This window comes from Neoalteromonas flava (assembly GCF_002807685.1).
In the GTDB taxonomy this organism is placed as follows: Bacteria; Pseudomonadota; Gammaproteobacteria; order Enterobacterales; family Alteromonadaceae; genus Alteromonas_E; species Alteromonas_E flava.
Genome location: NZ_PEAX01000003.1, coordinates 1 through 230,686, shown reverse-complemented (window position 1 = coordinate 230,686; position 230,686 = coordinate 1). Strand labels below are relative to the sequence as shown.

General features: G+C 45.3%; 206 protein-coding genes, 1 tRNA gene, 2 rRNA genes, 2 pseudogenes and 1 other annotated feature (1 of these 212 cut by a window edge). Of the genes and pseudogenes, 89 read left to right on the top strand and 122 right to left on the bottom strand.

The annotated features are described in order from the left end of the window. On the bottom strand, positions 1 to 212 hold the start of the coding sequence (locus tag CSH92_RS07100; RefSeq protein WP_100656928.1) for a LacI family DNA-binding transcriptional regulator. Its footprint begins 811 nt before the window's first position; 212 of the gene's 1,023 nt are visible here — the first part of the coding sequence; its start codon is at positions 210 to 212; its stop codon lies off the left edge, out of view. 452 nt (positions 213 to 664) lie between these two features. On the opposite strand from CSH92_RS07100, the gene CSH92_RS07095 reads away from it, so the two are divergent. Further along, positions 665 to 1,084, top strand: a complete 420-nt coding sequence (locus CSH92_RS07095) for a hypothetical protein (protein ID WP_100656927.1) — start codon at positions 665 to 667, stop codon at positions 1,082 to 1,084. Next, entirely contained in the window at positions 1,085 to 2,284 is a 1,200-nt protein-coding gene (locus CSH92_RS07090; protein ID WP_100656926.1) for a tetratricopeptide repeat protein, read from the top strand. It abuts the gene before it with no gap. Here CSH92_RS07090 and CSH92_RS07085 read toward each other — a convergent pair. From CSH92_RS07085 to CSH92_RS07070, 4 genes are all read right to left on the bottom strand, one after another. After that, entirely contained in the window at positions 2,270 to 3,520 is a 1,251-nt protein-coding gene (locus tag CSH92_RS07085; RefSeq protein ID WP_100656925.1) for a multifunctional CCA addition/repair protein, read from the bottom strand. The genes CSH92_RS07090 and CSH92_RS07085 overlap by 15 nt on opposite strands. Positions 3,521 to 3,547: 27 nt before the next feature. Further along, on the bottom strand, positions 3,548 to 4,048 hold the full coding sequence (locus CSH92_RS07080) for a hypothetical protein (RefSeq protein ID WP_100656924.1): 501 nt from the start codon (positions 4,046 to 4,048) through the stop codon (positions 3,548 to 3,550). A gap of 3 nt (positions 4,049 to 4,051) precedes the next feature. Next, positions 4,052 to 4,249, bottom strand: a complete 198-nt coding sequence (locus CSH92_RS07075; RefSeq protein ID WP_100656923.1) for a hypothetical protein — start codon at positions 4,247 to 4,249, stop codon at positions 4,052 to 4,054. A gap of 328 nt (positions 4,250 to 4,577) precedes the next feature. Then, a complete protein-coding gene (locus tag CSH92_RS07070) occupies positions 4,578 to 5,762 on the bottom strand; it encodes a trypsin-like serine protease (RefSeq protein WP_100656922.1) in 1,185 nt (394 codons plus the stop codon). A gap of 254 nt (positions 5,763 to 6,016) precedes the next feature. Between CSH92_RS07070 and CSH92_RS07065 the strand changes: the two genes are divergently transcribed. Beyond that, the gene (locus CSH92_RS07065; protein ID WP_100656921.1) at positions 6,017 to 6,928 is read left to right on the top strand and encodes a sensor domain-containing diguanylate cyclase; all 912 of its coding nucleotides are present in this window, start codon (positions 6,017 to 6,019) and stop codon (positions 6,926 to 6,928) included. A gap of 123 nt (positions 6,929 to 7,051) precedes the next feature. Here CSH92_RS07065 and CSH92_RS07060 read toward each other — a convergent pair whose 3' ends face one another. From CSH92_RS07060 to CSH92_RS07050, 3 genes are all read right to left on the bottom strand, one after another. Continuing rightward, entirely contained in the window at positions 7,052 to 7,888 is an 837-nt protein-coding gene (locus CSH92_RS07060; protein ID WP_100657466.1) for an HDOD domain-containing protein, read from the bottom strand. Between the two features lie 148 nt (positions 7,889 to 8,036). Beyond that, positions 8,037 to 8,948: a hypothetical protein gene (locus tag CSH92_RS07055; protein WP_100656920.1), complete on the bottom strand. Its 912-nt coding sequence runs from the start codon at positions 8,946 to 8,948 to the stop codon at positions 8,037 to 8,039. A 9-nt stretch (positions 8,949 to 8,957) separates the two neighbouring features. Beyond that, positions 8,958 to 9,668: a hypothetical protein gene (locus CSH92_RS07050; RefSeq protein WP_240612755.1), complete on the bottom strand. Its 711-nt coding sequence runs from the start codon at positions 9,666 to 9,668 to the stop codon at positions 8,958 to 8,960. Positions 9,669 to 10,014: 346 nt separating this feature from the next. On the opposite strand from CSH92_RS07050, the gene CSH92_RS07045 reads away from it, so the two are divergent. From CSH92_RS07045 to CSH92_RS07030, 4 genes are read left to right on the top strand one after another with little or no spacing between them, the layout of a single operon-like run. Continuing rightward, positions 10,015 to 11,313, top strand: coding sequence for an efflux RND transporter periplasmic adaptor subunit (locus tag CSH92_RS07045; protein ID WP_100656919.1), 1,299 nt, complete (start codon positions 10,015 to 10,017; stop codon positions 11,311 to 11,313). A gap of 22 nt (positions 11,314 to 11,335) precedes the next feature. Beyond that, entirely contained in the window at positions 11,336 to 12,037 is a 702-nt protein-coding gene (locus CSH92_RS07040; protein WP_100656918.1) for an ABC transporter ATP-binding protein, read from the top strand. 10 nt (positions 12,038 to 12,047) lie between these two features. After that, positions 12,048 to 13,358, top strand: coding sequence for an ABC transporter permease (locus CSH92_RS07035; RefSeq protein WP_100656917.1), 1,311 nt, complete (start codon positions 12,048 to 12,050; stop codon positions 13,356 to 13,358). A 12-nt stretch (positions 13,359 to 13,370) separates the two neighbouring features. Further along, the gene (locus CSH92_RS07030; protein ID WP_100656916.1) at positions 13,371 to 14,594 is read left to right on the top strand and encodes an ABC transporter permease; all 1,224 of its coding nucleotides are present in this window, start codon (positions 13,371 to 13,373) and stop codon (positions 14,592 to 14,594) included. Positions 14,595 to 14,705: 111 nt separating this feature from the next. On the opposite strand, the gene CSH92_RS07025 is transcribed toward CSH92_RS07030, so the two are convergent. The 3 genes from CSH92_RS07025 to CSH92_RS07015 are packed head-to-tail and all read right to left on the bottom strand — an operon-like array spanning position 14,706 to position 17,545. Continuing rightward, positions 14,706 to 16,094 (bottom strand): NAD(P)(+) transhydrogenase (Re/Si-specific) subunit beta, encoded by a 1,389-nt coding sequence (locus tag CSH92_RS07025; RefSeq protein ID WP_100656915.1) that lies wholly within the window; start codon positions 16,092 to 16,094, stop codon positions 14,706 to 14,708. Next, on the bottom strand, positions 16,091 to 16,384 hold the full coding sequence (locus tag CSH92_RS07020) for an NAD(P) transhydrogenase subunit alpha part 2 (protein WP_100656914.1): 294 nt from the start codon (positions 16,382 to 16,384) through the stop codon (positions 16,091 to 16,093). The genes CSH92_RS07025 and CSH92_RS07020 overlap by 4 nt, the downstream gene beginning before the upstream one ends. 6 nt (positions 16,385 to 16,390) lie before the next feature. Beyond that, positions 16,391 to 17,545, bottom strand: coding sequence for an NAD(P) transhydrogenase subunit alpha (locus CSH92_RS07015; RefSeq protein ID WP_100656913.1), 1,155 nt, complete (start codon positions 17,543 to 17,545; stop codon positions 16,391 to 16,393). A gap of 325 nt (positions 17,546 to 17,870) precedes the next feature. Here CSH92_RS07015 and CSH92_RS07010 point away from each other — a divergent pair, with 325 nt between their 5' ends. The 5 genes and pseudogenes from CSH92_RS07010 (at position 17,871) to moeA (ending at position 23,337) form a co-directional block, all read left to right on the top strand. Further along, positions 17,871 to 19,409 (top strand): S10 family peptidase, encoded by a 1,539-nt coding sequence (locus CSH92_RS07010; protein ID WP_240612754.1) that lies wholly within the window; start codon positions 17,871 to 17,873, stop codon positions 19,407 to 19,409. 25 nt (positions 19,410 to 19,434) lie between these two features. Then, positions 19,435 to 20,319 carry a glycoside hydrolase family 17 protein gene (locus CSH92_RS07005; protein ID WP_100656912.1) on the top strand — a complete coding sequence of 295 codons (885 nt, stop codon included), beginning with the start codon at positions 19,435 to 19,437 and terminating at the stop codon, positions 20,317 to 20,319. Beyond that, positions 20,313 to 21,287 (top strand): glycoside hydrolase family 17 protein, encoded by a 975-nt coding sequence (locus CSH92_RS07000; protein WP_205662135.1) that lies wholly within the window; start codon positions 20,313 to 20,315, stop codon positions 21,285 to 21,287. The genes CSH92_RS07005 and CSH92_RS07000 overlap by 7 nt, the downstream gene beginning before the upstream one ends. A gap of 46 nt (positions 21,288 to 21,333) precedes the next feature. Beyond that, positions 21,334 to 22,089, top strand: a pseudogene (locus CSH92_RS06995) (SDR family NAD(P)-dependent oxidoreductase). A gap of 15 nt (positions 22,090 to 22,104) precedes the next feature. Next, positions 22,105 to 23,337: a molybdopterin molybdotransferase MoeA gene (gene moeA / locus CSH92_RS06990; protein WP_100656911.1), complete on the top strand. Its 1,233-nt coding sequence runs from the start codon at positions 22,105 to 22,107 to the stop codon at positions 23,335 to 23,337. Here the strand turns inward: moeA and mobA are convergent. From mobA to CSH92_RS06925, 13 genes are all read right to left on the bottom strand, one after another. Then, positions 23,329 to 23,901 (bottom strand): molybdenum cofactor guanylyltransferase, encoded by a 573-nt coding sequence (mobA, locus tag CSH92_RS06985; RefSeq protein ID WP_100656910.1) that lies wholly within the window; start codon positions 23,899 to 23,901, stop codon positions 23,329 to 23,331. The genes moeA and mobA overlap by 9 nt on opposite strands. 1 nt (position 23,902) lies before the next feature. After that, positions 23,903 to 24,874, bottom strand: a complete 972-nt coding sequence (gene moaA, locus CSH92_RS06980; protein WP_100656909.1) for a GTP 3',8-cyclase MoaA — start codon at positions 24,872 to 24,874, stop codon at positions 23,903 to 23,905. A gap of 3 nt (positions 24,875 to 24,877) precedes the next feature. Next, positions 24,878 to 25,927 (bottom strand): glycosyl transferase family protein, encoded by a 1,050-nt coding sequence (locus CSH92_RS06975; RefSeq protein ID WP_100656908.1) that lies wholly within the window; start codon positions 25,925 to 25,927, stop codon positions 24,878 to 24,880. Then, positions 25,924 to 26,787 carry a uroporphyrinogen-III C-methyltransferase gene (gene cobA / locus CSH92_RS06970; RefSeq protein WP_100656907.1) on the bottom strand — a complete coding sequence of 288 codons (864 nt, stop codon included), beginning with the start codon at positions 26,785 to 26,787 and terminating at the stop codon, positions 25,924 to 25,926. Before cobA ends, CSH92_RS06975 begins: the two co-directional genes overlap by 4 nt. Before the next feature lie 17 nt (positions 26,788 to 26,804). After that, a complete protein-coding gene (locus CSH92_RS06965; protein ID WP_100656906.1) occupies positions 26,805 to 29,525 on the bottom strand; it encodes a nitrate reductase in 2,721 nt (906 codons plus the stop codon). 49 nt (positions 29,526 to 29,574) lie between these two features. Beyond that, positions 29,575 to 29,931, bottom strand: coding sequence for a nitrite reductase small subunit NirD (gene nirD / locus CSH92_RS06960; protein WP_205662134.1), 357 nt, complete (start codon positions 29,929 to 29,931; stop codon positions 29,575 to 29,577). Between the two features lie 3 nt (positions 29,932 to 29,934). After that, the gene (gene nirB / locus CSH92_RS06955; protein ID WP_276307860.1) at positions 29,935 to 32,469 is read right to left on the bottom strand and encodes a nitrite reductase large subunit NirB; all 2,535 of its coding nucleotides are present in this window, start codon (positions 32,467 to 32,469) and stop codon (positions 29,935 to 29,937) included. Between the two features lie 40 nt (positions 32,470 to 32,509). Then, positions 32,510 to 33,685, bottom strand: coding sequence for an alginate export family protein (locus CSH92_RS06950; RefSeq protein WP_100656905.1), 1,176 nt, complete (start codon positions 33,683 to 33,685; stop codon positions 32,510 to 32,512). Between the two features lie 35 nt (positions 33,686 to 33,720). Next, the gene (locus CSH92_RS06945; RefSeq protein WP_100656904.1) at positions 33,721 to 34,566 is read right to left on the bottom strand and encodes an ABC transporter ATP-binding protein; all 846 of its coding nucleotides are present in this window, start codon (positions 34,564 to 34,566) and stop codon (positions 33,721 to 33,723) included. Positions 34,567 to 34,589: 23 nt separating this feature from the next. After that, complete coding sequence (locus CSH92_RS06940; protein ID WP_100656903.1) at positions 34,590 to 35,588, bottom strand: ABC transporter permease; 999 nt, start codon at positions 35,586 to 35,588, stop codon at positions 34,590 to 34,592. A gap of 26 nt (positions 35,589 to 35,614) precedes the next feature. Beyond that, positions 35,615 to 37,000 carry a CmpA/NrtA family ABC transporter substrate-binding protein gene (locus tag CSH92_RS06935; protein ID WP_100656902.1) on the bottom strand — a complete coding sequence of 462 codons (1,386 nt, stop codon included), beginning with the start codon at positions 36,998 to 37,000 and terminating at the stop codon, positions 35,615 to 35,617. Positions 37,001 to 37,301: 301 nt separating this feature from the next. Further along, positions 37,302 to 38,375: a CmpA/NrtA family ABC transporter substrate-binding protein gene (locus tag CSH92_RS06930; RefSeq protein WP_100656901.1), complete on the bottom strand. Its 1,074-nt coding sequence runs from the start codon at positions 38,373 to 38,375 to the stop codon at positions 37,302 to 37,304. Between the two features lie 2 nt (positions 38,376 to 38,377). After that, positions 38,378 to 38,971: an ANTAR domain-containing response regulator gene (locus CSH92_RS06925; RefSeq protein WP_100656900.1), complete on the bottom strand. Its 594-nt coding sequence runs from the start codon at positions 38,969 to 38,971 to the stop codon at positions 38,378 to 38,380. 467 nt (positions 38,972 to 39,438) lie between these two features. Between CSH92_RS06925 and CSH92_RS06920 the strand changes: the two genes are divergently transcribed. Further along, complete coding sequence (locus CSH92_RS06920; protein WP_124916934.1) at positions 39,439 to 40,161, top strand: hypothetical protein; 723 nt, start codon at positions 39,439 to 39,441, stop codon at positions 40,159 to 40,161. Here CSH92_RS06920 and CSH92_RS06915 read toward each other — a convergent pair. From CSH92_RS06915 to CSH92_RS06895, 5 genes are all read right to left on the bottom strand, one after another. After that, positions 40,154 to 41,425, bottom strand: coding sequence for a sensor histidine kinase (locus CSH92_RS06915; protein WP_100656898.1), 1,272 nt, complete (start codon positions 41,423 to 41,425; stop codon positions 40,154 to 40,156). The genes CSH92_RS06920 and CSH92_RS06915 overlap by 8 nt on opposite strands. Before the next feature lie 2 nt (positions 41,426 to 41,427). After that, positions 41,428 to 42,120: a response regulator transcription factor gene (locus CSH92_RS06910; protein ID WP_100656897.1), complete on the bottom strand. Its 693-nt coding sequence runs from the start codon at positions 42,118 to 42,120 to the stop codon at positions 41,428 to 41,430. A 35-nt stretch (positions 42,121 to 42,155) separates the two neighbouring features. Beyond that, the gene (locus CSH92_RS06905) at positions 42,156 to 43,280 is read right to left on the bottom strand and encodes a type 1 glutamine amidotransferase domain-containing protein (protein ID WP_100656896.1); all 1,125 of its coding nucleotides are present in this window, start codon (positions 43,278 to 43,280) and stop codon (positions 42,156 to 42,158) included. Between the two features lie 79 nt (positions 43,281 to 43,359). Then, positions 43,360 to 45,840 (bottom strand): ABC transporter permease, encoded by a 2,481-nt coding sequence (locus CSH92_RS06900; protein ID WP_100656895.1) that lies wholly within the window; start codon positions 45,838 to 45,840, stop codon positions 43,360 to 43,362. After that, complete coding sequence (locus CSH92_RS06895) at positions 45,834 to 46,529, bottom strand: ABC transporter ATP-binding protein (RefSeq protein WP_100656894.1); 696 nt, start codon at positions 46,527 to 46,529, stop codon at positions 45,834 to 45,836. The genes CSH92_RS06900 and CSH92_RS06895 overlap by 7 nt, the downstream gene beginning before the upstream one ends. Positions 46,530 to 46,692: 163 nt before the next feature. Between CSH92_RS06895 and CSH92_RS06890 the strand changes: the two genes are divergently transcribed. Beyond that, positions 46,693 to 47,160, top strand: a complete 468-nt coding sequence (locus CSH92_RS06890; RefSeq protein WP_100657460.1) for a helix-turn-helix domain-containing protein — start codon at positions 46,693 to 46,695, stop codon at positions 47,158 to 47,160. A gap of 63 nt (positions 47,161 to 47,223) precedes the next feature. On the opposite strand, the gene CSH92_RS06885 is transcribed toward CSH92_RS06890, so the two are convergent. Together CSH92_RS06885 and CSH92_RS06880 are read right to left on the bottom strand one after the other, a co-directional pair. After that, positions 47,224 to 47,712, bottom strand: a complete 489-nt coding sequence (locus CSH92_RS06885) for a LabA-like NYN domain-containing protein (RefSeq protein ID WP_100656893.1) — start codon at positions 47,710 to 47,712, stop codon at positions 47,224 to 47,226. Further along, positions 47,709 to 49,034, bottom strand: coding sequence for a DEAD/DEAH box helicase (locus CSH92_RS06880; RefSeq protein ID WP_100656892.1), 1,326 nt, complete (start codon positions 49,032 to 49,034; stop codon positions 47,709 to 47,711). The genes CSH92_RS06885 and CSH92_RS06880 overlap by 4 nt, the downstream gene beginning before the upstream one ends. A gap of 321 nt (positions 49,035 to 49,355) precedes the next feature. Here CSH92_RS06880 and CSH92_RS06875 point away from each other — a divergent pair, with 321 nt between their 5' ends. The 3 genes from CSH92_RS06875 to CSH92_RS06865 all read left to right on the top strand — a co-directional run bounded on the left by CSH92_RS06875 (position 49,356) and on the right by CSH92_RS06865 (position 53,235). Beyond that, complete coding sequence (locus CSH92_RS06875) at positions 49,356 to 50,054, top strand: DUF6090 family protein (protein WP_100656891.1); 699 nt, start codon at positions 49,356 to 49,358, stop codon at positions 50,052 to 50,054. A 99-nt stretch (positions 50,055 to 50,153) separates the two neighbouring features. Further along, positions 50,154 to 51,986 (top strand): DUF885 domain-containing protein, encoded by a 1,833-nt coding sequence (locus CSH92_RS06870; RefSeq protein ID WP_100656890.1) that lies wholly within the window; start codon positions 50,154 to 50,156, stop codon positions 51,984 to 51,986. A gap of 28 nt (positions 51,987 to 52,014) precedes the next feature. Further along, positions 52,015 to 53,235 (top strand): M24 family metallopeptidase, encoded by a 1,221-nt coding sequence (locus CSH92_RS06865; RefSeq protein ID WP_276307866.1) that lies wholly within the window; start codon positions 52,015 to 52,017, stop codon positions 53,233 to 53,235. Between the two features lie 489 nt (positions 53,236 to 53,724). Here CSH92_RS06865 and CSH92_RS06860 read toward each other — a convergent pair whose 3' ends face one another. From CSH92_RS06860 to CSH92_RS06850, 3 genes are all read right to left on the bottom strand, one after another. Continuing rightward, positions 53,725 to 55,995, bottom strand: coding sequence for a heavy metal translocating P-type ATPase (locus tag CSH92_RS06860; RefSeq protein ID WP_100656889.1), 2,271 nt, complete (start codon positions 55,993 to 55,995; stop codon positions 53,725 to 53,727). Positions 55,996 to 56,234: 239 nt separating this feature from the next. Continuing rightward, positions 56,235 to 57,026, bottom strand: a complete 792-nt coding sequence (locus tag CSH92_RS06855; protein ID WP_100656888.1) for a DUF4198 domain-containing protein — start codon at positions 57,024 to 57,026, stop codon at positions 56,235 to 56,237. Positions 57,027 to 57,230: 204 nt separating this feature from the next. Further along, positions 57,231 to 57,689 carry a globin family protein gene (locus CSH92_RS06850; RefSeq protein ID WP_100656887.1) on the bottom strand — a complete coding sequence of 153 codons (459 nt, stop codon included), beginning with the start codon at positions 57,687 to 57,689 and terminating at the stop codon, positions 57,231 to 57,233. Between the two features lie 583 nt (positions 57,690 to 58,272). Between CSH92_RS06850 and CSH92_RS06845 the strand changes: the two genes are divergently transcribed. After that, complete coding sequence (locus CSH92_RS06845) at positions 58,273 to 59,355, top strand: GGDEF domain-containing protein (RefSeq protein WP_164084678.1); 1,083 nt, start codon at positions 58,273 to 58,275, stop codon at positions 59,353 to 59,355. Between the two features lie 117 nt (positions 59,356 to 59,472). On the opposite strand, the gene CSH92_RS06840 is transcribed toward CSH92_RS06845, so the two are convergent. Next, a tRNA-Pro gene (locus CSH92_RS06840) sits at positions 59,473 to 59,549 on the bottom strand. Between the two features lie 227 nt (positions 59,550 to 59,776). On the opposite strand from CSH92_RS06840, the gene trhA reads away from it, so the two are divergent. Next, positions 59,777 to 60,427: a PAQR family membrane homeostasis protein TrhA gene (gene trhA / locus CSH92_RS06835; protein WP_100657458.1), complete on the top strand. Its 651-nt coding sequence runs from the start codon at positions 59,777 to 59,779 to the stop codon at positions 60,425 to 60,427. Positions 60,428 to 60,468: 41 nt separating this feature from the next. Here trhA and dcd read toward each other — a convergent pair whose 3' ends face one another. Continuing rightward, a complete protein-coding gene (gene dcd, locus CSH92_RS06830) occupies positions 60,469 to 61,059 on the bottom strand; it encodes a dCTP deaminase (RefSeq protein ID WP_100656885.1) in 591 nt (196 codons plus the stop codon). 88 nt (positions 61,060 to 61,147) lie between these two features. Next, a complete protein-coding gene (gene apbC / locus CSH92_RS06825) occupies positions 61,148 to 62,254 on the bottom strand; it encodes an iron-sulfur cluster carrier protein ApbC (protein WP_100657457.1) in 1,107 nt (368 codons plus the stop codon). Positions 62,255 to 62,390: 136 nt separating this feature from the next. On the opposite strand from apbC, the gene metG reads away from it, so the two are divergent. Next, complete coding sequence (gene metG, locus CSH92_RS06820; RefSeq protein ID WP_100656884.1) at positions 62,391 to 64,436, top strand: methionine--tRNA ligase; 2,046 nt, start codon at positions 62,391 to 62,393, stop codon at positions 64,434 to 64,436. A gap of 75 nt (positions 64,437 to 64,511) precedes the next feature. On the opposite strand, the gene CSH92_RS06815 is transcribed toward metG, so the two are convergent. Together CSH92_RS06815 and CSH92_RS06810 are read right to left on the bottom strand one after the other, a co-directional pair. Next, the gene (locus CSH92_RS06815; protein ID WP_100656883.1) at positions 64,512 to 65,537 is read right to left on the bottom strand and encodes a methyl-accepting chemotaxis protein; all 1,026 of its coding nucleotides are present in this window, start codon (positions 65,535 to 65,537) and stop codon (positions 64,512 to 64,514) included. 100 nt (positions 65,538 to 65,637) lie between these two features. Beyond that, entirely contained in the window at positions 65,638 to 66,378 is a 741-nt protein-coding gene (locus CSH92_RS06810) for a class I SAM-dependent methyltransferase (RefSeq protein WP_100656882.1), read from the bottom strand. Between the two features lie 91 nt (positions 66,379 to 66,469). Between CSH92_RS06810 and gloB the strand changes: the two genes are divergently transcribed. The 3 genes from gloB to CSH92_RS06795 all read left to right on the top strand — a co-directional run bounded on the left by gloB (position 66,470) and on the right by CSH92_RS06795 (position 69,996). Next, positions 66,470 to 67,258, top strand: a complete 789-nt coding sequence (gene gloB / locus CSH92_RS06805) for a hydroxyacylglutathione hydrolase (protein ID WP_100656881.1) — start codon at positions 66,470 to 66,472, stop codon at positions 67,256 to 67,258. Positions 67,259 to 67,349: 91 nt separating this feature from the next. Then, positions 67,350 to 68,954: a lytic transglycosylase gene (locus CSH92_RS06800; protein WP_100656880.1), complete on the top strand. Its 1,605-nt coding sequence runs from the start codon at positions 67,350 to 67,352 to the stop codon at positions 68,952 to 68,954. A 10-nt stretch (positions 68,955 to 68,964) separates the two neighbouring features. Further along, positions 68,965 to 69,996: an ion transporter gene (locus tag CSH92_RS06795; protein WP_100656879.1), complete on the top strand. Its 1,032-nt coding sequence runs from the start codon at positions 68,965 to 68,967 to the stop codon at positions 69,994 to 69,996. Here CSH92_RS06795 and cysS read toward each other — a convergent pair. Beyond that, positions 69,991 to 71,367: a cysteine--tRNA ligase gene (cysS, locus tag CSH92_RS06790; RefSeq protein WP_100657456.1), complete on the bottom strand. Its 1,377-nt coding sequence runs from the start codon at positions 71,365 to 71,367 to the stop codon at positions 69,991 to 69,993. The two genes, CSH92_RS06795 and cysS, sit on opposite strands and share 6 nt — an antisense overlap. Before the next feature lie 140 nt (positions 71,368 to 71,507). Here cysS and CSH92_RS06785 point away from each other — a divergent pair, with 140 nt between their 5' ends. Beyond that, positions 71,508 to 72,005, top strand: coding sequence for a peptidylprolyl isomerase (locus CSH92_RS06785; protein ID WP_100657455.1), 498 nt, complete (start codon positions 71,508 to 71,510; stop codon positions 72,003 to 72,005). 63 nt (positions 72,006 to 72,068) lie between these two features. After that, positions 72,069 to 72,797: a UDP-2,3-diacylglucosamine diphosphatase gene (locus CSH92_RS06780; RefSeq protein WP_100656878.1), complete on the top strand. Its 729-nt coding sequence runs from the start codon at positions 72,069 to 72,071 to the stop codon at positions 72,795 to 72,797. 44 nt (positions 72,798 to 72,841) lie between these two features. On the opposite strand, the pseudogene miaE (CSH92_RS06775) reads toward CSH92_RS06780, so the two are convergent. Beyond that, positions 72,842 to 73,498 (bottom strand): annotated as a pseudogene (gene miaE / locus CSH92_RS06775) (tRNA isopentenyl-2-thiomethyl-A-37 hydroxylase MiaE); the annotation flags it as partial. A 197-nt stretch (positions 73,499 to 73,695) separates the two neighbouring features. Here miaE (CSH92_RS06775) and CSH92_RS06770 point away from each other — a divergent pair. Both CSH92_RS06770 and CSH92_RS06765 read left to right on the top strand, forming a co-directional pair. Continuing rightward, complete coding sequence (locus CSH92_RS06770; protein ID WP_100656876.1) at positions 73,696 to 76,437, top strand: type I restriction-modification system subunit M; 2,742 nt, start codon at positions 73,696 to 73,698, stop codon at positions 76,435 to 76,437. Between the two features lie 2 nt (positions 76,438 to 76,439). After that, positions 76,440 to 77,861: a restriction endonuclease subunit S domain-containing protein gene (locus CSH92_RS06765; protein ID WP_100656875.1), complete on the top strand. Its 1,422-nt coding sequence runs from the start codon at positions 76,440 to 76,442 to the stop codon at positions 77,859 to 77,861. Between the two features lie 37 nt (positions 77,862 to 77,898). Here the strand turns inward: CSH92_RS06765 and miaE (CSH92_RS06760) are convergent, their stop codons facing one another. Then, entirely contained in the window at positions 77,899 to 78,675 is a 777-nt protein-coding gene (gene miaE / locus CSH92_RS06760) for a tRNA isopentenyl-2-thiomethyl-A-37 hydroxylase MiaE (RefSeq protein WP_100656874.1), read from the bottom strand. Between the two features lie 134 nt (positions 78,676 to 78,809). Here miaE (CSH92_RS06760) and CSH92_RS06755 point away from each other — a divergent pair, with 134 nt between their 5' ends. Beyond that, positions 78,810 to 79,265 carry a hypothetical protein gene (locus tag CSH92_RS06755; RefSeq protein ID WP_100656873.1) on the top strand — a complete coding sequence of 152 codons (456 nt, stop codon included), beginning with the start codon at positions 78,810 to 78,812 and terminating at the stop codon, positions 79,263 to 79,265. Here the strand turns inward: CSH92_RS06755 and CSH92_RS06750 are convergent. Next, entirely contained in the window at positions 79,255 to 79,806 is a 552-nt protein-coding gene (locus CSH92_RS06750; RefSeq protein WP_100656872.1) for a hypothetical protein, read from the bottom strand. The two genes, CSH92_RS06755 and CSH92_RS06750, sit on opposite strands and share 11 nt — an antisense overlap. 470 nt (positions 79,807 to 80,276) lie before the next feature. On the opposite strand from CSH92_RS06750, the gene CSH92_RS06745 reads away from it, so the two are divergent. Beyond that, positions 80,277 to 81,299, top strand: coding sequence for a plasmid recombination protein (locus CSH92_RS06745; RefSeq protein WP_100656871.1), 1,023 nt, complete (start codon positions 80,277 to 80,279; stop codon positions 81,297 to 81,299). A gap of 264 nt (positions 81,300 to 81,563) precedes the next feature. Beyond that, a complete protein-coding gene (locus CSH92_RS06740) occupies positions 81,564 to 81,863 on the top strand; it encodes a hypothetical protein (RefSeq protein WP_100656870.1) in 300 nt (99 codons plus the stop codon). A gap of 29 nt (positions 81,864 to 81,892) precedes the next feature. Here CSH92_RS06740 and CSH92_RS06735 read toward each other — a convergent pair whose 3' ends face one another. From CSH92_RS06735 to CSH92_RS06700, 8 genes are all read right to left on the bottom strand, one after another. After that, a complete protein-coding gene (locus CSH92_RS06735; protein WP_164084677.1) occupies positions 81,893 to 83,542 on the bottom strand; it encodes a recombinase family protein in 1,650 nt (549 codons plus the stop codon). Positions 83,543 to 83,586: 44 nt separating this feature from the next. Next, positions 83,587 to 83,727 (bottom strand): tRNA isopentenyl-2-thiomethyl-A-37 hydroxylase MiaE, encoded by a 141-nt coding sequence (gene miaE / locus CSH92_RS17305; protein WP_100657454.1) that lies wholly within the window; start codon positions 83,725 to 83,727, stop codon positions 83,587 to 83,589. Between the two features lie 87 nt (positions 83,728 to 83,814). Continuing rightward, a complete protein-coding gene (locus CSH92_RS06725; RefSeq protein WP_100656868.1) occupies positions 83,815 to 85,608 on the bottom strand; it encodes a GGDEF domain-containing protein in 1,794 nt (597 codons plus the stop codon). Positions 85,609 to 85,716: 108 nt separating this feature from the next. Further along, complete coding sequence (locus CSH92_RS06720) at positions 85,717 to 86,544, bottom strand: phytanoyl-CoA dioxygenase family protein (protein WP_100656867.1); 828 nt, start codon at positions 86,542 to 86,544, stop codon at positions 85,717 to 85,719. A gap of 52 nt (positions 86,545 to 86,596) precedes the next feature. After that, positions 86,597 to 87,325 carry a type 2 periplasmic-binding domain-containing protein gene (locus tag CSH92_RS06715; protein WP_124916933.1) on the bottom strand — a complete coding sequence of 243 codons (729 nt, stop codon included), beginning with the start codon at positions 87,323 to 87,325 and terminating at the stop codon, positions 86,597 to 86,599. Between the two features lie 76 nt (positions 87,326 to 87,401). Continuing rightward, entirely contained in the window at positions 87,402 to 88,967 is a 1,566-nt protein-coding gene (locus CSH92_RS06710) for a sugar porter family MFS transporter (RefSeq protein ID WP_100656865.1), read from the bottom strand. A gap of 29 nt (positions 88,968 to 88,996) precedes the next feature. Further along, positions 88,997 to 90,865, bottom strand: a complete 1,869-nt coding sequence (locus tag CSH92_RS06705) for a glycoside hydrolase family 3 protein (RefSeq protein WP_164084676.1) — start codon at positions 90,863 to 90,865, stop codon at positions 88,997 to 88,999. Positions 90,866 to 90,879: 14 nt separating this feature from the next. Continuing rightward, positions 90,880 to 93,108, bottom strand: coding sequence for a glycoside hydrolase family 3 N-terminal domain-containing protein (locus CSH92_RS06700; RefSeq protein WP_240612753.1), 2,229 nt, complete (start codon positions 93,106 to 93,108; stop codon positions 90,880 to 90,882). Positions 93,109 to 93,381: 273 nt separating this feature from the next. Here CSH92_RS06700 and CSH92_RS06695 point away from each other — a divergent pair, with 273 nt between their 5' ends. The 7 genes from CSH92_RS06695 to CSH92_RS06665 all read left to right on the top strand — a co-directional run bounded on the left by CSH92_RS06695 (position 93,382) and on the right by CSH92_RS06665 (position 104,252). Then, on the top strand, positions 93,382 to 94,848 hold the full coding sequence (locus CSH92_RS06695; RefSeq protein ID WP_100656863.1) for an MFS transporter: 1,467 nt from the start codon (positions 93,382 to 93,384) through the stop codon (positions 94,846 to 94,848). A gap of 476 nt (positions 94,849 to 95,324) precedes the next feature. Further along, positions 95,325 to 96,701, top strand: a complete 1,377-nt coding sequence (locus CSH92_RS06690) for a malectin domain-containing carbohydrate-binding protein (RefSeq protein WP_100656862.1) — start codon at positions 95,325 to 95,327, stop codon at positions 96,699 to 96,701. A 43-nt stretch (positions 96,702 to 96,744) separates the two neighbouring features. Then, positions 96,745 to 100,203, top strand: a complete 3,459-nt coding sequence (locus CSH92_RS06685; protein WP_100656861.1) for a hypothetical protein — start codon at positions 96,745 to 96,747, stop codon at positions 100,201 to 100,203. 122 nt (positions 100,204 to 100,325) lie between these two features. After that, positions 100,326 to 101,486, top strand: coding sequence for a sensor histidine kinase (locus tag CSH92_RS06680; RefSeq protein WP_100656860.1), 1,161 nt, complete (start codon positions 100,326 to 100,328; stop codon positions 101,484 to 101,486). Continuing rightward, positions 101,486 to 102,277 carry a LytR/AlgR family response regulator transcription factor gene (locus CSH92_RS06675; RefSeq protein WP_100656859.1) on the top strand — a complete coding sequence of 264 codons (792 nt, stop codon included), beginning with the start codon at positions 101,486 to 101,488 and terminating at the stop codon, positions 102,275 to 102,277. Before CSH92_RS06680 ends, CSH92_RS06675 begins: the two co-directional genes overlap by 1 nt. A gap of 196 nt (positions 102,278 to 102,473) precedes the next feature. Next, positions 102,474 to 103,430: a glycosyl hydrolase family 17 protein gene (locus CSH92_RS06670; protein WP_164084675.1), complete on the top strand. Its 957-nt coding sequence runs from the start codon at positions 102,474 to 102,476 to the stop codon at positions 103,428 to 103,430. A 222-nt stretch (positions 103,431 to 103,652) separates the two neighbouring features. After that, positions 103,653 to 104,252, top strand: a complete 600-nt coding sequence (locus tag CSH92_RS06665) for a Yip1 family protein (protein ID WP_100656857.1) — start codon at positions 103,653 to 103,655, stop codon at positions 104,250 to 104,252. A 105-nt stretch (positions 104,253 to 104,357) separates the two neighbouring features. Here the strand turns inward: CSH92_RS06665 and purF are convergent, their stop codons facing one another. From purF to CSH92_RS06610, 11 genes are all read right to left on the bottom strand, one after another. Next, positions 104,358 to 105,869 carry an amidophosphoribosyltransferase gene (gene purF / locus CSH92_RS06660; RefSeq protein ID WP_100656856.1) on the bottom strand — a complete coding sequence of 504 codons (1,512 nt, stop codon included), beginning with the start codon at positions 105,867 to 105,869 and terminating at the stop codon, positions 104,358 to 104,360. A 16-nt stretch (positions 105,870 to 105,885) separates the two neighbouring features. Continuing rightward, positions 105,886 to 106,371: a CvpA family protein gene (locus CSH92_RS06655; protein ID WP_100656855.1), complete on the bottom strand. Its 486-nt coding sequence runs from the start codon at positions 106,369 to 106,371 to the stop codon at positions 105,886 to 105,888. A gap of 129 nt (positions 106,372 to 106,500) precedes the next feature. Next, a complete protein-coding gene (locus tag CSH92_RS06650) occupies positions 106,501 to 107,103 on the bottom strand; it encodes an SPOR domain-containing protein (RefSeq protein WP_100656854.1) in 603 nt (200 codons plus the stop codon). A gap of 30 nt (positions 107,104 to 107,133) precedes the next feature. Next, positions 107,134 to 108,426 carry a bifunctional tetrahydrofolate synthase/dihydrofolate synthase gene (gene folC, locus CSH92_RS06645; protein WP_100656853.1) on the bottom strand — a complete coding sequence of 431 codons (1,293 nt, stop codon included), beginning with the start codon at positions 108,424 to 108,426 and terminating at the stop codon, positions 107,134 to 107,136. Between the two features lie 3 nt (positions 108,427 to 108,429). Then, the gene (gene accD, locus CSH92_RS06640; protein ID WP_100656852.1) at positions 108,430 to 109,272 is read right to left on the bottom strand and encodes an acetyl-CoA carboxylase, carboxyltransferase subunit beta; all 843 of its coding nucleotides are present in this window, start codon (positions 109,270 to 109,272) and stop codon (positions 108,430 to 108,432) included. A 167-nt stretch (positions 109,273 to 109,439) separates the two neighbouring features. Continuing rightward, on the bottom strand, positions 109,440 to 110,225 hold the full coding sequence (gene truA / locus CSH92_RS06635) for a tRNA pseudouridine(38-40) synthase TruA (protein WP_100656851.1): 786 nt from the start codon (positions 110,223 to 110,225) through the stop codon (positions 109,440 to 109,442). A 71-nt stretch (positions 110,226 to 110,296) separates the two neighbouring features. Further along, the gene (locus tag CSH92_RS06630) at positions 110,297 to 113,689 is read right to left on the bottom strand and encodes a FimV/HubP family polar landmark protein (protein ID WP_100656850.1); all 3,393 of its coding nucleotides are present in this window, start codon (positions 113,687 to 113,689) and stop codon (positions 110,297 to 110,299) included. Between the two features lie 335 nt (positions 113,690 to 114,024). Then, positions 114,025 to 115,041: an aspartate-semialdehyde dehydrogenase gene (locus tag CSH92_RS06625; RefSeq protein ID WP_100656849.1), complete on the bottom strand. Its 1,017-nt coding sequence runs from the start codon at positions 115,039 to 115,041 to the stop codon at positions 114,025 to 114,027. Between the two features lie 26 nt (positions 115,042 to 115,067). Then, on the bottom strand, positions 115,068 to 116,225 hold the full coding sequence (locus CSH92_RS06620; RefSeq protein WP_100656848.1) for a 4-phosphoerythronate dehydrogenase: 1,158 nt from the start codon (positions 116,223 to 116,225) through the stop codon (positions 115,068 to 115,070). Positions 116,226 to 116,249: 24 nt separating this feature from the next. Continuing rightward, the gene (locus CSH92_RS06615; RefSeq protein ID WP_100656847.1) at positions 116,250 to 117,164 is read right to left on the bottom strand and encodes an alpha/beta fold hydrolase; all 915 of its coding nucleotides are present in this window, start codon (positions 117,162 to 117,164) and stop codon (positions 116,250 to 116,252) included. Continuing rightward, positions 117,164 to 117,913, bottom strand: coding sequence for a class II aldolase/adducin family protein (locus tag CSH92_RS06610; RefSeq protein WP_420807497.1), 750 nt, complete (start codon positions 117,911 to 117,913; stop codon positions 117,164 to 117,166). The genes CSH92_RS06615 and CSH92_RS06610 overlap by 1 nt, the downstream gene beginning before the upstream one ends. An 83-nt stretch (positions 117,914 to 117,996) precedes the next feature. On the opposite strand from CSH92_RS06610, the gene CSH92_RS06605 reads away from it, so the two are divergent. Then, positions 117,997 to 118,692, top strand: coding sequence for a Crp/Fnr family transcriptional regulator (locus tag CSH92_RS06605; RefSeq protein ID WP_100656846.1), 696 nt, complete (start codon positions 117,997 to 117,999; stop codon positions 118,690 to 118,692). Position 118,693: 1 nt separating this feature from the next. On the opposite strand, the gene fabB is transcribed toward CSH92_RS06605, so the two are convergent. Continuing rightward, positions 118,694 to 119,905 carry a beta-ketoacyl-ACP synthase I gene (fabB, locus tag CSH92_RS06600; RefSeq protein WP_100656845.1) on the bottom strand — a complete coding sequence of 404 codons (1,212 nt, stop codon included), beginning with the start codon at positions 119,903 to 119,905 and terminating at the stop codon, positions 118,694 to 118,696. Between the two features lie 154 nt (positions 119,906 to 120,059). Here fabB and mnmC point away from each other — a divergent pair, with 154 nt between their 5' ends. Then, on the top strand, positions 120,060 to 122,114 hold the full coding sequence (gene mnmC / locus CSH92_RS06595; RefSeq protein ID WP_100656844.1) for a bifunctional tRNA (5-methylaminomethyl-2-thiouridine)(34)-methyltransferase MnmC2/FAD-dependent 5-carboxymethylaminomethyl-2-thiouridine(34) oxidoreductase MnmC1: 2,055 nt from the start codon (positions 120,060 to 120,062) through the stop codon (positions 122,112 to 122,114). A gap of 4 nt (positions 122,115 to 122,118) precedes the next feature. On the opposite strand, the gene CSH92_RS06590 is transcribed toward mnmC, so the two are convergent. From CSH92_RS06590 to CSH92_RS06565, 6 genes are all read right to left on the bottom strand, one after another. Beyond that, positions 122,119 to 122,868 (bottom strand): FlgO family outer membrane protein, encoded by a 750-nt coding sequence (locus tag CSH92_RS06590; protein ID WP_100656843.1) that lies wholly within the window; start codon positions 122,866 to 122,868, stop codon positions 122,119 to 122,121. Positions 122,869 to 122,873: 5 nt separating this feature from the next. Then, positions 122,874 to 123,626, bottom strand: coding sequence for a FlgO family outer membrane protein (locus CSH92_RS06585; protein ID WP_100657451.1), 753 nt, complete (start codon positions 123,624 to 123,626; stop codon positions 122,874 to 122,876). 44 nt (positions 123,627 to 123,670) lie between these two features. Beyond that, positions 123,671 to 124,291 (bottom strand): FlgO family outer membrane protein, encoded by a 621-nt coding sequence (locus CSH92_RS06580; RefSeq protein WP_100656842.1) that lies wholly within the window; start codon positions 124,289 to 124,291, stop codon positions 123,671 to 123,673. 153 nt (positions 124,292 to 124,444) lie between these two features. After that, positions 124,445 to 124,717: a YfcL family protein gene (locus CSH92_RS06575; protein WP_164084674.1), complete on the bottom strand. Its 273-nt coding sequence runs from the start codon at positions 124,715 to 124,717 to the stop codon at positions 124,445 to 124,447. A gap of 59 nt (positions 124,718 to 124,776) precedes the next feature. Beyond that, positions 124,777 to 125,928 (bottom strand): ATP-NAD kinase family protein, encoded by a 1,152-nt coding sequence (locus tag CSH92_RS06570; protein ID WP_100656840.1) that lies wholly within the window; start codon positions 125,926 to 125,928, stop codon positions 124,777 to 124,779. Then, positions 125,912 to 126,499 carry an elongation factor P hydroxylase gene (locus tag CSH92_RS06565; RefSeq protein ID WP_164084707.1) on the bottom strand — a complete coding sequence of 196 codons (588 nt, stop codon included), beginning with the start codon at positions 126,497 to 126,499 and terminating at the stop codon, positions 125,912 to 125,914. Before CSH92_RS06565 ends, CSH92_RS06570 begins: the two co-directional genes overlap by 17 nt. Before the next feature lie 157 nt (positions 126,500 to 126,656). On the opposite strand from CSH92_RS06565, the gene CSH92_RS06560 reads away from it, so the two are divergent. From CSH92_RS06560 to CSH92_RS06550, 3 genes are read left to right on the top strand one after another with little or no spacing between them, the layout of a single operon-like run. Beyond that, the gene (locus tag CSH92_RS06560) at positions 126,657 to 127,397 is read left to right on the top strand and encodes an FFLEELY motif protein (RefSeq protein ID WP_100656838.1); all 741 of its coding nucleotides are present in this window, start codon (positions 126,657 to 126,659) and stop codon (positions 127,395 to 127,397) included. After that, a complete protein-coding gene (locus tag CSH92_RS06555) occupies positions 127,394 to 127,855 on the top strand; it encodes an acyl-CoA thioesterase (protein WP_100656837.1) in 462 nt (153 codons plus the stop codon). Before CSH92_RS06560 ends, CSH92_RS06555 begins: the two co-directional genes overlap by 4 nt. 6 nt (positions 127,856 to 127,861) lie before the next feature. Beyond that, entirely contained in the window at positions 127,862 to 129,049 is a 1,188-nt protein-coding gene (locus CSH92_RS06550; protein ID WP_100656836.1) for a retropepsin-like aspartic protease, read from the top strand. A 41-nt stretch (positions 129,050 to 129,090) separates the two neighbouring features. On the opposite strand, the gene CSH92_RS06545 is transcribed toward CSH92_RS06550, so the two are convergent. Then, complete coding sequence (locus CSH92_RS06545) at positions 129,091 to 131,136, bottom strand: NADPH-dependent 2,4-dienoyl-CoA reductase (protein WP_100656835.1); 2,046 nt, start codon at positions 131,134 to 131,136, stop codon at positions 129,091 to 129,093. A gap of 60 nt (positions 131,137 to 131,196) precedes the next feature. Then, positions 131,197 to 132,066 carry a crotonase/enoyl-CoA hydratase family protein gene (locus CSH92_RS06540; protein WP_100656834.1) on the bottom strand — a complete coding sequence of 290 codons (870 nt, stop codon included), beginning with the start codon at positions 132,064 to 132,066 and terminating at the stop codon, positions 131,197 to 131,199. An 89-nt stretch (positions 132,067 to 132,155) separates the two neighbouring features. Between CSH92_RS06540 and CSH92_RS06535 the strand changes: the two genes are divergently transcribed. Both CSH92_RS06535 and dld read left to right on the top strand, forming a co-directional pair. Beyond that, the gene (locus CSH92_RS06535; RefSeq protein WP_100656833.1) at positions 132,156 to 132,773 is read left to right on the top strand and encodes a TetR/AcrR family transcriptional regulator; all 618 of its coding nucleotides are present in this window, start codon (positions 132,156 to 132,158) and stop codon (positions 132,771 to 132,773) included. Positions 132,774 to 132,806: 33 nt separating this feature from the next. Beyond that, entirely contained in the window at positions 132,807 to 134,501 is a 1,695-nt protein-coding gene (gene dld, locus CSH92_RS06530) for a D-lactate dehydrogenase (protein WP_100656832.1), read from the top strand. A 15-nt stretch (positions 134,502 to 134,516) separates the two neighbouring features. On the opposite strand, the gene CSH92_RS06525 is transcribed toward dld, so the two are convergent. Next, the gene (locus CSH92_RS06525; RefSeq protein WP_476692332.1) at positions 134,517 to 136,136 is read right to left on the bottom strand and encodes a GMC family oxidoreductase; all 1,620 of its coding nucleotides are present in this window, start codon (positions 136,134 to 136,136) and stop codon (positions 134,517 to 134,519) included. 403 nt (positions 136,137 to 136,539) lie between these two features. Here CSH92_RS06525 and CSH92_RS06520 point away from each other — a divergent pair, with 403 nt between their 5' ends. Then, positions 136,540 to 137,319, top strand: coding sequence for a substrate-binding periplasmic protein (locus CSH92_RS06520; RefSeq protein WP_164084673.1), 780 nt, complete (start codon positions 136,540 to 136,542; stop codon positions 137,317 to 137,319). 176 nt (positions 137,320 to 137,495) lie between these two features. Beyond that, positions 137,496 to 138,593: an NADH:flavin oxidoreductase gene (locus CSH92_RS06515; RefSeq protein WP_100656830.1), complete on the top strand. Its 1,098-nt coding sequence runs from the start codon at positions 137,496 to 137,498 to the stop codon at positions 138,591 to 138,593. Positions 138,594 to 138,649: 56 nt separating this feature from the next. On the opposite strand, the gene CSH92_RS06510 is transcribed toward CSH92_RS06515, so the two are convergent. Beyond that, positions 138,650 to 139,624 carry an alpha/beta hydrolase family protein gene (locus CSH92_RS06510; RefSeq protein ID WP_164084672.1) on the bottom strand — a complete coding sequence of 325 codons (975 nt, stop codon included), beginning with the start codon at positions 139,622 to 139,624 and terminating at the stop codon, positions 138,650 to 138,652. A 236-nt stretch (positions 139,625 to 139,860) separates the two neighbouring features. Between CSH92_RS06510 and CSH92_RS06500 the strand changes: the two genes are divergently transcribed. The 6 genes from CSH92_RS06500 to CSH92_RS06475 all read left to right on the top strand — a co-directional run bounded on the left by CSH92_RS06500 (position 139,861) and on the right by CSH92_RS06475 (position 145,041). Then, complete coding sequence (locus CSH92_RS06500) at positions 139,861 to 140,565, top strand: thermostable hemolysin (protein ID WP_100656827.1); 705 nt, start codon at positions 139,861 to 139,863, stop codon at positions 140,563 to 140,565. Continuing rightward, the gene (locus CSH92_RS06495; protein WP_100656826.1) at positions 140,562 to 142,022 is read left to right on the top strand and encodes an AMP-binding protein; all 1,461 of its coding nucleotides are present in this window, start codon (positions 140,562 to 140,564) and stop codon (positions 142,020 to 142,022) included. Before CSH92_RS06500 ends, CSH92_RS06495 begins: the two co-directional genes overlap by 4 nt. Then, entirely contained in the window at positions 142,019 to 142,690 is a 672-nt protein-coding gene (locus CSH92_RS06490) for an iron-containing redox enzyme family protein (protein WP_100656825.1), read from the top strand. The genes CSH92_RS06495 and CSH92_RS06490 overlap by 4 nt, the downstream gene beginning before the upstream one ends. A gap of 4 nt (positions 142,691 to 142,694) precedes the next feature. Further along, a complete protein-coding gene (locus tag CSH92_RS06485; RefSeq protein WP_164084671.1) occupies positions 142,695 to 143,492 on the top strand; it encodes an SDR family oxidoreductase in 798 nt (265 codons plus the stop codon). 30 nt (positions 143,493 to 143,522) lie between these two features. Continuing rightward, positions 143,523 to 144,191 (top strand): tetratricopeptide repeat protein, encoded by a 669-nt coding sequence (locus CSH92_RS06480; protein WP_100656823.1) that lies wholly within the window; start codon positions 143,523 to 143,525, stop codon positions 144,189 to 144,191. Positions 144,192 to 144,312: 121 nt separating this feature from the next. Continuing rightward, positions 144,313 to 145,041, top strand: a complete 729-nt coding sequence (locus CSH92_RS06475; protein WP_100656822.1) for a DUF1439 domain-containing protein — start codon at positions 144,313 to 144,315, stop codon at positions 145,039 to 145,041. Here the strand turns inward: CSH92_RS06475 and CSH92_RS06470 are convergent, their stop codons facing one another. From CSH92_RS06470 to CSH92_RS06455, 4 genes are read right to left on the bottom strand one after another with little or no spacing between them, the layout of a single operon-like run. Further along, the gene (locus CSH92_RS06470; RefSeq protein ID WP_100656821.1) at positions 145,042 to 145,782 is read right to left on the bottom strand and encodes a HugZ family pyridoxamine 5'-phosphate oxidase; all 741 of its coding nucleotides are present in this window, start codon (positions 145,780 to 145,782) and stop codon (positions 145,042 to 145,044) included. It abuts the gene before it with no gap. Between the two features lie 12 nt (positions 145,783 to 145,794). Beyond that, positions 145,795 to 146,586 (bottom strand): ATP-binding cassette domain-containing protein, encoded by a 792-nt coding sequence (locus tag CSH92_RS06465; RefSeq protein WP_100656820.1) that lies wholly within the window; start codon positions 146,584 to 146,586, stop codon positions 145,795 to 145,797. Further along, positions 146,579 to 147,646, bottom strand: a complete 1,068-nt coding sequence (locus CSH92_RS06460) for a FecCD family ABC transporter permease (protein ID WP_100656819.1) — start codon at positions 147,644 to 147,646, stop codon at positions 146,579 to 146,581. The genes CSH92_RS06465 and CSH92_RS06460 overlap by 8 nt, the downstream gene beginning before the upstream one ends. Positions 147,647 to 147,659: 13 nt before the next feature. Further along, positions 147,660 to 148,487 (bottom strand): heme/hemin ABC transporter substrate-binding protein, encoded by an 828-nt coding sequence (locus tag CSH92_RS06455; protein ID WP_164084670.1) that lies wholly within the window; start codon positions 148,485 to 148,487, stop codon positions 147,660 to 147,662. A 97-nt stretch (positions 148,488 to 148,584) separates the two neighbouring features. On the opposite strand from CSH92_RS06455, the gene CSH92_RS06450 reads away from it, so the two are divergent. The 4 genes from CSH92_RS06450 (at position 148,585) to CSH92_RS06435 (ending at position 154,131) form a co-directional block, all read left to right on the top strand. Beyond that, the gene (locus CSH92_RS06450) at positions 148,585 to 150,825 is read left to right on the top strand and encodes a TonB-dependent hemoglobin/transferrin/lactoferrin family receptor (protein ID WP_100656817.1); all 2,241 of its coding nucleotides are present in this window, start codon (positions 148,585 to 148,587) and stop codon (positions 150,823 to 150,825) included. A gap of 103 nt (positions 150,826 to 150,928) precedes the next feature. Continuing rightward, positions 150,929 to 151,189 (top strand): hypothetical protein, encoded by a 261-nt coding sequence (locus CSH92_RS06445; protein ID WP_100656816.1) that lies wholly within the window; start codon positions 150,929 to 150,931, stop codon positions 151,187 to 151,189. 93 nt (positions 151,190 to 151,282) lie between these two features. Next, the gene (locus tag CSH92_RS06440) at positions 151,283 to 152,215 is read left to right on the top strand and encodes a hypothetical protein (RefSeq protein ID WP_124916932.1); all 933 of its coding nucleotides are present in this window, start codon (positions 151,283 to 151,285) and stop codon (positions 152,213 to 152,215) included. After that, positions 152,212 to 154,131 carry an alpha/beta hydrolase family protein gene (locus tag CSH92_RS06435; RefSeq protein WP_100656814.1) on the top strand — a complete coding sequence of 640 codons (1,920 nt, stop codon included), beginning with the start codon at positions 152,212 to 152,214 and terminating at the stop codon, positions 154,129 to 154,131. The genes CSH92_RS06440 and CSH92_RS06435 overlap by 4 nt, the downstream gene beginning before the upstream one ends. A gap of 32 nt (positions 154,132 to 154,163) precedes the next feature. Here the strand turns inward: CSH92_RS06435 and CSH92_RS06430 are convergent, their stop codons facing one another. The 3 genes from CSH92_RS06430 to CSH92_RS06420 are packed head-to-tail and all read right to left on the bottom strand — an operon-like array spanning position 154,164 to position 157,523. After that, positions 154,164 to 155,654: a wax ester/triacylglycerol synthase domain-containing protein gene (locus tag CSH92_RS06430; RefSeq protein WP_100656813.1), complete on the bottom strand. Its 1,491-nt coding sequence runs from the start codon at positions 155,652 to 155,654 to the stop codon at positions 154,164 to 154,166. Positions 155,655 to 155,663: 9 nt separating this feature from the next. Continuing rightward, positions 155,664 to 156,305, bottom strand: a complete 642-nt coding sequence (locus CSH92_RS06425; RefSeq protein ID WP_100656812.1) for a TetR/AcrR family transcriptional regulator — start codon at positions 156,303 to 156,305, stop codon at positions 155,664 to 155,666. A gap of 9 nt (positions 156,306 to 156,314) precedes the next feature. Then, on the bottom strand, positions 156,315 to 157,523 hold the full coding sequence (locus CSH92_RS06420) for a DUF445 domain-containing protein (RefSeq protein WP_100656811.1): 1,209 nt from the start codon (positions 157,521 to 157,523) through the stop codon (positions 156,315 to 156,317). 206 nt (positions 157,524 to 157,729) lie between these two features. Between CSH92_RS06420 and CSH92_RS06415 the strand changes: the two genes are divergently transcribed. Further along, positions 157,730 to 159,217: a DUF3336 domain-containing protein gene (locus CSH92_RS06415; RefSeq protein ID WP_100656810.1), complete on the top strand. Its 1,488-nt coding sequence runs from the start codon at positions 157,730 to 157,732 to the stop codon at positions 159,215 to 159,217. Further along, complete coding sequence (locus CSH92_RS06410) at positions 159,214 to 160,530, top strand: hypothetical protein (protein WP_100656809.1); 1,317 nt, start codon at positions 159,214 to 159,216, stop codon at positions 160,528 to 160,530. Before CSH92_RS06415 ends, CSH92_RS06410 begins: the two co-directional genes overlap by 4 nt. Positions 160,531 to 160,595: 65 nt before the next feature. On the opposite strand, the gene CSH92_RS17160 is transcribed toward CSH92_RS06410, so the two are convergent. The 3 genes from CSH92_RS17160 to fadR all read right to left on the bottom strand — a co-directional run bounded on the left by CSH92_RS17160 (position 160,596) and on the right by fadR (position 162,460). Next, positions 160,596 to 161,156, bottom strand: a complete 561-nt coding sequence (locus CSH92_RS17160; protein WP_205662132.1) for a hypothetical protein — start codon at positions 161,154 to 161,156, stop codon at positions 160,596 to 160,598. Positions 161,157 to 161,252: 96 nt separating this feature from the next. Continuing rightward, entirely contained in the window at positions 161,253 to 161,612 is a 360-nt protein-coding gene (locus CSH92_RS06400; RefSeq protein WP_100656808.1) for a phasin-related domain-containing protein, read from the bottom strand. 137 nt (positions 161,613 to 161,749) lie between these two features. Then, positions 161,750 to 162,460, bottom strand: coding sequence for a fatty acid metabolism transcriptional regulator FadR (gene fadR / locus CSH92_RS06395; protein ID WP_100656807.1), 711 nt, complete (start codon positions 162,458 to 162,460; stop codon positions 161,750 to 161,752). 382 nt (positions 162,461 to 162,842) lie between these two features. Here fadR and nhaB point away from each other — a divergent pair, with 382 nt between their 5' ends. Further along, positions 162,843 to 164,429 (top strand): sodium/proton antiporter NhaB, encoded by a 1,587-nt coding sequence (gene nhaB, locus CSH92_RS06390; protein WP_100656806.1) that lies wholly within the window; start codon positions 162,843 to 162,845, stop codon positions 164,427 to 164,429. A 15-nt stretch (positions 164,430 to 164,444) separates the two neighbouring features. Then, entirely contained in the window at positions 164,445 to 164,966 is a 522-nt protein-coding gene (gene dsbB / locus CSH92_RS06385) for a disulfide bond formation protein DsbB (RefSeq protein ID WP_100656805.1), read from the top strand. Here the strand turns inward: dsbB and CSH92_RS06380 are convergent. The 10 genes from CSH92_RS06380 to CSH92_RS06335 form a co-directional block, all read right to left on the bottom strand. Then, on the bottom strand, positions 164,940 to 165,458 hold the full coding sequence (locus CSH92_RS06380) for a YcgN family cysteine cluster protein (protein ID WP_100656804.1): 519 nt from the start codon (positions 165,456 to 165,458) through the stop codon (positions 164,940 to 164,942). The genes dsbB and CSH92_RS06380 overlap by 27 nt on opposite strands. Continuing rightward, on the bottom strand, positions 165,451 to 166,146 hold the full coding sequence (locus CSH92_RS06375) for a fumarylacetoacetate hydrolase family protein (RefSeq protein WP_100656803.1): 696 nt from the start codon (positions 166,144 to 166,146) through the stop codon (positions 165,451 to 165,453). Before CSH92_RS06375 ends, CSH92_RS06380 begins: the two co-directional genes overlap by 8 nt. Next, positions 166,146 to 167,141: a lytic murein transglycosylase gene (locus CSH92_RS06370; protein ID WP_100656802.1), complete on the bottom strand. Its 996-nt coding sequence runs from the start codon at positions 167,139 to 167,141 to the stop codon at positions 166,146 to 166,148. The genes CSH92_RS06375 and CSH92_RS06370 overlap by 1 nt, the downstream gene beginning before the upstream one ends. Positions 167,142 to 167,149: 8 nt before the next feature. Beyond that, positions 167,150 to 167,464, bottom strand: a complete 315-nt coding sequence (locus CSH92_RS06365; RefSeq protein ID WP_100656801.1) for a YcgL domain-containing protein — start codon at positions 167,462 to 167,464, stop codon at positions 167,150 to 167,152. Beyond that, the gene (gene rnd / locus CSH92_RS06360; protein ID WP_100656800.1) at positions 167,461 to 168,642 is read right to left on the bottom strand and encodes a ribonuclease D; all 1,182 of its coding nucleotides are present in this window, start codon (positions 168,640 to 168,642) and stop codon (positions 167,461 to 167,463) included. Before rnd ends, CSH92_RS06365 begins: the two co-directional genes overlap by 4 nt. Before the next feature lie 12 nt (positions 168,643 to 168,654). Then, positions 168,655 to 170,307, bottom strand: a complete 1,653-nt coding sequence (gene fadD, locus CSH92_RS06355; protein WP_100656799.1) for a long-chain-fatty-acid--CoA ligase FadD — start codon at positions 170,305 to 170,307, stop codon at positions 168,655 to 168,657. 132 nt (positions 170,308 to 170,439) lie between these two features. Continuing rightward, on the bottom strand, positions 170,440 to 171,321 hold the full coding sequence (locus tag CSH92_RS06350; RefSeq protein ID WP_164084669.1) for an alpha/beta fold hydrolase: 882 nt from the start codon (positions 171,319 to 171,321) through the stop codon (positions 170,440 to 170,442). A gap of 122 nt (positions 171,322 to 171,443) precedes the next feature. Continuing rightward, positions 171,444 to 171,764, bottom strand: coding sequence for a hypothetical protein (locus CSH92_RS06345; protein WP_100656797.1), 321 nt, complete (start codon positions 171,762 to 171,764; stop codon positions 171,444 to 171,446). Between the two features lie 62 nt (positions 171,765 to 171,826). Further along, positions 171,827 to 172,555 carry a tRNA (adenosine(37)-N6)-threonylcarbamoyltransferase complex dimerization subunit type 1 TsaB gene (tsaB, locus tag CSH92_RS06340; protein WP_100656796.1) on the bottom strand — a complete coding sequence of 243 codons (729 nt, stop codon included), beginning with the start codon at positions 172,553 to 172,555 and terminating at the stop codon, positions 171,827 to 171,829. Between the two features lies 1 nt (position 172,556). Next, complete coding sequence (locus CSH92_RS06335) at positions 172,557 to 174,515, bottom strand: DNA repair helicase YoaA (protein WP_100656795.1); 1,959 nt, start codon at positions 174,513 to 174,515, stop codon at positions 172,557 to 172,559. Between the two features lie 232 nt (positions 174,516 to 174,747). Here CSH92_RS06335 and CSH92_RS06330 point away from each other — a divergent pair, with 232 nt between their 5' ends. The 11 genes from CSH92_RS06330 (at position 174,748) to CSH92_RS06280 (ending at position 183,490) form a co-directional block, all read left to right on the top strand. Next, entirely contained in the window at positions 174,748 to 175,251 is a 504-nt protein-coding gene (locus CSH92_RS06330; RefSeq protein ID WP_100656794.1) for a Na+/H+ antiporter subunit E, read from the top strand. Between the two features lie 11 nt (positions 175,252 to 175,262). Further along, entirely contained in the window at positions 175,263 to 175,565 is a 303-nt protein-coding gene (locus tag CSH92_RS06325; protein WP_100657449.1) for an MrpF/PhaF family protein, read from the top strand. Then, positions 175,562 to 175,888 (top strand): monovalent cation/H(+) antiporter subunit G, encoded by a 327-nt coding sequence (gene mnhG, locus CSH92_RS06320; protein WP_100656793.1) that lies wholly within the window; start codon positions 175,562 to 175,564, stop codon positions 175,886 to 175,888. Before CSH92_RS06325 ends, mnhG begins: the two co-directional genes overlap by 4 nt. Continuing rightward, on the top strand, positions 175,885 to 176,475 hold the full coding sequence (locus CSH92_RS17210; RefSeq protein ID WP_100656792.1) for a DUF4040 domain-containing protein: 591 nt from the start codon (positions 175,885 to 175,887) through the stop codon (positions 176,473 to 176,475). Before mnhG ends, CSH92_RS17210 begins: the two co-directional genes overlap by 4 nt. Next, on the top strand, positions 176,462 to 176,887 hold the full coding sequence (locus tag CSH92_RS17205; protein ID WP_100656791.1) for a Na(+)/H(+) antiporter subunit B: 426 nt from the start codon (positions 176,462 to 176,464) through the stop codon (positions 176,885 to 176,887). Before CSH92_RS17210 ends, CSH92_RS17205 begins: the two co-directional genes overlap by 14 nt. Then, on the top strand, positions 176,884 to 177,243 hold the full coding sequence (locus tag CSH92_RS06305; protein WP_100656790.1) for a cation:proton antiporter subunit C: 360 nt from the start codon (positions 176,884 to 176,886) through the stop codon (positions 177,241 to 177,243). Before CSH92_RS17205 ends, CSH92_RS06305 begins: the two co-directional genes overlap by 4 nt. Next, positions 177,240 to 178,745 carry a monovalent cation/H+ antiporter subunit D family protein gene (locus CSH92_RS06300; protein WP_100656789.1) on the top strand — a complete coding sequence of 502 codons (1,506 nt, stop codon included), beginning with the start codon at positions 177,240 to 177,242 and terminating at the stop codon, positions 178,743 to 178,745. The genes CSH92_RS06305 and CSH92_RS06300 overlap by 4 nt, the downstream gene beginning before the upstream one ends. Then, positions 178,745 to 180,274 (top strand): proton-conducting transporter transmembrane domain-containing protein, encoded by a 1,530-nt coding sequence (locus CSH92_RS06295; RefSeq protein WP_100656788.1) that lies wholly within the window; start codon positions 178,745 to 178,747, stop codon positions 180,272 to 180,274. Before CSH92_RS06300 ends, CSH92_RS06295 begins: the two co-directional genes overlap by 1 nt. Next, positions 180,271 to 180,606: a hypothetical protein gene (locus CSH92_RS06290; RefSeq protein WP_240612752.1), complete on the top strand. Its 336-nt coding sequence runs from the start codon at positions 180,271 to 180,273 to the stop codon at positions 180,604 to 180,606. The genes CSH92_RS06295 and CSH92_RS06290 overlap by 4 nt, the downstream gene beginning before the upstream one ends. Next, on the top strand, positions 180,606 to 182,291 hold the full coding sequence (locus tag CSH92_RS06285) for a Na(+)/H(+) antiporter subunit D (protein ID WP_100656787.1): 1,686 nt from the start codon (positions 180,606 to 180,608) through the stop codon (positions 182,289 to 182,291). The genes CSH92_RS06290 and CSH92_RS06285 overlap by 1 nt, the downstream gene beginning before the upstream one ends. A gap of 158 nt (positions 182,292 to 182,449) precedes the next feature. Then, on the top strand, positions 182,450 to 183,490 hold the full coding sequence (locus tag CSH92_RS06280) for a serine hydrolase domain-containing protein (RefSeq protein WP_100656786.1): 1,041 nt from the start codon (positions 182,450 to 182,452) through the stop codon (positions 183,488 to 183,490). A gap of 27 nt (positions 183,491 to 183,517) precedes the next feature. Here the strand turns inward: CSH92_RS06280 and CSH92_RS06275 are convergent, their stop codons facing one another. Then, positions 183,518 to 184,852, bottom strand: coding sequence for an alpha-amylase family glycosyl hydrolase (locus tag CSH92_RS06275; protein ID WP_100656785.1), 1,335 nt, complete (start codon positions 184,850 to 184,852; stop codon positions 183,518 to 183,520). Positions 184,853 to 184,926: 74 nt separating this feature from the next. Here CSH92_RS06275 and CSH92_RS06270 point away from each other — a divergent pair, with 74 nt between their 5' ends. After that, complete coding sequence (locus CSH92_RS06270) at positions 184,927 to 185,151, top strand: hypothetical protein (protein ID WP_124916931.1); 225 nt, start codon at positions 184,927 to 184,929, stop codon at positions 185,149 to 185,151. 4 nt (positions 185,152 to 185,155) lie between these two features. Here the strand turns inward: CSH92_RS06270 and CSH92_RS06265 are convergent, their stop codons facing one another. Next, a complete protein-coding gene (locus tag CSH92_RS06265) occupies positions 185,156 to 186,058 on the bottom strand; it encodes a sulfite exporter TauE/SafE family protein (protein WP_100656783.1) in 903 nt (300 codons plus the stop codon). Positions 186,059 to 186,149: 91 nt separating this feature from the next. On the opposite strand from CSH92_RS06265, the gene CSH92_RS06260 reads away from it, so the two are divergent. Next, positions 186,150 to 186,674 (top strand): DUF2244 domain-containing protein, encoded by a 525-nt coding sequence (locus tag CSH92_RS06260; RefSeq protein WP_164084668.1) that lies wholly within the window; start codon positions 186,150 to 186,152, stop codon positions 186,672 to 186,674. 5 nt (positions 186,675 to 186,679) lie between these two features. Here CSH92_RS06260 and CSH92_RS06255 read toward each other — a convergent pair whose 3' ends face one another. Continuing rightward, entirely contained in the window at positions 186,680 to 187,762 is a 1,083-nt protein-coding gene (locus tag CSH92_RS06255) for a DUF2855 family protein (RefSeq protein WP_100656781.1), read from the bottom strand. Positions 187,763 to 187,944: 182 nt separating this feature from the next. Between CSH92_RS06255 and CSH92_RS06250 the strand changes: the two genes are divergently transcribed. Further along, positions 187,945 to 189,168 carry a saccharopine dehydrogenase family protein gene (locus tag CSH92_RS06250; protein WP_100656780.1) on the top strand — a complete coding sequence of 408 codons (1,224 nt, stop codon included), beginning with the start codon at positions 187,945 to 187,947 and terminating at the stop codon, positions 189,166 to 189,168. Positions 189,169 to 189,248: 80 nt separating this feature from the next. Here CSH92_RS06250 and CSH92_RS06245 read toward each other — a convergent pair whose 3' ends face one another. After that, positions 189,249 to 190,352 (bottom strand): hypothetical protein, encoded by a 1,104-nt coding sequence (locus CSH92_RS06245; protein ID WP_100656779.1) that lies wholly within the window; start codon positions 190,350 to 190,352, stop codon positions 189,249 to 189,251. Positions 190,353 to 190,502: 150 nt separating this feature from the next. Further along, positions 190,503 to 191,417: a pirin family protein gene (locus CSH92_RS06240; protein WP_100656778.1), complete on the bottom strand. Its 915-nt coding sequence runs from the start codon at positions 191,415 to 191,417 to the stop codon at positions 190,503 to 190,505. A gap of 132 nt (positions 191,418 to 191,549) precedes the next feature. On the opposite strand from CSH92_RS06240, the gene CSH92_RS06235 reads away from it, so the two are divergent. Both CSH92_RS06235 and CSH92_RS06230 read left to right on the top strand, forming a co-directional pair. Next, positions 191,550 to 191,795 carry a DUF6482 family protein gene (locus CSH92_RS06235; RefSeq protein ID WP_100656777.1) on the top strand — a complete coding sequence of 82 codons (246 nt, stop codon included), beginning with the start codon at positions 191,550 to 191,552 and terminating at the stop codon, positions 191,793 to 191,795. A 79-nt stretch (positions 191,796 to 191,874) separates the two neighbouring features. Continuing rightward, a complete protein-coding gene (locus CSH92_RS06230; protein WP_100656776.1) occupies positions 191,875 to 192,732 on the top strand; it encodes a TraB/GumN family protein in 858 nt (285 codons plus the stop codon). Positions 192,733 to 192,736: 4 nt separating this feature from the next. On the opposite strand, the gene CSH92_RS06225 is transcribed toward CSH92_RS06230, so the two are convergent. The 7 genes from CSH92_RS06225 to CSH92_RS06195 all read right to left on the bottom strand — a co-directional run bounded on the left by CSH92_RS06225 (position 192,737) and on the right by CSH92_RS06195 (position 199,979). Then, positions 192,737 to 193,159 carry a hypothetical protein gene (locus CSH92_RS06225; protein ID WP_100656775.1) on the bottom strand — a complete coding sequence of 141 codons (423 nt, stop codon included), beginning with the start codon at positions 193,157 to 193,159 and terminating at the stop codon, positions 192,737 to 192,739. Positions 193,160 to 193,299: 140 nt separating this feature from the next. After that, on the bottom strand, positions 193,300 to 194,892 hold the full coding sequence (gene ahpF, locus CSH92_RS06220) for an alkyl hydroperoxide reductase subunit F (RefSeq protein ID WP_100656774.1): 1,593 nt from the start codon (positions 194,890 to 194,892) through the stop codon (positions 193,300 to 193,302). A gap of 79 nt (positions 194,893 to 194,971) precedes the next feature. Continuing rightward, a complete protein-coding gene (ahpC, locus tag CSH92_RS06215; protein WP_100657447.1) occupies positions 194,972 to 195,535 on the bottom strand; it encodes an alkyl hydroperoxide reductase subunit C in 564 nt (187 codons plus the stop codon). Positions 195,536 to 195,785: 250 nt separating this feature from the next. Further along, positions 195,786 to 196,223 carry an acyl-CoA thioesterase gene (locus CSH92_RS06210; protein WP_100656773.1) on the bottom strand — a complete coding sequence of 146 codons (438 nt, stop codon included), beginning with the start codon at positions 196,221 to 196,223 and terminating at the stop codon, positions 195,786 to 195,788. Beyond that, positions 196,223 to 197,386 carry an iron-containing alcohol dehydrogenase gene (locus tag CSH92_RS06205; protein ID WP_100656772.1) on the bottom strand — a complete coding sequence of 388 codons (1,164 nt, stop codon included), beginning with the start codon at positions 197,384 to 197,386 and terminating at the stop codon, positions 196,223 to 196,225. Before CSH92_RS06205 ends, CSH92_RS06210 begins: the two co-directional genes overlap by 1 nt. Positions 197,387 to 197,557: 171 nt before the next feature. Next, a complete protein-coding gene (locus CSH92_RS06200; RefSeq protein WP_100656771.1) occupies positions 197,558 to 199,483 on the bottom strand; it encodes an alpha/beta hydrolase family protein in 1,926 nt (641 codons plus the stop codon). A gap of 106 nt (positions 199,484 to 199,589) precedes the next feature. Next, complete coding sequence (locus CSH92_RS06195; RefSeq protein ID WP_100656770.1) at positions 199,590 to 199,979, bottom strand: hypothetical protein; 390 nt, start codon at positions 199,977 to 199,979, stop codon at positions 199,590 to 199,592. Between the two features lie 225 nt (positions 199,980 to 200,204). Continuing rightward, positions 200,205 to 200,319, top strand: a sequence feature (His leader region). 42 nt (positions 200,320 to 200,361) lie between these two features. Between CSH92_RS06195 and hisG the strand changes: the two genes are divergently transcribed. From hisG to CSH92_RS06140, 11 genes are all read left to right on the top strand, one after another. Further along, a complete protein-coding gene (hisG, locus tag CSH92_RS06190; RefSeq protein ID WP_100656769.1) occupies positions 200,362 to 201,261 on the top strand; it encodes an ATP phosphoribosyltransferase in 900 nt (299 codons plus the stop codon). Positions 201,262 to 201,273: 12 nt separating this feature from the next. Beyond that, positions 201,274 to 202,578, top strand: a complete 1,305-nt coding sequence (hisD, locus tag CSH92_RS06185) for a histidinol dehydrogenase (protein WP_100656768.1) — start codon at positions 201,274 to 201,276, stop codon at positions 202,576 to 202,578. Next, positions 202,575 to 203,657 carry a histidinol-phosphate transaminase gene (hisC, locus tag CSH92_RS06180; protein ID WP_100656767.1) on the top strand — a complete coding sequence of 361 codons (1,083 nt, stop codon included), beginning with the start codon at positions 202,575 to 202,577 and terminating at the stop codon, positions 203,655 to 203,657. Before hisD ends, hisC begins: the two co-directional genes overlap by 4 nt. Further along, positions 203,657 to 204,724, top strand: coding sequence for a bifunctional histidinol-phosphatase/imidazoleglycerol-phosphate dehydratase HisB (hisB, locus tag CSH92_RS06175; protein WP_100656766.1), 1,068 nt, complete (start codon positions 203,657 to 203,659; stop codon positions 204,722 to 204,724). Before hisC ends, hisB begins: the two co-directional genes overlap by 1 nt. Positions 204,725 to 204,726: 2 nt before the next feature. Beyond that, on the top strand, positions 204,727 to 205,329 hold the full coding sequence (gene hisH / locus CSH92_RS06170; RefSeq protein WP_100656765.1) for an imidazole glycerol phosphate synthase subunit HisH: 603 nt from the start codon (positions 204,727 to 204,729) through the stop codon (positions 205,327 to 205,329). Beyond that, positions 205,329 to 206,066, top strand: a complete 738-nt coding sequence (gene hisA, locus CSH92_RS06165) for a 1-(5-phosphoribosyl)-5-[(5-phosphoribosylamino)methylideneamino]imidazole-4-carboxamide isomerase (protein ID WP_100656764.1) — start codon at positions 205,329 to 205,331, stop codon at positions 206,064 to 206,066. Before hisH ends, hisA begins: the two co-directional genes overlap by 1 nt. After that, positions 206,048 to 206,839: an imidazole glycerol phosphate synthase subunit HisF gene (gene hisF / locus CSH92_RS06160; RefSeq protein ID WP_100656763.1), complete on the top strand. Its 792-nt coding sequence runs from the start codon at positions 206,048 to 206,050 to the stop codon at positions 206,837 to 206,839. The genes hisA and hisF overlap by 19 nt, the downstream gene beginning before the upstream one ends. A 9-nt stretch (positions 206,840 to 206,848) precedes the next feature. Continuing rightward, entirely contained in the window at positions 206,849 to 207,469 is a 621-nt protein-coding gene (gene hisIE / locus CSH92_RS06155) for a bifunctional phosphoribosyl-AMP cyclohydrolase/phosphoribosyl-ATP diphosphatase HisIE (protein ID WP_100656762.1), read from the top strand. 14 nt (positions 207,470 to 207,483) lie between these two features. Further along, positions 207,484 to 208,107: a GNAT family N-acetyltransferase gene (locus tag CSH92_RS06150; protein ID WP_100656761.1), complete on the top strand. Its 624-nt coding sequence runs from the start codon at positions 207,484 to 207,486 to the stop codon at positions 208,105 to 208,107. 6 nt (positions 208,108 to 208,113) lie between these two features. Next, positions 208,114 to 209,448 carry an NAD(P)/FAD-dependent oxidoreductase gene (locus CSH92_RS06145; RefSeq protein WP_100656760.1) on the top strand — a complete coding sequence of 445 codons (1,335 nt, stop codon included), beginning with the start codon at positions 208,114 to 208,116 and terminating at the stop codon, positions 209,446 to 209,448. 75 nt (positions 209,449 to 209,523) lie between these two features. Continuing rightward, positions 209,524 to 210,507, top strand: coding sequence for a GGDEF domain-containing protein (locus tag CSH92_RS06140; protein ID WP_100656759.1), 984 nt, complete (start codon positions 209,524 to 209,526; stop codon positions 210,505 to 210,507). 43 nt (positions 210,508 to 210,550) lie between these two features. On the opposite strand, the gene CSH92_RS06135 is transcribed toward CSH92_RS06140, so the two are convergent. After that, on the bottom strand, positions 210,551 to 210,949 hold the full coding sequence (locus CSH92_RS06135) for a hypothetical protein (RefSeq protein WP_100656758.1): 399 nt from the start codon (positions 210,947 to 210,949) through the stop codon (positions 210,551 to 210,553). Positions 210,950 to 211,058: 109 nt separating this feature from the next. Here CSH92_RS06135 and lepB point away from each other — a divergent pair, with 109 nt between their 5' ends. Then, positions 211,059 to 211,694, top strand: a complete 636-nt coding sequence (lepB, locus tag CSH92_RS06130; protein WP_100656757.1) for a signal peptidase I — start codon at positions 211,059 to 211,061, stop codon at positions 211,692 to 211,694. A 5-nt stretch (positions 211,695 to 211,699) separates the two neighbouring features. Here lepB and CSH92_RS06125 read toward each other — a convergent pair whose 3' ends face one another. Then, positions 211,700 to 211,954 (bottom strand): hypothetical protein, encoded by a 255-nt coding sequence (locus tag CSH92_RS06125; protein WP_100656756.1) that lies wholly within the window; start codon positions 211,952 to 211,954, stop codon positions 211,700 to 211,702. Positions 211,955 to 212,237: 283 nt separating this feature from the next. On the opposite strand from CSH92_RS06125, the gene CSH92_RS06120 reads away from it, so the two are divergent. Then, complete coding sequence (locus CSH92_RS06120) at positions 212,238 to 212,675, top strand: Hsp20 family protein (RefSeq protein WP_100656755.1); 438 nt, start codon at positions 212,238 to 212,240, stop codon at positions 212,673 to 212,675. A gap of 68 nt (positions 212,676 to 212,743) precedes the next feature. Here CSH92_RS06120 and CSH92_RS06115 read toward each other — a convergent pair whose 3' ends face one another. From CSH92_RS06115 to CSH92_RS06050, 15 genes are all read right to left on the bottom strand, one after another. Next, a complete protein-coding gene (locus CSH92_RS06115; RefSeq protein ID WP_100657446.1) occupies positions 212,744 to 213,133 on the bottom strand; it encodes an MAPEG family protein in 390 nt (129 codons plus the stop codon). Between the two features lie 14 nt (positions 213,134 to 213,147). Then, on the bottom strand, positions 213,148 to 213,792 hold the full coding sequence (gene adk, locus CSH92_RS06110; protein WP_100656754.1) for an adenylate kinase: 645 nt from the start codon (positions 213,790 to 213,792) through the stop codon (positions 213,148 to 213,150). Between the two features lie 273 nt (positions 213,793 to 214,065). Beyond that, positions 214,066 to 215,988 carry a molecular chaperone HtpG gene (gene htpG, locus CSH92_RS06105; RefSeq protein ID WP_100656753.1) on the bottom strand — a complete coding sequence of 641 codons (1,923 nt, stop codon included), beginning with the start codon at positions 215,986 to 215,988 and terminating at the stop codon, positions 214,066 to 214,068. Positions 215,989 to 216,115: 127 nt separating this feature from the next. Further along, the gene (recR, locus tag CSH92_RS06100; protein ID WP_100656752.1) at positions 216,116 to 216,721 is read right to left on the bottom strand and encodes a recombination mediator RecR; all 606 of its coding nucleotides are present in this window, start codon (positions 216,719 to 216,721) and stop codon (positions 216,116 to 216,118) included. 12 nt (positions 216,722 to 216,733) lie between these two features. After that, positions 216,734 to 217,060, bottom strand: coding sequence for a YbaB/EbfC family nucleoid-associated protein (locus CSH92_RS06095; RefSeq protein ID WP_100656751.1), 327 nt, complete (start codon positions 217,058 to 217,060; stop codon positions 216,734 to 216,736). A gap of 14 nt (positions 217,061 to 217,074) precedes the next feature. Next, positions 217,075 to 219,378, bottom strand: a complete 2,304-nt coding sequence (gene dnaX / locus CSH92_RS06090) for a DNA polymerase III subunit gamma/tau (RefSeq protein ID WP_100656750.1) — start codon at positions 219,376 to 219,378, stop codon at positions 217,075 to 217,077. Between the two features lie 6 nt (positions 219,379 to 219,384). Then, positions 219,385 to 219,921, bottom strand: a complete 537-nt coding sequence (gene apt / locus CSH92_RS06085; protein ID WP_100656749.1) for an adenine phosphoribosyltransferase — start codon at positions 219,919 to 219,921, stop codon at positions 219,385 to 219,387. 8 nt (positions 219,922 to 219,929) lie between these two features. Continuing rightward, a complete protein-coding gene (locus tag CSH92_RS17300; protein ID WP_276307859.1) occupies positions 219,930 to 220,058 on the bottom strand; it encodes a hypothetical protein in 129 nt (42 codons plus the stop codon). A gap of 92 nt (positions 220,059 to 220,150) precedes the next feature. Then, positions 220,151 to 220,900: an HvfC family RiPP maturation protein gene (locus CSH92_RS06080; RefSeq protein WP_100656748.1), complete on the bottom strand. Its 750-nt coding sequence runs from the start codon at positions 220,898 to 220,900 to the stop codon at positions 220,151 to 220,153. Then, the gene (locus CSH92_RS06075; protein WP_100656747.1) at positions 220,897 to 221,739 is read right to left on the bottom strand and encodes an HvfB family MNIO-type RiPP peptide maturase; all 843 of its coding nucleotides are present in this window, start codon (positions 221,737 to 221,739) and stop codon (positions 220,897 to 220,899) included. The genes CSH92_RS06080 and CSH92_RS06075 overlap by 4 nt, the downstream gene beginning before the upstream one ends. A gap of 85 nt (positions 221,740 to 221,824) precedes the next feature. Then, positions 221,825 to 222,355: an HvfA family oxazolone/thioamide-modified RiPP metallophore gene (locus tag CSH92_RS06070; protein ID WP_100656746.1), complete on the bottom strand. Its 531-nt coding sequence runs from the start codon at positions 222,353 to 222,355 to the stop codon at positions 221,825 to 221,827. A 148-nt stretch (positions 222,356 to 222,503) separates the two neighbouring features. Next, on the bottom strand, positions 222,504 to 223,589 hold the full coding sequence (locus CSH92_RS06065; RefSeq protein ID WP_100656745.1) for an efflux RND transporter periplasmic adaptor subunit: 1,086 nt from the start codon (positions 223,587 to 223,589) through the stop codon (positions 222,504 to 222,506). Positions 223,590 to 223,606: 17 nt separating this feature from the next. Beyond that, a complete protein-coding gene (locus CSH92_RS06060; protein WP_100656744.1) occupies positions 223,607 to 226,729 on the bottom strand; it encodes an efflux RND transporter permease subunit in 3,123 nt (1,040 codons plus the stop codon). 835 nt (positions 226,730 to 227,564) lie between these two features. Further along, a 5S ribosomal RNA gene (rrf, locus tag CSH92_RS06055) occupies positions 227,565 to 227,680 on the bottom strand. A 99-nt stretch (positions 227,681 to 227,779) separates the two neighbouring features. Next, a 23S ribosomal RNA gene (locus tag CSH92_RS06050) occupies positions 227,780 to 230,647 on the bottom strand. Between the last annotated feature and the right edge of the window lie 39 nt (positions 230,648 to 230,686).

Sequence of the window (230,686 nt, the reverse complement as noted above, 5' to 3'; positions counted from 1 at the left end):
CTTAAGGAATCAGACAACATGACACCGATCACATCTGACTCGCCACGACGCAACGTTCGTGCAGCGAGGTTAGGTCCGTGATATCCCAATTTGGCCGATTCCGTTAAAATGCGCTCGCGCAATTTCGCTGATAATTGATCTGGCCGATTAAAGGCATTAGAGATTGTTGCTGTAGATACGCCTAGTGCATTAGCAACCTGTTTGAGATTCATTTTTCCTTTAATGACAACGCCCTCTACTTTAATTGGCTAATGGTTAGTAGCATAACCGAAGTGCATCAACTTAAATATTTAAGAAGAGTTAAGAAGATTAATATAACTGTGATAGCGCAAATTCACAATACATTAACAAAAGAATTCGAAACACCCACAACAGCCTTATTTTATAAATACAGACCGTGATATTAGAAACGTTAGTATAAACCAAGCAATGAAATCTATAACGATTAAGCGCGTCATTTTTTGACGTTTAAAATAGAATATAAAATAGGTCAATTTTAAAACCTTTTAGCCGGTAAGTTTTATTTGTGATTTTTATCTCCATTCGAATATGCCAAAACACATCTGCAAAGAGGAAAAAAAGCAAACATTGAACAATATTTAATCTATATTATAAGGGCGGATAGGCGTTATCACAGTTTTCAAGATTGAAATGGAGGTGACTGATGAGCAACATCCAGCACTGGGATGCGGAAACAATTGCTAAACGCTATGAGCAGGTAAAGTTAGACATTATTAATATGAACCTTAAAAACCGACGTTTCTTAGTCGGGTTGATCATCACCCTAATGATCGGTGTTGCGATATCTGCCTTTTATCTTTTCCCCAAAGACAAGATTGAACCGTGGTTCTTCGTCGTACTGTTCGGGTTGATGCTTATCGGCGTAATTTTTATTTTTCTGGTGGTAAATACATCAGAGAAATGTGTTTCGAAGCTCACTATTTGCTCGATTGTCGTAGATGACAAACAAGTATTTCTACAGAGTATTTCTGAGGTTTCCTGCGGTGGAGACGCAATTAAGACTTTTCTGCAGTTCTGTGACAAAACCACAAACATAGTCAAAGCAGCTAAAGGAGCTGAATAAATGCACAAGGACATCGAAGCAGCAGTTGCTCACTTAGAGGAAAGTCGACGCAAAGCAAAACTCACATTCACCGCTGCGTTGCTAATTGTGTTAGCAATCGCGACCGCGTTCTACTACGCAGCACTTGAGTATTCAACCAATCGTGAAGAACTTAAAGCACTACGTGCAGAAATGCAGGAGTTGAGAGAGCAAACAGAGCAATTACAGTCTGAAAGTGAGTCTTTCAAACTGCGCACGCAAGCATCGTTTAATGACATGAGTCAATTTAAGCAATCGTTTGAAGCACTTGCACTAAATAGCAGTTCTTTAGACAAGGCATTGTATGTAGCTGAGAAGTATCTGCAAAAGGCGCCGCTTAACAGTGAAGAATTGCGCGTGATGCAGACCTCACTTGAGGACCATTCAGATAGCGGCTCTTCACACCTTTTGCAGGGCATTCACTTTCTCGACGAAAAGGATTTTACTGTTGCCAAACGAGAGTTTGACAAGGCCTCTCAATTCCCAGCAACCAAAGCGCTCGCTAAATGGGGATTAGGCCGGGTTATGCTCGACAGTAAGCAATTTGAGCAAGCCATAGAAGTTTTTACTGATTTAGTCGCCACGGCTGATGATAGCATCCGCTATGGCGTGTTGGTCGACAGAGGCCTGACTTGGGTAAGGCTTACCGATGTGGAAAGTAACCTATACAAGGCCTTGGCTGACTATAAATCAGCGATTGCAATTGGAGAGCGTTATCCCACCGTGTATCGGCGTCGAGGTCTAGTATTATTGCGCATGGGAGAGGTTGAACATGCCCGTCGTGACTTTGAAAAAGCGGTAAATCTATCAATTAATGACGTTGAGCTAGCATCAGCGTTAGAAAATATAGGTCTGATATATTTACAAGAGAAACAATGGAAAAAGGCGATCGAAAACTCTCGTTTTGTTGCGCAAATTTATCCAGAAAGTACCTGGAATTGGTCTATCCAAGCTATAGCCGCGGCGAATGATAAGCGCCAAGAAATGCAAAAATGCGCGGTTTTAAGATGGATAGACAGTGGCGGCTCGCCCAACTCATCAATGCATCATTACGTACTTCAGGAACAATGGCAGCTGCTTAGCAAGCTCTATACGTCGCATCTATCGTTGCATGAAGAAGGAGCTCTTGAAACGTGCAATGCAAGAGCGGACAGTGCAAATGAAAAGCTAAAAAGTCTTTAAATATTCAAGTTCATCACGGCGCACAGACTCGCCAATGCGCGCACCTTCTAATCCTGCCGCGATAGCCTTTTTTGCAGCATTAGCGTGGTCAAATTGCGCCAAATGCTGAACTAATTGTCGTGCAAATTCTGCCTGTTGGTATGGTTTGGTACGCGCACTTGGTCCTCGTCCTTGAGCATCACATTGGCAAGCCATTAAAAACTGTTCAAATCTTAATGGCTGTCGCACAGCATCCATCCCTAGGATCAAAAACTTATACAGGGTTTGTGGTTTAAGTTGAGTAATCCTATGGCAATGGGTATGCCATTGGCTGGTTAAGCAAGCTAACTCTCGAAATTTATTGGGTACGCGCCAGCGCTGGCAAAATGCTTTTATCGGCTCCAATCCTGCTGCCTCATGACCGTGTAAATCTCCATTGCGCTCAAAGCATACCGACTTGCCAAAATCATGCATCAAAACGGCAAACCGCGTTTGTGTATCGCACTCCAACTCAGCGGCTCGAGTAAGAGCCAACATGGTGTGAGTTAACACATCTCCCTCAGGATGATATTCCGCGGGCTGTTCAACACCCTGCATAGCTTCAATTTCAGGAAAAATCCCCAGCCCCTTCAATGCATAGAAATATAAGTGTGGATGAGGCTCTGATAAGGCTTTTTCAGTCTCTGCCCAAACACGCTCAGCAACCAAAAACTCCAGTTCACCACTTTGTTGCATGTTAGCTATGAGGTTTTGCGTTGACCCATGAATTGTCCAATCATCACCGAAACGCGCGTAAAATCTGGCAATGCGTAATACACGTACCGGATCTTCGACAAATGCCAATGTAGTATGGCGTAAAAGCTTTTGCTGTAGGTCGTTACTTCCACCAAAGGGGTCGATTAATACTCCATCTAAGGTCATTGCCATTGCGTTGATTGTCAGATCTCGACGCGCAAGGTCCTGCTCCAAAGTAACATTTGCATTGGCATCGACTATAAATCCTTTATATCCCCTGCCTTGCTTTCGCTCTGTACGCGCCAAAGCGAACTCCTGCTTAGTTTGCGGATGCAAAAAAACGGGGAAATCAGCCCCCACAGCGATAAAGCCCAACGCCTCCATTTGCTCGGGTGTTTTACCCACTACGACATAATCATTATCTTTTGGTTTACGCCCGAGTAATTTGTCTCTAACCGCGCCACCAACCAAATAGACGTGACCGTTTAATTCTGCAGGAATTGAGAAAGTAGAGGCAGACATTAGGCAAATGCCCGAACTATTAAAGGTTTAATCACGCCTACCATCAGCCGCGATCATACCTAAAGTAAAAACCACAATTAGTAGAGTGACACCGCTATTGATCGTCGGCACAGAGGTTCGATAAAACCAACCTAACATGTCGGTTTCCAAAACGATCCTGTCAACGTAACGAAATAACTGGATAAACGCGAGACTAACAAAACTGTAGGCCAATACTTTGGACGCAAAATCAAACTTCAATTGAGCTTTGCGCGCCAGTAATACCACTATTGCCACGAAAGCGATATCAGTAATCGCGAAGCCAATGTACCAAGCATTGCGCACGAACGCCTGATTTTCTGGGAGTATTGCTAACTCTAAAAGATACTGCTCGTACACGTAATGGGCTGGGGTAAGTAACAGAATACCAACGCACAGATAAACAAATGTATCTGCGCGTCGGAAATTAAGGATGTAGGCCAAACATGCCATAACCTGCAAGTACAGCCCAAACTGCTGAATGAAATCTCTTACAACGAATATATCCACACGTTACATAGGTGGTTCGTTTCCTCCGCCATTCCCCATGCCATCTGATTCTTCACTGCACGTCTCCGGGAACAGCTTACAAACGTCCACAAACTCCTTTGATTCCTTGACGACAATAGGCTGAGGTTGAGTAACAACAGCGTGAGAAACACCTGCGACCACAACTAACGCAGCAACGAACATAAGTTTATTGGTTTTCATAAATTCTCCTTTTAGCTCATCACCATTGATGTGCACTAACAGAATACAGAACTTATTAAACCAAGTTCGCCTGTCCAAAAGTACAGGTTTTACTAAGTACGACTATAGCGTATTAACATTGAAATTCAATGATTAAAGCTCTCCGCTAACTTAACACCAGAAAAGAACAAGCTTCTCTCATTCCAACAAACATTAGCTAATGTTGTGCATCAAGCAATGTATTTTTAAACATTCAGAATATCTCCCAATCAGGTAGTGAACAAAAAAGCCGATGGCGAGAAACCATCGGCTTTGTCGGATATATCTAATCAACAATAAAACGAAGGTATTATTGAACCTTAGCTTTACCTTTCATGTGCGCAGAGACAACATTCTCAACAAAGAACTTAGCCCGCTCACCAACACGCTCTGCAACGTCTGCTGCTGGAGCGTTGCCGTTTCCTTGAGTCGCCGCAACTTCAGGGATTGAAGTCGATGACACAACACCTGCAACCACTGCGTCAACCCAAGCAGCATGGTAAGAAACCCTTGTATCACCTGACATTTCACCATATGAACTATCTAGTCCACAGGTAAAATCCGTCCCCTTAGCTATATTGTCGCAACCATGCGTAAATCCAAACGAGTGAACACCTGCAATTTTACCATTGATGAAGCCTGGACCACCAGAATCGCCAGGCGCAACACCCGTTTCAAATTCCCCATAACCTTTGAAATCAGGGTAACTACCATCTTTATGAGATGAGCATTTACCATCACGAGCCTGACCCGGGTTGCTTTCGTTTTCTTTATTGCAACGGAAATCAGATGAGAACCACCATTCCATTGCATTATGCTTGCTACCACCACTATCAAAGTCATGTAATAACTGATCGTCAATGCCTGTTCCTAAGAATGGTTCGAGTACCTGCTCATACTGGTTTAAACCCGTTCTAGCATAGAAAAAATCGGCGTCGCCTGTTGCACCTTTGTTGCCCTTACCTGAACGGCCATGGCCATAGTGACGGGTTTCCGAGCCGAACTCATCAGGAGTACGGTAAAGTTCATATGTTTCAATTTCGTCCGGTAATGGCTGAGCAAGTTCAACCACAGCGATATCACCATGCGCGAAAGCGCCTAGGAAAGGATTTAAAATATCGTAAAATGGATGTACAGCAAATGACTTTGCATCAAGAATCATTGGCTGATCAAGTCCAGCAGTCAAAACAAAGCGCAAACGCGATAGCGTCGAACCAGCATTTCTAACACAGTGAGCTGCAGTTAGGATGTGCGTTTTACTGATCGCGCTTGCAGTGCAAATAAAGCCACCACCATTGCTGAACTGGATAAATATGGAACCAACACCATTGCGCAAATTCTCACCCGCATTAGCGTACAAAGGATCGTCCGGCGCACCAACTGTAATTAGATTCGGTGCATTTTCAATATCATCAAGAATTTCAGTTGCCGATACGCCAAGGCTCATCGCGCCAGCCACTGTCGTCATTAGAAGAGACTTCACTAACTTTTTCATTTTTCACTTCCTTTAGTTGCATTTTTGACTAAGAAAAATGCTTTTTTTAATTATTGTTTCGCTGTAATGCATACAACATCGAAAATACTAAATAGGTAGCAAGGTCATATCAAGTGAAAGTGATTAATCTGTGTACTATTTTTGTACTTCGCGAAAAATGAAGAAGTGAACTCTCAAGCCTCACTAACAGTATAAGTTGATATTATTACAAACATTCTACGTAGAATGAGCTTTGCAATTACAGGTGGTGCTTCATGGTACTTACAGAAAACATAAGACTCAAAACGTTGCAATCGCTCAGCGTTTTGGACATACCGCCTGAAGAACGGTTCGATCGGATCACTAAGTTCGCGAGCAATCTTTTAGATATGCCTACGGTACTTGTTAGCCTGATCGATGAAAACCGTCAGTGGTTCAAGTCTAGGGTTGGATTAGATGTCGACGAAACGCCTCGCGATATTTCTTTTTGTACCCACGCCATACAACAAGACCAAATCCTGATCGTACCCGATGCGCTAAAAGATAATCGTTTCGAAGACAACCCACTAGTTACCGGGGAGCCTCATATTCGTTTTTATGCAGGTCAGCCGCTTATTCACCCGAATGGTAGTAAGTTAGGTACGCTATGCTTGATTGACCAAAGAGCACGAAATTTAAGTACTGATGAACAACAAATATTACGCGAATTATCAACGCTTGTTGAACAAGAATTAATCATCGCAACATCGCCGGCAATCGATTCTGAAACAGGTATCTCAACTAAAGAAGCCTTCCTCGAATTAGGCAATATTAGCATGCGATACGCTCAGCAGAATAATATTCCTGTTTCACTCGTGTTTTTTCATATTGCTGGACACATCGACGAACATAACGAACAAAAGCTTTATCAGGAGCTAATGACCCGTTTTGGTTCAACATTTCGTCAATCCATGCGCGGCTCTGACGTTGTGGGGCGATATGAAAAATACAGTTTTGTCGGGTTATGCTCGAATACGAATGAGGACAGTATAGAGCGTGTTATTGAACGGCTAAAGACAGACCTAACGAAAGAGCTAGCACAATTAGGGTTAGAAAACCGGTTTGAGTTGCTTTGTGGCGCGAAAACCGCCGTGCCGTCAGAAGAGCTAAACAGTTTATTATTATTTGCCTTCTCAGCACTGTCATGAACTCGAAGGTGGAACTAGATATCAATTAATCCGTCGTATTAAACAACTTTCACACGGTCAGTGAATGTTTAATCAACACGCAAAGCCTAACAACCACGGTTCTTGATGCTAGAAACATTTGCGTTATGTAAACAAAGACTTTTTTTCCTCAACTAAGCAAAAGAAGTCTTCACTTTCAACGTCATCAATTGAATTGATAATTTGCTTGTTAACGCTATCTGTAACTATCGCGTCTTTCCGGCTTTTTAAGTATCCGCTCGCAACAGCACCTATGCGCACAAAATCTAAATAGCTTACGGCTGGATTTTGTACTTTGAGATTGCGCCAATGTTCAGCAACTTGCACCACGCCCTCATCAAAATCCCATTCACGAGTAATTTCACCGCCAATTCGCCCAGACAGTTTTTGAATAGCCTGATTTAAAAAAGTGGGAGTAACCGATGCGGAGCCCAACCGTTCTGCTTCAGTTAAGATTGGCAGAACTCCGATATTGTGTAACAACAAGGCCAAGGTCATAACATCTGCATCCAGAGAAATTTTGCCTTTTTGCCGTTTATACGTTTCAAAAATAGCAAGCGCATGCGCGACTACATTAACGGTGCGCTCCCACACTTGATCCAAATATTGTTTGATCAAAGGGTGGGTACTAAGAAATAGCTGTTCCATAGCAAGCGCCATCGCATTGTTTTTGATCTGCACCAAACCGATACGGTTAACGGCTTGCGATACTGTTTCAGCCTTTACATTACGGGCGTACAAAGCGCTGTTGGCTAATTTAATGATGCGCGCACTGAGTGACGGATCTAAAGCAATCACATCGGCCATTTTATTCAGATTAACGTCAGGATCTTGCGCAGTTTCGCGCACTCGCATTGCGATTGCAGGCAAGGTTGGAAGTACAAGGGTGTCGTTGTTAATCTTATCAACTAGCGTTTTAAGTAAGGCGTTTTCTGATTCCACTGTCATTCGTAACGTTTACTATTCATATCATTATGATAGCAGTTTTATTCCGACTAAAAGCTGTAAGTTTCTGCGCTTACTTATATTGCGGTATAACTAATCCAACCCTGTTGAATGAAACTAACGCAATAGCAACCGCAACATCTGGTCATGAAGCAGTATTAGCAGTCTGACAAATAAAGTCTGAATACCACAGTTTATTTTGATCATATGCTTCGTGCTTACTTGGAATTGCGACATACCATTGATGCAAATTTCGTATAACATCGAAACCACAGCGTTCTGCCACCTTTACGCCACGAATAATCCTGTTTGCTTCACCGTCTTTGAAAACAAAACTCCTATCAGAACCGTTAACCTCGGAAAACTTACCTGAAATATCATCGACAGCTATTTTAATTGCAGTATTCAAAATAGCCGCCGACGTTCTCTCTAATAATGATTTATCTACCTTGTTGGCACGTTGGTCAAACAGCCCATCGGTTACGGGTGCATGTACTTTAACTAAGTTACGATATAAAACCTTTCTGGCGTTGGGTTTCGCAGAATTCACTTGTGTTAACGAAACAATCATGTTCAACGACAAGCGCTGCATGTCTTGTGAACTGTAAAAGATAGGCTCAAGAGTGATGGTAGGTTCACCGTGCTGTGTTGTTTGAAAAGCATTTTGCAGCGACGGTGACACCAATCCCAATAAGGACATATCTGATACTTCCTGTATCAATGGCGCAATTGCGTCGTTGGCAGCCTTCTGGGCGGCGTCCAAGCGTTTATTACGCTGTGAATTGACCATCGCCGAATGGATCCCTACTTGGGCGATTAAGCCAACCACTCCAGCTCCACCTTGATACAAGACAGTACTATCACCCACCGTATCATTTTTATCATAGACTCCGCGTACATCAATCTTATCAACGTCTATAAACTGCAAGTTCAAAGCCTTAGTGTTAAGGGACGATGAGTTGAGTAAATTAATGTGGTGTGCATAGCCATCTCTAACAGGAGTACTGCCACATCCCGCGACAACAAGCAGCAAGCCAAAAACTAACCAGTACTTCACACTATTAACCTATAAGTTTTTTTCAATCTGCATTTTGATGTTTTCTACGGCCTGATAATAAGAGGTTGTTACACTCGGGAAAGTGGGTGGCTCATCCCAGTAACCCTCAGGCTGCACATACTGTGAAAAAGGCAAATAATGGACATAAGCATTAGACCGCAAATCGACTGCATATAAAGTACCCTTGATATAGCCCTTAGGGTCTCCATTGGGAATATACCCGCTAAAGCTTCTAAAAGCCCCATGCTCGTCTACTTGTAAAACTACTAAAACATCCACTCCAAGCTTGCCCCTGAGAGAGCGAAAGTCTCGATTAGCATAGCCTTGGGTTTTCTTAAACTTTGGTAAATTATCCAGCCGTCCATTGAGTTCTACCCAGTAAACGTTGTCTTTATTAGTTGCTTTTTCAAAATATCGGGTAAATACAAGATCCTTTAAACTAGCTAACTCTTCCGTAGAAACTTGTGATTCCAGATGATCATCAAGCTTTGATGTCATTGCGGCCGCCACACCATAGCAAAGCAAACAGCTAGCACCATAAATGTGAGTCGTTGCCGCCTTCTCTGGGTATTGAACCAAAACCCCAAAAACTTTGTTGGTATCGGCTAATTGATTTGTATCGAGAGCAATGTGAGGTTGTCGGTTTGCCGCACACCCTGCCATTAAGAAACTGATAACTAAAATGATTGAAATTTTTCTAAAGAAATTTGTTAAACGCACTACGACTTCCACATTTGTCTAATGGCAAAATCTGCCAACTTATACTTCCAAGCAAGATTAAACAGAGATGACAAGGTGATGAGATTTATGGAATGGACATTCCTGAACTCCTCGAGCCAATTGACTCGATATTTTTCACTTTCCCTGTGCTTTTTGCTTACTGCATAGCCATACGGCTACTGGCGTGAAGATTAATATGAACTCATTTCAGAAGCAATTTTTACTGCACAAAAAAAGTGATTAAGGACGCTATCAACCGTACAACTTAATTTTAATTTCTTCCGGTTTAAACTTTTCGCGCTTTATCTTCGACTTAGCTTGTGATTGTTAATTTCAGGTCAGTTAAATGAAAATTGAAGATACCAGCGCGCAGGATGAAGTACTTGCGCCGAAACGCAAAAAGAACACCTGGACTATTGCGCTAGCCTCGGGGTTAGCCGTAATTGGTGCTTTGTATTACCTATCCCCTGCCGTAAGTGCGTGGAGTCAATCGGGTGCTTCAGTGCCGCTCGACCGCCTGCGTATAGCCACAGTGACTCGTGGCGACTTGCAACGTGACCTTTCCGTACAAGGGCGTGTTGTAGCGGCTGTCAGCCCAACATTATATAGCCCGGCTTCCGGTACAATTACTTTACTAGTTGAGGCTGGCGACAACGTCATGCTCGGTCAAACCTTGGCAGTAATAGAGAGCCCAGAGTTGACTAATCAACTGAGTCAGGAACGCGCAGTGCTCGAAGAAAATGAGACTGCACTCTCACGCGAGCGGATCAGCGCTAAAAAAGCCATGTTGGAAAATCAAAAGTCGGTTGACATAGCGAAGGTTGCACTTATCGCTGCGGATCGTGAAAAGCGCCGTGCCGATAAAGCGTTTGCGACCCAATCCATAAGCTCCATCGACCATGAAAAAGCGAACGATGACCTACAAAACGCGCAACTGGTGCATCAGCACGCGGTACAGGACGCAGAACTTGATGCTGAAAGCCTAGCTTTTGAGATCCGTAGTCGAGAGCTAATCGTTGACCGCCAGCGCTTATTGGTCCAAGACTTAGAGCGCCAAGTCAACGAACTCAAGGTCCTCTCTCCGGTGAATGGCATCGTGGGTAATTTAGCCGTCGAGCAAAAGAACCAAGTCGCCGACAATCAGGTTTTGCTTAGCGTCGTTGACCTTACCGAATTTGAACTAGAGGTCGATATTCCCGAAAGTTACGCCGATGACCTCGCGATTGGCATGCCCGCCACAGTTTCTATCAATGGTACGTCGCACCCTGCGCAGCTAGTGACTATTTCACCTGAAATTGAAAACAATCAAGTCACTGGACGGGTGCGATTTACCGCCACCGATGAAACTGGCAACAGCGTCGAAAAACCGACCGGTTTGCGCCAGAATCAGCGTCTTACTACGCGCATATTAATGGAAAATAAGCCCGACGTTTTATTGGTAAAACGTGGGCAGTTCTTAGAATCGGGGGCCGGCAAGATTGCCTATAAAGTCGACGATAATATTGCCAGAAAAGTCGTGATAGGCACCGGCGCACGCAGTTTATCTGACGTTGAAATCGCGCACGGACTCAACGCTGGCGACCAAATAATCATTTCATCCACAGACCAATTTAACGGCGCAGACACTGTGCTGATCACCCAATAAAAGCAAGCGACAAGGAACACTTATGTTAACCATGCACAACCTAACCAAAACATTTATTACCGATAGCGTGCAAACCCATGCGTTGAGAGATTTTAATCTCACTGTAGATGAAGGCGACTTTGTTGCAGTTACCGGGCCGTCGGGCTCCGGCAAAACCACTTTTTTGAATATTGCTGGATTATTAGAGACCTTCAATGGCGGCAGTTATACCTTGGATGGACAAGATGTAACCCACTTATCCGACAAGCAGCGCAGCCGAGTCCGTAACGAAAAAATCGGCTTTATTTTTCAGAATTTCAACCTCATTCCAGAGCTCAATTTATTCGATAATGTTGATGTGCCTCTGCGCTATCGGCGGTTTTCTAGTGCGGAGCGAAAAAAGCGTATTGAAAATAGCTTGGAAATGGTTGGTCTGGCAAAACGCATGAAGCATTTGCCATCACAGTTGTCTGGTGGACAACAGCAACGGGTCGCGATTGCCCGAGCACTCGCTGGCGAGCCACGCTTTCTGCTCGCCGATGAACCGACCGGGAATTTAGATACCAAGATGGCGCAATCCGTTATGCAACTGCTCAATGAAATCAATCAATCGGGCACCACTATTGTGATGGTCACCCACGATCCACATTTGGCTCAGCAGGCTAAACGTAATATTTTCGTGCGTGACGGTCGCGTTAGCGAAGGCATGGCCGAAGAAGCCATGGCCACTAAAATTGCGGTTTAGGAGTTCGACTATGTTTACTTACTACCTCCGGCTTGGCTTTGCCAGCATGCGACGTAACCCAATTTTAAGCTCGCTGATGGTCATTGCTATTGCGTTGGGTATTGGTGCCAGCGTATCAGTAGTGACAGTCAATTACTTGATGTCATCCAACCCGATCCCGCACAAAAGTGACCAGTTGTATTATGTCCAGTTAGACAGTTGGAGCCCCCATCAACCCGCTCGCGAACCCAACGAGCCACCTGATCAAGTGACTTTTCGCGACGCTATTAATTTAATGCAAGCCAAGGCTGCCTTTCGCCAAACTGCAACCGCTAGCTCTGGCGCGGTAATTGAACCGCAAGACCCCGATGTTCGCCCGTTTATGGGCTCATTGCGCCTAAGTTATGCTGACTTCTTTGCTATGTTCGACACGCCGTTTCTGTATGGCAATGGCTGGTCTGCAAGTGATGATGAAAATGGCAGCTACGTCGTCGTACTGAGTAAAGCGTTGAATGAACGCGTATTTGGTGGTGAAAATTCGATTGGACGCACAATACGCATCGCTGACAATAACTTTCAGGTTGTCGGCGTACTAAATGATTGGCAACCCGTGCCGCGATTCTATGACGTCACTGTTGGTGCCTTTAATGATATTGAAGACGTCTTCATGCCCTTCTACTTTAAGCAAGCCTTGGAGTTAGGCACTGGCGGCAACACTAATTGCTGGAAGTCTCCCGAAGGTGAAGGTTTCCAGGCGTTCTTAAATTCAGAATGTGTTAACTATCAGTTTTGGGCGGAGTTACCAACTGAACAGGATAAAAATGCCTACATGACCTTTCTCAACAGCTATGTTGAAGAACAAAAACTATTAGGTCGGTTTGAACGCCCACTCAATAACCGCTTGTCAAATGTCATGGAGTGGCTAGAAAACGAAGAGGTTGTTGCTGACGATGCACAAATCATGTTGTGGCTAGCCTTTATGTTTTTATTCGTCTGCTTGGTCAATACTGTCGGCTTATTGCTCGCCAAATTCAGTCGTAAGTCGCCAGAAATTGGCTTGCGTCGAGCCATAGGCGCATCACAGCAAGACATCTTCGTGCAACACATTATTGAAACTGCGTGCATAGGTATACTCGGCGGCTTTCTGGGTTTGCTGTTTGCGTATGTCGGCTTAGAAGGGATCAAATTGTTATACGGCGATTTCATGCGCAATTTGGTCAAGCTTGATTTCACCATGGTCGGCTTTGCCTTCCTACTAGCACTTATTAGCAGCATTCTCGCCGGGGTTTATCCCACTTGGCGAGCGTGCCAAGTGCAACCCGCTGCACAACTTAAATCTTAACGAGGCCGGTTTATGAATATCTCACATTTAGAATTAGGGCCCATGTGGCGAGCACTGATGCGCAATAAAGTCGGTGCAATTTTAATCGCTTTGCAAATCGCAGTCACCATGACCATTGTGATCAACAGCGTATCTATCGTTCTTGAACGCGACAAAATGATGCAACGCGCCAGCGGACTGGACGAAGCGAATACTTTTTACATTACCAGCACCGGTTACGGCAGCGATTATGATGCTAAAGCAACCGCCATTGAAGACTTGTTGGCACTACGCGCTCTGCCTGGCGTTATTAACGCAATTCAATTAAACGCAATCCCTATCAGTGGTGGTGGTTGGTCTATGTCGTTAGCAACTGAACCTGGCGCCGATATTGAAGGTACTGGCACTGCCGTTTACATGGTCGATGAGCACGGTTTAGAAACCTTGGATCTGGAATTGGTTGCCGGACGTAACTTCAACACCAATGAAGTTCGTTGGCGCGGGCCCTCCCAGCCAGATTGGCCAGAGTCAGTTATTATTACGCAAGCATTGGCCGAGAGCCTGTTTGAGTCGGTTGACGCTGCGATTGGACAAATCGTTTATATTGGCGATGACGAACCGATGACCGTGATTGGCGTGGTCGATCAATTACAAGCGCCTTGGGTTGGCTGGAACAACCTTGAAAACGCGATGCTATCTCCGGAAAACCTTGGGTTTCAGTCAGTTCGCTATTTGATCCGCAGCGAAGATGGATTGCGAGACAAGTTAATGCCTGAAGTCGAGGAGTTACTTGCAAATCGAGCATCTGGACGAATTATTCGCAACTTGAGCACGTTAACCGAAACCCGTGAAAACAGTTATCGCCAACACAATGCCATGATCAAGATCTTGCTCACAGTGATCATCTGCTTAACCTTGATAACTGCCCTTGGCATCGTTGGTCTGGCGAGCTTTAGTGTGCAAAAGCGGATCAAGCAAATCGGTACCAAGCGCGCACTAGGGGCCAGCAAAGGCGCCATTAAACGCTACTTCATGCTGGAAAATGGACTAATTAGCTTATGTGGTGTTGCCCTGGGCACGTTGCTAACCATCGGCCTAAATTTGCTCTTGGTGGATTGGTTTAACCTAACACCGTTGGATTGGTTCTATATTCCGGTCGGAATTGTGAGCCTGCTCATTGTTGGTCAATTAGCGGTCTTTGGACCAGCCACCAGAGCTGCTGGAATAGCCCCAGCAACGGCGACGCGAACCCTTTGACGGAATTCACTGGGTTTAAATAATGCATTAAAAAAGCACGCGATAAAAAGCGTGCTTTTTACTTCACCGCTGGAAGTTTTTTGCCACACAACGATTATTTGCGATGGCTAACTAGTCGTCACTAAATGCCTTCACCATTGTATTGATAGACTCTTTAGCATCGCCCAAAATCATCCGCGTGTTCTCTTTAAAGAACAAAGGATTGTCCACACCAGCAAAGCCCGCATTGGCCGAACGTTTGAGCACGAAAACCGTCTTTGCACGATACGCTTCAATGACCGGCATACCGTATATTGGACTACCTTGCATCTCTTTTGCAGCCGGATTTACTACATCATTCGCCCCGATCACAATGACCACATCATAGTTTTGCATGCGTGGATTAACATCATCCATTTCCATGAGTTGATCATAAGGTACATCCGCCTCGGCTAGCAGAACATTCATATGCCCCGGCATCCGGCCCGCCACTGGATGAATGGCATATTCCACATTGGCGCCATTGTCTTCCAGCAATATCTGAAGTTCACGCACCGCATGCTGAGCTTGGGCAACGGCCATACCATAGCCTGGCACAACCAGTACTGATTGAGCAGCTTCTAACACATAATAAGCATCTTGTGCCGATAAGGGCCTGATCTCCCCCTCTATCTGTGCACTACTTTCAACTGGAGTGGCAAAACCTGACAACAGAACATTCATCAATGAGCGATTCATCGCTTTACACATGATGTTAGTTAGAATAAGCCCAGATGCACCTACCAATAAACCCGTCACAATTAGGATCGTATTGTTGACGGCAAGCCCAGCAGACGCTGCTGCAATCCCAGAGTAACTATTGAGTAAGGCGATAACCACCGGCATATCAGCGCCACCTATTGAAATTGTGGCCCAAAAACCAAAGCTCAGCGCTACTCCAATAATCAACCATAACCAAAGCGGATTATGTGGTTCTACCACAAAAAGGTAACCCAGAATTAGCATCCCCAATAGGTGCAATAAGCTAAGTTCTCGCAGTCCAGTAAATACGACGGCTTTAGTCGTTATTTTTTCTCCTAACTTAGCCCAAGCAATAAGCGAACCTGAGAAAGTAATGGCTCCAACAATCAACGTAAAAAGTAATGAAACAAGCAAGAAAATAGCATTGGAATGTTCACCACTCACAGCAAACTCATTGACTACGGCCCACGCTAACAGCAAGGACGCTGCGCCACCAAAACCATTGAACAATGACACCATTTGTGGCATTGCCGTCATCTGTACAGTACGTGCTGCCCATGCGCCGATCGCAGCACCAAGCAGCATGCCACCAACGATGTAGTGATAGCTAATGATGTTTTGGTCCAATAAGGTTACGACAACGGCTAATAGCATACCAAGGGCCGATACCCCGTTGCCTTTGCGTGCAGAAGCCGGGTGACTAAGCAGCTTTAACCCTAAAATGAATAGGATGGCAGCAAGAATATAAGCTGCATTTACGAGCAAAATAGATGTACTCATGGCTTATCTCCCGACGTCTTTTTTTTGAACATGCCTAGCATACGATCAGTGACCAGATAGCCGCCGACCACATTGATGGTCGCTAAGGTTACTGCCGCAGTGCCTAAAACTGTGGTTAGCCATTGCTGTTCTGCTCCAGCAGAGACCATCGCACCAACCAAGGTAATACCGGATATTGCGTTAGCCCCCGACATAAGCGGTGTGTGCAATGTTGCTGGTACTTTACGGATCAACTCAAAACCCAGAAACGCAGCGAGCACGACTATAAAAAGTAGATAGATCATGGTCATAGTGATTTACTCCGAATACGCCTTGGTTAACATGTCATTGCAAATAGCACCTGCATGGGTAACCACACAGCCGCGGATAATTTCATCCTCGAAATTAATCTCTAGATTTTTGCTATCTGCGTTAAAGAACTCGTCAATAAGATTGAGCAAATTGTTTGCGTACATATCAGTCGCTGCTTTGGCTACCTGCTGCGCCCAATCGCCGTTACCGATAATTTTCACCCCCTGTTGAATGACTGTCTCACCAGTAACCGATCCTTCAACGTTGCCACCCGATTGCGCAGCCATATCGACAATAATGCTGCCGGGGCGCATTTGCTTGACAACATCAGCACTGATCAAACGCGGCGGACGGCGCCCAAACAGTTGCGCAGTGGTGATCACGATATCAGCGTCAATAATTGCTGCCTTTTGTCCATCGGCTTGACGCTGTTTTTGCTCTTCCGTTAGTTCATTGGCGTAGCCGTCTTTGGTCTGACCGGATTCACCAATGTCGATCTTGAGAAACTTTGCGCCGAGTGACTCAACCTGCTCAGCAACTACATCGCGCGTATCGTAGGCCAACACGCTGGCTCCCATGCGACGCGCGGTAGCAATCGCCTGTAGGCCCGCAACGCCGGCACCAATGATAAATACCTTGGCAGGTTTAATAGTGCCCGATGGAGTCATCATCATGGGCAGGATAGACGCATATTGATTAGCCGCTTGTAGCATCATGACATAACCAGCCAGACTTGCTTGCGAGCTCAGTGCGTCCATTTTCTGCGCGCGTGACGAGCGCGGGATCATTTCAACCGATATAGCTGTTAAACCACGCGTAGCGATAGCTTTGACCAGCGGTTCTTGGAAAAAGGGATCTAGGTGCCCTATGACGATGCAATTTTGCGGTACCAATGCAATTGCGTTGGTGGTTGGCGGGTTCACGGTAAGAAACACATCGGCAGTACTCAGTGCGCGTCCTGGATTAGTAAAAACCTCTGCACCAGCAGCGAGGTAGTCCTCATCCACATACCCAGCCTTTTCTCCCGAACCGGCTTGCAAACTCACCTCAATTCCAAGGCGAATGAGTGCTTTCACACTTACCGGTGTGATAGCACAGCGCTTATCAACTTTGTCGAACCACTCACACTCAATAGATTCATTTAATACGATAAGATTCATGTGCCTCCGCGTACATATCACTCATTTTTATTGTTGCTTTAGCACAACACAGTGGTCGTACCACTGCACATTCTTTCAACAAATAATGAAGATACGTTCTTCCTATAAAGCGGTTAACTCACTGAAACCAATACCATTAATAAGCAACAAGGTAACGCCTTAAAATCAGGGAATGCAGAAGCTTTACTGAGCTAAGAGGCTAAATTGTGTGCTTAAGCAAAGTGAAATGAGATAACTTGGTAACTTAGTGCGGTTCAACGGGAAACTCCATGGTAAAGACATGTGGTAACCTAAGTTAACTCCAAGATCGATCAGAGCCATATCCATGACACGTGTCACATTATCTCTTGCTAAGCTTATCAGCCTAGTTGGGCTTATTATGCTCGTTTTGCAACTATCTGCTACCGTTCAAGCACAGGAAGATTCGGTGCAAACTACAGCGAACGCGGTCCCCTCGGCTCAACGGTTTGAAACTGAACATAAAGGCAAATTTAACGGGCGTTCGTTAACCTACATTGCTTCAGCTGGCGAAACTTATGTGCGCGACAAAGATGAACAGCCTACTGCGAGTATTTTTTCGTTCGACTATATCGTGCCAAGTAAATCACCGCGGCCAGTCACTTTTATCTGGAACGGCGGCCCTGGCTCCTCATCAACATGGTTGCATATGGGTGGTTATGGGCCTAAACGTATTGTAGTTCCAAGTGATGCTCAGCATCCTGGAAATGCTCCGTATACCATTGAAGATGCGCCTGAAACCATTCTTGATGTTACTGACATGGTCTTTGTTGATCCGGTCGGCACGGGATTTTCACGAGCCATCGGTGATGCTAAAGGTGAAGATTTTTGGGGGCTCACGCAAGACGCAAATTCTATTGCTGCTTTTATTGCTCAGTGGCTAACCGATAACAACCGCTGGAACTCCCCCATCTTTCTACTCGGCGAAAGCTTCGGCACGACACGTGCGGCGGCTGTGTCCAATGTATTACTGGACCAACATGTCATTAATGTGAATGGGATTATTTTTGTCTCACAAGCCTTGGATTATCAGGGCTCTACACCCTATGTTGACGACAATATCATTTCCTACATTACCTATATCCCTACGTTAGCAGCTACTGCGTGGTATCACGGTAAAATTGAAAAACAAGGTCGCTTTGAAGACTTCATTCAGCAGAGTCGCGAGTTTGCCGTGCAACGCTTATTACCCGCACTTTTTCAAGGCAATCTATTGGATCCGGCCCAGCGCACTGCTTTGCTCAAGGAAATGCAATCTTTCACTGGACTCAGTGAGCGCTACCTCGACCAGGTCGATTTGCGAGTTAATGCTCACCGCTTCGCCAAAGAATTACTGCGCGAGCAAGGTGTCGCAGTTGGACTGCTTGACAGTCGCTACCAAAAAGATGAACGCGATGATGTGACAGCAGGGCCTCAAGGTGACGCTAGCGATGCTATATCTCCTGCCTACAAAGCTGCGCAAATGCACTACATGCGCAATGATTTAAACATTGACTGGCAACGTAAATACCTTAATCCCAGCGATCCGGATTTATCTGCCAAATGGCGTTGGAGCCCTCGCCCTGATGGTGAATCTTGGGAACCGCATTACGTCAATACTGCCCACGATCTTGCATCAGTGCTGCGCAGCAACCCACAGCTTCGCGTGTTAGTTGCTTCTGGTTACTACGACTTAGTGACACCATTTTTTGATGCTGAATATACCCTAAACCGACATGGCATTGCAGCGGATAGAATAGATTACCGCTACTACCATGGCGGGCACATGATGTATGTGCACGAACCCGCTCGCCAAGCGTTACTAAAAGACTCACGAGAATTTATTCAACAACAGTTAGCGCAATAGCTGACGTTTTTTGAGGACCGCTTTAATGTCTCGACTTAAAAATCTATACACCCGCCGCTATGCGCAGCATGCAGAGCTATCCGTTGCCGATAAACGCAATGCTATCGATACGATCATGACTCAAGGGCTACATGGGATCTGCTTTAGTCCATACATCGAAGGGCAAGGCCCAGGCTCAGCGTTAAGTAAAGAACAGATCACCGAACGCTTGGCTGTGCTGCAGCCTCACACGCAATGGATCCGCACGTTCTCGTGTACAGAAGGCAACGAACAAATCCCGGCTATCGCTAAATCAATGGGCTTTAAAACCCTAGTGGGCGTCTGGCTTGATGAGGATCTCGAGGCTAACGAGCGAGAAATAATCAATGCTATTGAGCTAATGCAGCAAGGGCATGTTGATCTTCTCGCGGTAGGAAACGAAGTGATGTTGCGCGAGGAAATGTCTGAAAGTGAATTGGTAACCTATATCGAAAAAGCGAAACAGGCAGCCAATGGGATCCCGGTAGGTTACGTTGACGCGTATTACCTGTTTGAACAAAATCGTGCCGTTGCTGACGCATGTGATGTCATCTTTGCGAACTGCTACCCCTTTTGGGAAGGTTATTCGATTGATCATGCCCTCGTTTACATGAAGGACATGTATTACCGCGCCAAAGCTGTGGCTGGAGACAAACCTGTGGTCATTAGTGAAACCGGCTGGCCAAATAAAGGCAGTCTAGAAGGTGATGCATTACCTTCTGAAGACAATGCCATGCGTTATTTCATTGATGCCGTGCGCTGGACGCAACAGTGCGAAATACCGCTATTTTATTTTTCTTCGTTTGATGAAGCATGGAAAGTCGACGCGGAAGGTGATGTAGGCGCCTATTGGGGCCTTTGGGATAAAGATGGAGTACCGAAATTTTGGTAAATACAAACGTTGCGACCCAACGCAGCAAACTTGAAGAATTAGGCATCGCCTACCACAACGCTATTTGTTATTCGGGCTATCGCAGCGGACAGAATCCAAGCCTAGGGATATTCCCTAGTTACACTGAAATACTGCAAGACTTGCAGATATTGCGGGGTCAATGGAGCTATCTGCGCCTTTACGATGCTGGACCTCACGCACATACCGTCCTTGAAGTCATTCGCCGTGAACAGTTACCGTTTAAAGTCCTGCTCGGCATGGATTTGGCGGCAGAACAGGTGAACCCAAATTGCCCTTGGCAACCTACCTACCCTGAACATGAGCTTGAGCGTAATCGCCAGCATAACGATGAAGAATTACAGCGCGTTTTGCGATTAGCCAGAGATTATACTGATGTTGCAATGGGTATCTCCATTGGTAACGAAGCTAGCGTAGATTGGACCGATCATAAGGTTGACACTGCTCGCCTTATCCACTTTGCTCAACAGTTAAAAGCTCAAGTGGATTTGCCCGTAACCTTCTGTGAGAACTATGTGCCTTGGGCGCGCGGCGATCTCGACGGCCTCGCTGAATGCTTGGATATGCTGGCGCTACATAGCTATCCATTGTGGGAATCGCAATCGATTGAGCATGCTATGCATTTTACTGAACAGAATTACTTTGATGTTGCCGATCGTTTTCCGCATAAGCCCGTCATTATTACCGAAGCTGGCTGGACTACAAACGCTAACGGCCATGCATTTCCAGCGCATTTTGCCAATGAGGCATGGCAAGCAGAATATTGCCAGGCGTTACTCAATTGGAGCCAAGCCAATGGGGTATTAACCTTCTTGTTTGAAGCATTTGATGAAGACTGGAAAGGCTCGGATGACCCCTCTGAACCTGAGAAACATTGGGGTATCTACCGGATCAACAGACAAGCAAAACCGGTAGTGGAGGCACTACAAAAGTCGTCTAACACGCGGTAAGCTAAGCAACCTTTAAAACCCCAAAACTAAAACAGGGCTGCCGCATATGGCCAAATGTATTACTGTAGTCACTGGTGGTAGTACAGGTATTGAATTAGCAATTGTTAAACAACAAGTTGCAGCCGGAGCAATGGATTTCAACCTCTACATTCAAGACTTTGCGGAGCCTGTAGCGAACGCTACTTGTCTCCCTTGCGGTGTTTCCCAAGTAGCTGCTGTTGAAGCGACGATTGCAAAATGTGTTGAACACCAGGGGCAAATCGATCGTTTAGTCTGTAATTCCGGGCTCCACTTATCGGAGACTCTCGAAGACACTTCAGAAGAGTCACTTGACCGCATTATTGCCATTAACGTAAAGGGTGCGTATACAGCGTTAAAAGCAACGCTTCCAGTTATGCGTTAGCAAGGTAGAGGTGCCATCTTTCTCATGGGACCAGAGCAAGCGTTTGTGGGTAAACGGAATTTTTTTGCGTATAAGCTGACAAAATCTGCGTTGGCTTCGATTGCGAAGACCACTGCGTTGGATTATGCGCAGTATGGCATTCGCGTCAATGCGGTGTGTTCTGGTATTATTGAAACCCCGTTATTTCACTAAGCGATAGATAATTATCTAGCTCAATCGGTGCGCAGCGCAGCCGAGGTATTGCAGGAAGAGGCACAATTGCAGCCATTGGGCGTGATTGGTCAATCGGAGGATGTAGCTGAGCTCACCGGTCTCTTGCTCAGTGACAAAGCCAAGTTTATCTCGGGCAGCTGCCATGCAATTGATGGCGGCTACACCGCACAATTATCAAATAGCTAAACATGAGAATCGTGAATGCAACACTGTGATACTGCAAATGGTTTAATGCCTTTCAATGAGGCTAAAAAAGCGTTATTGGCAACCATTACGACTTGCACAAAAACCGAAGAAATTGAGCTTACCCTAGCCTTAGGTCGCATTGTTGCGATACCGGTGAAATCTAAAATAAACGTGCCATCTACTGACAATGCAGCCATGGACGGCTATGCCATATGTGATCCTAGCTTAACACTAACAACATTTACTTTAGTGGGAAGGATTCAGGCCGGCGAGTGCAGCCCACGTGAATTGCAGCCTGGCGAGTGCATACGTATCATGACGGGCGCGCCCGTGCCAATTGGAACAACTGCGGTAGAAATGCAGGAAAATGCAAAGCTCGAGGAAAATTCCGTATATATCCAGTATCCACCTAAAAGTCTCAGCAATATTCGCAAAGAAGGAGAAGACATTCAATGCGGTCAAACCATTTTGAACGCCGGGGAACGTTTAAAAACGGTAGATATTGGATTGTTGGCCTCTCTTGGGATCGCAATCGTAACTGTTTATAAAAAACCTTCTATCGCGATCCTCTCAACTGGTGACGAGCTTGTTCAACCTGGCGATGTCCTGAGTCCAGGACAAATATATGATAGTAATCGCTATACCCTCATTGCCATGTTGCAACGTTTACCCGTTGACGTATTGGATCTCGGTCACGTAAATGATAATCCGTTATCTCTAGAAGCTGCGTTTTTACAAGCCAGTGAGAAAGCCGATGTCATTCTTACATCAGGAGGAGTGTCTGTAGGTGATGCAGACTATACAACATCAGTATTGGACGAAATAGGCTCAATTCACTTTGCCAAAATTGCAATGAAACCTGGTAAACCCTTTGCGTTTGGTCAAATAGCAGCTCGTCACTTTTTTGGTTTACCGGGAAATCCTGTATCTGCTGCGGTTACCTTTCATCAGCTCGTCGTGCCAGCGTTAAAAAAATTGTGCGGTGATACAACCACTGAGGCCTTGCCATTCAAAGCTAGGCTTACTAAAAGTATTCGCAAGCGTCCTGGTCGCTTAGATTTTCAGCGAGCTCAAACAAGTCTAGGTGCGCACGGGCAGCTGCTTGTCACGCCGTTGTCTCACCAAGGTTCAGGTGTGTTGTCCTCATTGAGTAAGGCGAATTGTTACATCCTCGTACCTAGCGACAGCACCGGCTATACCGCAGATGAGGAAGTCACAATTCAACTATTCGACGATATTTTACGATAACTGTGATGCAGTCATGATCCGCTGCACTTGCTGCCATTCAGCGGGTGTATTGACATTCGCAAAATATGTCTGTTCAGTGACTGGTAAATGATGGCATTCATGAAGCGCTAAAAACTTCCCTAGCGAGACATTGTCGCCAGCACTTAACTGTTGCGTCAGGGTATCTCGGATGAGGTTAGTATTTGGCACAAACAGCGGCAGTTTATAACCTTTATACAATGAGATCTTATGGGTTTTAAGGCCTTGCTGGCACAACCTTTTTACTAGTTTTACAGTAAGCAGAGGCATATCAATAGGTAAAACTAAAATCCCATGCTGACTGCAGCTAAGCCCACTTTGAATGCCGCTCAACGGTCCCATACCGGGGTATTGATCCGGGATCCCTCCGGCGACTCCAGCACGTCCAGCGATAATTACCCGATGTGCGCCCACAGCGAGTGCTAAAGCGCGCTGACGAGACAAAAAGCTTTCGCCATTGACTACCAGAGAGGCTTTATCTTGTTGCATTCGTGATGATTCACCTCCAGCTAAAATGACAGCGTCAAAATTCGCAGAAAATGACATTCTAGCCACCAATCTGAGCGAGGTTTAACGTCGCACCGGTCTGGTGTGCTGATAATTGGTGTGCCGATACTTTGTCTTGCATAGCCGCCAGGATATACAGTTTGGTTTGCTCCACGTCTTCGGCCTGCAATGCATTGCGTAAGTCAATCCCGGCATCCGCAAATAGGCACATCTGCAATTGCCCCATAGAAGACACACGTAACCGATTACAATTCTGACAAAAATCCTTACTGTATGGCATGATTAAGCCAACACGCCCTGCGTAATCGGGGTGATAAAACTCTTGTGCAGGGCCAGACAACGGCCCTGCCAAAACGCGCTGCCAACCTTTATCAAGCAATTGCTGTTTGACTTGTTGACCGGAGCAATGATTTGCGGAAAAGAACTCAGAGTTATTGCCAGTTTCCATTAATTCAATAAAGCGATAAGTCAATCTGCGGTTTCTGAGCCATTCTAACGTATGCTCAAACTGAGCTGTGTTAAACTGCTTGAGTAACACTGCATTTAGTTTTACCTGTTGTAGCTCGGACGCCGACGCGCGTTCTATCCCCAGCATCACTTGCTCAAACTTTTGATAGCCAGTAATGGCGATAAAACTTTCAGGATTCAAACTGTCTATGCTGATGTTAACCGATTGCAATCCTGCGGCAACGTAATCGTCAATGTGACGTGCCAAACGATAGCCATTGGTTGTCATGGCGACATGTTCTATACCTGGCGTGTTCCGGCACAAGGCAATAATCTCAGTAAGGTCACGTCGTAGCGTCGGTTCACCGCCTGTTAGGCGAATCTTTTTCATACCCAACTGCGCGAATGCATAAAGCAGAGTTTGAATTTCTCGCAAAGTTAAAAATTGTTTTGGCGCATCACACTGATAACCATTGGGTAGACAGTAATTACATTTAAAATTGCAGACATCGGTAATAGACAAACGCAAATACCGAAAGTGGCGCCCTAAGTTGTCTTTTAACATTGGTTAATTCACCCTGTAACCTGGCCATTGCCTATCTCGATTGAGCCAAATTTCGCTCGCCAATGCAATCGCTGCTTCAGCCGTTAACGACTCCAGTAAACATAACATAGTCGCCAATGTACCCACCACCGCTTGTTGTCCATATAGATTGTCCGCATTGCCACACCAGCAACTTATCATTGTACTAACGTCCAGTGACTTTGGTTTTACTTGCCAGCTTTCTAGGAGCGCAGGGAAATGCAATTGTTGGATCTGACCCTGATTATGTATATGCAGTGTAAATGGTCGTTCAGGATTAACTTCAACTTCGCCGCCATCGCCACGAAAGCACGCCACATTATCGTTATTTAACCGCTTGGCAACTGAGATGTGACGTTCGTCAAAATGCTTATGGTAGACCCCTTGTAAATTTACCCTAGCAGAAGATGGATTGAGCATCCGAGCCAATGAATTCATACACGAACGTAGGCCAAATAGTTCTCGCAGTTGAATGTGGTGATGCATTTGCTCGTGAACGTCTGCCAAATTCATATAACAGAAGCCATTTAATTCCATCAATTCCCTTGCGTGCTGCGCAGAATTGGCCACATGCCAACCAAATCTTCGCCAAACATTGTCGAGATACAACCGGCCAGAGCCGGGTTCTTGTGTGCCGTGCATAAATACCCGATAACCGCGCTTAACAAGTAGCAGTGCTGCCAAAATATGCCAAGGTAAATGCCGTCGCTTCCCTGCGTACAAACCAATATCAATATCGGCCTGCGGTAAACTAGCTTCGGCATTCGTCACATTTGGCAAAGTTTGGCGACAGGCACTAAGAAAACCGGCCAGTTCTTCCACAGATTCCTCACGCATCCGCAGCAACATTAAAAAAGCCCCTTGCTGCTCAGGCAAAACTCGCTGCGTGAGTAGTAATGTCATCGCTCGCTCAGCTTGAGAGAAAGTTAAATACTCACCCGCTTTTTTACCGCGACCAATTAGCTTAATGAAGCCTGCAAACTCAGCATATGCAGACTCAAACTCTGCATCTTTTTGCAATAGTCGGACGCTCATGTCAGGGCCATATCAAAAGATAGTAACCCAAGCTCAACTGGCTCGCGTTTATTCACTACTTCTCCAACGATAATTAGCGCTGGTCCATTAAACGTTACCAAATCCGTTTGCGCAGTCAGTGAGTCTAATGTTTTGCAGCATATCCGTTGTTGTATCAACGTCCCTTGGTCAACTACCGCTATCGGTGTTGAACCTGGCATACCGTGTAACTGGAGCTGTTCAGTAATATGAGTTATTCGATTTAAGCCCATATAAAACACAAGCGTATCGTCTGTTTTTGCCAGCTCTTGCCAATTGATTTCTGCTTGAGGATCTTGTTTGTGCGCTGTAACGAAGCGAACTGCATGGGCGCAATCACGGTGTGTTAAGGGGATACCTGCATACGCGGCACAGCCGCTGGCTGCGGTTACGCCAGGAATGATTGCAAAAGGAATATCATGCTGCCGCAGCATGAGCGTTTCTTCAGCAATGCGACCGAAAATACTGGGGTCTCCTCCTTTTAGTCTAACGACAGTTTTACCTAATAAAGCCTGCTGAACCATCAAACTGCAAATTTCAGCTTGAGTCATACTGTGACGACCACACTTTTTCCCCACAAATATTCGTTGCGCACAAGCAGGAAAGTACTCGTAGATTGCCGAGTCAACCAGCCAATCAACCATAATAATGTCGGCGTGCTGAAGAGTACGATAAGCTTTCAGCGTCAGCAGTTCGGCGTCTCCTGATCCTGCCCCAATTAAATAAACCTTGCCATAACTAGATGCTTTAACAGGTTCCAGAGCCAAGCGGTTGCTTTTATAAAATCCTTTGTTCCGTCCAAAAACATCTCGGAGAAAGGGCATTTTTAAGCTATTAAACATTGGGGACTCCTCCAAGACTATAGCGTTTCTAATTGCACAACTGGGATGACTTCAGCTTGCACATATTCGCCTGAAGCATCCTGATGACGCTTTACAAGTTGCGACAACTCACTCTTACAAGAGCCACAGTTAGTGCCACATTGCAATTGTTCTCCTAGTGCTTGCACGGAATCACAACCGCCGCGGATGGCGTCGATAATCGGCTGTTCTCGAACTTTAAAGCAACTGCACACCAACGGTCCTTGCAAAAACTCTTCAGCAGGCTGGTCGTATAACACGGCTTGCTTATCAACATCAGTCAAGCACTGTTGCGTAAACACGTAATCAAGCCATTCTTTGCTGCCCCTTGGCTGAGCATCCGCAAAAACTGCAACTAACAGCATATGACCGTCCAAAACACATTGCACGTTCATTTGGGTACCATCAAAAAAGCTTATCCATTCACCTTGGATACCACTTAGTTGTTGACACCAGCTCAATGGATCGGCGATTGGTTCAGCAAAGGCCAATTCAAGATGTGTACTTTCAGGTCCCCCAATACGCAACCAGTAGTCTGCTGTCACTGCCACTGTCTGGCGTGTGCGTAACACAGCAAACTGTTGAAAATGAACTGGTTTTAATTGAATTGGTACAAATTTACTCTCCGGCTGCCCCGATAAAGGATCAACAATCGATGAATAAAGTGCGGCAACCGATGCGTCAGAAGCCACTTGCTGACTCCAATGAATTGGCATAAAACATTCACCTTGCTTGACTTGGTCGCTAACTTGCGCGTTTGCAATCACACTGCCATACGATGAAGTGGCTCGAACAAGCTCCCCATCAACAAGCTGATATTGCTCAGCATCCGCTGGATGTACGGTAATTTGAGGCCTCTCGATATGGGTATTCAACGCTTGCGACAAACCACTACGCGTCATGGTATGCCACTGATCGCGAATACGGCCTGAGTTCATTATTAATGGATATTCGGAACAGTTTTTTTGCTGCGGCAAACACGGCAAAATAGGAATGAAGCAGGCTTTACCTGTGACTGTCGAAAAGCGATAATTTTTGAATACTTGCCCACGACGCTCTTGCCTCGATTCCACCGGCCACTGAGTGGGTTCTAAACGCAAATACTCTTCCTGAGATAGCCCTGACAAACCACCTAAATTAAGTTGTCTTTGCCCCTGGTTTTGGTAGCTTGTTAGGCGTGTCCACTCGTCAAATATAGCGGCGTTGCTGGGATAGTTAAAACCCTCGTACCCCATTTGCATTGCCACTTCACAAATAATTTGCCAATCCGGTTTTGCTTCACCGGCCAGTGGCTGCAATCCGCGTTGCCGCGAAATCAGTCGTTCAGAGTTGGTAACCGTGCCATCCTTCTCCCCCCATCCGGCAGCAGGTAACGCCACATCGGCATATTCTAACGTATCATTTTGTGCTACACAGTCAGACACGATGACTAACTCGCATTGGGCTAATGCCGCTTCAATCGCTTTGCGATTCGGTAAACTTACCACTGGATTTGTCGCCATAATCCAAACCGCTTTGATTTTACCCTGCTGCATGGCGGAAAACAGATCAACCGCCTTATACCCCGCTTGAGAAGCTATGCGAGGTGATTGCCAAAAGGTTTGCACCCACTCACGGTGTTGTGGGTTTTCAATATCCAAATGCGCAGCGAGCTGATTTGCCAGGCCTCCTACCTCGCGTCCGCCCATCGCATTCGGTTGACCGGTAATCGAAAACGGACCTGCTCCAGGCTTAAGTAACTGCCCGGTTGCTAAGTGAGCATTGATAATGGCATTACATTTATCAACCCCTGTACTTGACTGGTTGATCCCCATCGAAAAAAAGGTAAGTGCTTTCTTGGCAGCACAAAACCCGCGGTAAAAACCCAATATCTGCGCTTCTGAGATTTTGCAATAATCTGCAACACGGGCAATGTTCCACTCTTGGCAGGCGTTGAGTGCTGCACTAAACCCTTCGGTATGTTGAGCAATGAATGTTTCATCTAAATGTCCGTGTGCTGCGGCATAAGCGAGTAACCCATTGTACAAACCCGCATCAGAGCCCGCACGAATGGGCAAAAACTGGTCGGCGAGGACACAGGTCTCGGTGCGTCTAGGGTCGATTACCACAACGCGCATTGCAGGATTCAATTGCTTGGCTCGTTCCATGCGTTGATACAAAACCGGATGTGTCCACGCAGCATTAGAGCCAATCATTACTAAATAGTCGGTATGCTCCAAATCTTGATAATCGCATGGTACTACGTCTTCTCCGAATGCACGCTTATAGCCTGCAACCGCTGACGACATGCACAATCGAGAATTGGTATCGATATTGGCCGAACCAATATAGCCTTTCATCAATTTATTCGCGACATAGTAATCTTCAGTCAGTAATTGACCTGAAACATAAAATGCAACAGCATCAGATCCGTACTGCTCGATAATCCGCTTCAATTCGCTAGCTACATGGGTGGTTGCTTGCGTCCAAGATGAGCGCTGTCCTTTGATAAGCGGGTGCAATAGTCGTGACTTTAAACCTAGCGTGTCCAGCAAATGTGTTCCCTTCACGCAAAGACGCCCTTGGTTCGCCGGATGGTCTGGGCTCCCCTTTAATTCAGTCAACTTTACCTCGTCATCTTGCACCGCGACGCTCACGTCAATACCGCAGCCAACACCACAATAAGCGCAAGTGGTCTGCTTTAAACGCTTTTGCATGGTTTTCGATCCAATCTTAGCCATTGATGATATCTCTTAGCAGTTAGCTTTATTGCTGACGCATTGAGAAATGCTAAACCAGCAATTGCACGTCGTCGCCACTAATGCGGGCAGGAAAGATCGGAACATTGGCCGTCGGATCATCCAAACAAACTCCTTCGACTAGCGTAAAGCGTTGTTTGTAAAGTGGCGAAGCGACAAATAATACCCCCCCAGCTGACCCCAAGAGTCCGCGGTGCAGGACATGCGCTTTGCCAATCGGATCATAGTTACCAATGGCATAGACTTTATTCTCATCAGCCGGCACCCAAAAGAGCGCAACTTGCTGCTCTTTCTGGGTATCCTGGTGCACCAGCGCACAAACGCCGGAATTAACCACTAAATCGTCAATCTTGCACACGTTTAGCCATAGCTGTTCACTCGCGATCATAACTTAACCCTCTGTTACCAGTATCTTTTCAGACGGTTTGGCCGGACGAAGCTGACCACGTTCTTCGACGAACCGAATATTCACATCTGCTTTATCGCTATTGACGAAACTACGAAAACGCTTTAACGCCTGAGGGCTTTCGAGGGTGGTCTTCCACTCACATTGATACGTGTTAATCACTTGCGCCATTTGGCGCTCAAGTTCGGCACACAAACCGAGTTGATCGTCGATGATGACTTGTTTGAGGTAATCAAGCCCCCCCTCCAAGTTATCCATCCATACCGATGTGCGTTGTAACCGGTCAGCAGTTTTCACATAGAACATCAAAACTCGATCGATATAAGCGATTAAGGTCGCATCATCTAAATCGGTTGCGAACAAGTCTGCGTGTCGAGGCTTCATTCCGCCATTGCCGCACACATAAAGGTTCCAACCGCGTTCAGTAGCGATAACGCCAATATCCTTGCTCTGCGCCTCAGCACACTCTCGAGTACAACCTGACACGGCGAATTTGAGTTTATGTGGGGAACGTAGGCCTTTGTAACGATTTTCCAATGCTATCGCCATTCCAACGCTATCCTGCACACCGTAACGACACCAATTACTACCAACACAGGATTTGACCGTTCGCAGTGATTTACCGTAGGCATGGCCCGTCTCTAAGCCTGCAGCAATAAGCTCGCGCCATATTTCGGGTAATTGCTCTACCCTTGCCCCGAACATATCGATGCGCTGACCACCGGTTATTTTTGTGTACAGTTGATACTTTTTCGCCACTTCACCAATGGCGATCAATTTTTCCGGCGTTATTTCACCGCCCGGCACGCGCGGAACCACTGAATATGTGCCATCTTTTTGCATATTCGCTAGAAAGGTGTCATTGGTGTCCTGCAACGACACATGCTCAGACTGTAAAACGTAATCATTCCATACAGAAGCAAGAATAGACGCTACAGCCGGTTTACAAATTTCGCAACCATGGCCTTTTCCATGAGCAGTTAGCAATTCATCGAAGCTTTTAATCTCTTCGACACGCACAATGTCATATAAACCTTGGCGACTGAAAGCAAAGTGTTCACAGATGTCAGTACTGACTTCTACACCGCGGGCTTCAAGTTCATCGTCGACAACATTTTTTAATAACGCTGCACAGCCACCACAACCAGTCGCTGCCTTGGTGCAGGCTTTAACGCTAGCAACATCGCACGAACCTTGATCAATCGCTTCAATTATCGCACCCTTGGTGACGTTATGGCAGGAGCAGATTGTAGCTGTCATTGGCAGTGCATCAGCACCTAACTGCGGTTTTTCCGCAGCCATAGGCAAAATTAAAGCTTCTGGAGCATCAGGCAATACAAGGCCATTGAGCATATACTGTAACAAGGTATCATAATCTGACGTATCGCCTACCAACACAGCACCTAACATGTATTTCTTATCGCTCGACACTACCATTTTTTTATAGGTACCCAGCGCTTGATTCTCATAGGTATATGTTAATGCGCCAGGAGTTCTGCCATGCGCATCACCGATAGAACCAACATCAACGCCCATTAGTTTTAGTTTGGTACTCATATCAGCGCCAGTAAACACTTCTTCACTACCGCCGGCGGATGCAATATGACGCGCAGCCACCTTGGCCATTGTGTAACCTGGCGCCACAAGGCCAAAAATAAAGTTATTCCACAGCGCACATTCGCCGATTGCATAAATATCCGGATCAGAGGTTTGACAATAATTATTAATAACGATGCCACCACGTTCGCCAAGCGCCAAATCAAATTCACGGGCAAGATTGTCAAATGGGCGGATCCCTGCAGAGAACAAAATCAGATCCGTTTCAAGGAACTCCCCGCCTTTGAAACACATACGATAACGACAATTTAGGCCATCTTCGATTGATTCTGTAGCTTTGGAGGTATGCACCGTTACGCCTAGCTCTTCAATCTTGCTCTTAAGTAAGCGACCACCTCCTGCATCTACCTGCACAGCCATTAATTGTGGAGCGAACTCCACGACATGTGTTTCTAGACCAAGTTGTTGCAAGGCATTTGCGGCTTCTAAACCGAGTAATCCACCACCAACCACAACCCCTACTTTACTGACTGCCGCAGATGCCTGTATCGCTTCCAAATCTTCAATCGTGCGATACACCAAACTATGTTCTCTATCCTTCCCTGGGATCGGCGGAACGAAGGGATAAGAGCCAGTAGCCATAACCAATTTATCATAGCTAAAGGTCTCCCCTTCAACTGTGGTTACCTTACGCTGAGCACGGTCTATGTGAGTAACTTTGGCGTTAATTTTGAAATCGACCCCCCACTCTGTGTAGGTATCTTCGTCAGTCAAGGCAAGGTCCGCTGCACTTTTGCCCGCAAAGTATTCAGACAAATGTACTCGGTCATAAGCAAGTCGCGGCTCAGCTGACAATACCGTAATGCTCAATTTGCTCGTATTTTTTAGACTTACCAGCTGCTCCACCAATTGATGACCAACCATGCCATTACCAATAACGATCACTCGTATATTCTGTGCCACAGGATATTTCTCCTAAGTAGTTAAGTATCGCTGCAGCGAGCTAAAATGCGTAGCCAGCCCAAACCCACAATTTGTTGGTATCCACTTTACCCAAGGCTTCGTCACCAGCGGAATAACGTGCGAACTTGATACCAACGGGGTATTTATTAGCCACCTTAGTGGTATAAATCGCGTTCCATTCACTGCCTAAGTCATCTAGTAGGGCATTGGATTCGTCAGCGCTAAAGTCGTGATAGATAACTGACCATTTCCCCTCTAATGCTTTGCCTGAAAGTGCAACATACATGTCATCAAGCCCAACGCCTGGAGTGCCCAAAAACTGATCGCTCCAACCGTTGAATTTGTGTAGCGTGGCTAGCGGTGTGGAAAACGCGACAAGCCCGGCATCAGAGCCAAGCGACTCCATGCCCGCTTTAACAGTGAGCTCACCTAGCGTAAAACCAGCCTCGAGTAACAGATAGTCAGTATCAAAATCGTTAGCGCCAGCTTCGATACTTTGAGAGGCATATTCTGCGGTATAACTTAACGGTATATCCCCGATAGATTGCTGACCAACAAGACGGGCGCCCCACGTATCGATTACATTTACTGTGGGCGAGTCGACTTCTAGTAAGTACCCATACCCTGTCAATTTCCCAGCCGGGGTTTTTATGCTTGCATTCAATAAATGATCTTTTGCATCTATATCCCGTTCATCCGCGAAGATACGATTGCGCTTATCAATATAGGCATAGAAAAATTCAGCATCTGCATAAGTGTACTTGACTGAGACAGCATCAAAGGTTTGTTTATCTTGACGCCATCCAACATTGCCGACAAACCGGTGATTATCCAGATTGATGACCTGCCGCCCTAACTTAGCGGTCAGATTATCTTGTTGATACTGAACGTACGCTTGATCCAACTCGGTCGATTGTGGGTCGGCCACAACCGAATATTGAGTGCCATCACCTAAGGTATCGTTATAGTCGTCAATTAAAGCAAGGTTATTTTCAACTTCTACAAAAATCGAAAAACCATGATTCGCCTTAGTTTTAAAATTAGCGAAGGTCCGAAGAGTAAGCGCATTCGCATCGTTTAGCGCATTGTTTTGATCTACACCTTCGTAACGCAGACGAAAGTCTATGTTTGCAGAACCAAAATCAGTTTCTATTGCAGCCATTGCTGGTAAAGCGAATACCGCACTCAAACAAATTGAAGTAAATGTACGTTGCATAATAAAGTCCTAAATAAGTGTGCTGTTTGGCAAGGTTATGCCACGCTGGATGAACGCTTCACCGCAGCCTGCGATTTAGTTTTAATTGAAATTGGCTCCAACTTTCGTTGCTTTTCATACAAGAACGTTAATACTTCGGAGCGTAAATGGTTGTAATGACTATTTTCGGCAAGCTTTAGTCGATCGCGCGGGCGTGGTAAATCCACAACCAAGATCTCACCAATCGTTGCAGCAGGACCATTAGTCATCATCACAATTCGATCAGAAAGCAATACTGCCTCATCGACGTCATGGGTGATCATGATTACGGTATTGCTAAGCGTTTCCTGTATTTCCATTAGTGAGTCTTGCATATGTGCCCGGGTCAAAGCATCTAGCGCACCAAAGGGTTCATCCATTAACAAGATATCTGGCTGCATGGCCAGCGCACGGGCAATTCCAACACGTTGCTTCATCCCGCCAGAAATCTCATCAGGGCGTTTGTGCATAGCGTGTTCCATGTGCACTAACCGCAAGTTGTGTTCAATCCATTGTTGAATTTCTGCTCGTGATTTTGTTTTACCAAATACCTGTTTAACCGCCAGTTCTACATTTTGATAGGCAGTTAACCAAGGTAGCAATGAGTGATTCTGGAATACCACGGCACGCTCTGGTCCTGGCTGATTAACTTCTTTTCCGTTTAAGATAACGCCACCGTTTGAAGCTTGATACAGTCCAGCGACCACATTTAAAACCGTCGATTTTCCGCAGCCCGAGTGGCCAATCAGTGAAATAAATTCACCTTTCTTAATTTGTAAATCAACGTCTTTAAGTGCGGTAAATTCCCCCTTGGGCGTTGGGAAAACCATGTCAATGTGACTGATGTCTAAGATAATGCTCATTCTTCTCTCCTTGTTATACTGCGTTATCGCATGGCCGTGGATTTATCCCACGATAACCATCGTTGCAGTTGCAGCATGCCGCGATCGAGCATAAAACCTATCAAGCCAATCACTAGTACCGCTGTCATGATCCGGCTTAGGGATTGTGAACTACCATTTTGGAATTCATCCCAAACGAACTTTCCTAACCCTGGGTTTTGCGCAAGCATTTCAGCTGCAATGAGTACCATCCAAGCCACGCCTAGTGACATCCGCATACCGGTGAAAATCGCTGGAATAGAAGCTGGAATAACAATTTTCTGTACATGTTTTAGTGCAGGTAATTGCAACACCCTACTGACGTTTATCCAATCATTGTTGATTGAGGCTACACCTACTGAAGTGTTGATCACCATCGGCCACAAACAACACAAGGTAACCGTTATCATTGAGTTCACAAATGACTTCGCAAACATGGGATCTGGCGATACGTATAAAGCGCTGACCACCATGGTCACTAAGGGTAACCATGCCAAGGGTGAGACCGGTTTAAATACTTGGATAATGGGATTGACCGCAGTATTTAGAGATTTGCTAAGCCCTATTGCAATTCCTAAAGGAACAGCAATAAGAGCTGCAAATAAAAACCCACTTAACACCGTTACCAAAGAGGTGATTATCTGATCCAGAAAGGTTTCTTTGCCGGTGTAAGCACGCAACTTTGGTTCATAAGTAGGGTCATCAGCCACTCGTTTGGCGTTTCGCTCTACTTGACGAGCATAAAAATCAGCTTCCCGCTGGCGCGCAGTTTGATGTTCCTGATAAAGGTTTATGACCTGGGATCCAACAGCTTGTGGTCCAGGGAATTTCCCTAAAGAAGTATCAATATTGTTCGCGGCAATCGACCACAACACAAGGAATCCACTGATCCCAAGGAGCGGTAACGTAATTATACTGATTGTTTGATTCAACCATTGAATGAAACGGTTACTCTCAGCTAATTTGTCTTTTCGCGAAATAAATTTAGCGATTAATGTCGACATAAGGATACTCTCCCGTAGCACTCAGACTACAACTTTTGACCTGATTTAAGGCCGATCGCGAACTTCTCGATGTAGGCGTTAGGTTGGGTCCCATCGTAAACAATATTGTCAATAAAGTGAGTTTGTGGAGCTTTAAAACCGTCTTCATTAGTAAGTTCAGCGAAGTCACTGGCCAGCATTAACCCTTCAGCTACTAATGATTGTGCTGCTTGCATATAAATGTCTGGGCGATACACTTGACGGGCGATATCAAAGTACCAGTCATCAGGTTTGTCTTCGCTGATCTGTCCCCAGCGACGCATCTGTGTGAGATACCAGATAGCATCTGAATAGAACGGGTAAGTTGCGTGGTAACGGAAAAATACGTTAAAGTCTGGCACTTCACGCTTATCACCTTTTTCATATTCAAAGGTTCCAGTCATGCTGTTAGCAATAACTTCGTAATCGGCTCCCACGTAGTTCGACTGACTCAGAATTTTGACTGCTTCTGGGCGATTAGCGTTATTATTGGCGTCTAACCATTTCGCCGCCCTTATCAAAGCTCGGGTAAGACGGACAGTTGTATTCGGATATTTTTCTGCAAATTCTTGCGTGATCCCAAATACTTTTTCCGGATTGTTTTTCCATATTTCATAATCAGTAACCACAGGCACACCAATCCCTTTAAAAACCGCTTGCTGGTTCCATGGCTCGCCTACGCAATATCCGTATATGGTTCCAGCCTCTAAGGTTGCAGGCATTTGCGGTGGTGGCGTGACCGATAGTAACGCTTGTGCGTCAATCTGCCCGGAAGTATCGCCATTATGCGGTGCATAAAACCCTGGGTGAATACCACCTGCAGCAAGCCAGTAGCGTAATTCATAATTGTGCGTAGATACGGGGAACACCATACCCATGTTAAAAGGCTTACCCTGTTGAATGTAGGATTCTACAACCGGCTTTAATGCATCAGCTTTGATTGGATGCTCTGGACGCCCATCAGCCATCTTAGGAATATTTGGTTTCATTTGCTGCCAAACTTCGTTAGACACAGTAATGCCGTTACCATTTAAATCCATTGAAAATGGCGTAATAATGTTCGCTTTAGTGCCATAACCAATGGTCGCTGCTAACGGTTGGCCAGCAAGCATATGCGCACCATCAAGACGCCCATCAATAACACCATCAAGCAGTACTTTCCAGTTCGCTTGTGCCTCGATAGTGACATACAGCCCTTCCTCTTCGAAGTAGCCCTTTTCATAAGCGATTGCAATGGGAGCCATATCTGTGAGCTTAATAAAACCGAAGGTAAGCTCCTCTTTCTCTGGGTATCCAAGCTCAATATCAGCCGCCACACTTGCCACTGCCCATGCGCCTGCAAAAGCGACGAGGCAGACATGTTTGGTTGCTTTAGTTAAGATTTTCTTAAACATCCGAATTTTCTCCAAAAAAAAACCCGTACGTTATCCGAACAATGTGTTCAGTTACGTACGGGCTTCGTTGCCTTTATATTGTCTGTTTGACTACGCCGTTGCAGTACTGTTTCTCGGGTCGATTCCGAGTATTGATCCCGCTGTTGGAATCAATGCTACTAATTTCAATACATAAATAATGCCAACATTAAAAGTTATTATTAATCAATTAGTTGAAAAAATTAATTAATACTTCGATGAGTATTCCTGCACTAAGATAGGGCAAGTTGGCGCCAAAAAAAGGCAGTCATTCAATACGCCACTACTCAAAAGCGGCTTTATAGATATCTGGACGGAATACTTCGGTAATCAGTTTATCCGCACAAATATTGCCTTCCAAATGACCTGCAGCATACATTTGACTGTGAAGCCATTCACCGAATGTGAAATTCGGGCAATTGCTCTGATTTGAGTTATCTCCTGAAAACTGATTGTAACTTGGAATATCCCTAGGTTCGGCGTCGCTATGAGTTAAACAACTACCAATTAATGAAGGTGCTACGATATCGATTTCAGTATCTAGATATGCTTTAGATGCTAACCAGCGCGCAGCCTCGAATCGATTGGGGACGTCGCGCAACCAGTCACAACTTTGTTGCAAGGCGCAGATTAGTGCACGTGTTGTCGCTGTATTCGATGCATACCATTCCTGAGTAATTGCCAATACCTTCTCTGGGAAGTCAGGCCAAATATCGGATGAGGTAACACCGGTAAACCCGTCTTGCTCGCGAACGGCTTGGGCATTCCATGGGCCACCAACACAGAATGCATCGATATCACCGCGCGACAATGCTTCAACCATATGCAAAGGTGGAATAATGAGAATGTCGACGGAGTCACTAGCGACTCCACCTTGCGCTAGCCATGAGAGCAGTTGATAGTAGTGGCAACTATAGGGATAAACCGTCGCCAAACGCAACTTCTCGCCCTTGAGTGCCCGCACATCGATAATGTTGAGCAACAAACTTGATGGCATCGGCAAGGGTATTTGTTCAATCTGATTTATCGCCAATATTTCTTGCCGCAATTTACTGCTGATTGTAATCGCGTTGCCATTGCGACTAAGAACCATTGGGGCAAGCATTGCTACTTTTTGACCACCAAGACCCAAGGTGCATGCCATTGGCATTGGCGCAAGCATATGACCTGCATCTAGTTGGCCGGACTGTAACTTGTCTCGCATAGCGACCCAAGAATTTTGCTTGCGTAAACTTACATCAAGCCCCCAGTGAGCGAAAAACCCTTTTTCAATGCCTACCACAAATGGAGCACAATCCGTTAAGGGCATAAAACCAATGTTAAGTTGCGACTTCTCAATATTATTCGTAATACCCATAGTTAGTTATCCAACATAGAAGCCAGCGACAGAATATTGTTTGCCACATCTTCAATTTTTTGACTATTGTCCATTGCCATTTTGCGTATGCGGTGATACGCCTCTTTTTCTGTTAAGCCCTTCGTTTCCATTAGCCATATTTTGGCTTGTTCAATAGATTTTTGGCTAGTGAGCTTCTTTTTAGTCGCCACCAATTCTTTGCGTAATCGTTGATATTCACTAAAACGAGCAATTGCTATATCGATGATTGATTTTACTTTTGTTGGATCAACATTTCCCACTACGTATGCACTAACGCCAGAACGCATCATGGAATTAATCGTTGCCGTATCTTCATCATCAGAAAACATAACGACCGGTTTAGGATTCAGCTGAGAAATTTGATTTAAACTTTCAATAATATCCCGGTCCGGAGATTCTACATCCATGATGATCAGATCAGGTTGATTAATCTCAACTTCTCGTAACAGGCTGAGCCCACGCGAGGTTACGTGTGTGATCTGATATGCTGACTTATTCAACATTGACGACACGAGCTCGGCTTTAGCTAGATTGCTTTCAACCAATAACACCTTGATTAAAGACTTTTCGCTCATTGGTCCGTTTGCATGGTCATATTATTCGATTAATCCTTGAAGCAAATCACATACCATTAAAATAACCCTTATATTTCTTATGGTTACAATACCTCGCTTGCATAATAGAACTAGCAGCGCACCAAAATGATTCAATATAAGAACCGAATTTGAGCAGTTCAAGATTACGACTAAGTGAGTACGTGTAAGTGCAATTTAATATTCCTTCTGGGCATCTGACATGTAAATTCGTTTATCTAGGTTCCAACAGCACTGATTTGCACACTCGCATATTTTGTTATTACTTTTAACCACCAATACAGCACCGCAGGTTGTTCATACCCTCTGTCGATATCCAGTGTTTAAGTAAGCTCGCTTTCACGCCTGTTTCACAGTGCTTCATTTAGAGTTTCACTTTAAACAATTTCATGAGGGATTTTCAGGTGTATCCAACATACATTGCGCTTGCGCTGAGTTTAGGTGTGACTGTGACAAGCGAACCAATATCGTCCAACCCGGGTATCGTGATACAAGCAACTCAAAGCGATCTTACATCAGAAAACTGGATGCATATGATTGATGACGCAATTAGCCGGTTCGAGTCAACCTCTCTCAAAGAATGGGCATATCAAGTTGAACGCTTTGAAAACGAAGAAGGCGATATTACGCATAGTTTAGAACAGTTTGAGCCAGCCAATGGGCTCTCCAATGCGTGGTCTTTGGTGCGTATAAATGACCAATTGCCAAGCCAGCAACAGCGCGAAGCATTTGCTGAGCGGAAAAATCAGTCACAGGATGCGGAAGAATCAGCTAATTTTTCAATTAGCTTACGTGAGCTTATTCAGGTCGATACATTGATCCCAATTAATGAAGATCGTCACTTCATATATGCGCAATTTGACGTCTATTTCAGTCAACTGGGTGAAGCAGAATCGAAATTCCTGCTAGGCACACTCAAGTATGCTAAACATGAGGACTATATCGCACAAGTAACCATTGTTAACACAGCCCCACTCTCTCCGATGTTTACCGCCAAAATCACTGAACTGGAGTTCTCACTCTCATTCTTGCAGATTGACCAAGCGATACTTCCAGAAAAAATTTCCTTAAACATGTTGGGCACGTTTGCAATTTTTACTGAAATCGATGAAGTGTCGGTTGATACCTTTTCGGACTATGAATATCGCGGCGCTCAATTGCCGGTTAATTAAAGGTTACAGTCACCGTTGTGCCCGATGCACTGGTGACTGTGAGCGTCCACCCTTGAAACTCGCACAGCCGTTTTACAATTGATAGGCCAAAACCAAATCCAGTGCTTTGCTGACCTTTTACCCCAACGTCAGTAAGGCTGTCTGTCAGCGCGGGCTCAATCCCTGGACCGGAGTCTTCAATATGTAGCTCATGATTGCTGAAATACAACCTAACCGTGCCTGCATCTGTAAAGCGAAACGCATTACTTAGCAAGTTATCAAGCACCACTTTAAGTACGTTTTCATCACCATTTATTGTTACTTCACAGTTATCTGCAATTTCGACCTCAATTGGCTTATCTGCGAGCAATAAACGATTATCTAGAACCGCGCGCTCTATAACTGGCATTAGCGCAGTGGACTTTTGTTGGCCCCTACCATGCTCTTCGCGCGCCAGCATGAGCAGCGTTTGTACGGTATGTTCCATTTGCTCACTGGCTTGTAAAATACGGTTCAATGCTGGTTGATCTTCATGTTGCTGTTGTAGCAGCTCAATGGCATTTTTAATTACCGCCAAAGGCGTACGTAACTCATGACTGACATCGCGGGTAAAACTTTTCTCGCGGGATATGGCATTGGCAATCCGGTGTAAGCTTTGCTCCAGAGCTTGGGCTAATATCCCTACCTCATTTCGGGGGTAGTGTGCAGCGAAATCAGACGGCAACTTATCGGGTGCTACACCTTCGACTAGATTTGCCAACTGTTGTAATGGCCGAGTGGTGCGACGACCAATAAACCAAGCGATCAAGCAGGCGATTCCCGCAATAAACAATCCACTAACGACGAGAAATTGAATAATGCCCCCACGGATCGGGCGCACTACTAATTGATCGCTAACCTCAGCAACCAAAAAAACCTCGTCATGCTGTGGGAAGCGATGGAGATGATAATGACGGCCTTGTGATCCATAAAATTCGGTTCGTTGGGGTTCTTCTAGCGCAATAGCTAGAAAATCTTCTGGTAGCTCATTCGCATCAAATATCAATTGCATATTGGCGTTTCGCGGTTCCGGCCACTCACCGTTCTGAGCGTAGGATGATTGTAAAAATTGCGCCTCTTGCAAAACCCCTCGCTGAATAAATTGATCTTCCAAGTTGTACAGCAGCATCAATGAAATGAGACCATATACTGCTGAAATACATAGCGTAAATACACAAAACCGCCAGATAATACGGCGACTCAAACTGTGAAATTTGGACGTTTCTTGCGGCGCTGTTCGTGCCATCTTCAATCCTTAACATCTAGCGTAAACCCTGCCCCAAAAACAGTTTTCAGCAGCGGCTCGGCAAAGGGCTTATCAAGTACCGTTCGCAACTGATAGATATGCGAACGCAAAGCATCTGACTCAGTGGGTTCATCACCCCAAAGCTTTTGACTGAGTTCTGAGCGGGTTACAACTTGCGGATAAGCTTCTGCAAGTATGGTTATGATCTTGTATCCCATCGCACTGACCGCAACAACTTGACCGTCGCGGGTAATCGTCCGTCGTTTCCGGTCAATACCCAGTGGACCTATTTTAATTACATCATTCGTTTGCAAGCGATGGCGACCAGACAGCGCCAAACAACGCACTTCGAGCTCTTGCAGCGAAAAAGGCTTGGTTAAATAATCATCCGCGCCATGCTGAAAACCCGCGACTTTATCATCAATACTGTCACGAGCAGTAAGCATCAGAATTGGAATATGCCGAGGCGACTGTTCACGCAGTTCTCGGCATACTGCTAAGCCATCCATGACCGGTAAATTTAAATCTAGAATGAGCACGTCATAGAAGTTTTCTAGCGCTAAGTTTAGTCCTTGTTTGCCCTGCGTTGCGAAATCAAAAACGTGCCCTTTTTGCTCCATATACTCAGCAATATTTTGTGCAATATTCTGTTCATCTTCGATGAGTAAAATGTGCAACTGATTTGGCTGAGTCATATCAATACAAGTCCTATATGGAGCATCGTGCCGCTTCACTGCGTTATGCTAGTTAACAACTCTTGAGCGGCAGTAAAATCCGGATGACTGTCTAGAATGTTACGCAGTGTTTGTGTACTGGCAACAGTATCACCCAATTGCTGTTGCGTCTTGGCAATTTGAATATCCAGATTGGGATTATTAATTGCACTTTGACCTAACTGCATAAGGGTTAATGCTTGTTGCAGCTCTTTATCATCTTCGGCCACATTTAAGAAATAGTAACCATACATACCGACTAATTCGATATGCAGCTGCTCAGATCCTTGAGAAAGTTTGATGGCAGCTGTTTTATCGCCAGCCAATAAGTCTGCAACCAGCGCCAACGTATAATCATCACGAAATGTTGGCATGGCAACTGGGGTGAGCCCTAGCTCTGCAACCATAGCTTCTGCCGCTGCTACCGTTGAGGTCGGGTTTTGGCCAGTGATTAAACGCTCATCTACCGCTACATATTCAAGCATTATTTCGGCCGCTGCAAATTTACCTCCGCGGGCTTTTAACTTGTCTTCTAACAGAAAATCAAACTCTGCTAGCCACTTTTTGCCAAACAGTTGCTCTTCTTCATTAGTAAAACCATTGACGGTTTTACCGGCAACCAGATACTCGCCATTGGCTAACTTAACGTGCACAAGTGCGGCAGGGCCATGGCAAACCGCAGCGATTACGCCCTGTTGTTGATATATATCTGCAATCAAGGTTTGCAGTGCCGTATCTATTGGCAAATCAAACATTGCGCCTTTACCGCCAACGACAAATACGCCAGCATACTCAGCAGCATTGACGGTGCTAATTGGCAGCGTCTCGTTTAGCTTTTGCATGATTTCTTGATCAGCCAACACCGGTGCATTGAAATCAGCACTCGGGTCGTAATTATCAGCTTCTACCGCTCCCCCCTTAGGACTGGCGATATCCACCTCAATACCATTCGCTTTAAACACTAAATAGGCTTTAGCAAATTCATCAAATTCATATCCTGGTGCCGTTTGACCTTTGTCTTTGCCGTTACTGCTTACGACCATTAGAACGCGGCTGTCTGCGCTAGCCCACGAATAATGCATAGTAAAGGTCACAATTAACAGTGTGAAAATAGTTATAAACCGCTGGATTGTTGTGTACATAATTGTATCTCCTCATTGTGTGCGTGAACGTTCTCATGGACCGCGTGAAACGAATGTGAAAGGCAAAAATTATTTAATTTTATTCCGCCATGAGTTCGCGCACAGAACTGCGCAGACTATTTCTGCTGGCAATCCCACCCACACACATAACGATGATTAAGATCACGGACAACGTTAAGGCAAGCCAAGTAATATCGGGGTGGTAAGGCAGTGAAAACTGCGATTGATAGATCATCACGCCTGCCACCCAAGTACCAAAAATAGCCCCACCAGCCGCAATAACAGCAGTCACCAACCACTCAACACCATTCATGTACCAGCAGGTTTTTTTACTCAACCCGAAGCTTAAGATAACGCTATTTTTAAGCCGCTCTTGAGACTCTAGGGCTTGTACTGAAGCGAGTATTACAATGATAGCCAACACACAGATCAAAATCGCAAAGCCCCCAATCACCTGCGTCACCATAGCCAAGGTGCGGTCAAAACGTTGCATCATCTCCTGCATTGAAACCATACGTAAGGTCGGATGAAGCTGCCAGAGTTGACTTATCTCAGTGAAATCTCTATTGCTTACTTCCAGACTCGCCATTGCATAGCGTTGTGCTGCAAGATAATTAATAGCCATGGCGGGCATTTGCACCCAAAACGTAATCGAGCCTGCACCTGGTTTGTACGCATGACTCGCAGTAATTCGAAACGTAATAGGTTGATTTGCGATATAAAAGGTGAGCTGGTCGCCAAGGCTCAAGCCAAGGTCGGTCATTACTTCTTCTTCAACCGACACTTGCTGCCAGTCACTGGTTCCTGATTCCCACCACTGACCACTGAATACACGATTATTGCGCGGTACTGCATCTGTCCAATGTAAACGGATTTCACGCTGTAACGTGGCTAAACTGCCACTTGGCTGGGTACTAAACTCGGCAACCGGTTTATGATTAATCGCCGACAATTTGGCATAAACAAAAGGCTTTTGTTGCCGAAATTGAACGTTGCGCCCGTTACTCCATGATTGCAGATCGTCAAGTTGCTGCGCAGTGGCTTGAGTCACTAGTAAATTGCCATCATGCGTGCGTTGATATCCTTGCATTGTCGCCCCCAAGTCGCGGAGTAACATTAGGGTAAAAAGCAGCAAAAAAGCACATAAACCAACACCTAAGACTTGTGTAGTTTTGCTTAATAAACGCTGTTTCATCATAAACAGCGTGAAAGGTATGAGTCCAGAGTAACGTTGGGTAAGCTTTTCACCCAGAGTTAAACCGAACCAACTAATCAACAGAATTAACAAAATGCACGATACCATCGCGCCTAATACCATGGCGGTAAGCAGGCCATTGTCTGAATATGCAATACCGATGGCGACGAGCACAAACACTGCACACAGCAACGAGAATAGTGCACGCCCGCTAGAGTGTTGACGATACACCAATTGCCGCACCGAGGCTTGCTGCAAGGCAAGCCACACTGGGAACTGAAAGGTTATAAAAAGCATACTCCCGGCAACTAGCGGCTTAACTAGGTCTAGTGGATTTAGATGCCAAGTAAGCTGCATCAAAGTAGCTGACAACCACTGCACCACCAGCCAATGACAAACCAATGAAGCCAATACGACCAAAGGCAATAAGGCAGCGAGGCTCAGCAACCATTTGAGTATAGCTAACGTGACCGCTTGTCGTCTGGTGCTACCAAGACTCAGACAAACAGCAGTAAAAAATTGCTCGTGCTGAGTTTTGACTTGAGTAATTTGCTGGATTGCGATAGCCGCCATAAAGAACAAAATAATTGAAGCCAGTCCGATAAAGTTTTCGGTACGTTGCCAAAACAAAGCTAAAGGATGCTCGCCTCGCTTATGATGAACCTGAGCAGCTGGTAGCTCTATTTTTTGCCAATCGAGAATGGACTGCAGTTTGGCGTCATTGACTGTTGCCATGTACCGATAGTCGATATCGCGAGAGTTGAAACTGAATTGCGCGAGTGAATCGCGGTGGATCAATGCGCGCATGGAAAGGTTATATCCCTCCATCAATCGATCAGGCTCGTGCTGTAATCGCTTAGTCACCTTTAACGGGTACTGTGTGATCGTTATTGTATCGCCCACCTTTAAGCTTAGAGCCGCCATCAGCCGTTCATCAGGCCAGATCTCACCCACCCCTGGCCCAGTATTCGCAACCAATGAGGGTCCACCCGCTAGATCGGCCACTCTTAATTCGCCCTGTAAGGGATAGTCATCACCAACTGCCTTTAAGGTTACTCGTTGCCAATCCTCCCCCCGCGTTAATGTGGTCTGGACGGATTGGGTATAAATGCTGTGTTCAGCAAAAGCAGCCAGCTGCTCTGCTTGTGGAGAGGTTAATGGTGCTGACTGAGCGATCACGACGTCAGCTCCCAATAAATTTTGCAAATTGTTAGCAAGATAACGTTGAATTGACTCACTCGATAAGCTTAACGTGATGATAAAAGTGAGTAAGATTGCCTGAACCCATACCAAGGTTCGATTGTAAGGCGCACCTTTTTCAAGCTGATGAAGTTGCCAAGCGAGACGAATATTAGAATTTAACATATGACCTCCTCAGTCTGCTTTAACGCAACGTTACATTGCCCATTAACAAAAGTGAGTAAATGATCAGCTCGCGACGCTAAAGAGTCACTGTGCGTAACCAAAATCAAACCTGCACCATGGTCCTGACAACAGGAAAATAGGCAGGTGATCACATCATCAGCACTGCTTGCATCAAGGTTGCCCGTAGGTTCATCAGCAAAGATAAACTTCGGTTCAAAAACTAAGGCTCTAGCAATAGCGACCCGTTGTTGCTCACCACCACTGAGTTGTTTGGGTTGGTGTAATAAGCGATGGCCTAAACCGACCTTCTGCAACCAGAGCTCTGCTTTTTGCTCTGCATCCGCAATCCCCCTCAACTTAAGTGGCAATGCAACATTATTAAGGGCATTAAGTTCGGGTAAGAGGTGAAACTGCTGAAAAATAAAACCAATATCCTCACGCAGAACCTGCATGGGCATACGCTGCCCATTTTCTAGGTAATCAATGCTGCCTGAGCTCGGTTTTTCTAGCCCAGATGCCAACATGAGTAAACTCGATTTGCCTGATCCTGAGGGCCCCACGATAGCGTAAGACTGCCCTCGGTTGATTACACAACTGAGTTTTTCAAATAGCACAACTTTGCGTTGACCCGTTTGGAATGACTGACTGATTTCGTTTAGTTTAATCTGACTAGCGTTATTTGATGGCATGTTGTGGCCTCTTTAATTGCTCACCAGCAGACTAATAAGAGGAACGTGAAATCAATGTGAAACAGCGCCACGCAGCAGTAAAGCAGCAATGTCGGGTAAATGTCGTGTTGCTTTCCTACCCGACAACCTTATGCTTAAGGCAAACTCCTGAATGTGTCTTGGCATGCGTACACCACAACTGAAACAACTAAGAATTAGTCGCCACATTTCGCAAGAACAACTTGCCACTATGGCAGGATTAAATGTGCGCACCATCCAACGGATCGAAAGTGGTCATAATGCCAGTGTTGAATCAGTGAAGTGCATCGCCGCAGCCTTAGACATAGAGCTCGAACTTTTAACTCAGGAGACATTTATGATTGATAAAAATGCCGACAACTGGAAATCACTGCCTTGGCTACTCAAAATTTGGTTTATGTTTAATTTTTTACAGGCGAGACCGACTCGAGAAGCCGCGGTAAGAATCGAAATTATTGCCCATACGTTTGGATTTATATTCTGTTGCTTGGGCTTCATTAGTGAACCAGCGCTTGCTGGCGGATTAATTTTACTCGCCTCAGCCTACCTATTTAATTTACTTAAATGGCAAGGTGATAAGTACGGGATTTGGTACTTGAGAGAGTCAGATTAGCACGTCTTCACACTGTCTAAGGCTGCAGCCACCGTTAGCTTTTAGCGGCGGCTGCCTAACTTCCTACAACAAATCATTGGCATTGATTGGCGTATAAACATCACAGCTTTGGATCAGAGCTTGGGCCGTTAGCGCTTCCACACTGACGACCCGAGTCGTTGCACCTAAACCTTGCTTTATGCGCACTAGCAGCTGCGCGAAGTCACCATCACCGCTTAATAAAATCACTTCGTCAACCTCAGAAGCAATGTCCATCACGTCAATAGTAATTCCTACGTCCCAATCTCCTTTTGCAGAACCATCGGCCCGCTGGATGTAAGGCTTTAACTTGACGTCAAAGCCAATATTGCGCAGGGCACTTTGAAAACGGTGCTGACCGTCATTATGACTATCGATAGCATATGCATTGGCAACACAAACATCGCATTTCTCTGCCAACTGTGCATAAAACTGACGGTAGTTGAATTGGCGTTGATACTCCTGACGACAGGTGTAATAGATATTCTGTACATCAACAAACACTGCCGCCCTAGGCTTGGCATCAATGCTCATGATACTGAACGAGCGCCCTGTGAACTCGGCTTTCGAACTCGGCGTCTGCGCCGCGAGGGGTTGGGCTTAGGCTCGTTGTCACCAGCTTTATCCTTGCTTCCTTGAGTCGCGTCATGCGAAGGCTTTGGCTTTTTAGGCTTCTTTGGCTTTTTGGGTTTATTGGGTAACTTTATCGCCGGTAGTTCTTCACTGGGTTCAAAACCACCGACAACATCACGTTGAATAGTGAGTTTAATTAAGCGCTCTATACTGGCTAATTGCTTGGCTTCATCAACGCTAACTAGCGATACCGCTAAGCCCTCTTTCCCCGCACGCCCGGTGCGCCCAATCCGATGCACATAATCTTCTGGAACATTGGGTAGGTCAAAGTTAATCACGAAAGGTAACTGCGAGATATCAATACCACGCGCCGCAATGTCCGTTGCGACTAACACTTGTAACTTGTCGTCTTTAAAGTCTGCTAGCGCTCGTGTACGCACATTTTGGCTTTTGTTACCGTGAATAGCCGCCGCTTTGATCCCTTGTTTATTTAAAAACGTGGTCAATCGGTTAGCGCCATGCTTGGTGCGGCAAAAAACCAATATCTGATACCAGCCATGCTGCTTGATCAAATGCACTAGTAGCTTTGACTTCTGTGCTTTATTGACTGGGTGTAAACGTTGCTCTATACGCTCCACAGTGGAGTTTGCTGGCGTGACAGAAACTTCGATAGGTTCATTTACTAGGTTTCGCGCTAATGCGCGGATTTCGTCAGAAAAGGTCGCTGAAAAGAGTAAGTTCTGTCGCCGCTTAGGTAATAAGGCCAGTATTCGCTTTATATCGTGAATAAAGCCCATGTCCAACATACGATCAGCTTCATCTAGCACTAACATTTCAAGCTGCTCAAACTTAACCGCATTCTGCTGATACAAATCAAGTAAGCGCCCTGGCGTAGCTACCAATACATCTGTACCGCGGCGCAACTGCATCATTTGCGGATTAATTTTCACTCCACCAAAGACTAAGTTACAGCGCAGTGGCAAATCAGCTCCATAGTTCTTAACACTATCGGCGACCTGTGCGGCGAGTTCACGCGTCGGCGTTAACACCAGCGCACGCACGCCATTGCTGCTAACTTTTCGCCCACTCTCCATCAACCGTTGCAGTAGTGGTAGTGTGAAAGCTGCAGTCTTACCTGTACCGGTTTGGGCTGCTGCCATAACGTCTCGACCTGCTAAGACCGGGGAAATTGCTTTTTCTTGGATTGGTGATGGAGAGTCGTAACCTTGCTTGGCAAGTGCTGATAATAGTGGGGAAATTAATCCGAGTGATTCAAATGTCATGCTGTCTCATAATAAAGTTGCTTCAAGAGCCAGATTGAATTCTCGGCCCTAATTCAGTCCACGTTGGCTCCTCAGCGCAAGCGGCCGTGGAGGATACAGTAATACTGTTTGCTTTACTAATACTTGTTGTTTTTTTGTGCACTTTAGCACCTATACGAAATGCATCGTATACCTCTACCGATGAAATACGGGAGCAAGATTATTTGTAACTATCACTGACTGAATTATTGATATTGGCAGAATTTACAACTAAACCTTCAATCAGTTTCTTGCGACAAACACTAATAAGTATTTTCACTTACAGTTATTTTTTAAGGCCTCATGATCAACAAGTATTCGACTAAATTACTCAAAGGATTTGCCTATTTCGGCAAAGACTTAATTTTGCTGGTACTGGGTATTTATTTAGCACTTTGGACCGAAAATAAAGTTGAGCAATGGAACAATCATCAAAAACAACTTAACTACCTCGAGCAACTAGAACAAGACTTGTTGTTTGACCAAAGTCAAATTCAACAGTTAATTCCCGCGCTTGAAGAAAAAGTTGCAACATTAAATGAAGCGATTCAATTTTTTCAATCATTTGATGGTAACGTCGATTCGACAGAGGCTCAGCAGAAAGCATTGAGTGCAGCTCGAGTTGTTAATAACTACTACTTTTTTAGTCCTCAGGATTTCACTTTTACATCCATGCGGGAAAGTGGTGACTTTAAACTGATATCTGATGCGCAAATTAAGCGGCGTTTACTCAAGGTGAATAAACGGTACTTCCTCCAGCAAACTCTGCAACATAATTATATGCAAGGCTTGGATGACGAATTTATTCCGATGTGGGTGCGCCACGCAGACATGCTTGAAAATAAGTTAGTTGACCCTAGCATTTTAAATCATCCGTTATTTAAAAACATGCTTGGCTTTGCCTGGAATGAAACGTCAATACGCTTGAGAAACCTTAAAGATGCTCAACAAGAAGTGGCAGAAACTATCACCGCTCTGCACTTCGCTTATACAAAAGAATGAAGCTTTAAGTTGTGCGGGAGTGATACGCCAACTCGCACATTGACAAACTATAGGCATGTGTGTGCAGAATTCAGCATTAAGCTCTCAACCTGTGCCCTTATGTTCAAATATGTCATCGCTTTCACTTTCACCATCATGACCGCCCTGCCAGTTATCGCTGACTCTAAGACAAATGAATTAAGAAGCGAAAAGTTAAGAGAATGGTTTGCACAAAAATATCAAGAGTATCTGAAATTCTCGCCCATTATGCGTACTCGTCTTGGTCTTAAGGATGGCTATGCCGATATCGACGACATGAGCGAAGAAGCTGAGCTCAAGCGTGTTAGTTGGTTTACGTTGTCAGCGGCAGAGCTTGAGCAGCAGTTTGATTATCTTCGCCTATCACCAGAAGAGCAAACGTCTTTCGATGTGTTTATGCAGCAGGCCGAACATGCGCAGCTGTCCTACCAATTCCGCTATAACCGTTACATATTTCATCAAATGGAAGGGATCCATGTCAGGCTCCCTAACTTTTTAATAAACAGTCATAAAGTGGGCTCTATTGACGATATGCGTGCCTACATCAGTCGTATTAAAGAACTATCAAGAGCGATTGAGCAACTGTTAGTTAGAGCCAAGCAAAACGCTGCGAAAGATGTACGCCCACCAAAATTTTCTTATCTAGAGGTAATACAGCACTGCAAAAATCTGCTTAGCGGACGTCCCTTTGATAACAGCACTTCCGATTCACCATTATACGCTGATGCCAAACAAGAAATAAGGCAACTGCTGGAAGCTGGTAAGATCAACAAAGCGCAGACATATGAATTAGAGAAAGAGGTCAGCAACGAATTAAAATCTAATTTTCAAACAGCATATCAGAATGTAATACGCTGGCTGCAGGAGGATATCGTCAATGTATCTGATATCGCTCAAGGTGTGAGCGCTTTACCCGATGGTAAAAATTACTACGCTGCAACATTGCAAATCCAAAATACTACGTCGATGACCGCCGATGAAATCCACGAGCTAGGCCTTAAGCAAATACAGCGCATCCGCAAAGACATGCAAAACATCATGGATCAGGTGGGTTTTGAGGGGAGCTTGCAAGACTTTTTCAAGCTTGTGCGGGACAACAAAGACGACCGCCGCTTCTTTTATCCGGATACCGATGATGGCCGTGAGGCATATCTTCGAGATTCTAGGGACTACCTAGCTTCGCTCACTAAATTACTTCCTAACTACTTTGGCATATTACCTAAAGCTGACCTTGTAGTTCGACGCGTAGAGCCTTTCCGAGAGCAAGCGGGCATGGCACAGCATTATTATGCCGGCACTCCAGATGGCTCTCGTCCCGGCACCTATTACGCGCATCTCTCTGACATGACGGCGATGCCAATCATTGAAATGGAAGCGGTAGCTTATCATGAAGGAAACCCTGGTCATCACATGCAAATCTCGATTGCTCAAGAGTTAGATAACGTGCCGGCATTTCGCACACAAGCTTCATTTACTGGATTTGTTGAAGGATGGGCGGTGTATAGCGAATTACTCGCCAAAGAGATGGGAGCTTTTGACGACCCTTATTCAGATTTTGGCCGACTCGTGCTTGAGATATGGCGCGCGATACGTTTAGTCGCCGACACCGGAATTAACGCCAAAGGCTGGACCGAAGAACAAGCATTTGAGTTCTTCAAGCAAAACTCCCCGCGTTCTGAGATATCTATGCGCACGGAGGTACAGCGTTATTTTGTTTGGCCCGGACAAGCAACCGCCTATATGATTGGCCGACTAAAAATCATAGAGTTACGGGATAGAGCACAGAAAAAACTGGGTGACAAATTTGACATCCGTACTTTTCACGACCAAGTGATTGGTGGTGGAGCTTTACCCCTGTCTATATTAGAAAAGCGGATTAACAACTGGATCGCCAAGCAACTCGCTGCGGCTTAAAAAGAGAGGTTTACGCGTGACATCACAAATACTGCCTATTGGTGTGGGTGGCAAAACAACCGAACAAGCACTGGCTGAATTAGAAGACATGACAACTGCGCTGGTACCTATTCAGGTTGAGGAGTACCACCAGCGGATCAGCAAAGCCCAGGCATACATGCGTACCCATGCTATTGATGCAATCTATTTAAATGCCGGAACCAGCTTGGCATATTTCACTGGCTTGCAATGGTATCCTAGTGAGCGGCTTGTCGGCGCTGTGTTAACCGCGACTGGTGAACTTGATTTCATTGCACCTCATTTTGAGCTCGGTTCAATAAAAGACGCAATGGTTGTTCAGGCTCCTACCATCCTTTGGCACGAACATGAAAACCCATTTGAGTGGTTGCATTCCCTACTTTCGGACTTGGGAATTAGCAAAACGGCTACCATCGGCATGGATGAAAACGCACCGTTTTTTATTTATGACGGGCTTAATGCCGTCCACAATAGCTACCAGATAATCAATGCAAAAAGCGTCACAGCGCATTGCCGAATGCACAAATCAGAGCAAGAGCTCAACATCATTCAAACGGCCATGAATATGACGCTAAAAGTGCATCAAGCCGCGGCTAGTATACTTCACGAAGGGATCACAACCACAGAGGTGGAAACCTTTATTAATCAGGCCCATAAAAAGGTCGGTGCATCTGGGAGTTCATTCTGTATTGTACTATTTGGAGTCGCCTCTTCATTCCCGCACGGTGTAAAAGCGCCACAAACCTTAAAATATGGTGACGTTGTGCTGATCGATACAGGTTGCCGGCTGAATGGCTATCACTCAGATATTACCCGCACCTATGTCTATGGCGATGCCACTAAAGACCAGCGAGCAATGTGGCAACATGAAAAGGCAGCTCAGCTAGCTGCATTTAATGCGGCTCAATTTGGCGCTACTTGTGGTGCTGTTGATGATGCGGCGCGCACCTATCTTACGTCTGTTGGATTAGGACCTGACTATCAATTGCCTGGCTGCCCTCACCGCACTGGGCATGGATTAGGCATGGATATTCATGAATGGCCCTATTTGGTTAAAGATAATCCACAAATACTTGGCCAAGGCATGTGTTTTAGTAATGAACCAATGATAGTGGTACCGGATCAGTTTGGGATCCGTCTAGAAGACCACTTCTACATCACTACACAAGGACCTCGGTGGTTTACTGAACCCTCTCATAGCATTGATGACCCATTTGGTCTGGGTGCTTAACTGAGCTTGCCAAAACAATGTGGCTAGCTTAAGTGCACAACTATTAGGTCATCCTTTGTTTACTGGCTCTTCGTTTACAAAGAGCCAGTAAACAAAACTTATGCGACCTCATTCAATCGGCTTAGCTAAATGTAATTAAACTTCCTGACGTAAGTTCAAGCTCCACGCGGATCTCATCAATAACATTCATTCCCGTTGACGCCGACCACATTTGCCCCAATAGTGCGTGAGAAGACTGCGTCAGAACTTCTTCCTATCGTTCATCAGTAATACGTACAGCAATATTGTTGGCAAAAACCAATAAATGAAAAGTTGATTGATAAACTGCCCATCGTCGACGCAGTATCTTGCATGTGGATTTTTGAAATAAAGGGTGCAAAGTGTAAAAAACATGTCTATCACAATTTCTATAAGACTTTACCTCCCTCGGAGATAAGACCATTTACCATTAAGATATTTCTAGCTGCCGAAGTAAACTTTGCAATCAGCTTAATTATTAGGTTTGAATTTTCGTAACCGCAACGCATTTTCGATCACGAATAGGGATGATAGCGTCATGGCACCTGCAGCCAATATCGGTGAAAGAAGTAAACCATAAGTTGGGAATAATACTCCTGCCGCAACTGGAATTAGAATAATGTTATAACTAAATGCCCAAAATAAATTCTGTTTAATATTGCGAATAGTCGCAGCTGATAACACAATCGCATTTGCAACTCCATTCAAGCTTTCAGAAACAAGCACCACGTCGGCGGCCTCAATCGCAATATCAGTACCAGATCCGATTGCGATGCCTACATCTGCTTCGGCCAACGCTGGTGCATCATTAATACCATCGCCAACAAAAGCAATACATCCGAATTCATCCCTGAGTTTTTTCAGTGTGTTTAGCTTGCCTTCTGGTAATACTTCAGCGACCACGCGGTCAATGCCTATCTGGTGCGCTACTGCCTCTGCAGTGCGTCGATTGTCTCCGGTGAGCATCACTACCTGAACACCTAACTGATGAAGATTGCGCACGACTTCCGCTGCCCCACCTTTGATTGGATCTGCCACTGCAATGATAGCCGCGAGCTCGCCGTTTAATGCTGCATAAAAGGGCGACTTTCCTTCATTCCCAAGCCGTTTCGCGACATCTGAAAAGTATGATGTGTCGATACCTAGCTGAGCCATCAAACGATCTGCTCCAATCTCCACCCGAATATCGTCTACCATGCCTTTTACTCCAAAGCCGGTTACAGATTCAAAATCTGATACTTCATGGAGGTCCAGCTCTTGCGATCTAGCCTTTTCTACAATCGCTTGAGCAATTGGATGCTCTGATTTGTCTTCTACTGCGGCGATGAGCGCCAGCACTCTATCATTGGAGAAGCTATCTTTTGGGTAGAAGTCGGTAACCACTGGTCTACCTTTCGTAAGGGTTCCCGTTTTATCCATGGCAATGAGTTTGGTATCTTTAAGTTGCTGTAGCGCTTCGCCTTTACGAAAAAGCACCCCCATCTCAGCCCCCTTCCCGGTGCCAACCATGATGGACGTTGGCGTGGCCAGTCCCATCGCACAAGGACAGGCAATGATCAAAACTGCGACCGCGTTTACAAGCGCGAGACTAACAGTCCCGGGAGGTCCCCATATTAGCCAAACAAAAAAGGTAAGCGCCGATAAGCTAATAACGGCGGGAACAAACCACATTGTTACTTGATCTACTAAACTTTGGATAGGTAACTTCGCCCCTTGCGCTCCCTCTACCAAGCGAATTATTTTAGCCAAAACAGTATTTGTACCCACTGCATTGACTTTAACCGTCAATGCGCCGGTTTGGTTTATCGTTCCGCCGACAGCTAAGCTTCCTACTTGCTTCTCAACGGGAACAGGCTCTCCAGTCACCATTGATTCGTCGACATAGCTACTTCCATTTATCACCTCCCCATCCACAGGAATGCTTTCGCCTGGATGGATTTCTACAATATCATCAACACTTACTTCACTGATTGGTATATGAATACGCTTTTCATCGCGCACGACTAATGCCGTTTTTACTTGTAACCCTATCAGCCGTTGTATAGCCTGAGAAGTCTTGCCCTTTGCCCTCGCCTCAAGTAATCGACCTAACAAAATAAGTGTAATAATGACTGCTGCGGCTTCATAGTAAACATTTCGGCTTCCTGTTGGTAAAGCCGCAGGGATGAATGTTGCGACTACAGAGAATATATAGGCTGATGATGTCCCGACCACGACTAGTGAATTCATATCTGGCGATCTTCTGAGAAGCGCAGGTAAGCCTTGTTTGAAGAAGCGACGGCCCGGAACAGCTAGCACAATAGAGACCAGAACAAATTGAATATACCAATTCACCTGCATCCCTATCGTTGTGGCGATATAGTGATGAACTGAGGGCACTAAATGAGCTCCCATTTCCAGGACAAAAACCGGTAGAGTAAGCACGGCTGCAAGCATTAGATCTCTTTTTAACATTGCTTGCTCTTTGTCTTTAACGACTGTTGCAGTTTCATACTCAGCAGACTCATATTCAACATAGTGCGCTGAATATCCGGCTTTTTCTACCGCATCGACCAATTCTTGCGGCGTAGGCTGTAAGTCAAAATAGATGTTTGCTTTACTCGCTGCTAGATTTACTATTGCGCGGCTAACGCCAGGCACTTTTGCAAGTTCTAACTCGACTCGCCGAACACATGAAGCGCAGTTCATACCCTCTATTTGTAGAGTAATATTCCGCTGCGTTTTCGAAGCTTTTTCTGACATCTTACTCTCTCCTCAGTCATGATTTTGATCTCATGAATTTATTGTTTAGAGCGACTCTAAGGTCAAGCCTCCAATGAATTAGAGACGACCTGCAGAAGTAGATGCACCTTCTTCTTTTGGAAAAAAAGTGAGGTAAAGTAACATCGCGAATGATTGAACCTAACACTTATAGTCATCTTTCTAAACATCGACTTTACAAGAACAGTGGAGTGAAACAATGAGGGGCGAAAAAACAATATTTATCGCACCAAAACTAGCGTTGCCTGATCACTATGATAAAGTCCGTCGGCATTATCGGGCACTTTAAGTGCTATGGCTGCTAGCATCAAAGTCCCAGAAAGTATTCCCTTTATATCCACTTTCCCGTATTGGTCTGTGATGAGCGTAATTGCTTCTTTAGCCGTGTTCTTTACTTCTACCGGATGATTAGGAAGAGGGTCACCTTGATAAACAAGCTCAAAAATACTTTTGGACTCTTTCGTTCCTACGAACTCTAATTTTTGTCCGACTGGCTTAGACAAAAATTCTAAGCCAAAATCACAAAGCTCAATACACAAAAAGGTCTTCGTATGCTTAACGTAGCTTCTTTGCAGGGAAGGCTTTCCTGGCAATGCTTGAAATGCCTCTCTTACGCGTGACGTTGCACCAATTTCATCTAAATATCCATCTACGTTTTCATTATCAATAGCACCTGAACGAGCCTTGGTACTGATTGCGACTGTGACTACGCCATTTTGGGGTGCTATGAAACCTAACGATAAATAATCTTTGGTTAGTGCAAACGTTGGAGTATCGATTGTTTCTCCATTTAACTTGAGAGTGGTGAAATCAATTCGACGTTCATCAATACCCCAAGTTTGTTCTGGAAACGATAGCCCACTGGACATCCTAATCTCGACCTTACCACTTATTGGATATGTCCCTTGGACGGGCATTAGAAACGTATCATGAGCATACACTTCTAAAGTGATTACACTACTAAGCAAACATATCCAGCGGATGAGCAATTGTTGCATCTTTATTTTTTTCATATTCACTCTTCTTGTTTTTAAGAGGCAGGACCAACAATTGTTGTTAATGTAGCAGTGACCGTCGAAATGGCCAACGCAACTATTATTTCAATTGAAATCGAATTAGAAAGTAATACTCGTCCGTTGCCTGCACGTATTAAAGGAACAAACCTCAATTTATTTCTTGCAGCAATAGTTAAAATATTGTCATGAATGCTTGATGGCTTAGAAGTTATAACGCTTGATGTTTTTATAGGTACTGGCATTGTAATTCGAATACGCAGCACTTCTCATCACTTCAGCGACCAATCGGAATAAATCTACCCAAGCTTGCCTTACTTCCTGATTAAAATCAGTCCTAAGACCTTGACTCAAGGCATAGATCAACGCGTTCCCTACGGGAGTATAATCTTCAACTTTCACTCCATAATCTACGTGTTTTATCGCCAAATTTTGCAACACAGGTACCAAAGCGTCGATATCTGACAAGCCTTTTACAGCTGTACCCAGAGTCATCATTAGTTTTTTTCCTTGAGACTTCATGTCATTCTTGAAAAGCGGCCTCAGGCTTGGATCGTACTCGAATAGTTTGCGATAAAACAAAGTAGCGGCTGTTTCTGAAATAGGAGCGACTTTTTGAAAGCTGCTTTGGATCAAGAAAATTTGGCGTTTAGTTAAAGACATTTGGCTGTCACCCTTCCTAATAATCGCTAATAAAAAGTATAGTTGACTCGGTCTGTTATGCTAGGTCTCTTATCAACATGAAGAATTAACTTTAATGAATTTTGAAAAAACAGCTGAGTGCCTATCTTGAAACCGATTGTAAATCTGTAGGTTAAAGATACTAACGAAAACTCTTGATAACTATATAATCCAACGAGATTTTGATCCTTGCGCGTAAACCATGAAATAACCCCTTACTTCAACGCACCAAGGCACGGACTTTCTCGTATCACAATTTAGATTTCAACTTAGCCCCAAAATCCACCGTTGCTTAGGACATTTAAGTCACTAATGCCTATAAAGCCTCTATTGGGAAAGCATTAAGCAAACCCTAAATTCAGGTGTCACAGAGCCAAGTCGGTAGCAAAAATGGAACGCTAGTAATACTTGCCAATGAACCTTTATATTTCAATGGATCCTGAGCGGCATAATATGCTGATGAGATGTTTTTCATGATGTAAGATTAATGAAGTACTTTTACAACGAGCTCATTGTTATGGACCTAACGCTTTACAAAGACGTTTTCACCACGGGGTTTTTCGTAGTGATTTTAAGCGCGGTTCTAGCATGTACCTTTATATTCATTCGAATTTCTAAGACATTCTTATACACCACTTCTTTAAAGTTTTTTAAATTTTACTTTTTATTTGGCACCGTTGGTTTTTTTGCTACTTGGCTAGCTGTTGAGGGAGTAGTTCCAACGTTGCTGGGTGGCAGCGTTGTCGCATTCTGCGTATCATGCGCAATGCTTTATTTGGCTGTGATAAATCATTATTCTGATGGCCTTTTGCACGTCAAACGGGTAATAATTTTAGCGATAGTTTTCAGCCTTACGGCTGTAAATATAAGCACAATTCCCGTTTTCGCCTTGGTTGAAGCATTTTTCGCCTTAACGCTGCTTCCGTATGCAACTTTTACGATGGTGCGGCAAGGCCAATTCAAACGAAACTGTGGCACCGCTCTAGTGATGGCCGCCATATTAATCGTCCAGTGTGTCGCTGTTTTTCAGATAGTTTGGGTAATGACATCTGACGATGTGAAGCAACTGTTTGCAGTGACTGTTTTTTCCCAAGCGGTATCATTTGTATTCATTGGACTCGGTGTAACCACCGGCCTCCTGATTAATGAAAAGAAAAAGGTGACTGAGTTATCAAATAAAGATCCGCTCACCGGCTTGTCCAATCGAAGAGGCATGGAAATGCAAGTTAACTTGGGCTTCGCAGAAGGAACTACGTTGACTGCGATCGCAATAGATATCGATTTTTTTAAAAAAATTAATGACTCATATGGGCATGAAGCCGGCGACCTCGTACTAAGCAAAGTATCCGAATTGTTGACATCACTGGTTCGCGATAGTGACATATGCTGCCGTTTAGGAGGAGAAGAGTTTATTGTATTGGTAGCAGGGAATACGATTACAGACACATTGGAATTATCCGAACGTTTGCGAGCTGCAATTGAAGGATTTGGAGTAGAATATCAAGGCAAGAATATTCATTTCACCTCAAGCTTTGGAGTCGCTGAATGTCAAGAGAACGAAACGATACCAGAATTAATTAAACGAGCGGATGTTGCGTTATATCAAGCAAAATCCGCTGGCAGAAATCGAGTTGTGTTAGCAACATAAAATACACTATGGGCTTAGCAATGATTCTATCTCGTTGATAGCACTAATTTGGAGGTGCAAGAACGGCGACTTACGAGAATAAAGGAATTGAAACTCTATAGGTATCAGGAAGATAATTGGTCGGTGTGAGAGGATTTGAACCTCCGACCCCTGACACCCCATGACAGTGCGCTACCAGGCTGCGCTACACACCGACCGAAGACGCGCATTCTACTGATTTTCCATTTTAAAGCAAAGGCTAAATCGTCCCAATGCGCTGGGATCCGCCAGATTTTGCTTTAGTTGACGATTTATTGTTCAACTTCCAAGGTGCATGCCGATAGAAAAATTATGAGATTTTATGAAGCCAAGCTTTTTCGGTGTACAGTTGTACGCTGAAAAGCTACACTGTTGTGCAGTTCTAGTCCGTTTTATTCTCGTTATGTTACCCAAGAAATCAATTTCCATGGATCATGCTCACTATTCGCCGATTGAGGAATTACTCAATGCGAGTACGCATGCACTTGGGTTTTGTCTGGCGATCGTAGGTTTGGTAGCACTTAGCATTAAAAGCGACAGCACTGTTGAGTATATCACTGCACTAATTTATGCAACCAGTCTTGCCGCGATGTTTATATCTTCCACTATCTATCACTCGGTCAAAGATGTGTATTGGCGGAAGATCTTACGAAAAATTGATCACACAGCCATTTATTTACTCATTGCAGGAACCTACACACCGTTTATGGTACTTGCGGTGGGTGGTTGGATTGGAACGGCGGCTATGATCACGGTTTGGAGCATCGCCATTGCAGGCATTGTGTTTAAAACTACCATTGGACATAGATATCCCAAAATTAGCGTAACCACTTATGCTGCATTAGGTTGGTTTGCTATTTTGCTAATCTACCCTATCTATCAAGCGCTTTCAGCTGGCGGATTTACGCTATTGGTCGCTGGCGGGCTTTGTTACAGTGCAGGGATCCCTTTTTACATGCTGAAAAGTCGTCACTATACGCACGCTATTTGGCATTTGTTCGTTGTTGCGGGCGCCGCGTGCCACTTCTTCGCAATTTATTATCACGTTGTGTAAACTACGCCACCTAGCAACAGAAGCCTGTCGCGTTCGCTCAGCTAGCTCTTATCGTCGGCACTAATCCGGCTCGCCACAGCACTATCTTGCCCCTTATATTTTGCGTCTAAACGCGCGTTGTAAGGTTTTTCTGCGGGATTGGATAATACTTCGAAAGACAATGCGCCGATTTTCATGCCCGGTTTTAATGCTAAGGGAAGTTTACCACTATTAAAAAATTCTAATACGATATTGCCAGACCAACCTGGATCGATTCGGTGTGCAGTGACGTGCACCATCAAGCCTAATCGTGCTAGCGAAGAACGCCCGTCAAGCCAGCCAACAATGTCATCAGGTAACGTAACTGACTCTAATGTAACCGCTAACGCAAGTTCTCCAGGGTGTAAGAAAAAGGCTTTACCTTCAGCGACTTGTATTTCGTCACTCATCACTGAATTCAGTGCTTCCTGCATCTCTTCTTTTTTACCGCTGAGATCGATATACGGCGCTGCATGATCTTCAAACACGCGAAATTTGTTGCCCAAACGAATATCAACCGTAACGCCACTTATCTGGTCGTAATCCGGAGTTGGGGTAATGGCAATTTTGCCTTCCTGCAAATGCTTGTATATATCGCGGTCACACAAACGCATGTGTACGTCTCCATTTAATTAGCCGCGTCACCTGCGACCTCACGTATTATGCTTGCCCGCCTACCCGCAAGCAATACCTAGTGTAAGATTAAGACTCTTGCACAACAGAGATTGGTTCACCGCGCACCGCGTTTGCAGCTTCCGCGTGCACATCTAAATCAAACGCGAGTTGCTGTGACAATGTGCGAGCGGCTTGCAAATACGCTTGAGCCAATGGACCTTCTGGATCCGTGTGGAGTAAATTTTGCCCACTATCTGCATGCTCACGAATGCGAATATCCAGAGGTAACGTACCAATCAGTGGAATATTGTGGCGGTCAGCTAAGCGCTGCCCTCCTTCGGTAGCGAAAACATACTCGCGCTCACCACATTTACGGCACTGGTAATAACTCATGTTCTCAATCAACCCCAGTACCGGAATATCCACTTTTTCAAACATCGCAATACCTTTAGTGGCATCCGCCAGCGCAATGTCTTGTGGTGTGGTCACAACAATCGCCGCAGTTAAGGGCACTTGCTGAGACATCGTTAGCTGGATATCGCCGGTACCTGGTGGCATATCAACCAATAAGTAGTCCAGCACCGGCCACTGTGTTTCATAAAGGAGTTGATGTAACGCTCGACTGGCCATGGGCCCGCGCCAAACTGTGGCATTTTCAGCAGGCACCAAGTAGCCAATTGAGTTTGCCACAATGCCATTCGCGGCTATGGGCTGCATGTGTTTGTTGTCTTCACTGGTGGGGTGTTCCTGTGGATTACCCAACATAATAGGAACAGATGGACCATAGATATCCGCATCGAGAACGCCGACCTTGGCGCCTTCTTTTTGCAAGGCATAGGCAAGATTAATGGTAGTCGCGGACTTCCCTACTCCGCCTTTGCCCGATGCAATTGCAATGATATTTTTCACATTGGTCACAGGTTGCTTCGCACTGTGCATGACTGGAATTTGTGTGGTTAATTGAATCGCCGGCATGGTTAACTCAGCAAAACGTTGCGCCCATTCAGCTTGCAGCCAATCAAGTAAAACATCAGACTGTGATGCGGCGACAAAAGGTAAACCAATGGTAACCACATCGTCTTCCACAGTCACCCAAGCGGACGGTTTGCTATGGTCAACCACATAAAATTCGGCCAGTAACGATACCAAGTGACTCTTGAGCGAATCTTCACTTTTTTTAGAGCGAGAAAAAATCCCCACGTTAATCTCCTTAGAACGCCGGTAAAATTACCTGTTTGTCGCAGTAAATGCGTTTAATTTACGGATGCAAACCCCCCGTGTTTACGGTAGTATTTGCAGCTATTTTTTTAACCCTAATGCTCGGAAATACATGTCAATCAACGATCGGTCTTTATCGTCAGGCAAGCAACGCCAAATATTGGTAACCAGTGCGTTACCTTATGCTAACGGTTCTATCCATCTAGGTCACCTACTAGAACACATTCAAACTGACATTTGGGCTCGCTTTCAGCGCATGCGTGGCCATCAGTGTTACAGTGTCTGTGCCGATGATGCACACGGTACCCCGGTAATGCTTAAAGCACAGGAACTAGGTATTACTCCCGAGCAAATGGTTGCCCAAACACGTGCAGAGCATCATCAAGACTTACTCGATTTTTACGTCGAATACGATAATTACTACGTCACGCATTCAGAAGAGAACAAAATTCTTTGTGAAGAAGTATATAACCGCTTAAATGCTAATGGCTATATAAGTACTCGAACTATTAGCCAACTGTTCGATCCAGAAAAGAACATGTTTTTACCTGACCGATTTGTCAAAGGTACCTGTCCAAACTGTGGTGCTGAAGACCAATATGGCGATAGCTGTGATGTGTGTTCTGCAACCTACAGCCCAACAGAAATCAAAAATCCACGTTCGGCAGTATCAGGCGCGACGCCTATTTTGAAAGACTCTGAGCATTATTTCTTCGATTTGCCGCAGTTTGAGAGCATGTTACATGACTGGTTGCGCAGCGGCGCCGTGCAAACTGAAATGGCCAACAAACTGAACGAATGGTTTGAGCAAGGGCTGCAACAATGGGATATCAGTCGTGATGCCCCCTATTTTGGATTCGAAATTCCAAATGCACCAAACAAGTATTTTTATGTTTGGGTAGACGCACCTGTGGGTTACATGGCCAGTTTTAAAAACTTGTGTGACCGTGAAGGTATAGATTTTGATGCCTATTGGCAGACTGGCACCGATACAGAGCTTTATCACTTTATTGGTAAAGACATCACTTATTTCCATTGCTTGTTCTGGCCAGCGATGCTCGATGGCGCAGGTTTCAGAAAACCAACGGGTGTTAATGTGCATGGTTTTGTTACCGTTAATGGGGCAAAAATGTCAAAATCGCGGGGCACCTTCATTAAAGGCCGCACGTACCTTGATCATCTAAATCCGGAATATTTGCGCTACTATTTTGCCTCAAAGCTTAGCGATACCGTCACCGATATTGACTTAAATTTTGAAGACTTCGCACAAAAGGTGAATGCCGACTTAGTCGGTAAAGTGGTTAATATTGCTAGCCGTTGCGCCAGCTTTATAACCAAACGCTTTGACGGCAAGCTTTCAGACAACTGCGCCGATGCAGAGTTGCTGGCAGCATTCACAAACGCCTCAGAATCCATTGCCAAAGGCTTTGAATCGCGCCAATACCATAAAGCAGTCCGTGAAATAATGGCACTGGCCGACCGCGCGAATCAATACATTGATGCGCAAGCGCCATGGGTCACCATTAAGGATGAAGACAAACAAACCCTTACCCATGATGTTTGTTCATTAGGTATCAATTGTTTTCGAATTCTAGTTACCTACCTTAAGCCGGTGCTACCAAAGCTCGCCGAGCAAGCCGAAGCCTTCTTAAATGATAATTTGACGTGGGAAAGCGCGGCGCAGCCGCTGTATGGGCATGCCATCAATAAATTTAAGCCCATGATGCAACGTATTGAAATGGATAAAGTTAACGCCATGATAGAAGACTCAAAAGAAACGATTACACCAGAAGCAGCAAAGCCTGTAGAGCGTGTATCAGACCCTATTGCTGAGACCATAAGCTTTGATGATTTTGCCAAAATTGACTTGCGTATCGCCAAAATAGTAACGGCTGAGCACGTTGAGGGTGCCGATAAGCTTTTACGTCTGGAATTGGACATTGGCGACGAAACTCGACAGATTTTTGCCGGTATAAAATCTGCCTACCAACCTGAAGACCTCACTGGCAAGTACACTGTAATGGTAGCCAACTTAGCACCGCGTAAAATGCGCTTTGGCCTATCTGAAGGTATGGTTTTAGCCGCAGGCCCTGGTGGTAAAGACTTATATATTTTAGAGCCACATGCAGGTGCAAAACCGGGCATGCGAGTTAAGTAATAATCAGCGAAAACAAAAAACGCCCGTCTGTACGGGCGTTTTTTTACTGCATATTAATTCGTCAACGCGACTTTTTTACAAAGAATGAATGAGCTTATTGCTCGCTTCTTCAAATGCTTGTAATGCCCCTGCATCTACTTTTCCGGACGCTTGGCTTTTCGACAATAACGCCGATGCCGCATCAGCGAAACGACGATAGTTAGTATCTAAACCACGCAAGTCGGCCTGTGAAACGCCCTCTAAGTTAGCTAATTGACTTTCACTGTAGCCTGGCAGTTGAGCTGTTTTTCCGCTAGCCAACGCTTCGTAAACACTACTTTTTAATGCTAATACTTCAAGTTGAGCTGCGGTAAACAAACTTTCGCCTGCCGTTTCTCTGATAGTGTTGCGCATGCGTTTAGCCAACGACAAGATATCTGACACTCGCGAGCGCACATCACCGGTTTTGCCGACCAATTCGCGAGACTTTTCCGACACTTCATTAATATTGGTTTCGATGTTACGGGTGCCTTCTTCGATTTTGGCAACCAAGTTATTAATCTCTTGCGTAGATTCAGAAGAACGCATTGCTAGATTACGGACTTCCTCTGCGACCACAGCAAACCCACGCCCAGTTTCGCCAGCACGAGCTGCCTCAATGGCTGCGTTTAGTGCCAATAGGTTGGTTTGCTCGGCAATTGAATTGATCACAACCACAAAGTTACTAATGCTACTCGCCAAGCCAGATAATTCACCCGCGTGTTTCACCCCACGTGATGAAATTTCATCAATCTGACTTAGGCCAGAAACCGTATCATCCAAGACTTCAGACGAGCCTTCAAAGGTCGCGTCTGAGCCGGCCAATTCGTCCCGCTGAGCCATTAAGGCATGTGCAGCCTCCAAGGCCTTGTCGCGCACATTGCCGATGCTGCCACCTGACTGGGCAACAGCTCGCAAAAATTGATGGCTGGCTTCCACTTCACTTTTCATGCGCGCTGCATCATGTGATTCAGCATCTAACTGGGCACGTAGCTCAGCTATTTGGCTTTCAAGCACTGAATTTTGTTCACTGAGTTTTTTTATTTGTTGTAAATCTTCTGGCTTGGACTTTCTTGAAAACATCGCCTTTGGTCTCACTCAAGGTTGATAAACGATTAATTGTCACAAAGTTGTTATCGACATTATTGCCGAAATCTCCACTTTCGCCAGTTTATTCATTGAATTAATTTCTGGTTTGTACCGTGGCTGATGCGCCGATAGCTGAAAACTTAGGCTTTAAACGCCAAGAGGGTTTAACTAATGATAATGGGATTTCACGTTTTCGCGCGATTATGACGTATGCTGCACCACTCCAGGGAAAATATTTAGCACACCAGCGATTCAGTTTTACTGCCGCAGCATTTGCACTGTTAAAAAGCAAACAAAAATGCGCAATTTTACTACTCTTGATGACTTCAAAACCTAATAAATGCAACCAGTCCGTGACTCTACCTTGGCGGAAATATCGGGCGTGACGCAATGAACGGTAACGTTTGAAGGGCAAAAAACTGAGAAGCCAATCCATACTAAACGGATTTAACCCGATTAACATCAGATGCCCGTTTGGGGTAATAACCCGATCAATCTCCCGTAAGACTTGATGTGGATCGGCACAAAAATCTAATTCCAATGCTGTAACCACGGCATCAATGCTGTTTTCGGCAAATGGCAGATCGGTTGCTTTACCTACTACCGAAGAATTTTCCTCCTGCGATTGCGTGAGTGTCACGGTGTGTTTTATCGTGCATTCTGATAATTCAATGCTTGCAGTTAGGCGACCTATTTTCAGTAAATGGTAGCCAAAACAAAGGCGCGAGTGGACTGCCAAGTTTGCTGCGATCGATTGCTGTAATAGCTCACCATTTGGCAGTGCTCGCCAATGCGTCGGATAGTGACTGTGATCGTGCTTAAGTGCTGCCTTCATGCCGTTCGTTGCTGCCTAATTCCACGTTGATATGTATACCACATCTCCCTATAGTACCCGACTATGAGCGATAAGCGATGAGCGAAAACCAATGAGTACTGCCTTGCCAACTGGTGTATCGATAACACCAATTCCAGCCTTTGTCGACAACTACATTTGGTGTTTCTACGATGACAAACGCTGTGTCGTTGTAGATCCGGGGGATGCTAAACCAGTTGTTACATTCTGCCAGCAGCATCAGCTTGAGCTTACCGCTGTTTTAATCACTCATCATCACGCTGACCATACCGGAGGGTTACCTGAACTTTGCAAGCACTGGCCAGGATTACGTGTCATTGGACCGCAAAATCCAAAGATCACGCACCTCAATGAAACAGTAACAGAAAATGATAGTGTCGAAATCAAACAACTTGGACTCTTATTTAAGGTCATTGAAATCCCAGGCCATACGCTCGACCATATTGGCTTTATTGGTCATGGCGGCGTATTGTGCGGCGACACTCTGTTTAGTGCCGGTTGCGGGCGCTTATTTGAGGGCTCGCCAGAGCAGATGCGCCAATCACTAGCCAAATTATCCGCCCTTCCAGACACCACATTGGTGTGGTGCACCCATGAATATACGCTAGCAAATATGGATTTTGCGCGTGCCGTTGAGCCGAATAATGCGGCACTAATGGAGCGTTTAACATGGGCGCAAACTCAGCGCGAGGCAGACCAACCAACGCTGCCAAGTAAGATCAGTATAGAAAAGGCCATCAACCCGTTCCTGCGCAGCCACAGTGCGGAAATTCAACAGTCAGTTCAGCGCCATGAGAATCGAGATGTTGAGAGTGAACTTGAGGTTTTCACTGCGGTCAGAGCTTGGAAAGACAATTTTTAATATCCAATACTCTGACAAGTACTAGGTTGGTATTAGTACCGACAAACAGGTAAACTGGCGTATGGATTTTTGTTGCTAGCCAAGGTTATAAATGACGAATAGAGCTGCTGTTACCCTTAGTGGTATTGCCTTTTGGGTAATTTTATCGGGCTGCGTTAGCACCGCACAACCTGACGTATCAACACAACCCATTGCACTTAGCGTCCCCCAAGAAGAGCCCGTTGATAACGAAGGTGTTATCGAGACAATGCACCCAGTTGAGCCAATCGAGCTTGACTTGTCGGCTGCAGAAGAAGTCACCCCAGAACTCACCAATTTGTGGGATATTGCCGCAGTCGATTTTAGTTTCCCTATACCTGATGACGCACGAGTAAACGCGCAAAAGCGTTGGTATCTTAAACATCCTAATTACATGGCGCGGGTATCTAAGCGGGCAGAACCTTTTTTACAGCATATCGTTGAACGTCTCAAAGCCCGCGATATGCCAATGGAGATGGTGCTTTTACCCATTGTAGAGAGTGCCTTTGACCCGTTTGCGTATTCCCACGGCAGTGCTGCTGGAATGTGGCAATTTATTGAGGGCACAGGTAAGCGCTTTGGATTAAAGCAAACGTGGTGGTATGACGGGCGGCGTGATGTGATTGCATCAACCGAAGCCGCGATTGACTACCTACAGTATTTGCATGAGTTTTTTGATGGCGATTGGTTACATGCCTTAGCAGCTTACAATAGTGGTGAAGGACGAGTAAAAAGAGCCATTCGTAAAAATACCAAACAAGGCAAGCCGACGGACTTTTGGTCCCTTGAGTTACCCCGCGAGACTAGAGCTTACGTGCCGAAACTTTTAGCATTAGCAGATATTCTGAAGAATCGCGAACAGTACGAATTCGCTTGGCCAGTGATAAAAGATGAAGCGGTTATCGAAATCGTGGATGTTCATCAGCAGATTGATCTTGCGATTGCCGCCAAATTTGCCGGCTTGTCGGTCGAAGCATTATCGGCGCTGAATCCTGGATTTAATCGCTGGGCAACTGATCCGGAAGGCCCTCACCAGTTGGTGTTGCCGAAAAAATCAGTCACTACTTTTGTTACCGCCTTGGCCGAAGCCGATGAAAAAGAGCGTTTAAACTGGGCGCGCCATGAAATAAAACGCGGCGACAGTTTGCTGAAAATTGCTAAGCAATATCACACTACAGCTGATGTGATTAAGCAGGTTAATCAACTGAAAGGTAATGTGATCAGAGCCGGAGATCACCTTCTCGTTCCGGTTGCTTTGCGCGACTTACAAGAGTATTCGCTATCTTCTGAGCAACGTTTACTGGCGTTGCAAAATAGGGATCGGCGCGGTCATCAGATTACTCACACCATTGTCTCTGGCGATACGTTCTGGGATTTAGCACGCAAGTACGGAGTGACGACCAAAGCACTCGCAAGATGGAACGGAATGGCGCCTGGCGACATGTTAAGACCAGGTCAGAAGCTCGCAATCTGGATAGACGGTGAAGAAGCACCAGAAGCCGTGACTCGAACACTGACCTATACAGTGCGCAACGGAGATTCACTTTCACGTATCGCGAATAAATTCAAGGTGCGTGTATCGCAATTAAAACAATGGAATAGCTTGCACAAACAAAAGTACCTGCAACCCGGGCAAAAGCTTACCGTCATTGTTGATGTCGCCAACGTTGCCAGTTAGAGACGGGTGAATGTTAAAGATTAATCGCGAGAATTTGCGCGCTAGTCATGAAGGTCCATGGTTACTGTTGGACCTTGTGATGCTGGGCGTATTATTCCTCAATATGGTGTGGCTGATCTTTGACGCACTCTATGCGACCGACGTGGTATATCGATTTTTAGCAGAATATACGCCCGCGTTTGTCGTTGCTTATGACCCTCTACATGAAAACTTCCTGTTTGTTGATTTAGTGTTTATTGGCATATTTTTGACCGAATTTGTAATTCGCTGGATTGCCTCCATCGTACGCAAAACCTATATGCGCTGGTATTTTTTCCCGTTTATTCACTGGTATGATCTTGTCGGGTGTATTCCATTAGCGGCGACTCGAATATTCCGCTTTTTGCGGATAATTTCTATCCTTCATCGCTTACACAAATTTAATATCATCGACTTAAACCAGACAGCGTTATTTCGCTTTATTGCCTTCTATTACGATGTTTTGGTCGAAGAACTGAGTGACCGAATAGTTGTCAAAGTGATCAGTGACGCACAAAAGGATATCAGTGCCGGATCACCACTTATCGACGACATTGTGCAAACCGTATTGTTGCCTCGCAAGCAAGTGATCACACATTGGGGAGCCTCTACACTCAATCATGTGGGTCATAGTATTTTACATCCGATACACGGCAAGGTGATCCGAGATCACGTACTCAATAGTGTGGGTAAAGCAATCCGCAACAATGACCATATATCAGCGATGAAAATCGTGCCCGTCGTGGGTTCAACGATAGAAAAAACACTAGAAGCTTCAGTGACAGATATTGTTACTCAGTCGATTATCAACCTACTTAGCGACCTAACCCCAGAACAAATTGAAGAATTTGTTGCCAATGGGCTCGAGCAAGAAACCTTAGAAGAGAAAGCATTGGATAGTGAAGTATTGTTGGTGGTGAATGAAGTGCTTGATCTGGTCAAAGCTCACGTTGGCAGCAAACGCTGGCACAGTGAACTGGCTGCGCGCAAAGCACAGCCAGTGGTAGAAGAGACTAATTTATAAGCGGCGCCAGGTTGTTCCTTGAGGGCCATCTTCTAGCTCGATGTTCAGTGCTTTTAACGCATCCCTAGCAGCATCGGCGCTCGCCCAATCTTTTGCCGCTCGAGCATCATTGCGTTGTTTAATCAATGCCTCGATCTCAGCAACATCATCCCCCTGCTCCCCTTGCAAATAGGCATTCGGTTCAAGTTGCAAAATCCCAAGGATCTTACCCAAACCGACTAAGACGAAGGCCAGTTTTTCCGCTTCTGCTGGTGTAGATTTGGCTTTATTCAGGTCTCTAGCAATTTCAAACAAAACTGCGATAGCCTCTGGCATGTTGAGGTCATCATCCATAGCCGCGTTAAACTTCTCCAAGTAACCGGCGTGATCCAACGCGCCTGAGCTCGGAATATCAACACCTCGCAGTGCGGTGTACAAACGCTCTAACCCAGCTCGCGCTTGCAGAATGTTGTCTTCGCTATAGCTTAATTGGCTACGGTAATGTGCAGACATTAGGAAAAAGCGTAATGTCTCAGGATCGTGCTGTTTGAGTACATCTCGCAAAGTAAAAAAGTTACCCAACGATTTCGACATTTTCTCATCATTGACTTGCACCATACCCGCATGCATCCAAACGTTTACATAAGGGGTATCAAATGCGCAGCAAGACTGGGCAATCTCATTCTCGTGGTGCGGAAAAATCAAATCCGAACCACCGCCGTGAATATCAAAATGTTCACCGAGGTGTTTATGATTCATCGCTGAACATTCGATGTGCCAGCCAGGGCGGCCTTGGCCCCACGGAGAATCCCAACTTGGTTCACCTGGTTTGGTGGCTTTCCACAAGGCAAAATCCATGGGATCGCGCTTTTGCTCATCTACATCAACCCGCGCTCCAGCATTCAGCTGAGTTAAATCTTGCTTACTTAACTCACCATAAGCTGCGTAAGTAGATACTTCAAATAACACATCACCACTGGCCGTTACATAGGCGTGGCCTTTATCTATCAAACGTTCAATCACCGCAATGATCTCACTCATATGAGTTGTCACTCGCGGCTCTATGTCGGGCTCGAGTAGGTTAATCGCGGCAAAATCCTCGTGCATCATGGCTATAGTGCGTGCGGTTAATTCGTCTGCACTCTCACCGTTGGCGTTTGCACGCTGGATGATTTTATCATCCACATCAGTAATGTTACGCACGTAGGTCACGTCATAACCACGCGACCGCAGGTAACGAACCAGAATATCAAAACTCAAATAAGTTCTGGCGTGCCCCATGTGACACAAGTCGTACACGGTTATTCCACACACATACAGCCCCACTTTATTCTCTTCGCGAGGAATAAATGGTTGCTTTTTACGCGTACGTGTATTGAATAGCTGCAACATAATACGTTGACCTTGTGATTTGTTTAAAAACGGCGCGAAGTGTAGCAAATTCAACGACTCTGTACACTAGCGCGGTTAATCTTTTGTGTGACCATGGATTACTGGTACACTTCACATAATTGTTTAATATGAGTAATACCATGGTTATTTTACATACAAATTACGGCGATATTACGCTCAAGCTCTTCGCCGAAGACGCACCTAAAACAGTTGCGAATTTCATGCAATATGTAGAGAGCGGATTTTATGAAGGCACTCTATTTCATCGCGTCATCAAAAATTTCATGATCCAAGGCGGTGGATTTGATGCGGAAATGCAACAAAAAGATTCCGGCGAGCCCATAGAAAACGAAGCTAACAATGGCAAGAAGAACCTGCGCGGAACAATTGCTATGGCGCGTACTAATGATCCGCACAGCGCTAGCGCGCAATTTTTTATCAATCTTGTCGATAATGATTTTCTCGATTTTCGCAACGAAACCGTGAATGGCTGGGGTTACTGTGTATTTGGCGAAGTTGTCGCCGGTATGGACGTTGTCGATACCATAGCTGAAGCTAAAACTCGAATTGATGGTTATCATGCCGACGTACCTATTAGCCCTTATGTTATCGAGTCTGTTTCAGTTCGGAACGACTAATTTATTTAACTGGAACAACCCACTGTTGTTCCAGTTTCCGCCAAACTTTACTTTATCTACTCTATGTCGCTGACTTACTTTATTTCTGATTTGCACCTAGGCGAAGATTTTCCTGAAATCACAGCGTGTTTCGAAACTTTCATGCGCGAGCAAGCGCCTGAGGCTGATGCGTTATACGTGTTGGGTGACTTATTTGAAGTATGGATAGGCGATGACAATCAAACGCCATTCAATCAGCATATAGCCGCCATTTTCAAATCGCTATCTGCTTCCACGCCTATTTTCTTTATCCACGGTAATCGTGATTTTGCCATTGGAGAGCGATTTGCTCGACAAGCCGGATTTACCATTTTAGCTGAACAAACCGTCATCGATTTATATGGCGAGCCCACTCTGTTGTTGCATGGCGACGAATTATGCACCGATGATATTGAATATCAAAAGTTCCGCCGTCGCGCCCGCACGCGTTGGTGGCAAACCCTCATGGGCGCATTGCCGCTTGCATTGCGACGCCACCTTGCCTCACGTGGACGGAAAAAAAGTACCGCCAATAAACAGCGACTTGCAGCAGATATAATGGATGTTGCACCTGACGCGGTGATTGAGACATTTACCAAGCATAATGTGCACACCATGATCCACGGTCACACCCACCGACCGGCTGTTCATGAACTTGACGTTAATGGTCAATCCGCACGACGCATTGTACTTGGCGACTGGTACGAGCAAGGCAGTGTTTTAGTCGCTACGCCTAATGGTCTTGATCTGCATAGTTTAAATTTTCAATCCTGATCCAGAGCTAATCCACCCAAACTTACGTTAAAGTATATATAGCGCTAAGCCACCGTGCTTAGCGCATTTGATTCGACTGGACCACTGTGGAAGCGAAAATCTGTGTCGGGTTGTTGAATTAAATTGGCTTCAACTTCAGCAAAAAACTGCACCCTTGCGTTTATTGAGCTGCCATGTACGCGCTCTGCTAGAGTCAAATAATCTTGAAAGTGGCGAGCCTCAGAACGCAGTAAAGAAATATAAAACTTGTGCAGCTCTTCATCTAAATGCGGGGCTAACTTGGCGAAACGTTCGCATGAACGGGCTTCGATAAATGCGCCGCAAATGAGAGTGTCTATTAATTTGGCGGGCTCATGAGTACGAACATGCTTCATTAACCCGCGAGCATAACGAGCGGCAGTTAATGTCTGATACTCAATATTTCGGGCCTGCATAATCTCTAGCACTTGTTGGAAATGATGTAACTCTTCTTTTATCAATAGCACCATTTTATCGATCAATTCATCACCATGGATAAAATTGGATTTACTGATCAGTTTCTTTGATAGGTTGATGTGCGAACTGAAATCGCCGTTACCCTGTTTGCGATAAACAAAGTCTTCAAAGGGCTTTAACCACTCCAGTAGCGCTGCACTGCTCGCCTGATCAACTGCGTAACGGCGCAGCAATAGCATGGCCGTTTGTGCCGCTTTTAACTCACATTTGGATTATGTGTGCATATTGATAGAAGAATACACGAAATATTACGCTTTACCAGTAAAGTAATAGACAACCTAATGGCAATGACTGCATGTTTTATGCTTAAATCAAAGTATTAATGCAGCAAATGAACTTGTATACAAATTATACAGAGTTAACAAAGAGTTCAGACAAGTAAAATTAAGGAAGACCTCGTCCAATGAGAGAATGGAAAGAAGAAATAGAGCAAAAGCTTCGACAACAAAAAAGCAAAGTTGCTGAGATAAATATCGATAAAGCAAGCGTAAAATATTCAGAGAAAGTAAAGCAAAATAGAGTCTTAAAATCCCTTACAGGAGATGAGGAAATAGTAAGGGCATTTTTAATAGATAAATTGGTAAATGAGTTAGATTACAAAGCGGAACACATTGAGTTAGAAAAAGAGTACTCGGTAAAGGCTGGTCACGGCAAACTCTCACCAAGAATCGACGTTATAATAAAAGATCAAGACGGAAACCCCTTCTTCTTTATTGAAACGAAAGCTCCCGATAAGTTTGAAAAAGATAAAAATGAAATAGAGGGGCAACTTTTTTCATTGGCCCATGCCGAGGAAAAGGATTTCAAAACAAAAGTTAAATACTTAGTTTATTATACTACTGATCTACAAGAAGAAGGTATTTTAGATAAAGCGATAATAATTGATTTTGAAAAGTACCGTGACTATTCACAATGGGAAAAAGACGGATTCATTTCAATTGCGACTGAGCTGACAGCAGGATATGGAGAGCCTAAAAAGCAACCTTTGATCAAAGGGCACGAAAAGCACGATTTACGTACAAAAATTAACCGAGAAGAAATTGAAGGTTTGGGTAGAAATCTGCACAACGTACTCTGGGGTGGAGGGGGTACTAACGACAGTGAAATTTTTTATTCTCTCGTCAACATCATACTTGCCAAAATACAAGACGAATATGAAAAAGAAGATGGTCAAGAGTATGACTTTCAAATATATCAATATGGAAACCATGTTGAGGCTTCTGAGAAAGTATACGAGCGTATAAATATTCTTTTCAAAAGAGCGTTACGAGAACAACTAAATGTATCAGAGCAACAAAAGATCGATGATGATAACGTAATTAATCGAAATAAGTTTCCATTAAACAAGTTAATTTATACAGTCCAAACATTAGAAGGTTTTTCATTTTTAGAAGGAAGAAGTTCCTTAGATGGGAAAGACATCTTGGGTGATTTCTTTGAATCTATTACAAGAGATGGGTTTAAGCAAAACAAAGGGCAATTTTTCACACCAACCCCTATTGTAAATTTTCTTCTTTATGCACTGCAATTAGATAAATTAGCGATTGATCGGCTGAATGACGATAGAGAATTACCACTTATTATAGATCCATCCGCTGGTAGTGGCACATACCTAGTGGAAGCGATGAAGCTTATTACCAAAGAGATAAAATACAAACAAAAAGCAAAGCTGAAATCGAGCAGACAGATAAAACAAAGATTCGAAGAATTATTTATGCCTGACTATGCAGAAAATAAATGGGCAAGAGAGTATTTGTATGGTTCAGAAATTAACTTTGATTTGGGAACAGCATCAAAAGTCAACATGATTCTGCATGGCGATGGTTCAACTAATATTTTCGTCAAAGACGGACTGTTGCCTTTTCGATTTTATGTAAAAGAAAACTCTCCAAACTTTCTGGAAACATCTTCATCTGAGCCTTTATATAACGATAAAGAAGTGAATGCGAAGTTTGATGTTGCAATAAGCAATCCTCCATTCAACGTAGACTTAGACACCCAAACTCAAAGAGAAGTAAAGAGCACATTTATTTTTGGTGACAAAAAGAATTCGGAAAATCTGTTCTTGGAGCGTTACTATCAATTGTTAAAAGAAGGTGGGCGGCTTGGTGTGGTTCTACCAGAGAGTGTGTTTGATACTACCGAAAATAAATATATCAGATTGTTTATTTTCAAATATTTCAATGTAAAAGCAGTGGTAAGTCTCCCGCCAGTTACTTTTGAACCTTATACTTCTACAAAAACAAGCTTGCTGTTCGCTCAAAAGAAAACAAAAAAGCAAGTTAAGGAATGGAACGAAATTTGGGATAAATATGGCAAAGAATGGAATCTGTTAAAAACAAGAGTAAATGATTACATTAAGTTCTTCGTAAATGGAGAGAAGCTCAATAAAAGGTGGGCAAAAGATGTTGTTGAAGACTTAGAAAATAAATCATTTGATAACATAAAGAAAAACATAAAGCGTTTTTTAAAAGACCATTTTTCAGAAGTTGATGATGAACTTGAAATCAAGGATGTTTTGAGAAAGTACAGCGACGAAATAGTAAGTCTTTCAAAATATGAAAAAGAAACTAACGTTTTCGGTTTTTATAATGCATGGTGGGTCTTTGGTGAAGTCGCAAGAGAGTTAGATTACAACATATTCTTTGCTGACGCAGAGAATGTTGGATATAAACGTACAAAACGTGGTGAAAATGCCATGCCAAATGATTTGTTCGACATCGAGTTTGCACCGAGTGAATTGAATATACAGTCCATATTAGCAACTTATGACAAGAACATAAGAATAATAACTGAACAAGTAAATGAGAATATAGCTGAATTAGAAAGTCTTAATGAAAGGTTAGCCAAGAAAAAAAGCAACACCCTTCAACAAAAGGTCACCAAGATAGAAAGCGACGTTTCTTTTCTTGAATCAAAAAAGGAAGATTTAATTAAAGAGAAAGAAGAAGTAAGTAAAATAGCTTCCAAATATTATGAAAATGATAATTTGAAGAAAGAATATACAGAAAGAACTGATGATGAACTCATTTCCCATTTTAAGAGTGGATTACTTTCTAAGTATAAAAGTGACGATATCGTTCTGCGGGATTCTAAATTAATAAAAATATTAGACAGAATAAGAAATGATATTGTTTGGGAGTAATCATGTTTAAAGCGACTTTTTCGTCTCTGTGCAACGACGACACTCTCAGAATTGATTGCAAGTTCAATAAACTTATGGACCTTTCTGGTTATGATATCTTTGATTCAAAACGCTCAAATCTGGTACGGCTGAAAGAAATTTTAATTCCTTATTATAAACTTTTTGAGTTCGAAGAAAATCGACTGTATCAAGGAGTACCTACTGGGAAAGAATATACAAATGAGTTTGGTGACATAACTACTACTCAGCTGATAACAAAAGAAGATAGACCGAATCGTTTGAAATACCATGCTGATCAAGAATGTATTTTAATTTCAAGCTTGAAAGGTGCAAGAGCACCTGCATTGATGTTCGATTTCGATTTGGCAGAGTATGTTTTTTCGAATGGATTCTACATATTTAAAGTAGCAAAGAATTGGAACCAAGAATTTGTTCTCTATATGTTGAGAACAAAACGACTTAAATCAATTTTAGATAAACATATCTATCGAGGTATTGGTATCTCTTCTTATAAGGAGGTAGACCTATTAAATTTGAGTGTCCCTCATATAGATCGCCTCCATCAAAATGAGGCTATTGAGAAGATAAAGCCAATTAAAGCACAAATCTTGGAGTTGAAAAATAAAAAGAAAAGTACTGCTGAAATACTAAATGAGGTTTTTTCGGAATACTTTAATATTTCACTCGAAGCCGTTAATGAATTGGATAAAGAGAGAGTTATTGTTAGTGCTTTTAATAAAATAGGCTTCAATAATGCTGGCATAAGAAGTAGTTTTCGCTGGAATAAATTGCAGGAAATTCAAGAGTTTATATATAAGGATATTGATTGTATAGAAACATTAGGAAGGTTCATAATATCGACGAAGAATGGATGGAGTCCAGTCTCGGTAGAATCTGGCGATGGCATTGGTGTTTTAGGTCAAGAACATTTCTCACTTAATGGTACATTGAACTTAATGCCTGCGAAGTTTACAGAGATAACCAGAAAAAATATAAGTGATTTTTTCATACAGAAGGAAGATTTTTTCGTAAGTCGCGGAAACACAGTTGATTTAGTTGCACTTGCTTCGATAGTAGAAACAGATGTTGATGAAAATTTGATCTTCCCTGATCTCTACATCAAAGTCGTATTTGATGAATCAAAGGTAAACAAAAAATATCTCGCCTATTTATTTAATTCATTTTTTGGGAGGCTCTATTTTAAATACGTAGCCAAGGGAAAAAATCAAACAATGGTCAAAGTCTCTGCGACCGAACTCAATAATTTTAGACTTCCAATACCTGGAATTGAAGCACAAGAGTTTATCGTTAATAGAATTAATGAAGTTATAGAAGCCCAAGAAGCCATCGATGAAGAGATAAAATTACTTCAAATTAAAATTGATTCAATAATCGAGACAGTTATAAATTCTCATCAAGAGTAGCTCATTGCTACTCTTGCAAGGTAATCTTTTGAAACTACTAAGGCATTTCTGCGTCTTTGTCTGGCACGCCGCTGTGAAACTTAAAGTCAGAGTCACTTGTCATAATAAGCTCTTTCTCTACTTCACCAAAATACTTTATGCGTTCAGATAAATCAGTTTCTGAAAGTTTTTGTGCCAGTTTTAAATAGTCTTGGTAGTGACGGGCTTCTGACCTGAGCAATGACACATAGAATGTATTTAAATCATCATCCAAGTACGGTGCAAGTTTTGCAAACCGCTCACAAGACCGCGCTTCTATATACGCACCGCATATTAATTTATCAATTAATGTGGCTGGTTCGTGTGTTCTGACATGACGCATCAATCCCTTAGCATAACGACCAGCAGATACGCTTTTGTACGGAATTCCTCGTGCTTCCATGATCTCTAATACTTGATAAAAATGGTGTAGCTCTTCCTTAATCAAAAGAACCATTTTATCTATCAATTCTTGACCGAAATCAGACTCTGATTTTGGCACTAATGCTTTGGTAAACTTTAAATTATTTTTTAGCGCTTCCATGCTCCCTTCTTGCCTATATACATAAGCTTCATAGGGTTGAAGCCAAGCGAGAAGCTTATTTCCACTGTTTTCGTCAACGGCATACTTTCTGATAAGTAGCATTGCCGTTTGTGCAGCTTTAAGCTCACACGCTAAATGGTCTTGAAGAATGATTGGTAAGTTTTCCTCCTTCTTTGCATAGTCGATCCATTCCATTGGTGTTTCACAATGTAAGAATGAACTTACTGGCTCCAAAAGCTCTTCTAACTGCATATTTGATTAACTCCTAATTTCTGCCGACATTGTATCTCAAACTGACTGAAATTACTTTCCTTGGATGTTTTGTGACAGGGGTTGATTATGTCCATTTTTGGTATACGATGAAGGTAACAACAAAAAATTAATTTATGAGTAAAATCAACAACTACGAGATAAAATATAAACTTCTAAAAAAGCGAATTAATATTACGCAGACAAAAGTTAAGCACTTAACCGACTCTTTAAGAGAAGCAGAAGAAAAAGCAGCCTTTTGGGAAGAACAATCACGAGCCTGCTCTTCGAGTCGAGGAGAACTTTTAAAAGACAATTTTGAAAATAAAAAAAGAGTTGCTGGCTTGGAGAAGAGATTAGCCAAATATGAAGTTAACATTGCCAAGTTGTGTGAACTGTTTGGTGTTGATGATATTGAAAAGCTTCTCCCATATATACAAGAGCAGTTATTAATGCGTGAATTAGCGGCACTTGAATCAGAAAAGAGCCTATCAGCGGAAACGCATGATTCAAAAGAAGTTAACATTGAATACCCTTCCACTGATGACATTGAACTACCGGGTAAATACAAAGCGCGTAAGTTTAGTAGGTAAATCGTTCTACATACTTCTTTTTAGTTTTTCTCTCTTTTGATAGCTTAAAAGACTTTGGTTGGACGTGAAAGTCACTGTGAAACTTATCTGCCAGTGAACTTTTCCATATTATTCTTGAATTTAGAATATAGAAGCGGTTTTTATTATCCATTGAATCGATAACAATTTTTATAAATTTGTGTTCTTCAAGCAGCTTCAAGCTATCAATTACAGTTTTTGGTGTAATTCCTAAGATGCTCGATAGATCTATTTCTCTTATGTGTATTGTGTTTCGCTTGTTACAGTTACAAGCCATAAAATGAAAGATTCGGAAAGCACTTGGGCTACTCGAAACTAAGTCCCTGATTATTTTTTGGTTAAGAGTAAACATTGCAAAGTACTTCGAAGCTGAAGCAGTCTTTTTGAACTTTTTTAGTTCATCATCCTTATCAATTAAAGATTTTTTGCAATCGTTCAGCTCCTCTTCAAGAAGCTCTATTCTCATAGTTAAAAAGTGTATTTTTTCCTCATCTGTCCATTTCTCATTAAATATTAAACTCATATATTTCTCCTTTTAGATAATATATGAGGTACACCAAAAAAATATTTATGCAATGGCAAGAAATGAATTTTTCAATATATGGAAATTGATTTCACATATGTATTATTAAAAAATGGCTAATTTTCGGTTTTTTCAAAAATGTAAGAAAATCTTCTTTTTTTATATATTAAGTTGCGTAATAAGTAATCCCTTATCGAGAAACCAATTTTGATTACTAATCAAACACTAACTTCGTTAATGTTTGGATATTACATTAAGCATTTTTTCTGGTCGCTTCGCTCTTTTCTGAAAACAAACAAGTTTGTTTATTTCTATCTTGGTCGCGGCTTCGCCTCATTTGCGACCGCTCCTTCAAGCGATATCGCTTGCCCAGTGCATTACTCGGTGTAATGTTTTAATGGGCTAAAACATTGCCCTATTGCATTAATTATTTTTTGTGGTTAGCTGTAAAGAGAACAATCAGGAAATGAATGAAAGATTTTGTATCTCTTAATTTTAAATATTACAAGGATAGTAATGTCTCTGGCGTACTCGGACATATAAACAGACAATTTAAAGTCAATAAAAATTCCTTTATTGATCATACTAAAAACAACTTTGGTGATCCCGGCCTCATAAATAATTATCAGCAGTTAAGACGTAAAGTAGAAATTGCAAAAGGCAAATCGATCAGAAAAGACGCTACTACGCTACTTGACGGAGTGCTTGTATTTTCACTCGAACAGTTCGAAAACCTCGAACAAAGTTTATCTCAGAAAGAACTTCAAGAGGCACTTACGATATATACTCGCGAATATATGGAAGAGATAAAAAAACTATATGGATTAGAACCGATTGGCTTTCAGTTTCACCTTGATGAAGGACATGTTAAGAATAGTCTCGTAAGGAATGTTCACGCGCATTTAACGTTTTATAATTATGAATTCAAGACAAATAAATCACGTTGGAGAGAGTTAAAACGAAATGATTTTTCTAAAATGCAGGACATCGCTGGGACTATTTTTTCTGATTTGGGGTTTAGAAGAGGTAAGTCAAAGGAAATAACCAAAAAGACTCACTTAAAAAAAGATAAATACATAGAACAGAAGCAAAATAAAATAGTCGAGAATAACAAAAAAGAAATAAAAGAACTCGAACTCAAAATATCTGAATTGGAGTTGTCCTACAAACGAAAAATAATTCAACTAAAACGTAAATTTAAACGCTTATTGGCAAAGATTAGTACTTACACTCTAAACCTCCTCAATTCAGCCCAAAAAATAGAAAAAAAGAGCATTAGGAAAAATGCTGAAAAGTTAGTCAAGTGTATAGATGAAATATCTGAAATAGATCTTACCGCTGGGTTAACTGTCGCTGAACAGGTAAAAAAATCAATTAAAGACAATCCAACCTGTGATCTCAAAAAAGAAAAAGAAATTTTTTTTGAATTAGAGAAAAGTGACAAACTCAGTAAATATAAGGCATTCACGAAAGTCAAAAAAATTAAATTTTAAAAGTCAAGGACTTTATGCAAAAATATCTTGACTTTTTATTCTAATTTGTTATGATATCGCAGTATTTTGAAATTAACCAGTATAACGGTAAAAAATGAATTATTTAAATACTTATATGAAGTATTGAGGAGTTCCGCCTAACCGCAGTTCTTCCTCAATTCTTTGCCAAATTAAAAATTGAGGGGGAACGCAAAAGCAAAAAAGTTTTTGTCATTACCCAGAAAAGTTTTGTCTACAACAAACTAACAATACAAGGGGGATACTATGACAAAAATTACTACAACTCTTAAGAACCTGCTACAAACAAAAAAGCTAAATTACCACTCGTTTTTTATGCCTTTCACTAAACTGAAACTAAAAAGCGGCAAAGAGGTATGCCAAGGTGGATACTACCCACCTAATGTGGAGGTTCCAGCCAAACCTACTGAGTCAGATATTCTTTATTACCAAGCGTACTATGAAGTTTCAGAAAAAGGGAGGTTTCGCAGAGTTGAGCTTTCACCTGCTGAATTAAAAGAATATCGAAAGAGATTCGCCTTAACACTTTCTATTGCTAATTTTTAATTAAATTATGTTCAAGTCGCAATCGGCACTTATGTGCCGAGCGAAGAATCAAAGAACTGCAAAAAGAAACTATCGTCTATGTTTCTTGGGTCAGCAGCTTCTTTTGGACTAAGCACCTTTTTCATTAACAGCCCGTTTATATTCGGCTTGATCGGCACAGGGCATTCCCTTTTCATGTAAACATGGTCAAAGTAGTAATAAGTATCTTCTTTCTTACAATATCTCGTGTATTCATAACCTTTTTCCCCTTCAAAATACAGAGTTCGATTTTTTATAATAATTTTGATATCCAGTTCACGCATTGTGCGGTTAAAAGTCTCGACATTTTCAATCAATGTTGATGCTTCGGGTGAGATCGTAAACCTGTTCATATTTCTGAGTTCTAAGTTAATTTCCTCCCTTCTTGTTTTGAGATTTTCTAATTTCTCTTCAAGTTGAGAAATCATACCAATTACGAACTTCACAGCTTTCCCTGCCTTTACCAGTTCATTGTATTCGAACAGTGATTCGTCCAGGGCCTTTTGTAATTTTGAAATCTCAACATTTACTTCCTGCAATTTCTTTTTTAATTCCACGTCTGAGTTCTGTGAAGAAAATTTTTCTAATGCCTTTCTTTGAACGACATTAACAAAAAACCAATGGGCTAATATGTAGGGAAAAGTAGTAGGCTCTCCATTTTCAGCACATTTGGCATCTCTTCCTGCCTTTCTTTGTCTGAAACTGCAACGAAGCAACGGAAGACTATTAGCGGTCTGTTGAATACTCATTCCAGAATGTTCATTTTTATCCCTGACAGATACACAATGCCCACATCTGAACAATCCACTCAAAGGCCAAATCCGCTTAGCATTAGAGCTTTTATGTTTATTAAGACGAGTTGCATGTGCGTGGTTTGCTTCTATATACAGACCATCATCAACTGCGGCTTCAAACATTTTCTCACCTTTCCAAATTCCTCTGACTATATCGCTTGTAATAATACGAATGACTGTGGTTGGTATCATTTTTTGAATTGGTTCGTAATCTGGAAACTCTTCTTTCAACGTGCGAGAGACAATTACCTGTCCATTACCACTGGTGTACAGTTCAAACATCCTTTTCACAGCATCAGCATATTTATTGAGCTTTCCGTCTCTGTCGAGCCAAAACGGTCTTCGCAGTTTAGGAATAGTTCCATGCTGTACGAAATCCTTAAACCTTTTCTGATAACTGTAAGAAATTTTTTTCTTGTGCCATTCTATTTCTCGATAAGCTCTATCGAATTCGAAAAGTAATCTTGTCCTTGTTGCCGGGTCATTGGTATGTGCAGGTGTGTATTCCATGCCATCTGACACAGTTACAATGGTAATATCTGCATCCCATAGTTTTTTTACAAGGTCTTCGGAAGGGGTAATATCGTAGCGAGTAAGTCTGCTAAAATTTTCAACCAAAAGGTATGAGCCTCTCTCAACCAAACCATCTTCTATCGCTTCAAAAAATCTGCCAAGTGCTCCTTTTTCTATGTGTTCACCCTTTGAAGCAGAAAACCCATCATCAAACATATTACCTTCTTCTGCTTTTATGGCTTTATGTTTGTTTCTTTCCAGCCACTCTAATTGAAGTTCAAGCTGCCTGTCCTCTGACGAATTTCCTCTTTGTACCTCGGCACTAAATCTTTGGTATAAATAAGCTTTTTTCACTGCATATTCTCCTCTCAACTAATTATAGCAAGGAATATGCACACCTATGCATTTAATTCACAATTGGCATGGTCAACTAATAATACGGGAAGGTTTGCACTTTCACAGGCATTGCCCACCCAGTTATCTGGTGTTTCGCACAACAGAAATTCATGAATGGGCGCTAACAAATTATCACTATACACAATACACAAATTCACTCAATTAGACCGCGCCATGGTAACACAAGGCAGCTTCGAGCACAGCCATCTGCAAGTGCTGCTGTTTATGCCTCAACGAGCAGATTTATGCGCTTTTACCTGGATAGACATGATCATTTCGTCAATGACCACGGCTACATCAGAGAGCTTCTCTTCGGCAATGAAAATACTCATACTTGAGCGCACATTGATCATCTCTGCGCTGGGTTCACCAATTTGCACATTATCTAATTCTGTTTGTAACCGATCGAAAAACGATTTTGCGCTGTTTTCTTCGATATTCGGTAGGCACAAGATAAACTGTTCGGGACCATAACGGCCGAGTATATCGGTCTCTCGGGTAATGTTTTGTAGGGTTTGCGCGAGACGACGTAACAGGCTATTTCCTTTAGACAATCCCGTTGCCAATGTAAGCTCCCGGAAGTTACTTAGATCCAATAACGCAAGGGCATTAGCCTTACCTTTTTCTGGTGCAGCCAACTGCTCAATACGCATCCGCGCAGTATCACCATTGAGTAGATTAGTAGTAGGATCATAGGTCAGTTTTTCTAAGTGGCGTTTGCGTAAGTAGAAGACCACAACCACGATTACAAGCAGAGCCGCCAAACCACCAATTACGATAATACGTTGTTTCAATTGCTGAGCATTTTCAACCTCGGACTCAAGCGAGTAGATCTTGGAATAGAGATTCGCTACTCCATGAATACTAGCTGATGCCTGGCTATTTCTCGCGGTATCTCCGGCGCGCTGTGAGTACTCCGAAAAGGCTGCTTCAGCACTAGCCCAGTCTTTTTGTAGTAACGCGATTTCTACCTGCAATTCAAGATAATCTAGATTTTGTCGCAAGAAACGCTGCACCGACGCTGGTTTCTGCTTGAATTCTTGTTGATATGACTCGACACAAACAAGATCTATGTCTGCCACACACGGCACAACGGAATACCACTCAGCCATCGCTTTGAAAACCGGATTTGATAGCGCATTTACCCGCTCCATGAGTAATGGCAATTCACGTTTCATGCTATCTATATCGTTAATCCGGTAGTAATAACCTACCAGAGCATGAGAATAGAAAAAGTTGGTTAACGGTGTATTAACCGTCTGATTTATTTCATTAAACTCGACAATTGCAGCATAAGCTCGGTCATATTGTCCACTAGCTAACAGTGAAGAAATAGCACTAATTAAAATCGTCAATTGATTACTGCCGGTGTATACCTTTAACCCCATCTCATGAGCTTTAAGGTATTGCTCAGCAGCTAAAACATGCTGCTGCAATCCGCCATAAATCAAGCCGATAGAATTGTGAATATGAGCTAAAGCTTGATAATTCTTGCTGGCAGAGTACAGCTCCAAAACATTAAACATCATACCCAAGCGTTCACCGACGGGTAGATCTTTCTTACAGTTCGTGATGATGCCAAGGGTTGCACTTAGGAATACATCGCTAAATGCGTCACGGGCTAGGCTTTGTGCTTGTTGGTAATACTCACAGCGTTCAGGCTGCTCTTTGACATCATAAGTGAAGCCGATCTGATATACCGCTGACGCATAAAAGTAGCTTGCTTTATCAATGTTGTCCCATTCAACTAAATCAAATAGCAGGTCTTGAGCTTCAGATGTTTTCCCTTCACAAATAAGGAAATGCGATTTCTCAGCAGATAGTGCAACACGCTGACGTTGAGTTAAGTCAGCACTCTGTAAATAGCGCTCCAGCTGCTCAAAACCGGCCGGATCAGGGCAATCATAAGTGACCGTTTTAACCTTATCTATAAAGGCATCAACTTCAGCTTCTGATTGTGCCTCCGCTTGGTTACAAGCCAATAAACCAAGCGTTGATATTAATACGAGAGCCTTGAATGTCATTTCTACTAGACGCTATTTTTTAGTTAAGCATAAACGGTAAACGCACAATCTACTACCCAAGCGCTGGAAATCGATGTTTAAATGGTTAGTTTTTCTGCAAACTTGGGATTAAAGTGGCATCGCTTCCGCGCGCAACCAATTTAACGGATCGTATGTGGTATCGGCGCTTGTTACATGTAAAGTAAACGCATGACGTGAGTGATTAGAGCGATTAGCCGCACTAAAATGCGGCAACGTTCCACTCATTAGCACTACACTACCGGCATCTACTTCAAGTGGTAATGCCTGATCGAGATTAGGCCAAGGCTCGTCATGCAATAGCTTTAATTCTGTATGGTCATCAGCATAGCGCACAAATTGCTCTTTTAACGCCAATCCATCGCCGCGCTTATCCACTTGCAAACAACCGTTTTCGATAGTTGCCGGTTGAATAGCCAACCAAAACGTGACGACCGATAGTGGGTCGGTTTTAAAATAAGTCGCGTCTTGATGCCATCGGATCTGACCGCCAATGCGTGGTTGCTTAAAAATATACATGGACTGGCGGATTTCTGGTCGCGTCAATCCCACATCAAGCATCATGTGGCGAATTTTAGCCTGTGTGCTGAAGGCCCTGAAGGTCGGCGATAGAACATGCAATGCATGCCCGATTTTATTGATACTGAGCGCTTTATCTTGGCGCAGCCCACCTTGCTGATCAAACGCGTCAGCTTCAAAAAAACAACGGACTTTGTCGTCAGAATAGAGAAAATAAGAATCTTGATCGGTATCGCTGGAGAAGGTAGAAAATATTGAGCGGGAGCTTGACTCATCAAAATCCTCCACTATCTGCTCCGCCTCAGCTTGCAGCGCTGCAACTTCTTCATGACTAAAGAAATTGGGCAACACCACGTATCCACACTGTTGAAAGGCTTCTCGCTGTTGTTTGGATAACATCACCTATTCCCTGAAACCTAAAACTACGATGCGCCCATTCTAGCCGTATCGGTTAACTGGACTCAATCAATTTAATTTTACAATCCTCTGGTGGCTTAGATATTCGCGAAAAGAAGGTTGCGAATACGCCACGCTCTCGCATCGCCTTGATAGAATCACTTAGGGCTGCAACTTTGTCCTCATGTTTGCGGTTGACCAGATGATAACTAACGAATGGATAAGAAGTCTCATTACGAAAATAAACAGTTTTTACAGGCGCATCACATAAAACATGTAATAACGTCCCTTCACTGCCCACTAATGCGTCAACACCGCCGTTCAATAACGCAGTTCTCAAGAAAGTTGCATCCTGATTAAACAAACATTGCAGATTGAATTGTTCACAAAAAGCTGGCGCCGCCTGGAAGCCACTGACAATACCTAAAATATTCGTCGAGTTTAGTTGGCACTTTTCTGCCACCAGGCAGAAAAACTTTAGTTCGTGTTGATAAATTGGCTCTGGAACTTGAATTAAATTTTTATATTGCTTGGCGACTTCTGGTAAACGCGCCGACTCAGCGTCAATCTCTCCCCAGTTAGCCAAACGTAAGCCGCGTTTTGAGGGATAAAATGCAACTACAGGGCGAATATTTAAAGGCCGGTACATTTCGTCGAATATTGCTTGTAACTCCCCCTTATCAACATTTCCTTGATAAGACTCATTAACAGCAATGACGTACTCTGCAGCACCGATTTGCCAACTAAAGAAATACAGCAAACATGCTAAAACCCTGCTTTGCATTTCCACCCATCTCACTTAACGATATCCGCAGCCAGCATAGCAGCTTCAGGAAGCGGTATCATTGCACTTTTACCTACTAAGCCGCTTTCAGTGTTTGCGCCACTTGCTCAAGGGATTTTCCTTTAGTTTCTGGTACAAAGCGCAGCACACACAATAGTCCAATAAAGGCAAAAACACCGTACAGCATAAATGTCATCGCGGCGCCGAGCGTCGCCAATTCCCAAGGAAAAACTAACTGAACCATAAAGCTCACAAAACTATTCACCACGCCAACCAACGAAATCGCAATCCCACGCAAATGATTAGGAAATATTTCCGAAAACATAACCCACATAACAGGCCCCAAGGACATTGCAAATGAAGCCACGAAGCCAATTATGCCGGCCAAAATAAGCATTGCATTCATATTGCTTGCGCTTTGTAGAATGGCACCTTGATGTTTATTGAATACGGCTTCACCCACTGTGCTGCGCAACGCTTCCTTAAAAGCAACATCGGACTCAAACACTTGCCCAGACAAGGCTGACAACTGGGTTAATTCTGCGTCATTAGTACTAGCCACGACTTCACTGATTGTTGCCTCATCCAGCGAATAGGTAGCCGATTTAAAACCATAGGCACAGATAGACATACTAATAATAACGCCAGACAAGCCAACAATGAGTAACGGTTTACGACCAATCCGATCAATCAATACCATTGCGAGAATGGTGAAAATAACGTTTACCACACCGATAAAAATAGCCTGCATAAAGGCGGCATTAGTACCCACCCCACTCTGCTCAAAAATAGTCGGTGCATAGAAAAAGACGACGTTGATACCGGTCACTTGTTGCGATATCCCGACGATCAAACCAATGATTATTGGCCACCGCATGGTTTTACCAAAGAGTTCTGCAAGGCGAACTTTTAAAGCGGGTTTTTCGGTAGTACCAACATGCGTAATTTCGGCAAAGTGTTGCTTAGCCTGATTAGCGTCAAACAATTTATTTAATACGTTTAAGGCTTCGTCTTTATGACCATTCAGCGCCAACCAGCGAGGGCTGCGCGGAATCGTAAATAAAAGCACAAACCATAACAGTGCGGGAATGATCTCAATTCCTAACATCCAACGCCAAACATTGTCTCCAATACCCAATGTTTGTACCCAATCTGCAGGGCTTTGACTCATTTGCAATAAGTAATAATTGCTAAAATAAGAGACCGAAAAACCAATCACAATGTTGAATTGATTGACCGAAACCATCTTGCCACGATGCTCTGGTGCACTGATTTCAGCAATGTAGATAGGAGCAATCATGAGTGAACAAAATGCCATACCACCAATAAACCGTGCCGCAATTAACATCCAATAATCTACCGCGAAGGCTGATGCCACTGCGGATAACAAGTACAAAAACGCAATTATCTGCAAGGTCTTTCTGCGCCCAATAGCATCGCATATTGCACCGGCTAAAAATGTCGCCACAATACCACCCAGTGTCGGTGAGCTAACCACAAACCCTTGCTGCCACGCTGACAAAGAAAACTCTGTCGCTACAAAGCCCACTGCACCTGATATAACCGAAGCATCAAAGCCGAAAATAAACCCACCCAAAGAAACGATTACAGTGTAATACAAGGCTAATCGATGATTTAACATAGTGTTCCTTACTCAAGGTATTGTGGAAATTAATGTGCTGATTTAAAGGCGACAAGTCGCGGTGTGTTTTCACGTTTAGACGTCAATTTTTCGCTGACTAAACTGTGCCCCCTGGGCCAACGCTCACGATAAGGCATACTGTTATTGATCAGCGGCAATTCGATCACGGCGCTTTCGGTAGGCCATGCGAACGGTAAACGCCCACTAAACTCACGTTTTGCATACAACAGATCAGCAATGCAGTCCCCTTCACTGCCGGGCAACCAAGCTGCGATAAAGGCCTGCGAAAGCGCAAACTCCTGATCGATAATCAATGGTCTTCCACTCAGGAGCACGGTTACAATAGGAATGCCGCGCGCGGCAATAGCTTGGATTAGCTGCCCATCCTCTGGATGCAAGTCGCACAGTGCCAAGCTGCGCCCATAGGGAGGCTGTAGAGTGAGATTACCTTCTACCCGACTGCTGGATTCCAGCAATACTTGGTCATTCGGACGGATATCACCAATCCCTTCTGCATACGGACGCTCACCGAGTACTACAACAGCAACATCAAAATCCAGAGTCTCGGCTTTCTTTACTTCTTCGGGTGAAAGTGTCTGACTTGATGCAGCATATTGCTGTAAACCTCGTGCGATAGAAGTGGCACCTTGCACCCCGTTAGGTGCATCAACTCCCTGCCAGTCAATAGTAAATCCCCCGCACTGCATTCCGGTGTGTGAGGCTCCGCGACCAGTTATTAGCAAACGCTGCTGCGCTTGCAGAGGCAAGCAATCATTGTCATTTTTCAGCAGTACACAACTTTTCACTGCTGCTTCTTTTGCTGCCGCACGGTGTCCAGGACTGCCAAACCGTTTTCGATAAGGGACGCATCGCTCTGAAGGCTTCAGAGCGGAAAACAGCCCACGTGCTAACTTTGCTGTTAAGATCCGACTTACTGCTTCATCGATGCGATTAATCGAAACACTGCCCAGTTCAATGTGTTTAGTGAGTAACTCTTGAAAGTTACGCCAATTTTGCGGCACCATAAACATATCGATGCCAGCGTTGACACTCTGTCCAACAGCTTTATACAAATCATCATCGACGTAGTTTACACCTTGCATATCGGATAAAACAAAACCATTGAATCCCAGATCTCGCTTGAGTTTTTGCTCGATCAAATAGCGATTACTGTGGCACTTTTCGCCATTCCAACTGCTGAATGCGACCATAATACAAAGCACACCGGCATCAATCGCCGCACTAAATGGTGCAACGTGCCGTTCTAATTCATCAGCATTTGCCAGCATATCGCCCTGCTCAATGCCGTGAGCAGTGCCTCCATCACCGACAAAATGCTTAGCGCATGCAAGAAGTGGATAATCATTGCGATATTCGTTTATTGCCCCGATGTATGTTCGTGCAAAGTCACTGGTGACATTGGGCTCTGCTGAAACACTCTCATACATTCTGCCCCAATGATAGTGATGTGCCATGGCTAAATTAGGACCAAAGATCCAGTTAGCGCCGATGGCCCTGACTTCATCGGCCGTTATAGCCGCGAGATTTTTAATCGTAGTAGCAGAAGCCGTAGCCCCTATGCCGATATTGTGCGGAAAAATGGTAGCACCCTGCACATTGGCATTACCGTGAATCGCATCGAGACCATAGAGCAAGGGTATTTTGACTGCCTCATCGACTGCCAATGCCGCATCCCAAAACCCATCGATCATCCCTACCCATGAGTCAACAGAATTCGGCTCTGGGCATGAGCCAGCAGAACTCATGACGCCCCCCAACTTATAGTTAGTCACATCAGAAACGGTGCAAGTTGACTGATCCGCGAGAGTCATTTGACCAATTTTTTGCTCTAAGGTCAGCTTTTTGACCATGGCTTCGGCTTGCTGACGATAATTCATTAAAGTCGCCATGACTACTGCGCTACCAATGTCATTTTGGCGCTCAATTCGCAATCACTGTCAGGCCCAACGCCGAACCAGAACTCTCCTGCCTCAACACAGTATTGATTAGATTGATTATAAAAACCGAGGCGTGCTGTATCCACCTCAAAACATACCTCTTTCGATTCTAAGGCATTTAATTCAACGCGCTGAAAATCAAGCAACTCTTTAACCGGTCGAGTGACGTTGGCAACCGGATCACGCATATAAAGCTGTACGATTTCGGTGCCCGCCACATGGCTGTTATTGTGAACAGAGAGATATACTTTAAAGCGTTCACTCAATTTCACCAAATCTTGACTAAGGCGCAACGCAGAGTACTCAAAGCAGGCATAGCTAAGTCCATAACCAAATGAATATAACGGGGTAAAATAAGTGTCCATGTGCGAAGCCGCCATTCCCAATGAGGTTTGCTCTGCACGCATAGGAAATTCATTCATATGGGCATAATTATCATGGGTCACAGGACGCCCGGTATTTTTGTGCGCGTAGTAGATTGGGATTTGCCCACCATGGCGCGGAAATGACACCGGTAATTTACCCTCAGGACAACGATTCCCGACTAAAAGATCAGCGATTGCGTCGCCCCCACGATGTCCTGGATGCCAGGCATATAAAATGGCATCAACTTTATCCACTAATTCAGTCAAAACCAATGGACGCCCAGCCATGATCACCAAAATCAGTGGTTTACCAGAACCTTTGAGCGTTTCTGCCAGCGTATGCACAAGGGTGGCTTGTGCTCCCGGTAATGTGATATCAGCTCTGCAATGAGCTTCTCCCGATAATATTGCTTCTTCACCCAAACACAAAATAACTGCGTCACTATTACCAGCAGTCGCTGCAGCTTCAACAATATTCTGATGCGAAGTATCCCGCGAATGTTCAAACACGGGGTGATAATGGATGTTTGAAGTAGCGGGCAATACTCCATGTAGTGCAGATAGTAAAGTTGTTGAATGTTCGGCGCGACCATCAAATATCCAAGTGCCTAACTGCTCGTAATCATCGTCAGCCAAAAACCCTAATACTGATATCTGCTTTAGGTTTTCAGCCTCCAGGGGTAAAACCTGACGCCTATTTTGTAACAAGACGCAGCTTTGCAACGCAGCTTCGTACGCTAAATCCAGTGACGCTTTGGTTAATGACTCAGCTGTTGTTGACGATTCTCGAGTAAACAAGCCCAAAGCGAGCTTGACCTGCAAAATACGCAACACAGCTTGGTCTATATGAGACAGTTTGATGCGTCCTTGTTCGAGCAGTGCTGCAGCGTTCTCTATAAACGTTTGGCTGACCATTTCCATATCAACCCCAGCATTCAGGGCAAGATCAGCGGCATGCGCTCGGTCAGCGGCAATTCCATGCACGATCAGTTGATCAACTGAAGCCCAATCACTCACTACGAAACCAATAAACGCCCATTCATCTTTAAGAATATCAGTGAGTAGCCATTTGTTGGCAGAGACAGGAACCCCATTGAGGTCACTAAACGATGTCATGAAAGTCATTGCACCAACATCACTAGCCGCCTTGAACGGCGGCAAATAAACATGCCGTAACTCATGCTCACTGAGGTTTGTTGTATTGTAGTCTTTACCACTCTCTGACGCGCCATAGCCTGCAAAATGTTTGGCACACGCTGCTATTGCTGTGGCTTGGGTTGGATCGTCGGTTTGATACCCGCAAACCATTGCATTACCTAGCCGAGATGCGAGCAGAGGATCTTCACCAAATGACTCTGCGATTCGCCCCCAACGCGGATCCCGTGCAACATCAATCATCGGTGAAAACGTCCAATTAATACCGACCGATGAAGCCTCACAGGCACTGAATCTAGCCACATCGTGGACTAGCGTTTCGTTCCAAGAGCATGCTAGGCCTAGAGGTATCGGAAATATGGTCGCAAAACCATGAATAACATCTCGCCCCACTAGCAAAGGTATGCCCAGACGACTTTCTTGTCGCGCAATTCGCTGTAGTTCAGCAACGGTATTAGGGTCAACTTCATTGATAATCGAGCCCACATTCCCTTTGCGCACCTCGGCAGCGAGGGAAGTACTAATTTGACCGTTCTCACCGTTCAACTGATTCATTTGCCCGAGCTTTTCCGACAACGTCATCTGTGCCAACAGGTTTTCGGCATCTGTGCGATGGGCAGATAATGCTAATTCATTGGTCGCGTTTTGGGCAGATTTACTCACAGTCGTTTTGCTCGGGTCACGAAAGAATTGTTATTGTGGATATTCCGACTGTATGGAAATATGTTAGTGATGCAATTCGAATGCGGTCAAATGGATTTGTCTAAAGTCGACGCGGATACAAGATGTTAAATATCGTTAACAATTCAGCTTTGACCATTTTATCGCATGATAAAACCCAGCCTGCCGAATATGGGTTGCTATGGGTCTGGGCAATCTTAACTATGGGCTTAACAATCTGTTAACAGACTCTGTGTTCCCCGCCAAGGAATTTGAATGAACTCTACTGCTCTGCACGCCGAAACCCTAGAAAAAGACAAAATCCCGTTTTTATTAAAATGCGTTTATGGTTTTGGCGCTATCGTAAATAATCTTTTAGCTGCCGCGATCGGCGGAATGGTTATCGTCCTTAACCTTGGATTAAGTATGAATCCTGCGCTAGTTGGCTTATTAGGGGCACTACCTCGCCTTACTGACGCGATTACAGACCCGTTAATGGGCTATATTTCTGACCGCACTCGTAGTCGCTGGGGACGACGTCGGCCGTATATTTTCTGCGGAGCGATTCTTACCGGCATTTTCTTTATAATTTTGTGGCAATTACCAGAGGGACAAAGCGAAAGCTTTTACTTTTGGTACTTTCTAATCGGTTCGTTAATTTTTTATTTGGCCTACACCATGTTTGCGACTCCGTGGGTAGCGTTAGGCTACGAACTGACGCCTGACTACCATGAACGCACGCGCTTGATGGCTACACAAAATTTTATGGGTCAACTTGCTTACTTAGTTTCCCCATGGTTTTTATGGTTCATGCAACATGAAGCCTTGTTCGACAATATGCTCGAAGGTGCGGGTTATCTGGCTATGATCATTGGCGCATTTACTATCGGCGTTGGCATTCTACCGGCGATCTTTTTGAAAGAGCCGCAAGCGAGCTTGTTTGAAAAACAATCAAAAGCGCTTAATCAAGTCGAACCGCCGATGAGCAGTATTAAAGACTTCTTTAAAGGTTTCGCGATCACGATCTCCTTCAAGCCCTTTCTAGCGCTCTGTATTGCCACATTTTTGGTTTTTAACGGCTTTATTATGGTTGCTTCCTTCCAATCCTACGTAATCATTTATTACGTGTTTGCTGGTAACCAATCACTCGGCGCAGAATATGCGGGTTGGGCTGGAACTGTGCTGGGATTGTCAGCTTTTGTGGTAATTTTAGTAACCGCAAAATTATCCAGTCTGTACGGTAAGCGTAAAGCCTTCTTTATTACCATTGGCATCGCAACGTTTGGCTACTGTTTAAAGTGGTTCTGCTATGACCCGAATAATCCAGCGCTGTTGCTCTTGCCTGTTCCTCTGTATGCATTCGGGTTGGGGAGCTTATTCACATTGGTGGGCTCTATGGTGGCCGACGTGTGTGATGCAGATGAATTAAATACTGGACAACGCCGAGAAGGGATGTACGGGTCCATATTCTGGTGGGTAGTAAAATTAGGCCAAGCGGTTGCGCTTGCAGCAGGCGGCGTGTTACTCAACGTCACTGGTTTCGACGTTGACTTGGGCTCAGCTCAATCAGACGACGCGCTAATGTTAATGCGGGTATTTGATGCCTTCGTTCCTGCAGTTTGTTCATTCATTGCAATTTTGGTTATAGCCAAATACCCAATCACCGAAGAAAGCGCGGCGGAGACGCGGCAGCAGTTAGAGGTCCGCCGCGGAAGCATCAATGTGGCTGACGAACTGGGCTGATCATGTCGACTAGAAAGCCCACCAATAGGGTGGGCTGACCTTTACCGCTGTCCATAATAAATTCAAAACGTAAAACCACACTTGGCTAAACGTTGTTGCGCTTTTTATCTGGTGTGCAGCAATTAAGCAAAGAAAAAGCCGCAATTGCGAACAATAAACGGCTTTCAGGTTGGGACATGGTTGCAATAAAGGCGAGCAATTAGTACGCGCCTTTTGAACTCATGGTCAGCTTAAACAGTAAGCTGACTTAAACAACCTAGTTTGCGCTCAAATGGTCTCTTTCGCAGTCCAACTGGCTCGGTTAGAGAACGACTTATACCCCTTAAATTCATCTCCAAATAGGCTGGTACATTTAATCGCAGCGCCAGTCCGCCTTAGCTTATTTAGGTTGTGTTTACCCTGCAATGAACTACTTTCCGTGCATAACTGCGACCGAACTGCGGGCGTGAAAAGATTTTTAAGTAGGAAATGGATCTATGTTGCAAGCTGTTCGCCTCCCACTGTTAATACTACTTACATTTGTGGTTTACTTAGCAGGCTGCACTCAATCTACCGACGACAAAACACAGCTTAATGCGACGCCACAAATAACTACACCGTTTGCTGATGGCGTTGTTGCGGCGATCAATTTTGGTGGTCCCGCCTATCGCGGCAAAGATGGGGTAGAATACGCTGCTGACGATTTGAGCTTAGCCGCGGATAAAGGTAAGTCTGAGGAGATAAAAGGTACTCAAGACCCAGAGCTTTATCAAAGTTACCGGGTAAGTCGCGAATCTGACCTGCTAATCAATCTGCCCGTCGAAAATGGCCGCTATGCGGTTACCTTTAAATTTGCTGAACCCGACGATATTGCTGTCGGCGAGCGCGTGTTTGACATTTTGGCTGAAGACGACGTTGTCGTTGAGCAGCTAGACGTACGTTTAGCGCGCGATAATCAACCTGTATCGGCGTTAGTACGTAGCGTTTATGGCGTCAATGTTAATGACCAAACCCTCAATATACATCTCAAAGCGATTCAAGGTGCCCCTCTAATCCACGCGATCATTGTGCGTAAACAAGCAATTGAAGACGAGCGCGCTTGGCAGTTGGTGTGGAACGACGAATTTTCCAACGACGGAGCACCGGATCCCAACAAATGGTCATTCGATATCTGGCCTGCTAGAAAAGTGAATGATGAAGATCAAGCCTATACTGACCGGAGCAAAAATGCTCGAGTAGAGAATGGTCATTTGATTATCGAAGCACACAAAGAGACATACGCGAATGCAGAATACACATCTGCGCGCCTACACAATCAAGGCAAGGGTGATTTTCTCTATGGCAAGGTCGAGGTAAGAGCTCGAGTGCCCAAGGGGCAAGGAACCTGGGCCGCCGCCTGGATGCTGCCGTCCAATCCATTTAAGTATGCCACAAAGTGTGGAGCCGGTGAGGACTGGCAAGGGAGCTCCACTTGTGATGCATGGCCCAATTCCGGCGAAATCGATATCCTGGAACATGTCGGTTATGACATGCAAACCGTTCACGGTACCGTACACAACAAAGCCTATTATTGGATGAACTGGCAACAGCGCAAAGCCAGCATTGAAGGACAGTCAGTAGATACTGAATTTCATTTGTATTCACTCGAATGGTCGCCCGAATACATCATTATCAGTTTTGATGAAGTCCCTTATTTCTATTATGAAAATGACGGCACTGGCTGGGAGTCGTGGCCGTTTGATCACCCCTATCATGTCATTTTGAATCTAGCCATTGGTGGCGCCTGGGGACGTGCTGGGGGGCCTATCGACGACTCGATATTCCCAGTTCGCATGGAAGTTGATTATGTCAGAATCTATCAACTTGCGCAGTAACCGTATTTTTACCCGTTTAGCAATCTAGAGTGTTTCTAATCCTATGCAAAACACAGTACAACTAAGCACCGAATGTAAAGGTGAACTAACTCAGATAGATGAGCAATCTTTCTATAAAATTAGTCATGTAGATGCCATGGCTCCGTTTTTTATTAGCGTAGTATCAGACAGCAATCATTGGTTATTTGCTGCTTCTACCGGTGGTCTCACCATGGGCCGCATATCGCCTGAATATGCGGTATTCCCTTACGTCACCGTTGATAAAATCTATGAAAGTGCGCCGCATACAGGCCCGAAGACTATTGTTAAAGTCACAACGAGTGATGCACAAATAAAGTTCTGGGAACCGTTTAATACTGAGCATAATGACCGCTATGCGATCACGCGAAATATTTACAAAAGCGAGTTGGGCAATGTGCTGCGCTTTGAAGAAATTAATCACGACTTAGAACTACAATTTCATTACACCTGGAAGTTTTCAGATGAATTCGGTTTTAGTCGCTGTTGCTCACTGTTCAATCAATCTGACAAGCAGCAAAATATCGAGTTTATCGATGGTCTACAGAACATCTTGCCCGCAGGTACACCCCGTTTTACCCAAACTCAGTCCAGTAACCTCGTTGATGCTTACAAATGGACAGAACGCGTACCCGAGACGTCATTAGCACTATACACCTTATATTCAGCCATAACCGACCGCGCTGAACCAGCCGAATCATTGCGAGCTACTACTGTTTTTAGCACAGGGTTGGCAAATTCATCGGTCTTTTTATCAAATCGGTGTATGTCTGCATTTAAGCAAGGCCACTCGCTTCAGGCGACAGATTACAGCCGCGGTGTGCGCGGCGACTATCTTCTGCATAACGCTTGTTCTCTGCCTGCTAATCAATCAGTAAACTGGCGTATAACCGTCAATGTTGAACAAACGCAAGCGCAAGTGAGTGAGCTAATCAACCAACTCAGCACTGATGTTCCGCTCGATCAAATCTTGGATGCGTCATACTCACAGGGTAACGATGCCCTTGCGCGAATAATGGCGGCAGCCGATGGCTTTCAACTTACCGGCGAACCTGTCGTTGCTCTGCACCACTACGCAAACACACTGTTCAATGTGTTGCGCGGTGGCATATTTGCTGACCAATACACAATTACCCGTGCTGACTTAATCAAGACTGTTAAGCATTTTAATAAGCCTTGCTACGCACGGGTTAAAAACGCCCTTGAGAAGCTGCCTGCAGAATTTAGTCTGGATATGCTCAAAAAGTGGGTGGCAGAAATCGATGATCCGCAGCTGTCTCGACTGGTCAGCGAGTATTTACCCATAACCTTTGGTCGTCGCCACGGTGATCCGAGTCGCCCTTGGAATCAATTTGCCATAGAGTTGAAAGACGAGCATGGTGATCCCTTGCTTAGCTATCAAGGCAATTGGCGCGATATTTTCCAAAACTGGGAGGCCTTAAGCCTTAGTTATCCAGAATTTACTGAATCGGTCATCGCCAAATTTGTTAATGCATCTACCGTTGATGGCTACAACCCATACCGCATAACTAAGCAAGGTATTGATTGGGAGGTTGAAGAACCAGACGATCCTTGGAGTTATATCGGTTACTGGGGCGACCACCAAATTATTTACTTGCAAAAACTGTTAGAAACATCACATAAGTTTCATCCAAGTACCCTTTTATCGTTATTGCAAAAGCGTCACTTCAGTTATGCCAATGTTCCTTATCGGATCAAGGGTTTTGATGACTTGGTGGACAACCCTAAAGCGACAGTTTTATACGATGAAGAACTCGCTCACCTCATTGAGCAACGCGTTGCCACCATGGGTGCGGATGGAAAGTTGGTATTAAATCAGCGAGGTGAAGTGTATCAGGTCAACCTTATGGAAAAGCTGCTGGTGCCACTGTTAACCAAGCTCAGTAATTTGGTTGTTGATGGCGGCATTTGGCTCAATACCCAGCGACCTGAATGGAATGATGCGAATAACGCCTTAGTGGGTCAAGGTTTATCCATGGTGACCTTGTATTACATGAATCGCTACATTGCGTTCTTACAAGCCACACTAGAAGCCTGTACGGAAGGTGAATTCTCAATCACTGCAGAAGTTGCGCAGTGGTTGTCACAAACCTCGATAATATTGCACGAAGCAGCTGAGTCGCTCAATCAAGATACAGTGTCGTCAGACTACCAATTTGCCATATTATCCAAACTCGGGCGCGCTGCGGAAACCTACCGTACAGCGATGTATTCGCATACAGGTGAATTTGCCCAAACAAGCATAGATACGCAGAGCATGTTGGCCATGCTCGCTCAGGCAAAGCGCTTGATACAGCACAGTATAGCTGCCAACGAAAAGCCGTCTGGGCTGTACCATGCATACAACATATTAACCATCGACAAGCAATCGCTACAGGTTGACTACCTGTATGACATGCTTGAAGGTCAGGTTGCCGCGCTGAGTTCAGGAGCATTATCCGCCGAACAGGCGAAGTGCACGTTAGATAACTTATTTGCTTCTGAAATGTATCGGGATGATCAGAAAACCTTTATGTTGTACCCCGATCGCGCGCAGCAAACGTTCCTGCAAAAAAACGTTGTTCCTGCTGAACGCGTACAATCCAACCCCTTACTTGTGGCCATGCTAGCCAATAACGATAGACGCCTAGTTGAACAAGATCAGAAAGGCCAATATCGGTTCAACAGCGCACTGGCCAATGCCAACGTCATAAAGGATAAATGGGCGGCAATCCAAGCTGACTATCCAGCAGCCGCTGAACAGTCGGCCCTCGCAGATGTGCTGGCAACCTATGAAACTGTGTTCAAACATAGCGAGTTCACGGGACGTTCAGGCGGTATGTTTGGTTTTGAAGGGCTAGGCTGTATTTATTGGCATATGGTTTCCAAACTACTGTTAGCCGTACAGGAAGTGGCGGTTGAAAGTTACCGACATTCTCCAAACGCAGACGTCACACAAGCGTTAATCGCGCACTATTATCGTGTTAGAGAGGGGATTGGCTTTAACAAGTCGCCTACGGAATACGGCGCTTTCCCAGCAGATCCCTATTCACATACCCCGAAACATGCTGGAGCGCAACAGCCCGGTATGACGGGGCAAGTAAAAGAAGAACTGCTCACCCGTTTAGTTGAACTAGGTGGATTTGTTGAAGATGGTTGTATTCATTTCTCGCCATTCATGTTGCGCGAACAAGAATTTATAAACCAGAGTCAAGCATTTCGCTATTTAGACGTAGACAATGCGTGGCAAACCATTCAGCTAGCACCGCAGTCGCTCGCATACACTTGGTGCCAAGTGCCTATCGTTTATGAACTCTCGGACGAAGAGGAGCCTTGCATTGAGATTACTTGTAATGATGCACCTACCCTGACTCTGACTAAGCCACACCTTGATAGCACGTTAAGCGAGGCTATTTTTAAACGCAATGGTTATGTTCGCGGTATTCTGCTGCGCCTGCCCAAAACCTATTTACTCGCACTTTAAAACTAAGGTAAGCGATTGATTTTTCAATCGCTTACCTTCTTTTTTACCCACCCCAATAGAGACTCGCTCAGTACTGGTTTGTGTGCAATACTAAATATTCATTCATCAACTCATAATAAAATATGTCGCTAATTAGTTCGTTAGATCAAGAACCCGATGTGTTTTACGACCCTCCAGATACGTCATTTTTGTATTGGCAATTGGGCTTTTGGGGTTTTCTTGTCATTGTTTCTTTTTTCACTCTAACGCTTTGGTATAACCAATTATCTTGGAACTACGTGGCGCCAATCTTGACCCAATCTGCCTTGGGGATGTTTTTCTCAGTATTAATTGAAAAAGGCATTTTGCGTGTCTGGCAACGCTCGACCGTTACTAAATCGATTATTAGCTTTTCTTTAGTCGTGCTGGTTTCACTGCTGTGGACGGTACTGCGCATGGCAATGTTTCAATATATGACCGGTGAAGAACATATTTGGGATGACTTCGGTGGCTGGTTCTTTAGCAGTATCTTTGTATATATCAGTTGGGCAGCACTGTTTTACGGAGTGAAATATTACGAGCTCCTCCAACATGAGCATAGAATAATGCTGCGAGCAGAAGCTGAAGCGCGAACGCAACAGCTGAAAAGAATGCAGGCCCAAGCAGCAGCAAAAGATGCGCAAGTAAAAATGCTACGCTATCAGCTTAACCCGCACTTCTTATGTAATACACTTAATGCCATCAATGCGTTAATTGAAGTTGAAGATAGCGAAAAAGCACAAATTATGACGGTTAACCTAAGCCAGTTTTTACGCCATTCGCTGGACAATATTCCCAATGCAAAAATCAGTTTAGACAGTGAAATCGCCGCACTTAACTTGTATTTAAAAATAGAAAAAATCCGCTTTGAAGATCGTCTCAACTTGCAGTTTGATATTGCCGATGAGGCGAAAACTGGGTTAGTTCCCAGTCTGTTGTTGCAACCTATCATTGAAAATTCAATGAAGCACGCTATCGCTAAATGTGAAAATGGCGGCACCATTTGCGTCATTGCCAAAGTTGAAGATAACCAATTATCAATCACAATCAGTGATACCGGACCGGGCGTAAAAATAGGTAAAAGTAAGCTTGAAAGTGTCACCGGTCGAGGGGTTGGATTGAAAAACACAGACGAGCGCCTTAAGCTGCTCTACCAATCTAACTATTCATTTACTATCACAAGTGCGGCTAACGGTGGTTTACAAACGGATATCAAGATACCCTATGAGCCGGTAACAACGAACGCAACAAGAGACGATAATTAATGACGGTATTGCGCACCATTATTGTTGACGACGAACCCCTTGCACTGGGTTTATTGAAGTCTAAATTACAGAAAAATCCGCACATTGAAATCGTGGCGCAATGTAAGAATGGTCGCGAAGCATTGGATGCTGCCCTATCCGAGTCCGCTGATATTATGTTCTTAGATATCCAAATGCCAGGCATTGACGGGTTGGATGTGGTCAAACAAATTCAAGCTGACGCAATGCCATTGATCGTGTTCACCACAGCATTTGAGCAATACGCAATCAATGCCTTTGATTTACATGCCGTTGATTACATCTTGAAGCCTATCGACCAAGAGCGCATCGACCGCGCAATCGAGCGAGCGCGTGAACGCTTGAGCTCGGACGAATCACGGGATTTCAAGTCGGGCATTATCAATGCGATGAATACAATGAGTGCGCATGAAAGCCAACATGAAGAACTATCTAGTCAACCGCGCAAGATTATTATTAAAGATCGTGAGGAGATCACCCTTCTCGAGCAACCGGATATTGCGTGGTTGGAAGCAGCTGGTGATTACGTTTGTGTGCATGCAAATGGAGAGACCCATATTAAGAGAAGTACCTTGAAAGAGCTGCTCGGAGAGCTCGATTCCTCTATTTTCAAACGGGTGCATCGCTCAACCATTGTCAATTTAAACTTTATCGAAAAAGTCATTCCACATACCAAAGGCGAGTTCTTTTTAATCTTAGGAGAACACCATAAAATCAAAGTGAGTCGCAACTACCGCGAAGTGATCAAATCGTATTTACAAGCGGGAGCATAAACGACCCACACTAGCCAGCCCAGTAGTCCAATTCAGCGCAAAACACTGGTAACCATTGGCAAGTCAGCCTAATTTGGGATATTACTATTAATACCTATAGGAAACTCATATGGCGCTGCGCTGGTTTACACGATCACTAAGCATTCTTTCAATCTGTTTTTTTGTCACCTTTCAAACCAGTGCAAAGGTAGAACCTTTGCTGATACAACCCTCTTCCGCCCTGCTTGATGGGCAACATTTTGGATTAGCATACTCAGGTTACCGATTGGGACAACACCCTGATCGAGGAACAGGCGCAAACAACCCATCTGCAGATGAAATATTAGAAGATCTACATATCTTAGTTGACCATGGCGTAAAGCTTATTCGCTTATATGATGCCGGTGAAAATAGTCGAATGACACTCGAATTAATTCGCCAACATGCCCTACCTATAACCGTTCTCCAGGGTATTTGGCTCGACGCCGAAATTAGTAATCACGAAGGATGCCCCTGGCTGGATGAACCTATTCCAGAGTTCAAACTAGCTCAAAATGTGCAGCGCAATTTAACAGAGATTGAACGCGGAATAACCTTAGCCAATACCTATAAAGACATCGTAATAGCGGTCAATGTTGGCAACGAGGCACTCGTAGAATGGAATGATCATATGGTCTCCGTAGAAAATGTGATCGCTTACGTGCAACAGGTCAAAAGTGCTATTGAACAACCGGTTACAGTCGCCGACAACTATGAGTGGTGGATAAAATCTGGTGCCGAACTCGCTAAACATGTTGACTTTCTCGGTGTGCATACGTATCCGGTATGGGAAAATAAGCCTATTGCAGAGGGGTTATCTTACACCCAGCAAAATATTCTTGATGTGCGCAATGCCCTCCCTGATATCCCAATTGCCATATTAGAGGCTGGCTGGGCGACCACCGCAACTGAATTTCCCGAGCAAGCCAACAATCAGAATCAAATTCGTTACCTCAAAGAGGTTCTAGCGTGGTCACAAGCGACTAATATCACAGTCTTGTTTTTCGAAGCCTTTGATGAACCATGGAAAGGTAACCCTGCCAATCCTGCTGGTGCGGAAAAACATTGGGGGTTATTTTATGTCGACCGCTCCGCTAAACCAGCGGCCAAAATCCTGCTTGAGACAAAGCAATAAACCCAGCTGCCTGCCGAGCCCTATAATAATCACCGGCCTGAATAAGATCAGGCCGCGGCATTCCGTAAATAAATCCAAGCAACGCTTGACGATTTTTTAAGCATCAAGCAAACTGTTTGTTAACACCTTGTTAATATTTGTTATCAGTATTTACATCGTAGTTTATTCAATCAAATAATTATAAATGCATAAGATGCTTACTTGTCTTAAGGAGACATGCTGATGATTTTGAATCACCTATGGGGGATATACGCGCACCCTAAAGAAGAATGGCATACGATAGATGAGCGCCATGAAAGTTACTTCTATGCGCTAAGTCACATATGTATCATTGCTCTTATTCCCGCACTCGTAGGCTATTACTCAGCAGCACATATCGGTTGGAGTATCGGTGTTGGTGACGTGATAAAACTAACCCAGCAAAGCGCTATGTTGATGAGCATTGCCATGTACTTCGGTTTAGTCGCCGGCGTAGTAGCTCTCGCTATATTGGCTCATGAATTAGCCAAGGCATTTGACTCCAATCCTACGTATACGCAGTCACTCGAGCTCGCTGCATACACAGCGACACCACTCTTTATGGTTGGCTTTGCGGCTCTATATCCGGTACTTTGGTTTGTTATGGCCGTTGGACTTGTAGGATTATCCTATTCGGTCTATCTTCTGTATTCAGGTGTTCCAATTATGATGCACATACCAGAAGAAAAAGGTTTTATTTATTCAAGTTCTGTTGTTACTTGCGGCTTGGTTTTATTGGTTATCCTGATGGTGACAACAGTGATTTTATGGAGTGCAGGCGTTGGCCCGGTGTATGTCCACTAGGCGAATGTCTTGTCGGCCTGTTGAAGGTCAAAAGCCAGCGTTCACGCTGGCTTTTTTTATGTGCACAATAAAATGATGCTTATGTTGATCTGTGTTTATTGAATATTACATATTGTGCACATCAAGATTACTCAGCTCAGCCTGCATCGTTGGCGCCTTTTTGGTGTTTTCCCCGCGCGCGGCGTCGATACTCTCTAAATACTTCTGATCCACATCACCTGTGATGTAATTACCATCGAATACTGAGGTTTCAAAGCGACTGATGCTGTCGTTCTCTTCGCGCACAGCGTCTACCAAGTCACCCAGATCCTGGAATATCAAACCATCGGCTTGGATCAAATCACTGATCTGATCAATTTCACGACCGTAGGCAACGAGTTCATTTGCGGATGGCATGTCGATGCCGTACACGTTAGGGAAGCGAATTTCAGGTGCAGCAGAGGCAAAGTAAACTTTTTTGGCCCCTGACTCCCTCGCCATTTCGATAATCTGACTAGACGTCGTACCGCGCACAATTGAATCATCCACCAAAAGAACATTCTTATCTTTAAATTCAGACGAAATTGCATTCAATTTACGCCGCACTGACTTTTTCCGCATGGTTTGGCCAGGCATGATAAACGTACGTCCAATATAGCGGTTTTTAACAAAACCCTGACGATACGGTAAGTCCAAGGTATTGGCGATTTGTAGCGCTACATCCATTGAGGTTTCTGGAATAGGAATGACGACATCAATGTCTAAATCAGCCCACTCGCGCTTGATCTTTTCACCCAATTTCTTACCCATGTTCACGCGTGATGCATAGACCGAGATACCATCGATAAATGAATCCGGACGGGCAAAATAAACAAACTCGAAGATACAGGGTGCTGATACTGGCTCTTCTGCGCACTGCTGGGTAAATAGTTGGCCTTGTTCGGTGATATAGACTGCCTCGCCAGGGGCTACATCACGCACAAACTTAAAGCCAACTGCATCCAGCGCCACGCTCTCAGATGCAACCATATATTCTTCGCCTAATTCACTTACACGCTTACCTAACGCTAACGGACGGATACCATTTGGATCCCGAAAGGCGACAATACCATGTCCAATAATTGCTGCTACAACTGCATACGCGCCTCTAATTTTACGATGCACCTTACTAACAACTTTGAATATGTCCGTACTATTGAGGGTTAGTTCAGAGCAAATTTGTAATTCGTGAGCAAGAATGTTGAGCAGTAACTCAGAATCCGACGTGGTGTTGATATGGCGGCGCGCTATACGCGAAACCTCTTGTTGTAATTCAGCGGCATTGGTCAAGTTGCCATTGTGTGCAAAGGCAATACCAAACGGCGAATTAACATAAAAAGGTTGTGCCTCAGCTGAGCTCGATGTGCCTGCCGTAGGGTAGCGACAGTGCCCAATGCCCATATTGCCTGTTAGACGCTTCATATGACGTGTATGAAAAACGTCGCGCACCAAGCCGTTGGCTTTGCGTAAGTTAAACATATTGTTGTCGATAGTCATTATCCCTGCAGCATCTTGACCACGATGCTGTAAGACTGTCAGGCCGTCGTACAACGATTGTGCAACACCTGATTTACCAACAATTCCAACAATACCACACATGTGAATTACCTATCTCTTAAGTAGTTAAGAAGCTTGAACTGTCCTTCATATACTGGAAGAACCACTCAATTATGACTGCAAATTCAGGCACCAATATAGATGTTTGCCACCATTCGCTATTCGCTGAGGGGGTAAAGGTGTCCAGAAAAAATAATAATGCACTGATTATCAGAACGCCGCGCAGTGCCCCGAAAACGGCGCCAAGCGCTCGGTCTGTCCCACTTAAACCAGTGGCTTTTACGAGTTGCGTAAAAACATAATTAACCAAACCGCCAACAATTAACGTGGCCACAAAAAGAATCGCAATCGCCACACCGTTACGCAGTAGTTCGTCGCTAATACGGGTAAGATAAACGGCGATATCAGGGTAGAATTGACTGGCAATAAATAATGCTGAGAACCAGACCGCTAGTGAGATAGCTTCTTTCACAAATCCGCGGATCAGACTAATGATGGTCGACAGAGCAATGATGCCTATAATGGCGAAATCAAACCAATTCATTCAAATTAATCTTCGATAGATAGCCGATCAGCACAGCGCGAATGGAATGGCGCGCATTTTAGCAGATGCGTGATTGAATACCAATCAAACTGACAAGGAAATTAACGCAATGTACTCGCTCGTGTAAACTTAAAAAGACTGGCTGAATTCCGTGATTTTTCCAGATAGGCCCGTCAACTCTTTAAGGTGAGGTAGCGCGTCTTCTAGCTTTTTGTATTGTAAATCAGGCCCGACAAAAACTTTAGTTAGGCGCCCTGCACTGGTTTCGACCGGTCGACTAAAGGTGCGATACCCAGCCCCCTCCAACTTATCGAGTAATTCACGCACATTTTTCTGGTGGCGAAAACTCCCTAGTTGAATGACCCAGCCGGCATCCTCATTAACATCAACATCAGGCTTTTCTACTACGGTTTGCTCGGCTAGTGAAGAACCCGTTGGTTTTTCTTCCTCTGGAATACTGTTTGTTTCAACCGTGGCTTGTGAGGTACTTGTTTCCTCGTCTACCGGCTGCTCATTCACAATTTCAACCGGTCTTGCCGCGGCATTGGCAACTTCTTCACTGGGGAAATTTTGAGGTTTAACCAGCGCGCTACGCTCTGGCGCTACTGGAATTGAAACAAACGTTGGGGTCTCTTGATTTTTCTTACCATCCAAAATATCGGGTAAAAAAATCACCGCGAGTGCAACGACAATAATGGTGCCAACTAAGCGATTTTGTAATGCGCTGGACAAACCCCTAACTCCTTTCTTTTTGCCGACACATTATAGGGTATTCCGCCTATTCAGTGTCAATAACTGGTCAACTGTTACAAACGAGCCAAATACTAACACAGTATCATGCGGTTGCACTTTAGCATTCACTGCCGATACTGCACTTGCGACACTATCGAAATGCCCTACAACATCTGCTGGGTTTAATAAACCCGCTAAAGTCTCTGCACTTGCTGCACGCTCACCTGGCAAGGTAGCTGGCAACCACTTTGGCGATAAAGGTTGCAACTGTTGCAGTGTTTCGGCGATCGACTTGTCTTTCATCATGCCAACGATTATGTATAGCTGACCGCTTAAATGGGGAGTTAGTTCGCTTGCGATAGCTTTTGCAGCGTGTGGATTATGACCAACATCTGCAATCCACAGCGGCGCTTTTTGCAATACCTGCATGCGCCCTGGGAGGGTGGCTGTTGCAACCAAGTCATGCAATAAACGCGGTTGAGTTATTAACGACTCCAATAAACCAAGTGCCTGCAAGCCAGCAAGAGCGGTTGATATATTGTCGCGCAGTAGTCTCGGTGGTGGCAAACCATTGACCGATTGCCCACCACAGGACCAATCCCAATCACCCTCACCGTTGACTTTACTATCGAAATCAATGCCTTTACGCAAAAACTTCTGAGTTAATCGGTGCGCCTGATCTAACATTGTATGCGGCGTATCGCGCTCACCGATCACAATGGGAATATCAGGGCGAAATATCCCCGCTTTTTCAAACGCAACTGATTCGCGGGTCGTACCCAGATACTCTTGGTGGTCAAGATCAATACTAGACACAATTGCCAGATCAGCATCAACAATGTTGGTGGCATCTAAACGCCCGCCTAAACCGACTTCTAAAATTAAATAATCAGGTGCTTTTTGATAGGCTAATAACAAGGCTGCTAATGTGCCAAATTCAAAATAAGTCAGTGAATCAGCACCGCGCATTCGCTCTATGTGCAGAAACGCATCACAAAACGCTTGAGCCTCTGGCAGTGCATTATTGATCCTAACTCGCTCTCGATAATCACTGATGTGTGGTGAGCTATATACCACTACACTGCGCCCCAAGCTTTGCAGAGCTAACTCAATAAATCGACATGTTGAGCCTTTGCCATTAGTGCCTGCAACAGTGATAACTGTAGTACGTTTGAATTGAATTCCAAGGCGCTGATAAACGCGAGAGACGCGATCCAAGCCCATGTCAATTTCACTTGGATGGATCGCAAGCAGGTAATGTAGCCATTGGTCGAGTGACCACGTAGTTTTAGCAGTCACCCGATCATTAGCAGTTGTCTTCATGAATTAATGTCGATGCAGTTTCCGTAGAATGGCATGCAGTGTATCGCGCATTTCTCTGCGGTCAACAATCATATCAATCGCACCTTTTTCCAATAGGAACTCGCTGCGCTGGAACCCGGGCGGTAAAGTTTCACGCACGGTTTGCTCGATGACTCGCGGTCCTGCAAAGCCGATCAACGCTTTGGGCTCAGCAATATTGATATCGCCAAGCATAGCCAGACTAGCGGAAACGCCGCCCATGGTTGGATCGGTTAACACCGAAATGAACGGTAAACCTTTCTCACTCATTTTCGCCAGTGCTGCACTCGTCTTAGCCATTTGCATCAGTGAAAACAACGCTTCTTGCATCCGCGCACCACCACTTGCAGAAAAACAAACGAGCGGCATATTATGCTCTAGGCATTCGTTGACAGCTGCCACAAAACGCGCGCCAACGACAGAAGCCATCGAACCGCCCATAAAACTAAATTCAAAGCATGCTACAACAACAGGCATGCCTTTCAGCTTGCCTCGCATAACAACCAAGGCATCTTTCTCGTTGGTCGCTTTCTGCGCCGCGGCAATTCGCTCCTTATAACGTTTTGAGTCCTTAAACTTCAAAACATCTTGCGGCTCTAAATTTGCGGCAAGTTCGGTACGTTCCGTTGCGTCCAGCAGGCTATCGATGCGCTTACGTGCTTTGATGCGCATGTGGTGATCGCATTTTGGACACACCTCTAGCTGCTTTTCTAATTCTGACTTATACAATACGGCACTACATTCACCGCATTTTGTCCAAACGCCCTCTGGAACATTTCCTTTAGTAGACGTTTGCGTTCTGGGAAGGATTTTTTCTATCCAACTCATAATCTGATCATTCCTGTCGTAACCACAACAATAAGGCGGTATTAGAGCATAGTTAAGGGCTGGGTTAAAAACAAAACTGGTCTAAGAAGTTGATTATTGTTTAAGTGCAAGCATACCTCGCCACAGAGTAAAAAATCGTTACTGCATACTTTGCCGTGAGGTTTGACTTAATCTGGCAAAAACAAAGGGCCTGGTGGTCGTACAGGCAAGCCAAATTTATCCGGATAACTTACGCGAACTAAATACAGCCCGTTGGGCTTAGCTGTCGCCCCAGCCTTGGTTCTATCTTTACTGTCGAGCAATTCTTTGATCCATTCGGTAGGTTGTTCACCACTTCCCACATTTAACAACGAACCAGTTATATTTCGTACCATATGATGTAAAAACGCGTTCCCCTCAACATCAACGATGACGTAATGTCCTTGTCGTCGCACTGAAATTGCCGTTAAGTTTCTAAATGGTGAGGTCGATTGACAATGCGCAGCGCGAAATGCACTGAAATCGTTTTCTCCAATTAAACACTGAGCTGCACGATGCATTTTTTCTGCGTCCAATGGTCGGTATTCATGAGTAACACCTTGGGTGTGAATACCTGGACGCAACTTAGCGTTGTAAATGATGTAACGATAGCGCCGCGCTGTCGCAGAATAACGCGCATGAAACTCGGCATCGACTTCCCGCGACCATGTCACCGCAACGGTATCTGGTAAATGGGTATTAACGCCCATAGTCCAGGCTCGCTCAGGGCGTACTACCGGAGAATCAAAATGCACAACCTGTCCAGTTGCATGCACTCCAGCGTCAGTGCGACCAGCACAATGAATAGTGACGGGGGTATTTGCAATTTTGGCTAACGCGTCTTCAATGCTCTTCTGCACAGAAGCCACATGATTTTGCCGCTGCCAACCTGAAAAAGTGGCACCGTCATATTCAATTCCGAGAACAACTCGCAACGTGGGGTTTGCCTTTGTATGATCTTTCGTGGGCGCAAGTGTAGCGTAACTGAAATGCCCCTAACAACCAGTTAGCTAAGATTTTCTAACAGTTCTTTCGCTTCTTTCTGTTGTTCATCTGAGCCTTGCTCAATAACTTGCAACAACAACTCTTTAGCCGCATCGCTGTCATCCATTTCGATATATGCAATGGCCAAATCAAGATTAGCTGCTTGCGCGCCGCCATCGTCAACATCGACGTTAAAATCATCATTGCTAATACCGGTATAACCTTCAAGGTCAACATTTAAATTGAGTTCAGCATCATCCACATTACTACCATCGTCACTTTCACTTTCTGCTAGCAATGTATCAACATCAACAAAATCTTCTGATTCTGTCGGTGGTTCTGGCTCAGTAAATAGCGCATCCAAATCAAGATCAGGGTTATCCAACTTAAGTTCAGGTTTACCCTCTACTTCAGAGTCAATACTTTCGAGTAACTCATCAAAGTCAGCACCTTCTATCTCTTCAAGTACGAGGCTGTCTTGATCCTTGTCTTCGTTAAGCCAGTCGCCAAGGCCCGGCATATCGTCAAGCTCGTCATCGCCATCGGCTAAAGCAAAATCAGGCTCAGTGCTTTGCGTTGTTTCTTCTTCCGCATCATCAAGGGAGAATTCATCAAACTCTTCAGCTAATAAAGCATCATCAAATTCATTTGAGGAAGTCGAAGCCTCGTCACCTAGGCTTGGAATATCATCTAACTCAAAATTGTCCTCATCAGGCGCCTCATCAATCTCAAGCTCTGGCTCATCAACCGAACTATCAGTATCAAACACATCGAGGAGTTCTTCGGTTGCAGCTTCTGTTTCTTCATCACTGATACCGTCTTGCTCTGAGGCTAAGTACGCCTCTTCAGTGTCTGGGGTGAATTCAGGCTCTAGCGACGACTCCTCGTCCGCCTCGAATTCGGCTAACAACTCATCGGAAAGCCCGTCATTAAGGGAGTCTTCAGAATCTTCCTCTGTTTCAGCTTCAAGTTCGGCGAGTAACTCATCGGTCAGAGCGTCCTCTTCGTCATCTAAGGCTTCGTCAGTTGAATCGTCAGTCGCGCTTGCATCGAGCTCTTCATCGCCTGCAGTTTCCGCTTCAAGTTCGGCCAACAACTCATCGGTCAACGGATCGTCTACGGCTTCTTCGTCATCTAAATCATCTGCTGCATTTACTTCGAGTTCTTCATTATCGGCTGTCTCAGCTTCAAGTTCCGCCAACAACTCATCGGTCAACGGGTCGTCTACGGCTTCTTCGTCGCCTAAATCATCTGCTGCATTTACTTCGAGTTCTTCATCATCGGCTGTCTCAGCTTCAAGCTCGGCCAACAACTCATCGGTCAACGGGTCGTCTACGACTTCTTCATCATCTGAATTTTCTGCCGTGCTTACATCAAACTCTTCATCATCGGCTGTCTCAGCTTCAAGCTCGGCCAACAACTCATCGGTCAACGGGTCGTCTACGACTTCTTCATCGTCTGAATTTTCTGCTGTGCTTACATCAAACTCTTCATCATCGGCTGTCTCAGCTTCAAGCTCCGCAAGAAGTTCATCTGATAATGGATCGTCCAATTCAGTAACGTCATCAACATCGATGTCGTCTAAATCAGCGGCGAACTCATCTAATGTTTGAATATCGTGTTGCGCCTGCACTGGATCAGCTGGCTCTGGATCATCGATTAGCAAGTCTTCTTCGTCATCATCTTCATCCACGAAGCCTTGCATCATTTCGATTTGGTCTAGCTCACTAAGTATTTCATCGGTGACTCTGTCTAGCGCCTCATTCTGTGCAGCAACCTCGTCGCCAAGCTGTTCCAGCATTTGGCTAGATACCCCAGTAGCTACATCGACATCAATATTTGCAGGAACCTCTGATTTCTTCTCTGGCTCCTCAAGTAGTTCGTCGATGCTTATCTCTGGTTTTTCTTCTTCGGCTTCTACAGGAGAGAAACTTTGTTCTGCCTCTTCGTCGAGTAAAGAATTGATGTCTTCGCTTTCGGCTAACTCCTCATCCAACTGCTCGTCCATAGCCGCTTCGATATCATCAGCGGCTAGTTCTGCAGCAATGTCTGAATCTATTTCACTAAGCTCATCTTCTTCAAATAACTCGTCAAGAGAGTCGCCGTCTAATTCACCAGCGTCTTCAAGCTCTGAAGCCAGAGCGTCATCAATGTCATCCTCTAACGCGTCTGATAAATCAATATCTTCATCATCAGACAAATCAATCCCTTCTAGAGCGTCATCATCGGTGGCATCTAATTCTTGTAAAAGCTCGTCATCATCCTCGAACAAAGAATCATCGTCATCATCCAGATCCGGCACCAACATTTCATCGCTCAGATCGGCGTAACTCTCTAACTCGCTTTCAACAGCATCGTCCAAAGATTCTTCTAGTTCTTCCGACAAGACATCATCGAGTAATTCATCATCGTTAAATAAATCGTCATCCGCATCAGGCGCAGCTAAATCATCCATTAATGCGTCGCTAAGATCGTCCATTGGCGCTTGCGTAGCCGCGGTTTGAGTTGCAGGTGCAACCTGACTTTCGGTCAGTACAGGCGGTGCATCAGCGTTTTTTTTACGCTTAACCAACCACATCACAAGCCCGCCGAGCAGTAACAGCGTTAACAATGATGACCCACCGATAATCGCGGCAGGGCTACTCAATAGGTTAGCTAAGGAAGATTCTTGTTCGGCTTTTTCACGCGCCTCGCGCTGGTTGATGAGATCCAGTGTTTGTTGCAACAAGGCAACTTGTTGATCGATCTGTGGTTGAACTTGCTCGTCGACTTTACTCCGCAAATCATTAATATCTTCATTAACTGCATCAAGTCGTTCAAAAACTTTACGGTTTTCGTCAATTAGCGCCTGCACATTATCGATAGATGCGGCAAATTGTTGCCGTAACAAATCGAACTGTTCAATCTGTTGTTGGTCGATACGCGATAATTTTTGCTCTATTTGACTGGTCTTCTCATCGAGATCCGCCTTTTTTACTAAATCACCTGGCGGTTTAATATTGGTCGGCTCGTTTGCTGCAGATGATGAAGAACCAGCAGCTTGATTGAAGGCTTCTGTGCGTTTTCGAGCATCGTCAGCGTCGATACGAGCAATGTAGCGTTCGGATGGTAGATTGAGTACGGCACCATCAACTAAATAGTTAATATTGCCTTGTTCAAAAGCATCAGGATTTAGCTCATAAATGGCTATCATCACTTGATAAACCGAAAGATCACGGTTCTGTCGGTAGCGTGAGGCGATACGCCATAAGGTATCAGAAGCGTCGATAGGACCGTAGATCGCGCCAGAAAATTGATTCTGACTATCTCTAGGACCTTTGATTTGTAGATTCGAGGATTGCGCAGAAGCTTCGCTAACCACAGTAAAAACGATGGCGAGTGCTACACTCATCATTATTTTGCGGCTTAAATTCATTGCATTCCTTATTCTTTTTATGGCGTTAATATCAGCGAGCAAAAGCTTCTATGATCATCGTCTAGTTTAATGTGTTTCGGGTCAAAAAAGCCACTTTTACTACCATTAAAGTTACTTCAAATTTCGAAGTCACCGATTTGTCTGCAAATTCTGCTCCAATCTGCGTATCAGTCGAAGACAAAATCTCAATATTCGCCTTGCTAAGCATAGTGTAGGCATAAAAAAAGGTGCTACGGATCTCCCGTATCACCTTTTTATCGACAATTTGTCGGTATTATTGAGGAAGTCTATAACCTGCGTAAAGCGCGGTACTAGTTCCCAGTAGAAAAAATCAATTACATATAATCGCGAATAAGTACTTCTGCGATTTGTACGCTATTAGTCGCTGCACCTTTGCGCACATTATCCGAAACAACCCATAAGTTGATGCCGTTTGGATGTGAAATATCATTTCGAATGCGCCCCACATGCACGCTATCGTTACCGCTAGCGCTGCTCACTTGAGTGGGAAAGTCTTCGCGCTCAGAGTAAACAGTAATTCCAGGGGCAACAGAAAGTATTTGCTTAATGTCTTCTGCATCTACTGGCTGACGAGCTTCAATGTGTATCGCTTCTCCATGCCCGTAAAACACGGGGACTCGCACCGCTGTGGGATTGACTCGAATAGATTCATCCCCCATGATCTTATGCGTTTCCCACACCATTTTCATTTCTTCTTTGGTGTAGTCGTTGTCCATAAATACATCAATTTGCGGAATTGCATTAAACGCAATTTGACGGCTAAACCCATCAGTATTGACTTCTCGCCCATTCATTAACGCAGCGGTTTGTTGAGCAAGACCATCCATTGCTGATTTACCTGCGCCTGAGACTGATTGATAAGTGCAAACATTAATGCGGTCGATACCCACAGCATCATGGATCGGTTTAAGAGCAACCAACATTTGGATTGTGGAGCAATTAGGGTTCGCGATAATATTACGATTACGAAAATCTGCCAGCGCATGCGCGTTTACTTCAGGAACCACTAACGGAATATCGGGCTCGTAGCGGAAATGAGATGTATTGTCGATGACAACGCACCCGGCTTCTGCAGCGATCGGCGCAAATTTCGCAGAAACGCTGCCGCCTGCGGAAAAGAAACCCAGTTGAACTTGGCTCCAGTCAAACGTATCCGCATTGAGCACTTCTATTTCTTTACCTTTAAAGCTGATTGTACCGCCCGCAGAGCGTTCGCTCGCTAACGGATAAAGTGTTCCTATTGGAAAGCCGCGCTCTTCCAAAACTTCAATCATCGTTTTACCGACCAATCCTGTTGCGCCTAACACGGCTACATCAAAGGCTTGTGACATGTGTGTGCTCTCTCCTACGGAACTGTCTATATTAACTGTATTGCGAAACCCAGCGCACTGAGCGTCGAAACAACAGGATGATGCGGCGTGTCTGTAACAATCCGCAACGGCAGCGCACTAAACTCTCTGCGTTGCCAATAGTGTTTGCGCAAGCGTTGAAACTGACCCTGCTGCGCGTGTGATTGTGCCATTGCCGCACGAAAATTCCTATCATCCTCGCGACTATCATATAGCGAAAAAATCAATCGCTGAATAATTCTATCATCCAAGTCTGCCATTGATAATTCTAGCGGCGTTAATTGCGGCAGTAACTCTGCGAGAAGCAACGTTGAGGGTACCTCAAGTTGCTGACATAACCAGTCATAAACCATTAAAGTCCCGCGACTTTTACCTTCAACAGAATGCCCAGCAATGTGCGGAGTGGCAATTTCAGTATGCCCAATCAAAGCGTAATTAATATGCGGTTCATTTTCCCAGGCATCCAACATAAATTTGGGTCCTGTTTGCTGACTAACCAGCTGCAGCAGTGCCTGTTCATCCAATACCCCACCGCGACAAGCATTAATCAATAACTGTGATGGTTTTAAAGCAGATAAAAACGTCTTATCTATTAGCTTTTCAGTTGGGTGTTTACCTTCTTTAATGAAGGGGACGTGCAGGCATATAACATCACACAGCTTGATTTCTTCAAGCGTAACAAATGAGCGCGGGTCTTGGGTTAACTGTAATGGGGGATCGCAAAGTATGTAATTTATCTGTAGAGCATCTAATTTAGTGGCTAACGCGGAGCCCACATGCCCAGCCCCTACGATCCCCACAGTCAACGTTCGCAACCACGCGAGATCGGCTCCATTTTTTTCGGCATGAACAAACAAACAGCTCACGACATATTCTGCTACCGCTATCGCATTGCATCCAGCAGCGGAATACCAAGGAATATTTGCCTGAGTTAGATATTCAATATCTAAGTGATTGAAACCTGCCGTTGCGGTAGCTACCCATTTTAGCCGTTTAGCATACTTAAGCAGTTGTGCATCGACTGTGGTGGTTGAACGTACCAACAATGCATCCACGTCATTGAGCATTTCTGGCTCAAGGTTATCGGCGGCAAAGGCCTCAGCGTCGCCTAATTGCGCGAAGCATTCAGCGGCCAAAGGCATGTTATCATCATAGAGAATTTTCATGCCCTGAGTTTACCGAATGGCTAGCTAAATCTCACTGATAAATTGCTTAATACACTGATTTACTTTTTCGGCGTCTTCAAGCTGTGGATAATGTCCGACAGTTAATGCTGCAGTGGGCACATTTGGTAACAACGCTTGAAAACGCTCAAGCATATGCCCGCCCGAGATAGGGTCATGCACGCCATTAATAAAGGCTAAACGCTTAGGATCAATTTCCGCCTGGCACTGCATCGCTGCGACCCAACGATCGCGATACGTGGCTCGTTCATCGATGTAGCTCAGTAGGCTTGGGATCACTTTTTTACCCTGATTGCGTTGAAGCAAGGTCCATAAGGTATCAATCGTTTCTCGCGTAGGCGGCGTATGGGGAGCGAAAATCTTGCGAAAACTACGCGTAAGCGAACGTTTGGACATACACATTGCAAGCGCTGGCCCTAGTCGACTTTTCAGCAGTTTTTGCATCAGTAAGGGACGATGACTCTCTGCAAATAAACCACCGTTTAACCAGATTACCTGCTCTACATTGAAACTCAACGCAGACGATTGTACCGGTTGTGGGTCAGGCAATAACTGTCGTGCCAACAACTCTTGCGCCACAGAGTTGCCATAATCATGTGCAATAACAATGGCATTGGTAATCCCTAATTCTTGACATAGCTCATCCACCACATTCGCTTGCTCCAGCAAAGAATAGTGATAGGGATGGGGTTTGTCCGAGGAGCCGAACCCAAGTAAATCCATCGCTAGCAGAGAATGCGACTTTGCAAACGCCAGCCATTGGTTATGCCAGTCCCACGCAGCACTGGGAAACCCATGTATAAATACCAGCGTCGGCGCTTGCGAATGAGCATGCTGCTGATACCAATAGCTGATGTTATGACCCTTTATACAGGCATTATTTGCATTAGCATCGGTCTCAACTAGCGATGGCGATAGCATTAGTCTTTATACCCTGGAGATTCTCTGTCCAATCGACGTAAGATGCCCGGCCACGCGAGCGCACCACCCATCGAGCGAGTCACCTGTTTAGCTTGGGCTTTGATGCCCGCCAAAATTTGCCCAGGGATTGGGATAAGGGGTTGTCCGGTCGATTGTGCTTGAATTTGAATTTCGCAACTGCGTTGGAGTATGAACATCCCTAAAAAAGCATCAGCTACCGATTCAGCACAAGTTAACAAACCATGATTGCGCAAGATCATAAAATTCGTATCACCCAAATCCGCGACTAAGCGCTGCTTTTCGTCAGGATTTAACGCGACGCCCTCATAATCATGATAAGACAATGAGGCGAGTGCGAATAATGATTGTTGACTGTATGGCTGTAGCCCATCCTGTAACACCGAGACAGCAATACCTGCTGTAGTGTGTAAATGCATTACACACTTAGCGTCATCTCGCGCTTCGTGCACTGCGCTGTGAATAGTAAATCCAGCAGGGTTAATGTCGAACTCGCTATCCATAACTTTATTACCGTGTAAGTCAACTTTAACCAAACTAGAGGCAGTGACTTCTTCAAACATCAAGCCATAGGGATTAATTAAAAAATGATGCTCGGGGCCTGGCACACGTGCTGAAATGTGAGTAAAAACCAGATCATCCCAGCCATAGAGCGCGACGGTGCGGTAACACGCAGCTAAATCAACCCGCAATTGCCACTCTTCTGCTGAGACTTGTTGTTGTACATTCATAATAATCACCTTGGGTTTGTTTGTTGATTAGTATAGGCTGACATTTACACACTAACTGTCGCGAATACGACAATGTTGCAATTATGTTATCAGTAGCCCATAAAACCACCCTACGCTCAACGGTTTGGTTTAATGCCATGAGTGAGACGGTCCAGAATGCCATTATCGAAAGCATTAAAGTGCTTACTTTAAGTCCTGGTAAAGAACTTTATGCCAAAGGTGACGTCGGAAACGGCTTTCATTGTGTATTGGAAGGGAGAGTTAAAGTCAGCAATATCCACACTAGTGGTAAACAAATGGTGCTAGCGTATCTCGACGTTGGTAGTTGGTTTGGCGAGATATCGATGTTTGACGGTTTAGGTCGAACCCATGATGCTCACGCTGACAAACAAACCCTGCTGGCGTTTATCAGTCGTAGTGATTTTCATCGACTACTACAACGCTATCCAGAGACCTATCACTACTTTACTCAACTACTGTGTCAACGCTTACGTAATACCTTCAGTTTCATTGATGCCTCGGCAAGCCTAAACTTAAAGCAGCAGTTGGCGAAACGGTTGGTGTTACTCAGTAGTAATTTTGGGCAACGCCTGGCTGGGCACAACACCTATGATATCAGCGCATCACAGGAAACCCTCGCCATGATGATCAATTCATCGCGGCAAACAGTGAATCGCCTGCTTAAAGAAATGGAGCAGCAGGGCCTAATACGCATCCGTTATGGTGGTATTGCCCTGCTTGACCTAGCGCAAATAAAAACACTTTGCGAATGGGAGTGATTTAGCGATAACGCGACATAACCAAGGTTGCATTGGTGCCGCCAAAGCCAAAACTATTCGACATGATGGTATTCAACTCGGAATTTCGAGTCGCCGTAACAATATCAAGACCTTGCGCTTCAGGATCAAGCGTATCGATGTTGATCGACGGTGCAATAAACCCATGTTTCATCATCAATAGGCTGTATATCGCCTCATTAACGCCTGCCGCACCCAACGCGTGGCCAGTCAGTGACTTTGTTGCGCTGATCGGTGGTGACTTGTCGCCAAACACTTGTTTAATCGCTTTCAACTCTTGCACATCACCGACTGGAGTCGAGGTGCCGTGAGTGTTGAGGTAATCAATAGGCGCATCAACATTTTGCATGGCCATCTGCATACAACGTACTGCACCTTCACCGGACGGGGCAACCATGTCATAGCCATCGGATGTAGCACCATAGCCGGTGATTTCAGCATAAATCGTAGCCCCGCGTGCCAATGCGTGTTCTAACTCTTCTACGACAACCATACCGCCGCCACCAGAGCTCACAAACCCATCGCGCTCAGCACAATAGGTACGCGATGCAACGGCTGGGTTATCATTGTATTTAGAAGATAATGCGCCCATCGCATCAAACTGGCTGGACAACGTCCAATCCAACTCTTCTCCGCCACCAGCAAAGACCACATCTTGTTTATTTAACTGGATCATTTCTAAAGCATTACCAATACAGTGTGCACTGGTTGCACACGCCGATGAAATTGAGTAGTTAATGCCTTTTATCTTAAATGGGGTTGCCAAACACGCTGATACTGTTGACCCCATGCAGCGGGTAACCATGTAGGGTCCAACGCGTTTAACGCCTTTTTCTCGAAGAATGTCAGCAGAAGCAACTTGATTGATCGAAGATGCTCCACCTGAACCAGCAATAATACCAGTCCGAGGGTTAGATATTTGCTCCTCGGTCAAACCAGAATCCGCAACAGCCTGTTGCATGGCAATGTATGCATAAGCTGCTGCATCACCCATAAAGCGCATAACCTTGCGGTCAATATGCTCTTTCAAATCAATATCAATGTTGCCCCATACACGACTGCGCATTCCCATTTCAGCAAACTGCTCTGAAAACGTTATGCCGGATTTGCCCTGTTTAAGAGACTCGGTTACGGCGGTTTGGTCGGTACCGATACTCGACACAATGCCGATACCAGTAATTACTGCTCTTCTCATATTTCACCTAGTTACTTTAAGTCGGCATATAGTAATGGTTTCGACGCACGAAAGTGGTCTGCTCTTTATCCATCATTTGAACAACCAGCATTTTCTCCCAATAACAGGTATCATGCGCTCCATTACGCTAAACCATACTGATTGAGACACTCCGTTGCAACGCACTTTTGCTGATATTGAGTTTAATAGCGATGGCACCCCAATCGCGAAAAACTTTGCTGATGTATATTTTTCCAATGCCAATGGCGAAGCGGAAACACACTATGTATTTCTTGCGAATAATCAATTATCAGAGCGCTGGACCGAAGCCACAGAGCGCCGATTCGTTATCGCCGAGACAGGTTTTGGCACTGGGCTTAACTTTCTTATCGCAGCGCAAGCATTTGCTGATTGGAAACTCAATCATCCTAACAGTCCATTGTGTCAATTACATTTCATCTCAACGGAAAAATTTCCCCTAGCAGAACAGGACTGGCGCGCTGCACTGGCTCGTTTCCAACATTTGTCGCTTACTGCCCCGCTGCTATCTTCACTAATATTCAATAGCACTGGTTGTCAGCGCATGCGCTTTCAACTTAAAGCGGTAGAAATTGTCCTTGACCTTTGGATTGGCGATGCGATTGAATCTTTCGCTAGTATGTCAACTGCGGCACCAGACGAAGCCCCAATCCCGAACGTTAACGCCTGGTTTCTGGATGGTTTTGCGCCAAGTAAAAATACCGACATGTGGCAACCTGAACTGTTTGCGCAAATGGCTAGGTTAAGTGCGCCTGATGCGACATTCGCCACTTTTACCGCCGCGGGTTTCGTTAAACGTGGTTTGCAAGCGGCAGGCTTTTGTGTCGAAAAGCGCCCCGGATTTGGGCGTAAGCGAGATATGCTGGCAGGCCATTATGAGCCAGAAAACGAACTCAAAGTCCGCAGTCGTCAACATGATATAACGCCGCTTTTCGGGCTAGAAGATTGCGCTAGACCACACGTGGTGATTGTTGGTGCGGGGATCGCCGGTGCTGCATTGGCTTATGCATTGGCACGGCGTAACGCTAAAGTCACCATGATTTGCCAAGGTAATAGCGTCGCCGACGCTGCATCTGGAAATCCGCAGGCAGGTATTTATCCGCAATTACATGCCAAAGCCAGTATTTTAAGTCGGATCCAGTTGGCTAGCTTTAGTTACGCTCGACACGTGTATGACACGCTTATTGAACGGGGTTTCGAATTCGCTCATGAGTGGTGTGGTGTACTGCAAGTTGGCTTTTCCGATGAGGTTATCAAGCGCCAAACGAATCTTCTTGATACTGATATTTGGCCTCAAGCTCTTGTGCAGGCTGTCACTTCTGAACAGGCCTCGCAGATTGCTGGTGTCCACCTCCCCTATTCAGGGCTTTATCTGCCTGCTGCAGGTTGGGCGTCGCCGCCAGAGTTGGTGCAAGCAATGCTGGACTTTGTGCGTCAAGAGTGTGATTTTACTGTACAAACCTCAACGACTTATCTCGAGCACACGTATGCTCCTGATGAACAGCAGTCATTACGCATTCACGTTAGTAACGGAAAAGAAACTAGTGCATTATCGGCAGATGCTCTCATTTTTGCTTGCGGACATACATCAGCCAATCTTGAGATACTCAATCAGTTACCTTTTAGCCTCACTCGTGGCCAAGTTGAAACACTTCGCAGTACAGAGGAATTAGCTCACTTGCGCACAGTTATTTGCCATAAAGGTTATCTAACTCCTGCGCATAAGGGCTCTCACGCGTTAGGTTCAACCTACAGTAAAAATGATACTTCTATTGAATTGCGCTCCGCTGACACCGCGCAAAACCTGGCCACCCATCGTAAATCATTACAACAATGTGAATGGGCTAATTCTTTTACTCATTCTGGTCACAGTCGAGCTGCTATTCGCTGTTCTACGCCTGATCACCTTCCTATCGTTGGCGCTGTGCCTGATAACGCAGCACAGCAGCTCCAGTACGCGAATTATTTACAGCGCGGTAATCGTGCTGCGCGGCAGAACCCAGCAACTGTACAAAGGTGTTACATGCTCAGTGGTTTAGGTTCCAGAGGCTTTACTACTGCGCCATTAATGGCTGAGAGGTTGGTAAGCGAATTGTTTGGGGAACCGCTGCCGTTGAGTCAGGATTTACTCAACGCTGTTGCGCCTAATCGATTCTTGCTTCGGTCGATCAAGCGCGGTGAAGATGAATAAGCGATTAATGGAGTGCAGTAAAGTACGGATTAATTTCTGCTACCACAAAATCCGGAATCAGTACGTTTGCACTTGCAACAACTCGCCGGTCAGCCAGTGCAACGATTCGCGCATTGACTGATACGCCATGACTGCGCTGGATCATAGTTCCTGTCAGCACGTGGTTCATCTCAAGTTTATCTGCTAAACGTTCAGCATTACGGCTAAAAATAAAATCGCCAGTCGGGGTAACACTGATAGCGTTCCCCACTTTAAAGTCTACTATGCCGATGCCAAAGTGCTGGATCTCGCCGATAAAATACTCTGTTAACTGATTTCCCAGTGGACTAGACGTATTCAATGAAGCATCAAGTTCAACAAATGAGACCACGCCGACCAAGTCTGCCGGAGTTAATGCCACCGCGCGGTCCATCAACTGCATCGCCAACTGCGCCGCATATTCACGGATAGACTTGTGCGTAGTATCTGCGCTGAAAAGTTGCGGTCTGCGAGCACGCATACCATTGAGGCTATCGTCGTCAGCCCCCGAAGCCATCATATAATCACGACTATCGGGTTGGTAATGTGGAGCAAAGTCTGAGCTTTCTGAATCTTTCTGGCGGTTGGGATAAACTATTTCCTGTTGCTCATTGGTAGTCGGCTGTTTCGTTTCACTAGGCGGATCAAATACGGCAATAAATTTATCGGTTACCGCACAGCCTGTGATTAATGCGTTTACAGCAACAAATGCTATTGCAGCTAAGAGAAGACGCATAACAGTTACCCTCGCGTTAATTTCACGCCGTCCTGCATTTCATCAGACTGACGTTCGCTGGGGATCAGCGCATCCACCACATAAAAAGGAACCAACGACTGTGCACTGGCAACGACGGCTTTAGAGCGCAACCCCAAGATCCGAGCATTAACCAAATAGCCACCTTGATGTTTAGTTAGCGTCCCCGTCAACACATACTCCATGGGTAAGTTCGCGCTGAGCTCCAAATAATCTCGAGTTAACAAGAAGTCACCCTGCTCAGTTACGCGCACATAATCCGTGGCTTTGAAATCAATCACCGGGATCCGAAATTTATGTAATTCATGCACGAATGATTCAGCCATTTGATGGCCCAATAAATTGGTTTCCTGTAAATCGCTATCGAGTAGGGCAAAGTGGGTTACCGCAATTGGCGTTTTTGTCGTGATATACTCCATATTACTGATCATATCTTGGGTCATATTCTTCACATAATCGCCAATATGTTTGGTCAATGGGCGCCCTTTGTATGCACCTTGTACACTGGAATAGACTGGAGGTTGGCCAAAGGCACCGAAGCTATCAGCCTCACCTACACTCTCTGCAGTTGCAGTTTCCTCTGGTTGAAATCCTGTAATGTCAATCACTTGCATATTGGAGGGAGTATCACCAACACGCTGCATAGCGGTCGTCTCTTGCTCTGAGCTAAACATCGAGCATCCGCTGATGATTGATACCAGTGCCGTAATTGCCACCCAACTGCGTGCTGTACTCTTCATAAAAACACCATTTTGTATTCGTTTTACTGCATTCTTCCGGCAACTCATAAACTCGCCTCGGTACGATAGATCATGCCGTTACGTGTAGTCACTTGCTCTCGCTGCCAAAAAAGTTCCGCGGGGAAAAAGCGTGTCGCTGCCGCAATCACATCTTTATTCTGCGCGTTGATGATCCGCGCATTAACTATTGCGCCTTCTTGCTGGTACACCAGGGTCCCAGTAATGTAATAATCCACCGAGTTAGATGAACTTAAGCGCTCGATATCTCGAGTCAATACACGATCAGACGTATCATTTATTAATATATCGTTGGAAAGCTTAAACTCTTGAGTGATAAACCCGCGGCGCGCCGCTTCTGTCATCATACCCTGCTCTAATTGGTGCCCCAGATACATCAGTGGACTCTGTGCGTCGGGGTTGTATTGAAGGGTATCTACAGGAACGAATCCAACCACCGCGTACCGAGAGTTACGGTTATTGCGTACACGGCTGAACAATTCATTGGCCAACTGATGAGTATGTAATTCAACATTCCCTAAGGCTGAAGAAATCCCATTATCTGGCACTGCTGTGATTTCATCTGGCGTTTGTGAGCAACCTGACAAAACATACAGACTGCATATTGCAAGCAGGATTTGCTTTTTACTCGGGGCGATTAATAACATAAGCCTAGTTCTGATTAACTTACCTACTGAGAAGTAAGCAAGAAGTTAGCCAAACTGAATGGTCGCCCTTATTCGTTGGTTTGCAGCCAATTGCGGTGATAATCCAGTGAAGTAAAGCGCTCTGCTATGTGAATAGCGGCAAGTCATTGCCGCTTAATTAGGCGCACTGATTAATGACTGCCAGAGGGTAAATACCTGACGCTGCTCGTCAGCCGCCAGCTCATGATTATCAAACGCAGTTTGCAAACTCTGCTGCATAAATTCATCTAAATGCTCTACATTCGCGTTTGCAAGTTGCTCTGTTTGGCTAACGACAATATCGAAATGACCATGCAGGTAACTGGCAATAAACAGCGCATGGTCATCTGCATTATTAACTGCATCTAGCAACTTTGCCTCAATTTGCTCAACTTTTCGTTCTAACATTCCCATCTCATTTATTTACCGCGCATTGTTGACCTAATTTGTGCAAGCAAGAGTCAAATTTACTCAGTGGTTGGCGCAATCGCTCCGGCAACAGGATAAAGCACATGATCGCGATATCCTGTGGTTACGCGAATTGTTCCGCTTAATGCTTGATCCAGAGATACATCTCCGGTATCAACCTGAATAGGTCTTCCTTGTAGCCCCTGTAGCTTATTTTTACTGGCTATCACAATAATATTTGGCTGTCCCGCATGGCGTACTAGTGGGGCCGAAATCTGTTGGTTTCCACGCCCTAAAATATGCCCTTGCCCGCCGATCAACGTAACTACTATTTTGACCGGTGCTTCACCTATTGCGGTGAGCAATTCCTGTGCTGAAAGATCACTACCAATGACGCTACCCGCATACACTAAATCAACACCGAGTAGCGTACTTTCTAGCCGAATGTTCTGCATAGCACCCGCAATGGTTGAACCTGAACCAATGACAAACATATGCTCGGGGAACTCTTCGAATAGCTCTTGCAGATAATCAGCAAATTCCATGAGCAATAATTCGTCACTTTCCTTGCCCCCCATTTTAACTGCTTGAATATATTGCAGCTCCTCGGGCACTTGCATTTCACCAACATGTTTTGCAATAACTTGGCCTTGCCGAAAAGCAACTTCATCAATATCGCGAACCTCGGCGTCTTTTACGCTGACTAACTCACCCTTGACCAGTTTTTCCAGCACTACTCCGGCAGCGCTCGGTGATACGGCATAAACGCCACTGTGAATCTTACATCCTGCCGGGATCCCCAATACAGGGAGAGAATCGCCAATGATTTGATAAATATCGGTCGCAGTGCCGTCACCGCCAGCAAAGACGAGAGCATCAATGTGCTCTTTCAGCATCCGTTGTGCTGCTGCTTGTGTATCTTGGGCTTCTGTTTGCGGCGTTATCGGGGTGTATATTACCTCAACGTTAAAACCTAAATCGCGCGCCGTTCGCTCGCCCATATCACCACTCACGGTAACAACTTGCAATTTATCTGTGTATGGTTTTAGGCGCTCCAGCGCCACAGCTGCGCGACTATTGGCAAGCGGTATTGCGCCCTTAGCCAACGCTAATTCGCGTGTGGCTTTGCCGTCACTGCCTTTTAGCGCCGTCGCACCACCAATACCGGCAAACGGATTAATAATTAAACCCAGTCTAAACTTTCGCTGCATCGGCTAAATCCTTGCTCAGTTCAAGACAATTTTCTAAGGTTAATGGCGGTGTTTGATAGTAGTGTTGCAACGCCTTAATAAATCGTTGGGCACGCAGCGGGAAACCGTCTTGAAGGTAGTTTGCCAATTGTTTCTTCACCTGCTGAGCGAAGGCAAAACGATCAGGTTCAATGCCGTTTAAGTTATCGGTACTGACACCAAAGCGCCGCCCACACGCGACACTAAATGCCCATTCCAGCGCCTGTGGCTTAACTTCGACTTTTTCAAACTCAGTTTGCTGCTCTGCATTGCGACCATCTGGGCAATACCAGTACCCATAGTCAACAAGCTTGCGGCGCGCGCGACCGGCAATACACCAATGTGCAATTTCATGCAATGCGCTACTGAAATAACCGTGGGCAAACTCTATTCTATGATAGGGATTCGTTGCATCTGCAGGCATATAAATTGGCTCTCCTTCACCGCGAACCAAACGAGTATTCTCTGCGCTAAAAATCGCATTGAATAGCTCGATTAATTTATCCACTGCAAGCGATTCGTCGACTGCAGTTGTTTTTGGCACGTTGGGCATTATTACGGCCTGTGAAGGAGACATTACGTTCGAACCTTGCTCAATCTATTGCTTGATTTAAGGATGGCGCGCAGTGTAACAGAAACAACGCCATGCTTGTAATAGGACATGACTTGCGCCAACCTATAGCCATGTTTACTTGTCGCTTTAATATCCAGTGTCTTTAAGTGCAGAAAAAATTATTCAACATATTCATACGGTAAACGCACGTCGCGACCTTGCTGCAAAAATGGGCAAGCTAGACGCGGTTATGCAGTTGCAAGAGTGGCAATGCCGTCGTTTACTCACCACGCATGCCGATTTGCGCGCCGAGCCGACGTTTGCCGACGCCATGCAGTTCTTTGTTGATGAACTCTATGGGCCTAAAGATTTTAGTCAACGCGATAAAGACCTTACCCGGGTCATTCCAAAGCTCGCGGCCGTATTACCGGAAAAGGCGCTAAAAGCACTAGATGATGCGCTACGCCTAAATGCACTGTCCTTCGATCTTGATCTCGATATGGTTGATGCCTTAGTTCAGATCGATGCGCGAGATGCGTTAGATAATGGCGATTTATCAGCGCTAGATTATGCCTCGGCCTATCGACAAGTCGGTCGCCCTGAACAGCGCGCTGAACAAATTGATATTGTTGAACAACTGGGTTTACAGCTCGCCGACGTAGTCCATGTTCGAGGCATAAATTTATTAATCAAAATGGCGCGCAAGCCGGCTGAGCTTGCGGGCGTTATAGCGCTACATGAATTTCTAGCCGACGGCTTTGCCGCTTTCAAACAATTAGGTGATGTTCGTGCTTTTCTCGATCCTATTGTGTCGCGCGAAAGAGCGATTATGACGCGACTATTTGCCGCAGACTACAATGCTGATAACAACCCCTTACCACAGACGTTAAGCGCATGATCCCAAGCGATTTATGGCAATTACCTAATCCGTTTATTGAGTTATGGCAGGTGCCACCTGAGGTCATTGATCATTACGGTCATGTCAACAATGTGGCTTATATCAGTCAGATTGAGAAACTGGCCTGGGCGCACAGCAATGCCTTAGGGTTGAGTATTGAACAATATCAGGAACTCGATCGCGGCATGGCGATTCGCCGCCATGAAGTAGATTATCTATTAGCCTGTCATGAAGGTGATACTATTGCTTGTGCAACTTGGATTGTCGCTTGTGATAAGCGCCTAACGCTTTCGCGCCGTTTTCAATTTATTTGCGCTACGCGGAGTAAAACCGTCTTTACCGCTAAAACTGACTTTATCTGTATTGCATTATCGAGCGGTATGCCCAAGCGTATGCCCGAGCCCTTTAAACAAGCGTATGGGGGCGCCATGATTGTGCCCGTTCAGGAACAAGGTTGAGCACTTATGAGCTTGGGAATACGATTTGTAATTGCTGCTTTGATTGCTTCATTGGCGCTTAATCTGTATTTATTATTCTTTGCCGCTACTCCCATTTCAGAACTCACAGCAATAACCGCGGCTCCAAATCAGACTAACAGTGAGCGAAGCATCAAACCTTCAACGGAAGTACTCGAGCATGCGTCACAACCTGTGGCTTTGCTCGCCGATACAGACACACAAGAAGGTACTTCAGCAGTAACAAGGTCCACACTGAGCCTTGCTGATCTTAACGCCTACTTTCGTGATGAAGACTGGCCGCAATTGACTATCGCGCTGCGTGAGTATTTACGCGACAACCCCAACGACTTAGATGCTCACCTATTGGAAGCGGAAATGATTGCACGCACCAAACCATTGAATGTCGCGCTAGTGAATTTTTACACGCTGCTCGATAAACCATTTGATGCCGACGTTCACGCTTCACTACAGGAAAAAATTGAGCAATTATTTGAAAATGCAACTGAGCAACTGCGTTTTGACCGCGCTTGGGATTTATTGGCTGAGCTACTTGAGCCTTTAGTACAAATCGCGCCGAATGAACGCCGCTATCTCATCTTGCTGGCGGAGGCTTATGCGCAACAAGCCAACGAAGTCATGATGGAGAATGCACTAGCAGGATTACCGTTTGATGATCCTGCCGCTGATGCTGTGCGTCAGATACTCGCGCGCAAACAGATTGTCGACACAGACGCCAGTGAGATTGCGAGCAGTGAAGCTCTGGCAGAGGCGGTGAATTTTGGCCGCGCCACACGGATCCCTCTCGAAAGGATCGGCAATCAATACATGCTTGAATTATCAATGGATAATAATCCGGTCAAGCTCATGATAGATACTGGGGCTTCAACTACCGCTATTACAACTCGCGCATGGTCTCAATTAAGTCGAAGAGTCGCCGCGAAATATATCGGTATATTCCGCGTCAATACTGCAGCAGGTTATATTCAAGCCCCAATGTTCTCGATTAAGAGTGTGCAGTTAGGGCCATTACAATTTGATGATGTATCAGTGATGGTTATCCCATCCAGAATGATGGGCGATGACCCAACAGTATCCCCACAAGGATTGCTGGGCATGAATATACTGAGTCAGTACAATTTCCAAATTGATCAGCAAAACGCAGTCTTGCTATTGCGCAAGCGTACTAACAGTTGAAGAAAGCTGTCCTTACTGTGTTGATAAGGACAGCTTTTTAATTACAGAGATGCCGCTAAACGAGTGCCCTGATCAATGGCCCGCTTAGCATCCAATTCGGCAGCTTCATCGGCACCACCGATTAAATGATAGGGTTTTTGTAACCCATCAACCAGCGCCCTCAACGGCTCCTGACCGGCACATACGATTATGTTATCGACCGCCAACACTTGCGGCTCATCATTCACCTTAATGTGTAAGCCTGCATCATCAATTTTCTCGTAGCTAACGCCAGCTAGCATATGTACGCCTTTCATCATAAGGCCAGCTCGATGCGCCCATCCGGTTGTTTTGCCCAGACCAGCACCGACTTTGCTGCTTTTACGCTGTAAAAGATAAATCTCACGGGGTGAAGCTTCCGGTTGCGGCTGCATACCTTCCACCCCTCCCCGCGCCTGCAGACTCATGTCGATACCCCATTCGCGCATAAATTCAGCAATATTCTGACTCGGAGTGCGCTCTCCATGCGATAAAAATTCAGACGTATCAAAACCAATCCCGCCAGCTCCGATGATGGCTACGCGTTTACCAACGGGCTTTTTGTGTTTAATGACATCGATGTAAGATAAAACACTAGGATGTTCGATACCTTCGATAGCGGGTGTGCGCGGTGAAATACCTGTTGCCAGGATAACCTCGTCATAACTACCGTCATTCAAATCTTCGACCGAGACGCGAGTATTTAAGCGCACGTCGACCTTATGGATCGCTAGCTGCTTTTCAAAGTAGCGCAGCGTCTCGTAGAATTCTTCTTTCCCGGGAATTTGTTTAGCGATATTAAATTGCCCGCCAATTTCACTGTCTGCATCAAACAACGTAACGTTGTGACCTCGCGACGCCGCTGTTGTCGCTGCAGCCAAGCCCGCTGGACCAGCCCCTATCACCGCAATATGCTTAGGTTCGGTAGTTGGCTGAATGACCAATTCCGTTTCATGGCAAGCGCGCGGATTCACCAAACAACTGGTCATTTTGCCGGCGAAGACATGATCGAGACAGGCTTGGTTGCACCCAATACAGGTATTGATTTCATCTGCTCGACCTTGCTCAGCTTTAATCACAAATTCCGCATCCGCCAAGAATGGGCGTGCCATTGACACCATATCGGCGTCGCCCCGCGCAAGCACTTCTTCAGCGACATGCGGCATATTGATGCGGTTCGAGGTGATCACCGGCACGTTTAGAGCCTCGCGAAACTTTGCGGTAACCCAAGTAAACGCTGCGCGCGGCACTTTAGTCGCAATTGTAGGGATCCGAGCTTCGTGCCACCCGATACCGGTATTGATAATAGTCGCGCCCGCTTGCTCAATGGCTTTACCCAAGGTCACCACTTCATCATAAGTGGACCCGCCTTCTACCAAGTCGAGCATCGATAAGCGGTAAATTATAATGAAGTTTTTGCCTACCGCCTCGCGTACGCGCCGCACGACTTCAATCGGCAATCGGATCCGGTTTTCATACTCGCCACCCCATGCATCGTCGCGGTGGTTGGTACGCTTGGCAATAAACTGATTGAGAAAGTAGCCTTCAGAGCCCATAATTTCGACCCCATCATAGCCAGCACGTTGAGCTTGTTTCGCGGTGTAGACAAAGTCGTCGATTTGTTTTTGGATCCCATCTTCATCCAACGCTTTGGGTTTGTATGGATTGATGGGTGCTTGTACGGCACTTGGCGCAACAAGTGCTTTGTTGTAGGCATAGCGGCCTGTGTGCAGGATCTGCATACATATTTTTCCGCCAGCAGCATGCACTGCGTCAGTCACCTCTTTGTGATTAGCTACGGCTTGATCAGAATCCAAACGGCGCGTTACCGCATGCGTTGCACCTTCGTCATTCGGCCCAATCCCTCCAGTTACAATAAGACCAACGCCGCCACGTGCGCGCTCAGCAAAGAAGGCTGCCATACGTTTGTGTCCATCCGGTAGCTCTTCCAATCCGGTGTGCATTGAGCCCATTAAGATCCGGTTTTTGAGCGTGGTAAAGCCCAAATCTAGCGGACGAAATAAATGCGGGTAATGAGAGTTCGTAGTTTCAGTAGCGGTCGATTGCATAAAAGTAGTCTCGTAAAGCGAAATTGTTAGATAGTTTCTACGGATAAAGCCATGCAGATATCAATTCTCTTGCATGCGGCTGTGCAGCGAATGAAGCTCTTCAAATGTTGCGGGTGTACTTGATTTTTGTGCTTGCATAGCGGCTTGGATGTCTGGCATTTGAAACATACCCGCTTGCCAGGTCGCCATGTGATCCAAACTGTCACGCACATTGTGATCGCGGGTGTAGGTGATCATGTGTTTACACCCATGCACGGCAAGCGGTGAATGCTGGGCAATTTGTTGAGCTATCGCCATAACCCCCTCCAGCATCTCCTCTTGTGAGGCAAATATTTGGTTAACCAAGCCACAACGCAAGGCCTCTGTCGCCGAGAGGTTGCGCCCCGTATAGGCCAGTTCGCGTACCAGCCCTTGTGGAATAAGGTGAGGCAAACGCTGCAAGGTTCCCACATCAGCTGTCATTCCAATGGCGGTCTCTTTAATACAGAAAAATGCATCTTCTGTGCAGTAGCGTGAGCAACAGGCGCTGATCATATCGACTGCCCCGCCAATAACTCCGCCTTGTGCAGCGACCAGCACGGGCATCCGCACCTCTTCGAGTGCGTTAAAAGCATCCTGTAATTCCAATACCATACGGCGCAGACGTTCGGCACGACGCCCGGGCTCGCCATTGAAATCCTTGGCCATATTGGCAAAAACGGATAGATCCATACCGGCACTAAAATGCTTACCCTGTGAAGAGATCACAATCACTCGAGCGGCAGCATGCTCATCAATTTGACGCACCGTTGCAGGTAGTTCTTGCCAGAACTTCGGCACCATACTGTTAAGCTGTTCAGGGCGAGCTAATTGGATATGGGCAATATGCGCTTCAATACTCACCGTTAGGGTTGTCAAATGGCTAAAATCGAGTTGTGTTGATTGGCTCATTAGGCTGCTCACTAAAAACTAGACAGCGTCAAGATAGAGGGTTATATTGACAGTGTCAAGATTAAGTGTCAGTGGAAAATTTGAAGCACATGTCAAAGGTGCATAGTAAAACCAACTATCATCATGGGAACTTACGTCAAAGCCTTGTTGAGCAGGCCTCGAAAATGCTCAATGAAGGAGGCGTTGAAAGCCTTTCGATGCGCAAGTTAGCGGAAGCCGTCGGGGTTTCGCGAACTGCGCTCTATCACCATTTTGCTGACAAAAATGCTCTGCTGTGCGCCGTAACCGAGCAAGGGTTTACCCGTTGGCGTGAAGAGGCTGAGCGTATCTTTGCCCGTGATGATATTTCTGCGCACGAAAAGGTTCGCCAATTTGTCCGCGACTACATCTATTACGCGGCTGACAACCCCCAGCTTTATGAACTCATGTTTGGTCGCACCATATGGAAGAACGCCAATCCTACAGATTCGCTAAAAGCCGTGGCATATCCAAGCTTCCAACAACAGGTCGACATGACGCGCCACTGGCAAGCCATCGGGATCATGCCTGCCAGTGAAGATACATTGCGTCTTGCGCAGGTAACATGGGGAACCATGCATGGCATAGCACGACTATTAATTGATGGGATCTATGCGGACCGTTCACACATTGACGAAATGTGCGATTGTGCAATGCATTTATTTACCTCACGAACCAACTCGGTATAGTTAACCCAAACACTTTGTCGAGACCGATTGAACATGCCCAACAACCTAGTCAAGCAGCTGCGCAATATCGCAGGTCACCGACATGTGCGCACAGGACAGGGTGAAACCGAACATTTTCGGCGCGGTTGGCGCTCTGGTGGTGGCCATGCACTAGCTGTGGTTTTTCCTCAGACTTTTGTCGCCCTTTGGCAAGTTTTACAGGCCTGCATAGACGCCAATGCCATTATCATTATGCAAGCTGCCAATACCGGGTTAACAGAAGGTTCTACCCCCAGTGCCGACGGCTACGATCGCGAGATCGTGATCATTAATATTCTCGCCCTCGACGGGCTGACGGTGCTTGGCGAAGGGCAGCAAGTGCTATGCTACCCAGGCACTACCTTGCACCATTTAGAAACAACTTTAAAGCCATTGCAACGCGCCCCCCATTCAGTGATCGGTTCATCGTGTTTAGGGGCCTCAGTGATCGGTGGAATTGCAAATAACTCGGGTGGCGCATTGGTGAAACGCGGCCCTGCTTACACAGAAATGGCCTTATTCGCATGGGTCAATGAGCGCGGAGAGTTGCAGCTGGTAAATCACCTTGGTATTGAGTTAGGTGGATCACCAGTGGAAATCCTTACTAATCTGCAGACAGGCAATTTTGCTACTGCGCTCACGGCTCATACGGAAAAGGCATCCGCGACGGATTATCCGGCACGGTTGCGCGACGTTGATGCCGATACCCCTAGCCGTTTTAACGCTGACCCTACTCGTTTGTTTGAAGCCAGTGGATGTGCCGGCAAAATCGCTGTATTTGCTGTACGTCTAGATACATATGCGGTCCCCAAGCAAGAGCAGACCTTTTACATCGGAACGAATAATGCCGACACGTTGACGCAACTGCGTCGCCATATGTTGCAACATTTTGCGGAGCTGCCCGAAGTTGCTGAGTATATGCACCGAGATACCTTTACTGTGGCTAAACATTATGGCAAAGACACCTTTCTAAGCGTGCAGCATTTGGGTACTCAACGCTTACCCAGCCTATTTGCATTCAAAGGACGGTTGGACAGCACTCTGAACAAACTACCACTATTACCGAGTTTTCTTTCCGATCGGGTAATGCAGCATGCTTCGAGTTTACTACCGCAGCATCTTCCACCTCGCTTGTTAGCCTTTGAACATGAATTTGAGCATCATCTAATACTTAAGATGAGTGACGCAGGTATCGCTGAAGCGCAAATGTTCTTGCGAGACTATTTTGCAGATGAAACTCGCGGAGCCTATTTTGAGTGTACGCCTGACGAATCCAGCAAGGCTTTTTTACACCGATTTGCTGCCGCTGGCGCAGCAATCCGCTTTCAAACAATGCATGCTAGCAAGGTAGGAGAAATCTTAGCCTTGGATATCGCCTTACGTAGAAACGACCGTGACTGGGTTGAACACTTACCAGAATCGCTTGATTCGATGATCGAAAAAAAGCTCTATTATGGGCATTTCTTTTGTCATGTGTTTCATCAAGACTATATTTTGAAGTCAGGAGTTGACCCAAAAGCAGTCAAAACATTGCTGTTAGGCGAACTCGATAAACGCGGTGCAAAGTACCCTGCTGAGCACAATGTCGGGCACTTGTATCAAGCAGAATCAAGTTTACAGAACTTTTATAAAAGCCTAGATCCCACCAACACCTTTAATCCAGGCATTGGCGGATTAGATAAACATAAACGTAATTGTGGCTGTTGTTAGCAACGCCATCGGCGTTTATAGCGCGGTTTCCTGTTGGATTAATTCTGCCGCACGCTCGGCAATCATAATGGTAGGCGCATTGGTATTACCGCCTACCAAACTCGGCATCACTGACGCGTCAACCACACGCAATCCTTTAACCCCATAAACACGTAGTTGTGGATCGACTACCGCCATTGAGTCGGATTCTTGACCCATTTTGCACGTACCGATTGGATGATAGATGGTTTCTGATTTTTCCCGAATAAACGCTAAGATCTCTTCATCAGTTTGCGCCTCTGCACCCGGTGATTGTTCGGTACTGGCGAACTCTTCAAAACCCGCTGAAGCCAGTATTTCTCTTGCCTTACGCACCCCTTCTATCATCACTTTTTGGTCGTCTGGATGAGAAAGATAATTCGGCTCAATCAGCGCATGATCGGCTGGATGGTTACTCTGCAGCCGAATTTCACCGCGGCTTTTAGGGTACAAGCAACAGACATGAACGCCATACCCGTAACCAAATACCGAGTGACGGCCATGGTCTTCTAATATGGCAGGTAAAAAGTGAAACTGGATATCAGGCCCCGCTTGCGCCAGAGAAGAGCGCATAAAGCCACCTGCCTCTGCAATGTTTGAAGAAAACAGTCCTTTACGCTTAAACAAGTATTTAAACGTTGCGGCGATGTACTTGGGCAACGCTGAAAACGCGACGGCATAACCTTCATGCGCTTTGCATCTATGTTGTACGATTGCGTCTAAGTGGTCTTGCAAGTTTTGCCCCACTCCCGGCAAATCGACCTGTACATGGATCCCTTTCTCACGTAAATGATCAGCCGGTCCAATCCCTGAGAGCATCAGCAACTGCGGTGAATTTATTGCACCACCACATAAGATCACTTCTTGAGTTGCTTTTAAGCGCTGCACTTTGCCGCCAATACGTGCCTGCACCCCGGTCGCTTGCCCATCCTTTAACAGCACACGCTCGACCATTACGCCGGTCATAACGGTTAGGTTATTGCGCTGTAAGGCCGGTTTTAAATAACCTTTTGCTGTTGAGCACCGTTGTCCGCCCACTTGTGAGACCTGATAAAAACCAAGGCCTTCACGCTCTTCGCGATTAAAATCATCCAAGATATTAAAACCAACTGCATCGGCTGCCTCAACGAAGCGATGAGATAATTTGTCTTTATGACGTAAATCATCCACATTGAGTGGACCACCCACGCCATGATACTCGTCAGAACCACGCAAATTGTTCTCAGATCGTTTGAAAAAGGGTAAGACTGACTCCCAGTCCCATCCAGTCGCGCCGTTGGCTGCCCAGTCGTTGTAATCTTGAATATCACCGCGGATATAACACATAGCATTGATTGAACTCGAACCGCCCAAGGTTTTACCCCGCGGCCAGAATAATTCACGATTATTTAGTTGTGCCTGTGGAGCGGTATGATAGCCCCACCCAATGCCCTCCACACGGGAAAGCAGTGATAAACCAAATGGAATATGGATCAACGGGTTACGATCTTTGCTGCCCGCTTCTAAAAGACACACTTTGCATGCAGGATTCTCGCTCAGGCGCGCCGCCAGCGTTGCACCTGCTGAACCTGCACCAACAATAATAAAATCAAAGGCGTCAGTTGTTGTTTGCATCATTTTTACTACCTAGAACTGGGTTCCGAACTGCTCGGACATCGTACCAGTGTACCAAAATTGTTTAGCCAAGAGTTAGCAGAATGTTAATAAAAATTAGAAAAAACAACCTAACTTGAAAGCAAAATACACAGCGCCGTTTGTAACTTTTCAATGCGTCTTTTTTCGTTCAAACCATGGATATAGATTGCTGCAACGACGATAAATATTAATGGCTATGTTATCGATGTCCGCTTTGATCACACTCTGTTGTTTCTAATAAACATCCAATGTACGTTTTTTCCTTACATCGTTCCGGACGACAACTTTTACAAGGGCACAGAGAAATTTAAGTGTTATTTGTGCATTGCATACTTAGCCCTAGGTGTTCTACACTTTATTCCATCAGTCTTCTCGCGTGATTTCAGTGCTTAGAACTCTCCTACTTTTTATCTTTAGCCTGCCGATAGTATGCGCCACCGCCAAAGAATTTACGATTGCTGTCAATGAGCGCCAGATCTACCGCTATGTCGATGCACAAGGGTTTTGGCAAGGGCAAGATATTGAGTTGATCCGTGCGGTGTTCAAACGCACACCTCATAACTTCACTCTCATTGCTATGCCTTGGTCAAGAATACTTAAAAGTATTGAATCAGGCTTGGTTGATATGACGTTAGCGGCCAGTGTTTTGCCGGAAAGAGAAGATTATGCGCTTTTCACTTCGCATATTTTTCGTCACAGTCATTATGTTCTTTTTGTCAACAAACAACGCCTGGACTCGTTTGCTGCAATTCAATCACTGGCAGATGTTGCTACCGCAAACGTATTGATCGGCGCATTACGCGGGGCTATTTATTCCAGCACCTATGCTAGCCTACTCGAAGATGAGCAGTTCTTGCAGCGTATGGTATTTATTGACAATGATCAAAATCTCCCCCAGTTAGCAGCGCTTGGGCGCGTCGATGGCTACATTGAATCAGAAATTGAGGGGCGTCACTATTTACAAAACTGGGATAAAAAGCAGCATCAAATGGTTCCATTATTTCGGATAACCAATAATCAGGAAGCCAGTAACTATTTAATGTTTAGTAAACAAACGGTCACTATGGATACGGTCGCCGAATTTGATGCTGCACTTAACGATTTACATGCAAGCGGTGAATACCTCAGCATCGTCGCTAAATACTTACCCAACGTACGTCATTAACTAAGCAAAGCTCTCTTGGGCCATCTGTTACCCCACCATTGAGTTATATCAAACTATTCATAACAGTCAATTGACTCTGAATAAGACTCATTTACTCTTAGCGCAATTTTGATTCTCAGGTACTTACAGTTGACTGTATTTACCTGATCCCAAGTGATCAACTGGACTAACGACGTATGCAAACAAAAGCTTTATTCACCCCTTTTATTAACCCCAAGTTGACGCTAACCAATAGGGTTGTCATGGCACCTATGACGCGTCAATTTTCGCCTAACGGCATACCGACTGAAGCAGTCGCAGGGTATTATCAACGCCGCGCCCAAGGTGGAACCGGTTTAATTATTACTGAAGGCACTACGGTCAATGATCCCGTCGCAACCATGGCTGAGAGTATCCCGCAGTTCCACGGCGAAGCAGCATTGCAAGGTTGGCAGCGGGTGGTTAATGACGTACATGCTGCAGGCGCTAAAATCATGCCACAGCTTTGGCACGTTGGGATGGCTCGGGTGGCAGACAAGGCGCCCTTCCCTGAATTACCGAGCGCGGGTCCATCTGGATTATTCAAACCCGGTAAACAAGGCGCAGAACCAATGTCTGTTGAACATATCGAACGCGTTATTGCAGCGTTTGCTAGCGCCGCGGCTGATGCCAAGCGATTGGGTTTTGATGGCGTCGAAATACATGGTGCGCATGGCTATTTAATCGACCAGTTTTTCTGGGAAGGTACCAATCAACGTACCGATGCTTGGGGGGGCGACATGCAACGCCGCTCTCGCTTTGCAGTAGAGATAATTAAGGCCATCCGCGCAGCGACTGCACCTGATTACCCCATTATTTTGCGTTACTCACAATGGAAGCAGCAAGATTACACCGCTCGTTTGGCCTATTCGCCACAAGAGCTTGAAGCATTCCTCGCACCGCTCAGTGATGCTGGCGTGGATATTTTTCATTGTTCACAGCGCCGCTATTGGGAGCCAGAGTTTGAAGGCAGCCCATTAAACTTAGCGGGTTGGACCAAAAAATTGACGGGTAAAACCACTATCACCGTCGGTTCTGTTGGTCTCGATGGTGACTTCTTTGAAGCTTTTCAGGGCAAAGGCTCAGCTACGCGCTCGATTGATGACTTGCTGACGCGGATTGAGCAAGGTGAGTTTGACTTGGTCGCGGTAGGTAGAGCGCTACTGCAAGATCCTAACTGGGCCAATAAAATCAAGCATCAGCAATTAGATGAACTCGAGCAATACTCGGGTGACGCCCTGGCGACGTTGTCATAAAAGTAATTCGGCGCAGTATATTCAAATGAATCAAACTTGCTGCGCCGATGCTCTGGCTAAAGATAACGTGCTAGCCAATCTAGAGTTTCTGCCAACATAGCCGAGCGATTTTGGTGTAGACCATGGTTATCACCCGGATAAACAATCAATTTGTGCGCGTGTTCATGTTTAACAAAGGCCTCAGCCAGCATTTCAGATTGTTTAACACTAACCCTCTTGTCTGCACTCCCATGGATGAGAAGAACAGGTGCTGGAGGTAATTGGTCAATCCAGTGAATAACCGAACGTGCTTTTAACGCGTCGTCTCGATGTTGCGCAAAATCGGGCACTCGTTTTTGAAATACTTTTTCCATTGCAGGGCGCCATGCCAGCGCTAGCTCTTCATCAGCGTTACCTGCGACTGCAACGATTGCCTTTATAGTAGGCATTTGCTTCGCCGCCAGATAACTTTGCATTACACCCCGGCTCCAACCGACCAATGCAATACGATTGGCGTCAGCCGCCGGAAGATCGGCAAGTAATCCGGGCAAAGCCAGCACGTCGTTCACATCCTTTCCACCAAATTCATCAGCACCGTTATTGTCAATAAAGCGAGTGCTTGCCCCTCGATACTGGCTTCCGATAACCACATATCCAGCCTGAGCAAGGTCAGCTAAGAAACCAATCTTACTGGCGAACTTAACACGACCAAAATCGCCGTTACCACCTCGATTAAAAATCACTACGGGTAACGTTCCATCAGCTGCAGTTTTTGGTTTGAGGTAATAGCCCTCGACAGTTAAACCATCCACTTCATAAGTAAAGTCAACGCAATCCAACTGAGCTTTCTTAGCGTTAAATTTGTCTTGATTAAAACGGGTGAGAAACAGCTGTTTATTAAACCGTTTTTTATTCTTTTCTAATCCGCTTACCCATGTATCAAAATTTTCAAAGCCCCCACTAAAGCAGCTTTTTTGCGATAAAAACTTAGATTGTGCAGATACGTTTGAAGTAATAAATAAAGCAACTAAAAACAAACCAATGGTTTTCATAGACATCCTTGTATGCATAAATTTGTACGAAGCCGAGAAAAGTATACGTTTCTTTCCTGAGAGATACAGTCTAATTTTAGCTCTTGCTCACATCATACTTTTCCGTGATGTGATGAAGATCATCCGTTTACACATGCTCGACAAGAGAAAGATAAAATTGAAAATACTTCAAGTCTTAAGTTTTCCATAAGGTTGGCAATCTAATCTACCTCTGAAATTTATGCGAGGTAGTCAAAATGCATTCACTTTACAGCCAGCCCAACAGTGCCCCTATCAAGCCATCCAGTGACAAATCATGGTCAGGGCAGAAATATCAATTTGATATATCCACTTACGGAATCGGTGATAAAGGTCGAGAAGCGGCAGAACACTTCATCGAGACGGGCTTTCAGCATGCTTACAATGCTTCTATCAAAGTATCTACGCCATGGATCCTCGCCATCAACAATGGCGCATTTAAGGCTGCGTTGGGCATTCGTTCCGCTCATGAGCGTTTATTTTTAGAACAATATTTAGCAGCGCCCATTGAAACAATGGTCAATCAATACATTCCGGTTCGACGAGCAGGAATTGCAGAAATTGCTCATCTCTACAGTAATTCTAACAAGTTTACCTTACCGCTATTTCTAATCACTGCCGTTGCATTGTTTACTAATGGATTTGCCGCGATGACATTCTCAGCAACGTCACATGTACAATCATTAATTCAACGTGCGGGAATTATCACTCATGAATTAGCCAGTGCAGATCCAAGCAAATTGCAACAGCGCGCCGCAAACTGGGGCAGTTATTATCAGACTGAACCGAAGGTAGTCGCGGTGTCACTGCGCAATGTCATGCAGGTGATAAACAGTTCAGCGCGCTACCGCAAGATGTTTGAACTGCTTACTGACAAAATTGCTCACACGGTGTGCGCTTTGCAAGCGGGGGATATCGCATGAATTCTTTCTTCGCCCGGCTTGAGCGTAATGGTGCAAAAATAGCGTTGCAAGATTCAACGACCACGTTGACCTATATCCAACTGAGCAATCGTGTCAATGCGCTGGCAGAATGGTTAGTTGCCAGCAATGTTCGCTCTATCGCTTTACTTGCCGACAATTCAGTTGAATGGGTTGTAACTGATCTTGCCTGTCAAAAAGCTCAGGTGGTTTGTACACCGATCCCGGTCTTCTTTACCCACCAACAAAGCCAGGCGATTATCACCTCCGTTGCAGCAGAGTTTCTTTTTAGCTCCCAAGAGGATAGCGGAATTGCCCGTGAACACTGTGATTACACGGCATTGAATGTCACCCGCCTACAGCCGCAAGCAAATCTTTTAGTCCCCCCGCTAACGTCCAAGGTAACCTACACATCGGGCAGCACTGGCACGCCTAAAGGAGTGTGTTTAAGTGCAGAGCAACAACATACCGTAGCCCGTTCGTTGGCTGAATTTATCGGCATCAATCAACCGCAACATTTGTGCCTTTTACCCTTACCGGTGCTGTTAGAAAACGTTGCGGGGGTTTATGCACCACTGCTCGCCGGTGGTAGCCTTATACTAGCGTCTCAAGAGGAGCGAGGATTTTCTGGCAGCACGCTAACTAACCCCAAGAATTTGCTTGAGTGCATTGAAACAAACCAACCCAATACCTTAATCCTAGTACCAGAACTTTTGCAGGTGCTTGTGCGCGCAGCAGGACATGGTTGGCAACCGCCGAAGACTCTTCAATTTGTCGCTGTAGGCGGCAGCCGTGTAGCGCCAACACTCATTCAGCGGGCGCGAGCAATCGGCATCCCAGTGGTACAGGGTTATGGTTTATCCGAATGTGCGTCTGTGGTGAGCTTGTGCGCACCCGACGATGACGTGTCCAGTGTTGGACAAATTCTCCCGCATTTAAGTGCGCGACTTGAAAACAGCGAGTTGGTGGTATCGGGCAATACTTTTCTAGGTTATCTAGAACAACCCGATAGTTGGCATCAACATGAGGTCCATACGGGCGATGTGGCGCAATTAAAAGGTAACCAATTAGCAATCATCGGTCGGCGCAAGAATACCTTAATCAATTCCTTGGGGCGAAATATATCCCCGGAATGGGTTGAAGCAGAGATCCTCGCCACAGGTTTATTTTTTCAAGCGGTTGTAGTGGGTGATGCGATGCCATTTTGCACAGCGATCTTGGTACCTGCACGTCGCGACCTCAGCGCTGCTCATATCGACCAAGTGATAGCGATGGTGAATCAAGGCTTACCAGACTATGCCAGAGTCTATCATCCCATAATTCAATTCAACCCGATGCAGCCTGAAGAAGGATTGTATACGCAAAATATGCGCCCTCGCAGAGCTGCCATTTATCAGCACTTTAAGCAACAAATTCAACGGGTGTATGCAAGCACCTCAACTGTGGAGCAAGCCTTATGAAATTATTTGACCGTTTACAAACTGAAACGACCACAGAGCGAGAGTATCTGCTTTCCTCGCCAATAATTGCCCGGTGCTTTAAGGGCGATATCGTTAGCACAGACTATATCGCGTTCCTCACCCAAGCATTCCATCATGTTAAGCATACAGTACCGTTATTGATGGCTGTTGGAACCCGCTTATCTGACGAACAAGAATGGTTACGTGAAGCAGTTGCTGAGTATATCGAAGAGGAAATTGGTCACCAAGAATGGATCCTAAATGATATCGCGGCGTGCGGAGCAGACAAAGAAACCGTACGTCACAGCCACCCCGCCTTTGCGACGGAATTAATGGTGTCCTTTGCTTATGATCAGGTCAATCGCGTTAACCCTCTCGCTTTTTTTGGCATGGTTCACGTGCTTGAAGGAACGAGTATTGCGATGGCCGACAATGCGGCTGACAATATTCAGAAAACCCTTGGACTACCAAAGTCAGCATTTAGTTATTTACGCTCCCATGGTGCTCTTGATCAGGAACATGTGAAGTTTTTTATCAACTTGATGAACCAAATTGACGGTCCGGAAGAGCAAGATCTTATTGTTAATAGTGCGAAAAAATTCTATCGCTTATATGCCGATATTTTTCGCACATTGCCGGTCTCGGCAAGTCAACAGCAGGCGGCTTGACGCAATGACTGAATCTATTAAACGTTGTTTAGTTACGGGCGCATCTGGCGGGATTGGTAGTGCAATTGCGCGCGCGTTGGATGCTATGGGTTACACAATCATACTGCAAGGTCGCAATCAGCAAAAACTGACGGCTGTGCAGGCAAGCATGAGTAATCGAACTACAGTAATGACCGGCGATTTAAGGTCCGCTCAGGAGTGTGAAGCGGTGCTCGAAAAAACATTCGCAGACGGTGATATTGACCTGCTGGTAAATGCGGCTGGCGTATCCGAATTTAGCGCTTTTGAAAAACAAAGCGCAGAATCCATTGCAGCGCAACTGAACACTAACTTAGTTGCTCCTATTCTTTTTACACAAGCTTTTTTACATCATTCCCAGCAGCGGTCCCCTGCCGCAACCGAGACAATTATTGTCAACGTCGGCTCCGCATTTGGGTATATCGGCTATCCAGGCTTTAGCACTTATTGTGCGAGCAAGTTTGGGCTACGTGGATTCACCGAGGCTCTGGCCAGAGAATACAGCGATAGTCGTTACAAGTTTATTTATTTTGCCCCGCGTGCAACCAAGACTGACATCAATTCAGCCAACGTTAATGCTATGAATACTGCGCTGGGAAACACCGTAGACGCTACCGAAACCGTCGCGGCAGCATTAATTCAGTTGCTCCGAAGTAAACGGCGAGAAAGTGTTGTCGGTTGGCCGGAAAAGCTCTTTGTGCGCATTAATGGCGTGTTACCCAACATTGTTGACAATGCCATTGACAGTAAATTAGCAACCATTAAGCGCTATCTGCACGCTTAATAACAAACGCTTTGAAACGAGGTTAATATCATGTATTCCAAATCCATTTTCACTCTTATTTTCAGCTTTAGTTTACTCGCAAGCGTAGCGAACGCAGCCAACCATGATGGCTTTGATGAACAGTTACTTACATTGCAAAAGCAGTGGGCTATCGTAAATTACAACTTGTCAGGCAATACGCAGAAAACAGGCTTCGAAGAATTGGTCAACGCTGCAAAATCGCTTGCTGAGCAATACCCTGATCGAGCTGAGCCATTAGTCTGGTTGGGCATAATTCAAAGTAGTTATGCCGGTGCCAAAGGCGGTATTGGCGCTCTATCATTGGCCAAAGAGGCGAAAAAGTCTCTTGAGCAATCTCTAGCTATTGATCAAACGGTGCTGCAAGGATCAGCGTATACTAGCCTTGGCACGCTATACCATAAAGTACCGGGCTGGCCATTAGGATTCGGAGATGATGATGATGCAAAGGTCTATTTAGAAAAAGCCATCGCACTAAATCCCGACGGCATCGACCCCAATTATTTCTACGGAGAGTTCTTGTTTGACGAACGCCAATATACTGCGGCAAAGGAACACCTTGAGCACGCACTTGAAGCTCCAGCACGATTAGAACGCCCGCTAGCGGATGAATCGCGGCGCGCGGAAATTCAAATGCTACTGGCTAAAGTAAACAAGAAGCTGGATAAGCAAAAGCACTGATTTATTGATGTTTACTCGTACTAAAACCACTGCTCTACTCGCGGTGGTTTTCAATTTTCGGCTTGACTCTCAGAATGAGCGCTTCATTATTTAGGGCAAGACACCTCTTCACTTATTGTGCATGCATATTCCTTGGCACCCATTATCATTTTCAGACCGTCTAAAAGTTGCCGCAGCATTAGTTTTAGTTAAGTTAGGTAAGCTGAAATATGACCAGTTTACTGAACAGGAGTTAAATGACTTACTAGCGCCCTACTTCCCTCAGCAAATACCTATTCCAGTTCCCATTGGCAAAGCCACACTGAGTCTGTTGGAAGGTGAGTTAAGCATGCCTGAGTCAACCAATCGTTTGCAGTTGCAACTCCTCTGTGGGATGGAAGTGCGCGTACTTGGCAACCCCATTTATCGTGCCCACTTAATCGTGGTTGTTTCCGCGCTTCCAGATTACGACTGCACCACCAAAACCTTAAGCATCGACACTATTCAAGTCGATGATATGGCACTCGTGCACGACGAGTATTCACTCCTGAAAGACACAACGAAAATCATAGATAGTTTATCTCCCGTGCAGTTAAGCAGCCTGTTTTCCAGTCCGGTAAAATCAGCGTTAAGCGTGCTAACAGCAGGATCTTCGACAACTGCAATTGGTTACCTCAATTTGTATATCGGCGGCAGCAAGCAACGCATTCTCGACTATCACAAGCCCCAGATTGAAGAGCACATCGTGAATGCGGTTACTGCGGCCGATCTCAATTTTACCTTAGACCCTGCTGAATGGCGTCAAAACCTTTTTTCTCGCAAAGGCAAAACAGTCGTAGTGGAGGGCCGAGAACTGCGTTTCTATTTTTGATCAGGCGCTGCGCTTTAACACTTCCCTAGCGTGATGCGTTAGTACCACCATGGCTTCACGCACTTTGGCTACAGTATTTAATGGTTGATGGAAGGGAATAAACACGATGCTGTCGTTATGCTGCACGTGAAATCCTTCCGCAAAAAGAGTCAACATTGTAACCTTATCGACTGGGGTATCGTAACCATAATGCTCTTGTAAGATAACTTGCAACGCATCTTCATGATCTTGCTGCATATGCTCAATAACATTAGTTTCGCTGTCTCCCATAGCAGCAAAATTTTCTTGCCATTCGGCCACGTTGAACCAATAAATTTGTCCAAAGCCACCAATGTAACGTACCCGTTGCGTGGTTAAACGATAGAATCGAAAGTCATGGGCTTCAACATATTGCCTAGCTTGTGGAAACAAACGGAAATAGCGTTGTTTTAAGGCTTCATCAACAGAATCAGCGCTAGCTGTGGCCAACACGGTGACGCGCGCACTGGCTTGACTGTCAGTAGTAGTGTTGTCACATACACACAAGCTGACGTGCGGATCCGCTTGCATATTGCGAGAGTGTTGAGCGATATCAGATGCATAAATTACTATATCACCCTCGTCCGTGAGTAAAAATGGAGTAACTGAACCAAAGGGAAATCCTTTGATCGATAAGCTCTGAGTTGCAAGTACTCCTGAATGTATACGTCTTAGCAAAAGCCGCGCAGCATGGATGTGATGTTGTTTTTGCGTATTTTCCATTGATTAACTCTCTTAATTGATAAGTGATTGATAAATTAAACGTGTGTCTTGCCCGCCCTGCACTGCATGACTTATAACTGTGCCTTCTGTTGCAAAACACGTATTGATATTGGGTGTGGTAAAAACCGTTTTTGTTGGGCCGTGCGCGAAAACTCTGCCCCCCGAAAGAAACAGCACAAAGTCGCTGATCCGCGCCGCTTCGTTAATGTTATGTTCGACTAAAATTGCACTACCACCAAGCTCAATAAACTCACGTAAATGGCTGTACAAAATTTGACTTTGGCGAATATCGAGTGCACTGCAGGGTTCATCCAGAAGTAAAGTACAGTGCTCATAATCTGCCCCTTGGGTTAACTGGATAAGTGCTCTGGCATATTCAACTAGTTGAAATTCACCGCCCGACAGCGTGGTGATATCGCGCACTAATAAACGGCTCATATTTAGCCTACCAATAACATCTGCAATACACCTGTCACGCTGCTTACTGCTTTCGGTAAACTGACTGCGCGCCAAGCGTAGGTACTCGATCACCTCCAGACTAAACGTAGGACGTGCCGTTTGTTCAACATACGCGCGTCGATGACTTAGTTCGACCAAGCTAAATGAGTTCAGAGGTCGCTCTGCGAGAGACACTGAGCCGCTGCTGAGTGAGTCAGGATCCAGCAGCGCGCGCATTAAAGTGGATTTCCCGGCACCGTTGGCACCGATAACCGCAGTGAGTGCACCACTGGCAAACGTCAATGAGTCAATTTGGAGTAGCGTTCGCTGTTTCTTTACCAGCGATACTTGCTTTAAATTAAACATGTTGGCCTCTGCTTTGTTGATGCCAAATCAAGTAGATGAAAAACGGCACACCGAGTGTTGAGGTGAGCAAACCAACGGGTAATTCTGCAGGGACAATGAGTGTTCGAGCCAACGTGTCGGCGATAGTCACTAAGAGACCACCGACGATTGCAACAACCGGCATCAGTCTGCCTAGATGGCCACCTAAGAGCAGTCGGCAGATATGTGGAACGACCAAACCAACAAAGCCGACTATTCCGGTAAAACTGACGCAAACAGCGATTATGGCTGCGCAGACTAGCAAGGTTTTGCGTTTCAGCAAGGCTACGTTAACGCCTTGACAACGTGCCTGTTGCTCACCACAGCTCAACTGCATTAATGCGTATCTTTGCTTGAAAAGGTACACAAGACAAAACACAACTGTAATCGAGGTAAGCCATACCATTGGCCAAGAGGAGCCGGCATAGCTTCCCATACTCCAGAAAGTGATTTGCCGCAATGTTTGATCATCGGCAATAAAAGTTACCAACCCCAAGCAAGTCATTGCAGCTGCGTTAACAGCAACGCCAGCGAGGATAAGTAATAAATTGCCACTCCCTCGATTACGTCTGGAAATCGCTATCAGTGCTAACATTGCGACCGCCGCACCAGCAAAAGCCATGGCGGGAGTAAACAGCATTGGTGCACCAAACTCAGCGAACAGGCGACTACTGATTAGCATGGAGATACCAGCAAATAGAGCCGCGCATGCCGACACGCCCAACAAACCAGGGTCTGCCAGCGGGTTGCGCGTTAGTGCTTGTAAGGTTAATCCGCATACCGCTAAACCCGCTCCAGTGCTCACTGTCATAAGCACTCTAGGCAGGCGGATATCGAGCAAAATAGCGAGCTCAAAGGCGGTATCACCTTGCGTACTGATTAGCTCCCAGAGCCCAATGTGGTAAGCACCTGAGGAAAGAGCCCAAAGGATTGCCAAGGGTGCAATAGCGATAAACCCAAGCAACAAATAGCGTCCATCTCGCAATTTCATGCGCTGGTGCTGACCAATAATATCCGTTGATGAGGGAACGCTTGCTTGCATGATGTTGCGCCCGCTACATTGCCATAACTTGACGAACTGCGTCCGGCAAGCGTGGCGTTAAACCTAAGAATAGCAATGGGTCGACAAACACAATTCGGCACCCAGAGTGCTGCGCCCAACGCTTTAATGCAGGCATTGCGCAGAATTGTTCAGCCTGCATCCCTTGGCGTTGATGCTCTGGTATCATCAACCAATCCGGCATCCTCTGCAGAAAAGCTTCACTGGAAAGCGGTTTAAATCCAGTAACGTCAGCAAACACATTCTGCGTACCTGCCAGCGTGTATATGAGGTCGGGAACTGTATTTTGGCCAGCCACAAGCATACCGCGCTCATTAATATTCATCAGAAAAGCAGCTCGCCCTCCTTGCTCAGATAAAGTGGCGATTTCAGCAAATTCTGACTGCACCTGGTAAACCAGCGCTTCACCCGCAGACTGCTTATCGACGAGTTCAGCCGTTTGCCGGATCATCGACAATAAACCCGCTACAGACTTTTCAACCTGAATCTGTTCCACCTGGATCCCAAGTGAACGTAATTGTTGTAGGACTCTTGTCGGGCCAACTCCGTCGACACCTATCACTAAATCCGGTCGCAATGCGACAATTCCCTCAATGGGTAACTGGCGGTAGTAACCAACCTTGGGCAATTGATTAACCGCCGCCGGATATGTACTACTCGTGTCGACTGCGACTAGGGATTTACCAGCACCTAAGGCATGCAATATCTCCGTCACGCTGCCACCAGCGGTGACAACGCGCGCATCCTCTTGCGCCGACATGTCAAATACTGCGGTTGACATGAAAATTAGGGCCAAAGCAACTGAGAGCAAAAGGCGTGACATAAACATTAATTCCCTTACGATTGAATTCATTTGTTGCAAATAGTAATCATTCTCATTAGCATTTGCAAAAAGAATTTACTCAATAAAGGAAAAGCCTGTGTCAAAAAACAATCCCCTCGCCCTTTCAATCCTCGCAACGAGTGTACTGGCACCCGTTACTTCTAATGCCCAAACGGAAGCCTCAGAGATTTTTATCCCTGACAGTGGCATCGAGGTGATCACGATAAGCGCAACCAAAAGCTTGCGGGAAATAAACGAAATTGCTGCAAACGTAACGCAATTGGATCATCTAACTATGGAACGTCTCGCTGCTGGCGATATTCGAGACATCTTGCGCTATGAACCAGGTGTTAGTGTTGAGGGTGGCGGCCGCTTTGGCTTATCCAGCTTTAACATTCGGGGTATTAACGGCGATCGCGTTTTGATCTTAATGGACGGCATTCCATTGGCTGATGAATTTAGCTTCGGTCCTGCCCTATCAGCCCGACGGGATTTTATCGACGTGGATATGCTTGAATCTGTTGAGATAATTCGCGGACCTGCATCAACCCTGTATGGCAGTGACGCCATAGGCGGTGTCGTAGCGTTTACTAGCAAGCAACCCGCTAGTTTAGTTAGCCAGGATGGTGAACTTGCTGGTCGCTTAAAACTAACCGGTCGCAGCGCTAACGACGACTTAGCTGCGAATTTTCAGCTTGCAAGCACGTACAGCAATTGGCAATGGTTAATCAACGCTGGAGTACGCCAAGGACATGAAACACAAACGTACTACTCTGATGCGGCAACCGGCCCCGTAAGGAAGTCCGCTGACCCACTGGATATTTCCAGCGAAAATGTTTTCGCGAAGATGATTTATTCGCCCAACGCCAAGAACCAGTTACAACTCACAGCCGAATGGTTTAACAGTGTGACAGAGTCTGATCTGCTGTCTGACTATGGAGCCGTAGTTCGTGGCGTCACTATCCTGAATAGTATTGGTGACGATGAACGTCAACGGGGCCGCTTATCTATGCAGTACCAATACTTGCCGAGCGGACTTAGCGACTGGCCTAAAGTGACCGGCTTAGCCTATATTCAACGCTCAGAAACAAAGCAAGACACACAACAAACAAGGCGCAGCTTAACGCCGAATAGTTTGGCCTATGAACGTCAGCGTTCGAGTTTATTTGAACAGCAGGTCATGGGCGCTCAATTGCAGTTCGAACAACAATTTTCAGGCGTTGGTGAACATTATCTTATCTATGGCGTCCAGTGGGAGGAAACCGAGTCAGAAAGCGTTCGTCGCGGCCAATCTATTCAAGCTGAAACTGGTCTTCAATTACCTGAATTTGAGTATTTCCCTGCACGTGATTTTCCACTTTCTACGCTGCGCGAAGTTGCCTTTTTCGTACAAGACGAAATTACACTGTTTGATGGCAGCTTGATGTTGAGCCCTGGATTACGGTTCGACAGGTTTGAGCTTACCCCACAGGATGATCCCGTTTTTAACGCTGCAAATCCAAATGTCACGATTACCGATTATAGCGAGCAACAGTGGTCGGCTAAATTTGGTAGCGTATATAACCTCACTGCTGACTTGAATGTGTGGTGGCAGTTTGCCCAAGGCTTTCGTATCCCACCGATGGATGATGTAAATATTGGCTTTACCAGTTTTGCCGGCGGCTACACCTCACTGCCTAACGCCAATTTAAAACCTGAGTCGGTGGACAGTCACGAAATTGGTATCCGGTATTCCAACTCACACATTGACGTTAATGTAAGCGCCTACCGCAACGACTACGACAACTTTATCGAATCACTTTCAGTGGTTGGTTTTAATCCAGCAACAAATTTGCTGGAGTTTCAGGCTATCAATATTGATAAAGTCATCATTGAAGGGATAGATCTGCAAGTCAATTGGTACCTAGGTGCGACTTTTCCAGAGTTAAAACAATGGCAGGTACGCATCTCGACTAGTGTGCAGCAGAGCGAAGACAAAAGCACTGGGTTAGCACTAGATTCTGTGCTTCCTAATCAAACTGTTGTAGGCTTGCAATACGGAGCACCTGACGCTCCTTGGAACCTAAGCCTTATTGCCACGTATACGGGAGAAAGTGAAAATCTAGACACCGGTTCTGCGGAAACTGCACTCTTTCAATCTCCCAGTTATACTACGCTAGATCTTATCGCGAACTATGCAGTATCCAGCCGTTTAAAATTGAATCTGGGACTGTTTAACCTAACGGATAAAGAGTATTGGAATGCATCGGAAGTCCGCGGACGTGCTATTGATGACAACCTTGCACGTTTTACCGCACCCGGCCGAAATCTCTCGGCTAACCTAGTCTATTCCTTCTAAACATCTTCCGGATCAGATTTTTGTGGCAAAGAGTCTGATCCGGATCAATCTACAAATTAAAACGAAGTGTTAGTCTGTAATCATAGTCTGCAAGGGTTTTCTTATGACTGATACGCGCATACTCCGCCTGCTAAAAATCATCATGCTTTGTGGTATTGGATTAATTTTGCTGGGGATCTACTTCCATAACTTCAGTGAAACTATAGAAGCTATGGGAGTGACAGGTATTATTATCAGTGCCGTTTGTGTTGCCGTTGGCATGGCAATGTCGCTGCCTACCAAAATGTACCTTACGTTCATTTGGGTTAAGCATGAAAGCGATGCAGCAAAAGAGACTTGCATCAAACAGTCAAAACTTGAATAATCCGCTGCGAACAAGGAATGTTTACTGCAGACGCTTATTAAGCCCGTCAATATTATTTCTTGTTTTGTTCAAGCAACTAACAAGAAGTATTACATGAAACCTATTTACCTAATAACACTATTGTCGTGTTTGCCACTACCTACACTCGCTGACTCATGTGTGGATTTTGCCGTTGAACTGGCCGCAGAATATAAAAGTGAGATTGATTCACTCAATGAAAAATTTCACTTAGATCTAGCGGAACTAGAGGAGCGCTACCTAACTATCCGACAAGATCCTAATGTGAGCTTTGCTATGATTGCCACTATCTGGCAAGACTATTATGACTACCCTAAGCACTATCAACGCTTTACCCACGACATTTATGACATGGTGAATGGCATAGCAACTGATGAAAATGCTGAACGTTACTGCGGTGCGGAAGAAAAATTAGAAATTCAACTTGAACAACGTGTAGAACGGTATCAGCAATTACTTGAGCATCTGAAAGAAGGGATCAGTAGTCGCATAGAACTTGAGCAACTTGACAGTTCTGAAGGTCTCGCCATTATCTCGGCGTATTCCTATGGCGTCGCGCCTAAAATAACAATTGTCGGTGATGGGCTATTAAACTCTTTCAAAATTGGTCCTTTGGCCTTCGCTGAGCATTTTGAGATTCGAAAACTGCAACAAGGTACTTATCGTTGGGATCGAGTAGAGCTCGGATTCAACGGATTTGCCTTGCAAGACAGTAATATCAACATATCGGGTTCAACGAGCTACAGTTTTTTCGACTTTACTGAAAATGAATTTGAATTTTCAGTTATGCCACAAAAACTAAATTTTACCGGTGTTTTTATCTTTGAAACCAAAGGTAAAGGTGCACGGGGCGATTTGTATGACCGATCAGCTATTCTGGTACAAATGCTGGAAACACGTTATCCCTATCTTATGGAACGCTACGAATGGCATAACTCATTGGCTCCCCAAGATCCATTTTTACAGTTTTATGCTCAAGAACGTCTAAATAAGGAAGTTACGGAATGAAGCAATTATTGTTTTTACTCATTTTAGTAATTAGCCAACCGGTATATGCAGATTCAGCAACCGAACTCACTGTGGAAGACTTCTTCAAGCGCCCCGTAGTAGAAGAAGTGGCTCTAAGTCCAAGCGGCAATATGGTCGCTTTTGAGAAATTGGGTGACGTATTCGTTGGTAACCCAACAACACCTTACCGTGATGTATATGGAGTAAATTCACGCTATCGAGTGCATCGACTGGTTTGGTTAAGCGACAATGTTCTAGCTATTCAGGTACGGAATAAATCTAATGGCAAAATCATGTCGGTATTTTTTGACTTGTTAATCGCTGACGGTGAAATAAGCATTCAACGTCAGGACTTTATCGATAACCCCGGCTATATTGTCGACCGCTTACCTCATCAACCAGACGCGTTGTTATTCGCTCAAATTCGCTTTGATGATGACAAGGTTTTTTCCGATGTGCACAAAGTCACATTGTTCACGAAGAAACCTTATTTATTCAAAAAGCGCAAAAAATACAACTACAACAGTGGCGAAATCATTGAATGGGTGACTGACCAAGATAGCCAGCTTAGGGTTGGTGTCAGTTATGAAGATGGTCACCCACTTCTATGGTCACGAACAAGCGAAAAGTCGCTGCGCATGAGCAGCATATGGAGAGGTGATAAGGATACAGAAATCAGTATTTATGGTATCAGCGAAGATAAACAAACCCTTTGGGCAGTAACCAATTATCAACGCGATACGCATGCTGCTGTAGTTTTTGATTTATCCTCAGCTACGATAAAAGAAGTCTTGTTTGAGCATCCAGACAGAGACGTTAAAGGGATTATCATGGATGCGAGTCGTTCAACACCGCTTGCTGTAACTTATCTTAAACAGGGTCAACTGAACTATCATTTCCTTAATAACACAATCGAAGACGTCTATAACAACATAGCAACACAATATCCGAAGGTTGATCATACCGTGCTCAATAGCAGCGAAGACGGTAGCTCAATGCTGTTGGTTCAACATGGCAACACAAAGCCCGGTACGCTTATTCATTGCGTCAATCAAGGCAACACATGCTCAGATGTTGAAGATATGTATCCATGGCTAAATGGCGTATCTCTGGCGAATACAGAAAGTTTTAAAACTGCAACTGAAGGCGAAGCAACAATAGAGTCATTTCTATCTCTTCCCACTGAGCTGAATGGCGAAGGAGACTCGATTCCGCTTATTATTATGCCGCATGGTGGTCCTATTGGTGTGTATGATACTAGTTATTTAAACGGCGACGTTGAATGGTTGGTGCGTCAAGGATATGCGGTATTACGTGTGAATTATCGTGGTTCCGGCGGCTATGGAAAAGCTTTCGAGGAACAAGGTATGCAGCAATGGGGGCGTGCCATTGAAGATGATATAGCAAAAGCGATAGCGGATGCCTTGCAACGTTTCCCACAACTTGATCCTGACCGTAGTTGCCTGTTTGGTGCGAGTTACGGCGGTTATTCGGCAGTTATGAGTATCATTCGCTCGCCGGAAAAATTTAACTGCGCGATATCGTTTGCAGGCGTGATGGACTTACCGCTTTTGTTCAATACGAGTTCAGTCCAAAATAATGAAGGTCTGACCCAACGATTAAAAGAAATCATCGGTGACCCTGTGCTCCAGCAAACTGAATTAATGAGGTATTCACCTGTGTTTAATGCGAAACAGGTTAAGCGACCATTAATGTTAATTCATGGTACTAAGGACTTAGTTGTTGACGTAGAGCATTCGTGGCGGATGAGTCGAATGCTTGAGCTTTATGGGATCCAACACCAAAAGCATATTTTGAACGGTACTGGTCATAGCTTTAGGAACACCGGCGAGGTGCGAAAATTCTATGAACTAGTTATCCCTTTCTTAGAAAAACATCTCCAAGACAACAAGTAACGGTTCTATAACCAAAAGCCGTGGGACTGTTTTTATTGACCTACGGCTTTTTTGTTATCTTGTGTATCCAGCGTTTCAGTGACGATAGATACCGGCATCTCTGGAAAGTGTTCGCCCATATCTTCAATATTCACTGTTGGATCATCTATGCTTTTTTCAAGCAGATCGAATGCCTCAGAACAGTAGTCAGCCAACGGCTGCAGCGACTTTATGTTTTTGTTGCAGCAGACCATGCCGATGTTGGCTACACCGTTATACGTCATCAGTGTGATGTTTACACCACCACCTGGTGTCATGGTGGAAACCGGATAATTAGCCAAGAGTTCGCTGTCTTTTAAGTAACGCTTCTCGGCCGGGCCTGGCACATTGGAAACCAGCAAGTTAGCGATGGGGCGAGTTACATTGGAGAGGCGTAAAACTTCAAAAATCAAGGCAAATGACTGGATCACAACAGTGTAATAACTAAACGCACCAGGGCTAGCATGCTGCGCCGCCTGCTTCACGATGCGGTGATTGGCAATTATTTGACGTAAACGCACATACGGGTCGGTTTTCCCGTGCGCTAGCTCCACCGGCACAATGGCAATCTTATTGCCGGAGGTTTGCTCGCCGGGTTTACGCAGATTAATTGGCATATTAGTAAACAGCGCTTTTTCGAAGGTATGCCCATAGTCTTGAAGAAATCGATGAATACCAATATCAAATACACACAACAAGATCTCATTTGCCGAGGCGCGCGTTTTTTTACCTACCTGTCGAACGCGTTCAAAATCGATATCCATGGTTGCAACCGCACGCCCCGATTTAACTTGTCCCGTCAATACCGTACGGGTACCGCTAAACGGCACAGGCATGTAGTGTCGGTTGATCCAGATAATTTTAAAAAACAAACGAATAAAAATAATCAGTAAATCTTTAAGACCGATCAAAAAGCTCCAAACTTGGCGCACGACTTTACGCCACAATTTAACCCTTGGTCGACTAGAACGCTTGCGTCGCACCGCCCATACCGGCACGAAGCTCTCATCGGTTTTTTCGGTATGGTACCCCTCTTGAAACCAACGCACTAGGGTAGCGCCATCGCCGTACATATGATGAACTTTTACGTAAATTCCATAGGTGTCGCTTTTGCCGTCATGGATAAAATGAAATTGCCAAAGTGGCTTGTCACGGTCTAATAAAACCTCATGCATTTTGGCGATATAATCATCTAGTGCTTGCCGATCATGCATATCTTCAATCACATGTATCTGAACGTGATAATGCATATCTAAGCGTTTTACCGGCTGCAACTTTACCGGAAAGCCAAGAATACTTTTCACCCGACAATTGAACGGATTGGAGGCTTTGTCATATTGCAAAACTTCTTGATACAGCGCATCAACGTAATCCGAACCATTGCTATCTTGTGGCTTTTTCAGTAGCTGTAGACTGGCCACATGCTTAGGATTATCAACAGATTCGGTGATCCAAAAGGTTTTATCTAAAAAGGTCAGGGTTTTGGCTTTTTCTGGCTTTTTCATTACGTCACCTTATTCATCACCGCGCGTAAACGCGTGCACCGCGATGCTTTGCTGCAAATGGGTTAGATTGTCCACCGGGACTTGCATTCTGGGGATCAACAGCGTTAAGAGTAAATTCAGCGTATCATAAATTTGCGTGTCATCATCCAAACGCTTTTTCATCTGAAAATACTGACATGACTGGATCATAACCAAACTGCACACCTCAACTAAGGGCTTAAGTTCGCTTGTGTCTATACGGATATATTGATTTTGTATGGCATGCGCAAACATCGCTTCTAACCTAGCCTCAATCAACTTAACCAAACGTTGCATGCCTTTTTCTACGTCTGGATACTTTTCCATCAAGTCCATTGGAGAACGGTATAAAAAGCGATAAAGGTGAATTTTTTCGAGCAGAATATAGATATAATAAAACTGCTCTTCGAGTGTTAGCTCGCCGGTATTTTGCACGTTTAACAGCTTTTCCATTTGCTCAACATGCAGTTCGAAAAGAGCATCAACGATGATTTCCTTACCCTTAAAATGGTAATACAGGTTGCCGGGACTGATGTCGAGCTCGTTAGCGATATCCACACTAGTGACACTGGCCTCGCCTTCCTGATTAAAAAGCTCTAATGAAGTTGCTAAAATCCGCTCTGCCGTTTTCATAAGGTAGCCTTAGCCAAACACAAAATACAATTGTGCAAATCCTGCCAATCCTCCCAGAATAGCCCCTGTTACGATCAACTTCCACTCATCGGCCTGGTAGGCAGGTCTTAATACGCCTTCAAATTCCTCCGGACTTAATTGTTGCATACGCGCACAAAGATCGTTGCCCACCTGCAGAGCATTGTTGGCGTAATCGTAGGCGTACATGAGGTATTTATCTGAATTCGTGAATATTTGCTTAACCGCTAACTCTTTCATGGCAAAGTACTTATCAGAGCCGACACCAAGGGCAAAATACGGCTGAGCGAGCGCAACATAACGTTCAATGGCGTCATTCACATGTAACTCAATCAGCTCTAACAATTGTGCCGAACCAGACCCATGCAGGATCATGTTGGTTATATTCTTCGAGTTAATAAGCTTCTCTTCGATTATATCGGAGTACACCCGCGCAACTTCGTTTTGCCGTTTCAAAAACATACCTTGAATTTTAAACGGGCCGAGATTGATGGGCTGCTTTGGCTCAAAAATGATTTTAATTGCAATCCAATTGGTCGCATACCCAACCAACAGACCACCAAGCGGAAGTATCCACCACGCCTGATAAAAGTGCCAAAGAAGCATGGTTGGTAAACCGAATAGGAAACCGAAATAAAAACCAGACTTTACGATAAACGGGAATTCTTTTTCGCCAGATTTTAAGAAAATTTCGTTGATTAATTCCGGCTCGTTAACCAATTGCTCGACTACGAGCTCTTTAATATTCAATATTTCGTTAATGTTATATTGAAAATCATTGACCATTTTGTGCACTACATTGGGAATATCGGCCTCTATTCGTGCATAAACAAGGTTCTTTCCCTGCACTGGCAGACCAGCCCATAGGTGTGGCGCTGATTCACGCATGACTTCATTCACGATTTTACGCAAGACTTGCGTTAAACGCCGCTGGATCGCGTTGGTTAATTCATCTGGATCAAGCCTTTCGGCTAGCTCTTCGACGCTAAGAAGCTTACCTAATACCAACTCGACTTCGATTTCTGCCATTTCCCTGCGTTTCGCAGGAATAAGTCCTTGCCATCCGAAAAAGGGCTTTATGCCAAAAAACTCGATGGGATAAAACATCATTTTGACCGCAAGAAAATTAGTCACCCACCCCACGATGGCACTAACCAGGGGAATCGATAACAATGTAAGGGTGGCTAGGTTCCATTCCATAGTAATGAATATGCGCTTTATTATTATAAATTGAACTTCAAGGTTTGAGTGTACCCTAAACATTCGTCTGCGTAACCTCCTTGCAGGCTTAATTTCACGCGTTTTTTAAGCATTTATTTAGATTCATGGGTATTAAGAAATTGGGTAGTGGTTTCTAAACATTTTGTTTACACTGCAAACAAGATAATCAACTTTAAAGGTGCAGTATGCCTTTGTTTGATAACCGTTTGGCGCAGCTTGAAGACGCCATTGAACATGCAGAATCATACGCAGAGTATCGCGAAGCCTGTGCTGCGCATGACGAGCTCTCTGGTGCGGATGAATGGAAAGCCAAAGATCCTTGCCGTGACTATGATTACCGCTTGATCCGCAAGCGTGTGCAGCGCATTAAGCTGGCTCGAGGTCAGGGTGATATCCTCGGTTTGATGTCTATTCTGCATGAGGGGCTGCACGGCAACCTGGGAAATATTGCCAATCCGGTGCTGCAGCACCAATCCAAGCTTGGCACCAAAACACTGATCCAAGAATTCATTGAGCAAGTGGTTTTAGCGCTGGATGATATTTATGCGGCAAATGAAGCAGAAATTGACTTCTACGAGAAGCTATCTTTTTTTGAAGAGACCGCCCATGCCTTCGGACGCAGCTGCTTAATGTTAAGCGGCGGAGCTGGCTTAGGCTTTTTCCATTGTGGTGTCGTCAAATCACTGAATGAACGCGATTTATTGCCTGGCGTTATCTCTGGGGCCAGCGCGGGTTCCATTATTGCTGCGATGTTGGGAACACGAACTCACGATGAGTTACTAGATGTGCTAAATGCTGAGTTTATTTATCATAAATTCCGTGATTGGCGCATTTTTAAAGGTGTGCGTGGCAAAAGTTTATTCGACTCAACCAAACTTGAAAACGCGCTCATAGAATTATTTGATGTAATGACCTTTGAAGAGGCCTTTAAGCGCACGGGTCTGCATATTACGATCACGGTTTCAGCTGCCGATTTACACCAATTTTCACGTCTTTTGAATGCGAAAACATCACCCAACGCAATCATTACGCAGGCAGTGCGCGCTTCATGTGCAGTGCCCATTGTTTTCAGCCCGGTGCAGTTGCGCGCTAAAGCGGCCAATGGTGATATCGTACCGTATATTCCGAACCGACGTTTCGCCGATGGTTCGCTAATGGCTGATTTACCCTATGAGCGTCTCGCCAGATTGTATGGTGTCAATCACAGTATTGTTAGCCAGACTAACCCATTAGCGGTGCCATTTTTATCGCGTAACCGCAAAGATGCTAATTCTGCATTGGGAATAACCCTGCGCCATGTGACCAACTTAGCCAAAGTAAACAGCATCTATGCCTTTGACATTTTGGAGTCAGCGATAGGTAATAAAGCAGCCAAATTAGCCATTCATAAGGTCCGCTCAATTATCGATCAACAATACGTTGGTGATATCAATATTTTGCCCGAGCGAGGAGTGCGTAGCTTGGCACATCTGTGGTCTAACCCAAGTGTAGAAAGCATCGCAGAGCTTATCCGCAGTGGTGAACGCGCGACCTGGCCCCAATTGGACTATATTGAGCGTAGCACTCGTGTAAGCCAAACCCTCAGACGTTACCTAAAACAACTGAAAGAGCGTGAAGCACGAGTACTGGCAAAAAGTAAAAACTTGAGGTTGGTGGAATCGAAAACGGCATGAAGCCAGCTATTGAAGATGATTACTTAACGCAAGTACAGGCACTTGTCGACGAGATCGCTCATGCCACCGATGACTCATCATCGATCATGGGCGACGTTTCACAATATTTTATCAACGCTGCCCGGCGCGCCAAGCAACAACTTGAATTAAAAGTAAAAATCGCGGAACTCCAAGACACCACTTCACTTGCAGAGTTTCAGCAGCAAGAACTGGATGGCCTGATCGCGCAACTTGATGAATTACAAGGTCAAGCAGATAAAGGCAGACAACAGAGGCTACAGCGGATAAGAAAGGTCTGCCAGACGCTAAATGACTTGTGTGAAGGTAAAAATAAACAACAAAGCCAACACAAAACGGCGAAGTTTCTTGCCTCTCTCTGGTTATTATCGGAACAGCATGAGGGACACCAACAAAATTATCATCAACGTTTAAAAATCCCTTACAAGATGGCCCTGACATTACGCCTCGTTGATGAAGTTATTGAGCACCAGCTATTAAGAGTGCCCAATTGGTTGACCTTTAGCGATCCCGAGATACGTTTTCATGGAACTGAGGCTGAACGCCAGAAATGGTTTGCCTTAGTCGCGATCCCAGCGCTCACGTCAGCATTGTTTCAAGATGCAGGTTTGTTTCACCCACTCGCCATTAAACTCCTGCGAGGTAATGACAAATCCAAAGATCCGTTCCGCGTACTCGACAATGAAGAACGTACCTCACTGCTGAAGATGAATTATCGCTTTAGTATTGATTATGTTACTAGCGGGTTAGGCGTCGATTATGGCACTGCATACGCGACACCTGAAACACAAGTGCTTGCCCATGCCACACTCTTAGAGTTAGTCAAAGATGCATACAAACCAGCAACAGGTATCGGGGAGCTGCTTAAAATTCCGCAAATTTATGCTTCTGTTGTATTTTCCACTAAACAGGATTTTCAGCGCTCAGAAGTGCCCAAAGGCTGTATGTTGATTGACCAACTTGCTAAAAAAGGAGTGGTCAGCGAGCACTTAGCACAAGCATTTAATCGAATTGTTGGTGCCTTCCCGCAAGGTTATGGGCTTTTTACCGCAGATGCTAAAAATTTGGTGTTTGGCTTATATCCAACGCAAATGCATGAACCAACAGTTATTCCGCTGTTGAGTATTGAAGACACTCTGCTAGAGCAGGAGCCTCGCACGCTGACTATGCAACAAAATTATTACTTCACCAGTACCCGTGAAGCCGAAGGACATAATGAGCAGTCAAAACAGGATAGAATTTGGGACGCTAGTCGCGACCTTGCTAGCTGGAGCACTCGCTGGGAAAAGCTTTAAGCGTTTGCTCGGTCAAACGGGCAAGACTGGTTTAAATAAAAAAGGAGCTTAAGCTCCTTTTTTATTTATTCGCCTGACTTAGGCGTGCTTTTTGCCGCAGGCTTTTTAGCTGCAGGCTTGCGCGCGGTAGTTTTCTTGGCCGCTGGCTTTTTGGCCGCAGGCTTACTCGCTGTCGATGCAGCAGGCTTGGCGGCTGTTGTTTTTGCAGACGTAGTTTTTGCCGCAGTCTTAGCTGGCGCTTTGCGAGTTGCAGGCTTTTTAGGTGCAGGTGCTTTCGCTGCTGCACTAGCTTCTCTTGCCTTGCGCTCTGCTAGCAAAGCAACTTGCTCAATCAAGTCGTCAACTTTCTTTGATAACTCATTGAGCTGCTTATCACGCTTGGCACTGCCAAAACTGAAAGCATCAAACCAGTTTTTCATCGATTGGTTCATTTTATCGCTCCGTGGCATCGATTTTTTTAAATCAGCCTCAACCGCTTCTCCGCGACTTGCTAATTCATTGAATAAATCGTTAGATTTAGTCACAGCCTTATCAAATTCAGCCGACATATCACTCAATTGGCTTGCGACCAATCCACAATATGCATTTACAAAACTAACGAACGGATTCTTTGTGTTAGAAGACATACGAACTCCTGCCTGTTTTTAGATTTTTGGCTGTGAACCATTAGAAGTGTAGACGCTACAAGGCAAAACGCACTCCGAAGAGTGCGTTTTTAAGACTTATTTAGCGGCAGCTAGTTTTGCTACAGCTTCAGTCAATGCGTCAATCTTGGCAGAAAGCTCTTCGATTTTCTGATCCGCGTTGTCATTGTCCAAACCTAACTTCTTACGAACGTCAGCTACGCGACCTTCTACTTCAGAAGTTGTTTGCTTAAATTTACCTTTCGCGTCTTGCTCAAGGGCTTCGCCTTTAACCACTAACTCTTCAAAAACTTTCTGAGTTTCAGTGCTTAATTGCTCGTAACGACCTTGTGCTTCGTCGATGCTCTTACCGTATGCGCCTAAACCTGCCAACCAGATTTTACGTGCGAATTCTTCAGCTTCGTTGAATTTAGCTTTGATTTGATCTGTTTTAGTCATGTTGCTCTCCAGTGACCGATTAATTAATTCCGGTGTAGATTACAAATAACAATTAGAAACTGCATACTAACTCGCACTATTTTCTTGTAAACCATCAAGATATAATGCTATGCCGTTGTTTTTATTATGAATTTACTTTAGTCAACAAGATCAGATGGCATCGCGTCGCGTACTTCGCTCCAAACTTTGCCACTTTCAATCCCGTACTTGCGCAATAAATTTGGCACGCTCTCAAAATCCCCGTTCTCAGCCGCCGTAAGCAAGTTCTGGTAAAACTGCTTTGCAACGTCACGGGCTTTTTGATGTGAGAAGAAATAACCACCGATGCGGGCATACATGTTGCGAAAACCATTCATCATTAACACAAACACTGGATTGCCTGACGCCAATGCCAAATCGTGATTCATCTGATAATCAAAATTCGCAAATTCCGGACCATCTTCTGCAATACTGGTGTAGCGACTGATAATCTCAATGGATTTCTCAGGATTGTTTCGCAGTGCACCGCGAATAAATACCGCACTTAAGTTAGTGCGTGCAGCAAGTAGATTGTCGATTAGGTCCGATATACCCTCTTGGTCCAAGCGCGCCAGAGTTTCAAGAATGTTCAACCCGCAGGTTTCCCAAAAATTATTCACGCGCGTTGGCTTACCGTGCTGAATAGTCAACCATCCATCACGTGCTAAACGCTGTAAGACCTCACGAAGTGTTGTTCGTGTAACACCAATTAACTCTGACAATTCACGTTCTGCAGGCAAAATAGTGCCCGGCGCAAAGCGACCACTCCAAATGGATTCTACGATGTATTCTTCTGCGAAGCCTGCGGGGCTTTGTGCCTTATAAATCATGTACGACGCACCTGTGAATTGTTTTTATTTTTAACTGATTGTACCAGTCAATATTGGCAGTATTCCAGCCTAACGTAAACAAATAAATAACATAATCTTTGTCTGCGAGAGGAACCGCGCGTAAGTATATCACTTAATCGATTTATATCTGACTGATTTTACTTATATTTGCGCCATATTCAGCAAATACACGCCGCGCACATTAACGCGTTGTATATCCTCCTCAGTCAACTCTATGCCGATTTGCCTTCTGAAGCATCAGCAAGGAACTAAATTACTCTGAACACATAATTCATATTCAATTCGCCATTGATCAGGTTTATGATGATAAAAACATCAGAATTTTCTGACACTTTAACGTGTTAGCGTTTAAGGAATTCCTATGCAAATTTCACTGACAACAGCGATTTACCGCAATTTTCTGGGTCATGCGCCAGATTGGTACAAGCAAACAATCATCGCATTTTTGTTGCTTAATCCGTTGTTGTTTATATGGAGCCCATATATCGCTGGATGGGCACTCATTGCTGAGTTTATTTTCACTTTAGCCATGGCGTTGAAATGTTACCCTCTTCAGCCTGGCGGATTACTGCTGATCCAAGCGCTGTTTATCGGGCTCACCTCGCCTGAGCATATGATGCATGAAATCGCGTTAAACATTGAAGTGATATTGTTGCTGGTTTTCATGGTTGCCGGTATCTACTTCATGAAAGACCTCCTGTTGTTTTTATTTACTAAGTTAGTCATCAAAGTCACTAATAAAACCATACTTTCGCTCTCTTTTATCGCAGCTTCTGCTTTCTTATCTGCGTTTCTAGATGCGTTGACAGTCGTCGCCGTGATTATTGCCGTTGGCCTTGGTTTTTATACGATTTATCACAAAGTCGCGTCAGGTAAAGACTTCCATCACGATCATGACCATACGTCGGACGACGGTGTGAATGAACAACCCGGAGCGAATGACCTTGATGACTTTCGTGCTTTCCTGCGTAACTTAATGATGCATTCAGCGGTCGGTACTGCATTGGGTGGTGTAATGACTATGGTCGGCGAGCCACAGAACTTGATTATTGCAGACAAAGCCTCTTGGGGTTTTGTCGAGTTTTTCATTCGCATGTCTCCGATCACAATCCCAGTCTTTATCGCTGGATTATTGACAGCCGCGATGCTAGAGAAATTAAAATGGTTTAGTTACGGCGCGCAGATGCCAATCGTTGTGCGCAATATTCTGGTCGACTATGACAAACACATGGATTCGCAGCGCACCCCTCGTGATAAAGCGAAGTTGTTGGTACAAGCATTAATTGGTATTTGGCTTGTGGTTGGTCTGGCATTGCATCTGGCGGCTGTTGGACTTATCGGTTTGAGTGTTATTGTTCTAGCAACCTCAAGTAGTGGTGTAATCGAGGAGCATGCGTTAGGCAAAGCTTTTGAAGAGGCATTGCCATTTACAGCACTACTATGTGTATTCTTCGGTGTAGTCGCTGTTATTATTGATCAGGGTCTGTTCCAACCTGTTATTCATTGGGTTCTTACCTTTGACGGAACCAACCAATTGGTCATGTTCTATCTTGCAAACGGGGTTTTATCAATGGTCAGTGATAATGTATTTGTTGGCTCGGTTTATATAACCGAAGTAGCGACCGCACTGCAGAATGGTGAAATTACGCGTGATCAGTTCGATTTATTGGCAGTTGCTATTAATACTGGTACCAACCTCCCCAGCGTGGCTACGCCAAACGGCCAAGCTGCGTTTCTGTTCCTATTGACGTCGGCTATCGCTCCGCTGCTACGTTTGTCGTACGGCAAAATGGTGTACATGGCTCTGCCTTACACTATTGTGTTAACGATTGTTGGGCTATTGGCGACCTATTATGGTCTAGCCGGAGCGACCGATTATCTTTATGATATGCATTGGATTAACCACCACACTGAAATGCCAGGCGGAATTTCAGACAGTAGCCATTAATAGGATGTCGCAGGTATGGTGAGATTGTTAAGCGATTGGTCAAAGCAACGCTCTAGCTGGGCATTATTGTTCGTTTCTGCATTGGGGTTCGAGCTTACTGCGCTTTACTTTCAACATGGTCAGGGGCTTGAACCCTGCATAAAGTGTATTTACCAACGAACTGCAATGTTTGGGATCTTATTTGCAGCGCTTATTCCGTTGTTGCTAAACACCCCATTAACCCGTTTGGTTGGGTATATCATTTGGGGCATCAGTGCGGTCTGGGGCTTTTTAATTGCCTATGAACATGTTGATATTCTAACCGCTGCAAATCCATTTTTTGCTACCTGCGACATAGTTCCTAACTTCCCGAGTTGGTTGCCGCTACATGAATGGTTGCCAGCTATATTTGCTGCACCCGGTGACTGTTTGGACAATTCCTGGCAATTCGCTGGTTTTGGTATGGCGCAATGGATGATGGTTATTTTTGGCTTCTACAGTAGTTTATTATTAGTTGTTATCGGGGCTCGCTCAATCGATATCTTCAAGCGGCCATAGCGCGATGTAATCTTCAAACGCATCGAGGTTTACATCCGATTCGCATACGGTTTTCCCACGCACCGACATGCCGGCTTTATGCATCGCGGTTTTCTTGCCGCGATTCAATAGCGGATGCCAACTGGGTAGTCCTCTGCCTTCATGCAGACGCCGATAGGAACAACTCGGCGGCATGTAATAAATTTTGTCCAGATTATCTTTAGTCAGCTTTACGCAATCTGGCACACGGACGGTCCGGTTAGCATAGTCTGAGCAACTACAAGTTTTGGTATTCAACAGTTCACAGACAATGTTGGTAAAATGCACCTGTTCACCGTCATGCAGTGTCTCACTGCCATCAACTTCATAGACTGACAACTCTTGGTTCTGATCATCGATAAACTTATGTAAGCAACACTTTGCGCAGCCGTCGCAAATCGATTCCCACTCGACCTGTGACATCTCTGCTAGCGACTTCTCTTCCCAAAAAGGCTTATTCTCAGTTTCAGACATTGCTATTTTCCTGTGCCCCAATACAGCACCGCGTTGTAACCGTAAGTTTATCGCCTAAGGACAATCTGAGTTTATCTTGATCATGCAATTCACCGACACCAGCTGGTGTGCCAGTTAGCACTACATCGCCTGGCAATAAGGTGAAATTTTGACTGATTTCACCCAATAACGTCGCGATGGGAAACAACATATCGGCACTATTTCCGTCCTGCACAGGCTTCTCATTAATGGCTAATTGAAACGTAATATTCTCCCAGTCGGAAAACTGGCTAGCCGCGAGAAATGGTGTAATTGGACACGCGCCATCAAATCCTTTCGCCCGCTCCCAAGGCTGTTGGGCACTTTTTAACTGGTTTTGTGTAGCCCGCAAAGTTAAATCCAATGCCAAACCAATCCCAACAACGGCATTTTGCACTTGTGTAGGGGACGCGTTGGTCAGCGACTGACCGATTAAAACCGCAATCTCTGTTTCATAATGATACGCTTCCTGACGCTCGCACAAGCAAAATGTATCATCAATGAATTGGATTGATGTTGATGGTTTCATGAACAAGACGGGCGCATCTGGTACGGGGTTACCTAACTCCTTTGCATGCGCCACATAATTGCGCCCCACACAGACAACCTTGCCCACTGGCAATGACAAAATCGGGCAATGATCAGAATACCAATGATGTTGATAGCTCATTACCCCCCCTTTTGGATGCGTTCTGATAAATAAGCTACAGAAACGCCAAAGTAACTCGAGCGGTTCCATTTCATGAGCGTCTGAAAATTGTTGTAGACTAAGTAAGCCCGCCCTGTGGGGCCATCAGGCATGATAAGGTTCGCCAAAACATCTGCTTTTGGCAAGCTTTCCCCATTAAACCGCCTGACTCCCAGCGTCTGCCATTGCGCCAATGATTTGCGTTCGCTGAGGCTCAAACTTGCTAGTTTTGATAGTTCAGGGTCCAGTAGGGTCACTTGTCGTCCCCAAGTTTGATCGTCACGCCAACCTTCTTTGGCTAAGTAGTTTGCGATAGACGCAAAAACATCGGCATAAGAAGACCAAATATCCGTTTTACCATCCCCATCAAAATCCACCGCGTAGGTTAAAAACGAACTGGGCAAAAATTGACTCTGTCCCATAGCGCCAGCCCAAGATCCGGTGAACCGTTCTAGCGGCACATGACCCTGTTGTAAAATATCTAAAGCAGCGAAAAACTGCTTCCGAAATAACGCTTCTCGACGCCCTTCAAATGCCAGTGTAGCCAATGCTGCCAACACAGGTACTTTACCTTGGATCTTACCAAAGTTACTTTCATTACCCCATAACGCAACAATAAAGCGTTTTTGCACCCCAAACTTCTGCTCAACTTGGGTTAATATGTCATGGTGTTCTTGTAACAAATCTACAGCTTGCTTGACTTTCCAGTCCGGGACACGTGTTTTTAAGTATTCAGTCAAAGTAATCTTACGTTCTGGCTGATTGCGGTCGCTGCGGATAACCTTTTCGCGCAGTGCAATCGTGGCAAAGGCAGGATCTAATAGTTCAGGCGTAAAACCACGCTCGACCGCCTCTTGCTTCAAGCCTAGTACGTAATCAGTGAATGCTTTATTTTCGTTACCGTGAGAGACACTTATTGGTGCGATTAAGCTCCAGAAAAGAGCAACCATAGAGAGTGAGAATAAATAGTTTTTCATTGTTATGATTACTTTTTATCGTGCGGTGGTTGTGGCGTTAAACCTAACTCCACTCGATGCTCCGCCAACCAATTTTCTTGCTTTGGCGGCATTTGTAAATAGAAGCCATCACGCTCGAACGCTTCCAACAGGTCTTCTCGACTGACCGCGTGTAAACGCTTTTCACTGTGTGCTGGAATATGCATAACGAGCAGCGGGACGCCAAACATGTCCATCAAAGCGTCTGGCACTTGACTAAAATCGTCTACATTCGGGATATACAAATACATCCCAGCCTTTTTACGTGTTTTATACACGCTGCATAATAATGCGGGTACAGTCATACTATCTCTCTAACCGGTTGCCCTAGCAGTGCAAGTAACTTGTCTTGAAACAAAGGTTTACGCCAGCCTGATAGTAAATCGGGTTGCAGCCCCTGCACTGCGGTTTCATCGATGTCAAACCACCACCATTTTAGTAGTTGATTGAGCTGCTTTTTCGAGGCAATGATAGCTTCATCAATACCTGTCTGCTCGGCAACTGTCCGACACAATTTTTTTAACTCTGCTAGCTGTTTTTTATATTTTCCTAGGTCATTCAAGCGAATGACTTTAGCCACCTGCACACTTTCGTTGTCGTCTCGCCACTCCGACAATGCATCGCTCACTAACCGCACTAATGTATCGCCATGGCGCCTGATCTCTTGTGGCAGGAGGGTTTTCATAGCGTGCAATTCATTTTTAGACTGCGGCAGACGCATGGCAATTGCAATGAGATGTTGCTCTTTAACAATAAAATTGATGGCTATATCCTGCTTGCGCGCCAAAGTTAAGCGCCACGCGGCCAGACGTTTTAAAACATAGCGCTGAGTTGCATTAAGTTTCCATGCATTACCGAAAAACAAGTAGGCGAAATCCGGTGGCACTTGGCTGGCCTTTTTGGCTGCGAGTATCGCAATCTCGCTATATACGATATTCAGCCAGTTTTGGGCGTCGATGCGCGGTCGTAATTGCTGATATATCTGATACAAGTAAACCACATCATTGGCCGCATATACGAGCTGTTTATCCGACAACGGGCGGGCTAACCAATCCGTTCTTGACTCTCCTTTATCCAACACCACGCTACATTCTAACTCCACTAACTTGGAATACCCTAAGGTGGGCCCTAAATTCAACAAGTTTGCAGCAAACTGAGTATCAAACACTGGAGTTGGTGCAACACCTAAATGACTGATAAACACCTCAAGGTCTTCAGAGCACGCATGCAGCACTTTTACTACGCTCGGATTAGTCAAAACATCAGCAAGGGGAGCTAAATCATGAAGCGGTAACGGATCAATTAAGAAGGTGTGATTACCATCGTTTATCTGGATCAAGCCCATTTGCGGCAATAGCGTACGGGTGCGCACGAACTCAGTATCGATAGCGATAGCCGAGCACTGAGACAATTGTTGGCAAAGCGAAGAAAATGAGGCCTGATCGGTGATAAGCCGATAGCTGGAGAGTTCAGCTATCGACATCCTGTATATCCTTTAATCGCGTAACTCTCGACGTAAAATTTTACCCACATTGGTTTTTGGTAAATCCTCTTTAAATACCACGTGCTTAGGTACTTTGTACCCTGTCAGGTGTGTTCGACAATGTTCAATCACCATGGTTTCAGTTAACTGCTCATCTTTTTTCACGACGAAGAGCTTAACCACTTCACCGGAAACTTCATGTGGCACACCCACTGCGGCAGCCTCTAACACCATGTCATGCATAGCTGCCACTTCTTCAATTTCATTTGGGAAGACGTTAAAGCCAGAAACCAGGATCATATCTTTTTTGCGGTCGACAATATAGAAATAACCCTCTTCATCCATCCGCGCAATATCACCGGTGGCGAGCCAGCCGTCTTTTATGATTTCGGCCGTTGCTTCCGGACGATTCAGGTAGCCCAGCATGACCTGCGGTCCTTTCACCCACATTTCGCCGACTTCACCTGGCGCTACCTCATTGCCATCCTCATCAACCAATTTAATGTCCGTCGACGGTACAGGCATACCGATACTGCCCTTGTACTCTTCAAGTTGCGGCGGATTAACAGTTACTACCGGTGAACACTCGGTAAGGCCATACCCTTCCAATAACACCGTTTTAGTCACTTTGTGCCATTTTTCAGCCACGGGGCGTTGCACCGCCATGCCGCCGCCTAGACCAAACTTAAAGTGACTAAAATCAAGTTCACTAAACCCTGGTGTATTCAACAAGCCATTAAACAACGTGTTAACTCCAGGCAACACCGCAAATGGGTATTTACTGAGCTCATTGACAAACGCTGGCATGTCGCGCGGATTGGTGATCAATAAATTAGGACAGCCAAATTTCATGAATAGTAAGCAGCTACCTTGCAATGCGAAGATATGATACAGCGGTAATGCAGTAACCACTAAGTCCTCACCCGGCGTTATTGCGGTGGAGAGTAGCCCGGAGATTTGCTCTAAGTTGGCTACCATATTTCGATGGGTTAGCATGCCGCCTTTGGATACGCCCGTAGTACCGCCAGTATATTGCAAGAAAGCAATTTCAGTATTTTTAATATCTGGTCGCGTATAGCTTTGTGACGCGCCTTGCTTTAATGCTTGGGTAAAACGCTGTGCACCGGGTAGATCGTAAGCAGGGATGAGCTTTTTGACATGTTTGATGGCAAAATTGACGATCCAGCGCTTAGGTGCCGGTAACATATCTCCGACAGATGTCAGAAGTACATTTTCAACAGGGGTATTTTTAATAACTTGCTGCAATGTAGTCGCGAAATTTTCAACAATCACAATCGTTTTTACATTGGCATCAGTCAGCTGATGTTGCAGTTCACGTGGGGTGTAAAGTGGGTTGACATTAACCACCACCATCCCAGCACGCAGAACTCCAAATATAGCGACCGGGTATTGGAGTAAATTCGGCATCATGATGGCTACAGAGTCACCACGCTTTAGACCTGAATTTTGCAGGTATGCAGCAAACTGTTTTGACTGCTGATCAATTTCAGCGAACGTCGTCGAGTGCCCCATATTGATATAGGCAGTTTTATCGCGATACTTTTCAACAGATTGCTCAAATACATCAACCAATGACGAGTAAACATCAGGATCGATTTCAGGCGCTATGCGAGGGTCATAGTGCTGCAGCCAAATTTTTTCCATGGTTATTCCAGCTTTTAGTTTTCTTGATTATTAGTTTCAAGCCTTTGTCGCAGTAGGCATATACAATGGCTCTTTACACATGGTAGTCAAAGTTAACACAAAGTTAAATCTATGCGATGAAGTAATTTACATTTACGCAGCATTTGTCGACAAAAATTCGGTAATTTCCCGACTGATGTGCTCAGGATGTTGCATATGGCAATGATGCCCACCGTCAACTTCTCGGTAAGTTGCAGTATTAAACCAATGCAGCTGCTCTGAACGCGTTTTATCCCCATAGACCAAGCCTTCTTTCGCAAGCAGTAACAAAACCGGGCACTTGATAGCTGTCACAAGTTCGCGCGCTTGCCGCTCTGTTAAGCGCAGCAATGATTGATTGCGTAATCGCCTGTCAGTGCGCCACTCAATGAGTCCCTCGGTTTCAATGTTGGCGGCTTCAATAAAACTAACCGAACGCTGCAAGAGCAATTGAATTTGCGCTTTGTCCAAGTCGCTGTGTGCGCTACGCTGATTTACGGCGTAACTAAAAGGAATGGGTGCTGGCCTAGAAGCTCTGGTTCTACGTTTGCTGCGCTGTTCAATACCGGTTTTTATGCTGGCAAGCGTTTGTTGTGAGTGCAGAGGACCACATGCATCTATTGAAATAACCGCGCGAACGCGCTCAGGGAAAACAGCTGCGAATATACTTGCCAGGATCCCTCCCATACTATGACCAACCAAGGTGACACTTGGCCATTCCTGAGATACCAGCAATTGATACAAATCGTCGATATAGTCTAATTGGTTGTATTCACTTCCTAAGGGCCGATGCTGCGAATGTCCATGCCCGGGCCAGTCAATGGCGATAAAGTGAAAGTCGTTGAAATAGGAAACCATTGGAACAAAACTATTCGCGTTATCCAACCATCCATGCAGAGCCAATAGCACTGGTTTGCCTTGCCTACCATTACTCAATCCAGCCAATGTGATGTGTGGCAACTCGAATGTTACCGGGTGTAATTTAGGATCCGCCACTTCTAACTCCAAGAAATAGATAACGATTGAGTGTAGATACCCGAGGCATGGCGCGGCAAAAACTTGCCGCACCGCATAGCTTTTACGGCAAAGACTGGGCGGGCACGGCAATAAATTGCCGGCTATGCGTATAAATCGATACCCAACAGCCCTCGAACTTCTTCACGTCGCGATTCTCGCTCCAAACTTTGATAAGCGTCTAGCGCTGATTGTACCGGTAAGGGCGGATTATCATAGCCAGCACGGGTATCTTTTCGATATTGATCAGCCCGTTGATAGGCTTCAGCAGATGCTTGTCTAATGACTGTTTGCTGGGCGGGCAATTCGGTTTGAGTGCGCTGTTGCTGTTGCGCACGCGATTCAGCCTCTCGCTCAGGTTGACGCGCAGGCGTGTTAACCACCAATGCGTTTTGCGCAGCAACGATTGAAGACTCAATATCCAAAGACTAACCCTAATGACAGTTTTATGATGAACAACTCAACAATAAAACAAGAATTGTTCCAATTACTCCCTACCTGGTAATTTTTTCCACGTTACAGTGTCACGCAAATAAACCGCTTCAACATCCATTATAGAACATGCTTGTCCTTGCTCGACAGCATTCGCGACAAAGGGCAACATAAACTTAGCGTTTGGTAGCGTTATTGAGGGCACTTTTACCGTGTGCTCATACAAAGCTGTTAACTCGGCATATGCATCCCACCCTGTCCCAGCAGCGGTTGCTGGTGATAGTGTATTTTCTGCAACCATGCGAGTTACCCTCTCTGCCGCTATGTGCGGAGCCAACACTTCTTCTTTATGACAAGGGTACATCGCTCCTTGCTGCCATTGATACGCAGCAAAATACACTTCATTCATGCGTGCATCGATGGCGACATAGGCACAGGCGCCATCAATATTTTGTAGCGATAAGCTTTCATAAGCCATCGCAGCCAAGGTAGATACACCCACAACCGGCGTCTCCAAAGCAAACGCCAGTCCTTGCACGGTAGCCATGGCAATCCTAACCCCAGTGAAACTCCCGGGACCCTGCCCAAAGCCAATGGTATCCACCTGCTGCAGCGCAATCTTTGCTTCAGTGCAGACGTCTTTAACCATGGGAAGAATGCGTTGGCTGTGCTGCTGTGGACAGATTTCAAAGCGAGCAAACACGTCGGTTCCGACCTGCAATGCCACAGAGCATGCCTCGGTTGCTGTATCAATGGTAAGGATAGTTCTCGGGTTGACTGCCATTTTAATTCACTTCTGCGGCTAATTGACTTTTCGTAGTGGATTGCTCAGCTCGAACTGAGGCTAAAAATTCAAGGGTTTTATCCCAATCTCGACTACGCAACATGGGCGGTAAACTGCTGATAAAAATTTTACCATAGTCTTTGGTCACCAGACGATGATCACAAATCACCAACACCCCTTTGTCACGCGCATCTCGGATCAAACGACCAGCGCCTTGTTTCAGCGCAATAACAGCCTGTGGTATCGATATTTGGGCAAAAGGATTACCACCGCGGCGTTTACAATCTTCGCTACGCGCCTGCAACAATGGGTCGTCAGGTGCAGCAAAAGGCAATTTATCAATCATTACGCAGATCAAATCGTCACCGCGCACATCGACACCTTCCCAAAACGCTCCTGTTCCCAGTAATACCGTATCTTTTTCCTCAACGTACCGCTGCAGTAATTCTCGTTTTGAGGTCGCACCTTGGACTAATAAGGTCTTTTCCGTTAACCCCTCCAACGATTCAGCGACAGCGCGTAACGTGGCATGACTAGTAAACAACAAGAAACAACGCCCACCGCTGGCCGTGATAATATCCAATGCAATGTCAGTTAACCGTTGATTGCGCTGCGGATGATTCGGCTCAGGTAGATAACGCGGCACACACAGCATAGACTGCTTTTGATAATCAAATGGGCTGTCTAATAGCAAGGTTTGTGCGGTTTCCAACCCCATGCGTGCTTGGAAATGTTGAAACCCACCATCAACCATTAATGTTGCCGAGGTAAAGACCCAGGCTTTGTCAGAATTTTCAATAAATGTGCGAAACTTTGCGGCAATGGATAATGGCGTTAAATGCAGAATGAAATGACGAGGTGTGGTTTCAAACCACAAACTTACACCCGATTTTTCCGTGTCTAGTAAACGCTCCAAGCGCTCGCGTGCTTGATTCAAGCGTTCATAAAACGTATCCAAGTCTTTGTCTCGCCCAATGTGTAATTTCATGACTTCCTGTAATACGCCTAGTGCATCTTGAACTCGACTAATGCCGGTGAAAATCACATCATCATGCAATCTTTTGCGCCAATCTCCCCGCTGCGACGCCTCACCCAACAATAATCGAAAATCCATCAACAGTTGGCGACATTTCTCCGCCGCTTTATCGAGCTGTTGAGCGTCTTTCAAGACTGTTCTGTACAGGGTGTTGATATCGCGGCACATATCCATCAATTGGCGACTAGATAATGCTTCGCCAAAGTATTCACTGGCAATTTCAGGGATCTGATGGGCCTCATCAAAAATCACCGCGTCGACATCAGGGATCAGCTCACCAAAGCCGGTATCTTTAAGCGCCATATCAGCGAAAAACAAGTGATGATTAACCACCACAATATCCGCTTCCATCGCTTTTTTACGGGCTTTCACCAAATAACAATCACCATACTCGGGGCAATCTTTGCCAGCGCAATTATCCACTGTCGAGGTAATTAGTGGCAGCACTTTGGCATCTTCGGGGATTGTCGATAACTCGCCAACATCACCGCTACGCGTGGTTGTCGACCATTTGCGCACGTGTGTCATTTGTTCCAGCGTTTCAGCGTCTAATAAGGTGGTAGCCCGATTATTTTGCGCCAGTCGATGAATACATAAATAGTTAGCTCGGCCTTTCAATAAAGCGGTTTGCCTTTCACCACTAAGGACTTTCTTTATCACGGGCAAATCACGATGATAAAGCTGCTCTTGCAAATTTTTCGTTCCCGTCGAAATAATGATCTTGCGCTGACCACTCAGTGCGGGAGCTAAATAAGCAAAGGTTTTTCCGGTTCCTGTCCCCGCCTCCACAATCAAAGACTCGCGCTGTTTCAATGCGGTGCTAACAGCAAGAGCCATTTCAGTTTGCGACTCACGTGGTAAAAAGCCATCAATGGTCTGGGCTAATAGACCGTCCGGTGAAAATATTTTAGCGATACTTGGCATTAAAAAAGACTATTCATTTATCGACAATGAATTATGCCAAATAAATTCAGCGAGGTCGCCCTACCAAAGCATGGGAAACGAGGATTTAAAGATAAATCAAATAATTATCCATCAGTATTTTCGTTGTTATTATCATTAAAAATCAGATCAAAGACTGCAATATTATTAATTTCTGTGGTAAAAATAATCAGCCATTAACATTTTACTTACAATGCTGAAGTAAGGAGATAGGGTGAAATACGCATTTCGACTGGCGATTATTCTGGCGTTACTTTGGTTATTGCTGTCCGGCTATTACCATCCTCTGATGTTAACCTTTGGTGCGTTTTCTGTGCTCTTTGTCGTTTGGTTAACCAGCCGTATGGACGAAGTTGATAAAGACCGATTTACTTTATTCGTAACAGTCGACTTTGTTGTCTTTCTCTTCAAGCTTTTCAAACGAGTTATCTTATCGAATATCGATGTAACGTTGCGGATTATCGGAGTTAAACCCGTCCAATCACGTTTTATTGAACTTGAAATGCCCTTTGATGACGATTTAAGCAAAGTACTCTACGCCAACGCCATAACCCTGACACCCGGAACATCAAGTGTATCGATGGAAAACGGGAAGTTGCTGGTGCATACGCTGAGTGAAGAAGGTGCCGCTGATCTCGAATCTGGCGATATGCTGGGCATAATGCCGCGCACCAGCGAATATCGCAAAGCCATGAAACAACAGGAGCAGCAAAAGTAATGGAACTCTCAATGACTACTGTCTACCTAGTGGCAGGAATTGCGATAATGGTCACGATGGCACTAGCCGTTGCACGAGCGTTACTTGGACCAACCGTATTCGACCGCATATTGGCGGTTAATATGTTCGGTACCAAAGCAGTTCTGCTAGTCGCTGTATTTGCGTTTTTCTCCGGGCGCCCGGATCTGCTCGATATCGCATTACTTTATTCATTACTCAACTTCATCGGCGTGGTCGCGGCACTGCGACTGGTTGAACGCGGCAAGTTTTTTGCCGATAGTCGGGAATCTGAGCAGTCTGGAGGCCCGTTATGATCCTCGATGTATTAAGCATCTTATGCATTGCTCTTGGCTGTTTTTTGAGCCTTGTTGGTGGAGTTGGCATGTTTCGCCTCCCCGACATGTACACGCGACTGCATGCCGTTGGGATCACAGATACATTGTGCAGTTTTCTGATATTTTTTGGCTTAGCGATCCAAGCAGGCTTAAGTTTAGTGTTGTTTAAGCTGTTGTTCGTATTCATGTTTTTACTGTTTACGTCGCCGGTCTCTTCATTCGCATTGGCCAATAATGCATGGCGTTATGGTTTACGTAGTATGGAAGAAGCAAAGGCTGCGAATAAAGGGGAGCAAGCATGAGTTTAATCATCAATCTAATTTTACTCATCTTCTTACTCATTATGGCTATCGCGATCCTGCGTGTTCGCCATTTGCTTGCTATGGCTATGCTGTTTGGGCTCTACAGCTTATTAGTTGCTGGGGTATTTGTTGTGCTAGATGCTCCTGATGTAGCTTTTACCGAAGCCGCAGTGGGCACTGGTATATCGACGGTATTAATGCTGGTTACGCTGGCGTCTATTCGCAATGGTCATGAAGCCAAAACCGACTCACATACCAAAACTGGTCCATTGTTGTTGTCTTTCGTCATGGGCGCAGCACTAGTATATGGCACCCACGACATTGCCGAACTCGGCGATCCAGACGCTGCGCCGCATAAAGAGGTCGGTAGTTATTATATTCGCGTAGGTCAAGCCGAAACAGGTGTACCTAATTTAGTCACTGCGGTGTTGGCAAGTTACCGTGGCTTCGACACTTTAGGCGAAGTTACTGTGGTATTGACTGCCGGACTGGCGATTTTAATGCTTCTAAGTCGAAGAGAAAAGGTGCGGGTAAAGCTGAAAAAATCACCCTCTACTGATACAGGAGGTGAACATGACGCCCGATAATCTCATCCTCAAAGTTATCACGAAATGGCTGGTCCCTATCATTTTACTGTTTGCGTTTTATGTTCAATTTCATGGCGACTACAGCCCTGGTGGTGGGTTTCAGGCTGGCGTGATTTTCAGTTCAGCATTTTTACTCTATGCCTTGGTTTATGGCTTGGATGCAACTGCGCGGATCTTACCCGATGAAAAGCTCCGCATCGCCGCGTGCATAGGCGTCCTGCTCTACGCGGGTGTGGGTATTGCTGCCATGCTTAAAGGAGGCAACTTTTTGGATTATAGCGTTTTGGCTGATGAGTCGGTGAATGGCCAGCATGTTGGTATCATTCTGATCGAGCTAGGGGTTGGCATAACCGTTGGCTCTGTGATGCTGCTCATTTTCTTCACCTTTGCCAGAAGGATTGCGCCCAAATGATTGAATATATTATTGGCCACATAAATTATTGGTTGATTATCGCGGTAATGATGGTGGGTCTGTACACCTTGATGAGTCGTTCCAACATGATCAAAAAGATGGCTGGACTGGCGGTATTCCAAACCGCTGTCATTTTGTTTTATGTCAGTTTAGGCAAGGTCGAGGGTGGTACGGCTCCCATTGTTGCAGAGGGTTTCACTATATATTCCAACCCTCTACCGCAAGTGTTAATGCTAACTGCAATTGTTGTCGGTGTAGCAACCACCGCGTTGGGCTTTTCTTTGATTATTCGGATCAAAGAGGCTTACGGCACGATAGAAGAAGACGAAGTACTGCAAAAGGATGCTGAAGAATGAACGCACAGTTAACGGTCTTACTGGTTGTACTGCCCTTAATCTGTGCCCCCATTACCGCAATGCTGCGGGGCAAAGGGGTCGCATGGTTTTTGTCTTTTGTCCTAAGTTTAGTTTGTTTTGGGCTGTCATTGTGGCTGCTAGCCGATGTTGTCGGTGGCAAAGTCTTACATTACGAATTAGGCGGGTGGCGACCACCGTGGGGAATTGAGTATCAAATTGATGCACTAAATGCACTGATCGCGGTAATCGTCACCGCGATGGCGAGTCTCGCGATGCTGTATGCACCTAAGAGCGTCGAAAAAGAGATTTCTGAACATGTTGTTCCGCTGTTTTACGCCACATTCCAATTGTGTTTACTCGGCCTTCTGGGCATTGCATTAACCGGTGATATCTTCAATTTATTTGTATTCTTAGAGATTTCTTCGTTGTCATCCTATGCTCTCATTGCAATGGGTAAACACCGAAAAGCACTGACTGCGGCATTTTACTACCTAGTGCTTGGCACCATGGGCGCAACTTTCTTTTTAATTGGCGTAGGCATGCTGTATGCCGCCTCGGGCAGTCTGAATATGGCTGATATCCTGGCGCGTTTTGGTAATTATCAAGAGCAACAATTAGTTACCACTTCATTGGCATTTATTTTAGTGGGCGTAGCGCTAAAAGCGGCCATATTTCCGCTGCACAGTTGGTTACCCTCAAGCTATAGTCAAGCACCATCTGTAGTCAGTGTATTCTTAGCCGCCAGTGCTACCAAAGTTGCGATCTACGTGCTGATACGTTGCCTATTTAATGTCTATCCTATGGAATACTGGACAACCATAGTGTTACCTGACCTTTTGGTCGGCTTAGGCTGTGTTGGCATATTGTATGGCTCATTCAGAGCGTTTGGGCAGCTCGATATGAAACGCTTACTGGCGTATTCTTCAGTAGCGCAAATTGGTTACATGGTTGTCGGTATCGGATTAGTTAATCAAACTGCAATGACGGCTAGTCTGCTGCACCTTTTTAACCACGCAGTAATGAAAGCTGCCTTATTTATGGTGGCTGGCATTCTACTTTATCGCGCAAACACAACATACCTAAAAGATTTGCACGGTTTAGGGCGTGACGACCCGCGCACGCTTCTGGCCCTAGCCATAGCCGGATTAAGCCTAATTGGAATGCCCGGCACAGTTGGGTTTATCAGTAAATGGTACTTAATCTCCGGAGCTCTAGAGGTTGGCCGCTGGTATGTAGTATTGGTGGTTCTCGCCGGGTCGGTGCTAGCCATCCTATACGTGTGGAAAATGATTGAGTCCTTGTATTTTGCCCGCGCTGAGAAACCCCACGTTCACCATGTCACACCAGGAACCGAAGATGTTGCCCATACCCCGGCGAGTATGAGTATCGCCTTATGGTTAGCCGTAATTGCGTGTATCTACTTTGGTCTCGACACTGATTTTTCAAGGCACGCAGCAGAGACAGCTGTAAAAGCGCTGTTTAGTCAGCAAGGAGGCTTGTAATGGGAGCCCTATTTGCGTTAGAAAACCTGCTCTTGCTCAGCTTCATCGTGCCGCTAGCTGCGGCGCTAATCATCAGTCGCCTCGATGATGAGCCGAACGTGCGCGAAGGTGTAACCATCATTGCGGCAGTATTGTTATTTACTATTAACGTGCTGATTTATTTAGCATTACCAGAAGCTACTAATTTTAGCTTAACGCTTGCCGAACCAATGCCCGGCCTAGCAATTGCCTTTGGCATTGAGTCCTTTGGAGTTATGTTCGCGTTAATAGCAAGCGGCTTATGGATTGTGACCAGTATCTACGCCATCGGTTATATGCGCGGTCATCATGAGGAAAATCAAACGCGGTTTTTTATGCTATTTGCAATAGCATTGGCTGGTGTGATGGCGATTGCCTACTCAAAAAATCTCTTAACACTATTCCTGTTTTATGAAGTATTAACTGTTTCTACTTACCCCTTAGTCACTCACGCTGGCACTAGTAAAGCCCGTAAAGGCGGCCGTACCTACCTAACGCTACTCATGGGTTCTTCCATCGTGTTCTTTTTACCCGCAATTATTATTGTGTATAGCGCCACCGGTAACCTCGATTTTAAAGCCGGCGGTTTTCTCGCGGGGCAATTTGATCCCGCATGGTTGGCGCCCTTAATGCTGCTGTTTCTGCTTGGTATTGGTAAAGCTGGCATGATGCCTATGCATAAATGGCTACCTGCAGCAATGGTCGCTCCCACCCCGGTAAGCGCATTATTGCACGCCGTAGCCGTAGTTAAGGCCGGAGTGTTTAGTATTCTCAAGATTGTTATGTTTGTGGTTGGGCCGGATTTTTTAAGTCAAACCACCAGCACACACTGGTTACTTTGGCTTCCCATGATTACGATTGTCGTTGCCTCATTAATCGCTATGACAAAAGACAACCTCAAAGAACGTTTAGCCTACTCCACTATTAGCCAGCTAAGCTACATCATCTTAGGCGCACTGCTTGCGAATTCGATGGGCTTATTAGGAGGTTCACTGCATATTGCTATGCATGCTTTTGCAAAAATAACCCTGTTTTTCGCAGCGGGTGCCATATTAGTTGCTACGCATAAGACTTTAGTTAGCGAACTGGATGGTTTAGGCCGTTATATGCCAGTGACATTCACCCTATTTTTCTTGGCAACTTTGTCAATCATAGGTATTCCTTTGTTAGGGGGTATGTGGAGTAAATGGTATTTAATTTCGGGCGTATCCAGTTTTGCCGGCAATGCGATAATTGGTTGGGCACTAATGCTAACCTTAGTAATTAGCTCGCTGTTAAACATTGCCTATTTGTTAGTGATCCCGGTGCGGGCTTTCTTTGCTCAACCGCTGTCCGACAAGCAATATCAGGAGGCGCCTCTCCCCTGCCTGATTGGCATGCTGATCCCAGCTGCACTTTGTGTTTATCTGTTTTTTGACCCCGATATCTTTTACCAATTAGCAAGTGCGGCTTTACCTAACGATGCTCAAGCCGCATTACCGTCAATTAGTCTAGGAGCGTCTTCACAATGAGTTTGCATGAAAAACCCTCTCAGGCGCACCATGAGATGCATGGGGAAAGTCCTGGTTTCTTTGACAAGCCCGACACTGTTAAGTGGATACTGCGTGTATTTTACGCATTATGTGTGCTTCTAGTTGTGCTCGATTTCGTGGTTCATCGTCACATCTATGTAACTTTCGAAAACATCCCCACATTCTATGCATTGTATGGCTTTGTAGCCTGTGTCGTACTCGTACTTTTAGCCAAAGTGATGCGTATTCTGCTGATGCGCAGTGAAGAATATTACGAACCCGCCAACACGGATGAAAATAGCGCTGCAGGCAGCAATGGGAGACTAGATTAATGTGGATTGATAATCTCCCTCCATTCGTCATATTCTTTATTGCCGCCGTTTTTGCCGGTTTTCTAACCGGTCGAGCTCGACTACTTTTACTTCTCGTCCCCGTTTGGGGCGGGTTGAATATGCATTTCACGCTAGATGCAGTCAGTGCTGTTAATATTGAAATTTTAGGTTTTGAATTAGGACTGCTTTCAGTCGACAAACTCGCCATGATGTTTGGTTATTTGTTCCATGTGGCAGCATTACTTTCATTGATTTATTCCCTACATGTTGAAGATAAAGTACAACAAGTAGCTGGCTTGCTATATGCAGGAAGTGCCCTAGGTGCAGTTTTCGCCGCAGACTTTATTACCTTGTTTGTTTTTTGGGAATTACTGGCATTAACCTCCGTTTTCTTAGTTTGGGCGCGACGCTCGTCATCCGCTCTGCGGGCCGGGAACCGTTATCTGGTTATTCAAGTTCTGTCAGGCGTGCTGCTTCTGGCTGGAGCTGTCATGCTGGCGAAGCAGGGTAATAGCTTAGCCATTCAGCATGTGGGATTATCAGGCACCGCCAGTTGGCTTTTATTTATCGCTTTTGGAATAAAAGCCGCGTTCCCATTTATGCATACCTGGCTTACTGACGCATACCCTGAGGCCACTCCCACCGGTACTGTATTCTTATCAGCCTTCACGACCAAAGTCGCCATATATGCGTTAGCGCGCACTTTTGCCGGTGAAGAGTTGCTGGTTTACATCGGCGCAGCTATGACGTGTTTCCCAATATTCTATGCGGTGATTGAAAACGATTTACGTAAAGTATTGGCGTATAGCCTTATCAACCAATTAGGCTTTATGGTTTGCGGTATTGGCATCGGTACAGCGTTAGCGCTCAATGGTGCAGTTGCACATGCTTTCAACGATGTCATCTTCAAAGGCTTACTGTTTATGACCATGGGCGCTGTGCTCATGCGGGTCGGCCATGTGAAAGGTTCTGATCTCGGTGGCTTGTATAAAACCATGCCTAAAACCACAGTATTTTGTATTGTTGGTGCAGCATCTATTTCCGCGTTCCCATTGTTTAGCGGGTTTGTCAGCAAGAGTATGGTTATGGCGGCAATGATAGAGGCTGGTCATGAATACCTCTGGCTAATGCTATTATTCGCATCTGCGGGTGTATTCCACCACGCTGGTATTAAGATCCCGTTTTTTGCATTCTTTGCTCATGATTCTGGACTGCGGCCAAAAGAAGCACCGACGAATATGTTAATCGCGATGTTTATCGCCTCTGTGTTGTGTATTGCGATCGGCTCATACCCACAGTTAGTCTATCAATTGTTACCGTGGGAAAATACCTATCAACCGTATGACATAACCCATACCTTGACTCAGCTACAATTACTCTTCTTCTCTGCTTTGGCGTTTGTCTGGTTAAATCGTCAGGGGTTATATCCACCTGAGCTGCGCAGCGTTAACCTAGATGTTGAGTGGTTATATCGACGTATGCTGCCGACGTTAAGTATGGCGATTCGCTCCACACTTTCAGCGACAAAGCGGGTGATTAATCTGCAATGGAACGCAATCCTGGACCAATTACCCAATATGGATACAGAGAGCAGCGCCACAGGTACTCAGTTGACTCGGCGCATGGCGTATTTGTTTGTCATAGTGATCGTAATTGGGATTTTGGTAGAGCTGTTTAGTAAATAGAATTAACTCGAATGCAGTTCGCGCTTGTGAACTGCGATTTGTGCTCAGCAAAAGCGTACCAGCCTTAGCTTCGCTTCACACTGACGGTAGTGCACAAGTACGTGAAGCTGTGGTCGATGATTTTATAGGTAGAGAGACGAATTTTGCGATTCAAACCGATGTTAATTTTTAGAGTCGTAATGCTGGTCATCGGTATTGGTTCCCTAGCGTTCGTCCCTTGGACATTTTTATGGGCATGGTTAATGCCCCTCCCCAACTCTATCCAACAACAAGTCGATCAAGTGCACAACTACGAACTTGACGGCATAGTTGTTTATATCGACCGCCCCAATATTGAATCTGAGCTATATGCTGCTGGATGGAAAAACCGAGAACAAAAGATCCCCGCCGATCCCAACGCATTGTTTAAAATTGGCAGTATCAGCAAGCTTTATATCGCGGTTGCCGCGAGCAAGCTCATCGCTGAGCAAAAGCTTAGTTTGGACACTACGTTGGCTGAGTTTTTTCCCGAATATTCTGATCGTGTTGTCGGCGCAAATAACATTTCCCTAAAAATGTTGATCAATCATACTAGTGGCCTCAGCAATTACACTGATCATCCCGACTATCCGTGGAGCGATCTTTATAAACACACGGATGAAGTAATGGCACTGATCGTCGATCAGCCTGAGGTATTCAAACCCGGTACTCGCTACGGTTACTCAAATACTAACTACTATTTTCTCGGCAGAATTTTGGATAATGCATTGGGCTATAGTCATCATCAGTATATCCGCACTCACATAGTACAAGCATTGGGGCTAAGCCAAACCTACAGCTTGCTCAGCGAAGTGGATCCAGAGCAACTGACCAGCGGTTATTTTATCGGCTATGAGCCCGACCTAAAGTACAACAATCATGTACACGCAGGGGGCTCTATGATAGCAACCGCGAGCGATGTGGGTACCTTTATCCGCGCGTTAAACGATGGCTCACTACTGAACGAGCTAGAACAGACCATCTACAATCAACTCTATCCGCTAGGGCATACGGGTTCACTGCCGGGTTACTCCAGCCAAGCCTGGTATCATCCCGAGATAGATACCGTTGTGGTTCAACTCGTTAATACCGGCGGTGGTATGTCGTGGAGTTACACTGAACTGATGTATTCGCGGATTGTAGCTATTGTAGAGCAGCAACAAATTGCGCCAGACGCGTAAGGACTAGCTACAAAACACAAACCTCTGCTAACCTTTAACCCACACCCGCGCCTGCCATGGCAGCAAATCGATGTTTTCGAATTCGTCGTTTGCGAACGAATGATGTGCTGCTCCTGCGATTTTCGTTTGCAAGCGGAGCTCGCTCCAGGTCCCTGCAACTAGGTCACTTTGCAAAGTAACCTCCGTATCAGATGGGCTCAAATTTAACACTACCAATACTGCGTAGTTTGGATCTTGTCGGACAAAGGAAAAAACGCTGTCCATTTGAGTGTTTTCCACCTGCAACATCGTTGCGCCCCGATTACCATTGTGCAATGGCGAATGCGTCTTTTTCAGCGCCAGCAATTGCGCATATAGATCACCAATATAATGCGCCTGCCAATCGATGGGGTCGCGCTCAAAAAATGCCAACCGTTTTGTTTCGCCAGCTTCTTGTCCATTGTGAATTAGCGGCATGCCCTCGCCCAATACCGATAATACAATTGCGGCATCTAGAGCTTCACCAAATTGCTCGTATTGCGTACCATCCCACGCGTTTTTGTCGTGATTGCTGACAAATGTCATACGCATAGCATCTCTAGGCCAAGCCCGTTCATTCCATGAATAATATTGACGTAATTTGTTTAACGAGACCTTCTGCGCCGCAATACCGTGCATTACTTCATTCCACGTCCACGCATAGGTCATGTCAAAAGCGTACTCGTGTAAATCACGAGCTTCCCACTCTGCAAGCATGAATACCGGTTTTATCGCGTCTAGTGTCTGCCTGGCTTGACGCCAAAAATCATTCGGCACGTAGCCGGCTACATCACAGCGAAAACCATCAATATCGAAGGTAGATATCCAGTAACACATAGCCTCTATCATGTATTCACGCAATCCTGGTTGACGATAATCAAACTCAATAATGTCCGACCAATCCCACCAAGGTGAAGGACGAAAGTCTCCCTTGTGATCGGTTGCGTACCACTCCGGGTGTGCCTTAACTAGAGGATTATCCCAAGCACTGTGATTGGGCACCCAATCAATAATAACTTTCATATCATGTTGATGAATGGCATCAACAAGCTTATGAAACTGATCGGCATCGCCAAATTCTGGATTTATGGCACGATAATCTTTGACGGCGTAAGGACTCCCCAACAAGCCTTTGCGTTTTTTTTCACCAATGGGATGAATTGGCATTAACCACAGAATATCAGCGCCAAGGCGTTTTATTCTTGGCAGTTCAGGAATGATGCTAACAAAGTCGCCGGCAAGCGAGAACTGGCGGGTATTTATTTGATATATTCCAGCAGCATAACTCCATTCAGGGTGCACCACATGGGAGTACTCAGCGACAGGGAAACGGGGTATCGACATTTATTCAACCAGCGATGGAACAATACCCCAAAGCATAGGTCATACAGACAGATTTATCAGTGAAGACCATGGACATGGAAAAAACACGTAAATTACTATCGGTTATTATTCCTGCTACCTGCATTGTCATCGCAGGCTGCAGTTCAAAATCCTTGTACAATGCTACGCAACAAAACCGCTTACAAAGCTGTCAGACACTTTACGGTGCCCAAAAAGAAGAGTGTGAAGCGCGCTACAGTAAAGACTTTGAGACTTATGAACGTGAGCGTCAGGAAGTATTAAGTAACGATACTCCCTAAACGCTTAACTTAGAACTGAGGGCAATCCACTTAAACCCAATATCAATACCCAAGTTGCAAAAAACACCTTCAGTTTGGTTGCTGAAAACATCAGTACAACGCGCTTGGCAATAATTCCACCAACCACAGCACCAGCCCCAGCAAACAATACAACTGGCCAGTAAACGGCTTCTGTGGCGAATATGTGGTAACCAATCGCCGACCACACCGTTAGCGCACTGAGTATCACCGCTACAGCAATTGCAAAGGTAACATTAAAGCCACGAATAATTAGATACACGGCAACTAATTCACCTACACCGACTGACAACCAAGCCGTTATCGCACCACCCGCCACTCCAGTGATCGCCAGCATCACTGAATCAAAGTGCAGCAAATGCTGACTAAACACTTTCCTCTTGAGCAATGGTATCGATGCATAAATGGCTATTGCTAATAACACTGAAAACACACCAAACCACAAATGCAATTGGTCGACACCACTGGCATGCAAATTAAACCAATCACGAAATTCGGCGTATTGCACAATACCTATACCTAGCCAACTGGTCGGGACCGTGATCGTTAAGACCTTCGCCAACATTTGCCAATCCGCAGACGTTTGCTGGAAATCGCGGTAATATCGATACCAAGTAACGGCTCCAGCCGTCATGCCGCAACACTGAATGGCGAAGCTCGTTGCTACAATGGTCGTAGCAGAAAACCCTAGATGATTAAAAAAGGGCACAAAAACGACGCCGCCCCCCGCCCCCGTCGCATTGGCAAAGATTGCGCCAGTAATACCAAGGGCTGCGAAACTGCCATAACCAGAAACCAGTTCAATAGTATTGGGTAAACTGAACAATAAAATGAGCCATGCCAATAACAAGCAAAGGCGAATAGGGTGGCGTTTTATCAGGGTGTACAACGGCAGGGTTATCCTTTATCTACGTAGGCGCTGAATGTGCCAGAATTTTTCTCTGCTGCCAATACGTGTTGGTTTGATCATTTGGTTCAAAATGCCTGTAATAACTTATATGGTAGAACTGTTCGAAAGTGATAATGGCACAACCATTATCCGCTTAACCCCAAACCGCTCAGCGACCTGGCTCAACACCAAATGGTTAATGCTGATAATGACGGTCTTCGTGCTCCTAATCGCAACCGCTTGGGCATTTGCGGGTGCTTGGGTTATTTTACCCTTTGCCGGCCTAGAGGTCGGTCTCCTCGTGTTTATTATGTACCGGGTATCGCAAAAAACCTATCGCAGCGAGACCGTCAAACTGTGTAAAGATAGAATTATCGTGGAAAGTCAGCTTTCAGCTAAACAGCGACAACGCCTCACATTACCGCGCAGAGAATTGCATTTAGAGGTGGAAGAAACCGAGCAAGACTGGCAATTACCCGATATGCAACTGATTACACCTCAACAAACACTGCATATCGGCAAATTTCTTAATCTCAATGACCGCAAATGTCTAATGGAACACCTGCGTAATGCAGGGGTTCCCATGTGCCGCACCCATTGGTGGAAAAATCATTAACTTATTTACCCAAATCGCATCACGTGCATGACCGATGGATTAATATTACCGTCTACAAATGCCTGATATTGCTGCACCATCGCCTGCTCCCCAACATGTTCCTCAGTGGTTAGGATCGTTTGAAAGTGTTGAATAAAGCTTTGCCAATGGCGTAAATAGCGCTGCTGAAATTCCGCTTGCCCCCACTCTTTATTGAATCGACGCACTTCATCCGGGGCAAAAAACACGTGTCCTACGGTACTGGCATTCGCAATACTCTGTGCGCCAACATCCGTGGCACCGATTAGCAGGGTCAGTGCTTTGGCATTGTCATGATTTGCCCGCCACTGGGTTAGGCGCGCCTGATCACCGGCAAAATCTAAGCACCAATCATTAGCGCCCACAGCGTCAGAGGCGACCGCGTCATATTCTATTACTGAATCATAACATTGAGTTTCTTTAACAAAACGTTGCTGCTTCGCCGATGTAACCCCAATTAACCTCGCGTTAGGTAAAATCTCACGCAGAATCTGCGCGGTTCCGTAGGCCGTTTTACTTGAGGCACTGGTAAACCAAATAACGGCATCATCCCCACATTTGCGTTCCTGCAGCGCATAAGCCAAGACAAATGAGGTGGTAAATAACGGTCTGAAATTTAGTGTCCACGCAGATAATGCCTCAATATGTGTAGGATCGTTTTTACATCTGATGTATTGGTCATAAACGGGTGAGATAGACTTACGCTGTGGGTGTATATCCATAAACGAATTCTCGGTGATTTTGTCAGCATGGATCACCAAATGACTGGCCATTGGTAAATAACCATACACTTTCTCCCCCACTTCCAATTCAGAGGAATTACTTTCTAATACCGTAGCAAATCCCCAAACGGGAGTAATGCCATACCCTTCAGACGCTGGGAAAAATCCCCAGTAACCAAACTTATCACCCAAAAGAGCGTAGGTAATGTTGTTGGACGAAAAGCCAAATTCATCAACTCTAAGTACGACCGCGCGCGGGTCTGATTCATTGTGCAGTGCGGAGTCAACTTCACGTAAATTCTTTAAAGCATCCTTTTGCACTTCAATTTCACTGCGTGAATATGGCATTAATCGTTCTCCTGTATGATCGAGGGAATTCAATATGGGGTATCATTTGCTACACAATACTGTAGGCATATTCACCCAGCACCGCGCTCATTTTTATGAATAGTTGTGCTGTGTCAGGATTTATTCGAAAAAACCTAATTAAGCGCCTACTATGAACAAAAGCTTAGATGGAGAGATGCTAAATGACCAAATCTTTTGACGTAGTTGTCTTCGGTGCGACGAGTTTCGTGGGCAAAATAACCTGTCGATACCTAGCTGACAATTACCTTGATGGTTCCCTGAACTGGGCAATAGCCGCGCGATCGCAAAGCAAACTGAACGACTTAGCCGAAGAGTTAGGACTCACCGATATTCCACAAATTATCGCCGATGCTGGTGATCAAGCCTCTATCGATGCGTTAGTTGCACAAACCAAGGTAGTCATTTCCACGGTTGGACCTTATGCATTGTATGGTGAACCCATGGTCAAAGCTTGCGCTGAACAAGGCACAGATTATGTTGACTTGACGGGTGAGCCACAGTGGATCAGAGCCATGCTGGACAAATACGAGGAACAAGCGGCAAAGAGTGGTGCACGTATTATCAATTGCTGTGGTTTTGATTCAATACCATCGGATTTAGGCGTTTACTTCCTACAAATGGCTGCGCACGAAAAATTCGGTGAATACTGTGACCATGTAAAAACTCGGGTCAAAGCCATGAAGGGAGGCGCATCAGGGGGAACGGTCGCCTCGTTAATCAATGTTGTTAAACAGGCCTCGAGTGACCCTAAGTTACGAAAACTATTGGCCAACCCCTATGCATTATGCCCAACCGGACACCCGTTTAAAGCCTACCAAACGAATCTTGCGCACGCGAAGTTTGAGCAAGAAACTGGCAGCTGGATCGCCCCATTCATTATGGCGAGTATTAATACTCGAGTTGTGCATCGCACGAATGGCTTGCTTGGCGCTGCTTATGGTGAGCGGTTTATTTATGACGAAGCCATGATGACAGGAAAGAATGCCAAAGGCGGGATCATGGGCTGGACCGTTACTGCGGCTATTTCTGGTCTCATGATTGGCGCCGCAATCCCACCAACCCGCTGGGTTCTTGAGAACACCATTTTACCCAAGCCTGGAGAGGGCCCAAGTGAAAAAGAACAAGAGACCGGCTTTTTTGATTTCCGTATTTTTGGCTTAACGCCCAGTAATAAGCAAATCGTTGTTAAAGTCACTGGAGACCGTGATCCTGGTTATGGTTCAACGGCCAAAATGCTGGCCGAGTCAGCTATTTGCCTAGCCAAAGACGATGCTATGCAGGAAGTACCGGGCGGCTTTCACACGCCAGCGTTCGCCTTTAAGGAACACCTAATCCTGCGCTTGCAAGAAAATGCAGGATTAACCTTTTCTGTACTCGATGATTAGTACAGTCTCTAGGTGAGGATGTTACAAAGAGGTATTGATCAAAGCCTTGCCAAAAACTTGTAGGCAAGGCTTCGTTTTAGTTAACTGGCGTTCGCAACTCTGGGTTCGCAGCTGACAACTTCAAAATCGTAACCGTAGTCTGATGCGGGATTTTGGGTGATCATCAAGGCTAAGTTTTCATCCAGAATCGCTGACCTTTGATCTTCGCGTTTAAGGCATTTGCTGTGCGGATAGGCCTCTAGATTGTACAAGAACACGGCGATAACCTTGCCTATGGTCTTCGATTTTTCCTCTATTTTCTGGGCCTCACTGTCTAATTCGTTGAGCTGTTCGTTCAGAGCCGCTTTTTCTTCTTCAGATAATCTCGCCTGCACACTTGGGTGCGCAAGCATGTTTTTCACCCCAGGCGTTTCAGCTATCTCTGCAAGTGCTCTTTCATCTGCCGGTAACTCTTTATCCACCACAGCCACTTCGAAGGGCATTTGCACATAAACATTGGAAAAATAGGGTGTCGTTAAATGAAACATGGAGACTAAAACGATTGGGATCAAAATGATCCTGAGCAACATGGTCAACAACGGACGTCGGCGATCTTCCCAATGTATCGCTGTTTTAATACCAACTAGTCGTAATGGAAGGCGGACGATTAGCCATACATTAGCGACAACCATTGCCAACCCAAAAAACAGGGTCGATGCTATAGTTAACCAAAATGGGAGCAATACTAGCGTGGTAAATCCCAGGGTAAACACGAACGAGGTCGGTTCGACCCCAGTGATCTGATTGATCTGAAGGGCTGAATAAGCAATAGAGATATTAGCGGTAGCCGCGTACAAGATTAGAATTAGGGATTTACCCAGTGTCGTCGACCAGAGACGCTGAAAAACATTCAACAACTCCCTGAGCAAACCAACAAATGCGACAAACCCCGGTACAATTAGGTTCACATTACTGCTAAAAATGAGCTGTGATACCAGGATTAAAAATGCTAAAAAATAGCATAACTGAGAAAAATTATAATCGTGCCACCACAAGGTTCTCGTTTCAGTGGTATCTGAATTACGAGGACGGTTGACGCGCAACATTTGAAGCTTAACTAATAGCTTGTTCAATAATCCTTGTTGGGCGACTTTTTGCTGAGTTAGATCTTGCTCAGCATCACTCTTTGTCAGTGAATTTTCCATGGTTTGTCTCGTTCAACCCTTATCTTGCTTATCCTATGCGATATCGCAATCTGCGCCAACTGATTGTTGCAGCATGGAGCCACAGCTGTGCAATGTATGCCATGACTCTCCAACTCAACTTAACTGGTGAACAATCGTTTTGCCTGATTACTATTCGGGTAAAGGAATGAACTCAGTCTCATCGCCGGGTACCTTCGCAAAGCGACCGGCTTGCCAGTCAGTCTTAGCCTGCTCAATGCGTGCTGCATCAGTTGAGGCGAAATTCCAGAACATTTTACGCGGTGCCATTTTTTCGCCACCGATAACCGCGACTCTAGCGCTAGTTGTTGCGACGATTTCCACGTTACTGTCAGCGGCTAAAACGGCCATCTGAAATTGTTTTATCCGCACGTCGTCGATACTAATTTCTCCTTCTGCAACATAGACTGCGCGCTCTTCTGCAGCGGCTACATGAAGCGTTTGAGATGCTTCTAGATGCGCTTCAAAGTATAGAGTATCGGCCAGCGTTTTAACCGGTGATACCACTCCATACGCTGCGCCCATGATAACTCTAACTCGCACCCCCTCGACATTAACATGCGGAACTGTGGCTTCTGGATAATGAATAAACTCAGGGGGGATGTCTTGTTTCTCTTCAGGTAACGCTAACCATAGTTGTAAACCATGCAGTGTGTGTTCATTTCGGGTAACTTCGGGACGTTCACGTTCCGAATGAACAATCCCAGTTCCCGCAATCATCAAATTAATATCCCCGGGTTTAATCGCTTGCAATGAACCAAGTGAATCACGATGCAATATTTCACCTGCAAATAAATAAGTCACCGTGGCTAGGTGGATATGCGGATGCGGGCGCACATTAATTCCCTCCCCTGGAGGAAATGTTACCGGCCCCATATGGTCAAAAAACAGCCAAGGGCCGATCATTCTTTGTTCACGGCTTGGCAATAATCTACGTACCGAAAATCCCCCAAGAGACTTTTCTTTGGGAGTGATCAAGATCGAGACTTTTTTACAGCCCGCAAGTTTGCATATTGCCTCTTGCTGTAGCTTTCCTTCAAGACTCATGTCTAATCCTTATCTAAATTAGGTCAATAATCCGATGTTTACTGGGAGCAACCTGCGGTGCGCCTTGCCTGCTTATAGTGTAGTGATCTTTCCGTCACATGCCGCGTTTAAATAATCAATAGGAGAAAATGCATGAACTTATTTATTGAATCCATCGAAGGCGGCACCTACCTCGTGGCACTTGAAAACGGTTCCCAACGCGCAGTAGTAATGGACAACACTAGCAAACCGTTGGTTTTTCATTGTCTGAATGAAATTCGTGCACACTTTGCCAACGAGAGCTTTGGCAAAGTCACCCTCAAACAGGCCACCCCTTACGAAGAAATGTGTGGAATGGATGCAGGCAGTGAACCTTTAGAAATGGAAATAGACTGGTAACCTGTACCAAATTACACTTGCTTGTTAATGCCGCTGTGTTTAGCCTTGCACAAAAAGGAACACAACACAGGTAAGTTTAATGCGTCTAACATCATTACTATTTTCTAGTTTTGTAATTTTTTCTGTCCCAGCCTATTCTGCTTCTGTGTGGAAAGTTACGCATGCGGGCAACACAGTATATATAGGTGGCACTGTCCACATCCTGAGCCAAGAAGATTACCCGCTACCCAAAGAGTACAAAGCCGCTTACCAAAAAGCTCAGAAACTTGTTTTTGAAACCGATATGGCAGCAATTGAGTCGCTAGAGTTTCAACAAAAAACCCTATTGGAAATGACTTACCAAGATGGCCGCACCTTCAAAGACACTCTGTCAGAGCCCGTCAGTTCTGCGGTAGAAAAACACCTATCTGCTCGCGGCGTACCAGTCGAAAACTTATTACCCTTTAAGCCATCGTTGTTATCAATAACGCTCAGTATGCTTGAGTTTCAAGTTATTGGCCTAAATTCACAAGGTGTTGACAAGTACTTTTCAACCCTTGCTATGGGCGATAATAAAGCAATTGGATGGTTAGAGTCACCCGACCAACAATTAGAATTTTTAGCCGGATTAGGCCGTGGTCAGGAAGACCAGTTAATCGCCTATACCTTGGCAGAAATTGAAACACTAAAAGCCTCTGTCGATGAACTCCGTCAACAGTGGCGTGCTGGTGATATGCAAGGCTTAGCTGCATCAAATATTGATGAAATGGTGGCCAAATTTCCAGCGATTTATAACGACTTACTGCTTGCGCGAAACACTCAGTGGATCCCGCAAATCAAAGCCATGCTAGAAGACCAAACGACTGAATTTGTGTTGGTCGGTGTACTGCATCTCGCTGGCCCGGATAGCGTATTGAAAATGCTGGAAGCCGACGGCTACTCCATCGAGAGGCTGTAAAACTTTACCCCAACCAATCTGCCGCTTTCGCCTTTTTACTTAATAGTATCAAGGCGATAGCAATTATCAGCACAAGCCCTTGCATCACTAGCGGTACAGTTGCATAAGCATTAAGTTTATTCATTACCATTAAGATCCCTGCATCCTGAGCGATAATGCCTACGAGCGAAACGACGAATAACGCTGTCGCAGCGGATTTTTTCAGCAATAATGCCAAGCAGCCCAACGTGCCAGCAACCACAGCGACCAAAGATGCATAAGGCAGCCAGTCTGGACTGTGAGAGATCATTGCTTGCTGTTCACTTGGCAACGCAGCTATCTGCTCTGGGGTGAGCAATAAGTTCATAATCACTGCTGCCAAACCTAAAAGATTCCATAGGAGTGCAAGGACGACTACAGGAACAAACCACTTGGCGGGCTGATGCATAAAATTTTCCTGATAATGTATTTATCTACGTTACGCCTATACAAATAGCACGAATCGTATCGCTGTCAAATATTGCAAACAAAAAAGCCTGAGTGCACTTTGTCAGTTTACTCAGGCTTTTGGGGGAGTTTTGTGGGTTCTTATGCCGCTTGCATCTCGTTGACTTCTTCTTCATCAACTTCATGACTTAGCAGATACTCAAACGCAGCTAACGAAGCCTTAGCGCCTTCTCCCATGGAGATGACTATTTGCTTATACGGTACGGTTGTCACGTCACCAGCTGCAAAAATTCCAGCTTCAGAAGTATGGCATTTTTCGTCAACGATGATTTCACCGTATCGTGTCATATCAACTACCCCCTTAACAAATTGACTGTTAGGCACTAAGCCGATTTGTACGAAGACGCCAGATAGCCCTAATGTGTGTACCTCTTCCGACGCTCGGTCTTGATACTCTATTGCCGCGACCTTGCCATTCTCGGCAATAATTTGACGGGTCGCTGCATTTTTAATAATGCTGATATTGTCACGCTTAAGTGCTTGCTCAATTAACACTTGGTCTGCTTTTAAGTCCGGTAAAAATTCAAAAACCGTCACAGACTTAACGATACCCGCAAGGTCGAGAGCTGCTTCAATTCCTGAGTTACCGCCACCAATAACGGCAACATCTTTACCTTTAAAGAAAGGACCGTCGCAATGCGGACAATAAGCCACGCCATTACCTAAGTTTTCTTTTTCACCGGGAACGCCAAGTTCACGCCAACGTGCGCCAGTCGCAATGATGATTGAGCGTGTTTTTATAACTTCGCCCGACGATAACGTAATGGCTTTTACATTACCTGAGTCAATGGATTCTACCCGCACATGCTCTTTCAACGTAATATCGTAGTCTTTCATGTGCTCCATGAGGTTACCCACCAGCTCTGGCCCAGTAGTTTTTGGTACCGAAATTAAATTTTCTATCCCCATGGTATCTTTTACCTGCCCACCGAAGCGATCGGCTACCACACTGACTTTCAACCCTTTACGCGCACTATAGATTGCAGATGCGACACCTGCTGGCCCTCCACCAATGACGACAACGTCTTGTAGCGGTAGGGTCTGCCCGCTATTTGCAGACTTCAATGACGAATCTCGCTCTAACAGCTTATCTATCAGCGTAGCTGCATCGACTTTACCGTTAGCAAAAAGTTCGCCATTCAAATAAACACTGGGGACACCCTGAATGTCTCGTTCTTCAATCAACTGCGGATAGACTCCGCCATCAATCATTTCTGCACTAATCTTTGGATTTAATAGTGCAAACTGGTTGACCGCTTGAACAACGTCTGGGCAGTTGTGGCAGCTAAGGCTGATAAAGACTTCAAAATGTAAATCTTCGTCAACAGCTTGAATAATACGTTTCAAACTATCATCAATTTTTAACTCTGTACCTGATGCATGCAAAATCGCCAAGACTAGAGAGTTGAACTCGTGTCCGCCTGGTACGCCAGAGAAACGGATCCCGGTATCTTGGCCGTCAGATTCAAGCAAAAAGCTAACCGAACTGCGCAATGTTCCGCCTGTATCGCGCTGTTCAACTGTAATTTTATCACTGACTCCGGCAATATCTGACAGAAAAGACACAAGCTCATCGCGCTTGCTGTGCTCACCGGTTTGCACGACGAACGTAATCTTTTTCTGCATTGACTCGAAGTAGCCTTTTAATGCATTTAATATATCTTGGTTTAACACTGTAATTCGCCTCTTATTTGTCAGTTTGAGAAAGGGAGTGGAGACCACTCCCTGCTTTGTTTGCCGCTAGAAATCGGGCTTAGATCTTACCGACAAGGTCTAGTGAAGGAGCTAGCGTTGCTTCACCTTCTTTCCATTTTGCAGGACATACCTCACCTGGATGTGATGCTACATATTGAGCGGCTTTAACTTTGCGTACCAAATCATCTGCATCACGACCTATACCTTCAGCAGTAATTTCCATCGCTTGAATGATGCCATCAGGGTCAACCACGAAAGTGGCACGGTCCGCAAGGCCCATATTTTCTCGCATACAATCAAAGTTGCGTGTAATTTCACCGGTTGGGTCGCCAATCATCGCAAACTTGATTTTGCCAATAGTGTCACTAGCTTCGTGCCATGCAGCATGGGTGAAGTGCGTGTCAGTTGATACTGAGAATACTTCCACACCGCGTGATTGTAGCTCTTCATATTTGTCCGCTACGTCGCCTAGTTCGGTCGGACATACAAAAGTGAAGTCCGCTGGGTAGAACACAAATACAGCCCACTTACCTTTAATGTCATCACTGCTGACTTCAACAAATTCACCGTTTTTGAATGCATTCGCTTTGAACGGTTTGATTGCAGTATTGATTAATGCCATGTTTCTTTCTCCATTAGTTATAAATAGTAATGGCTTGACGCCATCGGAAATAAATTGCTGTATTTCTACACACCATAAGAGGCGTGCGATCATTTCCTGTTGAAATTGATGGCTATAGTAAAAAGTCAGGTAAGAAAAGGATAATTGGTAAAGTTGAAACGTTTAATCAATTTTATCAATTAAGCGTGGTACTGTGATATCGAACACGGAAAAGCCAGACGATTAAGTAAAAAACTAGACCTTATTGAAATCAATCGACAACAAGAGATGCTAAAGCGTTTCTAATAGTTACCGGAATCGGTGTGCTTAGCCCTTTCGTTCGATCTACAAAAACATGGACAAACTCACCAACTGCAGCAGCTTCATCGCTATCATCGGCGAAAATAGCGAGACTATATGTTACTGAACTCTTGCCCAGCTTGCTGACCTGAAGCCCCACATTTACGGTCTGCGGATACGCAATGGGAATAAAATAGTTACACTGTGAATTAACCACATAAGCGATTGTCGTTCCATGGTGAATATCTAACCCCGCTTGTTCGATTAGAAAGCGATTAACTGCACTATCAAAGTAACTGTAATAGACTACATTGTTGATGTGCCCATAAATGTCGTTATCACTCCAGCGTGACTCCATCGCGTAAAATTGGCGGTATGCATCTCGCTTCGCTTTTGGTTGACTGGTCATTAAAAAGCCTCTTGATAGATCTTGAATGCATCGTCACGGGTGATTGTGCGCGGATTATTCACCAGCAGACGCTGTTGCAACATAGCATCCTCTGCCAACTGTGGTAAAAACTCCTTCGGTACATTGCAGTCGCGCAAACGCTCGGGCAGCCCCAGTTCTGAACTAATATTTGCACAATAGTCAATCAGTGCCATTGAGGCTTCTGCTTGCGGCACATCCGAAGTGATTGACGAACAAAGTAAGGGCGCTAATTCTGCGTAAAGTGCCATGGCATGACTATGGTTAAATTTAAGCACATGCGGTAATACCAATGCGTTGCTTAAACCATGAGAAATGTGAAAGTGGCCACCTAAGGGATAAGCTAAAGCATGTACTCCGGCGACGGGCGCATTCGCGAATGCCTGACCAGCTAGCATCGCACCTAACAGCATATTGGCTCTTGCTTCCCGGTTACTTCCTTCTGTCACTGCGGTGTGGATATTGTGGCTCAGTATTTGTAATGCTTGGCGTGCCAGCATGTCGGAATACGGGTTTTTCCGGATTTTACTGGTGTACGCTTCAATCGCATGCACCATGGCATCGATGCCGGTCGCAGCCGTGATGTGAGGAGGTAAACCCAGAGTCAAATCAGGATCTAGAATAGCCAAGTCTGGCTGCAAACGATCGGAAACCACGCCGGCTTTTGTTGTGCCCCCGGTTGTCACTATGGCAATCGGCGTAACCTCTGATCCGGTACCTGCGGTTGTAGGCACTTGTACTAAGTTCAAGCGCTGTCCGCGTGCTTGATCGACACCAAAAACAGCGTCTAACGACTGCTGGTTGTCAGGGTGAGATAGTAATGCTACCAGCTTAGCCACATCCATGGAGCTACCGCCGCCAAAACCTATGATGACCTGTGCATTCGCTGATTTAGCTAGATCAATCGCACTTAACACGGTGGCCGAGGAAGGGTCGGGTTCAACCGCGTCAAACACCACCACCTCAATGCCTTGATTTTGCAATTCAGTCAACGTGGAGCCTAAGAGGCCAGCTGCTTGGATCCCTGCATCTGTAACGATCATTACGTTGGAAAGTCGCTGGCGCGCGCAGTAGGCCCTAAGAACATCGGCGACTGGCTGGCCCACGGTCATTCTCGCGGTTGTAGCGAAACTAAACTCTTGCATGCTCAAGCTCCCAACGACATCTAAAAAAGCGCCAATAGCACTCTCATTTATTGCAACAATAAAAGCAGATCAGTGAGGGAAGTCAAATCATTGAAATTAAGTTTGCTGAATTAGCCATGCCCATATCATTGCTCTTGTGAGCATGGCTAAAGAGCCGTAAAGCTTAAAACTTTATTGCATATGCTTTTCGACAAACGCTGCAATCGCCTGCATTGCTCGCATACGATTTTGTGCGCTACTCAGAAAGTGGTTACCGTCCTCGAGTTCTAAAAACTCGACAGTCTTGTCTGCATCCTCAAGAGCATCAAGCATTCGCTCAGACTGTTTGATTGGCACACTTTCATCATACTCGCCATGGATCAATAAGATTGGCGCTTGGATCTGACTCACATGATTAATTGGTGAAATCGCGGCTAAATGAGACTCATCCACCTCGCCTCGACTAATAGCATCTTCCCAATACGCAACTACCCAGTGATCACTGCCATAGTCCTTACGTTCATCTTTTAGCATCCGTTCCACATCTGAAACACCATTGATTGATACTGCGCAACGATAAAGTTCCGGGGTAAAAGCAGCTCCTGCCAACGCAGCGTATCCGCCGTAACTTCCACCGACAATACAGACCCGCTGGGGATCAATTTTACCTTCTTCGGTAAGCGCTAATACTGTATCGGTAACGTCATCTTGCATCTTTCGCCCCCATTCGCCATGTCCAGCATAGCGAAACGCACGGCCAAAACCCGAGCTGCCTCGAAACTGCGGCTGGATCACGATAAAGCCACGGTTAGCAAAAAACTGCGCCAAATAGTCAAATCCCTTGCTATCATGCGACGCAGGCCCACCATGTGGCATGACTATCGCAGGCAACTTGCTTGCTGTTTTCCCACGCGGAATAGTCACAAGCGTAGGAATCTTTAATCCATCTCGCGCAGTGATCACTTGCTCAACAACTGGGCTAACAGAATCTACTGGGATATCAGGACGGCTCGATGCAAGTAACTGTAATGCACCTTTCGCATACAGAATATATTCACCAACACTATCTTTCCCCTGCATGAAAAAAATGATGTTTTGCCAATTATCGGAGTAATCCTTAATCGCAAAGGAGTTCTCCGGCATCGCTTTATTAATACCTCGCATCCGCGCATTGAGCTTTTCATCAAAGAAATAATAACTCGGCTCAAAGCCTGAGAATGCAGCACCATGCACAACCCGCTGCAAGTCAGTTATGAGATGACTGACATCTTTATTGTCATCATGAAATAAGGGGGCTGAAATTGAACCATCGGCTAACGCCATCGTGTAGTACGCACGTCGATCGCTATAGTCCGAGTAAGAACTAAATACAAGATGTTGTTGGTCGGAGGTTACGCCGGAAAATCCCTTAGTGCGGATATCGGTTTCTTCGCGATAAATTTCAACCCACTCATCGTTAATCCGCGCTTCAATACGATGCAGGTTTTCTTCATTATTAAAGCGCTCGCGGGCGATAACCTCGCCTTGGTTATTAAGGAAAAAATCGTCAGTATCGGCGGTGCCACGCTGATAAACTTTGGGTTTACGTTTATTCTCTAAATTGACCTTATACAAGTTGTATCTGCCGGGACTTTCATAGGCTGGCATGAACGCATATTTTTTATCGGGTGAAATGCCAATAATCCGCCCCAGCTGAGTTTGCCCTTTATAAATCCCGAACCCTTGCTCTAGCAGAGCATTGATCCCCCCAGTCTCCAAATTAAACGCATAAGCCCAACTAGAGTCATGGCGGCCTTTATAGCCCGGCAATTTAATATTCTTGGTCGCCACCAAAATGACCACATTATCGCTGACGAAGTAGAGTGTATTTGGATTGATGTTGTCGATACGTGCAGCCCGAATGAGTTCACCATTCATTCTGTTTTGCACAACTAACAGGTCATATTCTCCTGAAACATCTCGAAATGCTACTAACTGCCCACTAGGGGATATCGAAAATAAGCTTGTCGAAGGTAACGCACCGTACGCCTCTACTGGGATCAGCGTATTGTTCGCATAGGTTGGGAATAAAAAAGCAAATAAAAACAGCGCACTGAAGCACTTTAAAGTCCGTTTCATGGGGTAATCCTAAATCCAGGCGTTATTTTGGCATGCGCCAAACGTTTGAGCGACGCAATATTACTTAGTCAATGGCGACAGGACAAGAAGAAGTACGTTTATTTGGCTACACCGTGATATCTAAGTGTTCGCCCTCATCTGGCTCATTGTCTTCCTTTTCATGTGTACTTGCGTCATGCAAATACTCTTTTTTGTTGTGTATGATAGGTTCATCATCCGCAGCAATATTTTCATCGGTAGTATCGATGATGAGTCCAACGTGCTCATCGCTGTAGTCTTTTGACTCTTGCTGTTCGTCGCTGGATCCTCTCGACTCTTGGTGTCCATGCTGGTTTTCATCCCTCGCGTCTTTTTCACGCACAAGCGACACATTTTCTTCGTCCGGCGACGGATGAATTGGCGTTTTCTTGACTACTTTTTTCACATTACCACGATCCTCTTTGATCGGTACTGTTCCTCTGCGTGGAAGTACGGAAAACAATAGGTCGTTACTCATCGCTTGCCCTCGCCAACAAATGTGCTTATGCACTCTTTAGTTAGATGTTAGATATAACTAAAAGTTTTACGTTATAGCCAACAAAAGTGATTAAATTATCAAAGTCCGCGGTAAAACCGTTGCAAAATTGCTGCCACTTGGTTAATGTTTCGGCTCGTTAACGGCCTAGATTAATCTTTTTTCAGGTCAAACCGGATTTTACTAACACATGAATTTTATTTGCGCCGCTCATCACCATCATAAAGCATAGCCTTTCAGGTTCGTGCTGGAAGGTTTATTGTCCTTCCGGCGGCGTGAGAATAACAACACCCTCGGAGGACACTTCCGGGGGTTTTTTGTTTGTGCGCTGTAAAAATTAAACACTAAAAGAGGATGGGGTTCCATGAGTGACGTTAAACGACTGCGTATCGCCGTGCAAAAGTCAGGTCGATTGAGCGACGATAGCATCGCGTTATTGAAAGCAATAGGGATTAAATTACAAATTCGCGATCGTCTGCTCATTGCCCATTCTACCAATCAGCCGATAGACCTATTATTAGTGCGCGATGATGACATCCCTGGGTTAGTCATGGATGGCATCGTCGATCTGGGCTTTATTGGTCAAAATGAGCTCGAAGAGAAAATGCTCGAGCGGGCGGCGGCAAACCGCCCACACGAGTTTAAAACCCTGCGTGAACTGGATTACGGTGGTTGCCGTTTATCCATCGCGATCCCAAATGAAATGGAATACGCTGACGTTAATGCATTGCAAGGTAAGAAAGTAGCGACAACCTACCCCTTTTTGCTGGAACGCTTCTTCAAGCAAAATGCGATTGATGCTGCTGCAGTTATGCTTACCGGTTCGGTTGAAGTTGCTCCGCGAGCAGGCGTAGCTGACGCCATCTGCGATTTAGTTTCAACCGGCGCTACGCTAGAAGCGAACGGATTGCGTGAGAAAGACACCGTATTTGAATCCAAAGCAGTGTTAATACAAAGCGCGCGTCCACTCAGCGATGAGAAGCAAGAGTTGATCAATCGCCTATTACCTCGCATTGACGGCGTTACTCAAGCGAAAGAAAGTAAATACATCATGTTACACGCACCAAAAGCGTACCTAGAACAAGTTAAACGATTACTGCCCGGTGCCGAGAACCCAACCGTATTACCATTGGCCAGCAGCGATGAAATCGTTGCTGTACACGTTGTAAGCCCGGAAACCCTGTTTTGGGAGACCATGGAAAAACTAAAATCATTGGGCTGTAGTTCAATTCTCGTGATGCCAATCGAAAAAATGATGGGTTAATGAGGTAGTGCAATGATTACTTGGAACCTACTCAATGAGGAAGCTCAAGCCAAAGTACTCGAACGGCCTGCGCTTTCCGATAGCGCAACACTCAGCGCAACCGTTAAGCAAATTATCGACGATGTGAGAATCAATGGCGATTCAGCCATTCTTGCGCTCACGCGTCAATTTGATGGTGCAGATCTAGACCAATTAGCGCTTGATAGCAACGAGATAACAAATGCTGTTGAAAGTCTTGACCCTGTGACGAAACAGGCGATCGATACTGCTTACAGCAATATTAAACGCTTTCATGAGGCGCAAAAGCCAAACGCCGTGGATATTGAAACGATGCCCGGTGTGCGCTGCCAACAACTAACCCAAGCAATCGCTAACGTTGGTTTATATATACCTGGGGGTACTGCACCCCTGCCCTCCACAGTGTTGATGCTTGGCGTACCGGCTCAAGTTGCCGGTTGTCAAACCATCGTGTTGTGTACACCACCGAATAAGACTGGGAAAATTGCAGCAGAAATTCGCTACGCAGCAAGTCTCTGTGGGATAACCCAAGTATTTTTATGCGGCGGAGCTCAGGCCATTGCCGGTATGGCGTTTGGTACCGAAAGTATTCCTAAAGTTGATAAGATTTATGGCCCAGGCAATAGTTTTGTCACAGAGGCTAAACAGCAAGTTAGCACACTAGCTGGAGGCGCAGCAATTGATATGCCCGCGGGCCCTTCTGAAGTGTTGGTACTCGCTGATGAAAAAGCCAATCCAGACTTTGTTGCTGCTGATTTACTCTCACAAGCTGAGCATGGCAAAGATTCGCAAGCCGTTTTGGTCAGCAACTGCGAGACCCTCATCCGCGCGACTGAGCAAGCGGTTGATCAACAATTAGCTAAACTTTCGCGCAATGAAATCGCCAGCGCAGCCATGCAACACAGTCGCTATATATTAACTGAAGACTTTGCTCAAGCCATTGCTGTAAGTAACCAATATGCCCCTGAACACTTGATTGTACAGGCGGAAAATGCGCGGAATTGGCTTCCTTCTATCCGTAACGCGGGTAGTATTTTTGTTGGCGCCTGGTCGCCTGAGTCAGCAGGTGACTATGCCAGCGGAACCAATCACGTGCTGCCGACGTATGGATACTCTCGAATGTATTCCAGTTTGGGCCTGCTCGATTTTATGCGCCGCTACACAGTGCAAGAGTTATCACCGGCAGGTTTTAAAGCACTTGCGCCAACTTTGCTTGCCCTGTCTAACGCTGAAGGATTAGATGCCCACGGAAATGCAGTAGCAATACGACTAGACGCATTCGATAAGGAAAACCAATGAGCACTTTATTGTCTCGCCTAACCAATGCGAATATTGCAAAGTTAAAACCTTACGAGAGTGCCCGTCGACTATATAGCGGTGGCCAAGATTGGTTGAATGCAAATGAATCGCCGTATAGCAATCCGTATCAATTAGATGATACCAAGCTCAATCGTTATCCTTCATGTCAACCCAGCGCAGTAGTGCAGCAATACGCGAACTATGCAGGCCTTGCACCTGAGCAGGTGCTGGTTACCCGCGGAGCCGATGAAGGTATTGAGCTACTGATCCGTGCATTTTGTCAGCCCGGTCAGTCGAATATCATGATCTGCCCGCCAACCTATGGGATGTACGCGATCAGCGCAGAAACCTGCGATGTTGGTGTTATCAGTGTGCCGCAGACTGACACATTCGAGCTCGATATTGATGCGATGCTAGCGCAGCGGGATAAGGTTAATCTGGTGTTTATCTGTTCGCCCAATAACCCCACAGGGAATGTAGTAGCACAAGCGCAAATTGAAACCATCCTCACCGCATTCGCAGATTCAGCTTTAGTGGTGGTAGATGAAGCCTACATTGAGTTTGCTATTGGTCAACAATGGGCGTCACGCTTAGCTGATTACCCGCATTTAGTCGTTCTTAGAACGTTATCGAAAGCCTTTGCGTTAGCAGGCTTGCGCTGCGGATTCACGTTAGCATCAGAAGCCATCATTCAGACCTTACTCAAAGTCATTGCTCCCTATCCCATTCCTGAGCCCGTAGCACAGATAGCAGCACAGGCTTTGGCTGACGGGCCGGTTAACCGCATGCGCGAACAGGTTGCCATCATTGCTGATGAGCGTCTACGTCTAACCCGTGCATTGATGAAATATAGCGCGATAGAATTAGTTGGAGCTCAAGAGGCCAATTTCATTTTATTCCGCTGCCCCCAGAAAGATGGCTTAATGACGTATCTGGTGGAAAACGGCATGTTGATCCGCGACCAATCTAAGCAGCTTAAATTGAATGACTGTTTGCGAATTTCGATCGGGACGCCAGCCCAAAACGACCGACTTTTAGACCTTATTAATACTTTCTTTTCCGCCGAGGAGCAGCGCTAATGCAACAGGCTATTTTATTTATCGACCGCGACGGAACGCTCGTTGAAGAGCCGCCGATTGATAAGCAACTGGACAGTTTGGAAAAGCTAGTCTTTGAACCTTATGTGATCCCTGTTCTGCTGAAATTGCAGCAAGCGGGTTTTACCTTGGTAATGGTCAGCAACCAAGATGGCCTGGGCACTGACAGCTTTCCACAGGCTGACTTTGATGCGCCACATAATGCCATGATGAACGTTTTCACCAGTCAAGGTGTGCAGTTTGCCGATGTGCTTATTTGTCCGCATTTTGATAATGACGATTGCACTTGCCGAAAACCGAAACTCGGGTTGGTCAAAGACTACCTGCAGCAAGGTAAAATCGACTTTACTCGCTCCTTCGTGATCGGCGACCGTAAAACCGATATTCAACTCGCCGAGAACATGGGTATCCGCGGCTTACAGTACGCGCGGGACTCATTTGGATGGCGAGCCATTGAGCAAGAGTTACTGCATTCGTCGCGCGTTGCAGAAGTGGTCAGAAAGACCTCCGAAACCGATATCCGGGTCAAGGTAAATTTAGACTCTAGCAGCAAGTCGACAATCCAAACGGGGATCGGTTTCTTTGACCACATGCTCGATCAAATCGCCACCCACGGTGGCTTTGAGCTAAATGTTAGTGTTGATGGCGATCTTCACATCGATGATCATCATAGCGTTGAAGATACTGCACTGGCCATTGGCGAAGCGTTGAAAAAGGCGTTGGGTAATAAACGCGGCATTGGCCGTTTTGGCTTTGCCTTACCCATGGATGAGTGCCGCGCCGAGTGTATCTTAGACATTTCTAACCGACCACACCTGGTATTTAAAGCCAATTTCACCCGCGAATCCGTCGGCGAAATGGCGACCGAAATGGTGCAACACTTTTTCTACTCTTTGGCGCAATCTATGGGCTTAAGTCTGCATTTATCGACAACTGAAGGTAATGCTCATCATCAAGTCGAAAGCCTCTTCAAAGTATTTGGTCGCGCCTTGCGTCAAGCCATTCAGAAAAGTGGTGATGCATTACCCAGCAGTAAGGGAGCATTGTAGGCATGCAACAACGAATCGTGATTGTTAATACCGGGTGTGCCAACATTTCCTCGGTAAAGTTTGCCTTTGACCGACTCAATGTTGCAGTGGCTGTCAGCGACGACCCTGCGATTATCACCCAAGCGGATAAAGTTATTTTACCGGGTGTAGGGAGTGCGAATGCCGCCATGGCGAGTATTCATCATAAACAGCTAGTGCCAACGCTAAAGTCACTGACTCAGCCAGTGCTGGGCGTATGTTTAGGCATGCAGCTAATGGTCAGTTGGTCAGAGGAAAGCACCAGTGAACGGACTGATTGTCTAGATCTCATACCTGGTGAAGTACGACGTATGCAAGTCGGTGATTTGCGCCTTCCGCACATGGGCTGGAATGCGGTTGACGCAGTTCAGCACAATGACTTGTTCAAGCACATTCCAAACGGCAGTTTCTTCTATTTTGTGCATAGCTTTGCTATCGCGCCGTTTGAGCATACGCTTGCCAGCTGCGAGTACGGTTCGCGTTTCTCTGCCGCAATTCAACGCAATAACTTTTTTGGTGTTCAATTCCACCCAGAACGATCTGGAGAAGCCGGCGCCCAATTACTACAGAATTTTGTGAGTTTATAATGATCATCCCCGCTATCGATTTAATTGATGGAAATGTAGTTCGCCTGTATCAGGGCGACTATGCGCAGAAAACCGATTATGCCTTTGATCCGGTTGCCGTGGTCCACAACTATGCAGATCAAGGAGCTGAATGGCTGCATATAGTTGATCTAACTGGTGCCAAAGACACCAGCAAACGCCAACTGGGCTTGATAGAAGCGATGGTTAAAACCCAACGCATGCAATTTCAAGCGGGCGGTGGTATCCGCGCTGAGTCTGATGTGGAGCAGTTATTGTCAATTGGCGTAGCACGAGTAGTTATCGGCTCACTGGCCGTTAAACAACCGGCCTTGATCCGCGAATGGCTGGCCCGGTACGGCGGCGACAAAATTGTTTTAGCGTTAGATATCAACATTGATGCGCAAGGCAACAAGTTTATTGCCACACATGGCTGGCAGGAAAATAGCGGCGTTTCGATTGAACATTTACTCAATGACCTTTTGGATGCGGGTGCTCAACATGTGTTGTGTACCGACATTAGCCGTGACGGTACCCTACAGGGTGCCAATCACCAGCTCTACAATGAAATGAGTGAATTATTTCCCAATATTCAATGGCAAGCCTCAGGTGGGATTGGCTCGATCGGCGATATTGAGATACTCAAGCCGACTGGCGTCAGTGGGGTGATCCTCGGGCGTGCACTGTTAGAAGGCAAGTTTACTGTCAAGGAGGCAATCCAATGTTGGCAAGGCGCATAATCCCCTGTCTCGATGTAAAAGACGGCATGGTTGTTAAAGGCGTACAGTTTCGCAATCACGAAGTTATTGGTGACATTGTCCCACTGGCTGAGCGTTACGCCAACGAAGGCGCTGATGAATTAGTCTTCTATGACATCACCGCGTCCAGTGATCAGCGTGTAGTAGACAAAAGCTGGGTTAGCCGTATCGCCGAGGTGATTGACATTCCATTTTGTGTCGCCGGTGGTATTAAGTCTATTGAGGATGCGGGCCGAATTCTGGAAATGGGTGCGGATAAGATATCCATCAATTCACCTGCGTTAACTGACCCCAACTTGATCAACCAGCTGCATGATATTTTCGGTCAACAATGTGTAGTTATTGGTATCGATAGTTTCTACAATGCTGAAAATCAATGCTATGAAGTGTATAAATTCACTGGTGACGAATCGCGCACACAGCAAACCCAGTGGCAAACTATAGATTGGATCAAAGAAGTCCAATCCCGTGGGGCCGGAGAAATTGTACTTAATTGCATGAACCAAGATGGCGTTCGCAAGGGCTATGATCTCGCTCAACTATCTGCGGTTCGAGCAGCCTGTAAAGTCCCGTTAATTGCCTCTGGTGGTGCCGGTGAGATGCAGCACTTTGCCGATGCATTTCAACAAGCTGACGTAGATGGTGCTCTCGCGGCATCGGTATTTCATAAATCGATTATTGATATACAAGAATTAAAGGGCTTTTTGCGCCAGCAAGGCGTTGCTATTCGCCACGATTTTCGCGCACAAGGGTAAGGGATGAACATGCAAATCACTCAACAAACACTTGATTCCGTCGACTGGGAAAAAATGCACGACCTAGTTCCAGCCATTGTACAGGATAGTGTGAGCGGAAAAGTATTGATGCAAGGGTTTATGAACCAGGCGGCAGTTGAAAAAACCTTAGACAGTGGCTTAGTAACTTTTTTTAGTCGCTCTAAAAACCGCTTATGGACCAAGGGAGAGACATCCAACAATACGTTGCAGTTAGTAAGCATCCACAGTGATTGTGACAACGACTCTTTGCTCGTGTTAGCCCAGCCACAGGGGCCAACCTGCCATAAGGGCACGGAGAGTTGCTGGGATAGTAGTGAAGTAGCCGATTTCACCTTTTTAGCGGATTTAGAACGCTTACTCGCAGCGCGTAAAGATGCCGATCCAGAATCCAGTTATACCGCTGCGCTCTACGCCAAGGGGATCAAGCGAATTGCGCAAAAAGTAGGTGAGGAAGGGGTGGAAACGGCATTGGCAGCGACGGTACAAGATTTGGAAGAACTAAAGAATGAATCCGCTGACTTGCTATATCATTTGCTTGTTTTACTGCAGGCCAGTGGTTTAAGTTTATCAGATGTCATTGATGTGCTAAAACAACGGCAAAAAGCCTAGCGACAAAGCCCAACATGAACGTTAACTATATTCCCTTCGCACCACAACATTTTGCTGCTGTCATTGCCTTGGGCAATCATGTGCACGGCGACAATTACCTTGACCCTGACTCGCTAACCACGATTTATCACAAAGGTTGGCAAGATGATATTAATGCGAGCTGGATAGCGGTTATTCCTCACGGTGAGTTTGCACCTGACCAAATTGAACAGAGTCACTTGATTAATGAAGGTCTGTTAGTGGGTTTTCGTCTTACCTATGCGCCGCAAAATTGGGATGTCGATGAATGGTGCACGCCTACAGATTGGCCACACCCCAAAGAGCAAGTGTGCTATTTCAAATGCAATACGGTAGATGCTACGTTTCGCGGGTTAGGCATTGGCGCGACCTTGCTTAAGCGTTCGATTGAACAAGCGAAACTACAAGGAGCCATAGCCGGTATTGCACACATATGGCTGGCAAGTCCAAATAACTCTGCATATGGTTATTTTAGTGCATGCGGTGGGGAGCTCGTTAAAAAACATGCCAATCGTTGGCAACGTTTGGCACTAGAAGAAAACTACCAGTGCCCTGTATGCCCAGGCATATGCACGTGCACTGCTGCTGAGATGATATTACCATTTGAACGAGTCGCATAGCGCTGTATGTACGACCCGTTAGTTGATCCCCTCCCGCCATCCAATGCAACCAGGCCCGATAGTTTTTGGGCAGATGGGCGCGATGCCAACCATTATCCCCAGCTAACCGACAGCATGGATGTGGATGTTGCAATCATCGGTGGTGGCTATACAGGGCTGTCTGCAGCTTTAGAGCTGGCGCAATCCTATGGCGTTAATGCTTGTGTATTGGAGGCCAACCAACCCGGCTGGGGCTGCAGTGGTCGCAATGGTGGTTTTGTCCTTCCCGGCACGGGGCGGTTAGGCGTGGAACAATTACGCAAGCGCTTTGGTGATAGCGTAAGCGAAGCTCTGTATGCAGAATACTTAAGCTCCATCAACGATATTGCCAATCTGATTGACGCCGGGATCGAATGTGACAAAGTGTGCGGTGGCTACCTAAAACTCGCGCATTCAGCGGCAGCCATGCAACCACTTGAGCAGCATGCAGAAATAGTCACTCAACGTTACAGTGAAAGTATTGAAGTACTTGACGCACAAACGATTTCCGATACCTATTTAGCAGGCACACATTCTCATGGCGGGATTTATTATCCGTCAGCGTTCGCCATCAACCCATGGCAATTCTGCCAGGGCTTGGCACAGCAAGCTGTGAATGCTGGTGCGACAATCTATGGTCATAGCCCGGTTAGTCATGTAACGTCGACCGGCAACTTTCACACAGTAACGACTCCAGCTGGAACAATGCGGGCCAAGCATTTGATTGTCACTAGCAATGCTTATGGACAACGCAATCTCGTGCCGCAACTTAAAGATAAACTATTCCCTGTCATCTCATCGATTATCGTTACCGATCCCTTGGATCAACAGCAATTAGATGAATTAGGCATGCGCGATGGTTTGATGACCATGGATACACGGCCACTAAAATATTACTACCGATTATTGCCCGATAATCGCTTGCTGTTCGGTGGCCGCGGCGCAGTTAGAGGAAAACATGCTTCAGCTGACAAATACAAGGTAGCTTTAATGCAAGGACTGCAAGATACCTTCCCTAACCTAAGTAATATCAGTATTTCGCATTTTTGGAGTGGTTGGGTCGCAGTTTCCTACGATGATTTCCCGCGAATTTATCATGCTAAAGACGAACGATTACTCTACAGCGCTGGCTATTGTGGATCCGGGCTCGCGTTTTCCGTGCAGGCAGGTAAGCGCTTGGCACAGCTATTAATGGAACCAAATGTATTACCTGACTTTCCGTTTTGGCAAAGTCCGTTAAAAACCTTTCCATTTGCATTCGCCCGCCGCCCTGCCCTGCATGCCTACTACGCCTGGCAACAATTCAAGCAGGTATTAAGCTAGTCACAAATTTGCACTCACGTGACAGATTCGAGATTTACGACTAAATTGATAGTAGCCGTATTCCAAGAGTGCATCATGCAAGATAACGTTGCCGAGCCAATCCCGAACTTTGTGGTCAATTCAACCAGAAATATTGCCTTGGTCTCTTGCGTCATTCTATTTCCTTTTATGGTTGTCGACCTCATTCAAGGTGAGTATTTGCTGGCTGCTGGTATTGCAGGCTTGATAACGCTTTATCTGGCAACCGCGTATCGCTGCCACCATGATAATTACAGTTTAAACATGAGCCTGTTTGGGATCGCACCGGTGATTACGGGGCTTTCCGTATTTTCGCTGTATAAACTCGGTATATCAGCATCATTTTGGTCATTTGCAGCACTATTTGTTTTGTACTTTGTTCTACCCGTGCGACTAGCAGCATGGGTCAATGGCGCTTTCCTGATTGTAATTACACCTTTCGCCTATAACATTATGCAATTTAACGAGTTTTCCCGTTTCATGTTAGTGCTAGTTGGCACAAGCGGTTTCGTGTTCATGTGTATGCGCGAGATTTACAACCAGAATCGGCTGTTAGTTACCCTCTCATATACAGACACTTTAACCGGATTGCATAATCGAGCAACGTTAAATGACTCCGTACTGCAAGCAATCAGTATTGAACAGCGCTATCAAACACCAGTGACAATGCTGATAATAGACGTTGATCATTTCAAAGCGATTAACGACCAATTTGGCCACAATGCAGGCGATGATACGTTGAAAAGTATTGCGCATTTGATGCAGGAAAATTTCCGTGCCCCGGATAAATTATTCAGGATCGGTGGAGAAGAGTTTTTAGTTTTGTTGCATGACACAGATGCTGAGTCGGCCAGAACTATTGCTGAGCGATTCAGACTAGCTGTTGCAGATTCTGAGATGCTTGCGGCGCAGTCGGTAACAGTGAGTATCGGAGTATGTCAAAAAGCCAGTAATATGTCAGCGCAAGAGTGGGTATCAGCGTGTGATAAACTACTCTATAAGGCTAAAACTGGAGGGCGCAACAAGACCGTATGTAGCTAGTTTTGCGGTTTGCTCGTTCTTCTTCGTGCTCGCTGAAGTCGCTTTATTTATTAATCTGTGCTGCAGGCCCACATTGGTTCGCGTTGCTATCCTCCAGATACAATAAAATTGTATTGTTGTACCAGTTCGCATAGAGTTGCGCGAGCGCACCAAAACGCTGATAGTCATAACTACCGTAAGCAAAATCCTCATTGCTGAGTGTTCGGTAACCTAGCTTTTCAACCAAACAACTCTCGATATTTAATGGCATTTTCAAATGATGATTATGTACTGCGAGTAAGCGTAGGTCAGCCGCATCTATCGCAGTATTTGCATCTGCCACGGGATCCGCGTGCATTAACCACGCTAACTTTTCAGAGACATCCGATTGCCCCTTCTCTAAGCAGCCACAGAGCCCTAAGACGAGTAAAATCAGTACACTGAATTTGAATATGCTGTTCATCCTGAGGTTCCTTGTTTACAACGCAATAAGTAACAATCGTTTACAGTTTAGCGCTGGTATTACACCGATTTGGAATTAGAGTAAAGTGGGTCTGATAAGGGAGAGTTCAATGTCTGGGCTTAAAACGTTTTTTCGCCAAAACTATGGTTTCTTGATTTTTCTTGTTCTTTTATTCGCCTGCCGCAGCAGTATAGCGGATTGGTACCATGTACCGAGTGGTTCAATGTTACCGACAATTGTGGAAGGCGACCGAGTGTTTGTTGAAAAAATGGCCTACCGTTTGGACGTGCCTTTTTCAGATATTCCTATTATGCAATTAGCCACGCCGCAGCGTGGAGACATCATCACTTTTGAATCTAAGGTTGCCAATGAGCGTTTAATCAAGCGCATTATTGGACTGCCCGGTGATCAAGTGGCCATGCTTAATAATCAATTGGTCATTAATGGAGAGCTGCAACCCCAATTAGGTGAAGACGATGACCGCATGGAGCAGTTAGTTGGGCATCATCATGCTTTACGCTTGAGCGCTCCGCACAGTGAACTCGCCAGTTTTCCAGTGGTGACAGTTCCAGAGGGGCACTATCTGGTGCTTGGGGATAACCGCAATCATAGCGCCGACTCGCGCGTCTATGGGTTCGTCCCACTCGAAGAGATCAGTGGTAAGGCAACCTTAGTCATTACGTCTCTAGATATGGATAACTACTACATACCGCGCGCAAACCGCTGGTTTGAGAAGTTGATATAGCGTTGTTAAGCAGCCATTCGGGCTGACTTGCTGGCGATTTTGCGAATAGCTGTCAACATAAACTGCTGACGCTTATCTAACAGCAACTCCTGCTCAGCTCGCGACCGTGCCCAGTTGAATTTTTCAGTTAACTGATTAAAACCAGTAACAACACTATCGTGAAACTCGCGCCCACGGTACTGCTTACTCAGCGCTTCACCACTGACCAAGTGTTGCTTAGGAAGTAGCTTATAGCCGGAAAAATAACGTTGATAATTCATAATTTGCCCTCTCTCTCAGGTAATTTATCGTCCGCAACAGGAAAAACTTAAATTCGCACAGAGAAAATGCCGAACACGCGATTCCTCGACAACACAATACATTTTTTCGCAAAATTAAAACTATTAAAATCAACAAGATAAAATTTATTTTATTTTTTATTCTTGAAAAGCATTGAAATGATCTTAAATAGGAATTGTCGATGCTCAACAGAGGTCGACATAACCGTCGCCGAGTAATCGGGGCAAATTAATTAACATATTGCTTTATATTGAGGATATGACTATGCGTACTATCGATCTATCTCCACTTTACCGTTCATTCATTGGTTCAGACCATTTAGCGTCATTGGTTGACGCAGCAACTCGCGCTGAGAAACAAAGCGCTTATCCGCCGTACAACATTGAACTTGTTGGCGACGATAAATACCGAATTACCATGGCCGTTGCCGGCTTTAGTAAAGACGATGTGTCAATTGAGGTACAAGAAAACTCGATGACTGTTACCGGCAGCAAAGAAAGCAAAGACGAAGAGCGCAAATTCTTGCACAAAGGCATTTCTGAGCGTAACTTTGAACGTAAATTCCAGCTCGGTGACCACGTAAAAGTGCTCTCTGCTGATATGGAAAACGGCTTGCTACACATTGATCTTGAGCGGGTAATACCAGAAGCGAAGAAACCGCGTAAGATTGAAATAGGCAGTCAGTTACTCGAAAACAAATAATCGAGTAAATTATTCTCCCTGTTAACTGAAAACGGCGCCGAAAGGCGCCGTTTTTCATGATTTTGTAGTTAGAAATGCAACCACACTAAGTTACATATACTTAATAACAAAATCGCACCAAAGGTTAGCAACATACCAACGATGCGTTGCCAACTTGCACCAATATGATGCCGTAAGCCATAAGCATGAGTTAAACGTCCGAATAACAATGCTGCGCACGCGATGTGTACGATTAAATTGAAATCGGTATTAAGTTCAACGCAGAGAGCTAAAATTAAGGTTATCGGTACATACTCAGCAAAATTGCCATGCGCGCGAGACAGGCGCTGTAAGGCAGTATCTCCGCCATCACCCAGACTTACGCGTGATGAGCGCCTTGCTTTGACAACCAAGATTGACAAATACAGATAACAGATAGCAAGCAAACTTGCATAAAAACCTGTGATTTCGACGCTCAGTGATTGCATCAGAATTAGCCTAACAACTCAGCTAGCTGCTGACTTACGGCACTCACAGCCTGAGTACCGTCTATCTTATGGTATTGGCATTTACCATCTGACGCGGCTGTTTGATAAAAATCAACTAAGGGTTTAGTCTGCTCATGATAAACACCCAAGCGCTTACGCACAGTATCCTCTTTGTCGTCATCACGAATGATCAACTCTTCGCCGGTTACATCATCCTTACCTGCTACTTTTGGAGGGTTGTAATCTACATGATAAACGCGACCTGAGGCAGGATGCACACGACGCCCACTCATGCGGTCAACAATCACATCATCCGGAACGTCAAACTCGATAACGTGATCCACCACAATACCGCCAGCTTCCATAGCATCAGCTTGTGGAATGGTGCGAGGAAATCCATCGAGTAGAAAGCCGTTCGCACAATCTGGTTGAGCGACACGCTCTTTGACTAAACCGATAATAATATCGTCAGAGACCAACTGTCCGGCATCCATGACTTTCTTTGCCGCTAAACCTAATTCGGTACCCGCTTTGATTGCTGCTCTTAGCATGTCTCCGGTACTGATTTGAGGAATGTTGTATCGGCCCATCAAAAACTGGGCTTGTGTTCCTTTGCCGGCGCCTGGTGCGCCCAAAAGAATGATCCGCATACTGCGTACTCCGCTAATTTGTATTTTCTGCCAGCACTTTACACATTCAGCTTAAAGCTGACAAGGTAAAGGCAAGGATTATCCATGGCCATTAGACCAAAAGCGTATGGAAATCCAAACATGGCTGACTGACTAACGTTGAAAACCATCTGAATGCTTAGTAATTATCTATAACATTCAGTATGTTACAAATATAACTTCAACTTTTATCAGCGATATAAAAAAGCGAGCCATAAAGCTCGCTTTTTCTCGCATTAATCAAATATTATGGGCTTATTTTGATAGACTCATCAACAAATCGTTTAATTTGCGTACAAACGAAGATGGGTCTTCTAAACTGCCTTGTTCCGACAGCGCTGCCTGATCGTAGAGAACCTCAGCCCATTGCTTAAAAGTTGCCTCATCTTGCATCTCTGCAACGTGTTTGATCAACTGATGCTCAGGATTAATTTCAAAGTGATACTTCACCTCCGGCACAGGTTGGCCTGCAGCCTGCATCAACTTCATCATTTGCGTCGTCATGCCATTATCATCTGCCACAATAACCGCCGGTGAATCAGTTAAACGGTGCGTATACTTCACATCCATCACCTTATCACCTAGCGCTGCTTTTAGCCGCTCAGTGACACCTTCGACTTGCTTTTCTGCTTCTTCTTGGGCTTTTTTACTTTCTTCGTCATCTAGCTTCGATAAATCGATATCACTGCGTGCAATTGATTGCAGAGACTTCTCTTTATATTCAGTCAAATGCGACATCAACCATTCATCAATACGCTCGGATAGAAGCAGAACCTCGATGCCTTTCTTGCGGAAGATTTCTAAGTGAGGACTGTTTTTCGCCGCTTGATAACTGTCAGCAGTCACGTAATAAATTTTATCCTGGCCGTCCTTCATACGCTCAATGTAGTCATCCAACGACACACTTTGTTCGTTAGTGTCATTGTGCGTAGAAGCAAAACGCAACAGACCAGCAATTTTCTCACGATTCGCAAAGTCTTCTGCAGGCCCTTCTTTCAAAACGTTTCCGAATTCAGCCCAGAAAGCTTGGTAGTCTTCTGGGTTATTCTTCGCCATGCGCTCAAGCATTTGCAACACGCGCTTGGTGCATCCTTGGCGTAGCGCTTGAGACACCTTATTATCTTGCAAAATTTCTCGTGACACGTTTAACGGTAAGTCATTGCTATCCAACAAACCTTTCACAAACCGAAGGTAAGTTGGCATAAATTGCTCAGCGTCATCCATAATAAACACTCGCTGAACGTAGAGTTTCAGACCGTGCTTATGTTCACGATTCCATAGGTCAAAGGGTGCTTTGCTGGGGATATACAGCAAACTGGTGTACTCAGTTTTACCTTCTACACGATTATGCGACCACGTTAAAGGATCGGCAAAATCATGTGAAACATGTTTGTAAAACTCTTTGTATTCCTCATCTGACACTTCAGATTTATCGCGAGTCCACAATGCTGTAGCTTTGTTAACAGCTTCCCACTCACCGGGCTGCGCTGGGATTTTCTCACCGTCAGGGCCATCACGTTCATCAACTGGCTCTTTCCACATAAGCACTGGAATACTGATGTGATCGGAGTACTTACCGACAATAGAACGTAGTTTCCAATTGTCGACATACTCTTTTTCATCTTCCCGAACGTGCAGAACTATCTCTGTTCCGCGGGTCGCCTTGTCAATGTCGGCGATAGTAAATTCGCCCTCACCTGCGGATGTCCACTCGACGCCTTGCGAAGCTTCAACGCCAGCTTTGCGGGTACGCACGATAACTTTGTCAGCAACAATAAATGCGGAATAGAAGCCGACACCAAATTGACCAATCAGCTTAGAATCTTTGGCTTGATCGCCCGTCAACTGACTAAAGAAATCTTTGGTGCCTGACTTAGCAATGGTACCGAGATTTTCGATCACTTCATCGCGCGTCATTCCAATGCCGTTATCACTGATCGTGATCGTACCGGCCTCTTTATCGACACTGAGCTTTACATTCAGATCGCCATCATCTTCATAAAGCTTATCATCGGATAGTGCCTTGAAACGTAACTTGTCTGCCGCATCAGCAGCATTGGAAACAAGTTCTCTGAGGAAAATTTCTTTATTGGAATACAGTGAATGGATCATCAACTGCAGTAATTGTTTTACTTCAGTTTGAAAACCATGAGTCTCTTGGTGTGTCGCCTGCGACATAAGACCTCTTCTCCTTTAACGTGCAATTACAACGCCAGTTAGAATCTCTGGCAAAGCCTCTATTAACATTGCCAGAGGTAAGGTCTTGTTTTGAAAATTCAAGGTATGAAAATGCTTTTTGATAATTTTAAAGGGTTTTTCTGCCACTCAATGCGTGGCCGAGAGTATTCCCATCAATATACTCAAGCTCGCCCCCAACAGGGACTCCGTGAGCGATACGTGACGCCGCGATGTTGCGTTTGCGACACATTTCAGCAATATAATGCGCAGTTGCTTCGCCTTCCACCGTGGGGTTGGTAGCAAGGATGAGCTCACTGACGCCACCAGCATCTAATTGTTCTGCCAATTCATTGAGACCAATGTCTTCAGGACCTATTCCATCCAGTGGCGACAAATGCCCCATCAGCACAAAGTAACGCCCATCAAACTGCGCCGTCTGCTCGATGGCAAATACATCCTGCGGAGCTTCAACTATACAGATAACATCTGCGCTACCACGGGTGGGATGAGCGCAGATATCACAACGGTCTTTTTCCGTAAACGTTCGGCACTGCTGGCAATGAGAAATGTGTTCCATTGCATCATGCAGCACCTGACTCAAACGCAACGCGCCATCACGGTTGCGCTCTAATAGACTAAACGCCATACGCTGGGCACTTTTCGCGCCAACACTCGGCAGCACGCGAAGGGCGTCGATTAAATCGTTGAGTAACGGACTGAATTGCGCAGGCATCGCTGAATAATCCTAGAACGGCATTTTAAAGCCTGGTGGCATTTGCATGCCTCCTGTAATCGACGACATTTTTTCTTGGCTAGTGGTCTGTACTCGGCGCACTGCGTCATTGATGGCCGCTGCTACTAGATCTTCGAGCATCTCTTTATCATCATCCATCAATGACGGATCGACTTCGACACGACGCACGTTGTGATTACAGGTCATAGTCACTTTCACCATGCCCGCACCTGATTCTCCGACCACTTCAATGGATTGAAGCTCTTCTTGCGCCTTCTGCATTTTTTCCTGCATCTGTTGCGCTTGCTTCATGATATTACCCATACCACCTTTAAACATGTATTACTCCTAAATTACTGCGGCTTAATACTGTCTTGCAGTACATTACCGTTAAATGTTTTGATTAAATGCTGAATACTTTGATCATCATTCACAACTTGTTCGGCAAACGCTTGACGCATCGTGTCGATACGTTGCTGCAACTTGAAAGGCGTAGATTCCGATTCCGCAATAGTTAATTGCAGCGACACGGTTTCACCGAGCGCCTTACTCAATGCCTGTTGCAAGTGTTGTTTCAGTCCGTCATTCAGTAAATGTTCTTGTGCGGGAGCCAAGTCTAGCACGATCACATCCGCCGCTTTTTTATACGCAGAATGAATCGCTACCTGCTTGGCTAATCCCGCTAACTGAGCTTTCTCAATCAACGCAGCCCAATCATCCAACTGGCTCGCCATCACCAATTTCGTCCCATTGGGCAATCTTGGCGACAAGGAATGACTATCAATACGCAGAGTCGAAGTTGGCGGCACTTGCGACTGAATCATCGGCTCTGACTCTACAGGAGTAGTCGAAAGTACTTGGTTGGACAAAGAATTCTTATGGCTTGCTATTTGACCTTCGCCAACAGGTTCAGGCGCTGCGCTACTTTCTTCCAAATCAAATGGAGGTTGCTGGTCGGCAGGCAGACTGAAAGTGTCTTCTGCAGCCGCTTCGGTGCTCACCCTATCAGAAGTTTGTGCAATAGTTACGCTTGACGTTGTTCCGGCATCATCAGCGTTGCGTTGTTCGCTTTCTTGACCTGTTTCTATTGATTCATTATCAACAGCGCTGCTGTCTTGCTGGCGAGCGAATTCATCGAGCGCTTGTGACGCATGCGGGGCAGCCTGAGACTCTTCCTCAACGGACTTTTTTACTGGAGCCGCCACCTCTGAAGGCGACAGTTGTGACATGCGCTGCTGCATCTCCAGCATGGCTTTGGTGCGCGCAAGGTTAGCTTCTTCTTCAGACTGAGCTTGTGCAGGTTGTGCAGGCTCTGCTTCACGATATTGCTCAGCTTGCGCCTCGATAGCAGCTTGCTGAGCTAGCAGCTCGTCATGACCCTCATCATTCGAAAGCTCATCCATAACTGGAGGCGACTGACTATCGGGTACCGACTCAATATTAGCATTTGCTGGTACTGGAGCGGATAGGTCTTCCGGCTCTTCGGCCCTTTGACTAAACCGTTCTTGTGATTCTTCAGTTGTCACGGCTTGTGGCGGGTTTTGAATAATGTTTTCAATCGCTGCTAAAGGAGCCGTTGGCGAAAACGCCAACATGCGCATTAAAATCATTTCTACACCGGTTCGCGGGTCGGGTGCAAAATTTAGGGTACGTAGTCCATCAACACCAATTTGATAGAGCAGCTGCACGTGCTCAGGGGTAAAACTTTTCGCTAACTGATAAATAACTTTGGCATGATTGGTCTCTAAACGGCAGGCATCCGGTACAATCTGGGTCAGCGCTACTTGATGCAAAGTCGCGTTTAGTTCGTGCAGCACTTGCGCAAAATCTGGGGCATGCTGACTAAGCTCTTCGACTAATGTCATTACCGCGTCAGCTTCATGATTAGCCAAGCTTTGGGCTAAGCGCAAAACATGATTACGATCCAGCAACCCTAGCATAGAAACTACTGTTTGCTGGGCAACCGAATTATTTCCTTGTGCGATCGCTTGGTCGGTCAAACTCAATGCATCACGCATACTGCCCTGTGCAGCGCGAGCGATTAAGCCCAATGCACTGGCATCAAAGGTAATACCCTCTTGGGTCAAAACATGCTCTAGCTGTTGACTGATTTGCTCACGCGATAAGGCTTTTAAATTGAACTGTAGACAGCGCGATAAAATCGTTACTGGCAGTTTTTGCGGATCCGTGGTGGCCAATAAAAATTTAACGTGCGGAGGCGGTTCTTCAAGGGTTTTCAGCAACGCATTGAAGCTGTGCTTGGACAGCATATGCACTTCGTCGATCAAATAGACTTTGTACTCGCCCCGTGTCGGACGATACTGTACGTTGTCCAACAACTCTCGAGTATCCTCGACCTTAGTGCGCGACGCTGCATCGATTTCAAGCAAGTCAACAAAGCGCCCTTGCTCAATATCCTGACAGGTATTGCATTGACCACAAGGATTAGCACTCTGCCCCGTCTCACAGTTGAGACTCTTGGCAAAAATCCGCGCGATTGTAGTTTTACCTACGCCGCGAGTACCAGTAAAAAGGTACGCATGGTGTAAACGGTTATTGTCTAGTGCATTGGAAATCGCAGAGACTACATGCTCTTGCCCAACTAATTGAGAAAATACTTGCGGCCGCCATTTACGCGCTAGAACCTGATAGCTCATTACCCGTTATTCACCTTCAAATTCACATAGTGTGAATGACGTAATACCGTGCTCAGCAAGACGTTTTTCACCACCGATATCCGGCAAAGAAATCACAAAACCAGCATGTTCGACGATTCCGCCTAAACGCTGGATCAACTTTGCTGTGGCTAACATTGTCCCACCGGTGGCCAGCAAGTCATCAATCATTAAGACTCGCTCACCCGGCTTAACCGCGTCTTTGTGCATTTCTAGGGTATCCATGCCGTATTCAAGTTCATAGCTTTCAGCAATAACTTCTCGGGGTAGTTTGCCGGGCTTGCGGACCGGAATAAATCCTATTCCAAGCTCAATCGCCAATGGTGCGCCAAACAAAAAACCGCGCGCTTCGGTGCCCGCAACTTTATCAAAGTTCATCGGGGCAAAGTGCTCAACCATCAATGCTAAACAGCTAGAAAACGCCTTGTGATCTTCTAGAACACTAGTTACGTCACGGAACTGGATACCTGCTTTGGGATAGTCAGGAATCGTTTTTACAACAGATTTAATATATTCAGTAGTCACAACAAGTCTTAACGGCTAAAGAAAAAAACAAACCAACCCAGAATAATATGCATTAAGGGCAATGCGACGAGAGTGCCGACCGCAGCAAAAAAATACCACCAGTTGAAAACTTCTTTAAACTCAGAATGATCAGCCATATGCGATACCATTTAGTTGACAAATAAAACAGCGGCAAATGGTACTTTAACGAGCACAAAAATGACAGCGAAAATCGTTATCGATGCGCTGATTATTCCTGCAAACACAGGCCTACAATGCGCTTCTGTGAAAAATCACTAAGGATATCAATGGTTGCCGCTAACAATTCATGAGGGGACATTTGGGGCAACATTGGCGCTAACGAATCAACCAATGTTTGAGTGCTCGCTGTACCAGTCTGCTCAAGTGTGTGCAGTAACACAGCGGTAACTTGATTCAGTAGCATAAACTCCACCTCGTCGTCGGCATTGCGATAGACCAATAGGAAAACAGGATCCCCCGCATTCTCCGGTTTAAATTCCGGACCAATTTGGTGAACCGGGTACTGATAACTCACCAAGGAAGCCAATACAGACATCTGCAGAGTAGTGTCGGCGGTGATCGGGGCTGCCGGTTGTGCAGGTAACTCCCCTTTACGCACAGATACATCTAATTCCAACCACTCATAGTGGGCTAGCTCAGCTAAAAAAGCAGGATCAGCATCCGTGGGCTGATACTCATTAGCCAGAAACTCAACAAATTCTTTACTGATGTCGACAAACAGAGGAGACCGACATTCATGCTGGCTAAAAAAGGTACGGGCAAGTTTCAACCAGTCTGATTCAGTAAAGAGTGCTTTCAATACTGGAAAACCGCTGTCTAAAAAACCCAAAATATTATTAAAAAATAGTTCACGGTAAATGGCTAAGCGACGATCCTCAATACCGTCGTCAAAAGAATAGTTTTCCGGATCGCGGATATGGGCAGTAAATGCCCGCTGGATTTCACTAAATGGCTTCATGCGCGCTGACTTTCCTGAATGGTATTGCCGCATTCTGCTTGGATAGCTTTGATGGTATTTACCTCTACCATCAGCTCTTCAATACTCGGGATATTAAAGTCACGCTCCAATAATGTTGGGAATACACCATGCGTTTGGTAGGCGAAACGTAAAAGATCCCATACTTCAGGCTTCACGTCTGCACCATGAGTATCCACTTTTAAGTCATCGGCCTCGTCGAAATGACCAGCGATATGGCCATACACAATTTTTCCCGTTGGCATTGCTGCAATAAAGTCACGTGCTGAGTAGCCGTGATTGATTGAATTAACGAACACATTATTAACATCCAACAGCAGTTTACAGCCAGACCGTTCGAGTACTTGCTGGGTAAAATCAATCTCTGACATCTCTTGGCCTGGCGCAGCATAATAAGAGACGTTTTCTAAGATCAATGGCCGCTGTAAAATATCTTGCACCTGTTCGATTCGACTAACAACGTGATCAATGGCATCGGACGTAAATGGAATTGGCATCAGGTCATACATATGACCTTGATGCGAGCAATAACTTAAATGTTCGCTGTAATACTGTATATCGTGCTCAACCAAAAAACTTTTCACGTGTTTAACAAAATTAATATCCAGCGGATCTGAACTGCCAATAGAAAGGGAGAGACCGTGAGTAGTAAACCTATTATTAGCAGTGAGTGCTTTGAGTTGGCGTTGGTATTGGCCACCAAAACTCATCCAATTTTCAGGTGCAACTTCCCAGAAGTCGACATCCAGCTCAGTGTGAGCCAATACATCGTCTAACATTTCACGCCGCAATCCCAAACCAGCACCACTTAGATTAGTCATACTTGCCTCATTGTTCTGCAAAAAAAACAGGGATAAAAAAGCCGGTATTACACCGGCCCTTTAACACTAAACGCTAACCTTATGCTTACGCTTGGCCACCACACTTGCCTTCGCCACACTTACCTTCTTTGGCTTTCTTAGCTTTGTCGCCACCGCACTTCCCTTCGCCGCATTTGCCTTCTTTCTTAGCTTTGTCGCCGCCACATTTGCCTTCGCCGCACTTACCTTCGTGCTTAGCTTTGTCGCCACCACATTTACCCTCGCCGCACTTACCTTCGTGCTTAGCTTTGTCGCCGCCGCATTTACCTTCGCCACATTTGCCTTCTTTCTTGGCTTTGTCGCCGCCGCATTTGCCTTCGCCGCACTTGCCTTCTTTCTTAGCTTTGTCGCCGCCGCATTTACCTTCGCCGCACTTGCCTTCGGCTTCTTTTTTGGCTTTATCGCCACCACATTTACCCTCGCCGCACTTACCTTCAGCAGCAAACGTCATGTAGCCTGACTCTAACTGCTGCGCACCAAATGGCGTTGCATTGGCCTGAAGACTCACAGTACTAAGTGAGCCAATAACAACAGCGCCTAACGCAGTAGCAATAGTAGTTTTTTTAACCTGTTTCATAAATTCTTCCTGTAGTTTGTGAGTCATCGTGCAGTAATCGCACTTACTAACTAAGACCATCATTGTTAAACAATCATTTCATTTTTTTAAAAAAAATCAAATACAAAACTTAACACACTAATAAATAGACATTTTTTATTTCAATTTATTAACTGGTTGTGCCCGCAGTCAAGATTTCTGCGGTATCTTCAAACCTGACTTTCTGTCCTTCGCGCAAACGTTCAGCGCCGCGCACAACAACGGGGAGAGAATCACTCACTGCGCCGAATACTTCAATTCGGTTATATTGACCAACACCTGTCTCTACTGGAATTCTGCGCGCTTGGTTTTCCTCGTCTACTTGAAAAATAAATGTACCAGATTTTCGCAATACAAGTGCATCGCGCGGCACGGTTAAGCCTTCATGGGCGTTACTATGAGGTAACGCTACTCGAACAGCGCTGCCGATCGCATACGAATCTGCATTCAATGCGATCCGCACCTCCATCAGGCGAGACTGCTCGTCACCAACAGGCACAATTGCTCTAATAGGATGCTGTGATTGCTGATTACGCTGCTCAATTGCCACTTGAGTCCCAGCGTTGAGATAAGGGAGAGTGGTCAGTGGCGCGCGCACTACCACCTCAATATTTTGCGTATCAACAACCCGTAATAACGTTTGTCCTATAGATGTATATTCGCCAGGTGCTTGCAGGCGCTCAACCACCATAGCGGTAAATGGCGCTCGCAACTGGCTTTGATCAATTTGATATTGAATAAGATCACGATCATAGCGCGACTGATTTAGCTCTTGCTTAGCCATTTCAAGCTCGATACTGATATCGTCTAATTGATCTTTAGAGGTATTGTTTAGTGCAGCCATTTGAGTAAATCTAGCGACTTTGCGCTTCAAAAGATCAACGCGCGCCTGCCATTTATCGATCGCGACTTCATGTTGTCCTTTGAGTAATTGCAAGCGCTTGTCATCCAGTTTAGCGATCACGTCCCCCCTGGCAATGATGTCTCCAACATCTGCCATCCACTGGATCCGCCCCGGAACTTCAGCAGCGAGATTGGCGTCAATGCGACTCACAACGCTACCAGGCATCCAAACATGTTCCACAATCGATTCAGATTTTACTTTTTCTACATGCACCAACGACGCCTCTGTAGGATCCTGTAAGGCCCAAACACTGCACGACACCGATGCTGTTAATATTCCAATTGCGGCAACAGACTGAGTTAAAAATTTCATCGTCAATGTCCTTAAATTTAAAGTTTGTCTTCGAGTTTGTTCATTTTTACCGACTGCACACTTCCAGCAGCGTGGACAGATTTGATACGTCGTTTAAATACTGAGAAATCCATTTGCAACAAGGTCGGGAGTAAAACCAGCGTAAACAACGTACTGACTAACATTCCGCCAACAATAACTGCTGCCAAGCCTCGGTAAATCACACTTCCAGCACCAGGCATGAGCAATAGCGGCAACATGCCAAAGATTGAAGTCAAGGTACTCATAAAGATTGGGCGTAGACGCACCAGTAAAGACTGATGTACCGCGTCACGACGCGACAATCCATCGCGTTCACCGCAGCGGGTTTGATGAACCAGCAATATAGCGTTGTTTACTACTAGACCAAGCAAAATGATGAATCCGATCATGGTTAGCAGATCAAGCGGTTGGAACGACACTAGGTTTAAAAGTCGAATCGCAACAACACCGCCAACCGTTGCCAAAGGTATGGCTAAAACCACTAGTACGCTGTCTTTGAAGGAGCGAAATAACCCCGCCATTAATACCAATAGCAATCCCATCGCAAACAGAAAGTTTTGACTCATAGTCGCCACTGCTTGCTTCAAGCTATCAGCACTACCCCCATAGGCAATATTGCCATCAGTTGGCATGGCGGCCATGAGTGCGGGCTCAACTTGTTCATTAATAATGCTCATAGCTTCTTCAAGAGTCATATCGTCAGGTGGATTTAAACTCAGCGTGAGCGTCCGCTTGCGCTCAATCCGTTGGATCTGACTAGGCCCAACTGCGCGTTCAATGGTAACCAGTTCCCCTAAGGGGACGACTTGGCCACTGGGTGTCATTAGCGGTGTCGTTGCCAATGCTTCAGGTGTTGCCCAATCTTGCGAGCGAAGAATAATATTCATTCGTTTTATGCCATCAAAATATTCTCCAACATAAACACCATCCCCCATAGCTCGCACCAAACTAGCAACTTGCGCACGATCAAAGCCGACTTCCATCATGCGGGCGTCGTTTGGATAAAACTGTAATTCAGGCTCAGATTGCTCTAAAGCTGGATTAGCACGGACATTTGCCCCTGGAAAAGCCTCGCGTAACAGGTCCATGCCCCGCTGAGCAGCAATCGCTAGGCCATCTTGATCAGTGGCCTGTAAGCGTAGATCGATGGAGCGCCCGTTGCCGAATCCGCCGAATAAGTTGCCTTGCATTGCAAACGCCTGAGTGTCCGGTAAATCCTTCAGGATCTCCTCACGCATTAGGGTTTCTAGTGCTTTTACTTGTGACTGGTCTTTGGCACGAACGCCAATAGTTCCGCCATTTCCCCACACAATAATGTAATAATTCTTGAGAGCAGGTTCCTTCTCCCCGTCCATATAGGGTTGTAGTCGTTCCACCACTAAAGACATCACTTCTTCTTCTACAAATGCTTCACTGGCACCGGCAGGAAAATTAAAGAATGCATCAATAGCATCGCGCTTTACTGGTGGAAGGTAGTCAAGTTTAGGAACTAACATAAAGGTCGCTATTAATGGTGCACCCATTAATACCGTAGCTAGTGCCAAGCGCTTTGGATTGCTCGAAGATAACCGCATGATCCCAGCAGCAATTCGCTCCCAGGTCTTCGTATGGCGATCCTCTGGCAAAGTTTTATTGAGAAAGCGATGAGCAATGACCGGCAAAACCGTGACCGCAATAACAAAGGATATGGTCACTGCAATCGCTATGGTAAGTGCCAAATCAGCAAACAATTGGCCTTCAACATCACTTAAAAACATTACCGGAATAAAAATTGCCACTGTAGTTGCGGTGGAAGCCATTAATGCACCAAAGACCTGGCTGGTTGCAATTGCTGCAGCATCTTGCGATTCATGGCCCTTGCTGCGCTGCCGCACAATGTTTTCCAACACAACTATGGCGGCGTCTAGCACCATGCCAACAGCAAATGCTAAACCGGCTAATGAAATAACATTCAGTGATCGCCCTGTGATCTGCAATACTATAAAAGTGCTTAGCAAGGAAATCGGTATCGTCAGCGCGACTATTAATGTGGCGCGCATTTGGCGCATAAACCACCATAAGATACCTATTGCTAACAATACGCCGATAAATAAATTGCTTGTTACAAGGTTAACCGCTCGATAAATAAAAACCGAAGCATCAAATGACTGAACCATGGTTAGCTGCTGCGGATTAAGCATATTGGCATTAATTTCAGCAACTTTACTCTTGACCGCTTCTAACGTCGTAAGAACGTTAGCGTCGTTTTCACGATCAATACGGATTGATATGGCTGGATTACCATTTTGGATACTGTAATTAGAGCCATCTGCGCGCTGAATTCTAATTTCCGTTATATCGGCGAGCGTGACCGGGCGGCCATCGCGCCATTCAAGGATCATTTGCCCCATTTCATCAGGCGTATAACGGCCTTCAAAGCGTAACGTGTAACGCCGGCGTCCAACTTCAACAAATCCTCCTGACACATCATTAGATGAGCCAAGCATCCGAGTGATATTGGTTAGGTCAATACCTAGTTGGGCTGCGAGAAATGGGTCAAACACGATTTGGAACTCTTGTGGACCTCCAATTCCGCTTTCCATACGCGCACGTGACACTCCCGGTATGGCTTCAAGTTCAGGCCTTATTTGATCCTCAAAATAGGTCAAATAACTATCGATGTTCCCTTCATTTCCTGGTAAACGCTGTAAAAAGAAATAAGTTAATGCAGGTTGACCGCCGCCCCAGCCTCCGAGCATTATGTTGGGTGACAAAGCGTCTCTAGGTAATGGTGGGATCCTGTTCATTCGACTGATCACATCAATCAAGGTTTGTTGCATATCCGTATTTAAATCGAACTCTAAGTTAATCCACGCATTCCCCTGATTGGCCCAAGCTGACATACTGTGCAATCCAGGGATCCCCTGCAGCACCTCTTCTTGAGGTTCGAGTATCTCTGATTCGATTTCTTGCGGAGAGGCTGCTCGCCAAAAAGTTTGTATAGATATCCTGGGTCTTTCAATATCAGGAAACAATTGGATCGGTAATTTAAATAGGCTGTAAGCTCCAATTAAACTCAAAATCGCTATGACAATAGCGACTCCAGAAGCATTTTTTATAGCTGCTCGCGTAATATCCATGGGACGGTCCCAACGAAGTAATGTGCGTTTACTATAGGTCGAATGCGACATTGAAAAAGTTTAAAACCACTAAATAATCAATTAATACGCCCAATGACAGTAGGGTTAATGAGTTGTTTCAGAGTGTGTCAGAACTGCGTTTAATGAACGCAATTAGCAGTAGATTCACCGCTTCGTCGCAAAAGGTGTTGGACGAATGTTGCTAGTCAATGAGTAAATTTATGACTTTTCAGCGGGTAAAATCATGGCCAAATTTATAGGTCGATTTTTATAGCATGCGCGCTCCTATCGCGCATCTGCTCAGAGAACAGTGTGGTGCTAATGTAAACATATAGCATTATTACTAGCGGTTGAGCTGATTTCATCCTGTTTACAGTGTCCGTTGTTTTTACGACTCCTTATTAATAGCTTCTTCGGTAGAAAACAGCCAAGCATTGTCCCTTCTAGGGCCTATACCTTTAAAACTTTTCTGCACCAGTCACCATTTAAAGATAACGTTTTAATGCATTCAGGTAATCGGGCTGTGCGCCAATGGTCATTTACATTTCAGGATGGGACAGCGGAAATAAAAAAGCCCCTCTCAAACGAGAAGGGCTTTTTCAAATTGGGAGTCTGGCGATGTGCTCCAATGCTTGCTCGGCTCTCACATGGGGAGACCCCACACTATCCCTGCGCCGGTCACCGGTCGCCGCTAACGTGTTTATACTTTCCAGTTACTGGTCTGGTTCGGAATGGACTGTTCGACACTCCGATAGCCGGTTAACGGGCAGATGGTTCCGTCTTACAGACAACAAAAAAGGGCTATCCAATCGGATAGCCCTTCTTCGTAATGGGAGTCTGGCGATGTGCTACTCTCACATGGGGAGACCCCACACTACCATCGCCGCTAACGTGTTTCACTTCTGAGTTCGGAATGGAGTCAGGTGGTACCACGTCGCTATTGTCGCCAGACAAAACTGGAATTAACAAATTGGAATCACTGATATGTTTAATCTAAGAGCGCGTTTTGTATGGTCTTACGATTGTCACCACAAACACATTAGGTGTTGTATGGTTAAGCCTCTCGGGCAATTAGTACAGGTTAGCTTAACGCCTTGCAACGCTTCCACACCCTGCCTATCAACGTCATCGTCTATAACAACCCTTCCAGGACTTACGTCCAGGGATGACTCATCTTGGGGCCGGCTTCCCGCTTAGATGCTTTCAGCGGTTATCCGTTCCGAACGTAGCTACCGGGCAATGCCTTTGGCAAAACAACCCGAACACCAGCGGTTCGTCCACTCCGGTCCTCTCGTACTAGGAGCAGCTCCCCTCAATCATCCAACGCCCACACCAGATAGGGACCGAACTGTCTCACGACGTTCTAAACCCAGCTCGCGTACCACTTTAAATGGCGAACAGCCATACCCTTGGGACCGACTTCAGCCCCAGGATGTGATGAGCCGACATCGAGGTGCCAAACACCGCCGTCGATATGAACTCTTGGGCGGTATCAGCCTGTTATCCCCGGAGTACCTTTTATCCGTTGAGCGATGGCCCTTCCATTCAGAACCACCGGATCACTATGACCTACTTTCGTACCTGCTCGACGTGTCTGTCTCGCAGTTAAGCTAGCTTATGCCATTGCACTAACCTCACGATGTCCGACCGTGATTAGCTAACCTTCGTGCTCCTCCGTTACTATTTGGGAGGAGACCGCCCCAGTCAAACTACCCACCAGACACTGTCCACACTCCGGATAACGGAGCAATGTTAGAACATCAAACATACAAGGGTGGTATTTCAAGGACGGCTCCACGTCATCTGGCGACAACGCTTCAAAGCCTCCCACCTATCCTACACATGTAGGGTCAATGTTCAGTGCCAAGCTGTAGTAAAGGTTCACGGGGTCTTTCCGTCTAGGTGCGGGTACACTGCATCTTCACAGCAATTTCAATTTCACTGAGTCTCGGGTGGAGACAGCGTGGCCATGGTTACACCATTCGTGCAGGTCGGAACTTACCCGACAAGGAATTTCGCTACCTTAGGACCGTTATAGTTACGGCCGCCGTTTACCGGGGCTTCGATCAAGAGCTTCGCTTACGCTAACCCCATCAATTAACCTTCCGGCACCGGGCAGGTGTCACACCGTATACGTCATCTTTCGATTTAGCACAGTGCTGTGTTTTTAATAAACAGTCCCAGCCACCTGGTCACTGCGACCCCCATCTGCTTACGGCGCGAAGCCTTCACAAACAGGGGCGTACCTTCTCCCGAAGTTACGGTACTATTTTGCCGAGTTCCTTCACCCGAGTTCTCTCAAGCGCCTTAGTATTCTCTACCTGACCACCTGTGTCGGTTTGGGGTACGGTTCATATAATCATAAGTTTAGAGGCTTTTCCTGGAAGCAGGGCATCAACCACTTCGTCACCGTAGTGACTCGTCTCGTGTCTCGGCCTTAGAAACCCGGATTTACCTAAGTTTCCAGCCTACACACTTTCACGTGGACAACCAACGCCACGATGGCCTAGCCTTCTCCGTCCCCCCATCACTGATTATATAAGTACGGGAATATTAACCCGTTTCCCATCGACTACGCATTTCTGCCTCGCCTTAGGGGCCGACTTACCCTGCCCTGATTAGCATGGGACAGGAAACCTTGGTCTTCCGGCGTGGGGGTTTTTCACCCCCATTATCGTTACTCATGTCAGCATTCGCACTTGTGATATGTCCAGCATGCTTCTCAACACACCTTCATCCACTTACACAACGCTCCCCTACCCAGCGTACAAGTACGCTGCCGCAGCTTCGGTATATTGCTTAGCCCCGTTACATCTTCCGCGCAGGCCGACTCGACTAGTGAGCTATTACGCTTTCTTTAAAGGGTGGCTGCTTCTAAGCCAACCTCCTAGCTGTCTTAGCCTTCCCACATCGTTTCCCACTTAGCAATATTTTGGGACCTTAGCTGGCGGTCTGGGTTGTTTCCCTCTCCACGACGGACGTTAGCACCCGCCGTGTGTCTCCCGGATAGTTCTCATTGGTATTCGGAGTTTGCAAAGGGTTGGTAAGTCGGGATGACCCCCTAGCCTTAACAGTGCTCTACCCCCAATGGAATTCGTCCGAGGCTCTACCTAAATAGATTTCGGGGAGAACCAGCTATCTCCCGGTTTGATTGGCCTTTCACCCCCAGCCACAAGTCATCCCCTAACTTTTCAACGTTAGTGGGTTCGGTCCTCCAGTTGATGTTACTCAACCTTCAACCTGCCCATGGCTAGATCACCGGGTTTCGGGTCTATACCTAGCAACTAAACGCGCAGTTAACACTCGCTTTCGCTACGGCTCCCCTAGACGGTTAACCTTGCTACTAAATATAAGTCGCTGACCCATTATACAAAAGGTACGCAGTCACCCCGAAGGGCTCCCACTGCTTGTACGTATACGGTTTCAGGTTCTATTTCACTCCCCTCACAGGGGTTCTTTTCGCCTTTCCCTCACGGTACTACTTCACTATCGGTCAGTTAGGAGTATTTAGCCTTGGAGGATGGTCCCCCCATCTTCAGTCAAGATAACACGTGTCCCGACCTACTTAATATGACCTACTTGAACCTTCACATACGGGACTATCACCCTGTATCGTTGTGCTTCCCAACACATTCTGCTAATTCAAATAGATTCGGCTGCTCCCCGTTCGCTCGCCGCTACTAGGGGAATCTCAATTGATTTCTTTTCCTAAGGGTACTTAGATGTTTCAGTTCCCCTCGTTTGCCTCGTTAAGCTATGTATTCACTTAACGATACCGCCGAAGCGGTGGGTTTCCCCATTCGGACATCTGTGGCTCAAATGCGTTTTGTCAGCTCACCACAGCTTTTCGCAGACTTACACGTCCTTCATCGCCTCTAACTGCCAAGGCATCCACCGTATACGCTTAGTCACTTAACCATACAACCCTAATATGTCTGCCTTTTGACTCCAGACTAT

What these genes read in the sequence shown, in the direction of transcription:
- CSH92_RS07095 (WP_100656927.1), top strand. Translation starts at nt 665, where the DNA reads ATGAGCAACATCCAGCACTGGGATGCGGAAACAATTGCTAAACGCTAT.
- CSH92_RS07090 (WP_100656926.1), top strand. Translation starts at nt 1,085, where the DNA reads ATGCACAAGGACATCGAAGCAGCAGTTGCTCACTTAGAGGAAAGTCGA.
- CSH92_RS07085 (WP_100656925.1), bottom strand. Translation starts at nt 3,520, where the DNA reads ATGTCTGCCTCTACTTTCTCAATTCCTGCAGAATTAAACGGTCACGTC.
- CSH92_RS07075 (WP_100656923.1), bottom strand. Translation starts at nt 4,249, where the DNA reads ATGAAAACCAATAAACTTATGTTCGTTGCTGCGTTAGTTGTGGTCGCA.
- CSH92_RS07070 (WP_100656922.1), bottom strand. Translation starts at nt 5,762, where the DNA reads ATGAAAAAGTTAGTGAAGTCTCTTCTAATGACGACAGTGGCTGGCGCG.
- CSH92_RS07065 (WP_100656921.1), top strand. Translation starts at nt 6,017, where the DNA reads ATGGTACTTACAGAAAACATAAGACTCAAAACGTTGCAATCGCTCAGC.
- CSH92_RS07045 (WP_100656919.1), top strand. Translation starts at nt 10,015, where the DNA reads ATGAAAATTGAAGATACCAGCGCGCAGGATGAAGTACTTGCGCCGAAA.
- CSH92_RS07040 (WP_100656918.1), top strand. Translation starts at nt 11,336, where the DNA reads ATGTTAACCATGCACAACCTAACCAAAACATTTATTACCGATAGCGTG.
- CSH92_RS07035 (WP_100656917.1), top strand. Translation starts at nt 12,048, where the DNA reads ATGTTTACTTACTACCTCCGGCTTGGCTTTGCCAGCATGCGACGTAAC.
- CSH92_RS07030 (WP_100656916.1), top strand. Translation starts at nt 13,371, where the DNA reads ATGAATATCTCACATTTAGAATTAGGGCCCATGTGGCGAGCACTGATG.
- CSH92_RS07025 (WP_100656915.1), bottom strand. Translation starts at nt 16,094, where the DNA reads ATGAGTACATCTATTTTGCTCGTAAATGCAGCTTATATTCTTGCTGCC.
- CSH92_RS07020 (WP_100656914.1), bottom strand. Translation starts at nt 16,384, where the DNA reads ATGACCATGATCTATCTACTTTTTATAGTCGTGCTCGCTGCGTTTCTG.
- CSH92_RS07015 (WP_100656913.1), bottom strand. Translation starts at nt 17,545, where the DNA reads ATGAATCTTATCGTATTAAATGAATCTATTGAGTGTGAGTGGTTCGAC.
- CSH92_RS07010 (WP_240612754.1), top strand. Translation starts at nt 17,871, where the DNA reads ATGACACGTGTCACATTATCTCTTGCTAAGCTTATCAGCCTAGTTGGG.
- CSH92_RS07005 (WP_100656912.1), top strand. Translation starts at nt 19,435, where the DNA reads ATGTCTCGACTTAAAAATCTATACACCCGCCGCTATGCGCAGCATGCA.
- moeA (WP_100656911.1), top strand. Translation starts at nt 22,105, where the DNA reads ATGCAACACTGTGATACTGCAAATGGTTTAATGCCTTTCAATGAGGCT.
- mobA (WP_100656910.1), bottom strand. Translation starts at nt 23,901, where the DNA reads ATGTCATTTTCTGCGAATTTTGACGCTGTCATTTTAGCTGGAGGTGAA.
- moaA (WP_100656909.1), bottom strand. Translation starts at nt 24,874, where the DNA reads ATGTTAAAAGACAACTTAGGGCGCCACTTTCGGTATTTGCGTTTGTCT.
- CSH92_RS06975 (WP_100656908.1), bottom strand. Translation starts at nt 25,927, where the DNA reads ATGAGCGTCCGACTATTGCAAAAAGATGCAGAGTTTGAGTCTGCATAT.
- cobA (WP_100656907.1), bottom strand. Translation starts at nt 26,787, where the DNA reads ATGTTTAATAGCTTAAAAATGCCCTTTCTCCGAGATGTTTTTGGACGG.
- CSH92_RS06965 (WP_100656906.1), bottom strand. Translation starts at nt 29,525, where the DNA reads ATGGCTAAGATTGGATCGAAAACCATGCAAAAGCGTTTAAAGCAGACC.
- nirD (WP_205662134.1), bottom strand. Translation starts at nt 29,931, where the DNA reads ATGATCGCGAGTGAACAGCTATGGCTAAACGTGTGCAAGATTGACGAT.
- CSH92_RS06950 (WP_100656905.1), bottom strand. Translation starts at nt 33,685, where the DNA reads ATGCAACGTACATTTACTTCAATTTGTTTGAGTGCGGTATTCGCTTTA.
- CSH92_RS06945 (WP_100656904.1), bottom strand. Translation starts at nt 34,566, where the DNA reads ATGAGCATTATCTTAGACATCAGTCACATTGACATGGTTTTCCCAACG.
- CSH92_RS06940 (WP_100656903.1), bottom strand. Translation starts at nt 35,588, where the DNA reads ATGTCGACATTAATCGCTAAATTTATTTCGCGAAAAGACAAATTAGCT.
- CSH92_RS06935 (WP_100656902.1), bottom strand. Translation starts at nt 37,000, where the DNA reads ATGTTTAAGAAAATCTTAACTAAAGCAACCAAACATGTCTGCCTCGTC.
- CSH92_RS06930 (WP_100656901.1), bottom strand. Translation starts at nt 38,375, where the DNA reads ATGGGTATTACGAATAATATTGAGAAGTCGCAACTTAACATTGGTTTT.
- CSH92_RS06925 (WP_100656900.1), bottom strand. Translation starts at nt 38,971, where the DNA reads ATGAGCGAAAAGTCTTTAATCAAGGTGTTATTGGTTGAAAGCAATCTA.
- CSH92_RS06915 (WP_100656898.1), bottom strand. Translation starts at nt 41,425, where the DNA reads ATGGCACGAACAGCGCCGCAAGAAACGTCCAAATTTCACAGTTTGAGT.
- CSH92_RS06910 (WP_100656897.1), bottom strand. Translation starts at nt 42,120, where the DNA reads ATGACTCAGCCAAATCAGTTGCACATTTTACTCATCGAAGATGAACAG.
- CSH92_RS06905 (WP_100656896.1), bottom strand. Translation starts at nt 43,280, where the DNA reads ATGTACACAACAATCCAGCGGTTTATAACTATTTTCACACTGTTAATT.
- CSH92_RS06900 (WP_100656895.1), bottom strand. Translation starts at nt 45,840, where the DNA reads ATGTTAAATTCTAATATTCGTCTCGCTTGGCAACTTCATCAGCTTGAA.
- CSH92_RS06895 (WP_100656894.1), bottom strand. Translation starts at nt 46,529, where the DNA reads ATGCCATCAAATAACGCTAGTCAGATTAAACTAAACGAAATCAGTCAG.
- CSH92_RS06890 (WP_100657460.1), top strand. Translation starts at nt 46,693, where the DNA reads ATGCGTACACCACAACTGAAACAACTAAGAATTAGTCGCCACATTTCG.
- CSH92_RS06885 (WP_100656893.1), bottom strand. Translation starts at nt 47,712, where the DNA reads ATGAGCATTGATGCCAAGCCTAGGGCGGCAGTGTTTGTTGATGTACAG.
- CSH92_RS06880 (WP_100656892.1), bottom strand. Translation starts at nt 49,034, where the DNA reads ATGACATTTGAATCACTCGGATTAATTTCCCCACTATTATCAGCACTT.
- CSH92_RS06875 (WP_100656891.1), top strand. Translation starts at nt 49,356, where the DNA reads ATGATCAACAAGTATTCGACTAAATTACTCAAAGGATTTGCCTATTTC.
- CSH92_RS06870 (WP_100656890.1), top strand. Translation starts at nt 50,154, where the DNA reads ATGTTCAAATATGTCATCGCTTTCACTTTCACCATCATGACCGCCCTG.
- CSH92_RS06860 (WP_100656889.1), bottom strand. Translation starts at nt 55,995, where the DNA reads ATGTCAGAAAAAGCTTCGAAAACGCAGCGGAATATTACTCTACAAATA.
- CSH92_RS06855 (WP_100656888.1), bottom strand. Translation starts at nt 57,026, where the DNA reads ATGAAAAAAATAAAGATGCAACAATTGCTCATCCGCTGGATATGTTTG.
- CSH92_RS06850 (WP_100656887.1), bottom strand. Translation starts at nt 57,689, where the DNA reads ATGTCTTTAACTAAACGCCAAATTTTCTTGATCCAAAGCAGCTTTCAA.
- trhA (WP_100657458.1), top strand. Translation starts at nt 59,777, where the DNA reads ATGTTACCCAAGAAATCAATTTCCATGGATCATGCTCACTATTCGCCG.
- dcd (WP_100656885.1), bottom strand. Translation starts at nt 61,059, where the DNA reads ATGCGTTTGTGTGACCGCGATATATACAAGCATTTGCAGGAAGGCAAA.
- metG (WP_100656884.1), top strand. Translation starts at nt 62,391, where the DNA reads ATGTCAATCAACGATCGGTCTTTATCGTCAGGCAAGCAACGCCAAATA.
- CSH92_RS06815 (WP_100656883.1), bottom strand. Translation starts at nt 65,537, where the DNA reads ATGTTTTCAAGAAAGTCCAAGCCAGAAGATTTACAACAAATAAAAAAA.
- CSH92_RS06810 (WP_100656882.1), bottom strand. Translation starts at nt 66,378, where the DNA reads ATGAAGGCAGCACTTAAGCACGATCACAGTCACTATCCGACGCATTGG.
- gloB (WP_100656881.1), top strand. Translation starts at nt 66,470, where the DNA reads ATGAGTACTGCCTTGCCAACTGGTGTATCGATAACACCAATTCCAGCC.
- CSH92_RS06800 (WP_100656880.1), top strand. Translation starts at nt 67,350, where the DNA reads ATGACGAATAGAGCTGCTGTTACCCTTAGTGGTATTGCCTTTTGGGTA.
- CSH92_RS06795 (WP_100656879.1), top strand. Translation starts at nt 68,965, where the DNA reads ATGTTAAAGATTAATCGCGAGAATTTGCGCGCTAGTCATGAAGGTCCA.
- cysS (WP_100657456.1), bottom strand. Translation starts at nt 71,367, where the DNA reads ATGTTGCAGCTATTCAATACACGTACGCGTAAAAAGCAACCATTTATT.
- CSH92_RS06785 (WP_100657455.1), top strand. Translation starts at nt 71,508, where the DNA reads ATGGTTATTTTACATACAAATTACGGCGATATTACGCTCAAGCTCTTC.
- CSH92_RS06780 (WP_100656878.1), top strand. Translation starts at nt 72,069, where the DNA reads ATGTCGCTGACTTACTTTATTTCTGATTTGCACCTAGGCGAAGATTTT.
- CSH92_RS06770 (WP_100656876.1), top strand. Translation starts at nt 73,696, where the DNA reads ATGAGAGAATGGAAAGAAGAAATAGAGCAAAAGCTTCGACAACAAAAA.
- CSH92_RS06765 (WP_100656875.1), top strand. Translation starts at nt 76,440, where the DNA reads ATGTTTAAAGCGACTTTTTCGTCTCTGTGCAACGACGACACTCTCAGA.
- miaE (WP_100656874.1), bottom strand. Translation starts at nt 78,675, where the DNA reads ATGCAGTTAGAAGAGCTTTTGGAGCCAGTAAGTTCATTCTTACATTGT.
- CSH92_RS06755 (WP_100656873.1), top strand. Translation starts at nt 78,810, where the DNA reads ATGAGTAAAATCAACAACTACGAGATAAAATATAAACTTCTAAAAAAG.
- CSH92_RS06750 (WP_100656872.1), bottom strand. Translation starts at nt 79,806, where the DNA reads ATGAGTTTAATATTTAATGAGAAATGGACAGATGAGGAAAAAATACAC.
- CSH92_RS06745 (WP_100656871.1), top strand. Translation starts at nt 80,277, where the DNA reads ATGAAAGATTTTGTATCTCTTAATTTTAAATATTACAAGGATAGTAAT.
- CSH92_RS06740 (WP_100656870.1), top strand. Translation starts at nt 81,564, where the DNA reads ATGACAAAAATTACTACAACTCTTAAGAACCTGCTACAAACAAAAAAG.
- CSH92_RS06725 (WP_100656868.1), bottom strand. Translation starts at nt 85,608, where the DNA reads ATGACATTCAAGGCTCTCGTATTAATATCAACGCTTGGTTTATTGGCT.
- CSH92_RS06720 (WP_100656867.1), bottom strand. Translation starts at nt 86,544, where the DNA reads ATGTTATCCAAACAACAGCGAGAAGCCTTTCAACAGTGTGGATACGTG.
- CSH92_RS06715 (WP_124916933.1), bottom strand. Translation starts at nt 87,325, where the DNA reads ATGCAAAGCAGGGTTTTAGCATGTTTGCTGTATTTCTTTAGTTGGCAA.
- CSH92_RS06710 (WP_100656865.1), bottom strand. Translation starts at nt 88,967, where the DNA reads ATGTTAAATCATCGATTAGCCTTGTATTACACTGTAATCGTTTCTTTG.
- CSH92_RS06705 (WP_164084676.1), bottom strand. Translation starts at nt 90,865, where the DNA reads ATGAATTATCGTCAGCAAGCCGAAGCCATGGTCAAAAAGCTGACCTTA.
- CSH92_RS06695 (WP_100656863.1), top strand. Translation starts at nt 93,382, where the DNA reads ATGAACTCTACTGCTCTGCACGCCGAAACCCTAGAAAAAGACAAAATC.
- CSH92_RS06690 (WP_100656862.1), top strand. Translation starts at nt 95,325, where the DNA reads ATGTTGCAAGCTGTTCGCCTCCCACTGTTAATACTACTTACATTTGTG.
- CSH92_RS06685 (WP_100656861.1), top strand. Translation starts at nt 96,745, where the DNA reads ATGCAAAACACAGTACAACTAAGCACCGAATGTAAAGGTGAACTAACT.
- CSH92_RS06680 (WP_100656860.1), top strand. Translation starts at nt 100,326, where the DNA reads ATGTCGCTAATTAGTTCGTTAGATCAAGAACCCGATGTGTTTTACGAC.
- CSH92_RS06675 (WP_100656859.1), top strand. Translation starts at nt 101,486, where the DNA reads ATGACGGTATTGCGCACCATTATTGTTGACGACGAACCCCTTGCACTG.
- CSH92_RS06665 (WP_100656857.1), top strand. Translation starts at nt 103,653, where the DNA reads ATGATTTTGAATCACCTATGGGGGATATACGCGCACCCTAAAGAAGAA.
- purF (WP_100656856.1), bottom strand. Translation starts at nt 105,869, where the DNA reads ATGTGTGGTATTGTTGGAATTGTTGGTAAATCAGGTGTTGCACAATCG.
- CSH92_RS06655 (WP_100656855.1), bottom strand. Translation starts at nt 106,371, where the DNA reads ATGAATTGGTTTGATTTCGCCATTATAGGCATCATTGCTCTGTCGACC.
- folC (WP_100656853.1), bottom strand. Translation starts at nt 108,426, where the DNA reads ATGAAGACAACTGCTAATGATCGGGTGACTGCTAAAACTACGTGGTCA.
- accD (WP_100656852.1), bottom strand. Translation starts at nt 109,272, where the DNA reads ATGAGTTGGATAGAAAAAATCCTTCCCAGAACGCAAACGTCTACTAAA.
- CSH92_RS06630 (WP_100656850.1), bottom strand. Translation starts at nt 113,689, where the DNA reads ATGAATTTAAGCCGCAAAATAATGATGAGTGTAGCACTCGCCATCGTT.
- CSH92_RS06625 (WP_100656849.1), bottom strand. Translation starts at nt 115,041, where the DNA reads ATGTCACAAGCCTTTGATGTAGCCGTGTTAGGCGCAACAGGATTGGTC.
- CSH92_RS06620 (WP_100656848.1), bottom strand. Translation starts at nt 116,225, where the DNA reads ATGAAAATTCTCTATGATGATAACATGCCTTTGGCCGCTGAATGCTTC.
- CSH92_RS06615 (WP_100656847.1), bottom strand. Translation starts at nt 117,164, where the DNA reads ATGCTATCGCCATCGCTAGTTGAGACCGATGCTAATGCAAATAATGCC.
- CSH92_RS06610 (WP_420807497.1), bottom strand. Translation starts at nt 117,913, where the DNA reads ATGAATGTACAACAACAAGTCTCAGCAGAAGAGTGGCAATTGCGGGTT.
- CSH92_RS06605 (WP_100656846.1), top strand. Translation starts at nt 117,997, where the DNA reads ATGTTATCAGTAGCCCATAAAACCACCCTACGCTCAACGGTTTGGTTT.
- fabB (WP_100656845.1), bottom strand. Translation starts at nt 119,905, where the DNA reads ATGAGAAGAGCAGTAATTACTGGTATCGGCATTGTGTCGAGTATCGGT.
- CSH92_RS06590 (WP_100656843.1), bottom strand. Translation starts at nt 122,868, where the DNA reads ATGCGTCTTCTCTTAGCTGCAATAGCATTTGTTGCTGTAAACGCATTA.
- CSH92_RS06585 (WP_100657451.1), bottom strand. Translation starts at nt 123,626, where the DNA reads ATGAAGAGTACAGCACGCAGTTGGGTGGCAATTACGGCACTGGTATCA.
- CSH92_RS06580 (WP_100656842.1), bottom strand. Translation starts at nt 124,291, where the DNA reads ATGTTATTAATCGCCCCGAGTAAAAAGCAAATCCTGCTTGCAATATGC.
- CSH92_RS06575 (WP_164084674.1), bottom strand. Translation starts at nt 124,717, where the DNA reads ATGTTAGAACGAAAAGTTGAGCAAATTGAGGCAAAGTTGCTAGATGCA.
- CSH92_RS06570 (WP_100656840.1), bottom strand. Translation starts at nt 125,928, where the DNA reads ATGCAGCGAAAGTTTAGACTGGGTTTAATTATTAATCCGTTTGCCGGT.
- CSH92_RS06565 (WP_164084707.1), bottom strand. Translation starts at nt 126,499, where the DNA reads ATGCCCAACGTGCCAAAAACAACTGCAGTCGACGAATCGCTTGCAGTG.
- CSH92_RS06555 (WP_100656837.1), top strand. Translation starts at nt 127,394, where the DNA reads ATGATCCCAAGCGATTTATGGCAATTACCTAATCCGTTTATTGAGTTA.
- CSH92_RS06550 (WP_100656836.1), top strand. Translation starts at nt 127,862, where the DNA reads ATGAGCTTGGGAATACGATTTGTAATTGCTGCTTTGATTGCTTCATTG.
- CSH92_RS06545 (WP_100656835.1), bottom strand. Translation starts at nt 131,136, where the DNA reads ATGCAATCGACCGCTACTGAAACTACGAACTCTCATTACCCGCATTTA.
- CSH92_RS06540 (WP_100656834.1), bottom strand. Translation starts at nt 132,066, where the DNA reads ATGAGCCAATCAACACAACTCGATTTTAGCCATTTGACAACCCTAACG.
- CSH92_RS06535 (WP_100656833.1), top strand. Translation starts at nt 132,156, where the DNA reads ATGTCAAAGGTGCATAGTAAAACCAACTATCATCATGGGAACTTACGT.
- dld (WP_100656832.1), top strand. Translation starts at nt 132,807, where the DNA reads ATGCCCAACAACCTAGTCAAGCAGCTGCGCAATATCGCAGGTCACCGA.
- CSH92_RS06525 (WP_476692332.1), bottom strand. Translation starts at nt 136,136, where the DNA reads ATGATGCAAACAACAACTGACGCCTTTGATTTTATTATTGTTGGTGCA.
- CSH92_RS06515 (WP_100656830.1), top strand. Translation starts at nt 137,496, where the DNA reads ATGCAAACAAAAGCTTTATTCACCCCTTTTATTAACCCCAAGTTGACG.
- CSH92_RS06510 (WP_164084672.1), bottom strand. Translation starts at nt 139,624, where the DNA reads ATGAAAACCATTGGTTTGTTTTTAGTTGCTTTATTTATTACTTCAAAC.
- CSH92_RS06500 (WP_100656827.1), top strand. Translation starts at nt 139,861, where the DNA reads ATGCATTCACTTTACAGCCAGCCCAACAGTGCCCCTATCAAGCCATCC.
- CSH92_RS06495 (WP_100656826.1), top strand. Translation starts at nt 140,562, where the DNA reads ATGAATTCTTTCTTCGCCCGGCTTGAGCGTAATGGTGCAAAAATAGCG.
- CSH92_RS06490 (WP_100656825.1), top strand. Translation starts at nt 142,019, where the DNA reads ATGAAATTATTTGACCGTTTACAAACTGAAACGACCACAGAGCGAGAG.
- CSH92_RS06485 (WP_164084671.1), top strand. Translation starts at nt 142,695, where the DNA reads ATGACTGAATCTATTAAACGTTGTTTAGTTACGGGCGCATCTGGCGGG.
- CSH92_RS06480 (WP_100656823.1), top strand. Translation starts at nt 143,523, where the DNA reads ATGTATTCCAAATCCATTTTCACTCTTATTTTCAGCTTTAGTTTACTC.
- CSH92_RS06475 (WP_100656822.1), top strand. Translation starts at nt 144,313, where the DNA reads ATGCATATTCCTTGGCACCCATTATCATTTTCAGACCGTCTAAAAGTT.
- CSH92_RS06470 (WP_100656821.1), bottom strand. Translation starts at nt 145,782, where the DNA reads ATGGAAAATACGCAAAAACAACATCACATCCATGCTGCGCGGCTTTTG.
- CSH92_RS06465 (WP_100656820.1), bottom strand. Translation starts at nt 146,586, where the DNA reads ATGTTTAATTTAAAGCAAGTATCGCTGGTAAAGAAACAGCGAACGCTA.
- CSH92_RS06460 (WP_100656819.1), bottom strand. Translation starts at nt 147,646, where the DNA reads ATGCAAGCAAGCGTTCCCTCATCAACGGATATTATTGGTCAGCACCAG.
- CSH92_RS06455 (WP_164084670.1), bottom strand. Translation starts at nt 148,487, where the DNA reads ATGTCACGCCTTTTGCTCTCAGTTGCTTTGGCCCTAATTTTCATGTCA.
- CSH92_RS06445 (WP_100656816.1), top strand. Translation starts at nt 150,929, where the DNA reads ATGACTGATACGCGCATACTCCGCCTGCTAAAAATCATCATGCTTTGT.
- CSH92_RS06440 (WP_124916932.1), top strand. Translation starts at nt 151,283, where the DNA reads ATGAAACCTATTTACCTAATAACACTATTGTCGTGTTTGCCACTACCT.
- CSH92_RS06435 (WP_100656814.1), top strand. Translation starts at nt 152,212, where the DNA reads ATGAAGCAATTATTGTTTTTACTCATTTTAGTAATTAGCCAACCGGTA.
- CSH92_RS06430 (WP_100656813.1), bottom strand. Translation starts at nt 155,654, where the DNA reads ATGAAAAAGCCAGAAAAAGCCAAAACCCTGACCTTTTTAGATAAAACC.
- CSH92_RS06425 (WP_100656812.1), bottom strand. Translation starts at nt 156,305, where the DNA reads ATGAAAACGGCAGAGCGGATTTTAGCAACTTCATTAGAGCTTTTTAAT.
- CSH92_RS06420 (WP_100656811.1), bottom strand. Translation starts at nt 157,523, where the DNA reads ATGGAATGGAACCTAGCCACCCTTACATTGTTATCGATTCCCCTGGTT.
- CSH92_RS06415 (WP_100656810.1), top strand. Translation starts at nt 157,730, where the DNA reads ATGCCTTTGTTTGATAACCGTTTGGCGCAGCTTGAAGACGCCATTGAA.
- CSH92_RS06410 (WP_100656809.1), top strand. Translation starts at nt 159,214, where the DNA reads ATGAAGCCAGCTATTGAAGATGATTACTTAACGCAAGTACAGGCACTT.
- CSH92_RS17160 (WP_205662132.1), bottom strand. Translation starts at nt 161,156, where the DNA reads ATGTCTTCTAACACAAAGAATCCGTTCGTTAGTTTTGTAAATGCATAT.
- CSH92_RS06400 (WP_100656808.1), bottom strand. Translation starts at nt 161,612, where the DNA reads ATGACTAAAACAGATCAAATCAAAGCTAAATTCAACGAAGCTGAAGAA.
- fadR (WP_100656807.1), bottom strand. Translation starts at nt 162,460, where the DNA reads ATGATTTATAAGGCACAAAGCCCCGCAGGCTTCGCAGAAGAATACATC.
- nhaB (WP_100656806.1), top strand. Translation starts at nt 162,843, where the DNA reads ATGCAAATTTCACTGACAACAGCGATTTACCGCAATTTTCTGGGTCAT.
- dsbB (WP_100656805.1), top strand. Translation starts at nt 164,445, where the DNA reads ATGGTGAGATTGTTAAGCGATTGGTCAAAGCAACGCTCTAGCTGGGCA.
- CSH92_RS06380 (WP_100656804.1), bottom strand. Translation starts at nt 165,458, where the DNA reads ATGTCTGAAACTGAGAATAAGCCTTTTTGGGAAGAGAAGTCGCTAGCA.
- CSH92_RS06375 (WP_100656803.1), bottom strand. Translation starts at nt 166,146, where the DNA reads ATGAGCTATCAACATCATTGGTATTCTGATCATTGCCCGATTTTGTCA.
- CSH92_RS06370 (WP_100656802.1), bottom strand. Translation starts at nt 167,141, where the DNA reads ATGAAAAACTATTTATTCTCACTCTCTATGGTTGCTCTTTTCTGGAGC.
- CSH92_RS06365 (WP_100656801.1), bottom strand. Translation starts at nt 167,464, where the DNA reads ATGACTGTACCCGCATTATTATGCAGCGTGTATAAAACACGTAAAAAG.
- rnd (WP_100656800.1), bottom strand. Translation starts at nt 168,642, where the DNA reads ATGTCGATAGCTGAACTCTCCAGCTATCGGCTTATCACCGATCAGGCC.
- fadD (WP_100656799.1), bottom strand. Translation starts at nt 170,307, where the DNA reads ATGGAAAAAATTTGGCTGCAGCACTATGACCCTCGCATAGCGCCTGAA.
- tsaB (WP_100656796.1), bottom strand. Translation starts at nt 172,555, where the DNA reads ATGGCAGTCAACCCGAGAACTATCCTTACCATTGATACAGCAACCGAG.
- CSH92_RS06335 (WP_100656795.1), bottom strand. Translation starts at nt 174,515, where the DNA reads ATGCCAAGTATCGCTAAAATATTTTCACCGGACGGTCTATTAGCCCAG.
- CSH92_RS06325 (WP_100657449.1), top strand. Translation starts at nt 175,263, where the DNA reads ATGACTACTGTCTACCTAGTGGCAGGAATTGCGATAATGGTCACGATG.
- mnhG (WP_100656793.1), top strand. Translation starts at nt 175,562, where the DNA reads ATGATCCTCGATGTATTAAGCATCTTATGCATTGCTCTTGGCTGTTTT.
- CSH92_RS17210 (WP_100656792.1), top strand. Translation starts at nt 175,885, where the DNA reads ATGAGTTTAATCATCAATCTAATTTTACTCATCTTCTTACTCATTATG.
- CSH92_RS17205 (WP_100656791.1), top strand. Translation starts at nt 176,462, where the DNA reads ATGACGCCCGATAATCTCATCCTCAAAGTTATCACGAAATGGCTGGTC.
- CSH92_RS06305 (WP_100656790.1), top strand. Translation starts at nt 176,884, where the DNA reads ATGATTGAATATATTATTGGCCACATAAATTATTGGTTGATTATCGCG.
- CSH92_RS06300 (WP_100656789.1), top strand. Translation starts at nt 177,240, where the DNA reads ATGAACGCACAGTTAACGGTCTTACTGGTTGTACTGCCCTTAATCTGT.
- CSH92_RS06295 (WP_100656788.1), top strand. Translation starts at nt 178,745, where the DNA reads ATGGGAGCCCTATTTGCGTTAGAAAACCTGCTCTTGCTCAGCTTCATC.
- CSH92_RS06290 (WP_240612752.1), top strand. Translation starts at nt 180,271, where the DNA reads ATGAGTTTGCATGAAAAACCCTCTCAGGCGCACCATGAGATGCATGGG.
- CSH92_RS06285 (WP_100656787.1), top strand. Translation starts at nt 180,606, where the DNA reads ATGTGGATTGATAATCTCCCTCCATTCGTCATATTCTTTATTGCCGCC.
- CSH92_RS06280 (WP_100656786.1), top strand. Translation starts at nt 182,450, where the DNA reads ATGTTAATTTTTAGAGTCGTAATGCTGGTCATCGGTATTGGTTCCCTA.
- CSH92_RS06275 (WP_100656785.1), bottom strand. Translation starts at nt 184,852, where the DNA reads ATGTCGATACCCCGTTTCCCTGTCGCTGAGTACTCCCATGTGGTGCAC.
- CSH92_RS06270 (WP_124916931.1), top strand. Translation starts at nt 184,927, where the DNA reads ATGGAAAAAACACGTAAATTACTATCGGTTATTATTCCTGCTACCTGC.
- CSH92_RS06260 (WP_164084668.1), top strand. Translation starts at nt 186,150, where the DNA reads ATGCCTGTAATAACTTATATGGTAGAACTGTTCGAAAGTGATAATGGC.
- CSH92_RS06255 (WP_100656781.1), bottom strand. Translation starts at nt 187,762, where the DNA reads ATGCCATATTCACGCAGTGAAATTGAAGTGCAAAAGGATGCTTTAAAG.
- CSH92_RS06250 (WP_100656780.1), top strand. Translation starts at nt 187,945, where the DNA reads ATGACCAAATCTTTTGACGTAGTTGTCTTCGGTGCGACGAGTTTCGTG.
- CSH92_RS06245 (WP_100656779.1), bottom strand. Translation starts at nt 190,352, where the DNA reads ATGGAAAATTCACTGACAAAGAGTGATGCTGAGCAAGATCTAACTCAG.
- CSH92_RS06240 (WP_100656778.1), bottom strand. Translation starts at nt 191,417, where the DNA reads ATGAGTCTTGAAGGAAAGCTACAGCAAGAGGCAATATGCAAACTTGCG.
- CSH92_RS06235 (WP_100656777.1), top strand. Translation starts at nt 191,550, where the DNA reads ATGAACTTATTTATTGAATCCATCGAAGGCGGCACCTACCTCGTGGCA.
- CSH92_RS06230 (WP_100656776.1), top strand. Translation starts at nt 191,875, where the DNA reads ATGCGTCTAACATCATTACTATTTTCTAGTTTTGTAATTTTTTCTGTC.
- CSH92_RS06225 (WP_100656775.1), bottom strand. Translation starts at nt 193,159, where the DNA reads ATGCATCAGCCCGCCAAGTGGTTTGTTCCTGTAGTCGTCCTTGCACTC.
- ahpC (WP_100657447.1), bottom strand. Translation starts at nt 195,535, where the DNA reads ATGGCATTAATCAATACTGCAATCAAACCGTTCAAAGCGAATGCATTC.
- CSH92_RS06210 (WP_100656773.1), bottom strand. Translation starts at nt 196,223, where the DNA reads ATGACCAGTCAACCAAAAGCGAAGCGAGATGCATACCGCCAATTTTAC.
- CSH92_RS06205 (WP_100656772.1), bottom strand. Translation starts at nt 197,386, where the DNA reads ATGCAAGAGTTTAGTTTCGCTACAACCGCGAGAATGACCGTGGGCCAG.
- CSH92_RS06200 (WP_100656771.1), bottom strand. Translation starts at nt 199,483, where the DNA reads ATGAAACGGACTTTAAAGTGCTTCAGTGCGCTGTTTTTATTTGCTTTT.
- CSH92_RS06195 (WP_100656770.1), bottom strand. Translation starts at nt 199,979, where the DNA reads ATGAGTAACGACCTATTGTTTTCCGTACTTCCACGCAGAGGAACAGTA.
- hisG (WP_100656769.1), top strand. Translation starts at nt 200,362, where the DNA reads ATGAGTGACGTTAAACGACTGCGTATCGCCGTGCAAAAGTCAGGTCGA.
- hisD (WP_100656768.1), top strand. Translation starts at nt 201,274, where the DNA reads ATGATTACTTGGAACCTACTCAATGAGGAAGCTCAAGCCAAAGTACTC.
- hisC (WP_100656767.1), top strand. Translation starts at nt 202,575, where the DNA reads ATGAGCACTTTATTGTCTCGCCTAACCAATGCGAATATTGCAAAGTTA.
- hisB (WP_100656766.1), top strand. Translation starts at nt 203,657, where the DNA reads ATGCAACAGGCTATTTTATTTATCGACCGCGACGGAACGCTCGTTGAA.
- hisH (WP_100656765.1), top strand. Translation starts at nt 204,727, where the DNA reads ATGCAACAACGAATCGTGATTGTTAATACCGGGTGTGCCAACATTTCC.
- hisA (WP_100656764.1), top strand. Translation starts at nt 205,329, where the DNA reads ATGATCATCCCCGCTATCGATTTAATTGATGGAAATGTAGTTCGCCTG.
- hisF (WP_100656763.1), top strand. Translation starts at nt 206,048, where the DNA reads ATGTTGGCAAGGCGCATAATCCCCTGTCTCGATGTAAAAGACGGCATG.
- hisIE (WP_100656762.1), top strand. Translation starts at nt 206,849, where the DNA reads ATGCAAATCACTCAACAAACACTTGATTCCGTCGACTGGGAAAAAATG.
- CSH92_RS06150 (WP_100656761.1), top strand. Translation starts at nt 207,484, where the DNA reads ATGAACGTTAACTATATTCCCTTCGCACCACAACATTTTGCTGCTGTC.
- CSH92_RS06145 (WP_100656760.1), top strand. Translation starts at nt 208,114, where the DNA reads ATGTACGACCCGTTAGTTGATCCCCTCCCGCCATCCAATGCAACCAGG.
- CSH92_RS06140 (WP_100656759.1), top strand. Translation starts at nt 209,524, where the DNA reads ATGCAAGATAACGTTGCCGAGCCAATCCCGAACTTTGTGGTCAATTCA.
- CSH92_RS06135 (WP_100656758.1), bottom strand. Translation starts at nt 210,949, where the DNA reads ATGAACAGCATATTCAAATTCAGTGTACTGATTTTACTCGTCTTAGGG.
- lepB (WP_100656757.1), top strand. Translation starts at nt 211,059, where the DNA reads ATGTCTGGGCTTAAAACGTTTTTTCGCCAAAACTATGGTTTCTTGATT.
- CSH92_RS06125 (WP_100656756.1), bottom strand. Translation starts at nt 211,954, where the DNA reads ATGAATTATCAACGTTATTTTTCCGGCTATAAGCTACTTCCTAAGCAA.
- CSH92_RS06120 (WP_100656755.1), top strand. Translation starts at nt 212,238, where the DNA reads ATGCGTACTATCGATCTATCTCCACTTTACCGTTCATTCATTGGTTCA.
- adk (WP_100656754.1), bottom strand. Translation starts at nt 213,792, where the DNA reads ATGCGGATCATTCTTTTGGGCGCACCAGGCGCCGGCAAAGGAACACAA.
- htpG (WP_100656753.1), bottom strand. Translation starts at nt 215,988, where the DNA reads ATGTCGCAGGCGACACACCAAGAGACTCATGGTTTTCAAACTGAAGTA.
- recR (WP_100656752.1), bottom strand. Translation starts at nt 216,721, where the DNA reads ATGCCTGCGCAATTCAGTCCGTTACTCAACGATTTAATCGACGCCCTT.
- CSH92_RS06095 (WP_100656751.1), bottom strand. Translation starts at nt 217,060, where the DNA reads ATGTTTAAAGGTGGTATGGGTAATATCATGAAGCAAGCGCAACAGATG.
- dnaX (WP_100656750.1), bottom strand. Translation starts at nt 219,378, where the DNA reads ATGAGCTATCAGGTTCTAGCGCGTAAATGGCGGCCGCAAGTATTTTCT.
- CSH92_RS17300 (WP_276307859.1), bottom strand. Translation starts at nt 220,058, where the DNA reads ATGGCTGATCATTCTGAGTTTAAAGAAGTTTTCAACTGGTGGTATTTT.
- CSH92_RS06080 (WP_100656748.1), bottom strand. Translation starts at nt 220,900, where the DNA reads ATGAAGCCATTTAGTGAAATCCAGCGGGCATTTACTGCCCATATCCGC.
- CSH92_RS06075 (WP_100656747.1), bottom strand. Translation starts at nt 221,739, where the DNA reads ATGACTAATCTAAGTGGTGCTGGTTTGGGATTGCGGCGTGAAATGTTA.
- CSH92_RS06070 (WP_100656746.1), bottom strand. Translation starts at nt 222,355, where the DNA reads ATGAAACAGGTTAAAAAAACTACTATTGCTACTGCGTTAGGCGCTGTT.
- CSH92_RS06065 (WP_100656745.1), bottom strand. Translation starts at nt 223,589, where the DNA reads ATGAAATTTTTAACTCAGTCTGTTGCCGCAATTGGAATATTAACAGCA.
- CSH92_RS06060 (WP_100656744.1), bottom strand. Translation starts at nt 226,729, where the DNA reads ATGGATATTACGCGAGCAGCTATAAAAAATGCTTCTGGAGTCGCTATT.